The following is a 229,766-nucleotide window of genomic DNA, read 5'->3' as shown; positions in this document are numbered from 1 at the left end:
GCCAACGTCCCTGTCCGGCCGCTCGATGTTCAGGCACTACGCGACGGGCCGGGAAATCATGTCGTTCACCAACGGCAAGCTGCGCTATCACGATGGCAAGGGCACCTTCACCGAATGTGATTTCCTGCAACGCTGCCGTGACTACAAGAGCGAGGGTTTCATCGCCGATCGCGCCACTTACGCCGGGCAATACAGCGGCCAGCGCGCCCGGCTGATCGCCGCGCGGGCCACCGCCCTGGACCAAACGCTGCTGGCGACGCCCCTGAACCAGCATTACCAGTTTGGCAGCAACGAAAAAATCCCGCTGCCCGCCCAGGTTTCCCAACGATTGGACCGACAACCTGATCGGCGCCCAATACCTGGAAATGCCCAAGGGCACCCGCACACGCGTCAGCCTGACCATTCGCGCGGTGGACACTGACCACGCCGCGTACATTTCACTCAAGGCCAAGGAATTCGAGCAGGACGTGCCGATGGACTTGCCCACCGACGTGGCGGTTACCATGGATCAACCGCTGGTGATGGACATCCATTTCGACAACCCGCAACCGCGCAAGGCGTTCTCTTTCCACTTGCTGGGTCATGGCGTGGGCGCTATCGAAATCAGCGATTTCAGCGTTGTGACCGAGCTGCCCGACCAGACCGACCAACCGGAATATCTGGATGACATGCAGGACGACAGCGAGGCGCAGTCCAGCTGAAAGCAAAAACGCGCAGCCGCTGGGGGGCGGTTGCGCGTCAGGTTCACTCAATGCCTGGTTCGATCAGTCACTGACCAGTTGCATGATCTCGAAGGCATTCAACGCCGCGCCCCGCAGCAACTGATCGCCGCTGATGAACAGGTCCAAGCCGTGTTCGCCGTAGATCAGGTTGTAGCGAATCCGGCCAACCTCGACCGCATGCTTGTAGGTCGATGTCATGGGCATTGGATAAACGCCCTGCTGGGGTTCGTCCACCACTTCGACGCCCGGCGCAGCCGCCAGCAACTCGCGCACCTGGGCCAGCGATTGCACCGGTTTCTTGAAGCGCAGGCTCAGGCTCTCGGCATGGGAGCGCAGGGTCGGCACCCGCACCGCCGTGGTGCTGATGGCCAGCTCCGGTTCGCCCAGGACCTTGCGCAGCTCCCAGACCACTTTCATCTCTTCGCGGGTGTAGCCGTTGTCTTCGAACGAATCGACTTGAGGGATGACGTTGAACGCCAGGTTATGGGCGAAATTCTCGCTACCGTCCTGGTCGCCGTAGTCGCTGAACGCCTTGGCCTTTTCCCGCAGCTCGAGCATGGCCGGCTGCCCCGCGCCGCTGGCGGCCTGGTAGGTGGAAATGATCGCGCTTTCGAGCCCGAAGGTTTCGTGCAACGGCCCCAGCACCATCAGCGCAATGGCCGAGGAACAGTTGGGGTTGGCGATCAGCTTTTCGCCCTTGTAGCGCTGACCATTGATCGGCGGTACCAGTAGCGGAATGTCCGGGTGATAACGAAAAGCCGATGAGTTATCGATGACGTAAGAGTTTTCAGCCAGGCGCTCGCCATATTCCAAGGCAAACGATCCGGAAACGCACAGGAAGACGATATCGCACGAAGCGCAGCCTTCGACCGAAAAAGGCTCGATCAGGTGCTCGGTATTGCCAGCCTTCAAGCGCTTGCCGGCCGAACGCTCAGAGGCCATGCAGACCACTTCGTAGTCGGTTTCTTCAAGCAATTGCAGCATGGTCATGCCCACTGCACCGGTGCAACCCACCACGGCGACTTTCTTCATTTCGATTCCCTTATCCTGAAAAACCCGCGCCGCTGTAGACGGCGCAGGCGGGTATGTCACGCCGTACGCATTTGCACGGACAACCTGGCGGCTGCCGCTGCACGCTGGACCCGAATGGAATTCAACGTGAACAATGCAAGCGCCAGCCAGATGAACGAAAACGCCGCCAATTTCAACGACGAAACCGGTTCACCGTAAACGAACGCCGCCAACAGGAAGTTGCAAATTGGCGGGACAAACTGCAAGAAGCCCAGCGTGATCATCGACAACTGCTTGGCCGCCAGACTGTACCACCACAACGGCAGCACCGTGATCAGGCCCGTCGCGATCAGCAACACGTCGCGGGTGCCCGATTGCAGGAACTGATGCCCTACTCCCTGGGCTTGGGCCAGCAGCAGGAACAGCGCCGCGAACGGCAACAGTACGGCAATTTCCAAGGTCTGGATGACCACCGGATCGCCCGGGACCTTTTTCTTGAAAATGCCATAGAAGGAATAGCAGAAGCCGATGACCAATGCGATCCACGGGAAGGAATGCAGGTTCAGCAGTTCGAACGCCATCAGCGTCACGCCAGTGACGGCCAGGAATATCGCCCAGGTCTGCAATGACGTGAGGCGCTCCTTGAAGATGACCCGCGAGACCACCATGCTCATGATCGGGCTGAGGAAATAGCCGAAAGCCACCTCCAGCACGCGCCCAGTCATGATCCCGTAGATGTACATCAGCCACCACAGCCCGAGGACCGCCGACACTGTCAGCACATTCGCCGGACGCACCGTCTTGAGGGTCGAACGCAACGTTCCTACCCGGGCGGTCAACAGTACCAGGGCGAGGAGAAACAACTCGGCGAAGACGACCCGCCAGGACAGCAGATGATAGGCATCGAGCCCGGCCAGCGGCTTGTACCAGAGCGGGTACGAGCCCCAGAGCAGCGTGGCGCCGAGCCCGAAGGCGACGCCTTGTCCGGATTCATTCTTGGCGGTCATTGACGTCCTCCGGCGTTGAGTTTGCGCTCGATACCATCCCAGTACACTTCCATCAGGTGCAGGTACTGTTCAATGCCTTCGGCGAACAGGCGGCGCTCTTGCGGTGTTTGCAGGTGCTTTTCCATGACGTTGAACACTGCGTTGGAATGCCCGACTTCGACTTCCATATGCAGCGTCCAGAAGAACCGTCCACGCTCGCTGACGCCTTCCTTGATCAGGCCATCGTTGTACTTGGAAACCATCGAGGCCGACATCGCCTCGTCGGCGAACAATCCGCCCAGGGCCTTTTGCAGGGGCGGCTTGCTGTAGAGCGCGCAAATTCCGTCATTCAAGGCCTGGGTGCTGGGCAAGCACTTGTAGGCTTCGATCTGCTCTTCGCTGATGCCCTTGTCGTGCAGGAACTTGCGATACAGGTCGGAGTGGGAGTGCGTTTCACCCAGTTCGTCGCGGGCATTGAACGCGATCGTGCGCAGCACCGCTTCGTCACGAGTGATGGTGGAAATGCCACACACGTAGAACGGCAGGTACTTGAAGTAATGCAGGGTTTCCAGGTACAGCACCTTGCTTTGCTCCGGCGGCAGGCCGTGCTGGGCGTAGGCATTGAGGAACGGATGTTCGGTCGCTCGATGCTTGAGAATGTAGTCGATCTGCTCATCCATGAACGATTGAAGTTCCAGGTCGACACCTTCGTTGCGCACGACGTAAGCGGTTTCGGACTGAAATGTTTCTTGGGTAATGGACATGGCCTGCTTCCTTGAGCCCCGGGGGCAACGTTGATTTTGAAATATGAACCGGGCGGACACCCATCCGCCCGGCCGGTTGCCGTCAGGCTTCTTCGGTGCTCCGGGCCTTGGTGTCCCAGATCACTTCAATGCTTTCGTGGGCGACGTCGGTTCGCCGGTCATGGGCGCTTGCCCAACAGGTGTTGAGGATGATCCGAGTGGTTTCCTGTTGGATCGGCACGACGTGGTGCAACGTGGTGTCGGACTTGAGGAAATACACATCGCCCTTGAGGTGGTGGTAGGACTTGATCGGGTTGTTGAGGATGTACTGCCAGATCTGCGGGTTCTGCTTGTCCCACTCGCTGTGTGGCACGCATTGCAGCACGCCGCCGATCGCCGGGTCCTCGGGTGCTTCGATGATCCAGATCATGGTGTAGGGGTAATCGCCCCAATGCCAGCCGTGGGTATCGCCCGGGTGGCTCAGCTTGGTGATCAGGTATTGCTCTTGCTCCCAGCAGGACGCCAAGTCATCGCCCGCGATGTTGCCGAGAAAATTGCGCAGCGACTCCGATTGGTAGAGCGCAGGGATGAACGTCCCGCCCTCGGCGATCTCTGGTTGGTTGACGTTGTACATCTTGCGGTAAGTATTACCGGTGGAAGGAACCGTAACATCGCGACGTACCGAATATTCATCCAGCAAGGCATGAACTTCGGTGTGAACGTTTTCCAGGATTCTTTTTGGCAGAAAGGAAAAGTTCTTGAAGTTGAAATAACCGTCGCGGCGAAATTCATTACGAATCTGCTTCATCCGGTTTTCATCTTGCAAAATAGCCTGGAAATGCCTGGCCAGTTGTTGCTCCATGGCTTCAATGACCAAGCTGGATGTTTGTTCGCTCATTTATCGCTCCATTCCATTGTTATCGGTCGGTGTTACAAATCCGTTGGGGGATGACACTCTCGCCATTGACGGAGTGCCGGTCGCAACTTTCTTGTTATGCAGATTCATCAGCGGGCCGGTCATCAGCGTGGTGACGATGGTCATCACCACCAGGGCGGTAAACAGCTCGCTGCCGATGATCCCCATGTCCAGGCCGATCTTGAGCACTACCAGCTCCATCAGCCCGCGGGTATTCATCAGTGCCCCGACGGTCAGGGAATCGGACCAGGAGCATCCCACCAGCCGGGCGCCCAGGGCGCTGCCGGCCACTTTGCCGGTAACAGCCACCACCAGGATCACCAGCAGCACCCAGACGCCAAGGCCCGAGAAGGCCGAGGAGGTTGTGCTCAAACCTGCAAGGGCGAAGAAGCACGGCATCAATATGATCAACGACACGTGTTCCAGCCGCTCGATGATCATGTCCAGCAGGCCCTGGTCCCGTGGCAGGCACAGGCCGAACAGGAAAGCCCCGAACACGGCGTGTACTTGCAGCGCGTGGGTCAGGCTGCCGTAGATCATCACTCCGGCCAGCAGCGCCACCAGCACCATGGGTTGCGCGAGTTTTCCTTCAGCGGCGAGCCAGCGCGCCAGCAACGGCTTGAGCACCAGGAACGAAAAGACCACCAGCGACAACAGACAGGCGCCTCGCAAACCCAGGGCCATCCAGTTGTCGTCCTGGCCATTCACCATGGCGACGGCTGCTACCAACATCCACGCCACCACGTCGCTCATGGCGGCAGCCAGCAAGGCAATCGCACCTGTTTGCGTGCCGAGCATGCCTCGCTCCTTGAGGATCCGCGCCAGAACTGGAAAAGCGGTCACGGAGAACACGGTGCCGATGAACAGGACGAAACCCAACCGAGAGGTTCCGGGCGTGGCGAAATGCTCGAACAGCCAAGGGGCTATCGCGGCGCCGAGGGAAAAAGGGATCACTATGCTGAAAGCGCCGATGACCATGGCCTTAAAGCCGGTCTTGCTTTGCTTGAGAGGGAAGCGAAACTCGGCACCAATGACGAACATGAACAACAAGATGCCCAGTTCACTCAATACTTTCAGTTGGGTAATGGCAGTGCTGTCAAATAGCTGCTGATGGAAGGCGGGAAACAACTGACCGAGTACAACAGGCCCCAATACAAAGCCGGCTATCATTTCGCCAACAACCTGAGGTTGCCCCAAGCGATTGAATACCGCGCCCAAAAGTTTTGCTGACAACATCACAAACAGAATCTGGATCAGCAACATAGTCCATTCCCTTACAACGTCCAGGTTAATCCGGTTACAACTGACAACTCCTCGACACCGCCGAAATCCGTTGGCAGCGTCGTTAACAGAACTCAATCAGATGCGCACACTCGCGCAGCTCGCACTTATCGAACTTCTGTAGAAGCAGGAATAAATCTGGAAGTGACAATCCTCTACCGGCGCGATGGGGTGGGGTACCGGTAATGCGACAGTCACCTTTGTGGGGTGCGGCCGTCTTGGTTTTCCTGATTGCCTGGCAGCGATTGTAGGGGCATGGGATCGTCCGCTACAGTGCAGCAGACGACAATAATCGGTGAATTTACGCCAAATGCACGCTCATCCCGGAACAGTGGCAATCCTCGTTTATGAGGGCCTTTGCGTATTCGAGTTCGGTATCGCCCTGGAGATATTCGGGCTGCCACGCCCAGAATTGGACGTCCCTTGGTACACCCATCGCATCGTCGCGGTCGACCAGGGCCCGATGCACGCGCTGGGGGGCTTGCAGATTTCCGTCGATGCCGGCCTGGAAGCGCTTGAAACCGCACAGACCATCATCGTGCCCGGTTGGCGCAGTCGTCTCGAGCCGCCTCCAGAGGCTTTGTTGCAGGCCCTTAGGCGAGCCCACGCCCGCGGGGCACGCTTGCTGTCGATCTGCTCGGGGGTCTTCGTGCTCGCCGCCACGGGGCTGCTCGACGGCGAGACCGTGACCACCCATTGGCAATTCTCCCAGGAACTGGCCGAGCGATACCCCAGCATCAAGGTCGACCCCAACGTGCTCTACGTCGATCTGGGGCAACTGATCACCTCAGCCGGCAGCGCCGCCGGGATTGACGCCTGTCTGCATCTGATCGCACGGGATTTCGGCACGCATATCGCCAATTCGGTGGCGCGGCGCCTGGTCATGGCGCCGCAACGAACCGGCGGGCAATCGCAATTCATCGTCGCGCCGGTGTGCAAGTCACCGCGCAACGAGCTGACGCGCGTGCTGCAATGGATTCGCGAGAACCTCGATCAACCGCTGAGCGTGGCCGACATGGCGGCTCGCGTGGCGATGAGCGAGCGCACGTTTTTGCGGCGTTTCATTGAGACAACCGGCCTGTCGCCCAAGGTCTGGCTGCAGCAGGAACGGCTGAACCGGGCAAGGGAAATGCTGGAAAGCACGGACCAGAACACCGCCGGCATCGCACACGCCTGTGGCTACCGGTCAGTGGAAAGTTTTCGCGCGGCCTTCCGCAACGCGGTAGGCCTGGCTCCCTCCGCCTATCGCGAAAGGTTCGGCAGCGGCGAGATCAGCAAACAGGCTGCCTGGGTCGCCAACTGCTGAAACCGGCGTCAATCGAGCAACCGATGCAGCTTGGCGTACTGCAACAGCATGATGGTCTTGCCGTCACAGATCTCCCCCGTCTCGATCATGCCCAGGGCCTGGTCGAGCGGCATTTCCAACACTTCGATCTCCTCACCTTCGGCCTCGAGCCCTCCTCCTTCGTGCTGCTTGTCCTCGTCGAAATATTCACCGACGAAAAAATGCACGCGCTCGGTCACCGATCCCGGGCTCATGAATGCCTCGAACACCTTGCGCACGTCCTGGACGATGTACCCGGTTTCCTCCTGGGTTTCCTTGCGGATGCAGGTTTGTGGATCATCGTTATCCAGCAGGCCGGCGCAGGTTTCGATCAGCAAGCCGTCGTGCCCGTTGACGAACGCCGGGAAGCGGAACTGCCGGGTCAACACCACCGTTTGCTTGGCCTTGCTGTAAAGCAGGATGGTGGCGCCGTTGCCGCGATCATAGGTTTCACGCGCCAATTCACGCCATTGGCCGTCGCGGCCAAGGTAGTCGTAGGTCGTCTTGCGCAGGATGTACCAATTGTCCGAGAGAACTTCGACGTGCTTGATGCGCACGCGATCCTTGGTGCTGATGGCCTGTGTCATTCCACCCTCCATGTCCGGTGTCAAACCGGCAGGCTAGCAGAGCCGGGCCCGGTCACTCCAGCCCAGCGGCGAACACTTTGCCTGGGTTCATCAACCCCAGGGGATCCAGCGTGCGCTTGATGGCCCGCATCAGTTCCATTTCCAGCGGGTCCTTGAACTGGGCCGCGGCCCGGGGCTTGGCTTGTCCAAGCCCGTGCTCGGCACTGATGCTGCCGTTGTAGGAGCTGGTCATCCGGTAGATGACGTTCATGATCGCCTGCTCCTGCGACTTGAACGCGGCATCGGCGTGGCCCAGCGGTTTGCTGATGTTGTAGTGCAGGTTGCCGTCGCCCATGTGGCCGTAGGACACAATGCGCACGCCGGGAAACTGGTCTTGCAAGGCCCGGTCGGTATGCTCGATGAATGCCGGGATCTGGCTGACCGGCACACTGATATCGTGCTTGAGGCTGGGCCCCTCATGATTCTGTGCTTCGGAGATACCCTCGCGCAGGGCCCACAACGCAGCGGCCTGGGCATGATTGCTGGCGATGACTGCATCCAGGACCCAAGCCTTTTCGAAAGCATGGCCGAGCCCGGTTTCAAGCAATTGGGCCAGCGGCGCATCGGGCACCGTGTCGCGCAGTTCGATCAACGCATACCACGGGTGTGGCTCCGCCAAGGGATCGCTGCAGCCGGCAACATGTTCCAGGACGAACTCCACGCTCTGGCGCGACATCATCTCGAAGCCTGTCAAACGGTCTGCGCAGAGGCCACGGACATGGCCGATCAAGTCCACCGCCGCCTGCGGCGAGGGCAGCGCGACCCAGGCGGTGGCCTTGCTGTGGGTGGCCGGGAACAACTTGAGTACCGCCGCCGTGATGATGCCCAGCGTACCCTCCGAGCCAATGAACCAATGTTTGAGATCGTAGCCGGTGTTGTCCTTGCGCAAGCCACGCAAGCCGTTCCAGATTCGCCCGTCCGGCAATACCACCTCCAGGCCCAGCGTCAGTTCGCGCATGTTGCCGTAGCGCAGCACCGCTGTACCGCCCGCGTTGGTCGCCAGATTGCCGCCTACCGTACAACTGCCCTCCGCCCCCAGCGACAATGGGAACAGGCGCCCGGCCTCACTGGCGGCTTCCTGCAATTGCCGCAGGATGACCCCCGCCTCGACCGTGACGGTTTCATTGGCCAGGTCGATGTCGCGGATGCGTTTCATCCGGGTCAGGGACAACACCAGCTCAGTGCCGGAAGCATCCGGAATCGAGCCACCGCATAAACCGGTATTGCCGCCCTGGGGCACCACCGCCACCCTCGCGTCATGGCAAAGCCGCACCACTGCCGCCACCTCCTCGGTGGTGGCGGGCCTGACTACCAACGCGGCCTGGCCTTGATAGGCGTTGCGCCAGTCTGTCAGGTAGCTGGCCATGAGCGCCGGATCCCGTACCACGCCTGCGGCACCCACCACCTGCTCGATGCTGTGGATAAACTCAGGACTCAACGCCATGCCGCGCTCCTCATCGAACTGATCATGGACGCCGCCCGATCTCAACCTGGTCCGCCGTCCATCCCGCCACACGTTCGCTCAACGACAGCCCAAGGCCAGGCCGGGTCGGCACCAGCATTCTTCCGTCGCGGGTTTCCATGCGTTCGTTGAATAACGGCTCCAGCCATTCGAAATGTTCGACCCAAGGCTCGCGACTGTAGGTGGCGGCTAGATGGATATGCAGCTCCATCGCAAAATGTGGCGCGATCATCAGCCCCGCTTGTTCAGCCGCTGCCTGGACTTTCAGATAAGGCGTGATGCCGCCGACACGCGGCGCATCGGGCATGAGGTAATCGGCGGCGCGCAGTTTTATGAATTCCCAGTGCTCGGCCACGCTGGTCAGCATCTCGCCAGTGGCGATCGGCGTGTCGAATTGCTGGGCCAGGGCGGCATGACCTTCGGCGTCATAGCAATCGAGCGGTTCCTCGATCCACACCAGGTTGTATTGTTCCAACTGACGGCACATCCGTTGCGCGGTGGGCCGGTCCCACTGCTGGTTGGCATCGACCATCAGCGGGAACGCATCACCCAGGTGCTTGCGGATGGTGCTGACACGGTGCAGGTCCAGCGCCTGATCCGGCTGGCCCACCTTGAGCTTGATACCGCCAATGCCTTTTTCTCGAGAGATGTCGGTATTGATCATTAATTGCTCAAGCGGCGTATGCAAAAAACCGCCGGACGTGTTGTAGCACTGGACCGAATCACGGTGGGCTCCGAGCAGTCGCGCCAATGAGAGATTGGCCCGCTTCGCTTTCAGGTCCCAAAGCGCCACATCGAAGGCGCCAATCGCTTGGGTCGCCAGGCCGCTGCGGCCCACCGAAGCCCCGGCCCAGCACAGCTTGTCCCAGAGCTTGGCGATATCGCTGGGATTCTCGCCTATCAGGCCAGGGGCAAGTTCCCGGGCGTGGGCAAACTGCCCGGGGCCGCCGGCGCGCTTGGAATAGCTGAATCCCAGGCCATGATGGCCATCCCTGGTCTGGATTTCGACGAACAGCATGGCGATCTCGGTCATCGGCTTTTGCCGACCGGTCAGCACCTTGGCGTCACTGATAGGATTTGCCAGCGGCAGGAAAACCGAAGCAACACGAATCCAGGCGATACGGTCATCATCGGCCGAGGGCGAGTGAGTCAGGTCTTGCATGTCGATCTCCGGGCGTATCGGTTCAGTTGCTGCCACGCTTGACGGCGTGGCAGCAGCGAGAGCGGATGGATGCGCTGGACTAGCTGCGCATCAACTCGATGGCGGCGCTTTTCTTTTGACGGATCACGGTAACCAGGTGCCAGGAAATCGAGGCGGCGGCCAAAATCAGGAAACCGGCCGAGATAGGGTTGGCGAGGAAGCCGCTGAAATTCCCATCGGACAACATCAGGCCCCGGCGCAGGTTGGTTTCCGCCATGGGACCGAGAATGAAGCCAATGATGAAAGGCGCGATCGGCAAACCGCTCTTGACGAATCCATAGCCCAGCAAGCCAAACAGCAGCACCGCCCAGACGTCGAAGATCCGGCTGTTCAAGCCAAAGGCGCCGACGACGCAGAGCACCAGGATGATCGGCAACAGGATGTGCTTGGGCACCGCCAGCAATTTGATGAACATGCGCAGGCCATAGAACTCCAGCACCAGCATCATCACGGAAGCGAGGATCAGCGCGGCGAAGATCGTGTAGACCAACGGTGCCTGGCTGATGAATAGCAGGGGCCCGGGCTGGATCCCGTGGATCATGAAGCCACCCAGCATGACCGCTGTGGTGGTATCGCCGGGAATGCCAAGGGTCAGCAGCGGAATCATCGCCCCACCGATACCGGCGTTGTTTGCCGTTTCGCTGGCCACCACACCGTCGATCTTGCCTTTACCGAACTCTTCCGGGGTCTTGGAGCGTTTCTTGGCAACGATGTAAGAGACGATGTTCGACGTACCGGCACCGATGCCGGGCAGGATGCCAATACCCAGGCCGATCAGGGATGAACGGGTGGCATTGGGCAGCTGGCCGACGAATTCCTTCATCGAGAAACCAAAGCCTTTCACGCCTTTCATGCTGACGTGCTGCGGTTTGGCCCGGTGGCTCAGGCGTGCGCTTTCGGCGAACTTCAGCACTTCGGCAACCGCGAACATACCGATCATGACCGTGAGCATGGCAAAGCCGCCATTGAGACTCGGCAGATCAAAGGTAAAACGGCGGATGGCCTCGACCGGGGCGATCCCCACGGTGGAGAAGGCAAAGCCCAGGGCACCGGCAAACAACCCTTTGACCAAGGAGCCGGTGGACAGCGTAGCGATCAACGTCAGCGAGAAAATCGCAATGGAAAAATATTCGTGTGGGCCAAAGCTCAGCGCCAGATCAGCCAGGATCGGGGCGATGAACATCAGCGCGGCAATGCTGAAAATCGTGCCCAGGAACGAGAACACCACGCCAATCCCGAGGGCCTTGACGCCGTGGCCTTGTTTCATCAACGGCCAGCCATCGAACGTCGTCGCAATGGAGGCCGGCGTTCCCGGTATGTTGAGCAATATCGCCGATATCAACCCTCCCGAGGTGGCGCCGACGAACAGCGCGACCAGCAGGGCCAGGCCCGTGCCAGGCCCCATCGAATAAGTCAGTGGCAGACACAGCGCGATGGCCATGGTGGCTGATAGCCCGGGCACCGCACCGAAGACAATCCCCACCGCCACGCCGAGGAGGATGATGATGAAAACGTAGGGTGTGAGTATGGCCCCGAAGCCTTGTTGCATGAGTTCAATCATGGCCGTCCCCTAGAAATCCAATAAACCGACCGGCAGGAGCAAGTCGAAGCCATGGCGGAAGATGTAAAAGATCAACACCGACGAGACGACCGCGATCAGCCCGTATTGCAGGTGCTTGATTTTCTGTTCCGCAGGGGTCAGTACGATGAACTGGGCATAGAGATAAAGCACAGTCGTGATCACGAAACCCACCGGCTCCATCAGCGCTGTATACAGCAGCACCAACGCCAGGGATTTGAAGACCGTTGGGTAATCGATCGCCTCGGGTTTTTCCGCGGGTTCGGCACTTTTGTTCGGCAGCTTTCGCCAAGCCCACAATTGCAGCGCGCCCAACAGGCACAGCGACACGGCGAGCACCCAGGGCACAAACGCGGCATCGACCGTCCCGCGACGTGGCAGGTTCAAGGTCAACACCAGATAAGCCACGCCAGCGCCGAGCATGGCCAGGCCGGCGATCAGCTCGTTTCTTTTATAGGAATCCATACAGGCTCCTCTTGCTTGGAAGGACGGGGCGTCGGGTGCCTGCCAGCGCGGCGTGCACCCGAGCCGCTACGCAGATTATTTAGCCTTACGCATCTCGTCCTTGAACTGCATGAAGCTGTCGCGGGTTTTGTTCAACGTGGCAATGGCTTCTTCGGTGCCCTGGAAACTGACCGGCTGTTTGAACGACTTTTTCAGCTCTTCGGCGTATTCAGGTTCTTCGGTGATTTTTTTCATGGTTTCGGCCATTTTCTTGACGATGGCCGGGTCGGTCCCTTTCGGGAACGCGACGACGTAAGGCTTGTCCAGAACCAGGTCCACGCCTTGCTCCTTGAACGTCTTGACGTCACCCAGCAGCGCGTTGCGCTCGGCGTTGGGTTGGCCCAGGGCGGTCATCTTGCCGCTGGAAATGTAATCCTGGACCGAACCATAGCTGATGGCCCCCAAATCGATCCGCTTGCCCAGCAAGGCGACGATCTTTTCCGAGACGGTGCCGCTGTCCACCATTTTCAGTTTCACGCCGGCGAGCTTTTCGAACATCAAGCCTTGCAGGTGAGAGAAGTTGCCCATCTCGGTGCCGTAGGTGATGGTGCCGGGCTTGGCCTTGGCTGTTTCAATCAGTTGGTCGAGGCTGTCGATGCCCGAGCTCTTGGCCGAGACGAACACCGCGCCTTTGTCGATGCCAGCGATGCAGGAGATATCAAACGCATCGAAACGGTCTTCGGACAGCCCCGCCACTTCATTGACGATCAACTGGCCGGTGTGGGTGAAAAGAATGGTGTTGCCATCGGGCGCCGCGCTCTTCACCGCATCGGCGGCGATGGTGCCGCCCCCGCCGGCCATGTTGGTGACCACCATGGTCTTGCCGGTGACCTTGGTGAAGTACTTGGCCATCATGCGTGCGTTGAAATCGGTGTCCCCGCCAGCGTTGGCGATCACCACCACCTGTATCGGACGATTTGGCCAGTCGCTGGCATCGGCAGCGATCGCCGTCCCGGCAGTCAGGCTCAGGAAAGACGCGAGCAGTGAGGCATAGAGTTTTTTCTTCATTGTTGTTCTCCAAATACTGCCATTCAGTGTGAGGGGGAAACGGCTCGAGCAGCGCCTGCGGCCGGCGCTGATGCCTGGCGGGACGGACGAAGTCGATAAAGGGATGCTAGGGAGGAATCGGGTTGTGCTTGCAAGCAGGCGAAAGGGTTTTCAAGCGCCGACGCGAAGCGTGGCGGCAGCGCATCAGTGGCCGAGGCTGGCACGATGTGCAATGGATGGGCTGCAAGTGTGGAAACCATGACTGCGCCTTTCGTTTTTATTATTTTTTGATGTCATACGTTGTCGTACGACTGAATATCAACACCTATGCCCGGCATTGTCAACGCAGTTGTTCACTCGCCCATGAGGAAAGCGACAAACAGGAAAGGCGCGAATCAGAGGGCCCTCCGTAGCGCGTTTGCCCAAGGACGAGCCGGACCTTTTCCCAGCCCAAAAATAAACCCTTGGGTTTCAGGGGGTTAGTGCTCAAGCCTGGGTGCTTCTGATCGCTGGAAAAACTACTAGTGCCTGCATAACAAAGGGGGCCCAACCCCTCCTGATTCGCGGCCGCTAGGAGTAGACGAGACATGAAACAAAAAAGATTTAAATCGCCCCAGCAACCTCGGGATCGGTACAGCGCGACATTTCGGCCATTTGAGAACGAACTCACTGACGTTCGTTGAAGCAACTTTGCGCTGGTAATGACAGGGTCACGTCAGCAAGTTCTTTCACCATATAAACCGCCGATGCAGGGCAGAGCGCTGTGAATTCCTCGGAGTTGGAAATCACCTCCGGCGCTTGGGAGCGATCTCTGCGCTCGTATCCCCGAGCCTCGAAAAACTCGGGCGCCGTGTCGGTCAGAAGATGTGACCTAGGACAGGCTGAATATCTGATTTACCGCATATTCCAATAAACGTATATTCCCGTTTCCAGATATGAGCCACGCATTTCCCAGGAGGCCACATGCAGGAACCCCTGACACCCCTCGCCCTTTTCAAGTGTCTTGCTGACGAAACCCGAGCCCGGATGACCTTGCTGATTGCCCGTGAGGGCGAGCTTTGCGTATGCGAGCTCACCTGCGCGCTGGACGTGAGTCAGCCGAAGATCTCCAGACACCTGGCACAACTGCGTGAAGCGGGAGTCCTCATGGACCGGCGCCAAGGTCAATGGGTTTATTACCGGCTACGCCCGTCTCTGCCTGAATGGGTGGGCGTCATGCTCAAGGGTATTGTTGATGCGAACGAGGAATGGTTGAGCACCGATGCGCTGCGTCTCGCAGAAATGGGCGAGCGGCCGCAGAGCCTGACCGCCTGTGCCTGACCTTTTCTTCCGCTGACAGAGTAGTACTCATGCTGATCGCATTTCTGATTTTTCTGGTGACGATTGTTCTCGTCATCTGGCAGCCAAAAGGTTTGGGTGTGGGTTGGAGCGCCGCTCTAGGGGCTCTCGTGGCGCTGCTGGCAGGTGTCGTGAGCGTGTCCGATATCCCCGTGGTGTGGCAGATCGTATGGAATGCGACTGCGACCTTCATCGCCGTCATCATCATCAGCCTGTTGCTGGATGAGGCGGGATTCTTCGAGTGGTCGGCGTTGCACGTGGCCCGTTGGGGCAACGGTAGCAGTCGTAAATTGTTCGCCTTCATCATCCTGCTGGGGGCGGCGGTATCGGCCCTGTTCGCCAATGACGGCGCGGCGCTGATTTTGACTCCGATCGTCATCGCGATGCTTTTGGCCCTGCGCTTTTCGCCGGCCGCTACGTTGGCGTTCGTCATGGCGGCGGGATTCATCGCTGATACCGCGAGCTTGCCTTTGGTCGTATCCAATCTGGTGAATATTGTTTCCGCTGATTATTTCAACATCGGCTTCAGCGAGTACGCTGCCGTCATGGTGCCGGTGAACCTGGTAAGTGTCGCAGCGACCCTGGTCATGCTGCTGTGGTTCTTTCGCAACGATTTGCCACGTACGTATGAGCTTGATCAGTTGAAGGCCCCCGAGGCGGCCATCCGCGACAAGGCGACGTTTATTGCAGGCTGGTGGGTACTGGGTTTGTTGCTGATCGGTTTCTTCGTTATCGAGCCGCTGGGCGTCCCGATAAGCGCCATAGCGGCCGTCTGTGCGTTTATTCTTTATTTGATCGCCGCCCGTGGGCACGTTATTTCGACTCGCAAGGTACTAAGAGAAGCACCTTGGCAGGTCGTAGTGTTTTCGCTGGGCATGTATCTCGTGGTCTATGGCATGCGTAACGCTGGCCTCACCGATTACCTGGCGCAAATTCTCAATGTCTTCGCTGGTTATGGCGTGTGGGGAGCGGCGTTTGGGACAGGGCTGCTGGCCGCAGGTCTCTCGTCGGTCATGAACAACATGCCCACTGTTTTGGTGGGAGCACTGTCGATCCACTCCACAGAGGCTACCGGTGTCATCCGCGAGGCCATGGTCTACGCCAACGTCATCGGCTGCGACCTGGGACCGAAAATCACTCCTATCGGCAGCCTCGCCACCTTGTTGTGGCTGCATGTGCTGGCGCGCAAGAACATCGTCATCACCTGGGGCTATTACTTTCGCACCGGCATCGTCCTGACGTTGCCAATCCTGCTTGCCACCCTGGCCGCATTGGCCATCCGCCTGAGCTTTTGAACCGGAGATGGTTAATGAAAGTCTTGTTCATGTGCACCCACAACAGCTGCCGCAGCATTCTGTCCGAGGCGTTGTTCAATCACTTGGCACCCTCCGGTATGGAGGCCGTCAGTTCAGGCAGCTTTCCCAGCGGCAAGGTCAATGAGCGGGCACTGAAAACACTGCAAGCCGCCGGTATTCCCACTGTCGGTCTTTCGAGCAAGGCGTCGGATGCCTTCGAAAGCGCCCCCCCCGATATCGTCATTACCGTGTGCGATCGCGCAGCCGGCGAGGCCTGCCCGATCTTCTTCGGCCCGTCACTCAAAGCCCATTGGGGCCTGGCCGATCCCTCTGCGGCAACGGGGAGCGAGGCGCAGATCGAGGAAGCCTTCCAAAACACTGTGGCGAAAATTGATGAGCGGGTACGCGCTTTCTTTGCGCTGCCTTTGCAACAAATGAGCCCGGAAGAATTGAAAGGAGAGCTAGCCCGCATCGGCTCGCTCTGATCCTTGGATCGTTGGAGACTGAAATGAACGACAACCTGCCAAATATCCAATAGAGATATTGAACGTGTCGCATCCCTAAACGATAGGAGCTCTACGTCATGTCCCAGGTCCGCGCAGAAAGGCATCGCTGGCTCAACCGAGGGGCGGAGGCGCCAGCGACAGACTTTATTTCGTAGCTTCACCACAAATGCCGGCCAGGTTTCTCACTCCACCGTCACAGACTTCGCCAAATTCCGCGGCTGGTCCACGTCGGTGCCCTTGAGCACCGCCACGTAGTACGACAGCAATTGCAGCGGGATGGTGTAGAGGATCGGCGACAGGATGTCGTGGATGTGCGGCATGTGTACCACATGGGTACCTTCGCCGTTGGTCATGCCAGCCTTCTCATCGGCGAAGACCACCAATTGGCCGCCACGGGCGCGTACTTCCTGCAGGTTCGACTTGAGCTTTTCCAGCAGCTCGTTGTTCGGCGCCACGGTGACCACCGGCATGTCGTTATCCACCAGGGCCAACGGGCCGTGCTTGAGTTCACCGGCCGGATACGCCTCGGCGTGAATATAGGAAATTTCCTTGAGCTTCAGGGCGCCTTCCATTGCCACCGGGAATTGCGCACCACGACCCAGGAACAAGGTGTGGTTCTTCTCGGCGAACAGCTCGGCGATTTTTTCCACGGTGCTGTCCATCGCCAAGGCTTCACCCAGGCGAGCCGGCAAGCGACGCAGTTCCTCGACAAGCTTGGCTTCGACGCCCTCGCCCAGCGTGCCGCGCACCTGGCCCAGGGACAGCGTCAGCAACAGCAGGCCCACCAACTGCGTGGTGAATGCCTTGGTCGACGCCACGCCGATTTCCCGACCGGCCTGGGTCAGCAGGGTCAGATCAGACTCGCGCACCAGCGAGCTGATGCCGACGTTGCAGATCGCCAGGCTGGCGAGGAAGCCCAACTCCTTGGCGTTGCGCAGGGCAGCCAGGGTATCCGCGGTTTCGCCAGACTGGGAAATGGTCACGAACAGGGTGTCGGGCTGCACGACAACTTTGCGATAGCGGAACTCGCTGGCGACTTCGACCTGGCAGGGGATACCGGCCAGCTCTTCGAGCCAGTAACGCGCGACCATGCCGGCGTGATAGCTGGTGCCGCAGGCGACAATCTGCACATTGCGCACCTTGGCGAACAGCTCGGCGGCTTGCGGACCGAAGGCGTGCACCAGCACTTGATCCTGGCTCAGACGGCCTTCGAGGGTGCGCTGCACCACGGCCGGTTGTTCATGGATTTCCTTGAGCATGTAATGCCGGAACTCGCCTTTGTCGGCGGCTTCGGCGCCGTCGCGGTATTGCACCACCTCGCGCTCGACTTCCTTGCCGTCAAGGTCCCAGATCTGCACGCTGTCGCGGCGGATCTCGGCGATATCGCCTTCTTCCAGGTACATGAAGCGATCGGTGACCTGGCGCAGCGCCAGTTGATCGGAAGCCAGGAAGTTCTCCCCCAGGCCCAGGCCGATCACCAACGGGCTGCCACTGCGGGCCGCCACGAGGCGATCCGGTTGTTTGGCGTTGATCACCGCCAGGCCATAAGCGCCATGGAGTTCCTTGACCGTGGCCTTGAGCGCTACGGTCAGGTCCACCAGGTCCTTGAGCTTGTGGGTGAGCAAATGGGCAATGACTTCGGTGTCGGTGTCCGAGGTGAACACATAGCCGAGTGCCTTGAGTTGTTCGCGCAAGGCCTCGTAGTTCTCGATGATGCCGTTGTGCACCACCGCCAGGTCGCCGGAGAAATGTGGGTGGGCGTTACGCTCGCACGGTGCGCCATGGGTGGCCCAGCGGGTATGGGCGATACCCAGGCGACCGATCAGCGGCTCAGCGTCCAGTGCCCGTTCCAACTCGCTGACTTTTCCCGGGCGCCGCACACGCTCAAGTTTTGCGTCTTGGGTGAATACCGCCACGCCGGCACTGTCGTAGCCGCGGTATTCAAGACGCTTGAGGCCTTCAAGCAGGATGGCCGTGATGTTGCGCTCAGCAACGGCGCCGACAATTCCACACATGTTATTTCTCCTGGCTGACAGGTGCGCAGATCAGATTGATGCCGCGGGCCTGAATCTGGTCGCGTGCCTCCACGGGCAGGCGATCATCGGTAATGAGGGTATGGACGCTGCTCCACGGCAGTTCCAGGTTGGGTATCTTGCGGCCGATCTTATCGGCCTCCACCATCACGATCACTTCGCGTGCAACCTCAGCCATCACACGGCTCAGGCCCAGCAGTTCGTTGAAAGTGGTGGTGCCGCGCGCCAGGTCGATGCCGTCGGCACCGATGAACAACTGGTCGAAGTCGTAGGAACGCAGCACTTGCTCGGCGACCTGGCCCTGGAAGGATTCCGAATGCGGGTCCCAAGTGCCACCGGTCATCAACAGCACCGGCTCGTGCTCCAGCTCGCTCAAGGCGCTGGCGACGTGCAGGGAATTGGTCATCACCACCAGCCCCGGCTGATTGCCGAGTTGAGGAATCATGGCCGCCGTGGTGCTGCCGCTGTCGATGATGATGCGCGCATGCTCGCGGATCCGCTTCACGGCGGCCCCGGCAATGGCGTGTTTGAACTTGGAGACACTCTGGGCGTTATCCGCCACCAGCTCCTGAGGCATTGGTACCGCGCCACCGTAACGACGCAACAGCAAACCATTGGTCTCCAGGGCGGCGAGGTCCTTGCGAATCGTAACTTCGGAGGTTTCGAAGCGCTTGGCCAATTCGTCCACGCTGACCTCGCCCTGCTCTTGAAGCAGGACGAGGATATTGTGGCGACGTTGTGGTGTGTTGCGCTTGGACATGGCGCCCTAAGTTTCGATTCGAAAGATAACGCAAGCAATCAAAACCTATTGCAGCGATATCGTCAAGGCGCCAAGAGAAAAATTCAGAAATCGAATGTGGCAGCTCACTCGCGATAGCGGTGGTTCAGTTAGAACGTTCTATCTGACAAACCGCTATCGCGAGCAAGCTCGCTCCCACCAAAGAGCATGTGTGGATAACTTCAGGGCTTCTTGATCTTCACCGGACGCTTCCAGCCGTCGATGTTGCGCTGGCGGGCGCGTGCCACGGCCAATTGGCCGTTATCCACATTCTGGGTAACGGTCGAACCAGCAGCCGTGGTCGCCCCACTGGAGATATCCACAGGCGCCACCAGTGAGTTGTTGGAGCCAATGAAGACGTCTTCGCCCAGCACGGTTTTCCATTTGTTGGCGCCATCGTAGTTGCACGTAATGGTACCGGCGCCAATGTTGGTGCGGGCGCCGACTTCAGCGTCCCCCAAGTAGGTCAGGTGGCCCGCCTTCGCGCCCTCGCCCATGTGGGCATTCTTCAGTTCAACGAAGTTACCCACATGGGCACGGGCTTCCAGCACAGTGCCCGGGCGCAGGCGGGCAAACGGACCCGCGTCGGAGCCTTCCCCCATCACCGCGCCTTCGAGGTGACTGTTCGCCTTGATCACCACACCCTTGCGCAGGGTGCTGTCCTTGATCACGCAGTTCGGGCCGATGACCACGTCATCTTCAATGATGACCTTGCCTTCGAGGATGACATTGATATCGATGACCACGTCGCGCCCCACGCTGACTTCACCGCGTACGTCAAAACGAGCCGGATCGCGCAGGGTCACGCCTTGAGCCATCAGGCGGCGGGCGGCGCGCAATTGATAGTGGCGCTCCAGCTCGGCCAGTTGTCGGCGATCGTTGGCGCCCTGCACTTCCATGGCGTCCAGCGGCTGCTCGGTGGCGACGACCAGGCCATCGGCTACGGCCATGGCGATCACGTCGGTCAGGTAGTACTCGCCCTGGGCATTGTTGTTCGACAGACGACTCATCCAGTCGCCCAGGCGCTCGGCCGGCACGGCAAGAATCCCGGTGTTGCCCTCGGTAATCGCGCGCTGGGCTTCGTTGGCGTCTTTTTGCTCGACGATCGCTGTCACCTGGCCGTCGGCATTGCGCACAATGCGGCCGTAGCCGGTCGGATCATCCAGCTCGACGGTCAACAGGCCCAGTTGTTGTGGCGCGACGTGCTTGAGCAGACGTTGCAACGTGTCGACTTCAATCAGCGGCACATCGCCGTAGAGAATCAACACCGTATCGGCAGTAATGAATGGCACAGCCTGAGCCACGGCGTGGCCGGTACCCAGTTGTTTGTCCTGCAAGACGAAATTCAGGTCATCCGCCGCCAGGCGCTCACGCACCGCGTCGGCACCGTGACCGATCACCACATGGATACGCTGTGGATCAAGTTGTCGGGCGCTGTGGATAACATGGCCCAGCATGGAATTGCCGGCAACCGGGTGCAAGACCTTGGGCAGCGCCGAACGCATGCGGGTGCCTTGACCGGCCGCGAGAATAACGATTTCGAGAGACATGACTGGCTACCAATCCTGGGTGGTCAGCGGCTGCGACCAGATGATGAGTGTCGGGAAAAGAAAAAAGGGTAGCCGAGGCTACCCTTTTTAATCAATCGCACAGAAAGCTGACGGCTTAGCCGCCGAACTTCTTGCGGATCTGCTGGACGGTACGCAGCTGGGCTGCGGCCTCGGCCAGACGTGCAGCAGCAGAACCGTAGTCGAAGTCTGCGCCTTTTTCGTTCAGGGCCTTCTCGGCAGCCTTGACGGCTTCCTGAGCGGAGGCTTCGTCCAGGTCGGCAGCACGTTGCACGGTGTCGGCAAGGACCTTGACCATGTTCGGCTGAACCTCGAGGAAACCACCGGAGATGTAGAACACCTCCTTGTCCCCGCCCTGCTTGGTCAGAGTAATCGGACCTGGCTTCAAGCTGGTGATCAACGGTGCGTGACCCATGGTGATACCCAGATCACCCAGCTCACCGTGCGCAACCACAAACTCGACCAGACCGGAGAAGATTTCCCCTTCCGCACTGACGATATCGCAATGGACTGTCATAGCCATCTGATTGCCTCAACCTAAATTAGCGCCCGTTGCCGGGCGCCGGGATTACAGTTTCTTGGCTTTCTCGATCGCTTCTTCGATGCCGCCGACCATGTAGAACGCTTGTTCTGGCAGGTGGTCGTAGTCACCGTTGAGGATGCCTTTGAAGCCAGCAATGGTGTCTTTCAGGGAAACGTATTTACCCGATGCACCGGTGAAGACTTCAGCCACGAAGAACGGTTGCGACAAGAAGCGCTGGATCTTACGAGCGCGGGATACCAACTGCTTGTCGGTTTCCGACAGTTCGTCCATACCCAGGATCGCGATGATGTCCTTCAGCTCTTTGTAACGCTGCAGCACGTACTGAACGCCGCGAGCGGTGTCGTAGTGCTCCTGGCCGATCACGTTCGGGTCCAGCTGGCGCGAAGTCGAGTCCAGTGGGTCTACCGCTGGGTAGATACCCAGGGAAGCGATGTCACGGGACAGAACGACGGTGGCGTCCAAGTGGGCGAAGGTGGTCGCTGGCGACGGGTCGGTCAAGTCGTCCGCTGGTACGTATACCGCTTGGATCGAGGTGATCGAACCTTGCTTGGTCGAAGTGATGCGCTCTTGCAGCACGCCCATCTCTTCAGCCAGGGTCGGCTGGTAACCTACTGCCGAAGGCATACGGCCCAGCAGTGCGGATACTTCGGTACCGGCCAGGGTGTAACGGTAGATGTTGTCGACGAACAGCAGAACGTCGTTACCTTCGTCACGGAACTTCTCGGCCATGGTCAGGCCGGTCAGAGCTACGCGCAGACGGTTTCCCGGCGGCTCGTTCATCTGGCCGTAGACCAGCGCCACTTTGTCCAGAACGTTGGAATCCTTCATCTCGTGGTAGAAGTCGTTACCCTCACGAGTACGCTCACCCACACCGGCGAACACGGAATAACCGCTGTGCTCGATGGCGATGTTACGGATCAGTTCCATCATGTTTACGGTCTTGCCCACACCGGCACCACCGAACAGACCGACTTTACCGCCCTTGGCGAACGGGCAGACCAGGTCGATAACCTTGATGCCTGTTTCCAGCAGCTCGTTGCCACCGGCCTGTTCAGCGAAGGATGGCGCAGGACGGTGAATGCCCCAACGCTCTTCGGTGTCGATCGGGCCAGCTTCGTCGATCGGGTTGCCCAGTACGTCCATGATCCGGCCCAGAGTCGCTTTACCGACCGGTACGGAGATGGCTGCGCCAGTGTTGTTGACGTCCAGACCGCGCTTCAAGCCTTCGGTGGAGCCCATCGCAATGGTACGAACCACGCCGTCGCCCAGCTGCTGCTGAACTTCCAGGGTGGTTTCGGCGCCTTGAACCTTCAAGGCGTCGTAGATGCTCGGTACGCTGTCGCGTGGGAATTCCACGTCGATAACGGCGCCGATGATTTGAACGATACGTCCGCTACTCATAGCTGGATCCTCTGAATATTTGAACCGTTAAACCGCGGCAGCGCCGCCGACGATTTCCGAGATCTCTTGGGTGATCGCAGCCTGACGCGCCTTGTTGTAGATCAGCTGCAAATCGCTGATCAAATCACCGGCGTTGTCGGTAGCGTTCTTCATCGCGATCATCCGCGCCGCTTGTTCAGCTGCGTTGTTCTCGACCACCGCCTGGTAGACCTGCGACTCCACGTAGCGGACCATCAAGCCGTCGAGCAGCTCCTTGGCATCCGGTTCGTAGAGATAGTCCCAGTGGTGCTTGAGTTCCTGTTCCGGGGTCGCCACCAGTGGAATCAACTGCTCCACGGTCGGCTGTTGCGTCATGGTGTTGATGAACTTGTTGGATACCACGGACAGGCGGTCGATCCGGCCTTCCAGGTAAGCATCCAGCATCACCTTGACGCTGCCGATCAAATCATTGATCGACGGTTCTTCACCCAGGTGGCTGATAGCAGCGACGACGTTACCGCCGAAGTTGCGGAAGAAAGCCGCACCCTTGCTACCGACCACGCACAGATCGATCTCGACGCCTTGTTCGCGGTTTACCGCCATGTCCTTGACCAGGGCCTTGAACAGGTTGGTATTCAAGCCACCGCACAGACCACGGTCACTGCTCACCACCACGTAACCGACGCGCTTGATGGCGCGTTCGATCATGAACGGGTGACGGTATTCCGGGTTGGCGTTGGCCAGATGACCAATCACCTGGCGGATGCGCTCCGCATAAGGACGGCTAGCAGCCATGCGCATTTGTGCCTTGCGCATTTTGCTGACCGCCACTTTTTCCATGGCGCTGGTAATCTTTTGCGTGCTTTTGATGCTCGCAATCTTACTGCGAATCTCTTTTGCGCCTGCCATGTAACACCTATCAGGTTAGCAAGCGGGAGCCTTGCGGCTCCCGCTGCGGCTTACCAGGTTTGGGTGGCCTTGAACTTCTCGATGCCGGCTTTGAGGCCAGCGTCGATTTCGTCATTGAAGTCACCCTTCACGTTGATCTTGGCCATCAAATCGGCGTGATCGCGGTTGAAGAAAGCAATCAGCGCTTGTTCGAAGCTGCCGATCTTGGCGATTTCAATGTCAGTCAGGAACCCACGCTCAGCGGCATACAGCGACAGCGCCATGTCAGCGATCGACATCGGTGCGTATTGCTTCTGCTTCATCAGCTCGGTAACGCGCTGACCATGCTCAAGTTGCTTACGGGTCGCTTCGTCCAGGTCAGAAGCGAACTGGGCGAATGCCGCCAGTTCACGGTACTGGGCCAGGGCGGTACGGATACCACCGGACAGCTTCTTGATGATCTTGGTCTGAGCGGCACCACCCACACGGGATACCGAAACACCGGCGTTCACAGCAGGACGGATGCCCGAGTTGAACATGGCCGATTCCAGGAAGATCTGACCGTCGGTGATGGAAATCACGTTGGTCGGAACGAACGCGGAAACGTCGCCAGCCTGGGTTTCGATGATCGGCAGCGCGGTCAGGGAACCGGTCTTGCCAGTCACTGCGCCGTTGGTGAACTTCTCTACGTACTCTTCCGAAACGCGGGATGCGCGCTCCAGCAGACGGGAGTGGAGATAGAACACGTCGCCTGGGTAGGCTTCACGGCCTGGTGGACGGCGCAGCAGCAGGGAAATCTGGCGGTAGGCCACTGCTTGCTTGGACAGATCGTCATAAACGATCAGCGCGTCTTCACCGCGGTCGCGGAAGTATTCGCCCATGGTGCAACCGGAGTACGGTGCCAGGAACTGAAGGGCAGCCGATTCGGAGGCGCTGGCGGCAACGATGATAGTGTTGGCCAGTGCACCGTTTTCTTCCAGTTTGCGAACTACGTTGGCGATGGTCGATTGCTTCTGACCGATTGCTACGTAGACGCAGAAGATGCCGCTGTTTTTCTGGTTGATGATCGCGTCGATCGCCAGAGCGGTCTTACCGATCTGACGGTCACCGATGATCAGCTCACGCTGGCCACGGCCGACAGGAATCATGGCATCGACAGCCTTGTAGCCAGTCTGTACAGGCTGGTCTACCGACTTACGCCAGATCACGCCAGGAGCAACTTTCTCGACCGCGTCGGTCTCGGTGTTGTTCAGCGGACCTTTGCCGTCGACAGGGTTACCCAGTGCGTCGACAACGCGACCCAGCAGTTCCTTACCGACAGGAACCTCGAGGATGCGGCCGGTGCACTTGGCGCTCATGCCTTCAGCCAGAGTCGTGTACGCGCCCAGTACCACGGCACCTACAGAGTCTTGCTCCAGGTTGAGGGCCATACCGTAGACGCCGCCCGGAAACTCGATCATCTCGCCGTACATGACGTCGGCCAGACCGTGAATCCGCACGATGCCGTCAGATACGCTGACGACAGTGCCTTCGTTACGGGCTTGGGAGGTCACATCGAGCTTTTCGATGCGGCCCTTGATAATTTCACTTATTTCGGAAGGATTGAGTTGCTGCATTGCTCTGCTGCCCCTTCAAACTCAAGATTTCAATGCTTCGGCAAGTTTCGCGATTTTGCCGCGAATCGAGCCATCGATAACCAGGTCGCCGGCGCGGATTACAACGCCCCCTATCAGGGACTTGTCTTCCTCGACTTGCAGGCGCACTTCCCGGTTGAGTCGTGCACTGAGAACCTTGGCGAGTTTGTCTTGCTGTTCTTGGTTCAATGCAAAAGCACTGGTCACTTCCACGTCTACCGACTTCTCCTGCTCGGCCTTGTACAGGTCGAACAGTGCGGCGATCTCCGGCAGAAGCGGGAGACGGTCGTTTTCGGCAACGACGTGGATGAAATTCTGTGCCTTGGCATCGAACTTGTCGCCGCACACGTCAATGAACGTGGCGGCCTTTTCTGCGCTCGTCAGTCGCGGGGCCTTGAGCACGCGCTGCATGGTGTCGTCTTGCGACACCGCTGCTGCCAGGCCGAGCATGGCTGACCAATTGGCCAGTTGCTGGTGGGCCTGAGCGTGCTCGAAGGCCGCCTTAGCGTAAGGTCGGGCCAACGTGGTCAGTTCTGCCATGATCGCCCTCGCTTAGATTTCAGCAGCCAGTTGGTTTACCAGCTCTGCGTGCGCGTTTTGATCGATTGTGGCACCCAGGATCTTCGAAGCACCGCCAACGGCCAGGCTACCCACTTGGGCGCGCAGCGCGTCTTTGACACTGTTGAGTTCCTGTTCGATCTCGGCTTGAGCCTGAGCCTTCACACGGTCAGCTTCGACGCGAGCCTGTTCACGGGCTTCGTCGACAATCTGCGTACCGCGCTTCTTGGCTTGCTCGATGATTTCAGCTGCCTGAGCTTTCGCTTCGCGCAGTTGCTGACCCACTTTCTCATGGGCCAACTCCAGGTCGCGAGCTGCTCGGCTGGCAGCGTCCAGACCATCAGCGATCTTCTTTTGACGTTCGTGCAATGCCGCAATGACCGGAGGCCATACGAACTTCATGCAGAACAGTACAAAAATCAGGAACGCAACGGACTGGCCAATCAGGGTCGCATTAATGTTCACGCCAACACCTCGCAGTTACGTTGTCCATCACACCAAATTACCCGGAAAATCCGAGTAATCAGCCAGCGATCTGACCAACGAACGGGTTCGCAAAGGTGAAGAACAGCGCGATACCAACACCGATCATGGTTACGGCGTCGAGCAGACCGGCAACGATGAACATTTTGACTTGCAGCATTGGAACCATTTCTGGCTGACGCGCAGCGCCTTCCAGGAACTTGCCGCCCAACAGGCCGAAACCAATTGCGGTACCCAGTGCGCCCAGGCCGATCAACAGTGCAACAGCGATAGCGGTTAGACCAACTACAGTTTCCATCTTTCCTCCCGACTTTTACGTCGTATGGTTTAGGTTTTTTAGATTAAAGCGGTAAAACAAATCGTTTCATCGAGCCCGTTCGGGCCCCTTCCCGTTTGACCGGGAAGGACATCAGACTAGTCGAGACTGGCCTTAATGGTTTTCTTCGTGCGCCATCGACAGGTAGACGATGGTCAGCATCATGAAGATGAACGCCTGCAAGGTGATGATCAGGATGTGGAACACAGCCCACGCCCATTGCAGCACCACGCCCAGGCCGCTGAGCCAGAGCAGGCCGCTGCCGAACATCACAGCGATCAGGATGAACACCAGCTCGCCGGCATACATGTTGCCGAACAGACGCAGGGCCAGAGAGATTGGCTTGGCGATCAGGGTCACGAATTCCAGGAGGAAGTTCACCGGAATCAGCAGGGCCTGAACAAGGATGTTCTTGCTGCCGAACGGGTGCAGGGTCAGTTCGCCGATGAAGCCGCCGATGCCCTTGACCTTGATGCTGTAGAAAATGATCAGTGCGAAAACCGAGAACGCCATGCCCAGGGTCGCGTTCGGGTCGGTGGTCGACACGGCGCGGAACGGGATATGGGCATCGCCGGAGATCAGGATGGCCAGCTGAGGAATCCAGTCGACCGGTACCAGGTCGATGGCGTTCATCAGGAACACCCAGACGAAGATGGTCAGTGCCAGCGGTGCGATCACCGGGCTACGGCCATGGAAGCTGTCTTTCACGCTGCCATCGACGAATTCGACCAATACTTCAACGAAGTTCTGCAGTGCACCTGGCTGACCGGAAGTCGCTTTTTTCGCCGCCATGCGGAAAAGGAAAACGAAGATCAGACCCAACGCGACCGACCAGCCGAGGGTATCGACGTGGAAAGCCCAGAAGCCCATTTCCTTGGCTTCTGCTGCGGTGTGAGCAAAGCCCCAGCTGCCGTTAGGTAGCTGCCCGAAGGTCAGGTTCTGCAAGTGGTGCTGGATATAGCCCGAAGCGGTTGTTTCTGCCATGGTTGCCTCAAACGCCCTAAGGTCTCGAAAGTCTTGTTCTCATTAGCAGGGGAGCAAACCAACTGACCATCTGGGTCAGCAGGAACACGCCGAATACAGCCAGCGGCGCCAGTGGCTTCACACCTGCGAACGTCAGCGCAAACAGCACTGCCGTCAAAATCAGTTTCCCCGCCTCGCCGGCATAAAAAGACCGGACGATAGCCTGGGCTGCTCGGGCGCCGGAAAACCGAAATGCCCTGTGAGCGAAGTAAATATTGGGAAGCAAGGCTATCAGGCCTCCGCAAAGACCCGAGTATCCGGCGACGACTCCCTTCCATTGCCAAAGCGCCAACGCGGCGATCAATACAACGACGAACTGGGCCATCAACACCGGGAAAACTGCCAGACGATGGAACGGCAAGCGGTTTGGCGTGCGTGTTTCCATCGCTTTTGCTCTCCAATGGTCGGCTGCCTGAATTCAACAACTTGGCATAATTTGTGCCGACAAAATGCGCGCAGAGTATAGGGGCGGTTCTGCCCCTATTCAACCTTCAGGTAGTGATTTCCGACTGCGCGCTACAAGGGCAATTGTTTCAGCGAATGTGCGCAAGAACACCTTGCAGCTCATCGAGGGAGTTATAACCGATCACCAGCTGACCCTTGCCCTTCTTTCCATGGCGAATCTGCACGGCAGAGCCCAGGCGCTCGGCCAGGCGCTGCTCAAGACGAGCGATATCCGGATCGGGTTTTGGTGCTTCGACAGGCGCAGGTTTACCGCTCAGCCATTGACGAACCAGTGCCTCGGTTTGGCGCACGGTCAGGCCGCGTGCGACAACATGTCGCGCCCCTTCAATCTGTTGATTCTCCGGCAAACCGAGCAATGCCCGGGCATGTCCCATTTCCAGGTCGCCGTGGGACAACATGGTCTTGATGACTTCTGGCAACGCGATCAACCGCAGCAGGTTCGCCACTGTCACGCGAGACTTGCCCACCGCTTCGGCGACTTGTTGCTGGGTCAGCTGGAATTCCTGCTGCAAGCGCTGCAGGGCCACGGCTTCTTCGATAGGGTTGAGGTCTTCGCGCTGGATGTTCTCGATCAGCGCCATGGCGATTGCAGTTTCGTCCGGCACATCGCGGACCATCGCCGGAATGGTTTCCTGTCCGGCCTGCTGGCTGGCGCGCCAGCGGCGCTCGCCAGCGATGATCTCGAAACGCCCATCGGCAATCGGCCGCACCACGATCGGTTGCATCACCCCCTGCGTCTTGATCGACTGGGCCAGTTCCTCCAGCGCCTGCGGATCCATGTCCCGGCGCGGCTGGTATTTGCCACGCTGGATCAGGTCCAGGGGCAAATGCTGCAATTCACGGTGATCGGCCTGCACGGCCTGCTCTTCCAGCGAACTGACAGTCGGACCGCTGAGCAGCGCATCCAGTCCACGTCCGAGACCTCGTTTCTTGACGGCCATGGGGCTTCCTTAAGTTGGCTGGGCTGCAGCGATGCGTGGTTGACGACGTTGGCGGCGAACCATCTCGCCTGCCAGCGCCAGGTAAGCCAGCGCGCCGCGCGATTGTTTATCGTACGCCAGGGCCGGCATGCCGTAGCTCGGCGCTTCGGCCAGACGGATGTTGCGCGGGATGACCGTATCGTAGAGCTGCTCGCCGAAATGCTCCTTGAGCTGGGCAGAAACATCGTTCATCAGGCTCAGGCGCGGGTCGTACATGGTCCGCAACAATCCCTCGACCTTCAGGTCCGGGTTCAGCAATTCAGCGATACGCTTGATGTTATCCACAAGGTCGCTCAACCCTTCAAGGGCGAAGTACTCGCACTGCATGGGGATAATCACCCCATCGGCGGCCACCAAGGCGTTGAGGGTCAACATCGACAGCGACGGTGGGCAGTCGATCAGGATGTAGTCGTAATTCTCGCGGACCGGCGCCAGCGCGCTGCGCAGGCGGCTTTCCTTCATCTGCATTTCCAACAGCACCACTTCGGCCGCCGTCAGGTCGCGGTTGGCCGGCAGCAGTTGATAACCGCCATGTTCGGAGAAGTGCATGGCCTGGCCCAGATCGCATTCGCCGATCAGGACGTCATAGATGGAGTTTTCCAAGCCATGTTTATCCACACCGCTACCCATGGTGGCGTTGCCCTGTGGATCGAGGTCGATCAACAGCACCCGGCGCTTGGTGGCGACCAGGGATGCTGCGAGGTTGATGCAGGTGGTGGTCTTGCCCACACCACCTTTCTGGTTCGCTATTGCGAATACCTTAGCCATTCTTGCGTGTGTTCCCAATCATGCCGTGCGGCGCAGTATCAGCAGATGGCGTTGGCCTTGGCAACCGGGTACGGCCAAGGCGTGTTCGCTATCGAGGTGGAAGTCTGCCGGCAATGCTACCAGCTCATCGGCCGGATGAACGCCCTTCATTGCCAGCCAGCGCGTATTGGCGTCGCCAAGGTGGCGCGTCCAGTTGCTGAAGTTCTCCATGCTGCTGAAAGCCCTTGAGATGATTCCGTTGAAAGGCTTTTCAGGCTGGAAAGCTTCGACGCGGCTGTGGATAACCTGGAGGTTATCCAGTTTGAGTTCGAGTTTGACCTGGGTCAGGAAGCGGGTTTTCTTGCCGTTGCTGTCCAGGCAGGTCACTTGAGAATCCGGAAACAGAATCGCCAGCGGGATGCCCGGCATGCCACCGCCACTGCCAACGTCCAGCCACCGACCGTTCTCGACGAAGGACATGACACTGAGACTGTCGAGCAAATGCCGCGAGACCATTTCATCCGGATCGCGCACCGCGGTCAGGTTGTAGGCCTTGTTCCACTTGATCAACAGTGCCAGGTAGCCCAGCAATTGCGCATGCTGGGCTTCGGTCAGGCTGACGCCGAGCTGACGAGCACCTGTGGATAACTCTTCGGCATGCTGCGAGGTGACCATCGAACTCAAGCGCTTTGCTCCAACTGGCGGCCCGCGCCGCGTTTTTTCAAATGAATCATCAACAGCGAAATCGCCGCGGGCGTGACGCCAGGGATGCGCGAGGCCTGACCCAGGGTCTCTGGACGGGTCGCACCGAGCTTGCTCTGGATTTCTTTCGACAACCCGGAAATGCCGGTGTAGTCGATATCCACAGGCAGTTTGGTGTCTTCACTGGCGCGCAGGCGAGCGATTTCATCCTGTTGGCGGTCGATATAACCGGCGTATTTGGTCTTGATCTCAACCTGTTCGGCCACTTGCGGATCTTCCGCACCTTGGCCGGTCACTTCCACCAGCCCGGCGTAGTCGATTTCCGGACGGCTCAACAGGTTGAGCAGGTTGTATTCGTGGGTCAGCGGCGTGCCGAATTTCGCCGCAATGGCATCGCCCTGCTCGGTGCCCGGGCGAACCCAGGTGCTTTTCAGGCGCTGCTCTTCCAGCTCGATATGCTCGCGTTTCTTGCAGAATGCGGCCCAGCGCACGTCATCCACCAATCCTAATTCGCGACCTTTCTCGGTCAGGCGCAGGTCGGCGTTGTCTTCGCGCAGGATCAGGCGATATTCGGCGCGGGAGGTGAACATCCGATACGGTTCCTGGGTGCCCAGGGTAATCAGGTCGTCCACCAGCACACCGATGTACGCCTCGTCGCGACGCGGGCACCACGCTTCTTTGCCCTTGGCGAGCAGTGCGGCGTTGGCACCGGCCAACAATCCTTGGGCGCCAGCCTCTTCGTAACCGGTGGTGCCGTTGATTTGCCCAGCGAAGAACAGGCCGCCGATGACCTTGGTCTCCAGGCTGTACTTCAAGTCACGTGGATCGAAGTAGTCGTATTCGATGGCGTAGCCCGGGCGAACGATGTGGGCGTTTTCCATGCCGCGAATCGATTGCACGATCTGCAGTTGCACATCGAACGGCAGGCTTGTGGATATCCCGTTTGGATACAGCTCATGGGTGGTCAAACCTTCCGGTTCGATGAAGACCTGGTGGCTTTCCTTGTCGGCAAAGCGATGGATCTTGTCTTCGATCGACGGGCAATAGCGCGGGCCGACACCTTCGATTTCACCGGCAGCGGAATACATCGGTGAACGATCGAGGTTCGCCGCGATGATCTCGTGGGTGCGAGCGTTGGTATGGGTGATCCAGCAACTGACTTGCCGTGGATGCTGTTCTTTGTTGCCCATGAACGACATCACCGGGATCGGAGTATCGCCAGGTTGCTCGGTCATCACCGAGAAATCCACCGACTTGCCGTCGATACGCGGTGGTGTACCGGTTTTCAACCGACCAACACGCAGCGGCAGTTCACGCAGGCGCTGGGCCAGGGCGATCGATGGAGGATCACCAGCGCGTCCGCCGGAAAAATTCTGCAAACCGATGTGGATAAGTCCCCCGAGGAAGGTCCCGGTGGTCAACACCACGGAATCGGCGAAGAAACGCAGACCCATTTGCGTGACGACACCGCTTACTTGGTCCTGCTCGACGATCAGGTCATCGGCTGCTTGTTGAAATATCCACAGGTTCGGCTGGTTTTCCAGGATTTCACGGACAGCGGCCTTGTACAGGACTCGATCGGCCTGGGCGCGGGTGGCGCGCACGGCTGGGCCCTTGCGGCTGTTCAACACGCGAAACTGAATGCCCCCTTTATCCGTGGCCATGGCCATCGCACCGCCAAGGGCGTCGATTTCCTTGACCAGGTGGCTCTTGCCGATGCCACCAATGGCGGGGTTGCAGCTCATGGCACCGAGGGTTTCCACGTTATGCGTCAGCAGCAGGGTTTTAGCGCCCATGCGTGCTGATGCAAGTGCTGCCTCGGTACCGGCATGACCGCCGCCGATGACGATCACTTCAAAACGGGAAGGGAAATCCACCACGCACCTCGTGCCTGCTTTATTCAGGTAATTCGGAAATAGATTCTGGCTTGGTTCCTGGGCGTTTTCGAACCAGGGTCGGCAAGTATAGGGACTTCCCTCTTCCTAAAGAACCCTCTGCACAAAATTTAACCAGCTGTGGAGAACTCGGGGTTAAAAAAATAAAAAAGAAAGAAATTTATAAAACCTTTGTTTTTATGTTTATTCTTAGTGACCGGCCTATCTGTGGATAACGTTCTGCATCCCTTGTTTTACAGCATGTACAGAGTTTCAAAACCCTGTGACCATGTACCCCGGAGCGCCTTGGATAACCGGTGTAAGCCTGTGGATTAATATGGGCTTTATCCACAGGTGCGGTTATATCCAGTTTTGAAGGGGCCTTATCAACCGACCTCAGTGGCAGTTATTCACAGGGCTTAATCCACAGAAAACAGCCGACAAGGGTCGCCGAAGCGTCCACAGGCAAGCCGCCATTAAGGGCAATCAGTTCAAAAAAAAGAGGAGGTAGCGGGTTTGTGTTGCGCTCGATAGGCTTTCGAGGACAAACCCGGCTGCAAAGACGTGATGTAGTTGCCGAGGGACGATAGGCCTGTGGCGAGGAAGCTTGCTCCCGCTGGGTCGCGAAGCGGCCCCAAAACCTGCCGAATGCGGAGTACCTGACACCCGCACCCGCCGGTTTACGACAGCGTCGCAGACGAACGGGAGCAAGCTCCCTCGCCACGGGTTTGTCGACAGCCCCTGCGGGGTTATTTACCGATGCAGAAGCTGGAAAAGATCCGCCCCAACAGATCATCAGAGCTGAAGGCGCCGGTAATTTCCCCGAGGAACTGTTGAGCCTGGCGAAGATCTTCTGCCAGCAGTTCTCCTGCCCCCGCCAAGGTCAATTGTGCGCGGCCGTGCTCCAACGCCGCGCTGGCGTGGCGCAGTGCTTCGAGGTGTCTGCGCCTGGCGCTGAAGCTGCTCTCTGAGGTCTGTTCATAACCCATGCAAGCCTTGAGATGGTCGCGCAGCAATTCCAGCCCCTCGCCCGCTGATTTCGCGCTTAGGCTGATGGTCACGTGGCCGTCGTCGCTGACTTCGAGGGCAATGGCCTCCCCTGTCAGGTCAGCCTTGTTACGAATCAGCGTGACTTTCGCTGGATCCGGGCGAACTTGGAGGAACTCAGGCCACAAGGCAAAGGGATCGTCCGCTTCCGGCGCAGTCGCGTCCACCACCAGCAATACACGGTCGGCTTCACTGATGGCCTTCAGGGCACGTTCAACACCAATTTTTTCGACCTGGTCATCGGTGTCGCGCAAACCAGCGGTGTCCACCACGTGCAGAGGCATTCCATCGATGTGGATATGTTCGCGCAGGATGTCTCGGGTAGTGCCGGCAATCTCGGTGACGATCGCTGCTTCGCGACCGGCTAAGGCGTTAAGCAGACTGGATTTGCCAGCGTTAGGCCGACCGGCAATCACCACTGTCATCCCGTCGCGGAGCAAGGCACCCTGCCCAGCTTCACGCAGGACTGTGGATAATTCATCGCGGACCTTATCGAGCATGCTCAGCACGTGGCCATCGGCGAGAAAGTCGATTTCCTCTTCGGGGAAATCGATTGCGGCCTCGACGTAGATGCGTAGCCCGATCAGTTGCTCGGTGAGGTTATGCACACGCTGTGAAAATGCCCCTTGCAACGAACGCAACGCATTACGTGCCGCTTGCGCGGAGCTCGCTTCGATGAGATCGGCAATGGCCTCGGCCTGGGCCAGGTCGAGTTTGTCGTTGAGGAATGCTCGTTCGCTGAATTCCCCCGGCCGCGCCAGGCGACAGCCCAGCTCGAGGCAACGCTGGAGCAACATGTCCAGGACAACCGGGCCGCCGTGGCCCTGCAGCTCCAACACATCTTCACCGGTGAATGAGTTAGGCCCCGGGAAATACAAGGCCAGCCCTTCATCGAGCACTTGCCGCTGCGAATCGAAGAACGGGCCGTAATGGGCAAACCTCGGCCTGAGTTCACGACCGCTGATCGCGTTGGCCGCGACACTGGCCAACGGCCCCGAAATACGGACGATGCCGACACCGCCGCGACCTTGAGCGGTGGCAACGGCGGCGATGGTTTCACGCGGTGCGCTCATAAACCGGTATCCAGACAAAAATGGCAGATAGCAAAACGCCCCACTAGGGGGCGTTTTGTGTGGTTATCCACAGAGCAAGTTACGCCTCGGCTTTTTTCGTAGCCGCTTCGATCTTACGCGTGATGTACCACTGCTGGGTGATCGACAGCACGTTGTTCACAACCCAGTACAGCACAAGACCCGCCGGGAACCACAGGAAGAAGAAGGTGAAGATGATTGGCATCATTTTCATGACCTTCGCCTGCATCGGGTCCGGAGGTGTCGGGTTCAGCTGCTGCTGGATGAACATGGTGGCGCCCATGATGATCGGCAGGATGAAGAACGGATCCTTGATCGACAGGTCCGTAATCCACAGCATGAACGGAGCCTGGCGCATCTCCACGCTTTCCAGCAAGACCCAGTAAAGCGCGAGGAACACAGGCATTTGTACAAGAATCGGCAAGCAACCACCCAGCGGGTTGATCTTCTCCTTCTTGTACAACTCCATCATGGCCTGAGACATTTTCTGCCGGTCATCGCCATGTTGTTCTTTCAGGGCGGCCAGTTTCGGCGCCACTGCACGCATCCGTGCCATCGATTTGTAGCTGGCAGCCGACAGCGGGAAGAAGATCCCCTTGATCAGCATGGTCAGGAAGATGATCGACCAACCCCAGTTGCCGACGATGCTGTGGATATGTTGCAGCAGCCAGAAGATTGGTTGGGCAATGAACCATAGGAAGCCATAGTCAACAGTCAATTCCAGGCCTGGGGACAACTCTTTCAGCACGGCCTGGCTTTTTGGACCGGCGTACAGAACGGCGCTCGTTTCGGCTTTTGCACCGGGCGCGGCAGTCAATGTCGGGCCGGTATAACCGATGATGAAGTTGCCTTTGCTGTCTTTACGCGTCTGGACGACGTTGCTGTCGCCTTTTTGCGGGATCCACGCAGTTACAAAATAGTGCTGCAGCCAGGCAACCCAGCCACCTTGGACGGTTTCCTTGAGCTGAGCCTTGTCCATGTCCTTCATGGACACTTTCTTGTACGGCTCCGAACTTGTCCACAGGGCAGCGCCCAGGTAAGTCGCGGTGCCGGTGGCGGTGCTGGAGGATGGATCGTCGCTGGCATCACGCTTGAGTTGCGCGAACATCGCACCGGACCAAGGCTGGGCGCTCTGGTTGTCGATCAGATAAGAGACGGTTACGTCGTACATGCCACGTTTCACAGTGAAACGCTTGATGTAGTTGACGCCGTCCTTGCTGAACTTCAGGTCCACGACCAGTTGGTCCTGACCGTCAGCCAGTTGATAAGTCTTCTTCTCGGCAGAGTAGATCGGGCGACCGGCCGGGTTCGAATCCGGACCGTTGGTACCGATCAGGCCACTTTGGGCCAGATAGGTGCGCTCGTTACCGTTGTCGAACAACTGGAACGGAATTTCCGGATGATCCTGACGACGTGGGTACAGCGGCAGCTTCAGCTGCGCGACGTCACCACCTTGTGGGTCGATTGCCAGCTCGAGCACGTCCGTCTTGATCTGAATGAGATCTTTGCTTACGGCCACTGGGGCTTCGGCAGGAGCGCTGGTATCGCTTGCCGCGCGTGGGATGTCGTCATTGTTGGCAGCGTTGTTGCCAACTGGAGCATCCGGCAGGCTCGGTGCGGTATTGCTGGCTGCAACATTCTGAGTCGGCAGGGCAGCCTGGCCGTAGTCCTGGTTCCATTTAAGGACCATGACGTAGGACACGATTGCCAGGGCGACGATCAGGATCGTGCGTTTGATATCCATGATTACTCGGCCATCGAAGAAGAACGGGAGGTAGGGATAGGCGGAACCGGGTCATAACCGCCGGGATTCCACGGATGACAGCGACCTAAACGACGAAAGGTCAGCCAGCCACCGCGCAGAAGGCCATGATTTTCTATGGCTTCATACGCGTAGCAAGAACAACTGGGGTAGAAACGACAGTGGCTGGCCATCAGGGGACTAATGGCGTAGCGATAAAACTGGATCGGAACGAGTGCCAGCTTACGCATCGGTACTGTCTACCCCTACAGTTTCGGTGTTGGCTGCTGGTGCTGGCTTGTTACGGGCCAGACGTTTCCAGAGCTTGCCGAAATGCTGAATCAATTCGGGGTTTTCTACGTCACCCAAACCTTTGCGCGCAACGATCACAATGTCCCACCCCACCAGTGAATCCTGATTCAGGCGAAACGATTCGCGCATCAAACGCTTGAGGCGATTGCGCTGAACGGAGAGCTTAACGCTCTTTTTCCCGATAACCAGCCCAAGTCGGGGGTGATCGAGATCGTTACTGCGCGCAAGGAGCAGGAGATTTTTCCCCGGAACCTTGCCGGTAGGGGAGTCAAAGACTGCCTTGAAATGCCGGGGGGTAAGCAGACGCTTTTCCCGACTGAAGTCCTGACTCACCTCCAGTGCCGGATTATCAAACTGCCAGACGCGCACGACCTTTGGCGCGACGACGCGACAGGACGGCACGACCATTCTTGGTAGCCATGCGAGCACGGAAACCGTGGGTACGAGCGCGTTTGATAGTGCTTGGTTGGAAAGTACGTTTCATGTCGTGTTACCTGGTTCGTCCACAACGGGCCGGAATGGCCCCCGTTTTAAGAGACCGGGGATTCTAGAGAAAGCAAGCCTCTAGGTCAATTTCCAACCAGCGTTTCCTTTAAATAGATGACCAGGCGCTTTTCGGTGGTTTCGTCACACAACGCTAGATATAGAAATAAAGAAGGAAAGTATTTAAAGCTTTTCTGTAAAGCTTATAAAAGCAAGGCCGGCGCCTAGCTGTGGATAACCACTCCAAGGCCTTGTAATCCGCAATGTACAGAGAATGACAACTAGGCGGGAAAGCGGTGGCAAGCCTGTGCTGCGCTGTCGGATAAGCTGTGTGTGGAATGCCAGGTTATCCACAGGCCGGTTATCCACTGAGTTTCGCCCCCAGTTGTGCAACGGCCTTAGGCGCAGTTATCCACAGGGCTTATCCACCGACCGCCGGTCGCCTTTCGTTCGGTTTATGCATTGATAAATCATGGTCGATGAGCAAGCTGCGTGTGGATAAGTGCTCGTCTGCTCGCTACAATGGCCGCTTGTTTTTGCCTCACCGGCTTTCAACTTAGGGGATGTCCGTGTCAGTGGAACTTTGGCAGCAGTGCGTGGAGCTTTTGCGCGATGAGCTGCCTGCCCAACAATTCAACACTTGGATCCGTCCACTACAGGTCGAAGCCGAAGGCGACGAGTTGCGTGTCTATGCACCGAACCGTTTCGTCCTCGACTGGGTCAACGAAAAGTACCTGGGCCGGGTCATGGAACTGCTCGATGAGCATGGCAATGGCATGGCGCCTGCGTTGTCCTTATTAATAGGCAGCAAACGTAGCTCCGCCCCCCGCGCCGCGCCCAACGCGCCGCTGGCTGCTGCTGCGTCACAGGCCCAGCAGGCTGCGCCGGTACCGGTCAACAACCATGCCGCCCCGGCGCCCGCGCCAGCCCCGAGCAAGCGCAATGCACAAAAAGTGGCCGAGGTCAGTGAAGAGCCTTCCCGGGACAGCTTCGACCCGATGGCCGGGGCGAGCTCCCAACAGGCGCCGGTGCGTACCGAACAACGCACCGTGCAGGTCGAAGGCGCACTGAAGCACACCAGCTATCTGAACCGGACCTTTACCTTCGAGAATTTCGTTGAAGGTAAATCCAACCAATTGGCTCGCGCCGCGGCCTGGCAGGTGGCGGATAACCCCAAGCACGGCTACAACCCGCTCTTTCTTTATGGCGGCGTCGGCCTGGGTAAGACCCACTTGATGCATGCGGTGGGCAACCATCTGTTAAAGAAGAACCCGAACGCCAAGGTTGTGTACTTGCATTCCGAGCGTTTCGTGGCCGATATGGTCAAGGCGTTGCAACTCAATGCTATCAACGAGTTCAAGCGTTTCTACCGTTCGGTCGACGCCTTGCTGATCGACGACATTCAATTCTTCGCCCGCAAGGAACGTTCACAGGAAGAGTTCTTCCACACCTTCAACGCATTGCTTGAAGGCGGGCAGCAAGTCATTCTCACCAGCGACCGCTACCCGAAAGAGATCGAAGGCCTTGAGGAACGCCTCAAGTCGCGTTTCGGTTGGGGCCTGACGGTGGCCGTCGAGCCGCCTGAGCTGGAAACCCGGGTCGCGATCCTGATGAAGAAAGCCGATCAGGCCAAGGTCGAGCTTCCTCATGACGCCGCGTTCTTCATCGCCCAGCGTATTCGCTCGAACGTGCGTGAGCTTGAAGGTGCCCTCAAGCGGGTGATTGCCCATTCTCATTTCATGGGCCGGGATATCACCATCGAGCTGATCCGCGAGTCGTTGAAGGACCTGCTGGCGCTTCAGGACAAACTTGTGTCTGTGGATAACATTCAGCGTACCGTTGCTGAATACTACAAAATCAAGATTTCCGACCTGCTTTCCAAACGTCGTTCACGTTCGGTGGCTCGACCGCGACAGGTGGCCATGGCCTTGTCCAAGGAACTGACCAACCACAGCCTGCCGGAAATCGGCGACGTGTTTGGTGGACGCGATCACACCACGGTGCTGCACGCCTGCCGCAAGATCAACGAACTTAAGGAATCCGACGCGGACATCCGCGAGGACTACAAGAACCTGCTGCGTACATTGACCACTTGATGACCACCAGCGCAGCTTATTAAGGCAAGGGACTAGACCATGCATTTCACCATTCAACGCGAAGCCCTGTTGAAACCCCTGCAACTGGTCGCGGGCGTCGTCGAACGCCGCCAGACCTTGCCGGTACTTTCCAACGTGCTGCTGGTTGTCGAAGGCCAGCAATTGTCGCTGACCGGTACCGACCTGGAAGTCGAGCTGGTTGGTCGTGTCCAACTCGAAGAGCCGGCCGATCCGGGCTCCATCACCGTGCCTGCGCGTAAGCTGATGGATATCTGCAAGAGCCTGCCAAACGATGCGCTGATCGATATCAAGGTTGATGAGCAAAAGCTCGTCGTCAAGGCTGGTCGCAGCCGTTTCACTTTGTCGACCCTGCCGGCCAACGATTTCCCGACGGTCGAGGAAGGCCCGGGATCGCTGACTTGCAGCCTGGAGCAGAGCAAGCTGCGCCGCCTGATCGAGCGCACCAGTTTCGCCATGGCCCAGCAGGATGTGCGTTATTACCTCAACGGCATGCTGTTGGAAGTGTCTGCCGGGATCATCCGCGCCGTGGCTACCGACGGTCATCGCTTGGCGATGTGCTCGATGCAGGCTGATATCGGTCAGCCGGATCGCCATCAGGTAATCGTGCCGCGTAAGGGCATCCTGGAGCTGGCCCGTCTGCTGACCGAGCCGGACGGCAACGTCAGCATCGTGTTGGGTCAGCACCACATCCGCGCCACGACTGGCGAGTTCACTTTCACGTCGAAACTGGTGGACGGCAAGTTCCCCGATTACGAGCGTGTGCTGCCAAAAGGTGGTGACAAGCTGGTACTGGGCGATCGCCAAGCGCTGCGCGAAGCGTTCAGCCGTACCGCGATCCTCTCCAACGAAAAATACCGCGGCATTCGTTTGCAGTTGGCCAACGGGCAGCTGAAGATCCAGGCGAACAACCCCGAGCAGGAAGAAGCGGAAGAAGAAGTCGGCGTGGACTACAACGGCGGCTCCCTGGAAATCGGCTTCAACGTCAGCTATCTGCTGGACGTGCTGGGCGTGATGACCACCGAGCAAGTGCGTCTGATCCTGTCCGACTCCAACAGCAGTGCGCTGGTGCAGGAGTCTGATAACGACGATTCGGCTTACGTTGTCATGCCGATGCGTCTGTAATCAGAATCAGCTAGATGTCCTTAAGTCGCGTCTCGGTCACCGCGGTGCGCAATCTGCACCCGGTGACCTTCTCCCCTTCCCCCCGCATCAATATTCTTTACGGCGCCAACGGCAGCGGCAAGACCAGCGTGCTGGAAGCCGTGCACCTGCTTGGGCTTGCCCGTTCGTTTCGCAGCACCCGTCTGTTGCCGGTCATTCAGTACGACCAACTGGCGTGTACGGTGTTTGGCCAAGTGGAACTGGCGGAAGGCGGCCATAGCGCCCTGGGGATCTCGCGGGACCGGCAAGGCGAGTTCCAGATCCGCATCGACGGCCAGAACGCGCGCAGTGCCGCGCAGTTGGCCGAAATCCTGCCGTTGCAGTTGATCAACCCGGACAGCTTCCGTTTGTTGGAAGGCGCCCCCAAGATCCGCCGACAGTTTCTGGACTGGGGCGTGTTCCACGTGGAACCGCGTTTCATGGCGACCTGGCAACGCTTGCAGAAGGCGCTGCGCCAGCGAAACTCTTGGCTGCGGCATGGTACACTTGACGCCGTTTCGCAAGCGGTTTGGGACAGGGAACTGTGCCAGACCAGCGCTGAAATCGATGAATACCGCCGCGCTTACATCAAAGCCTTGAAACCGGTCTTCGAGCAGACCTTGAGCGAACTGGTTGAGCTTGAGGGCCTGACGCTCAGCTATTACCGAGGCTGGGACAAGGACCGGGAACTGAGCACCGTGCTGGCTGGCTCGCTGCAGCGAGACCAGCAGATGGGCCATACCCAGGCTGGACCACAACGCGCTGACTTGCGCCTCAGATTGGGCGCGCATAATGCCGCGGACATCTTGTCCCGGGGGCAGCAGAAGTTGGTGGTGTGCGCCTTGCGTATCGCCCAAGGGCATCTGGTCAGCCAGGCCCGCCGCGGTCAGTGTATTTATCTGGTGGATGACTTGCCGTCCGAGCTGGACGAAGCCCACCGTCGGGCGTTGTGCCGCTTGCTGGAAGACTTACGCTGCCAAGTGTTCATCACTTGTGTAGACCACGAATTATTGAGGGAAGGCTGGCAGACGGAAACGCCAGTCGCTCTGTTCCACGTGGAACAGGGCCGTATCACCCAGACCCACGACCATCGGGAGTGAAGGCATTGAGCGAAGAAAATACGTACGACTCAACGAGCATTAAAGTGCTGAAAGGCCTGGATGCCGTACGCAAACGTCCCGGTATGTACATTGGCGACACTGATGATGGTAGCGGCCTGCACCACATGGTGTTCGAGGTGGTCGACAACTCCATCGACGAAGCCCTCGCCGGCCATTGCGACGACATCAGCATCATCATCCACCCGGATGAGTCCATCACCGTCCGTGACAACGGCCGTGGCATCCCGGTAGACGTGCATAAAGAGGAAGGCGTTTCCGCCGCCGAGGTCATCATGACCGTCCTCCACGCGGGCGGTAAGTTCGACGATAACTCCTACAAGGTTTCCGGCGGGTTGCACGGCGTAGGTGTTTCGGTGGTGAACGCACTGTCCGAAGAACTGGTGCTGACCGTTCGCCGCAGCGGCAAGATCTGGGAACAGACTTATGTCCATGGCGTGCCCCAGGCACCGATGGCGATCGTTGGCGACAGCGAGACCACGGGCACCCAGATCCACTTCAAGGCTTCCAGCGAAACCTTCAAGAACATCCATTTCAGCTGGGACATCCTGGCCAAGCGGATTCGTGAACTGTCCTTCCTCAACTCCGGTGTCGGCATCGTCCTCAAGGACGAGCGCAGCGGCAAGGAAGAGCTGTTCAAGTATGAAGGCGGCCTGCGTGCGTTCGTTGAATACCTGAACACCAACAAGACTGCGGTCAACCAGGTGTTCCACTTCAATGTGCAGCGCGACGACGGCATCGGTGTGGAAATCGCCCTGCAGTGGAACGACAGCTTCAACGAGAACCTGTTGTGTTTCACCAACAATATCCCGCAGCGCGACGGCGGAACCCACCTGGTGGGCTTCCGTTCGGCGCTCACGCGTAACTTGAACAACTACATCGAACAGGAAGGCCTGGCGAAGAAGCATAAGGTCGCCACTACCGGTGACGATGCCCGTGAAGGCTTGACCGCGATCATTTCGGTCAAGGTGCCCGATCCGAAATTCAGCTCCCAGACGAAGGACAAGCTGGTGTCTTCCGAAGTGAAGACTGCGGTCGAACAGGAAATGGGGAAATACTTCTCTGACTTCCTGCTGGAGAACCCCAACGAAGCCAAGCTGGTGGTCGGCAAGATGATCGACGCCGCCCGCGCCCGTGAAGCGGCGCGCAAGGCTCGTGAGATGACTCGCCGCAAAGGCGCGCTGGACATCGCGGGCCTGCCGGGCAAACTGGCGGACTGCCAGGAAAAAGACCCAGCCCTGTCCGAGTTGTACCTCGTGGAAGGTGACTCTGCTGGTGGTTCCGCCAAGCAGGGTCGTAACCGCCGCACCCAGGCCATCCTGCCGTTGAAGGGCAAGATCCTCAACGTCGAGAAAGCGCGCTTCGACAAGATGATTTCCTCCCAGGAAGTCGGCACGCTTATCACCGCGCTGGGCTGTGGCATCGGCCGCGAAGAGTACAACATCGACAAGCTGCGCTATCACAACATCATCATCATGACCGACGCTGACGTTGACGGTTCGCACATCCGCACCCTGCTGCTGACGTTCTTCTTCCGTCAGTTGCCGGAGCTGATCGAGCGCGGCTACATCTATATCGCCCAACCACCGTTGTACAAGGTCAAGAAAGGCAAGCAAGAGCAATACATCAAAGACGACGACGCCATGGAGGAGTACATGACGCAGTCGGCCCTGGAAGACGCGAGCCTGCACCTGAACGAAGATGCGCCGGGCATTTCCGGTGAAGCCCTTGAACGCCTGGTGAATGACTTCCGCCTGGTGATGAAGACCCTCAAGCGTCTGTCGCGTCTGTATCCGCAGGAACTGACCGAGCACTTCATCTACCTGCCGGCCGTAAGCCTGGAGCAACTGTCCGATCACGCTGCCATGCAGGATTGGCTGGCCCAGTATGAAGTCCGCCTGCGTACCGTGGAAAAATCCGGCCTGGTCTACAAGGCCAGCCTGCGTGAAGACCGTGAACGCAACGTATGGCTGCCTGAAGTCGAACTGATTTCCCACGGCCTGTCGAACTACGTCACCTTCAACCGCGACTTCTTCAGCAGCAACGACTACAAGACGGTCGTCTCTCTCGGCGCTCAGTTGAGCACGCTGCTAGACGAAGGGGCTTACATCCAGCGCGGTGAGCGCAAGAAGTCCGTGACTGAGTTCAAAGAAGCCCTTGAATGGCTGATGGCTGAAAGCACCAAGCGCCACACCATCCAGCGATACAAAGGGCTGGGCGAGATGAACCCGGACCAACTGTGGGAAACCACCATGGACCCGGGCTCGCGTCGCATGCTGAAAGTCACCATCGAAGACGCCATTGGCGCGGACCAGATCTTCAATACCCTGATGGGGGATGCGGTCGAGCCACGTCGTGACTTCATCGAGAGCAACGCATTGGCGGTATCCAACCTGGATTTCTGATCCGGGTTGTCACTGCCCCAACGAAGAAGGCCAACGCGTATGCGTTGGCCTTTTTTTTTACGCTAACTCGCTTCGCAAGCCTCGCTGCCCGCCGCCACGCTCTCCAGACGATATCCATATCCATAGATAGTCAGCAACTGCCAGCCCCGATCCGCCGTCAGCCCTAGTTTGTTGCGCAAGCGGTAGATGTGGGTGTCGAGCGGACGGGACGAGGTCATTTCCTCGTGGGTCCAGAAGCGTTCATAAAAATACTCCCGGGACAGTGGCCGCCCGAGGTTGGCGAACAGGCAGCGAGCCAGGCGATATTCTCGTTCAGTCAGGCTGATGGGAATGCCAGCGCGGGTAACCGTGAGTTCCGCGTCGTCGAATTCGAGGTCGTTGAATACCAAGACATCACTGGTCGGTATGCGTTGCAGGTTATGACGGCGCAGTACTGCCGTAACCCGGGCCTTGAGTTCATTGGGACGGAATGGCTTGCTGACGTAGTCGTCGGCACCGGCATTAAGGGCTTGGACAATGTCGTGCTCGCCGTCACGGCTGGTGAGCATGATGGCAGCCGGTGGTGAGTCCATGTGCTCGCGTGTCCAGCGAAGCAAAGACAGTCCGCTGATATCCGGCAACTGCCAGTCGAGTATCAGCAGGTCGAATGTTTCGCGGCGCAATTGGCGCAACAGATCTTCGCTTCGTTCGAAACTATGCAGTGTCCAGGCTTGCTCGCCCCTTCCGGGGATCTGTTGCAGTGTCTGTTCCACCCGGCGTAGTTCGGCCGGTTCGTCATCCAGTATGGCGACACGCATGGGACGCGATTCCTTGATCTTGAAAATACTGACATCCACAGGGGCGATGAAGGCAACTCAGCAGCTGACTTGTTTCACTCTCCTGTCGCAGGCTGAGACAATACCGGCTAGTGGCGACGAGGGAAAGGCAGCCGCATGCCACGATCGAGTCCGCTATAGTCTCGGGCTTGACGCTGAACGTATGACGCGCCAAGCCATGATCAATACCCCCCAGTCCATGTTCCGTCAGGTTACTTATGAGCAACCCGCGTCGCCATGAAAGTCGTGAACCCACCCAAGTCCAACGGTTGTTTCGTCGTTGGGTTCGCGAATGGTTGTGGATAAGTCTTCTCCTGTTGCCAACGACCGCGTTGATGTCGTATTGCGTGCATTCGGATCGCGATGGGACGGTCGCCGCCTTGCTATCGACATGTCTGGTGGGCTGCGTCCTGGGTTCGCTGCTGTTGCGCCCGCGCTTTGCCCTGGGAACGACAGTGGCAGGCATGGCAGCGGCCCTACTCGTAAGCCTGTTGCTGGACGCGCAGGGTAGGTCGTGGTCGCCGGCACCTAGCCTGCTGGGCATGCTCGGCGGTTATCTGATCTGGAACTGGCGGCGCTTGAGCGTGGTGCTGGCTTATTTTGGTTGGGAGTTGGCACGCCTGGATGCGGAGCCGAAGGTATTCCCGGAGCGTCGTCGCGCGTCCTATATCGGCAGTGATGGTCTACAAGGACAAGTCATGGCGTTGGAACAGGCCATGAATCGCACGCGGGACACGCGACGTTTTATTGCCGACGGCCTGGAGTATTTGCCGGTGGCGACGATGATCAGCGATCCGCAAGGCAACATACTGCTCGGCAATCGCAAGGCCCGTGAGTTGTTCGATCATGCCCTGGTGGGCGCGGATGTGCTGGAAGCACTGGCACGGCTGGGTTATCCCGCATTGGCGCACTCCCCTGCCCACCGATTGTCCACATTGCCGTTGGTAGAGTTTCGCGACATACGTGAACGCAGCCTGCGGCTGGAAAGAGCTGCGCTGCTGCCAGTTGATGGGGACGTCCCTATAGGTTGGCTGATGAGCCTGACGGACCTGAGCGCCGAGCGGGCGGCCGAAGAGCAGCGCAGTGTCATGCTCCGCTTCCTTTCCCATGACCTGCGCGCCCCCCACTCGGCCATTCTGGCGCTGCTCGATGTGCATCGGCATGACGCAGGGGCTGAAAACCCACTGTTCGACCAGATCGAGCGCCAGGTCCGTCGTGCCTTGGACCTGACTGACGGGTTCGTCCAATTGGCCAAGGCTGAATCAGACGCCTACCAGTTCCGGCCAACGCTGTTTGCAATGCTGGTCCTGGACGTCATCGACCAGGCATTACCCATCGCCCAGGCAAAGAACATCCATCTGCAATACCAACTGGATGATGACGAAGCGACAGTCAACGCCGATCAACCCCTGCTGACTCGCGCGCTCTTCAACTTGCTGGAAAACGCCATCAAATACAGCACGAGCGAAACCTGTATTTCACTGCATGTGCGATGTGCGGAGGGTTGGTTGACTTGCGATGTGGTTGACCAAGGCAAAGGCATCGATGCCGGGGAGCTGCCAGACCTGTTCATTCAGTATCGACGCTTTTCTTCAGCTCATGGCGTGGATGGCATTGGCCTGGGACTGTCCATGGTCAAGGCAGTCGTCGATCATCACGGCGGGGAGATTGAATGCCGTAGCGAAGTGGGGGAAGGGACAACCTTCAGCTTGCGATTTCCGCTGTTGAGCTAAAAATCGCAGCTTCGACGAACACCGAAGCTGCGTTTGAAGAGCGCTATAAAAACTTATGCACCTTTTCCGCTGTTTTATGTGCTTAAGAAATATGCTTTAAAAACAAGGCATTAGGAAATAAAAGCAACTAAATTCAGCGAAACGGTACACAGGTTATCCACAGTTCTCAGACAGCGACCGTGTCCGGCGTTGCCGGTGCGGCGGGGGCTGATGGTAGCGAACCCAAATCCCTTTGCGTCTGTTCGTTCCAGGCCTGGACGCGGTCGTTGAGCTCAGCGATTGCCCGGGGGCCGCTGCCCTCTGCATACATCGGTGCGCCGATGACCACGGTGATGGTTCCAGGCGTTCTGATCCAGCCCGTCTTTGGCCAGAATTTGCCGGCATTGTGTGCAATCGGCAGCACCGGCAGGCCTGCATTTACAGCCAACGCCGAACCGCTGCGGGAGAACTTTCCGATCGTCCCATAGGGCACGCGGGTGCCTTCGGGAAAAATGAGGACCCAGACGTTGTCCTTCAGCAGCTCATCGCCTTTTTGCGCCACTTGCTTGAGCGCAACCTTGGGGTTGTCGCGATCAATCGCGATCGGGCGCAGCATCGCCATGGCCCAGCCGAAGAACGGTACGAACAGCAGCTCGCGCTTGAGGACCTGGCTCAATGGCTCGAAATAGGCCGAAAGAAAGAAGGTTTCCCAAGTGCTCTGATGGTTGGACTGGATGACGCAAGGCCGGTCGGGCACGTTCTCGGCACCCTTCACTTCGTAACGAATGCCCAGGAACACCTTGCTTAGCCAAAGTGCGCAGCGGCACCAGTAGACGTTGATGAAGCGGTAGCGCGTCCTGAACGACATGAACGGTGCGACAAAAAAACTCAGCGTGCACCACAACAAGGAACTGGTGCCCAGCAGCAGGTAAAAGAGGAAGCTTCTGATGGCCTGCAGTATCGACATAGCGGCGTTTACCATGCGGGCAATGCCCGCCGTTCAAGCGCTTCCCGAACAATCCTTGATCAGGATGTCGGGGAGCCCTAGTTGTGGATAAGTTCAGCGGCAATCGCCGCCAGGTCGTCAAATATCAAGGTGCCCACCGGTAGGGTCTTGCCCAGAGTCTTCTCGCCTTTCCCGGTCTTTACTAAAACTGGCTGACAATCGACGGCCTTGGCCGCCTCCAGGTCACCGAGGCTGTCGCCAACGAACCATACGCCCGCCAGCGCAACGTCATAATGCGTGGCGATGGTTTTCAACATGCCGGGCTTGGGCTTGCGGCAATCGCAGCCCTCATCCGGCCCGTGCGGACAATAAACGATCAGGCCGACTTCACCGCCCTGCTCGGCCACCAGCTCGCGCAAGCGCTCGTGCATGGCGTCCAGGACGGTTAGCTCGTAGTAACCGCGGGCAATGCCCGACTGGTTGGTGGCCACCGCCACCGTCCAGCCGGCCTTGCTCAACTGCGCAATGGCCTCGATGGAACCGGGGATCGGCAACCATTCCTCCACCGATTTGATGTAAGCATCGGAATCGTGATTGATCACGCCGTCCCGATCGAGAATCAGCAGTTTCAAGGCTTACCCCAGCAGCGAAATATCGGCAACACCAAGGAACAACCCGCGCAGACGCGCCAGCAGTGCATAGCGGTTGGCCCGTACGTTGGCGTCTTCAGCGTTGACCATTACCGCCTCAAAAAACGCATCCACCGGTTCGCGCAACGCTGCCAGGCGTGCCAGGGTTTCGCTGTACTGACGCGCCGCCGCCATCGGTTGGACCGCCTGGTCTGCCTGCTGGATCGCCGAATACAGGGAAAACTCGTTGGCGTTGTCGAAGTACTTGGCCTCGACGGTGGCCGCGATATTGCCTTCGGCTTTGCCCAGCAGGTTCGATACACGCTTGTTCACCGCCGCCAGCGCAGCGGCTTCCGGCAGTTTGCGGAACGCCTGCACCGCCTGTACGCGTTGGTCGAAATCCAGGGCGGAGCCCGGCTTCAGGGCGCGCACCGACAGGTAGGTCGCGACGTCGACGCCTTCGTCTTCATAACGCGCACGCAGGCGGTCGAAGATGAATTCAAGCACCGCATCGGCCAGGCCGGCAGCCTTGACCTTGCTGCCGAACGCATTCACGGCGAAGGCCACGGCGTCGTTCAGGTCCAGGTCCAGCTGCTTGTCGATCAGGATGCGCAACACGCCCAGCGCCGCGCGACGCAGCGCGTACGGGTCCTTGCTGCCAGTGGGCAGCATGCCGATACCGAAGATCCCGACCAGGGTGTCGAGCTTGTCGGCGATCGCCACGGCCGCACCGGTCAAGGTGGTTGGCAACTCAGCGCCGGCACCGCGCGGCATGTACTGCTCGTTCAGGGCCAGTGCCACGTCTTGCGGCTCGCCATCGTTGAGGGCGTAGTAATAACCGGCGATGCCCTGCATCTCCGGAAACTCACCAACCATCTCGGTGGACAGGTCGCACTTGGAAAGAATGCCGGCACGGGCCGCGCGCTGGGCGTCACCGCCGATGCGTGGGGCAATGAATGCCGCCAGCCTGGAGACACGCTCGGCCTTGTCGTAGACGCTGCCGAGCTTTTCCTGGAAAACCACGTTCTGCAAACGCTGGTTGAAGCTTTCCAGGGATTGTTTCTTGTCCTGCTTGAAGAAGAACTCAGCGTCTGTCAGGCGCGGGCGAACCACTTTCTCGTTACCGGCGATGATCTGCTGCGGGTCCTTGCTTTCGATGTTGGCCACGGTGATGAAGCGAGGCAGCAGCTTGCCCTCCGCGTCCAGCAGGCAGAAGTACTTCTGGTTGTCCTGCATGGTGGTGATCAGCGCTTCCTGCGGCACTTCAAGGAAGCGTTCCTCGAACGAGCACACCAGCGGCACCGGCCATTCCACCAGCGCGGTCACTTCGTCCAGCAGGTTGGCCGGCACGATTGCCGTACCTTCCTGGCTGGTCGCCAGCTCTTCGGTGCGCTTGCTGATCAGCTCGCGGCGCTCGTTGGCGTCGGCCAGCACATAGGCGGCGCGCAGGTCGGCCAGGTAGTTGGCCGGCGACGTGATGCGTACGCTGTGCGGATGATGAAAACGGTGGCCACGGGAATCGCGACCGGCCTTCTGCGCCAGGATCGTGCAATCGATGACCTCGTCGCCGAGCAGCATCACCAGCCATTGGGTCGGACGCACGAACTCTTCCTTGCGCGCGGCCCAGCGCATGCGCTTGGGAATCGGCAGGTCGTTCAGGGAATCTTCGACAATGGTCGGCAACAGGCTGGCGGTCGGCTTGCCCTTGATGCTCTGGCTGTAGCGCAGCTTCGGACCGCTCTGGTCGATCTCGCTCAGGTCCACGCCGCACTTCTTGGCGAAGCCCAGGGCGGCCTGGGTCGGGTTGCCGTCGGCATCGAACGCGGCCTGGCGTGGCGGGCCGTCGAGGTTGATGCTGCGGTCCGGCTGCTGGGTTTCCAGGGCGGTGATCAGCACGGCCAGGCGGCGCGGCGCGGCATAGACGTGTTTGGTTTCGAAGTTCAGGCCAGCGGCTTGCAGACCTTTTTCGATGCCGGCCAGGAACGCATCGGCCAGGGTGTTCAGGGCTTTGGGTGGCAATTCTTCGGTGCCCAGTTCAACCAGAAAATCTTGAGCACTCATTGTGCAGCCTCCAGCTTAGCCAACACTTCATCACGCAGGTCCGGGGTCGCCATCGGGAAGCCCAGCTTGGCACGGGCCAGCAGGTAGGCTTGCGCAACGGAACGCGCCAGGGTGCGTACACGCAGGATGTATTGCTGGCGCGCGGTCACGGAAATCGCCCGGCGCGCATCCAGCAGGTTGAAGGTATGGGATGCCTTCAACACCATTTCATAGCTCGGCAGCGGCAGCGGCTGGTCCAGTTCGATCAGGCGCTTGGCTTCGCTTTCGTAGAAATCGAACAGTTCGAACAGCTTGTCGACATTGGCGTGTTCGAAGTTATAGGTCGACTGCTCCACTTCGTTCTGGTGGAACACGTCGCCATAGGTCACTTTGCCGAACGGGCCGTCGGCCCACACCAGGTCATAGACCGAATCCACGCCCTGCAGGTACATGGCCAGGCGCTCGAGACCATAGGTGATCTCGCCGGTGACCGGGTAGCACTCGATACCGCCCGCCTGCTGGAAGTAGGTGAACTGGGTCACTTCCATGCCGTTGAGCCAGACTTCCCAGCCCAGGCCCCAGGCGCCCAGGGTTGGCGATTCCCAGTTGTCTTCGACGAAACGAATGTCGTGCACCAACGGGTCGAGGCCCACGTGCTTGAGGGAGCCCAGGTACAGTTCCTGGAAGTTCTCCGGGTTCGGCTTCAGGACCACCTGGAACTGGTAGTAATGCTGCAGGCGGTTCGGGTTTTCGCCGTAGCGGCCGTCAGTCGGGCGGCGGCTGGGCTGCACATAAGCGGCGTTCCAGGTTTCCGGGCCGATGGCACGCAGAAACGTGGCAGTGTGGAAAGTGCCGGCGCCTACTTCCATATCGTAGGGCTGAAGTACCACGCAACCTTGCTCGGCCCAGTATTGCTGGAGGGCGAGGATCAAGTCTTGGAAGGTACGCACGGCTGGCGTAGGCTGGCTCACGAAATTCACCTGTTTCTTGGGCTGCGATTTAAAGAGCGGGAGTATACCCGATTCGTTCGTGCGCACGCCCCCTGGAGCCTTATGCCACGCTGCTTTTGGTGTTCCGAAGATCCGTTGTACATGGCTTATCACGATCAAGAGTGGGGCACGCCGCTGCGCGATGCGCAGGGTCTGTTCGAGTTGCTTTTGCTCGAAGGGTTCCAGGCAGGGCTGTCCTGGATCACTGTTTTGCGCAAACGCGAGCGCTACCGGCAAGTGTTGTACGGCTTCGATGTGCAACGGGTGGCGCAGATGAGCGACGCGGAAATCGATGAACTGATGCTCGACCCCGGCATCATCCGCAACCGTCTCAAGCTCAAGGCTGCACGCCGTAATGCCCAGGCCTGGCTGGCCCTGGAAGACCCGGTGGCATTCTTTTGGTTGTTCGTGGACGGCAAACCCATCGTCAACCATTTCAAGGACCGCACCGAAGTGCCAGCCATCACGCCTGAGGCGTTGGCGATGAGCAAAGGCCTGAAAAAACTCGGGTTCACCTTTGTCGGGCCGACTATTTGCTATGCGCTGATGCAGGCCTCGGGCATGGTCATGGACCACACCCAAGACTGCGACCGCTACGCCGAGTTGGTAAACGGCGGTTAGAATAGCCAGCTCGCAACACGCCCCATACATTCAGGAGTGACCTGTGGATAAGTTGAAAGGCGCCTTGCTGGTCGGCGCTCTGCGGTTGTTTGCGCTGCTGCCCTGGCGAGCGGTGCAGGCGGTGGGCTCGGCCATCGGCTGGCTCATGTGGAAATTTCCCAACCGCTCCCGCGATGTGGTGCGGATCAACCTCGCCAAATGCTTTCCCGAGATGGACCCCGCCGAGCGCGAACGCCTGGTGGGCCAGAGCCTCAAGGACATCGGCAAGTCTCTGACCGAAAGCGCCTGCGCCTGGATCTGGCCGGCCCAGCGCTCCATCGAACTGGTGCGCGAAGTCGAAGGCCTGGAGGTGCTGAAAGAAGCCCTGGCCTCGGGCAAGGGCGTGGTTGGCATCACCAGCCATCTGGGCAACTGGGAAGTGCTCAACCACTTCTATTGCAGCCAGTGCAAACCGATCATTTTCTACCGCCCGCCCAAGCTCAAGGCGGTGGATGAATTGCTGCAGAAGCAACGCGTGCAATTGGGCAACAAGGTCGCGGCGTCCACCAAGGAAGGCATCCTCAGCGTCATCAAGGAAGTGCGCAAGGGCGGCCAAGTGGGCATCCCCGCCGACCCGGAACCGGCCGAATCCGCCGGCATCTTCGTGCCCTTCTTCGCCACCCAGGCCCTGACCAGCAAGTTCGTGCCGAACATGCTCGCTGGCGGTAAAGCAGTGGGCGTGTTCCTTCATGCCCTGCGCCTGCCGGACGGCTCCGGCTACAAAGTCATCCTCGAAGCCGCCCCCGACGCAATGTACAGCACCGACACCGAAACCTCCTGCGCCGCGATGAGCCAAGTGGTGGAACGCTACGTACGCGCCTACCCGAGCCAGTACATGTGGAGCATGAAACGCTTCAAGAAACGCCCGCCGGGCGAGGCGCGGTGGTACTGACGACCTGCTTTGGACGGCGCACCACGAAACCAACTGGCTACACCCTACTTTGTGGCGAGGGAGCTTGCTCCCGCTGGGCTGCGCAGCAGCCCCAATCTTTCCGCCAGACACCCCGCCCCAGCTACAACGCCGACCCCACCGAGCAGAAAAACCCTCAGCGACCGTCGTACCGGTTGATGGCTAAAAGCTACCATCGGATAATGCCTCTTCAAAAAAGCACATAAGGATTTGCTGTGAAGAAGCTCTACCTGGCTCTACCGCTCTGCGCGCTTCTGCTCCAAGGTTGCGGCGTAACCATGACCCGCTATGAACCCGATTTTCAGAACGTTCAGCAGCTCAGGAAAAATGAACCCATGCAGCCTCTGCGCGAAGCACAGGTGAATGCCGATTCGGGCCAGGGGTCGTTGATGGTGCGCTTGAACCCGATTTCCTCGCCCGAAGGCAGCGTTCCACTGCACATCCAGGCAGCGATCAACAATGAACTCCGTCAAGCTGGCCTGCTCGACGCCCGCGCTGACCGTCAGCTGCAGGTTCAATTGATCAAAAGCCAGCTCACCGCAGGTGTGGGTAGCGGCCACGGCGAATTGGCTGCACGGTTCACGTTGCGTAAAGGTGATCAGGTCTTGTACGAAACCACTAAAGATGTCCAGCGTGACTGGGACAGCAGTTTCTTCGGTGCGATCGCCATTCCGGCTGCCGCGAACAACTACAACCCGATGTTGCAGGATTTGCTAAAGAGCCTGTACAGCGATCCACAGTTCACTCAAGCATTGAAGTGAGCAAAAAAAGAGCCGCAATTGCGGCTCTTTTTTCTGAGTATCAGCCCCGTGGGATTTGGGTACCGACAGCTGAATATTTCATGCGGTTATTGTCGACCCAGTTCTTCAACAGCGCATTGACTTGCCGATTGAAAGTGTCGGTGACGGCAGCCTTGGGCGTGTTACCTGCCAACGGCAGGAACCAGATGCCCATCCACGTATTGATCGCATCGTGATTGCTGGCCTTGCCCAATGGTTGGCCATGCTCATCCAGCGTTTCCAGGCTCATGGTGTACTGGTCGGTTGCCAGCGCAGGAATGATGGTGAACGTAAAGCCGCTGATGAACGCCAAGACCATCTGCCCACCACCTGGCGCATGGTTGTAAACCTTCAATCGCAGACTGTAGTCGCCTGGTTGCTTCTGGAACTCGTCAAAGACCACGCGTCCGAATAGCCCTGATTCATCGAAAGTGCGTTTCAGCTCGGGCTTGAGCATGTCGCGAGCTTGCGGTACCTCAGTGGCCTTGGCATTGTCGGGGTCGCCCTGATAGAAATCGAAGTCGACATAGACGTTTGGCTTGTTCGAGTAACCCGCCATCGAAGGCATATCGACAGGTGCTACTTCATCTTTGGTGAAACTGGCGCATCCACTGAGACTCAAGGCCAAGGTGAGGCCTATGACTTTTGCAAATTGCATATCGACTTCCTTGCGTAAATTTCTACATGCCGCTCACGGAGAGGGCACGAATTCTAGCGAGATTTCCATGAAATCAAAAGGCCATCATTCGGGTGGGCTAGATAGGGTGTGAGGGGCTGTGTAAAGGGAACAGATTTATTTGTCGTTAAAATCGTCCAACCAATAGTACCGCACCCCCTGATTCACCCATCAAGGAGTCACGCTCATGAACATCGACTTCACCGGACGTCACGTCCTGGTCACCGGTTCCACCAGCGGGATCGGTTTTGCGACCGCCAAAGGCTTCTTGGAAGCCGGCGCCCATGTGGTCATCAACGGTCGCAGCGAGAGCAGCGTGGAGGATGCGTTGCAGCGGTTGGGTGATCTTTCCTCCAAGGCCACAGGCTTTGTGGGCGATCTCAGTAACGAGCGAGGTTGCCAGACACTCATCGCCAAGCACCCCAGCTTCGATGTCGTCATCAACAACCTGGGCATTTTCAAACAGCAAGACTTCTTCGAAACGCCGGACAGCGAATGGCAGCGTTTCTTCGAAACCAACGTGATGTCCGGTGTGCGTGTTTCCAGGGCTTACGCACAGGGTATGGTCGAGCGCGGTTGGGGGCGGATCGTGTTTGTCTCGTCGGAGTCGGGCGTGAATATTCCCGCCGACATGATCCACTACGGCTTCACCAAAACCGCGCAACTGTCCATCGCTCGCGGCCTGGCCAAACGCCTCGCCGGCACGGGCGTGACGGTGAACTCGGTGTTGCCTGGGCCGACACTGTCCGAAGGCGTTGCCAAGATGCTCCAGGCGGACGTCGAGCGCAGCGGGGAAAGCCTGGAAAAGGTCGCGGCAGACTTCGTCAACGAGCATCGCAGCACTTCGATTATCCAGCGCGCGGCACGGGTAGAGGAAGTCGCCAACATGATCATCTACGCCAGCTCGGAACAGGCCTCGGCTACCACCGGCGCGGCGTTGCGTGTGGATGGTGGCGTGGTGGATAGCATCGTTTAGGCTGCCCTGACACATTGCAAAAACGCCGCTTTCTCGTGAGAGATAAGCGGCGTTTCTGTTTTGGAAGTACATAGGTGGATTCGACCGTTTTTTAACGATGAACGGGTAGTTCAGCCCACTCTGTTTTCGATCAGTCGATCCGAACCACCTTCGGCTACGCGATTTTCGATCAGCCGATCCGAGCCGCCTTCAGCGACCCGGCTTTCGATCAGCCGATCCGCCCCCCCCTCAGCGAACGTGGGTTGAACAAAGGGAGTCGCGAACGCATTGCCGAGGGACAGAGCCAGAAGCGAGCCAACGAGTATTTTGCTAAGAGTGTTCATGTCCAGATCCTTTTATTCGTGGAAGAAGTGAGTTAGACGGTGATGTGCAAACGAACGTCGACGTTGCCGCGTGTCGCGTTGGAGTACGGGCAAACCTGGTGAGCCGCATCGACCAGCGCTTGAGCATCGGCTTGATCCAGGCCTGGCAGGCTGATGTGCAGGTCGATGTCCAGGCCGAAACCACCAGGGATCTGGCCAATGCCGACATGGGCCGTGATCGAAGCGTCAGCCGGAATGCTGCGTTTGCTTTGGCTGGCGACAAATTTCAGCGCGCCGATGAAGCAGGCCGAGTAACCCGCTGCGAACAATTGCTCGGGGTTGGTAGCTTCCCCTCCGGCGCCGCCCAAGGCTTTTGGAGTGGCCAGTTTCACGTCGAGGATTTTGTCGCTGGAAACAGCACGGCCATCACGGCCACCGGTGGAGGTTGCGACTGCGGTGTAAAGAACGTTCATGGTGTTTCCTCATTTGCTGATTGATTGGATCGATTTTTGTTTGCGCCAAATGTTTGCGCGCTAACCAGTGGCGTTAAAGTTAATGCATGAATAATTAGCGCGCAAGGTAAATTTCACAATATTTTCCTGCTTTTGGTTAACCCGTTGATATCTAGGAATATTTATTTTCAGCCGTCACAGTCGCGTCAGCACGTGCGCGCCGTGAGGGAATCGGAGAAAGGAGCCATTGGGGAAAGTCAAAAGGGCCAGCGCAATTGCAGGCCTTCGAAGAGAGGAACATCACAAGCCAATGATGGATTCTTGATCATGCCCCGTAGAGCATGGACATCATCAAATTCCGACTGGTGATGCAAAGCCAATCCGGCTAAGCAACAGCCACTCGATTACGCCCCAGCGCTTTTGCCCGATACAGGGCCTTATCCGCATCGTTCATCAAGCTATGGAGATCCTTATTGCAGGCCTCCGTCGACGCGACGCCGAGGCTGGCTGATATGCCGTGAACAGGCTCGATCATCAAACCCGCAATGGCATCGATGAGCTGTTCTGCAATCTGGGTAGCGACCTCGATTGAAGTGTCTGGAAGCAGAATGGCGAACTCTTCCCCACCGAGCCGGCCATGTATATCCGTCGCCCGAAACGACGAACTGATCACCATCCCCATCTCGCGTAAAACCTGATCCCCGACTTGGTGGCCGTAGGTGTCGTTGATGTGCTTGAAGTGATCCATATCCAGCATGACTGCGCACAACCCTAACCGGTTGCTCTTACATCCATCATAGAGCTGCTGGGCATGCTCAAAAAAAGCCCGCCGACTCTTCAGTCCGGTCAGTTCATCGGTTTGTGCGGCACGGGTGGAGATGCTGTTTGCGTGTTCCATCTCACGGGTAAGACGAAAGGCAATTTCCAGGGCTTGGGACATTTTGTGCGTGGCGCGAGCGGCAAATGCCGCGAACACCAAGATTGAAAGTGCCATGCCGACTTGAATCGGAGACGGTTGAAAGAGCAGCCAGACGGTGCACGGGAACAGCACCAGGCCAATGGAGGCCAGGGTCATATCGCGGTAAGCCGAATAGCAGGACACCGCACTGACAGACATGCCCACGGTAAACAGCATGACCAGTGCCTGGGACAACAGATCGTCCGCTGGCATCAGCACGAACGCACCACCGCCCCAGATGCTGGCGGATAGCACTAGCGTGACCCAGTACCTGCGCTCCCAGCGTTGTGGCGTACGCTCACTTTCGTCGCTGCGCAGATAGGCTATGAACATCGCGATACGCAACAGCGTCGATGCGGTCAGGATTAATAGCCACCAAGCGATAGTGCTGTGGTCAAACCGATCCCAACACAGCCAACTCAACATGATGGCAGCCAGGTAACTACCGAAAACCGCAGAAACAGACTGGCGAAACAGTTGCTGCAACCGATCTGTTCGAACCTGCTCGGCTATTACAAAATCCTGGCCATTGCGCAATCTTGGGCCATCCATTTGAACCACCTGATTATGACGCAGCGAAGAAGGCGATTGTGGCACCCTGCCATTAGCGCAAACAACTGAATTAAGCCCACAGCCCCAATTGCACCGAACTTAGTGGCGAGGATGCTTGCTTCCGCTGGGCCGTGACAGCGGCTCAACCTGCTAAAGAAAAAACCCGACGCTTCACGTCGGGTTTTTCGTGGCTACGACTGCAACCCGATGCGCTCAATGCTAGCGGATTACTCGACCTGCGACAGCTTCGCGTCGTCGCAACCGGCGGCACGGCATTCGCGCTCGATAGCCTTGAGTATGACGATACGCGCCTCAGTCTTCTCATTGGCACAGTCCAAGTAGAGCAGGCCATCGTTGGAACAGGCGTTGTCACGAGTCTTGATCCACTGGATCTGAGCGGCTTTCACTTTTTTCTTTTGATCCGGATTCAGCGCGCTCATCGTCTTCTTGTATTGATCATTGATGTCCTGATCTGACTGAACCATTTTCAGCGATGCGCAATAGGTTCTGTCATAGGCGTTTCTAGGATTATCGCAACTCATCGCAGACGCCGATGCCGATGCCGTTGCCAGCAACGCCCCAACCAACAAAGACTTGATCACTACTTCTCTCCCTGAATGCCCTCTATTGATTAGAGGTTGCGGCGCGAATTTATCATGAGGGTTTGTAAAACAATAAAAGTATTTGATTCAGCCATTTCTTTACCGAGCGGCAACCAGCTTGTTGTTTTAGCTCTTTATTCCAAGCATAAAAAAACGGGCCTGCATTCCCACGCAGCCCCGTTTTTTTGCTACCTGATCAGCTCAAAACGCCGGCAAAACCGCCCCTTTGTACTTCTCCAGAATGAATTTCTTCACTTCCGGCGTATGCAAAGCCGCCACCAGCTTCTTCATCGCCTCACTGTCCTTGTCGTCCGGACGGGCAACGAGGATGTTCACATAAGGCGAGTCGTTACCTTCAATCACCAACGCATCCTTGGAAGGATCAAGCTTGGCTTCCAACGCATAGTTGGTATTGATCAGAGCCAGATCCACCTGGGTCAGTACCCGCGGAATGGTCGCGGCTTCCAGCTCACGGAACTTCAGGTCCTTCGGGTTTTCAACGATGTCTTTGGTGGTCGACAGGATATTGTTCGAATCCTTCAACTTGATCACCCCAGCCTTCGCCAACAGCAACAGCGCACGGCCGCCGTTGGTGGCGTCGTTAGGAATCACCACGTTGGCGCCGCCTGGCAGTTCTTCCAGCTTTTTGTATTTGCTCGAATACGCGCCCAGTGGCTCCAGGTGCACACCCGCCACGCTCACCAAGTGCGTGCCCTTGGCTTTGTTGAACTCATCCAGGTACGGCTGGTGCTGGAAGAAGTTGGCGTCCAGGCGCTTTTCAGCCACCTGTACGTTCGGCTGGATGTAGTCGGTGAAGACTTTGACCTTGAGGTCCACGCCTTCCTTCGCCAACGCCGGTTTGACGAATTCGAGGATTTCCGCATGGGGGACCGGCGTGGCCGCGACGGTCAGGGTATCGGCGTGGGCAGAGAACGCTGCGGCGGCAGCGAAGGCAACCAGTAGTTTTTTCATTCAGCTAACTCCTTTTTAGGCGCCTGCTCTCGACGCCGCCAGCGAATGGCCGGCTCATGGTTTTATTGGCGCGAGGCCTTATTTTCTAGAGAAATGCACAACCAGTTTGTCGCCCACGGTTTGCAGAACCTGAACCAGCACCAGCAGCAACACCACGGTGACGACCATGACATCGGTCTGGAAACGCTGGTAACCGAAGCGGATCGCCAGGTCGCCCAGACCACCGGCGCCGACCACACCGGCCATGGCCGTGTAGGACACCAGCGTAATGGCTGTCACCGTAATCGCTGCAAAAATGCCCGGGCGGGCTTCCGGCAGCAAGGCGTTGACGATGATCTGCCGCGTGGTGGCGCCCATGGCCTGGGTCGCTTCGATGATGCCGCGATCCACTTCGCGCAGTGCGGTTTCCACCAGGCGAGCGAAGAACGGGGTGGCGCCGACCACCAGCGGTGGGATCGCGCCGGCCACGCCCAGGGAGGTGCCGGTGATCAACACCGTGAACGGGATCATCACGATCAACAGGATGATGAATGGCAGCGAACGCAGGATGTTTACGACCAGCGACAGCAGCGCATAAACGCCGCGGGCTTCGAGCAACTGGCGCGGGCTGCACAGAAACAGCAAGACGCCCAGGGGCAAGCCGAGCAGCACGGTGAACAGCAGCGAACCGAACAGCATCAGGAAGGTGTCGCCGGTGGCCAGCCAGATTTCCAGCCAGTCGATATTGGAGAAGAACGAACTCAACAGTTCCATTAGCGCAGCACCTCCATGTGGACATCGGCCGCGGTGAAGCGGGCGAACGCCGCCTCCATGTCACCGCCGGTGATGGCGAGGGTCAGTTGCCCGTAGGGGGTGTCTTTGATGCGGTCGATACGTCCCGCCAGGATGCTGTAGTCCACGCCGGTCTCCCGGGCGACGGTGCCGAGCAACGGGGCGTAGGTCGCATCGCCTTGGAACGTCAGACGCACGATGCGTCCTGGGACGTGGGCGAAATCGTCGCGCTGTTCGCTTTCGTCGATCTGCTCGTCTTCCTGGACGAAACGTTTGGTGGTCGGGTGCTTGGGGTGCAGGAACACGTCGGCCACCGGGCCTTGCTCGACGATTACGCCAGCGTCCATCACCGCCACTTGATCGCACACTCGGCGGATCACGTCCATTTCGTGGGTGATCAAAACGATAGTCAGCTTCAGCTCGCGGTTGATCTCCGCCAGCAGTTGCAGCACCGAGGCGGTGGTCTGCGGGTCAAGGGCACTGGTGGCTTCGTCGCAAAGCAGAATCTTGGGTTTGGTCGCCAGGGCACGGGCGATGCCGACGCGCTGCTTCTGGCCGCCGGACAATTGCGCCGGGTATTTGCGGGCATGGTCTGAAAGCCCTACCCGCGCCAGCAGCTCGGCGACGCGCCGGTCGATTTCGCTGCGGGACAATTCGCCTGCCAGCGTCAGCGGCAGCGCCACGTTGTCGGCGACAGTCTTGGATGCCAGCAGGTTGAAGTGCTGGAAGATCATCCCGACCTGTTGACGGAAACGGCGCAGGCCGCTGGCGTCCAGGGCGGTGACTTCTTCACCATCGACGATGATCTTGCCGCCCGTGGAATCTTCCAGGCGATTGATCAGGCGCAGCAGGGTACTTTTTCCTGCACCGGAATGGCCGATGAGGCCGAAGACCTGACCGTTCTCGATTGTCAGGCTGGTCGGATGCAGGGCGGGGATATCCCTACCGGCAACCCGGTAGGTTTTATGGACGTTTTGAAACTCGATCACGTAGCGAACCTTGTGGGGCGCGTTGAAAAAGGATCAGCGGTAAGCCGGGCGCGCATTTTAGCCTGTCCTTATAGGGGTTCTTAGCATTTATTTGAGATTGAACCAGCGAATTGGCAATAAGGCGATCAAAGGACATTAAAAAGGAACACAGCGAAACGGTACTGGTCACTCATTAGGCAACTCAAAACATGGCCAGGTACCGTGCCTGGCGCATCGAACTCATGGGTCCTGGCCACGGCGGGGATCGCAACGAGGAGTCACGCCTGATGAGCACTAAAAAGCCTGCCGCCCCTAGCCAACTGGCCGGGACCGATACCTTGGATCGCACTAACACCAACGCCAAGCTCGAAAGCCTGGAGCAGTTTCGCTCCGATGCCACGGAACAGGCGCTGCGCACAAACCAGGGCGTAAAAATCGCCGATAACCAGAACACCCTGCGTGCCGGCGCCCGTGGGCCATCGTTGCTGGAAGATTTCATCATGCGTGAGAAAATCACGCACTTTGACCATGAGCGGATCCCGGAGCGCATCGTCCATGCCCGCGGGACCGGTGCCCATGGCTACTTTCAGGCCTATGAATCACATGCGGCCCTGACCAAGGCTGGTTTCCTGCAAGACCCCAATAAAAAAACGCCTGTGTTCGTGCGTTTTTCCACCGTGCAGGGTCCACGCGGTTCCGGTGACACCGTACGGGACGTGCGCGGTTTTGCCGTGAAATTTTTCACCGACGAGGGCAACTTCGACCTGGTGGGCAACAACATGCCGGTATTTTTCATCCAGGACGCGGTGAAATTTCCGGATTTTGTCCACGCGGTAAAACCCGAGCCCCATAACGAAATCCCCACCGGTGGCTCGGCCCACGACACCTTTTGGGATTTTGTCTCATTGGTTCCGGAATCTGCTCACATGGTGATATGGGCCATGTCCGACAGGGCGATTCCAAAGAGCCTGCGCACGATGCAGGGTTTTGGTGTGCACACCTTTCGTATGATCAACGCTGAAGGGCGCAGCAGCTTCGTCAAGTTCCACTGGCGGCCCAAGGCGGGCACTTGTTCCCTGGTGTGGGACGAAGCCCAGAAGCTTGCAGGCAAGGACACCGATTATCATCGTCGCGATCTTTGGGAATCCATCGAGATGGGCGACTACCCCGAGTGGGAGTTCGGCGTTCAGATCGTTGCCGAGGAAGACGAGCATAAGTTCGACTTCGACTTGCTCGACCCGACCAAGATCATCCCAGAAGAACTTGTGCCCATCACCCCGTTGGGCAAGATGGTATTGAACCGCAACCCGGACAACTTCTTCGCCGAGGTGGAGCAGATTGCGTTCTGCCCAGGGCATATCGTGCCGGGCATCGACTTCACCAACGACCCATTGCTGCAAGGACGGCTGTTTTCATACACCGATACGCAGATCAGCCGACTCGGCGGCCCGAATTTTCATGAGCTGCCTATTAACCGCGCCATCACGCCCGTGCACAACGGCCAACGTGATGCGATGCACCGCACCACTATCGATAAAGGGCGCGCGTCCTACGAGCCGAACTCCATCGACGGTGGCTGGCCGAAGGAAACCCCGCCAGGTCCTCAAGATGGCGGTTTCGAAAGCTATCCGGAGCGTATCGACGCCCACAAGATCCGCCAGCGCAGCGATTCGTTCGGTGATCATTTCTCCCAGGCTCGGCTGTTCTACAAGAGCATGAGCGCCCACGAACAAGAGCACATTATCGCGGCCTATAGCTTCGAGCTGGGCAAGGTGGAGCGCGAGTTCATCAGGGCGAGGCAGGTAAACGAGATTCTCGCCAATATCGATCTGGAGTTGGCCGGGCGCGTTGCGAAAAACCTCGGCTTGCCGGCACCCACCGCCTGTACGGTCGATGTTCCGACGCCTTCGTTGCAGCAGTCCCCGGCATTGAGCCAGGCGAACCTGCTGTCCGGCGACATCAAGACGCGCAAGGTCGCGGTGTTGGTGGCGAATGGCGTCGACGGCGCGATCATCGATGCGCTCAAAAAGGCGCTGGAGGCAGAAGGCGCCCACGCGAAGATCCTTGGTCCGACGTCCGCTCCGGTGACGGCGGCCAACGGACAAACGCTGCCGGTGGATGCTTCGATGGAAGGCCTGCCGTCGATCGCCTTCGACGCGGTGTTTGTACCGGGTGGCGTGGAGTCGATCAAAGCCTTGAGTGCCGATGGGGTGGCGTTGCACTACCTGTTGGAAGCTTACAAACACCTCAAGGCCATTGCGCTGCATGGCGAAGCCCGGCAGTTGTTGGTGTTGTTGAAGCTAGAGGCGGACGCAGGGTTGATTCCGGATGCCGACGCGAGCAAGTTCCAGGCGTTTTTTGACGCGATTGCTCAACATCGGGTTTGGGCGCGTGAGGCTAAGGCCAAGGCGGTTCCGGCCTAAAGGAAATTTGTTGTCCGCCGGACGCTATCGCGAGCAAGCTCGCTCCCAGGGGGTTAGTAGTCGTTCACTAAACTCATGGGAAGCGAGCGTGCTACGGGCAGCGTTCCGACGAGGCTTTTTCAGGGCTTGCGCGGAGTTAGGACCAACTGCGCAGGCACGTTGCGCAAAATTTGCTTGCGCAGTTTCAGATCGAACCCAGGATCTAGCTTCTTGACTCGTTTGCTCAGCAATGTCGCCAACCAAGGGTAATCATCGGTGCGCGGCACCTGGATGCTGACACCACACTTGAAATTCACAATATCTGCGGCGATGGCGTCCAGTTGATGACGCATTTGCCGAATATCACCTAGATTCAACGCGACTGTTGTGCTGGGTGCGCTCGGATCGATCATTTTGGCGACCGGCTTGGCTTCGGCGGCCTTGAGATCGGCCTCGGCTTTTTCCAGGTCGGCTTTACGCGCTTCGGCAATCGCGCTGTTGACTTCGCCGGTAAGCGCCGGCGCCTTTGGCATCAGGGCGCGAGCTCGGCTAAGGGCCGTGGCGGCGGCATTTACATCGCCTTTCTGCAGATCGATCTGGCTACGGCGCAAGTACGCCTCGGCCAGTTGACGCTGGTAAGGCTCCAACGATGGGTCTTCCGGCGATTGAGCCTGCAACGTTGCCAATTGATCTTCGGCGGTGGCCAATTCATTGCCGGCCAGGCTCTGTTGCAGCTGCGCGAGGGCCGGACCCCGCGTATCAGGGGCTTGGGTGACCGGCGGCGTGCTCTGGCAGGCGCCCAGCAGGGAAAACGCGACAAGGAGCAGATAACGGGAGGCGAACGGCTTCATTCCTGCGACTCTCTATTTGCGCAAAAAGCGAGCAAGTCTACACCCCTCGACGGGGTAGGACAAAACTCAGCAGAAACAACGCCGCGGCGCTGACCACGATGGACGGGCCGGCCGGGGTGTCCTTGAACCATGAAAGTGCCAGCCCGCCACATACGGCGAGCATGCCCAGCAGGCTCGCGCCCAGGGCCATCTGCTCGGGCGAGCGAGCGTGACGCTGTGCCGCAGCCGCCGGAATGATCAGCAACGAAGTAATCAGCAACACACCGACGATCTTCATCGCCACCGCAATGACAACCGCGATCAACAGCATCAGCGCCAAACGCAGGCCCACCACGGGCAAACCTTCGACCCGCGCCAGCTCCTCATGGACCGTGACCGCCAGCAGCGGACGCCACAGTGCCACGAGCAACGCCAGTACCGCCGCGCTGCCGCCAAGGATCCAAGAGAGATCCGCCGGGCTGATCGCCAGCAGGTCACCGAACAGATAGGCCATCAGGTCGATACGGACGTCACGCATGAAGCTCAGCACCACCAATCCCAAGGACAGGGTGCTGGGGGCCAAGATGCCCAGCAACGTGTCGGACGCCAGCGGCTGGCGCTGTTGCAGGGTCACCAGCACCACCGCCAGCAACAGGCAGCCGACGGTAACGGCCACTGCGGGACTGACGTCCAGCAGGAAACCCAGGGCCACGCCCAAGAGCGCCGCATGGGACAAGGTGTCGCCAAAATATGCCATGCGCCGCCAGACCACGAACGAGCCCAGTGGACCAGCCACGAGCGCGAGGGCCAAGCCTGCAAGCAGGGCATACAACAGAAAATCAGCCATGCTTGCAGCCGTCTCCATGAACATGATTGGAAGCAGAAGGGGCGCTGACCACCGAACCGTGCAGGTCATGGGCATGGTCATGGTGGTGGTGATAAATCGCCAGGCTCTGTGCGTTCTTTCCGAACAATTCGACGAATGCTGGATCACCGCTGACTTGTTCGGGATGGCCGGAGCAGCAGACGTGGCGGTTGAGGCACACCACTTGGTCGGTGGTGCTCATGACCAAATGAAGATCGTGGGAGACCATTAACACGCCGCAACCATGGCGGTCGCGCAGGCGGGTGATCAAGCTGTATAGCTCGGCCTGTCCCGCGACATCGACGCCTTGCACGGGCTCGTCGAGCACCAATAACTCCGGCTCGCGCAGCAGGGCCCGGGCCAGCAATACACGCTGCATCTCGCCCCCGGAAACACTTTGCACCGGACTGTCGATCACTTGCTCGGCGCCGACTTCCTTCAGCGCCGCCAAGGCTCGCTCGCGATCGACGCCTGGTACCAGGCGCAGGAAGCGCAGGACCGAAAGCGGCAAGGTCGGATCGACGTGGAGTTTTTGCGGCATGTAGCCGACGCGCAACTTGGGTTTGCGCCAGACGCTGCCGCTGTTTGGCTTGAGCAAACCCAGCACGGCGCGCACCAGGGTGGTCTTGCCGGCGCCGTTGGGGCCGATCAAGGTCACGATCTGCCCCGGTTCGACGCTTAAATGGATGTTGTCCAGCACGCTCTGCCCGGCGAACGTCACGGCCACCTGGTCGAGGCGGATCAACGCGTTGCTCATCAGGCCCCCTGGCAGCCGGAGCAGAGACCGACCACTTCGACGGTCTGGGTGTCGACCACGAAGCCGACCTCCCTGGCGCTAGCGATGATCGCGTCGCTGATGGATTTTTGTTCAAGCTCGATCGCCGCATGGCATTCGCGACAGATCAGGAACTGGCCCTGGTGGGCGTGCTCCGGGTGGTTGCAGCCGACGAAGGCATTCAGCGACGAGATGCGATGCACCAAGCCGTTTTCCAGCAGGAAGTCCAACGCACGGTAGACGGTCGGCGGCGCGGCCCGTCGGCCGTCCTGCTCGCTGAGCACCGCGAGGATGTCATATGCACCCAGCGGCTTGTGGCTTTGCCAGACCAATTCCAGCACGCGCCGACGCAGGGCGGTCAGGCGCAACCCTTGGCGCGCGCAGATGGCGTCGGCCTCGGACAGTGCGCTGTGCACGCAGTGGGAGTGATCGTGGGGACGACTGGCAAGGGGTGTGATAGGCATGGGCAGCGACGAGTTTGGTGAGAGACGTTATTATGTTACCCGTTCTCGTCTCTCCGAGTGGTCATCGTGTCCCGAATTTTTTCGCTCTTTGTCGCTTTTGTCGCAAGTTTTCTGCTGATCGGCCCGGTCCAGGCGGACGTCAAGGTACTCACCAGCATCAAGCCGCTGCAATTGATTGCCGCCGCGGTGCAGGACGGCGTGGCCGTTCCGCAGGTATTGCTACCGCCGGGGGCTTCGCCCCATCACTATGCGTTGCGGCCATCCGATGTACGCAAGGTGCAATCGGTGGATTTGCTCTACTGGATCGGCCCAGACATGGAAGGTTTCCTACCGCGTGTGCTGAATGGTCGTACCTTGCCTTCCATCGCGGTCCAGGACTTGCCGGGGCTCAAGTTGCGTCATTTCGCCGAGGACAGCGCGTCCCACGAGGATCATGACCATGATCAGGGCGATGACCACGATCACGACCACCGCCCCGGCACCGTGGATGCCCACCTGTGGCTTTCGCCGCACAATGCGCGGGTGATCGCCGCCAGGATGGCGGCTGACCTGAGCGCTGCGGATCCGGCGAACGCTGCCCGTTACCAAGGCAACCTCAAGGGCTTCAACCAGCGTCTCGATGCGTTGGATACACGCCTCAAGGCCCGCCTGGCCGGGGTCGCGGGCAAACCTTATTTTGTCTTTCACGAGGCGTTCGATTATTTCGAAGACACTTACGGCCTCAAGCACGCCGGTGTGTTCGCCGTGGCCGCCGAAGTGCAGCCCGGAGCCCAGCATGTGGCGGCGATGCGCACGCGCTTGCAAGCGGTAGGCAAGACCTGCGTCTTCAGCGAGCCGCCGTTGCGCCCGCGCCTGGCCGAAACCCTGGTGGCCGGGTTGCCGGTGAAACTGGCGGAGCTGGACGCACTGGGCGGCTACACCCCGGCGACGGCGCAAGGATATGAGCAGCTGTTGGAAAAGTTGGGCAATGATCTGGCGGGGTGTCTGGAGTCGTTATAACCCCACTGCTCTTGTGGCGAGGGAGCTTGCTCCCGCTGGGCGCGCGAAGCGGCCCTAAAAATCTTGCGGTCGCTGCGCAACCGAGCGGGAGCAAGCTCCCTCGCCACAAAAGCCTTCGCGCCGGCCTGCTGTTATAGGGCGAACGGCAACAACGCATGAACCGTCTGCCGCTGCGCCAAGCGCTGCTGGAACTCCATGGGATCGTGAATCAACACATCCTGCCCGGCAAACGATTCGGCGGCGATCAACCGCGACAACCAGAACCGCACGCACGCCACGCGCAGCATGGTCGGCCACAGCTGCGCCTCGGCGGCGGTGAACGGCCGTAGCGCGGCGTAGGCCCCCAGCAGTGCTCTTGCCCGGGGACCGTCGAGCACGCCGTCATCGTCCGAACACCAGTCATTCAAGGCGATGGCGACGTCATAAAGCATCGGCCCGGAGCAGGCGTTGTAGAAATCGATCAATCCGGTCAGGTGCGTGCCTTCGAACATCGCGTTGTCGCGGAACAGGTCCGCGTGGATGTTGGCGCGAGGCAGCGCGAGGATGCCGACCTTTTGCAGCGAGATCTCGTCCAGCGCTGTTTCCAGCAGCCGATGGGCTTCGGCATCGAGGCGCGACAACAGCTTGGCACCCTCCTCCTGCATCCAGTCGAGGCCGCGATCGGTCTTGCGCTTGATCATTTTGTCGCGTGTCGCCAGGTGCAGGTGTGCGAGCAATTCGCCGACCTGCGCGCAATGCTGCGAATTGGCCTGCTTGATGTGCTTGCCGGCCAGGCGCGGTTGCAGCAGTGCCGGTTTGCCGGCCAGTTCACGCAACGCAACGCCGTCGGTGGTGCGCAGTGCGTAGGGCACCGGCAGGTTGGCGTCGTGCAGCACGTCCAGCAGCTCGATGAAGAACGGCATTTCCTGCACCGGGCCGCGCTCGACCAGGGTCAGGACGAATTCGCCCCGCTCAAGGCTGATGAAAAAATTGGTGTTTTCGCTGCCAGCGGCGATCCCCTGGAAGTCAAGCAGGCGGCCGAGCCCGTAAGGGGCGAGAAAGGTTTCCAGCTCGGGCCGAGCCAGGGGCGTGAACACAGACATGGTTAAAACTGCCAGTACGGGCGCTCTTCAGCGAGCGCCGGTTGAAGTCGAGAGCGGCATTACCACTCAAAGATTTTCCACGAAGGGATCAGCATATCCGGCTGGTCCGAGCGGATGAAATTTGCATCGGTGCCGTCGGCGCGTACCAGGAAATAAGGCTTGCCGTTCTTGGGCGTGACCTTGATCGCGTACAAAAAGCCGTTTTGCCGATATTCCTGGATGGTTTTATCGCCTTCGGTGCGGATGGTGACATCCGGGTCCGCCGAGGGAGCGTCATCCGCCGCCATGACGGCTATCGGGGTGAATGCAAACAAACCAGCGAGTAACAGGCGATTTAGTGTACGCATGATAACCTTGTCCCTTTGTCGTCAACGGTCCCGCTATTCTAGCCCCGGACCCGCCGAAAAGGTTGATCCTGCTCATGAGCCAAGCCCCCCTCGTCCTGGTGGACGGTTCTTCTTATCTGTACCGCGCCTTTCACGCGCTGCCACCGCTGACCACCTCCAAAGGCCTGCCGACCGGTGCGGTCAAGGGCGTGCTGAACATGCTCAAGAGCCTGCGCAAGCAGTATCCGGACAGCCCATTCGCGGTGGTATTCGACGCAAAGGGTGGGACATTTCGCGATGCGCTGTACGCTGAATATAAAGCCAACCGCCCAAGCATGCCCGACGACATGCGCGTACAGATCGAACCGCTGCACGCCAGCGTCAAGGCCCTGGGTTTCCCTCTGCTGTGCGTGGACAACGTCGAAGCCGACGACGTGATCGGCACCCTGGCCCGTAGCAGTGCCGCCGCCGACCGGCCTGTGGTGATCTCCACTGGCGACAAGGACATGGCGCAACTGGTCGATGGGCACATTACCTTGGTCAATACGATGACCGGTAGTGCGCTGGACGTGGCTGGCGTGAAGGAGAAGTTTGGCGTCGCTCCAGAGCAGATCATCGATTACCTGGCGTTGATGGGCGATTCTTCCGACAACATCCCGGGCGTTCCGGGTATCGGACCGAAGACCGCGTCCGGCCTGTTGGTAGGCGTCAACGGCGGCCTGACCGAGCTGTATGCGCAACTGGACATCGTTGCCACGCTGCCGATTCGCGGCGCCAAGACGTTGGCTGCCAAGTTGGAAGAACACAAGGAAATGGCGTTTCTTTCCTACGAACTGGCGACCATCAAGACAGACGTGCCCCTGGATATCGGCCTTGACGACCTGCAGATGGGCTCGCCGGATCACGAAAAGCTCGCCGAGTTGTATACGCTGCTGGAATTCAAGAGCTGGTTCGAAGAGAACCAGCGCGACGCCAAGCGTGCCGGCCAGGATATCGTGGAAGTCAACGAAGAGCCGGCGGCGGGTATCGAGAAGAAGTACGAGGTCATCCTTGATCAGGCCAGCTTCGATGCGTGGCTGGCGAAGCTGGAGCAGGCGCCGCTGTTTTCCCTGGTGACACAAACCAATGGTGGGGATGCGCAGCACTCTCAACTGGTGGGGTTGTCGTTCTCCGTGGCCCCTTTCGAGGCGGCCTACATCCCGCTGACCCATTCCTACATGGGCGTGCCGGAGCAATTGGATCGCGACACAGTGCTCAAGGCGCTCAAGCCTTTGCTGGAAAATCCGCACAAGCTCAAAGTCGGTCAGCATGCCAAGTTCGAAACCAACATCCTGGCTAATTGCGCCATCGATGGCGACCAAAACAACGGCATCCTGGTGCAGGGCATCGTCTTCGACACCATGCTGGAGTCCTACGTACTGGATTCCACGGCGACCCGTCACGACATGGACAGCCTGGCGCTGAAATATCTGGGGCAAAGCAAGACCGATATCCAGGACATCGCCGGCAAAGGCGTCAAACAGCTGAGCTTCGACCAGATTTCACTTGAGCTGGCGGGCCCGTACGCGGCCGAAGACGCCGACGTGACCTTCCGCCTGCACCAGGCCTTGCAAGAAAAACTGGCCGTCACGCCAAGCCTGGGCAAGGTGCTCAACGAGATCGAAATGCCGTTGATGCCGGTCCTGGCGCGCATCGAGCGCCAAGGGGCGCTGGTGGATGCCAACCTGCTCGGCGTACAGAGTGTCGAGCTGGGTGACAAACTGGTGGCGCTGGAGCGTGAGGCGTTTGCCATTGCCGGTGAGGAATTCAACCTGGGCTCGCCCAAGCAATTGGGCGTGATCCTGTACGAAAAGCTCGGCTTGCCGGTGCTCAGCAAAACCGCCAAGGGCCAGGCATCGACCGCCGAAGCAGTGCTTGCCGAGCTGGCGGAGCAGGATTACCCGCTGCCCAAGGTGCTGATGCAGTACCGCTCGTTGAGCAAGCTCAAGAGCACCTACACCGATCGCCTGCCGGAGCAGATCAACAGCCGCACCGGACGCGTCCATACCAATTACCAGCAAGCCGTCGCCGCGACCGGGCGTTTGTCATCCATAGACCCGAACCTGCAGAACATTCCTATCCGCACCGCGGAAGGTCGTCGGATTCGTCAGGCATTCGTCGCGCCCAAAGGCTACAAGCTGTTGGCGGCGGACTACTCGCAGATCGAGCTGCGGATCATGGCGCACCTGGCTAAGGATGAAGGGCTGCTCCATGCCTTTCGCAACGACCTGGACGTGCACCGCGCCACTGCTGCCGAAGTGTTCGGCGTAGAGCTGGAGGCGGTGACCCATGATCAACGACGCAGCGCCAAGGCAATCAATTTCGGTTTGATCTACGGCATGAGCGCCTTCGGCCTGGCCAAGCAGATCGGTGTCGATCGCAAGCAGTCCCAGGCTTACATCGATCGCTACTTCACCCGTTATCCCGGTGTGTTGGAGTACATGGAGCGCACCCGCGCACAGGCCGCCGAACAAGGTTTCGTCGAAACCATTTTCGGTCGCCGGTTGTACCTGCCGGACATCAACGCGAAAAACCCGGCCCTGCGCAAAGGCGCCGAGCGCACCGCCATCAACGCGCCGATGCAAGGCACGGCGGCCGACATCATCAAGAAAGCCATGGTTGCCGTGGATGGCTGGCTGAGCGCGTCAGGGCTGGATGCGAAAGTCATCCTGCAGGTCCACGACGAACTGGTTCTGGAAGTGCGTGAAGACCTGGTCGACCAGGTGAGTGTGGAAATCCGCCAGCACATGAGCGCCGCGGCTAAGTTGGACGTGCCGCTGCTGGTGGAAGTGGGCGTGGGCAATAACTGGGACGAGGCACACTGATTCTTTCGTGCTGAGACCTCCGAGCTCTTGTGGCGAGGGAGCTTGCTCCCGCTCGGCTGCGCAGTAGTCGTAAACCGGGCGATGCGGTCTACTGGAAAATGCACGGGCCTGCGGCGCAGGCCAGCGGGAGCAAGCTCCCTCGCCACAGGGGGATTGGTGTCAGGATAGGGATATGGCTATCGCGAGCAAGCTCGCGATAGCGTCAGCCCAGGCAATCGATACCGCATTGAATCATCGCAAACCCAGGCGTGGCCTCGTTAGCTCTGCAATTTCCTACAGTTATTTCCAAAATAATCTGAACTAAAGTTGTGAATTACCACTCAGAGATTCTGAATGGCTGGTGAAGCCCTTCAATGCTCCTATGTTGTGTTAAGTGTTGGCAGATATCTGGACCCCGCCCTAGCGGTCCGGAACTTGGACCCCGAACTTCCCCCTCCCCATACGAAGTCCGGGGTTTTTTTTGCCTGCGATTTGGCTATTCAGCCGCCTCGCCGCCCTTGTCCGCCAGCTCCATCCAATCGGCCAATACCGTGTAGGCCTCTTCCAGCCCCATGCGCTTGGGGGCAGAGAACAACTGGATAGTAATCGTGTCGCCCCAACCCTTACGGATCTCAGATTGCACTTTGAGCAGGGTGTTCTTTGCCGCGCCGTAAGTGAGCTTGTCGGCCTTGGTCAGCAAGATGTGCATCGGCATGCCGCTGGCAACGGCCCAATCGAGCATCAGCAGGTCGAAGTCGGTCATCGGATGGCGGATATCCATCATCAGAATCAGGCCTTTCAAACTCTCGCGGCTACCCAGGTAAGCTTCCAGGTGTCGTTGCCAGTGCTGTTTGAGCGGGATTGGCACCTTGGCATAACCGTAGCCCGGCAGGTCGACCAAACGGCGTTCATCGTCTAGCTTGAAGAAGTTCAAGAGCTGTGTGCGACCCGGGGTTTTCGAGGTGCGCGCCAGGCTTGCATGGGTCAGGGTGTTCAGCGCGCTGGACTTGCCAGCGTTGGAACGTCCGGCGAAAGCCACTTCGAAACCTTCGTCGTCAGGGCATTGATCGACTTTGGCAGCGCTGAGCATGAAGGTGGACTGTTGGCACAGGCCAAGGATGGGGTTCTTCAGTTGCATGGGATTTCCGATGTGGGCGGCGTCGGGAATGGACGCGGCAAGCTGTGTCGTTTCCGTTTCAGTGACGCCAGTATATAATGCCGCAGATTTTGTGTGCGCTTTGTCCCAGCGTAGGATGAAGCTCACGGGAGCGATAGAACTGAATTGCGCATCAGAACGCAGCTCGTTCCCAACCCTGAAAAGGTCGTTTTATGACGAAATGGCTGCTAGCTGCCGGTGTCTTGATGCCGCTTTACAGCGCTCAGGCTACACAGGATCCGGAAGCTGTGTACAACCGTGTTTGTGGTGCCTGTCATTCCGGCCAACTACCCATGGCGCCTCGCAAGGGTGACCAGGAAGCTTGGACGCCGAGGTTGGCGAAAGGTATGGGGACGCTGGTGCAACACGTGACCCAGGGTTTCAAGGCGATGCCGCCGCGTGGTTTGTGCATGGACTGCAGTGCCGAGGATTACCAAGCCATCATCCAGTGGATGAGCGAGTAAGCCCGGTCCATAACTCTTAACCCTTAGCCGTAGTTGGATTAGCTGATGAACAAACTGATCGTGAGTCTGCTGTTGACCTTGGGGATATCCGGCGTAGCCCACGCCGCTGGCGATGCCGCCGCCGGTCAGGCGAAAGCGGCCGTATGCGGGGCCTGCCACGGTCCGGATGGCAATAGCATGGCGCCCAACTTTCCAAAACTGGCGGGCCAGGGTGAGCGCTACCTGACCAAGCAGCTGAAGGAAATCAGGGATGGCAAGCGTGTCGTCCTGGAAATGACCGGCCTGCTGAACAACCTGAACGATCAGGATCTGGCGGACCTCGCGGCGTATTTCGCCAGCCAGAAGGGCAGCGTTGGCGCCGCCGATCCAAAACTAGTGGCTCGCGGCGAAGCGCTGTTCCGCGGTGGCAACCTGGAAAAAGGCCTCCCAGCCTGCACCGGGTGCCACTCCCCTGACGGCAAGGGCAACGCCGCTGCCGGTTTCCCACACCTGGGCGGCCAGCATGCCCAGTACATCACCAAGCAACTCACCGATTTCCGCAAGGAAGAAGGTGGTCGCGCCAACGATGGCGACGCGATGACCATGCGTACGATTGCTCGCAAGCTGAGCGACGAAGACATCGCGGCCGTTTCCAGCTACATCCAGGGCCTGCACTGAGGCCGTTGCAAGGGGGACATCTCTTGCAACGTTAACGCCCGATTAATCTATCGATGCAAAAATCAAAAGGGTGGCTTTGGCCGCCCTTTTTTGTGGCCGCTGCCGTTACACTAGCGAAACTGAACCCGCCGGGCCCTGTCTGAAAAACACGCCTCGCGAGGCCACCTCATTTGTCCAGGAGTAAAGCATGCGTAATCTGATCATCAGCGCCGCGCTCGTCGCCGCCAGCCTGTTCGGCGTGACTGCCCAAGCAGCTGAAGCACCCGCCGCGCCTTATGTCGAATTGGCCAACCCCGTGCCGGTAGCAGTGCCTGGCAAGGTCGAGGTCGTGGAGCTGTTCTGGTACGGCTGCCCGCATTGCTACGCATTCGAGCCTGTGATCAATCCATGGGCTGAAAAGCTGCCTTCGGACGTGAATTTCGTGCGCATTCCCGCCATGTTCGGCGGCCCATGGGACGCCCACGGCCAGATGTTCCTGACCCTCGAGGCCATGGGCGTCGAGCATCAGGTTCACGCTGCGGTGTTCAACGCGATCCAGAAAGAAGGCAAGAAGCTCACCAAGAAAGAAGACATGGCTGAGTTCCTCGCAACCCAGGGCGTCGACAAGGATAAGTTCCTGGCCACGTTTGATTCCTTTGCTATTCAGGGACAGATCAAGAAGGCCCGTGAGCTGGCGAAGAAATACGAAATCACCGGCGTACCGACCATGGTCGTCAATGGCAAATACCGCTTTGACATCGGCTCCGCTGGCGGCGCGAACGAAGCGCTGCAACTGGCGGACACGCTGATCGCCAAAGAGCGAGCGGCCACCAAGGCTGCTGCCAACTAAGCCCGGCCCACGGCCATGGCCCGCTGGAGTACCGAGCGCATCGTTGGCCTGCACGAACCGCGGGTCAACGAGCACCATGTCGCCTCCACGGGCCTGCCGGCGGACAGCCGCCTGCGGTTGCTCAGTTTTAATATCCAGGTTGGCATCAGCACCGAGCGCTACCGGCACTACCTGACCCGGGGCTGGCAACATCTGCTACCCCATACGGGACGCGCCGGTAACCTGCAAAAGATAGGCGACCTGCTGAAAGACTTCGACCTGGTTGCCTTGCAGGAAGCCGATGGCGGAAGCCTGCGCTCCGGCTACATCAATCAAGTCGAACACCTTGCCCATCTTGGTGCGTTCCCCTACTGGTACCAACAACTCAATCGCAACCTCGGCCGGCTCGGCCAGCACAGCAACGGCGTGCTGAGTCGCCTGCGACCGTGGGCGATCGAAGACCATCCGCTACCAGGCCCCAAGGGGCGTGGAGCGATCCTGGCGCGCTTCGGCGAAGGTCCGGAGGCGCTGATTGTGGTGATGATGCACTTGGCTCTCGGGGCTCGCACCCGAACGATGCAGTTGGCCTACATTCGCGAACTGATCGGCGGCTACAAGCACCAGGTGCTGATGGGCGACATGAACACCCACGCCAATGACTTGCTCCAGACGTCGCCACTGCGCGACCTTGGCCTGCTCGCCCCGCAGCTCGAAGCCACGTTTCCCAGCTGGCGCCCCCAGCGCTGCCTGGACCATATCCTGCTGAGCCCGACCTTGACCCTCGAACGCGTCGAAGTATTGGCCCAGCCCATTTCCGATCACCTGCCGGTCGCGGTCGAAATACGTCTGCCGGGTTCGCTCACGGCCGACGCATTCCCTGCGCTGAGTCCTTCCCCTTGCGGACCCGATGAATGAGCGACGACGCCGAACGCTGGAGAGAGAAGTACCTCAAGAGCATCGAACAACAGGAAAAGCTTGAGCGCCGCTGGGACGCTCGGCTCGACTTGCTGCGTCGAGGCCTGGTGCGCAGCACCTTGGCCGCCGAGGGTACCGACCGGGCCGTAGACCAGTGCATGAAAGAGATGCGCGAGGTGGTGCGCACCGACGACATGGACGCCGCCCTCGCCGCCTTGCTGCCGCGCCTGGAGAAAGCCGTACTCGATTCCGAACAGCGTCGCGAGACGCGTGTGGACCAAATGAGCGCCGCGTTGACCGCGTTGGTCGCCCAGTTGCAATCCTTGCCGCTGCCGAAGGAAGTCAGCCGGCCATTGAAGAAGTTCTCCAAGCAATTGGATGCCCGGGTCGGCCAGGCGCGGGAAATCCCATTATTGCTCAGCGAATTGAGCGGCTTGCAGGGCAAGGCGCTGAGCGCGTTGGAAACGCCGGATCAGCCGAGCCGGCCCGGTCTGCTGCAACGGCTGTTCGGTGGGCACGGTCACGATGAGGTGCCCGTCCAGCCCCAGCCGTCCGAGCCGGCCCGGTCCAGCCCGACGCCTGAGACGGATGCCGCGGCGCTGGCGCCTGCGCAACCGGCAGTCGAGACGGTATCCATCGCACCTGCCCCCACCCCATTAGCGGAGCAAGACCACGCAGCCACCGTGCCAGAAACGGGGCCGGTCGCGGTAACGGAGCCGGCAGATGGACCGCAAGACGAGCCTGCACCGCAGCCCGAGCCGGAAGCCAGCACCCAGGTAGCCCAGGCCGCCGTCGAACCATCCCCGGTCCTCGCCGAGCACGCCGAACCCGGAACCGTGCTGGAAAACCCGGACGAGCTGGTGCCAGAGGCGTCAACGCAGCCGCTTGAGGAAATACCCCTTGCTGTCGAAGAGCCCGTCGAGCTCCCCGCATCGGTCGATCCCGATGAGGCTCATTACGCCCTGCCAGACTCGCCGGAACCCTCCTACAGCTCGGTCGCCAGGCATATCGAAGACACCCTGCTGGGCTTGCTTGGCGATCTGACGTTGCCCGAGCGTCATCGGCCCCAGGCGGAAGCCATGCGAGAGCGTTTGCGCAACGGTTTGAACTGGTATGAGTTGTTGCCGATCCTCGACGATCTGGCGGTGCTTATGTTGGCGATCACTGACAGCGGCCAGCACGAGTTTGAAGCGTATCTGCAACGACTCAACGATCGTCTGGAGTCATTCCAAAGCACGCTGCAAGCCGCCAGCGATGACCATGCCGACAATCTTTCGGCCTCCAGGGAAATGGACTCCCAGATCCGCGAGCAAGTGGATGGCCTGCAGAGCAGCATGCAGCAAGCCGATGACCTGGAAGGCCTCAAGCAAGTGCTGGAAAACCATTTGGAAGGGCTGCTGGGTACGATGGATGAACATCGCAAGCAGCGTGACCAGCGTGAGAAGGACGTTTCGATTCGCCTGAAAAGCCTGGCCGAGCGCGTTGCGTTGATGGAGCAGGACGCTCTGATCGTGCGCGAGAACCTGGAGGAGCAGCGGCAAAAGGCCTTGATCGATCCGCTGACCGGCCTGCCCAACCGCGCAGCCTGGAGCGAGCGTCTCGAACGGGAAGTCGACCAGTGGCAGCGGCACGGCAATAGCCTGTTGATCGCCATGCTCGACCTCGATCACTTCAAGCGGATCAATGACAACTACGGTCACTTGGCCGGCGACCGGGTACTCAAGCTCATTGCCTCGGTCCTGCGCAAGCGTATCCGCGGTAGTGACTTCATCGCCCGCTTTGGCGGCGAGGAGTTCGTCCTGCTGGTGCCAGACACGCCTCTCGCGGCCGGCGCAAAACTGGCCGAGGTATTGCGCGCGGCCATCGAGGCCTGTCCGTTTCATTTCAAGGGCGAGCCAGTGACAATCACGGTGTCGATGGGCATGACGGCCTTCAAGCCGGGGGAACGCAGCGAGCTGGTGCTCAAACGAGCCGATGAGGCGTTATATCGGGCAAAAAATGCCGGGCGTAACCGAGTGGAGCTAGGCTGAGCAATTGTTCCATTTTATTAAGGGCATCGGATCATCCCTAGGTGATACGTTACACTGTTGCATTATTTTCCTGCGTGCATGTTCTTTGCCATGAAACTTATCCCGCTTCTTGCTTCGCTGCTCCTACTGGCCGGTTGTGCGAGCGGCCCCCGGCTCGATACCAGCCATCCCTCGGTCAACCACGACAGCCGTGCCCAATACATCGTGGTGCACTACACCTCGGCTTCGCTTGAACGTTCGTTGTCCCTGCTGACCCACGGCGAAGTCAGCGCTCACTACCTGATAGGGGACGATAAGGACGCGACCATCTACAAGCTGGTGGACGAAAACCGGCGCGCCTGGCACGCCGGGGAAAGCGAGTGGCAAGGCCGGACCTGGCTCAACTCCAGCTCCATTGGGATCGAGATCGTCAATCCGGGCTATATCGACACGGCCACCGGCCGCCTCTGGTACCCCTACAGCGAAGCTCAGGTGCAATCGTTGATCGCCTTGCTCAAGGACATCACCCGGCGTAACGCGATCAACCCAGTCAATATCATTGGCCATAGCGACATTGCCCCCAACCGCAAGCTGGATCCCGGTCCGTTGTTTCCCTGGAAGCGACTCGCGCAGGCAGGCCTGGGCGTCTGGCCGGACGAGGGAGCGGTCGCGCGCCAGCAGGCTGCCTATGGCGATCAGTTGCCGGCCGCCAGTTGGTTCCAGGCCGAGCTGGCCCGCCTTGGCTACCCGACACCTCGCACCGGCGAATGGGATGTCGCCACCCACCAGGTACTGGCCGCCTTCCAGATGCGCTACCGGCCGGCCCGGTTCGATGGCTCGCCAGACGCGCAAAGCGCGGCGATTTTGCAGGTGCTCAATCAGACAAAATAATGACGCTCGTCTGACTAATCGAACCAAATCCAAAACAGAAGCTATAACTCATTGGTAACTTTCGGATTACTGATGATGACGGCTGCGCGCGAAACCCTGCAGAGCTGGCTCCATCGCCCTATTTTCCTGGCGATGACGGCGGCTGCCCTAAGTACCGTGTTGTTGCTGGCGGGCAGCCTGTTTGTCGTCATGCAACAGATCCAACAGCGTGAAAGCGATCAGATGAATGCCCAAGGCGAGCGTTTCCTGCAGCGCCTGGAACAACTTTTCGGCCAACTGCGCGAAAGCCTCGATGACCTGCAGGCACAACCGCTGCGTGGCTGTAACGACGACATGATCGCCACCTTGCAGCAGGTGAGTTTCAATTATCGCTTCGTCTACGAGGCGGCTTATATCGACAGCTCTGGCATGTGCTCCAGTCGTCCGCGCCAGAGCGCTTTGTCGCTGGCACGAGCGCCTGACTTGCGGGGCCCCGCCTACAGCTATTGGCTCAATACCACCACGGAGCCCGACGAGAACCGTGCTGCGTTGATGTTGGGGCGCGGAAATTTCCGAGTGGCAACGTCTCGCGGCCACCTGACCGATGTGGTCGACCTGCCGCCGGGCAGCAGCCTGCTCGTCGTCCTGGATGCTGGCGAGCGGGCCATTCCAGTCCTAGGCACCGAACAGCGCTGGCCACCGACGGAGCCGTGGCCACCGAAAAGCAAAAACGCTTTGCAAGTCACCAAGCATCGGTTGATCTACCGAATGCCGACCGATAACCCGGAATACCAATTGGTGCTGATTGCGCCCCGTAACGGCGTACGCATTCCGGCTAACGCCTGGTGGATGCTGCCTATCAGCCTGGTGCTGGGGCTGGGCATTGGTTTCCAAGTCTTTTTACTCGCGCGCCAGCGTCAGTCCATGGATGCCGAGTTGCACGGTGCTATCCGACGCGGCGAGTTGCAGGTGCTCTATCAACCGATCTTCGATCTGCACAGCCGCAACTGCGTAGGCGCCGAGGCCTTGCTGCGCTGGCGCCGGCCGGACGGCACCCTGACCAGCCCGGATCTGTTTATTCCGATGGCGGAGGACACCGGGCAGATTCGCCAGATCACCGATTTTGTCCTCCAGCGGTTGTTCGACCAGTTGGGCCAGCTGTTGCGGGCCAATCCGCACCTCTACATTTCCGTGAACCTGGCGGCCTGCGACGTGATGGTGCCGCGCATCGGCGATGTGATCGCCCGGCTGCTGGCGATGCATCGTGTGTCGGCGCACCAGATTGCCTTCGAAGTCACCGAGCGTGGCCTGGTCGACGTGCTCGTCGCTCGCGATAACCTGCAATCGTTGCGCGACGTAGGGCATCAGGTATTGATCGATGACTTCGGCACCGGCTATTGCAGCCTGGCTTACTTGCAGACACTGCCGGTGGATTGCCTGAAGATCGACAAGGCGTTCATCGACGCGCTGGGGCACGACGCCGCCAGCAGTGGCGTGGCCCCGCACATCATCCGCATGGCCCACGCGCTGGAGCTCAAGGTCATCGCCGAAGGCATCGAGCACGAGGCACAGGCGTCTTATTTGAGCAGCGAGGGCGTGAAGTTCGGTCAGGGTTGGTTGTTTGCCCACGCGCTCAGCGCGGTGCAGCTCATCGAATTGATCACTCGCGGTCGCCGTCTGGTCGGGCGACGCATGGATGACGAGGCGTGAAGCGCCCTCAGACCGTCAGGGCCATGTAGAACTGGGTGCCCTGCCCTGGCCTTGAGTACACGCCCATGCGTCCACCGTGAAGCTGGACGATCTCCTTGCACAGGGCCAGGCCGAGGCCGGCGCCGCCCTTTTTGCGCCCAACCTGGACGAAGGGTTCGAAGATCCGTCCTTGCTGGCCATAAGCAATCCCCTCGCCGTTATCTTCGACGCTGATGATTACCCGCTCGCCGTGGCGTCGGGCTTGCAATCGGATCTGGCCGTCATCGTTGGTGTGGCGCATCGCGTTATCGATGAGGTTGTCCAGCACTCGGTCCAGTTGCGCCGCATCGGCATGCAGGCGCGGCAGCGGACCCTGGATCTCGACGAGTAATTCGATACCTTTCGCTTGCGCTTGTGCGGCAAAGCGCATCCTGGCGGCTTCCAACAGCTCCTCGATGGAGCATGGCGCCAGGGTGAGTTTCTGCAAGCCGTTCTGGTAGCGAGAGAAGTTGAGCAAGTCATTGATGAGCTGCATCAACCGCTGCATTTCTTCGTTGACGGTATTGAGTAGATCCGCTTCACGGGACTCTCGAGGAAAATGCATGCGCTCCTGCAGCAGTCCGAAGGCCATGTGCATGCCCGTCACGGGGGTGCGCAATTCGTGGGAGGCCCGCAGGACGAATTCACTGCGCACCCGTTCGAAGGCGCGTTGCTCGGTGACGTCATGCAGCACCATCACCGCGCCGAGAATCTGCCCTTGGGTATGGATGACCGGCGTGAGGCTGTAGGTCAGCACACGCGACTCGCCATCGACTTCGATGCTCAGGTCGTCCGGCGCCCGCTCTTGTGTGCCGCCGCGCAGGACCAGCTGCAACTCGTCGTCCAGCTCGACCCGTCCAAGCGCTTCCCCGAGCCCTTGTCCCAGTCGCTCCTGGTCCCAGCCCAATTGGCGTTGCGCCACGGGGTTGAGATGCTCGAGCCGACCTTGGCGGTCAATCATCAACAAGCCATCGTCAATGCTGTCGAGTACCGCTTGCAGGCGTTGCTGGCCGGCGAGTAGCTCCTCCACATTGGTCGCCTGATGTTCGCGCAGCGCCTGGGCCATGATGCCGAAGCGCCGGCTCAGCAAGTTCAGCTCCGCCGCCGAGGAGATTGGCAGCGTCACTTCGAAATTGCCTTGACCTATATCGTCAGCCGCCGCGACCAACGCCTCGATCGGCGCGCCAAAGCGCCGGGCGATGCCATGGGCCGTCACGAAGCCGATGATCAGCACCGCCAGCCCCACCAGCCCCAGCAGGCCTGAAATCAATAGGGCACGTTCGCGGGCGCGGTCCTGGGTTTCGCTGATTTTGTTCAGGGCATGGCGATAGCCCTCGATCAAGCCTCCACGTAATACGTTGAACTTATCGGTGAGCGCCTGAATGTTGGCAAGATGTTTGGGTTGCTGCAGAGAAGCATCGAAAGCCGCGAGAAAGCTGATGTAGTCGGCTCTGGCGCGGCTGAAGCTGGTGGCGGGTTCGTCCGATCGCTGTTCCTGAGCGATGCCTTCGTCCAGCAACTCGAAATACTGGCGCTTGGACGCTTCCAGCGCCGCCAGGTTGGGGGTTTCGTCGAGCATGATCATCAACTGGTCGCCCAGTGTCTGACGGAGCTTGAGGCCCAGGTCCAGCAGCACGAAGTTGTCGCGAACGGATTGTTCTTGGGTGTTGGCCATCTGCATTACGCTGACCAGTCCCAGCAACAGCCCTAGCAGCGCCACTGTGATCAGCGCCGAAATGCTGAGGAACAACCGTGTGCGCAGCTTCATCGCCAGTTTCATAAGGTGCTGCTCACAGGTTGTATTGCTTGCGTTTGCGATACAGCGTGGACGCGTCGATGCCCAGGGTCTTGGCGGCCTGGTCAAGGGTGTCGGCAGTGGCGAGCACTGCACCGATGTGCGCCTTCTCCAGTTCGTCGAGACTCAGCGCGGCACCGATACGCGGAGCGTTGTTGATCGGTTGCTCGGCCATGCCCAAGTGACTGATTTCAACCTTCTCCTGAGGGCAGATGATGCTGGCGCGCTCGACCACGTTGCGCAGCTCGCGAATGTTGCCCGGCCAGCGGTAGCCTAGCAGCGCTTCGCGTGCCTCATCGCTGAAGCCCCGTGCCGGACGCGCGTATTCTTTGACGAAGCGCGCCAGGAAGCGATCGGCGAGGGTCAGGATGTCCTCGGCGCGTTCGCGCAGGGGTGGCAGGTGCAGGGTAATGACGTTCAGGCGGTACAAGAGGTCCTCGCGAAACCGTCCATCGCGCACCATGTCCTCCAGATTGAGGTTGGTGGCGGCGAGGATGCGGACGTCGGCACGTCGGGTCACCGGATCGCCAACCCGCTCGTATTCCTTGTCTTGGATGAAACGCAGCAGTTTTGGCTGCAACGCGAGGGGAAAGTCGCCAATTTCGTCAAGAAACAGCGTGCCGCCGTCCGCTTGGTTGACCCGCCCCAGCGTGCTTTCGCTGGCACCCGTGAACGCGCCGCGGCTGTGGCCGAACAACTCGCTTTCCATCAGCTCGGTGGTCAGCGATGGGCAGTTGATGGTGACGCAGGACTTCTTCGCGCGCTTGCTCCAGCCGTGGATCGCCCGCGCCAGTTCGCCTTTACCGGTGCCGGACTCGCCGAGGATCAGGATATTGGCGTCCGTGCTGGCAACCTGCCGAGCGGTTTCGAGGACAACCTTCATCGCTGGGCTGTGGGAGTCCAGGCCGTCCTTAGGCTTACGCATTTCTCCTTCCAGGGCTTCGAGCCTGGCGGACAGTTGGCGTACCTCCAGTTGCTTGGCGGTCGCCAGCCGCAGTTGGTCCGGGCTGCAAGGCTTGACCAGATAATCGGCGGCGCCGGCCTGGATCGCGTCGACGGCCGTGTCCACGGCGGAATGAGCGGTCACGATAACGACGCGCATCCAGGGTGCCTGGATTCGCATCTGTCCCAATACGTCGAGACCGTTGTCTTCGCCCAGTCGCAGGTCCAGGAAGCACAAGTCGAATACCTGGCGTTGCAGCAAGGCTTCGGCCTGTGCGGCACTGTTGGCGGTAGCGACGCTATAGCCCTCGTCTTCCAGGCAATAACGGAAGGTACGCAGGATGGCGGACTCGTCGTCTACCAGCAGAATGCGGCCTTGATGCTCGGTGGCGGATTCCATCTTTCCTACGCTCCTTAATGAATGATGATGATTAGTGTCAGAAAAATCGGGCAAGTTGCATGGTCCATTCTGATCGAATATTACCCACCGAATCGGAATCTGTGGACCTCCTTCGTCTAAAAGACTGATTTGCGGCCAATTTTTAGCGCTGCCGGCGACAACGGTTCGGCTCGCTCATTCCGACATCCGTTTCCGACCCGCAATTCAAAAAAGAAATCGGCCACAGACCTTTATCTCAATTCGTGCATAACGCACGACGCTCGCCAGGCCCATCGTGCAGGATGCGCTCCCGCGAATGGTTGCTTTCTTCCTAACTCTTTGATTTAAAAGGGTTTTATTGTCATAAAAAATCTGGCATGCCAGCTGCAATGTTCTGGTCAACGTGGCGCTGAGGGCGCCTCAACCAGATCACCGCTAGGGTGGGGAGGAGTTTCAGGATGAATCGTCAAGTTGCCGCCCAATTTCGCATTACCCGCCTGCATATCCAGCAGGGGCTGTGGGCTTTTGTCGCGTTGCTGGTCACGCTCGTGGCGGGTCAGCAATTGATGCTCTGGCATGAAAGCCAGAAGCCGGAAGCTCCACTGGTATCCACCTACCGTGCCCCGCAAACCCATTTCAGTGCCGCCAGTACGCTGGCGCAGGAATCCGCTTCGATGCGGATGATGGAAGTTGATCAGGCGCAGCCTCTCTCGGAAATGCCTCGTGAAGAGCGCTGGGTGTTCTGATTCGAACCGGTCGTCCGTTGCACCGGAACCATCATTGCCAGATTCGTTACTAAATAGAAAAGCGTAAGGAGAATCACCATGTTGAGCTGGGCTATTACCTTCCTGATTATTGCCATCATCGCCGCTGTATTGGGCTTCGGTGGTATCGCAGGCACCGCCACGGGCATCGCCAAGATTCTCTTTGTCGTGTTCCTGGTGATGTTCATCGCATCGTTCTTCTTTGGCCGTCGTGGCCGAGGCTGACATGAGCGTGACTCTTAAAGGACTGGCCGCCGCCCTGCTGTTGGGCGGCAGTGCCATGGCAATGGCTGCCAACGACGGTCAAATGCGGGTCAACCAATTGCTGCAGTCGGACACGCAATATCGCGAGACTTGGCAGCAGGTTGTCAAGAAGGAAGAACGTCTGCCCGAATGGGTGATGAACCTGACGGGCGATGCAGAGCAAATGAACGCGGTCGAAGAGGACGGCGACAAGTATCTGGTCGGGCCGTTGTGCGAGACTCAGGCCACTTGCAAGAGCAAACGCCTGTTCGTCGCCTTCAGCTTCGATAAAGACGAAGCTTATGCCCTGTTGGTGGAGGTGCCCGCAGGCCTGCCGGCCGATAAGTCGCCGACCCGTCACGCGGACTATCGCTTTCTTGGCAATCCCGATGAAGGTATGCAAGAACTGTTAATGGAACAGCTCAAGAAAGATCCTAACTGGTACTGATTTCTTGAAGCGGGAAGAGCAACGCTGCTTTTCTCTCTGCGAAGCCCGAGGAGGGCCGAAGCATGACCAGGGGGCTGGGACGTTCTGACCATACAGGGTCGGAGTGACCTACGGGCACAAGGGGTGCCTGCGAAAGGGCCGGGTCAGGTAAAAGCTGCGACGCAAGTTCGCGAAGTCGTGACGGCTTGGCGGACTTGCGTAGAGCTTATCCCCACGCTAGAGCGTCTCGCTGCTCTTGCGCCAATATCCGCCATCCGGCCGCGACACATTGTCCTGTTTGTTCCCCACGCGCTCGAACCGTTACCGTATATCGGAGAATGAGTGCCAGGGTTCTTGTCTCCGACCGGAGCTTCGACCCGCTCCATCCATCGTCTTTCCAAGCAATCCGAATAACGCCCGGCTACGCTTAAATGGCCGCATCACGGCACTTTTGCCTGCTCCAATGGCGTATTCGAACTGTTTGGGACGCACGTTTCGTTTTGTAAAACTCATGCCGATTCGGCATAGGGTAGGCGTTTACGGCATTAGACGATCCCCCCTTGCATCGCAATAGTTGCGCCTTTTTTCGCCTGCTGGTGAGCTGCCTTTGGCGCTCAGGGTGACCTTATATGGGGCAGCGGCATGGGTTCGAACCGCCGTCTGGCGGTCCGTTGATGTGGCTGTCCGAGTCAAACTGAAGTAAGGGTAATGATATGAAGAAGGCAAAACTAAGCCTCGCCTGGCAAATCCTCATCGGTCTGGTGCTCGGGATTGCAATCGGCGCGCTGCTCAACCATTTCAGTGCCGAAAAGGCCTGGTGGATCAGCAACGTGCTGCAACCGGCAGGCGATATCTTTATCCGTCTGATCAAGATGATCGTGATTCCCATCGTGATCTCCTCGCTGATCGTTGGCATCGCCGGCGTAGGCGACGCCAAGAAACTCGGGCGGATCGGCTTCAAGACCATCGTCTATTTCGAGATCGTGACCACCATCGCCATCGTCGTCGGCCTGCTCTTGGCGAATTTCTTCCAGCCGGGCAACGGCATCGACATGAGCACCCTGGGTACGGTGGATATCTCCAAGTACCAGGCCACGGCGGCCGAGGTCCAGCATGAGCATGCGTTTGTCCAGACGATCCTCAACCTGATCCCGTCGAACATTTTCGCGGCCGTCGCTCGCGGCGAAATGTTGCCGATCATCTTCTTCTCCGTCCTGTTCGGCCTTGGTTTGTCCAGCCTGCAATCGGACCTGCGCGATCCTCTGGTGAAGATGTTCCAGGGCGTGTCGGAGAGCATGTTCAAAGTCACCCACATGATCATGAAGTACGCGCCGATCGGTGTGTTCGCCCTGATCGCCGTGACGGTGGCCAACTTCGGTTTCGCTTCCCTGTTGCCGCTGGCGAAGCTGGTGATCCTGGTTTATGTCGCCATCGCCTTCTTCGCCTTCGTGGTGCTGGGCCTGATCGCTCGGGTGTTCGGCTTCTCGGTGATCAAGCTGATGCGCATCTTCAAGGATGAGCTGGTGCTGGCCTACTCCACCGCCAGTTCCGAAACGGTGTTGCCGCGGGTTATCGAAAAGATGGAAGCGTATGGGGCGCCAAAGGCTATCTGCAGTTTCGTAGTGCCTACCGGCTACTCGTTCAACCTCGACGGTTCGACGCTGTACCAGAGCATCGCCGCGATCTTCATCGCCCAGCTCTATGGCATCGACCTGTCCATCGGCCAGCAGTTGATGCTGGTATTGACCTTGATGGTGACCTCCAAGGGCATCGCTGGTGTGCCGGGCGTGTCCTTCGTGGTGCTGCTGGCTACACTGGGCAGCGTTGGCATTCCACTGGAAGGCCTGGCGTTCATCGCCGGTGTCGACCGCATCATGGACATGGCCCGTACGGCGCTGAACGTGATCGGAAACGCCTTGGCCGTGTTGGTCATTTCCCGTTGGGAAGGCATGTACGACGATGCCAAGGGCCAGCGCTACTGGAATTCTTTGCCGCACTGGCGCAGCAAGGAGCCGTTGCCGGCAGGGGAAACTTCCAGCCGCTGAGGCATGCCTTAAGGTCCCATCGCGAGCAGGCTCGCTCCCACAGAGATCACTCAATCATTGTGGGAGCGAGTCTGCTCGCGATGGTGGCGGCACATGCAACATCAAGCCAACCAGACCCCGGAGAAATCCGGGGTTTGTCGTTTCGGCCAGCCCCGCTATCATTCGCCGCATCTTCCGGGGGACTTAACCGATGCTCAATGGCCTGTGGCTTGGCTTCTTTATCGTGGCAGCCGTGTCCGCACTGGCGCAGTGGCTGATTGGCGGCAACGCCGGGATCTTCGCCGCCATGGTGGAAAGCATCTTTGCCATGGCCAAGCTATCGGTGGAAGTCATGGTCCTGCTGTTCGGCACCCTGACCCTTTGGCTGGGGTTCCTGCGCATCGCTGAAAAAGCCGGCATCGTCGACTGGCTCGCCAAGGCCCTCGGGCCGCTGTTTCTTCGTTTGATGCCGGAAGTCCCAGCCGGTCACCCGGCGATTGGCCTGATCACCCTCAATTTCGCGGCCAATGGCCTGGGCCTGGACAACGCCGCCACGCCCATCGGCCTCAAGGCCATGCGCGCCCTGCAGGATCTGAATCCCAGCCCGACCATCGCCAGCAATGCGCAGATTCTGTTTCTGGTGCTCAATGCATCGTCGCTGACCCTGCTGCCGGTGACCATCTTCATGTACCGCGCCCAGCAAGGCGCGCCGGACCCGACCCTGGTGTTCTTGCCGATCCTGCTCGCCACCAGTGCCTCGACCCTGATGGGGCTGCTGTCCGTGGCATTCATGCAACGTCTGCGCCTGTGGGATCCGGTGGTCCTCGCCTACCTGGTCCCGGGCGCGCTGGCGCTGGGCGGCTTCATGGCGCTGCTGGCCACGCTTTCGGCCACGGCGCTGGCGGGGCTGTCCTCGATCCTCGGGAACCTGACTTTGTTTGGCTTGATCATCCTGTTCCTGGTGGTGGGCGCGCTGCGCAAGGTCAAGGTGTACGAAACCTTCGTTGAAGGCGCCAAGGAAGGGTTCGATGTTGCCAAGAACCTGCTGCCGTACCTGGTGGCGATGCTGTGTGCCGTCGGTGTGCTGCGGGCCTCCGGAGCGCTGGATTTCGGCCTGGACGGTATTCGGCACCTGGCCCAGTGGGCTGGCTGGGACACGCGTTTCGTCGATGCGTTGCCCACTGCCATGGTCAAGCCGTTTTCCGGCAGCGCCGCCCGGGCGATGCTGATCGAAACCATGAAGACCTCTGGGGTAGACAGCTTCCCTGCCCTGGTGGCGGCGACGATTCAGGGCAGCACCGAAACCACTTTCTATGTGTTGGCGGTCTATTTCGGCGCGGTGGGCATCCAGCGAGCGCGCCATGCGGTGGGTTGTGCCCTGCTGGCGGAGCTGGCCGGTGTGGTGGCGGCGATCGGGGTTTGTTACTGGTTCTTTGGCTGACCTGTGCAAGCGAGCCTGCTCGCGATAGGGCCTGACGAGCCCTTTATTCCGTCACCTTGAACCGCAGCACGCCGATCATCTGGCCATTCTCGGTCAGCACCCGCACTTGCCATTTGCCTGTCGGGTCGCCGGGGAAATTCTGCTTGTGGGTCCAGGCGCGATAGCCTTCCTTGCGCCCTCCGTGAATGTCCAAAGCGATGCGATCCACTTCTTTGCCATTGAATTGCCAGACATGGTAGATCCGCTCGTCCAGGCCTCGCGGCGCATTGATGGCGGTGTAGGCGTACAGGCCATTGCTACGAATCTGGGCGGCGCTGACTTCCTTGAGGCTGGCGCCAGGCGTGCGATCTTCCACTTGGGTGCTGATCGCCACCTCGGTCATCCAGAGCGTGGCGGGCGGTACCCAGGAGCGCAGCACCCAACCGGCGGCACCAATGCCAAAGGTGATGCACAGGATGGCCAGGGCGTTGCGCACAGTACGGATCGGAAAGATCGAAGCCAGGCTCGGGAATGACAACAGCATGGCGATGCCCAGTGCCAGCTTGAAGCTCTGGTCGGTGGTCAGGTGCAGGATCACTGGCAGCGCGGTCAGCAACGCCGCGAACAGCGTCAGGGTGTGCAACGCCAGAAAAGCCCATCGCCGCGGCGCCAGCCATTTGTAATACAGGGGGTCGGTGATCGAGACCAATGCCGCCGCCGCGAGCAGGCCAGTGAAGATCAGTTGGCTGCTGTTCCAGGTGGTGGTGATGAAGAAAAACGGCAAGACAAAAAACAGGCTTTCCTGATGAATCATTTGCGTGGCGTAACGCAACAGCGGCTGGGGAATTTCCCGTTTGAAAATCCGTGTGAACAACCGGGTCAGGCTGTTCTCCAGCATCAGCCAGAGCCAGCTCACCAGCATCATGATGGCGATCCAGGTCGCCAGGCCTTGCTGGCGATCCACCAGCATGAAACTGCCGACCCCGGAAATGAAGCCGCCGAGCGCGATGACCCCTGGGTAGCGCTTCATCAGTTCGATAATGCGCTGGATTAAATGAGTCAGGTTCGGCATTCGGCAGGTTCACGCTAAGTCGTAGGAAAAATCCCTGACAGGGTACCACTGTGAATTCATTCCGGGTCCCGTCGATGCCTGCGCCGTATCAGCCAGGCCACCAGCCCCAGCAGAACCGCCACCAACCCGCCGAGTGTCCAGACAAGTTCGTCATCGCTGAGCAGCGGCTTCTCGATGCGCAAATAGCCTGGGTCCTTGAGCAGCTCACGCAGGGCCAGGTTGGCCTGTTCCAGGCTGACTGCCTGCAGGCGCTCGGCTGGGTTGGCGAAGCGGCCGTCTTCGTAGTCGCCCAGGGCGCTCCAGTAATAGTCGGCCAGTGCGCTGTTGCCTTGGACGGCCCAGGACTGATGAGCAATGGCGGCACGCTTTATCCGCACGAAACTCTCGGGGTCCAGGCCGTCCCTCAACAACGTGTTGCGCAGCGTCTCGAGCGCGTGTTCGGCCTGGGGCAGGTCCTCGCGGGCCAGGTCGGCGTTGAGGCTCAGGAAACCGACGCCGCCGAAGACGTCCCGCTCCACCCACGGGCCATAGGACAGGCCGTCAGCCAGGCGCAGTTGCCGGTAGAGCGCCCAATCCAGGTAATCCTTGAGCAGATCGAAGGTTTCATCATGTTGTTGCTCCAGCACCGGCTCCGGGAACAGCCAGTGAAGCTTGGCGCTGTCGCCGACCAGCCCACGAATCAGGTTGCGCTTGGTCACCGCGCTGTAGCGGATCTGCGCCAGCGGTTCATGGACGCTGGGTTCGACCGGTTCCAGCTCGCCGTAGGCGCGTTCCAGATACGCCGGCAGCAGTCGATCGAGGTCACCTACGACGATCAACGTCATGTTATTGGGCGCGTACCAAGCCTTGCGCACCTGTTCCAGTTGGGCGACGGTAAAGCGTTCGACCTCGGCCCGTTCCGCACAACGCAAGCCCAGTTCCACGGCCAGTTGGTTGCTGGCTTTGTGGCCCAGGTCCTGGCGGTCGAGCCAGCGTTGCAGATGGGTGTAATGGCCGCCGTCCTCGCGCTCTACCACCCGTTTGGCCGCTTCCAGATTCTTTGCGTCAATTCGGGTACGGGTCAGCAATGCCAGCAACAAGTCCAGGACTTTGCGTTGATTGCGCGCTGGCGCCTCGATGACAAACGTCGTGTCGGCGTTGCTGGTGAAGGCGTTCCATTCGCCACCCAGCGCCTGCATGCGCTCTTCCAGGCCGCCCTCGCCGGTATCGTCGACGCCGCTGAACAGCACATGTTCGAGCAGGTGTGGCAGTTCCTTGTCGGCGCAGCTGAAATCATCGAGGCCCACGCCCACCACCAACCGAATCGCCACGTGTCCACGTTCCGTGCCGGGCTTGAGCAACAACTGCATGCCGTTGGGCAACGTATATCCCTCGACCTGGAAGCGATCCTGGGCAACGACGGGTAGGGAACCGAACAAAAGCAGGACGAGTAGCAGACAACGCATGGCGGGCTTCCTGGCGGCTTGTAAATCCATGGTCCGGGGACACACTTGTTGACTGGCCGAGACGCCAGTCGTTCAAGGCGAATGGGTGATGTCGGACATTTCATCGGCGGACAGGGCGCCGATCTCGGATGTTTCCAGCACCACATAGGCGCTGCCGCAGAACAACGAATTCAAGCGCCGCATGTCGGCGATCAGTTCCAAGTGAAGGGAACTCGTCTCAAGGCTTTGCACGACTTTGCGCTGCAAGCGGCTGACATGGGCGTGGGCCATCCGTCGTTCCTGCGCGCGAAAGCGCCGTTTCTCGCGCAGCAATTGGCGAGCACTTTCCCGATCGGCACTGAGGAAGACCGACAATCCCAGGCGCAGGTTAGCGATCAGATGGCTGTGCAGCCCCGCCAACTCTTCCAGGCCCACGTCAGAGAACGAGCGGCGTTGGGAGGTCTTCTGCTGCTGGACCTTGCGCAACATGCGTTCGATGAGGTCACTGGCCAGTTTGAGGTTGATCGCCAGCTCGATGATTTCCGCCCAGCGGCGACTGTCCTGTTCACTGAGATCTTCACGAGGCATTTGCGCCATGTAGAGCTTGATGGCGCTGCACAGCGCTTCGACGTCATCGCTCATGCTGCGCAGTTGTTGAGTGATCGCCGTTTGCTCGCCTCGCAGGACGCCGAGCATGGCCTCGAGCATGCTTTCGATCAGATCACCAATGCGCAGGGTTTCCCGCGCGGCGTTCGCCAGCGCCAGGCTTGGTGTGGCGAGGGCGGCGGGGTCCAGGTGCCGTGACGTGGCTTTGCCATTGGCTTGCGGTCGTTCCGGCAGCAGCCAGGCACAGAGCCTGGCCATCGGTCCGACGCTGGGCAACAGCACCAGGCAACGCACGGTGTTATAGAGCAAATGAAAGCCAATGACGGTTTCCTGCGGGCTGAAATCCAGGCCGTCCAGCCAGCCCACCAGTGGGTCGAGTACCGGAATGATCAGCAGCAGGCCGATCAGCTTGTACAACAGGCTGCCCAGCGCCACCTGGCGTCCGGCGGCGTTCTGCATGCTGGTGCTGAGGAACGCCAGCACGCCGCTGCCGATATTGGCACCGATCACCAGGCCGATGGCGACTGGCAAGCTGATCACCGCAGCGCCGGCGAGGGTCGCGGTCAGCAAAACCGCCGCCAGGCTGGAATAGGAAATCATTGCGAACAGCGCACCCACCAAGGCATCGAGCAGGATGTCGCCGGTCAACGAGGCGAAAATCACCTTCACGCCCTGGGCCTGGGTGATCGGCGCGGCGGCTTCGACAATCAATTGCAGGGCCAGGATGATCAGGCCCAGGCCGATGGAGACCCGGCCCATCTGGCCGACGCGGGTCTGTTTGCGCGAGAGGAAAAAAATCACTCCGAGGAAGATCAGCAGCGGCGACAGCCACGACAGGTCCAGGGTCAGCACCCGGGCCATCAATGCGGTGCCGACGTCCGCACCGAGCATGGTCGCCAGGGCAGGGGTCAATGCCATCAGGCCCTGGCCGACGAAGGAAGTGACGAGCATCGCCGTGGCATTGCTGCTCTGGACCATGGCCGTGACCATGATGCCGGCGATGAACGCCAGCCAGCGCCTGGACATGTTCTGGCCAATGACATGGCGCAGGTTCGAGCCGTAGACCCGCAAGATGCCGGTCCGGACGATATGCGTGCCCCAGATCAGCAAGGCCACGGCGGAAAGTAGATTCAGCAGGGTCAGCATGAGGAGCCCCCTGTTAGCGTCCCAGATGGACAAATTGACGGTGCCACATCGTTTTACTTCTTGTACTTAAGCTGTAGTTGCCGAATGGTCCGGGCGCCAGCATTGCACAGCTGAAGATGGGTTTGAAACAAAACTGTCATAAAACAGTTTCCTCGAAAACACCCCGCCCCCTGTAGGAGCGAGCCTGCTCGCGATGGCGGCAGCACATCCAAAATCTTTGTTCCAGGCGATCGCTTTCGCGAGCAAGCTCGCTCCCACAGGTTTTGCATTCGAGCGTTTTTTGCAGGCATGAAAAAGGGGCTCACAAGAGCCCCTTCGTTTCACTGCCCTACATCTTTACTGACCCGGGACATCCTTGCGCAGTTTCACCGGATCCTGTTGCTTGCGCTTGCGAGCAATCGCTGTGCGCATCTTGATGTTGATCGCTTCCACTGCCAGCGAGAACGCCATGGCGAAGTAGACGTAGCCCTTGGGCACGTGCACGTCGAACGATTCGGCGATCAGCACGGTACCGACCACCAGCAGGAACGACAGCGCCAGCATCTTCAGCGACGGGTGCTTGTCGATGAACGTGCTGATGGTGCCCGAAGCCAGCATCATCACCAGGACGGCAACGATGATTGCCGCCACCATGACCGGTACATGGGAAACCATGCCCACCGCGGTGATGACCGAGTCCAGGGAGAACACGATGTCGATGATTGCGATCTGGATGATGGTGTAGATGAAGTTGCCACCCTTGACCGACGGCTCATCGCTGCTTTCTTCCTCGCCTTCCAGCGCGTGGTACATCTCCTGGGAGCTTTTCCACAGCAGGAACAAGCCACCGAAGAACAGGATCAGGTCACGACCGGAGATGCCCTGGCCGAACACTTCGAACAGATCGGCGGTCAGGCGCATGACCCAGGTGATCGACAGCAGCAACAGGATCCGCGTGATCATCGCCAGCGCCAGGCCGAAAATCCGGGTGCGCGCCTGCATGTGCTTGGGCATGCGGCTGACCAGGATCGAGATCATGATGATGTTATCGATGCCCAGGACAATTTCCAGGGCGGTCAGGGTAAAGAAGGCAACCCATATTTCCGGGTTGGTCAGCCATTCCATGTGAGTTCCTTTGAGCGAGTGTTAGGCCGCGCCGCGCCTTCGGTTGACCGATAGGGGCGACGCAGCGGGCATTGCTTTTATAGAGTGCTGAACAGCGGAAAAATCCCCATCAGCAAGGCGGCGAACATTATGCACAGGCAAACCAGTACTGCCCACTTCAAGGTGAAGCGCTGGTGATCGCCGAATTCGATACCGGCCAAGGCTACCAGCAGGTAGGTCGACGGAACCAGCGGGCTCAGCAGGTGGACGGGCTGGCCAACGATGGAGGCACGGGCCATTTCGACGCCAGTGATGCCGTAATGGCTGGCCGCTTCCGCCAGAACTGGTAACACCCCGTAATAAAATGCATCGTTCGACATGAAGAAAGTGAACGGCATGCTCACCAGCGCGGTGATGACCGCCAGGTACGGGCCGAGGAAGTCCGGGATGACCGCCAGCAGGCTCTTGGACATGGCGTCGACCATGCCGGTGCCGGACAGGATGCCGGTGAAGATCCCCGCCGCGAAAATCAGCCCGACCACCGCCAGGACGCTGCCGGCGTGGGCCGCGACGCGGTCCTTCTGCTGCTGCAGGCACGGATAGTTGACGATCATCGCAATACTGAACGCCACCATGAACAGCACGGGCAGCGGCAACAGGCCGGCGATCAGGGTGCACATCAAGACCAGGGTCAGCGCGCCGTTGAACCAGATCAGCTTCGGACGGCGGGCGTCCGGGAACTGGGAAACGCTGATTTCGCTGTGGTCCATTTCGTCGCCCGCCAGGTGCAATTCACCCAGGCGCGCACGCTCGCGTTTGCCGTACATGTAGGCAATCGCCAGGATCGCCACGACGCCGGCCAACATGGCGGGAATCATCGGCACGAAGATGTCGGACGGATCCACATGCAGCGCACTGGCCGCCCGGGCGGTCGGGCCCCCCCAGGGGGTCATGTTCATCACGCCGCCGGCGAGGATGATCAGGCCAGCCATGATCCTTGGACTCATGCCGATGCGGCTGTAGAGCGGCAGCATCGCGGCCACGCAGATCATGTAAGTGGTCGCGCCGTCACCATCAAGGGAAACGACGAGCGCCAGAACGGCGGTACCGACCGAAACTTTCAACGGGTCGCCCTTGACCAGCTTGAGGATCTTGCGCACGGCCGGGTCGAACAGGCCGGAGTCGATCATCAGGGCGAAATAGAGAATCGCAAACATCAGCATCACCCCGGTAGGGGCGAGCTTGGTGATGCCTTCGAGCATCATCGGGCCGATCTTCGGTGCAAAACCGCCGAACAGGGCGAACAGGATCGGGATGATGATCAAGGCGATCAGCGCGGAAAGGCGCTTGGTCATGATCAGGAACATGAACGTGATGACCATGGCAAAGCCAAGGAAAGTCAGCATGGGAAATACTCCAGGCGTGGCGCGGCGGGCAAAGGCGAACCGGTCAGGTCAGCGCAGGATGCAAAGCACGGGGCGGACGGATGGAGTGGGCGCAACGGGATGGGTAGCAGCGGACATCAGAATCACCATTGTTGTTGTTAAAAAGGCCGCACGAGCATCAGCAAGCTCGTTGTAGGCCACCGGTCTGTTGCCGGTAGGTGAGGCGATCCTAATCGCGCAAGCTTTCAGCAGCCTTTCGCAGGCCGACCGTATGACCAACGCATGAAGTTACTTTGTGGCGGGGGATTTATTCCCGTTGGACTGCGAAGCAGGCCCAAAAGAGCAGACCGCATTCTTTCGAAATTTCGCAATGACAGGTTTCAGGGCCGCTTCGCGCCCAGCGGGGATAAATCCCCTCGCCACAAAAGCAATCAGCGTTTCACTTTGAAGGCTGAAAGATTCAAATACACGTGGGCGTGGTAGCCCTTGATCCGTTGCATCGGTCAATCCTTGATAAAGAGGCGAACCCTCTTGGTTTTCCGCGGGTCAGAGCCTTTACACGCGGGAAAAAAGGAACGCCAGCCATGAAAAACGCGGAAACCCCGGTTATCAAAGTGGTGCTTTATGGTGCCATGAGCAGCCTCGGCAGTGCGTTGATGGCTGAACTGCTGCGACGACAGCATGAAGTAATCGCCGTTCTGGATGACCTTACCGCCCTGGCCCCACGCCCGGGACTGCGGGCCAAGACCGGCGATCTGTTCGACCCGGAGCGGGTCAAGCAAAGCGTCGCCGGTGTCAGCGCCGTCGTATGCCTGTTGAACGCACCAGGATTGCCGATGAACAGCGAGCAGGTGGAGCGCACATTGATTCCCGGCCCGGTGGAGCAAGTCCTGGCGGTGGACGCGTTGATTGCCGGCATGCAAGCGGTGAACATTTCACGGTTGTTTTTGGTGGGTGACTTTGCGGTGCTCGACGAAGAACAAGCCGACGACGACTTGCAGCGCCATGCCGCCGAAGAAGTGCTTGATGCTCTGAAGAACAGCACGCTGCAGTGGACCCTGATCAACGCGCCCTATGCCGCGCCAGGCTTGGGCATCGAACACTTCAGCCAGGTCAGTACCAGCCTCGAGCCGGGCCTGGCCGAAACCCTGGAGCGGCTCAACCGCGTGGCCGTCGGCATCGCCGATGAGCTGCGCTTGAACCTGCATGTGGGCGAGCACGTCAGTTTTGTCACGGCCGTGTAGGCCTATCAAACGGCGATGGAAGGCAGCGGCAAGCCAGTGAGCGACTCGGCGCTGTTGGCCTGTTCTTCCATCAACCAATCCACGAACAACTTGATTAGAACACCGCGGCGCTTGCGCTGGGGCAAGACCACGTAATAACCCAGCCGGGACAGCACCGTTTGGGCGATCGGACGACACAACAATCCTTGGGCCAGCAAGTTATCCACAAGGTGTCGCCAGCCGATGGCAACGCCCTGGCCGCCAATCGCCGCCTGGATGAGCAGCGTGTAATTGTCGAAGCGCAACTGCCCGGGCGCTGGCGGCGAGTTGATGCCTAATTCGCGAAACACACCACTCCAGTCGAACCAGTTGCTGCTGTTGCCCGCGCGCAGGTGCAGCAATGGGAATTCCGCCAAGGCCTGGGCGGGCAAGGGCAGGGGACGTTCTCCGAGCAGCAGCGGACTGCACACAGGGAAAACTTCTTCGCTGAACAGCCAGCGACTTTCGCCTTGTTTGAAGCGACCATCGCCGAACAACACTGCAACGTCAATATCGGTACGGAGCATGTTGTGGTTGCGCTCGCTGGTCACCAGGCTCACATCCACCTGGGGATTGGCGGCGTGAAACCGATGCAGCCGAGGCATCAGCCAATAAGCGGCAAAGGCAAAGTCCGTCGCCACTTGCAGCACTTCGTGCTGGTGCTGGGCGGTGATCGCATTCAGACCCGCATCGATGCTTTGCAAACCGGCCTGGACTTGCTCGAACAGCAGCGTGCCGGCTTCAGTCAGCTCGATGCCTCGATAGATGCGGTCAAACAGCCGCGTGCCCAGCTGTTCTTCCAACCGTTTGATCTGCTGGCTGATGGCCGGCTGCGTGGTGCCCAGCTCGATCGCGGCCGCGGTGAAGCTTTGCTGGCGAGCCGCTGATTCGAAGACACGGAACAGGTCCAGGGAGAGGTCACCCAAGGCTTCATACATAAGCTGTGCTTATCCTAGTCATTGTCTCGCATGGGCTTTACCCCAAAACTCAGGGGCTACATGCTCAATCGCAGCACTATCGCATAACTGCCTACTATGGAATGCCGCGAATACATGAAGCGCAAGAACATTCTTTTCATCATGGCCGATCAAATGGCCGCGCCAATGTTGCCGATCTATGGTCCGTCGCCCATCAAGTTGCCGAACCTGTCCCGCCTGGCCGACCAGGGCGTGGTGTTCGATGCCGCGTATTGCAACAGTCCGTTGTGCGCGCCGTCACGCTTTACCCTGGTGAGCGGCCAGTTGCCAAGCAAGATTGGCGCCTACGACAACGCGGCGGATTTCCCAGGGGACGTTCCGACGTATGCCCACTACCTTCGCCGCCTCGGCTACCGCACGGCGTTGTCTGGCAAGATGCATTTTTGCGGACCGGACCAGCTGCACGGCTACGAAGAACGTCTGACCAGTGACATCTATCCTGCCGACTACGGCTGGGCCGTGAATTGGGATGAGCCGGATGTGCGGCCGAGCTGGTATCACAACATGTCATCGGTGTTGCAGGCCGGCCCGTGCGTGCGGACCAATCAGCTGGACTTCGATGAAGAGGTGGTGTTCAAGGCCCAGCAATACTTGTTCGACCACATCCGCGAGGACGGCGACCAGCCGTTTTGCCTAACGGTATCGATGACACACCCACACGATCCGTACACGATTCCCAAGGCATTTTGGGATTTGTATGACGACAACGAGATCCCACTGCCGCAAACCCCGGCGCAGGCTGAACTCGATCCGCATTCCCAGCGCCTGCTCAAGGTCTATGATCTTTGGGATAAGCCGCTGCCTGTGGATAAGATCCGCGATGCTCGTCGAGCGTATTTCGGGGCGTGCAGCTACATCGACAGCAATGTCGGCAAGTTGCTGCAAACCCTGGAGGACACCGGGCTGATCGACGACACCATCGTCGTCTTCTCCGGCGATCATGGCGATATGCTCGGCGAAAAGGGTCTTTGGTACAAAATGCACTGGTTCGAAATGGCCGCTCGGGTACCGTTGTTGATCAGTGCCCCGGGGCAGTTCGCCAATCGCCGTGTCGGTGCGGCTGTGTCCACCGCCGACCTGCTGCCGACCCTGGTTGAACTGGCCGGCGGTACGCTGGAGCCAGGTCTGCCACTGGACGGCCGTTCGCTGGTGCCGCATCTGCAAGGGCAGGGCGGACATGATGAGGTCTTCGGCGAATACATGGCTGAAGGCACGATCAGTCCGTTGATGATGATCCGTCGCGGCCCGTGGAAATTCATCTATAGCGAGGATGATCCATGCCTGCTGTTCGATCTACGCAACGATCCCAAGGAGCAGCAAGACCTCAGCCAATCGCCCGAACATCAGTCACTGTTTGCTGATTTTCTCGCCGAAGCGCGGGCCAAATGGGACATTCCGACGATTCATCAACAGGTACTCGCCAGCCAGCGACGTCGACGTTTCGTCGCCCATGCGCTGACCCTGGGCAAACTCAAGAGCTGGGATCACCAGCCGCTGGTGGACGCCAGCCAGCAGTACATGCGCAACCACATCGATCTGGACGATCTGGAGCGCAAGGCCCGTTATCCACAACCCTGCCAATAAACCAATAACGTAAGGGGAAGCACATGCAAAAGTTATCCACAGTACTGGCCGCCGGGCTGTTGGCGTTGAGCAGTGTTTCGGCGTGGGCCGAGCAAAGCTGCGAGACGGTCAAAATGGCTGACCCGGGCTGGAGCGACATCGCTGCGACCAACGCCATCACCGGTTTCCTGCTGGAAGGCATGGGTTACAAGCCCAAGGTCGATACGCTTGCCGTGCCGATTACGTTTGGCGGCCTGAAAGATGGTCAGGTCGATGTGTTCCTGGGTAACTGGATGCCGGCGCAGCAGGGCTTCTATGACAAATTCGTGGCCAACGGTGATGTTACGCAACTGGCCAAGAACCTTGATGGCACCGAATTCACCCTGGCGGTGCCCGATTATGTCTGGGACGCAGGCGTGCATGACTTTGCCGACCTGAACAAATTCGCGGACAAGTTCGACAAGAAGATCTACGGCATCGGGTCCGGTGCCCCGGCCAACCTTTCCCTGAAAGAAATCATCAAGACCAACGATTTCGGCATGGGCGAATGGAAGCTGGTGGAGTCCAGCGAACAGGCCATGTTGGCGGAAGTCTCCCGGGCGGTGAAAAAACAGAAGTTCGTGACCTTCCTCGGCTGGACCCCGCACCCGATGAACGTGCAACTGAAGATGCACTACCTCAAGGGCGGCGAGAAATATTTCGGCGATACCGGCAGCGTGTACACCTTGACGCGCAAAGGTTATGCACAGGCCTGCCCGAACGTTGGCAAACTGCTGACCAACCTGAGCTTCACCCAGGAAATGGAAAACAGCATCATGGCTGAGGTGGTGACCAAGAAAGTCAGCAACGCCGACGCGGCCAAGGCCTGGATCAAGGCTAATCCGGCGGTGCTGGATAAATGGCTGGATGGCGTGAAGACCGTTGACGGTAAGGACGCGCTGGCGGCGGTGAAGGCCAAGCTCTGACAGCTGCGCCGGGCTCTTGTGGCGAGGGAGCTTGCTCCCGCTCGGTCGCGCAGCGGCCGCAGAATCGGGCCTGCTGCGCAGTCCAGCGGGAGCAAGCTCCCTCGCCACGTTGGTTCACCTGATACTCTTGCGCCAAACCCCATTCTTGAGGCCCCATGGCAATCCCCACGCGCCATTCGCTGTTTCCATTCCTGAGCTGGCTACCCCGGCAAACGCGCGCCAGTGTCGGCCGTGACCTGGTTGTCGGCCTCAGCGGTGCGATTCTCGCGCTGCCGCAGTCCATTGCCTACGCCCTGATTGCCGGATTGCCGCCCGAGTACGGACTGTACGCGGCGATCGTGCCGGTGCTGATCGCCTGCCTGTGGGGTTCGTCGTGGCATTTGATCTGCGGTCCTACGGCGGCGATCTCCATTGTCCTGTACGCCACGGTCAGTCCCCTGGCCGTTCCGGCAACCCAGGACTACATCACGCTGATCCTCTTGCTGACGGTCTTGGCGGGTATTTTCCAATGGCTGCTCGGGTTGTTGCGGTTCGGGGCGCTGGTCAATTTTGTCTCGCATTCGGTGGTGCTGGGTTTCACCTTGGGCGCAGCGGTGGTCATTGCCTTGGGGCAGCTGCCGAACCTGCTGGGCCTGGACCTGCCGAACGAAGCCACGGCGTTGAAAAGCTTGCTTATGTTGTTCAATCACATCGCAGCTGTGGATAAGCCTTCGCTGTTGTTGGGACTGGGCACCCTGGCGCTGGGCATTGTGCTCAAGCGCTTGCTGCCACGCTGGCCAAGCCTGTTGATAACTTTGGTCATCAGCAGCCTGGTGGTCTGGGTGTGGCCGGCGATGTTCGGGCATGTGGCGTTGGTTAGCGCCTTTGTCGGGCGCCTGCCGCCGTTCAAACCGCTGCCGCTGGACCTGGAATTGATCTTGCGCCTGCTGCCCGGTGCCGTGGCGGTGGGCATGCTCGGGCTGGTGACCAGTCTGTCCATTGCCCGGTCGCTGTCGGTCCGCTCCGGGCAGTTGCTCGATGCGAATCAGGAGGTGAGGGCGCAGGGTCTTTCCAATATTGTTGGAGGTTTTTTCGCAGGATCGTTGTCAGCCGGTTCCTTCACTCGCTCGGGCCTCAGCTACGAGGCTGGCGCCTGCTCGCCCCTGGCCGGGATGTTTTCGGCATTGTGGGTAGCGCTGTTTGCCGTTGCCGGCGCGAAATTGATCGCGCACATTCCGATTCCCGCCATGGCCGGCAGCATCCTGCTGATCGCCTGGGGCCTGGTGGACCATCGCGGCATCCGGGCTTTGTACCGGGTGAGTCGCTCCGAATTCCTGGTCATGGGCCTGACCTGCCTGGCCACGCTGTTGCTGGAATTGCAAACCGCTATCTACGCCGGCGTGCTCGCCTCGCTGTTTTTCTACCTCAAGCGCACCTCCCAGCCACGTGTACACCATAGCCGCGAAGGCGAGGCGGACATCTTGCGGGTGGGCGGCTCGATCTTTTTCGGCGCCAGTCATTATTTGCAGGTGCGTTTGCAGCGTATGCAGGCGCAACGGGTGGTGATCGACGCCCAGCAGATCAACTTCATCGATTATTCGGGCGTGGAAATGCTCCATCAGGAAGCCCGGCGGTTGCGTGGCCAGGGGCGTAGCCTGACCTTGCGTGGGGCAAGGCCGCAGGTGGTGGAGGAGTTGTTGAAGTTGGAAGGATCGGACAAATGCCCGATCCACTTCGAGGGTTGAAGAGTGGAGGAGCTTATGGCGCATAGGTCTGTAGGTTTACACACCTGTGGCGAGGGGATTTATCCCCGCTGGGGCGCGAAGCGGCCCCGCTTTCTGGGGACTGCTTCGCAGTCCAGCGGGGATAAATCCCCTCGCCACAACAGCCTGAAGCCTACTGTGCGAGCTGGCGGCGTAGCTCGGCCAGCACCGGCGCCGTATCCGGGCGTACCCCGCGCCACAGGTAGAACGCTTCGCCCGCCTGCTCGGCCAGCATGCCCAGGCCGTCCATCGCCATCGCCGCGCCATGTTCCCGGGCCCAGCGGCAGAAGGATGTCGGCTCCTTGCTGTACATCATGTCGTAGCAGAACGTCTGGCCCGGCTCGATCAGGCTTGCGGCAATCGGCGGTACATCGCCTGACAGGCTGGCGGACGTGGCGTTGATGACCAGGTCTACCGGCTCCTTCAACCAATCAAAACCACTGGCCGAGACCGGGCCCAGGTCGGCGAACAGCTCAGCCAGCAACTCGGCTTTTTCCACCGTCCGATTGGCGATGATCACCGACGCCGGTGCTTCGGCCAGCAGCGGTTCCAAGGCGCCGCGCACCGCACCGCCGGCGCCGAGCAAGAGGATGCGCTTGCCCTTGAGGCTGAAACCGGCGTTGACGGTCAGGTCCCGCACCAGCCCCGCACCGTCGGTGTTGTCGCCCAAGAGGCGGCCATCGGTCAGTTTGCTCAAGGTGTTGACCGCCCCGGCGCGCTGCGCCCGGTCGGTCAAGCTGTCAGCCAGGCGGAAGGCGTCTTCCTTGAACGGCACGGTGACGTTCGCCCCACGGCCCTCGCGGAAAAATTCCCGGGCGCAACCGGCAAAATCCTCCAAGGGTGCCAGCAACGTGCTGTAGTCCAGCACCTGCCCGGTCTGCTCGGCAAACAGGCGATGGATCATTGGCGACTTGCTGTGGCCGATCGGGTTACCCATTACAACGTAGCGGTCCATTGATAATCCCCGTTCAGACCGTGGCCAGCCAATCGCGATCCTGCAGGAAGTACTCGGTCAGGCGAGCCTCTTCGCTGCCCGGTTCGGCTTTCCAGTCATAACTCCAGCGGACCTGCGGCGGCAGGGACATCAGGATCGACTCGGTACGCCCGCCCGATTGCAGGCCGAACAGCGTGCCGCGGTCATAGACCAGGTTGAATTCCACGTAGCGTCCACGGCGGAACTCCTGGAATTCCCGTTGCTTGGCGGTGAACGGGTCGTGCTTGCGACGACGCACGATAGGCAGGTAGGCATCGATGTAGGCATCGCCAATGGCGCGCATGAAGGCGAAGCTGGTGTCGAAGTCCCACTCGTTCAGGTCATCGAAAAACAGGCCGCCGATACCTCGGGGCTCGTTGCGATGCTTGATGTGGAAATAGCTGTCGCACCAAGCCTTGCAGCGCGAATAGATATCCGGGCCGAACGGTTCGCAGGCTTGCTGGGCGATGCGGTGCCAATGCACGCAATCTTCTTCCACGCCGTAATAAGGCGTCAGGTCGAAGCCACCGCCAAACCACCAGACCGGCTCCTCGCCTTCCTTTTCGGCGATGAAAAAGCGCACGTTGGCGTGGGACGTCGGCACATGGGGGTTGTGGGGGTGGATAACCAGTGACACGCCCAGGGCTTCGAAGCCGCGCCCGGCCAGCTCAGGCCGGTGGGCACTGGCTGACGGTGGGAGACCGCTGCCGAAGACGTGGGAAAAGTTGACGCCGCCCTTTTCGATCACCGTGCCGTTTTCGATCACTCGCGTACGACCGCCACCTCCGGCTGGCCGGGTCCAGGCGTCCTCGACGAAGCGAGTGCCACCGTCCTCGGTTTCCAGTGCCGCGCAGATGCGGTCTTGCAGGTCCAGCAGATAGGCTTTCACGGCCTCGGTGCGAGTAGTCATGACATCACCTTGATCAGGGCTACGCTGCTCGGCGTACAAGGCCGCCGGCAAAATGGGCGCACAGGATAACACCGCATCCGCCCACACCACAGTTGACGTGGATCAAGCTTAGGAGTCCGATAGCAGGCTTGGTAAAAGTCCCACGATAAGGAGAAAGTGAAGATGGCCAAACGCATCCAGTTCAGTTCCCACGGCGGCCCAGACGTACTTGAGTTCGTGGATTACCAGCCCGCCGAGCCCGGTCCGCAACAGGTCCGCGTGAGCAACAAGGCCATCGGCCTGAACTTCATCGACACCTATTACCGCAGTGGCCTTTATCCGCCACCGGCCTTGCCGTCGGGGCTCGGTGCGGAGGGCGCGGGTGTGGTCGAGGCCGTTGGTTCGGACGTCACGCGTTTCAAGGTCGGTGACCGCGTCGCCTACGGCAGTGGCCCGCTGGGGGCGTACAGCGATGTCCACGTATTGCCCGAGGCCAATCTGGTCCACTTGCCCGAGGCCATCAGCTTCGAACAGGCTGCCGGGGTAATGCTCAAGGGCCTGACCGTGCAATACCTGCTGCGTCAGACTTACGAGCTCAAGGGCGGCGAGACTGTTCTGTTCCACGCCGCCGCTGGTGGTGTTGGTTCCCTGGCCTGCCAGTGGGCCAAGGCCTTGGGCGTGAAGCTGATCGGCACCGTCAGCTCGGCGGAAAAAGCCGCCATCGCCAGATCCCATGGCGCCTGGGAAGTCATCGACTACAGCAAGGAAAACGTCGTACAGCGCGTGCTGGAATTGACTGACGGCAAGAAAGTCCCAGTGGTGTACGACGGGGTTGGCAAAGACACTTGGCTGACGTCGTTGGATTGCACGGCGCCGCGTGGCCTGGTGGTGAGCTTCGGCAATGCTTCTGGTGCGGTGGACGGCGTGAACCTGGGGATTCTCTCGGCCAAGGGCTCGCTGTACGTCACCCGCCCGACCCTGGCGACCTACGCCAACAATGCCGAAAACCTGCAGCGCATGGCCGATGAGCTGTTCGGGATGATCGCCAGTGGCAAGCTCAGCGTGGATATCAATCAGCGATTCCCGCTGGCTGAAGCGGCCAAGGCGCATACCGAATTGTCGGCGCGGCGGACGACGGGGTCGACGATCCTCCTGCCCTGATCCAGTGGTCGCTAAAAGACCGGTGGGAGCGAGCTTGCTCGCGATAGCGGTGTATCAGTCAACATCTATGCTGACTGACCTGACGCTATCGCGAGCAAGCTCGCTCCCACAGTTGCTTTGTGGTGTTCATAAATACTGCGTGAACACAAAACCCTGTGGGAGCGAGCCTGCTCGCGAAAGCGGTGTATCAGCCAACATTGATGCTGGCTGACCTGACGCCTTCGCGAGCAGGCTCGCTCCCACAGTTGATTGTGTGCTGACAAGAAGTCAGTCCGGGCGCACCACCTTGCCCGTCGCCAAATCACGAATCACGCTCGGGTTCTTGCGCCCGCCCAGGTTACCGCCCAGCACCAGGTCGAGCTGGCCGCGGAAATACTGTTCGACGCGTATGCGCGTGCGCGCCGCCGGCCGGCCTTGCGGGTTGGCCGACGTGGAGACCAGCGGGCCGATCAACGAGCACAAGTCACGGACGATAGGATGATCGCTGACCCGCAGCGCAACGGTGTCATGCACGCCGGTGATCCACTCCGGCAACAGATCCTGGTGCGGCACCAGCCAGGTATTGGGCCCCGGCCAGGTGCTGGCCATGCGGTCCATCCAGGTTTCGGGGAAGTCTTCGAACAGAAAGTCGAACTGGCGAATGTTGTCAGCCACGAGTATCAAGCCCTTGTCGGGCCTTCGGGACTTGATTGCCAACAGACGCTCCACCGCATCCTCGTTCCACGGATCGCAACCCAGGCCCCAGACCGCTTCGGTTGGATAGGCAATCACCGCCCCGGCGCGAATTTCTCGCGCGGCTTGTTGCACACGCCAACTGTTGACCATGAAACATTCTCCGCAACGCAAATAAGGCTGTGGGCAGTTTACCGATCTTCCCCATAAAACCTAGCGTGCGAACCAACGACCGTTGTCACAAATGGCGCGTCCCTCCAGTTCCAGCTCGGTCAACGCCGCCAGCACCTTGGGCAGAACCCAGCCGCTGGCGTCGGCCAACGCCTCGCTGCTTAGCGGTGCGGCATGCAGCAGGCGCAGCAGCGGATGGGTCACGGGCACAGGCTCGGCGGCCAGCGGCAGCCGCTGCCAACCGCGCAACGCTTCGAGAATGTGCTCGACAGTTTCCACCAGCGCCGCCCCGTCGCGGATCAGTTGGTGACAACCTCTGGCCCCAGGATGATGAATCGACCCTGGAATGGCATACACCTCGCGACCGTGTTCCGCCGCAAGACGGGCGGTGATCAGTGAACCGCTCGCGACACTGGCTTCGACCACGAGCACGCCGAGGGATAAGCCGCTGATGATCCTGTTTCGACGCGGGAAGTTGCCGGCGTTGGGCGCTGCGTCCAGCGGAAACTCCGATATCACCGCGCTTCCCTGGGCAATCATTGCCTCCGCCAGCCGTCGATTGCGCTGTGGATAAAAATTTTCGAGGCCGGTGCCCAGCACGCCGATGGTTTGCCCGCCGACCTCCAGTGCCGCCTGATGGGCAGCGGCGTCGATGCCCAAGGCCAGGCCGCTGGTAATGACAAAACCGGCGCCGGCCAGGCTTCGAGAAAACGCCGCCGCCGTATCCATGCCCGGGCGGGATGCTCGGCGACTGCCGACCATGGCCAGCTGCGGTTTTTCCAGGATCGAGGCGTCGCCCGCGACCATCAGCAGCGGGGGCGCGTCGCTGATCTGAGCGAGCAAAGCGGGGTAGTCAGGCTGGTCCCACATCAATAAATGCTGGGCCGGACCGTCTAGCCAGGCCAGTGCGTGGGCGGCACCGTCGCGTATTTGCGGGGCGCGTCGGGCCTCGGCGCACGTGGCCGGCAACCCCAGCGCCCGCCATGCGCTGGCCGGTGCGCTGATGGCTTTGGACGCTGAGCCAAAAGCCTCCATCAGGGTCATGAAACGTTTAGGCCCCAGTTCCGGCAAGCGATGCAAGCGCAGACGGGCCTCTAGTTCCGCAGGCGGAACCGAAGCAGATTCAGGCAATGGCATGTGATCAATCCTTGATCGTTATAGCCCCGTTCAAGCGGGAACAAGCTGTGGATAACTCTGTTGGTAACTTGTGAGACACGTTACGGATTGCGCACTTTGTCGAGTATCGCCAGCGATCGCGAGGCGTACAGCACCAGGCCATAACTGAGTTTGTCGTAGGTGCGGAATACCATCAGCAGGCCGGCGCGTTCGTCCGGGATTTTCACCGGTGCACCGGTGATACGGTCACGCACGGTTTCGCCGGTCTTCATCACGGCCAGAACGTTGCCCTCAACCAGCCCGTCGCGCCGCCCCTTGTTCAGCGTCACCACGTCCATCGCGCCGATCTGCGTTACGCCACGGGGTACGTCGAGGATGAGCCCCTGGATGTCCGATTTCGGCGCGCTGGGCATGAAAGTCGAATTGATCGAGCGCTCTTCGCCGCTGAACAGGCGATCGCCCAGGCGTACCTCTTGCGTGGTCCGTCGCAGGGCCAGTGTCGTGACATCGCCTTCGGTGGCAACGATTTCACCGCTGCCGATGTCATCGGCATTGATGCCCAGAAACTCCTTGGTCTCGGGATCGGTGTAGACCTTACCCTGGCGGAAGATGCCGTAGGCCGGCTGGCTTGTGTCGAAGTTGCCGCGGGCGAAGATCCGGTCGCCGGTGCCGCTGAGCACTCGTTCGGCGTCGCCTGCAACGACGTAGGGTGCCTTGTTGAAATCTTCCGCCGTGTCAACGATGCGGTTGCTCAGCAAAAAACTGTTAATGGCCTGCAGCGGAATGCTCGGGATCGCGTCAGCCACCGGTGAACTGCGAATGCGAGGCGACAGCTTGATGGTGCCGCGTGAGGTGCCGCGATTGAGGGTCAGGCGCGGCTGGCCGTTGATGTAGACCAGCGACAGGGTGTCGCCGGGGTAGATCAGGTTGGGGTTTTCGATCTGTGGGTTGGCCTGCCAAAGCTCGGGCCATTTCCATGGTTCGCGCAGGTATTTGCCGGAAATGTCCCACAGCGTGTCCCCCGTCACCACTGTGTATTGTTGGGGAAAACCTTCCCGAAGTTGCACTTGCCCGTGCGCGATACCGGCCGAAGCCAGGAGCAGCAGGGCGAGTAGTGATTTCCTCATGCGGTGAATCCCTTTATTATGTGCGTTCGCGTAAAACGCCAGAGCCCCCGTGGCTCGCTCTGTTTCAAGAGCAACGTTTTACAACGGTAGCCTGCATCCCAATACACGCCAGGCAAGCCACCCGACTTTACTTCACACGTGCATTTATCAAGCTTATGGCCATTTTGAACATTCTCGAATTTCCGGACCCGCGCCTGCGCACTATCGCCAAACCGGTGGCCGTAGTGGACGACGAAGTGCGTCAGCTGGTCGATGACATGTTTGAAACAATGTATGAGGCGCCAGGCATCGGCCTCGCCGCGACCCAGGTCAACGTGCACAAGCGTATCGTCGTCATGGACCTCTCCGAAGACCGCAGCGAGCCCCGGGTGTTCATCAACCCCGAGTTCGAAACGCTCACCGACGAGATGGAGCAGTATCAGGAAGGCTGCCTTTCGGTGCCGGGCTTCTACGAAAACGTCGACCGTCCGCAGAAGGTCAAGATCAAAGCCCTGGACCGCGACGGCCAGCCTTACGAGCTGATCGCCGAAGGCCTGCTGGCGGTGTGCATCCAGCATGAATGCGACCACCTCAACGGCAAGCTGTTCGTCGATTACCTGTCTAATCTCAAGCGTGACCGGATCAAGAAAAAACTGGAGAAGATCCATCGCCAGAACGCTTGATGCCCCTCTTCAAAGGCTTGCCGCGGCAAGCCTTTTTCTTTTTGCGACTGCTTTGTAACTGAGAGCTTCCCATGACTGAGCCACTGCGCATCGTCTTTGCCGGCACTCCCGAATTTGCCGCCGAACACCTCAAGGCCCTGCTGGCCAGCCCCCATGAAATCGTCGCGGTCTATACCCAGCCGGATCGTCCTGCCGGTCGCGGGCAAAAATTGATGCCCAGCCCGGTCAAGCAGCTTGCCTTGGAGCACGGCTTGCAAGTCCTGCAGCCGCCGACCCTGCGCGATGCCCAGGCCCAAGCAGAACTGGCGGCGCTGGAGCCGGATTTGATGGTGGTGGTTGCCTACGGCCTGATCCTGCCGCAAGTGGTGCTGGATATCCCGCGCCTGGGCTGCATAAACAGCCACGCCTCGCTGCTGCCGCGCTGGCGCGGTGCCGCGCCGATCCAGCGCGCCGTGCAGGCGGGCGATGCCGAGAGCGGCGTGACCGTCATGCGCATGGAAGCAGGCCTGGACACCGGGCCGATGCTGCTCAAGGTCAGCACCCCCATTGGCGCCGAAGACACCGGTGGCAGCCTGCACGACCGCCTCGCGCTGATCGGCCCGCCAGCGGTGGTCCAGGCCATTGCCGGCCTGGCCGCCGGCACGCTGGAAGGCGAAGTGCAGGATGACAGCCTCGCCACCTACGCGCACAAACTGAACAAGGACGAAGCCCGCATCGACTGGAGCCGCCCGGCCGTTGAGCTGGAACGGCTGGTGCGCGCCTTCAACCCTTGGCCGATCTGCCACAGCACCTTGAACGGCGAAGCCCTGAAAGTGCTGGCGGCCAGTTGCGCCGAAGGGAAGGGCGCACCGGGAGAAATCCTCAGTGCCAGCAAGGACGGCCTCGTTGTCGCGTGTGGCGATCAAGCATTGTGTCTGACACGTCTGCAATTGCCCGGCGGCAAGGCGCTGGGCTTCAGCGACTTGTTCAACAGCCGTCGTGAGAAATTTGCCGTCGGCACCGTCCTCGGCCAAGCGGCGGACGCTTCATGAACCCGCGTCTGGCTGCCGCCAAGGCACTTGCCGCGGTACTCAGCGGGAAAGCCTCGCTGAACAGTTCCCTGCCGACCCAACTGGACAAGGTCGAAGATCGCGATCGCGGCTTGACCCAGGACCTGGCGTTCGGCACCGCCCGTTGGCAACCGCGCCTCTCGGCCCTCGCGGCGAAGCTGTTGCAGAAACCGTTCAAGGCCGCCGATGCCGACGTCGAAGCGCTGCTGCTGGTGGGGCTCTATCAACTGCTCTACACCCGCGTCCCCGCCCACGCCGCCATCGGCGAAACCGTGGGCTGCGCCGACAAGCTGAAAAAGCCCTGGGCCAAGGCCCTGCTCAATGCCGTGCTGCGCCGCGCCCAACGGGAAAGCGAAACTCTGCTGGGTAAACTGGAACACGACCCGGTGGTGCGCACCGCCCACCCGCGCTGGTTGCAGAAATCCCTCAAGGCCTTCTGGCCCGAGCAATGGGAAGCCATCTGCGCGGCGAACAATGCCCACCCGCCGATGATCCTGCGGGTCAACCGTCGCCACCATACCCGCGATGCCTACCTGGCGTTGCTGGGCGAGGCGGGCATCCCGGCCATCCCGTGCCAGTACAGTCGCGACGGCATCGTGCTGGAAACTCCCGGCGATGTGCGTGCACTGCCGGGCTTCGCCGAGGGCTGGATCAGCGTCCAGGACGAAGCCGCGCAATTGGCCGCCGACCTGCTGGAGCTGGCGCCCGGCCAACGGGTGCTGGACGCCTGTTGCGCGCCGGGTGGCAAGACTTGTCACATCCTCGAGGCCGAGCCGAAACTGGCCGGCGTGGTGGCCGTGGACCTGGAAGCCAAGCGCCTGGTGCGAGTGAAGGAAAACCTTGAGCGCCTGGGCCTGGACGCCGAACTATTCGCCGCCGACGGTCGCGACACGGCTGCGTGGTGGGACGGGAAGCCGTTCCAGCGCATCCTGTTGGACGCACCTTGCTCGGCCACCGGCGTGATCCGTCGCCATCCGGACATCAAGCTCACCCGGCAGCCGGACGACATTGCCGCATTGGCCGTGTTGCAAGGCGAACTGCTTGATGCCATGTGGTCGACCCTGGACGTGGGCGGCATGCTGCTCTACGCCACCTGCTCGACTTTGCCGACGGAAAACACCGAAGTGATCGAAGCATTCCTCGCTCGCACGCCGGGTGCCCGTGAGCTGGACATTGCCACCCAGGCCGGCATCAAGCAGCCCCATGGCCGGCAGTTGTTGGCCCAGGAAGGCGGGCACGATGGGTTCTATTACGCCAAGCTGATCAAAATCGCCGCCGCACGCGGTTAAAACCGATTCGATAGGAGTGACTGGATGAAAATCATCATCCTGGGTGCAGGGCAGGTTGGCGGTTCGCTGGCGGAACACCTGGCCAGCGAGGCCAACGACATCACCGTGGTCGACACCGACGGCGAACGCCTGCGCGACCTCGGCGACCGTCTCGACATTCGTACGGTACAAGGGCGCGGCTCCTTGCCGACGGTATTGCGCCAGGCCGGCGCCGACGACGCCGACATGCTGGTGGCGGTGACCAACAGCGACGAAACCAACATGGTCGCCTGCCAGGTCGCCCACACGTTGTTTCACACCCCGACCAAAATCGCCCGGGTGCGCGAAGGGGCCTACCTGACCCGCGCCGACCTGTTCGACAACGAAGCGATCCCGGTGGACGTGCTGATCAGCCCCGAGCAGGTGGTGACCAACTACATCAAGCGCCTGATCGAACACCCCGGCGCCCTGCAAGTGATCGATTTTGCCGAGAGCAAGGCGCAACTGGTGGCGGTCAAGGCCTACTACGGCGGACCGCTGGTGGGCCAGCAACTGCGCCAATTGCGCGAGCACATGCCCAATGTCGAGACCCGCGTGGCAGCGATTTTCCGCCGTGACCGGCCGATCCTGCCCCAGGGCGACACCGTGATCGAAGCCGATGACGAAGTCTTCTTCATCGCCGCCAAAGCGAATATTCGCGCGGTCATGAGCGAAATGCGCCGCCTCGACGAAAACTACAAACGCATCGTCATCGCCGGCGGCGGCCAGATCGGCGAACGCCTGGCCGAAGCCATCGAAAGCCGCTACCAGGTCAAGATCATCGAGATGAACCCGGCACGCTGCCGCTACCTCTCCGACACCCTCGACAGCACCGTGGTGCTGCAGGGCAGCGCCTCCGACCGCGACCTGCTGCTGGAAGAAAACATCGCCGACGCCGACATCTTCCTGGCCCTGACCAACGACGACGAAGCCAACATCATGTCCTCGCTCCTGGCCAAGCGCCTGGGGGCCAGGAAGGTCATGACCATCATCAACAACCCGGCCTACGTCGACCTGATCCAGGGCGGCGACATCGACATCGCCATCAGCCCGCAACTGGCAACCATCGGCACCTTGCTCGCCCACGTACGCCGCGGCGACATCGTCAGCGTCCACTCCCTGCGCCGCGGCGCGGCCGAAGCCATCGAAGCCATCGCCCACGGCGACGCCAAATCCAGCAAAGTCATCGGCAAAGCCATCCGCGACATCGGCCTACCGCCCGGCACCACCATCGGCGCCATCATCCGCGACGAAGAAGTGCTCATCGCCCACGACGACACCGTGATCCAGACCGGCGACCATGTGATCCTGTTCCTGGTGGATAAGAAGCACATTCGCGATGTGGAGAAGCTGTTCCATGTGGGGTTGAGCTTCTTCTGATCCAGGCTGTGCAGTGGCAGTCATGGCCTCATCGCGAGCAGGCTCGCTCCCACAAAGGCTCGCTGTCGTTCACAAATATTGTGATCGACCGAGATCCACTGTGGGAGCGAGCTTGCTCGCGATAGCTATCTAACAGCCACTGATCAACCCCTGACACACCGATAAGGACGGCCCCCATGCTCGACTCCCTGGAAAAAATGCTCGCCAAGGGCGTGGACAACTCCCTTCTCCGCTTCGGCCTCGGCAAAGGCTACCTAGACCTAGGCGAATTCCCCCGCGCCGCCGAACACCTCCAACGCTGCGTCGAATTCGACCCCAAGTATTCCGCAGCCTGGAAACTACTGGGCAAGGCCCACCAAGGCCAAGGCGACGCCGCCGCAGCCCGCCAAGCCTGGGAACAAGGCCTGGAAGCCGCCCGCGCCCATGGCGACAAACAGGCCGAAAAAGAAATGACCGTGTTCCTCAAGAAGCTGGATCGCCAGCCCTGACTTCACACAAAACTGCTTTTGTGGCGAGGGAGCTTGCTCCCGCTTGAGTGCGAAGCACTCATAAATAATCAGAAATAAATCCGACTCTATAAAACGCTAGCGATCTATAGCTAAAGATAGTTAGTTGAGCTAGCTTCGGCTATCTTTCTATAGAATTTGCTAGTCTGTGAGGTCAGCATGGATCCCTACCGTAATCCGTTTGCGCCAGGCGCGGGCAGCAGGCCCCCTGAATTGGCGGGACGCGACTTGATTCTTGAGGCAGCAAGAATTGCCTGTGGACGAGCCCTCCACGGACGAAGTGCTCGTTCCATCATGCTCCTTGGCTTAAGAGGCACGGGCAAGACGGTCCTGTTGAATGAAATAGGAAGAATTGCCAAGGAAGAAGGTCTTCTCGTTTCCAAGGTAGAGTCGCCAGAACGCGAAAGCCTTGCACGTCTTCTTTATCCTGAAATGCGAAAGGTCATGCGCGCGCTTTCCAGCGTTGAGGCCGCCAAGCAAATTGCTAATCGTGGGCTGAAAGGACTCCGCAGCTTTGCATCAATCTTCAAGATCGATGTTGGAGGTATTGAGATTGGTGTCGAGCCTGAGCCTGGACTCGCGGATAGCGGAAATCTTCAATACGATCTTCCAGACCTTTTTACTGTGATAGGTGAAGCGGCACAGGCCGCCGGCAAAGGCTGGATTCTTCTCATTGATGAAGTCCAATACCTCACCGAAGCAGATCTATCGGCACTGATTGTCTCTATCCATCGCATGTCGCAAGAAGGGCTTCCGGTTCTGCTGGTCGGTGCAGGTCTTCCGCAAGTGGCTCGGCTGGCGGGTGAGGCGAAGTCATATGCCGAGCGGCTTTTCCTTTACCCAGAGGTGGGGGCGCTTGATCAACCATCTGCGACTCAAGCCGTTCAAAAGCCGATCTTGGAGGAGGAGGCTTCTATCGACGCTGCAGCGCTGGACAGCATTGTTGATCGGACGCAGGGCTATCCGTTCTTTCTTCAAGAGTGGGCATCCACGGCATGGAACATCGCCGAGGGGCCTGAAATTACGCTTGATGATGTCGACCATTCCTATTCCGAAACATTAGCCTCTCTTGATGCCGGTTTCTTCAGGGTCCGTATTGATCGGCTTACACCTTCTGAAGTGCAGTTCGTGAAGACCATGTCCGAGCTCGGCAACGGCCCTTATGCCATCGCTGATATTGCGAAGGCGATGGGACGTCCTCAATCATCGCTGGGACCGACTCGGGCCAACATCATTTCCAAGGGAATGATCTACAGCACCGATCACGGATATCTGAATTTTACAGTTCCCCTTTTTGCAGAGTTCATGCGCCGCCAGGAATGAAGGCCAGCAGTGTGTGGTGAGGGGAGGAAACCAGGGGGCAGGCCACGATTTGGGCTCACCCGTAATCGGACTGTCTCACAATCGTATCTTCCCCCTGTCCCTAGTAAAAGTCGTAATAAAGCGCCCACTCCCCAGTTTTGTTGTGCTTCCAGAACATCAGGCTCCCACTGTCGACCACGTTCAGATTGATCTTCGAGTCCGATGAGATCTGGAACACAAACTCGAAGCCTTCACCCGGATCAACACCCGACTGGCAAAACGAGGGGTAACCGCCGATCTTGTGTTCGTAGGTGTGGGTGACCAAGTCGTAATAGCTCTGGATCTTGCCCGCGCGCTCCAGCGTGAGGATTGCTTGCTCAAGGACTTCGGGGACACCACCGCCATCCCACAATGGAAAGTCCTCCGGCACCGCTAGCGCCGTCAGTGGGAAGGGTTTGAGGAATGTATCTGCCACCGGCAGAGACTTGCGTACCAACACATCATCCGGTCCATACTCGCGGATGACCCAATTATTTCCCATCGGCTCAAAGTGCTCGGGGAACGGGTTTGAAATGAACACCGTCAGCACACGAACCCCTGCTAGCAGAGGGCTCTTGATAGGCAGGGCGGGCAGGTAAAACTGCGCATATGGGAGCAACTGTTGCCCCGCCTGATTAGTGGGCATCTCTTCATCCGGTCGAAACAGGAAGACATTGCCCAGCCAGCTTTCTTCATCGGTGCCGGCAGGACGAAAGCCGCCGGCAATGAGCTTCACGGCGGGGCGGGCCAGACGTTGCTTGGTTTCCTGGATTTCCATGGCGATGTAAATCTCCTTTTTGCTACAGGTATTAAGGTCGTAGACTTGGCAGTGTACGAGAGTGGATAGCGGTGCTTTTCTGTCCGAGCTAGGCCACGTTAGCGTCCTTCACGGATAAGAGAGTGGACCTCCTCCCACTTCCCCGGCCAATGACTTTCAAGGGTTCCTAGCGTGCCTGAGCGTCATCGATACCGGATCGGCCAGTGGAAGGAAACGATAGAGCCCGAGGGCAAGGCTGCAAAGCCGGCGGATTCTGATGCAGTTGTAGGCAAAGGCGCGAGGATGCGTGGCTTGGAGGTGCGGTGGTTAGGTCCTGGCTTGACCCACAGAAGGTGGAGAAGCAGGAGCAAGCATCCATGTGAATGGTATTGAAGGGGAAATCTACGGAAAATAAACCTGTCCACTTTTCCAATGACCCTGCGCCGTCGGCCAAAGCAGGCAGCCGATGTGTAGTGGTCAACTAATCCCGGACACGACGTTAAGTTTTTCCTCGGCCCGCGCTGGCGGCAACCCATCGTTGAATTGGTGGGGCCGAATCCAGTTGTAGCGATGCATCAAAAAATGGCTGATATCACGTTGTGCTTCCTGTGCAGTTCGATAGCCCAAGGTCGGTATCCATTCCGTTTTCAAGCTGCGGAATACGCGCTCCATCGGTGCGTTATCCCAGCAGTTTCCTCGTCGACTCATGCTCTGATGCACGCGGTATCGCCACAATCGCTGGCGAAAGAGTCGGCTTGCATATTGCGATCCCTGGTCCGAGTGGAATATCAGATCCGAAGGCCTGCCACGCTGCTCGTAGGCCATATCCAGCGCCTTGATCACCAGTTCCGCGTCTGGCTTTCCGACAGCGCCCAACCCACGATCCGACGCGTACAAAGATCCAGGACGACAGCCAGGTAATGCCACTTTCCTTGCGCCCAAATGTAGGTGATATCGCCGCACCAGACTTGATTGGGGGCTGGCACATCAAACTCGCGGTTCAATGTGTTCGGGATATCGAGTCGTTCTACTGTGGCTCGTTTGTAAGCGTGGGAGCCAGGTTGTTTACTGACTAAAGCAAGCTCGCGCATCAAGCTGCGCACTTTGAATCGACCAAGCTGTTCACCGTCTTCACGCATCAGTGAAAGGATGCTGCGACTGCCCGCAGCACTGCGACTTTGCGAGAACAGCTCACTGACTCGGCTACGCAATCGAAGCCGTTCAACATCGGGCGTGCTGCGCCGCAGGCGCTGCGCGTAGTAGCACGAGCGGGTGACTTCAAACAGCTTGCACAGCCAATCAATCGGCTCATGGGCACTCAACTAATCAATCAGCGCAAACGCTCGTGATCTTCCGACATCAAGAGCGCGGTAGCCTTTTTTAGTATGGATTTTTCTCGCTCAAGCCGGGCGATCCGGGCTTCCAGTTCCTGAATTTTCTGCTGCTCTGGGGTCAGCGCCTTGCTCTGCGGAGTGACGCCTTGGCGCTCTTTCTGAACCTGGTCAACCCAGCGGCGCAACGCTGACTCGCCAATACCGAGTGAACGGCTGGCTTCGATGTAGCTGTAGTTTTGTTTGAGCACGAGGTCGGCAGCCTCGCGTTTGAATTCAGGAGTAAAGGAGCGGCGTTGTTTGGTCATCGGACACCTCGATCTGGCGAGCATTCTCGCCTAAATGGGTGTCCGGTTTCATTAGACCACTACAGGCCCCCCTTACGTGGCGGCATCTGTAGGGGTAGGTGTGCGCACGTATACCAATCAAACTCTACCCACCTACCATGCGGGCGACGTACTGGTCAGCATAGAGGCGCAGGTTAACGGCGGCATCGGCCCCCAACGCACCCTCTCGATACTGATCACCAAGACCTGACCGGAGACATACATGTCCGAAATTACTCAATTGGTCATTGCCTTGGTGTTGTCCTTTCTGCTTGATCGATTCCTCAAACCGTATCTGCTGCGCAAGTGGCTAGGCGTGGTGTTGGTGGCGGCGGGTGTGGTTGGCTGCTTTGTGGCAGGTCAGACTCGTGTGTTGGGGTTTGATCTGGGGTTGCTGTCGGTTTTTGCCGTGGTGATAGGGATGGGATTGTTCATGAAGCGGCGGCGGTTTGAGGAGGTTGGCTGAGGGGGGATGGCGGATGGATTAATATCAGGTAATAAATCCGTTCCCTTAAGTGGTCCCTGTGTATGCGCATTGCAGTGTTGGCCCTGGTCCTCACGCTGTTCGGCTGCGCTAGCGCGTCGGACCCGCCGAGGGGCGAGGGTGGCGGTTGGCGGTCCTTCTATGTGGTGAATCATGGCCTGCATACTGGGTTGGTGATTGCACGCTCCGATCTGCTTCAAGTGCTTCCCGCACTGGTCGAAGCATTCAGCGAAGGCGACTTCGTTGAGTTCGGCTGGGGTGACGAGGATTTCTACCGAGCCCCACAAGCCACCTTGAGCCTCGCCCTGGGAGCCTTGTTCGGGTCGACGGCAACCGTGCTGCATGCGGTCAAGATTGACGGGGACCCGAGGCGGCGTTTCGCCGCAAGCGAGGTCATCGAGGTGCGGGTGACGGAGGACGGCTACCGACGACTGCTAGCGTTCGTGGCCGGGACCTTCACCCGCTCAGCGACGGGCACCTTGGTGGTGCTCGGGCCTGGCCTGTATGGAGAGAGCCGGTTCTACCAGGCCGAGGGTCACTATTCGCTGTTTTATACCTGCAATACCTGGGTCGCAGAGGCGCTGGCCGCGAGCAACTGCCCAATGTCGCCCGTAGCGGTGATTACGGCGGGGAACGTCATGTCGCAGTTGCGCCGAGCGACAGCGGTCGGCGCTTTTTGCGGGCTTGCTCCCACAGTGGGCGGCGTTGGGCTCGGTGTTCGGTTCGACACATCCCCCCTCGTGTGGAAGTGAGAGCAAATTTCCCCTTCCTGGTAGCCAGTCCCTGTGGCGATTAAGGCGCTTGATGCCGACAGAACCGCTTCCAGATCTTTATAGCATCGTGTCAGTTGGTATGGATAATCTATCTGCGAATCATTAGCATTAGCGGCATTGGCCGTTTCCCCGCAGGTACTCACTCATGCTATTTCCATCTCGCCTTACGTTGCTCGCTGCGTGCTGCTCAGTCAGTTTTCTTGCCCAGGCGGCAGCGCCTATTGAATTGGGCGTGACCGACGTTACTGCCGATGCGATTAAAACCAATTCCAACACGTTATCGGCGCCCTATGCGGGGGGGCAGGTGGCGAGGGGAGGCCAGATGGGGGTGCTGGGCAATCAGGACAACATGGATGTCCCGTTCGTGATGACCAGTTACACCTCGCAGTTGATTGAAGATCAGCAAGCGGAAGACGTGGGTGATGTGCTGCTCAATGATCCGTCGGTGCGTCAGTCCTATGGGTTTGGTAACCAATCCCAGGTGTTCGTGATTCGAGGCCTGCCGCTTGCTAGCGACGACATTTCCTACAACGGGCTGTACGGTGTTTTACCGCGCCAAATTCTGTCGACGGATGCGATTGAGCGCGTCGAGGTGTTCAAGGGGCCCAACGCGTTCATCAACGGCGTCAGCCCGACGGGTTCGGGTCTTGGGGGCGGTGTCAATTTGCAGCCCAAGCGCGCGGAGGATGTCCCGACTCGTCGCTATACGCAGGACATCAGCACCGATGGCCGCATGGGCGAGCATTTGGATATCGGGCAGCGGTTCGGCGAGGACAATCGGTTTGGCGCCAGGTTGAACCTGAGCCAGCGCGAAGGTGAAACAGCGATCGACAACCAGGATCAGCGCACAAAGTTGTTCGTTGCTGGCTTGGACTATCGAGGTGATGACTTCCGCGTTTCCACCGATTTCGGCTACCAGAAACAGCGTATCAATGGACTGCGTAACTCTGTGAACATCGGCAACGCCACGCGCATTCCCACGGCTCCGGATGCGAGTCACAATTATGGACAGGACTGGACTTACTCCGAAACCGAAGACACCTTCGGCATGGTTCGTGGCGATTGGGACTTGAACGAAAACTGGACCGCCTACCTGGCTGGCGGTGTAAAGCACACCCGAGAAACTGGGGTATACGCCACACCGACGCTGGTCGGCAATAACGGTGTCGCGACGATCGGTGGCTCAGAAATTCCACACAACGAAGACAACACATCGTTTAGTGGCGGGCTGAACGGGCGCTTCAACACGGGACCTGTTTCCCACCAGGTTGCGATCGGCGGCTCAACGATCTGGACCGAGCAGGAAAACGCCTACACTTTCTATCGTCCCGTTACCGGCAACAGCAATCTCTACGACACCCCAACGCTACCCAAGCCGACCGCGGTGTCCAGCACCGGCGGTGAAATGGGCGATCCCGGGGTGACCGGCAAAACCCGCAACCGTAGCCTAGCGATTTCCGACACGTTGGGCTTGTTCGATGACAAATTGCTGGTCACTTATGGTGTCCGTCGTCAGCAGTTGCGTGTCGAAAACTATAAGTACGATGGCACCACCTCAAACGGTGTAGCCAATCCAGCAAACGACGGCAGCCGTAGCACGCTCTACGATGAAGCCGTTACCACGCCTGTCTACGGCATTGTCTATAAGCCTGTGGAGAGCGTGTCGCTCTACGCCAACCGAATCGAAGGCCTTGCAAAAGGGCCAGTGGCGTCCGGTTCAGGCATCACCAACCTGGGCCAAGCCTTTCCCCCGGGACGCACAAAACAGTTGGAAGCGGGCATCAAGCTGGACATGCAAACCTTCGGTGCCAACGTGGGTGTTTTCCGTATCGAGAAACCTTCCGATGGCTACGTCGACAACGCGCAGAACCTCTATGTGCGTGACGGTGAGCAGGTCAATAAAGGGTTGGAGATCAGCGTATTCGGTGAGCCCATCGAAGGTCTCCGGTTGATGGCCGGCGGCACCCGAATGACGTCCGAACTCAAAAACACTGCGGGCGGTTTCAACGATGGCAACCACGCCATTGGCGTGCCAACGTTCCAGCTCAATGCCAGCGTGGATTGGGATGTCCCAGGCATTGAAGGCGCCGCGCTCAGCGCCAGAATGTTGCGCACTGGCGGGCAGTACGCTGATCAGGCTAATAATCTGAGCTTGCCTACCTGGAACCGTTTCGATGCTGGCGCACGTTATAAGATGAAATTCGTAGAGAAAGACCTGACGTTGCGCGTCAATGTGGAAAACATTGCCGACAAGAACTACTGGGCCTCGGCGAACGGCGGCTATCTTTCGCAGGGTGATCCGCGGTTGGTGAAGTTTTCGGGGACTATTGATTTCTGATCAGAAGCGGAACGTGGAGCGTCCCTGGCGACATCCATGGGAGCAAAGCTTGCTCGGATAGTGGAGACCAGCCAAACCTGTATCGACAGACCTGCCCCAATCGCGAGCAAGCTTTGCTCCCACAGATTTCGGCATTTCTTCAGGTAAACCGCATCGTCTGGTTTTGCGACTGCTGCGCCCGAGACGTCGGACCGGCCGAGCGGGAGCAAGCTCCCTCGCCACGGGCGGTGTCTGGGCTGGCGTCATCGCGAGCAGGCTCGCTCCCGCAGGGGATTGAGGCTGTTGCAGATACTCTGTTCACCGCCGCCCGGTGTGGGAGCGAGCTTGCTCGCGAGGAGGGTGTCACATTCAATATTGATGCAAGCTGACCCGCCGCTTTCGCGAGCAAGCCCGCTCCCACAGTACGTGGCGTTGGGCTGGATGTTCGGATCGACACTAACCCCTGTGGCGAGGGAGCTTGCTCCCGCTGGCCTGCGCAGCAGGCCCCTGCATTCCCTCAGGCAACCGCATCGTTCGGTTTTGCGGTCGCTGCGCAACCGAGCGGGAGCAAGCTCCCTCGCCACGGGGAGATGCATTATCAGGAAGCAAGTGGCCTCGCCTTGGCTTCATTTGCGCTTGAGCATCTCAGGCAACTGCGCCACCAACTTCTGATTATTCAACGGCGCCCGAATAAACCCGCGTTGCTTGCCGTCCGGTCCAATTACGGCAAGGTTGCCGCTGTGATCGACGGTGTAGTTGGGTTTGCTGGTGTCCGCCGGGATGAACGGGATGCTCACCGCATTCGCCAGTTTCTGCAGGTCTTCCACCGATGAAGCGGTCAAGCCTTTGAATTGCGGATCGAAGTAACCCAGGTATTGCTTGAGTTGCTTGGGGGTGTCGCGGTTCGGGTCGACGCTCACTAATACGACCTGCAACTTGGCCACAGCCTCGGGCGGCAGTTCGCTTTTGATCTGGCGCAGTTGGGCGAGGGTGGTTGGGCAGATGTCCGGGCAGAAGGTGTAGCCGAAGAACAGCAGGCTCCACTTGTCTTTCAGCCCATCCATCGCCACGGGCTGGCCGTCCTGGTCGGTCATTTTCACATCCGGCAGGTTGCGGCTTTGCGGCAGCAGGATGATGCCGGCGTCGATCAATGCGGTCGGGTCACCCTGGCCTTTGCTGGACAGCACCTTGTTGATGGTCAGGCCGAGGATCAGTGCGATCACGGCCGCGAGGATGAAGACGGTTTTCTGGGTTCGAGTCATAGGCTCAACAGTAAGTAGTGATCAACGAGCAGGGCGATGAACAGCATGAACAAGTACCAGATAGAGTACTTGAACGTATTGATCGCCGCGTGCGGCCGACTGCCACGGTACAACACCACGGCCCATTGCAGAAACCGGGCACCCAGCACGAGCGCACAAACCAGGTAGATCAGCCCGCTCATCTGGATCACGAATGGCATCAGGCTCACCGCCAGCAGCACCAAGGTGTACAGCAGGATGTGGATCTTGGTGTAGTGCTCGCCGTGTGTCACCGGCAGCATCGGAATGTCGGCCTTGGCGTATTCCTCCTTGCGATGAATCGCCAGGGCCCAGAAGTGCGGCGGCGTCCAGGCGAAGATGATCAACACCAGCAACAGCGGTTCGGCGCTGACGTGTCCGGTGGCCGCCACCCAGCCCAGCAGCGGCGGAGCGGCGCCGGCGAGGCCGCCGATGACGATGTTCTGCGGCGTTGCCCGCTTGAGGAAGCCGGTGTAGATCACGGCGTAACCGAGGAGCGAGGCGAGGGTCAGCCAGGCGGTCAGTGGGTTGGTAAAGATCAGCAACATGGCTTGCCCGGCGACGGCCAGCGCCAGGGCGAAAGTCAGTGCAGCGGCGGGCGAGACCCGCCCTTCGGCCAGCGGCCGCTTATGGGTGCGGGCCATCACCGCGTCGATACGCCGATCCACCACGTGGTTCACCGCGGCCGCGCCACCTGCGCACAGCGCGATGCCCAGGTTGCCGAATACAAGGACCGTCCACGGCACTCCGGCGCGGGTCGCGAGAAACATGCCGACCAGCGAGGTGATCAGCATCAATACCACCACTTTGGGCTTGGTCAGCTCCAGGTAATCGCGCCAGATCGCCTGGCTGTGGCGTTCACCGGTCAAGGTTGCCATGGCATCTCTCCTTTAATCGTAATGGGGGCGACGCCGTGTTCAGGCGGATTGAAGCGCCAGCGCAGCGGGACGTGGTGCCGTACCCGGACCAGGCTGGTGCGGGCGTGATAATTGACCAGCACCAGGGTCAGCAGCAGGGCGGCGCCCCCGGCGTTGTGGGCCACGGCCACCGGCAGCGGCAGATGAAACACGACGTTGCTTATACCTAATGTAATTTGCGCGACCAGCGCGGTGAGGACCAGCCCCGCCAGTCGGGTCATGCCCACCGTCTTCAGTTGCCAAGCCAGCCCAAGCAGCACCACAGTCACCAGTAACGCGCCGATGCGATGGGTCACATGGATGGCGGTACGGGCGTCGCTGTCCAGTTGCCCGCCCAGGTAGTTCGGGCCGATGTGCTGGGTCAGGTGAAAGCCGTTGGCGAAATCGGCGGGCGGCATCCATTCACCATGGCAGGTGGGGAAGTCGATGCAGGCCACCGCGGCGTAGTTGGAACTGACCCAGCCGCCCAAGGCGATCTGGCCGATCACCAGCAGCAGCCCGGCCGTGGCCCAATGTTGCAGGCGCTTGGGCACGGTCAGCGCCGGCAACACGCCGGACAATCTCAGGGTAAGCAGAAACAACAGGCTCAACGTCGCGAACCCGCCCAGCAGATGACCGGTGACGACTTGAGGCCAGAGCTTCAACGTCACGGTCCACATGCCGAACGCCGCTTGCGCGAACACAACGGCGAGGAGAAACAGTGGCAATTTCAATGGCAAGCCAGGGTGACGACGGTTCGTCCAGGCCCGGGCGGCCAGCGCGGCAATCATCAGCGCCAATGCACCGGCGAAATACCGGTGGACCATCTCGTTCCAGCCTTTATGGGCCTCAACCGGGGCGTCGGGGAAATGCAATTCGGCATGGGCCAGTTGGGCTTCGCCCTTGGGTACGCTGATGAATCCGTAGCAACCCGGCCAGTCGGGGCAACCGAGGCCGGCGTGAGTCAGGCGGGTGTAGGCGCCTAACAGTACGACAATCAATGCCAGCAACGTGGCGAACAGCGCGAGGCGAAATCCAGGCTTGGCCATGTCGATGTCCTCATCCGATGTTCGAAAGTTTCAGCAGGTGCCGCAGGTCGTTGAGCAAATCCTTGCCCTTGACCCGGGCGTCGTAGCGCAGCACCAGGTTGCTGTGGGGATCGATGATCCACAGCTGGGCGCCGCCGGAACCCTGGGCGCCTTTCTGATAGGCAGGCAGATCCAGCGGGTAGCGTTGCAGCTGGGGATATTCGCGCTGCAGCTGGGCGTCGTACGCGCTGTCCAGGGGTTGCGCGATGGCCAGGGCATGGCTGGCGCGGCCGGCTTCGCGGCCCAGGCCGATCTGCACTTGCCGGGCCAGGTAGACCAACTGGCGGCAGTCCACCGAGCACTCTTGAGGGGCCGTCACCAGGATCTGCCAGCGCTGCTCGTCGGCCTGCACGCCGATGTCGGCGCGAGACTGGCCGTTGCCGATCAACTCGCCGTGGTAGCTGCGGCTGTCGGGGACCCAGAACTGGAATTTGTACATGCCGGTGGCGAGGATCATCGGGCCGATCACGCCCAGCACAATCAACAGCAATTGCACGCGGCCCTTGCGGCGGCTGCGTGCATCGGGCGCTTCAGACGTGTTGGTTGGATTCATGGTGCTTCCCATGGTGTCTCCCTGCGTTGTGCCATCCGAGATAGAGGAAAAGGCCGAACAGCGCCGCCGCCATGGCGAACCACTGCACGGCATAGCCGAGGTGTTTTTCCGGACCCATGGCAACCACCGGCCAATCGGTCTGGTAGGCGCCGGGGCCGCTTTGTTGTCTTAGTTCGTAAGCGAAGCCGCCACGGTCCAGTTCTGCCCAGAGTTTCTGCGGTTCGATGGTGGTGACCAGCCGCGGCCACGGTGCGCTTGCCGGGTCGGCGTGAAGTTGGAACGTGGCGCCGGGTGCGACGTAGACCCAGGCTTGAAGGTCGACAGTCTGTTCAGGTGTGCTGAAGACTGGCGGGGTGCGGCGATCCGGCCAGGGCAGCCAGCCACGATTGACCAGCAGCCAAAGCCCGCTGGCGTGATCGAGGAACGGCTGCAGCAGTTCGACGCCCACCTTGCCGTCGTGCTGGCGGTTGTCCAGGAGCAGGCTGTGCTCGGCGTCGAATTGGCCACGCAGGCTGACCGGTCGAAAGGCCGGATCCGTCGTTTCCGAAAGCTCGACGCTGTCCATCGGCTTGGCCACGCGGCGCTCGGCATAAGTGTCCATGAGCACACGTTTCTGTTCGCCCCGGCTCATTTGCCAGAACCCCAGGCACACCATCACCGGCACCAGCACGGCCACCACGAGTGACGGCACGATGCCCGGCCGGAAGCCTTTCATGGCGCCGCCCTAAGGCTAATGAACGGGATAGCTATACTCACGTGCATCGCGTCCCCCCGGAGTGTTTCCAATGCTCAAAGCAGCCATCGCCCTGATGCTGATCGCCACGGTTGCCAGCCTGTTCAGCGGCTTGTTTTTTCTGGTCAAGGACCAAAGCGATTCCAATCGCCTGGTCATCGCCCTGGCAATTCGCGTGGCCTTGGCCGCTGTGACCGTCGGCTTGATTGCCTGGGGCTTTTTCAGCGGCCAGTTGGTGTCGCATGCTCCTTGGTAAAGAGTCGCCCTGATAATGGCTGCCTCAGAGTATGTAGACGAAGAAGAACAAGCCGATCCACACCACATCGACGAAGTGCCAGTACCAGCTCGCGGCCTCGAAGCCGAACTGATGCTCGTTGTCGAAGTGCCCCCGCATGATGCGCATCAGCATCACGAACAGGATGATCGTGCCGATGGTGACGTGGGCGCCGTGGAAACCGGTGAGCATGAAGAACGTCGCGCCGTAGATCCCCGAGCCCAACGTCAGGCCCAGCTCTTTATAGGCGTGGATGTATTCCTCGGCCTGGAAGCCCAGGAACGCGCAACCCAGCAGCACGGTGATCGCCAGCCACACCTTCAATGCGCCGCGATGGCCTTTCTTCAGGGCGTGGTGGGCGATGGTCACGGTGACGCTGGAACTGACCAGCAGGATGGTATTGAGCAGCGGCAAGCCCCAAGGGCTGATCACGTCCTTGGGCGGTGGGAAGAGTTTGGGATCCGGGTTGTTCAACAACGGCCAGACGTATTCGAAGTTCGGCCACAGCATCTCCGACAAACCCTTGCTGCCTTCACCGGCCAGACCGGGCGCCGACACCACTCGTACGTAAAACAACGCGCCGAAGAACGCCACGAAGAACATCACTTCGGAAAAGATGAACCAGCTCATGCCCCAGCGAAACGAGCGATCGAGCTGCGCGCTGTACAGCCCGGCGCGGCTTTCCTTGATGACGGCGCCAAACCAGCCGAACAACATGTAGGCCACCAACAGGCCGCCGACGAAAAAGATCAGCGGGCCGTTGGAGTCCGGGCGTGCCGCCTTCAGGTCGTTGAACCAGGTCGCCAGCCCATACACCGTGACGAACATCCCGACCGTGGCGATGATCGGCCATTTGCTCTGGGCCGGAACGTAATAGTGCTCATGAGTTGCCATTTATTGTTCTCCTTATCGGGCACGCTATCGGTCAGTGTTTAGAGCCACCGGAGGATGACGAGCAGTGATATCGAACAGCGTGTAGGACAGCGTCAGATGCTTCACTTCCTTGGGCATGTCCCGGTCGACGATGAAGCGCATGGGCATCTCGATGCGTTCGCCGGGTTGCAGCACTTGCTGGGTAAAACAAAAACATTCGGTCTTGTGGAAATACGCCGCCGCCGTGCTCGGCGAGATGCTCGGAACTGCCTGGGCGCTCATCGGCCGGTCGGTGGGATTGTGGGCGACGAACACCATTTCGTTCACTGCCCCCGGCTTGACCACCAATTGATCGCCCTTGGGGTAGAAATCCCAGACCATGTCCACCGCGTTGGTCGACAGGAACTGCACCCGCACTTGCCGTGATTCATCCACCGTCTGCACGCCTTCGTACTGCCCACCGGTCTTGCCGTTGATGCCGAACGCCTTGCACATCACGTCGTAGATCGGCACCAGGGCAAACCCGAAGATGAACATGGCCACCACTACCAGCAGCAGGCGGGTGACCAGTTTCTTCAGCGAGATTGAATCAGCCATGGTTCCCGCTCCTCCCCGAGAACCCTGTGGGAGCGAGCCTGCTCGCGATGGCGGCGACTCGGTGTGTCATACACACCGCTATCGCGAGCAGGCTCGCTCCCACACAAGGCCCCGGTGTCATCTATTTCACTTCCGGCGGCGTAGTAAACGTGTGATAGGGCGCCGGCGACGGCACGCTCCACTCCAGCCCTTCGGCGCCATCCCACGGCTTGGCCGGGGCTGGCTCGCCGCCGCGGATGGTCTTGATCACGATGAACAGGAAGAAGATCTGCGTGGTGCCGAACATGAACGCGCCGATGGACGAAACCATGTTGAAGTCGGCGAACTGCAGGTTGTAATCGGGAATCCGCCGGGGCATGCCCGCCAGGCCCACGAAGTGCATCGGGAAGAACGCCATGTTCATGCCGATGAACGAGAGCCAGAAGTGCAGCTTGCCGAGGGTTTCGTCGTACATGTGGCCGGTCCATTTCGGCAGCCAGTAGTACGCCGAGGCGAAAATCCCGAAGATCGCGCCGGGCACCAGCACGTAGTGGAAATGCGCGACCACAAAGTAGGTGTCCTGGTACTGGAAGTCCGCCGGGGCGATGGCGAGCATGAGCCCGGAGAAGCCGCCGATGGAAAACAGGATCACGAACGCCACGGCGAACAGCATCGGCGTCTCGAAGGTCAGCGAGCCCTGCCACATGGTGCTGGCCCAGTTGAACACCTTCACCCCGGTGGGCACGGCGATCAACAGGGTCGCGTACATGAAGAACAACTCGCCCACCAGCGGGATGCCGACCACGAACATGTGGTGCGCCCAGACGATGAACGACAGGAACGCAATGGCGGCCGTGGCGTAGACCATCGAGGTGTAGCCGAACAATGGCTTGCGCGAGAACGCCGGGATGATCGAGCTGACGGCACCGAAGGCCGGCAGGATCATGATGTACACCTCGGGGTGGCCGAAGAACCAGAACACGTGCTGGAACAGCACCGGGTCACCGCCGCCGGCGGCACTGAAGAAGCTGGTGCCGAAGTGGATGTCCATCAGCATCATCGTCACGCAGCCGGCCAGCACCGGCATGACTGCGATCAGCAAAAACGCGGTGATCAGCCAGGTCCAGACGAACAGCGGCATTTTCATCAGGGTCATGCCGGGGGCGCGCAGGTTGAGGATGGTGGCGACCACATTGATCGCGCCCATGATCGAGCTGATGCCCATCAGGTGGATGGCGAAGATGAAAAACGTCACGCTTTCCGGCGCATAGGTGGTGGACAGCGGCGCATAGAATGTCCAGCCGAAATTCGGCCCACCCCCCGGTGTGAACAGCGTCGAGACCAGCATCAGGAACGCCGCCGGCAACAGCCAGAAACTGAAGTTGTTCATGCGTGGCAGGGCCATGTCCGGCGCGCCGATCATCAGCGGCACCATCCAGTTGGCAAGGCCGACGAAGGCCGGCATCACCGCGCCGAAGACCATCACCAGGCCATGCATGGTGGTCATCTGGTTGAAGAACTCCGGCTGTACGATCTGCAAACCGGGCTGGAACAGCTCGGCGCGGATCACCATGGCGAACGAGCCGCCCAATAGGAACATGGAGAACGCGAACCACAGGTACAGCGTGCCGATGTCCTTGTGGTTGGTGGTCAGCACCCAGCGCATCAGGCCCTTGGCGGGGCCGTGGGCGTGGTCGGCATGACCGTGGTCATCGATCACAGCACTCATGTCCTTTCTCCTTCGAACCAATGGGCTGGACGGCGCGGGGCAACGCGCCCCGACCGGTTGCGGGAACAGACGTCAGGCCGGCTCATTGGCTTTCCGCCTGTTTGAGTTCCAGCACTTCTTTAGGCGTGACCATGTCGCCCTTGTTGTTGCCCCAGGCGTTGCGTTCATAGGTCACGACCGCCGCGATATCGACTTCCGACAACTGTTTGCCGAACGCCGCCATGGAGGTGCCGGGTTTGCCATGGAAGACGATGTTCAAGTGATCCTTGATTGGCCCGGTGGCGATTTTCGAGCCCTTGAGCGCCGGGAACATCGGCGGCAAGCCCTGGCCTTCGGCCTGGTGACATGCCACGCATGTGGTGTGGTAGACCTTGTCGCCACGCTCGACGAGTTCTTCGCGCGTCCACTCCTTGCTGGTCAACTCTTTAAGCTGCGCGGCTTCGGCCTTGCGTTCGCCCAGCCATTTCTCGAAGTCGGGTTTGCTCTTGACCTCTACCACGATCGGCATGAAGCCATGGTCCTTGCCACACAACTCGGCGCATTGGCCGCGATAGATGCCGGGCTTGTCGACGCGGGTCCAGGCTTCGTTGACGAACCCTGGAATAGCGTCGCGCTTAACCGCGAAGGCCGGCACCCACCAGGAGTGGATCACGTCGGCGGAGGTCACCAGAAAGCGCACCTTGGCATCGACCGGCAGCACCAGCGGCTTGTCGACTTCCAGCAGGTAGTGCTCGCCCTTGGCGCTCTGGTTGTTGATCTGTTCGGCGGGGGTCGCCAGGTTGCTGAAGAACTCGACGTCCTGGCCCAGGTATTTGTAGTGCCACTTCCATTGATAGCCGGTGACCTGGATGTCGATCTCCGACTCGCTGGAGTCGTACATCTTGATCAGCGTGGCTGTGGCAGGGATCGCCATCAGAACCAGGATCAGGAAGGGCACGATGGTCCAGAGGATTTCGACGCGGGTGTTTTCGTGGAAGTGCGCGGCATTCTGGCCGGTTGAGCGGCGGTGCATCATCATCGACCAGAACATGGCGCCGAAGACGATGATGCCGATGACCACACAGATCCAGAAAATGGTCATGTGAAGGTCGAACACTGCATTGCTGATCTGTGTCGCTCCAGGCGCCATATTCACAGTCCAGGCCGCTTGCGCCTGACTGAAAATCGACCACAACAGGAGGCCCATCCATACGTGTGGATGTCGCGTCATTGCGGGTTCCCCTTATCGTTCTTGTTATCCCGTAGGCGTAACGCCTGCGGCAAGGGATCGGCTTTTCAGACTGCTTAATTGACTCGCCGCGCCTTGCTGCACATGCAATCGGGTGTCATCAGCTAACTCCATTCCAACCCGAGTATAGACAGCACCTGCAACCTCGCAACGCGACGGCGTAAATCGTTTGAAACAGCCGGGGCTTGCGCTAGAGCCCATGAATGGAGAAGGATGCGAACTGAGTGATGGCAAACCGATATAACGGCGACGTATCAGGAAAGGGGCGGTTATGAAAAATAGGTCTTAGGAGTCAATGCGCGCCAGCTAAGTTATGTCATTCCTATTTCATTGCCTGTTGTTTCCTGGAGTTGTCATGAACACCGCCGCATTGCGCGAGCAGATCCAAAAAGCCCTGCAACATGAGGCCGAGACCGGCCTGTTGAGCCGTCAGTTGACGGCGCAGTTACCAACGCTGCACCCCGCCATTCAGTTGCCGGATGCGAACGCCAATGACGTCCTGGCAAGATTTGTCGCCGCCTACATCAACGAAGTGCCTGACCTGCTGGATGCAGCCAATGTCGTTGCCAGGGAGGCGGGTATCGAGTCGCAAATCAAACCCGTACTGAAAATTGCCGAGCAGTATTTTCTCCAGCCACCGACCATCACGGCCGGGCATGTCGGGCTTAACAGCCTGCTCGACGAAGCCTATCTGGCGCACCGGTTCGTCGAAGAGGTGAACGACCTCTACATCAAGCATTTCGGCCAGCCGCTGATTCCGTTGGACATGACGGTCGCCAACCTGATCGCCCACCAATTGATCGGTGAGGCATTTGCCAACCAGCTCGATGCAGTGGTGCATCACACGTTCGATGAGATGCTCAACGACGAGACGTTTGCGTTGGAGTCGGTGGAAGCCTATCGCGAGAAGCTCAGCAGCCCGGAGACCGGCGCGGCCTGGAAGCGCTGGCCGTGCATGTCGCGTCGCTTGGGCGTGGGCCTGGAGCTGGATCAGCCGGCGGCTTGATCTGTCGGGGACACATAACTCCCCTGTGGGAGCGAGCTTGCTCGCGATTGCATTGGGTCAGCCACAGTGTAGTGGACTGACACGCCGCGATCGCGAGCAAGCTCGCTCCCACATGGAGTTTGTGGTCTTCAAGAATTATCTGCCCTACACCCAGCTCCTTTGGGAGTGAGCTGTCAGGCAGAGGCTGCGCCAACCCCCACCGTCGTGCGCAACCGCCCTTCCAACCGGCGCTTGAGCCCGCGGGATTCAATCAGCAGCTTCGAACCCTTGCTGGCGTTCGCCCGGCCCCATTCTTCGAGCAACTCCAGGCACGAGTGATCGATGTAGCTCAGATTATTGAGCGGCACATGCACCGTCGCGCCTTCGGGAATGGTACCCAGTACCTGGGTCAAGGCCGGAACCTTGAGGAAGGTTGCCGCACCCACCAATCGCAGTTCCATCTCGCCTTCCTGCGGCAGGTCGATCAGGCTGATTTTCAGGCGCGAAGCTTTCCAGGCCAGCTTCACCAGGGTCAGGCCGAAACCGACCAGTACACCGGTCAACAGGTCGGTGAAGATGATCGCCAGTGCCGTTGCGGCATAGGTGAACATGGGCATCCGCCCATAACGACCGAGGCTGCGGAACGCCTTGATGTCCACCAGCTTGAAACCGGTATAGACCAGCACACCCGCCAGGCTTGCCACCGGAATGCTTTGCAGCACGCTCGACAGCAACAGCACGAACAGCAGCAACCACAAGCCGTGGAAGATCGTCGACATCCGCGTGGTTGCGCCGGCCTGGACATTGGCCGAGCTGCGCACGATCACGCCGGTCATGGGCAAGGCGCCGAGCAGGCCGCAGAGCATGTTGCCGATACCTTGCGCCGACAATTCCCGGTCGAAATCCGCCCGTTCGCCGCTGTGCATGCGGTCCACGGCGGCCGCCGACAGCAGGGTTTCGGCGCTGGCGATGAAGGCGACCGCGAAGGCCGCGATCAGCAGCGTTGGATCGGCCAGGTTCAGCAGATCCGCCGGGCGCAGCCAGTCAATGGCTTCGGCCATGTTTTCCGGGACTTCCACGCGCTTGACCTGCAACGCCAGCAGCAGGCTCGCGACGGTTGCCAGGCCGACGCCCAGCAGCGCGCCAGGAATGAAGCGCAGGCTATGGGGCCGGAACTTTTCCCATAGCCACATCACCGAGATCGTCGAAAGGCCCAGCAAGCCGGCCTGCCAGCCGAACGACGGCAAGGCCTGGGCGACTGCCGCAGGGAATGCCGCGAGGTTATCCAGGCCGGAAGGCTTGGGCGCTGCGTCGAGCATCACATGGACCTGGGACAACACGATCAGCACGCCGATACCGGCGAGCATGCCGTACACCACCGCAGGCGCGGTGACCCGGAACCAGCACCCGAGGCGAAAGCGTCCGGCCAACAGTTGCAGAAGGCCGGCCAACAACAGGATCGGCCCGAGCATGGCCACGCCATGCTGGCGCACCAGTTCGAAAACCAACACCGCCAACCCGGCGGCCGGACCGCTGACTTGCAGCTTGGAGCCCGCCAGAAAACCCACCACCAAACCACCGATGATCCCGGTAATCAGGCCCTTGGCCGGTGGCAGGCCTGATGCGATGGCAATGCCCATGCACAAGGGCAGCGCCACGAGGAATACAACCACCGAAGCCAACAGCTCCCGTGGCAGAACAGCTTTTAATTGAGCAGCACGCATGGCGACTCTCCTGAAGTTTCTTCAGGCATGGCGAGGCCCTACCGCCTAAATAGCGGTAAGGCTGAACCATACAAGGATGATTAGGAGTGGTTTTAGAAGCGCGCTTTGGGCGTCGCCACCGGTATCGGATGGCTGCCATCGAGCGGCAGGAAACAGCCCCGGTCCGCGTCAAAGGCTTTGATCTCGCTGGTCTCGATGTTGTACACCCAGCCATGGATGAACAACTGGCCGCTGGCCATGCGAGAAGCCACCGAGGGGTGCGTTCGCAAATGCTGCAACTGCGCGATCACGTTCTCTTCGGTGAGGACGGGCATGGTCTGCTTCTCGTCACCGCACGGGCAGTTGTCATGGACCATGGTCTTGGCGACTTCGGCGTGGCGCAGCCAGGCCTTGACCGTCGGCATTTTTTCCAGGGTATCGGGGTTGAGCACGGCACGCATGGCGCCGCAATCGGAGTGGCCGCAGACGATGATGTGCTGCACGCCGAGGGCGAGCACGGCGTATTCGATGGCGGTGGAAACACCGCCGTTCATCTGGCCGTAAGGCGGAACGACGTTGCCGACGTTACGGGTCACGAACAGGTCGCCAGGAGAGCTATGGGTGATCAACTCGGGCACGATGCGCGAATCGGCGCAGGTGATGAACATCGCCCGGGGCTTCTGGGCGGTGGCGAGTTTCTTGAAGAGCTCTTCCTGCTGGGGAAAGATCTCGTGATGGAAATGCAAAAAGCCGTCAACAATGTGCTGCAGCGCTGCATCGGCGGTTTCCGCCTGGGGTTGGGCTGAAGCCGACGCAGCCAACGGCTGTTTATCCTTGTCACTCATGATTCATCCTCTTTGAGACGCCAGTGGCTGGTTAAAAAACATCCAGGTCGAAAGGCTCGACCCGTCAGTCACTCGATGAACAAGGTAGCGGCCGAAACTTAACTCAAACTGAATGGAAGGCTCTAGAACGCATATTACGAGGCGTAAACAAAGCGCCAGGGATGTTTACGCCGCGCCATCTCCAAAGATCAATTTAAAGCGAACTGTATTTAAATCAATGACATCTGTCGCCCCGGCGGACAGAAGGCATCGCAATCAAGATCGTAACCGTCGCGTCGATCCATTCCCAATCGCTTAATCGTTTTAGCGAAACGCTGCGCCAGTAGATCGGCAAACGGGCCTTCGCCGCGCATCCGTACGCCAAACCGGCTGTCGTACAGCTCACCGCCGCGACTCTGGCGCACCAGGCTCAACACATGGGCGGCGCGTTGCGGGTAGTGCGCCTGCAACCACTCCTCGAACAGCGGCGCCACTTCCAGTGGCAGGCGCAACATGACATAAGCGGCGGTCTGCGCGCCGGCGGCATGGGCTTCGGCCAGCAGGCTTTCGATCTCGCTGTCGTTGATCATCGGAATCATTGGCGCACACAGCACCCCCACCTTGATACCCGCCTCGCGCATGACCCTTATGGCCCGAAGCCGTGCGCTGGGCGCGGCCGCGCGGGGTTCGAGAATGCGCTTGAGCTCATCGTCCAGCGTGGTGAGGCTGATCATCACGTGTACGAGGCGTTGCTGGGCCAGTTCGGTCAACAGGTCCAGGTCCCGCAGGATCAACGAGCCTTTGGTGACGATGGTCACCGGGTGCCGATGACGCAGCAACACCTCGAGAATCCGCCGGGTAATGCGTTGCTCGCGTTCGATCGGCTGGTAGGGGTCGGTGTTGGAACCCAGGGCGATCGGCGCGCACTGGTAGCCGCGCCGGGCCAATTGTTGCTCCAGCACGTCGGCGGCGTTGGTCTTGGCGATCAGCTTCGTTTCGAAATCGAGCCCGGGCGACATGTCCCAGTAGGCATGGCTGGGCCTGGCATAACAATAGATGCAGCCGTGTTCGCAGCCTCGGTAGGGGTTGATCGAGCGATCGAAAGGGATGTCGGTGGAAGTGTTGCGGGTGATGATGGTCTTGGCGGTTTCGATGCGTACTTCGGTGCCCTGGGTCGGCGGTACTTCCTTGTACCAGCCATCATCCTCGGCCACCGAACGGCTTGGGGCGAAACGGTTATGCGGATTGGTGGCGGTGCCGCGGCCACGGGGCGGAAGAGGGGCGGACATGGGCAATACTCCGAAAGCTGTATGTGCATACAGTATTCGTTGATTGCTATTGCGGCCAGTGCCATTGGGCGGGTTCTATGGATAAGCGAGTCGCCTCAGCGCAACCCATAGTCCAGCACAATCCCCACGAAAATCGCCAACCCGGCCCAATGGTTGTGCAAGAACGCCTTGAAGCAGCGCATCCGATCCTTGCTGCGGGTGTACCAGAACTCCCAGGCGAAACACGCGGCAGCGGCCACCAATCCCAGGTGAAACCAGCCACCGAGCTTGAATGTCGACCCGGCCAGCAACAGGCAAGCCAGGGCCAGGCCTTGCAGCGTGAGGATGATCACCCGGTCGGCATCGCCGAACAGGATCGCCGTGGATTTCACGCCTATTTTCAAATCATCGTCCCGATCGCTCATGGCGTAATAGGTGTCGTAGCCCACCGTCCACAGCAGGTTGGCGATGTACAGCAACCAGGCGGCCGCCGGCAGATGGCCGGTTTCGGCGGTGAAGGCCATCGGCATGCCCCACGAAAACGCCGCGCCCAGCACCACTTGGGGGTAATAGGTATAGCGCTTCATGAACGGGTAGCTGAAGGCCAAAGCCAACCCGCCCAAGGACAACAGAATCGTCGGCGCATTGGTGCACAGCACCAGCAGGAAGCTCACGCTCATCAACACCGCGAAGAACACCAGCGCTTCCCTGGAGCTGATCTTGCCGCTCACCAATGGACGCTGTTCGGTGCGCTTGACGTGGCCGTCCACCTTGCGGTCGGCCCAGTCGTTGATCACGCAGCCGCCGGCACGGGTCAGTACCACGCCGAGAATAAAAATCACGATGTTGGCCAGGGATGGCGAACCCTCACCGGCGATCCACAGCGCCCACAACGTCGGCCACAGCAGCAGATAAATACCGATGGGCTTGTCCATGCGCGTCAGTTGCACGAAGTCCCAGGCCCGCGGATTGAGGCGGTTCAAGGATTTGAGCAGTTGCACGTACATCAGCAATTCTCCGAATAGGCGCGGGCGACTGTCCACAGGCTCGGCAGAAACACCTCCGCCACCAGTACGCTCAACGTGCCGCGATCAAAACGTGAACGACGGCCCCACAACGCGGTGGCGCGAACCTCTGCCGGCAACCATTCGCTCGGGTAGTGGCAGACCTCGATCGCCCGACGCTGGAACGCCTGGTCACAAAACAGCAGCTCGCCCAACGAGCGGCTGCCCAGTTCGTCCATCTGCAAGCCGTCGCCCTGCAACGCGCTGCGCGCCGCCACGCTGCGGGCAAACACCCAAGGCTGGCCGTGGCCGCGCAGGTACACCTCGCGCACCCAGCCCTCGCTGCCCTCGGCCAGGTCCAGCGCGGCACACTCATCGGCGCGCAACGGCTGCCAGCCTTCGAACAGCGGCGTCACGCTGAAGTGATCGTCCGACAGGCGGGTCAGGCGCCGGGTCAGGGAGCCTTCGTCAAACAGCCAGTCCATGACGCACGCATCCGGGCGGGGCGACAGCAGGTGTTGGGGCAGCCATTGGAGTGTAGGAAATATCGAATTTGTAGGCGGCACAGGGGTCTTGAATGGCAGCAAATGAGGCCGCGAGCTTACCATGCCGGTCGGCGATTTTGGCCGAGCCAACCCGCCGTCGCGCCGATGCCGCTTGCATCTGTCGCGACCGATCAGTACAAAACGGCCCTGAGCCGGAAAATACCGGCCAAGCCTGACATCTTGAGGAAGTATTGGAATGAAGAAGTGGCAATGTATTGTCTGTGGCCTGATCTACAACGAAGCTGACGGTTGGCCTGACGATGGCATCGCGCCCGGCACTCGCTGGGAAGACGTACCGCAAGACTGGCTGTGCCCGGACTGCGGCGTCGGCAAAATGGATTTCGAAATGATCGAAATCAACTGATCGTTTCACCAAACGGAGAGCAACATGAGCGCACCTGTCGTTATCGTCGGCACTGGCCTGGCCGGTTACAACCTGGCCCGGGAATTTCGCAAGCTCGACAGCGAAACCCCGTTGCTGCTGATAACCGCGGACGACGGCCGCTCCTACTCCAAGCCGATGCTCTCCACGGGCTTCGGCAAGAACAAAGACGCCGATGGCCTGAGCATGGCCGAGCCAGGCGCGATGGCCGAGCAACTGAATGCCGAGGTACGCACCCACACGCGCATCAGCGGCATCGACCCGGGCCACAAGCGCCTGTGGATCGGCGAAGAAGCAGTGAGCTATCGCGACTTGGTGCTGGCCTGGGGCGCTGAAACCGTGCGCGTGCCGGTGCAAGGCGACGCGGCGGACCTGATCTTCCCCATCAACGACCTGGAAGACTACGCCCGCTTTCGCGCCGCCGCCGCTGGCAAGCGCCGGGTGCTGCTGCTAGGCGCCGGCCTGATCGGCTGCGAATTTGCCAACGACCTGATCCTGGGTGGCTATGAAGTAGAACTGGTCGCCCCATGCGAGCAAGTCATGCCGACGCTGCTGCACCCGGCGGCCGCCGCAGCGGTACAGGCCGGGTTGGAAAGCCTTGGCGCGCGGTTCCACCTCGGCCCGGTGCTCAATCGCCTGCAACGGGTGGCCGACGGCTTGGAAGCGCACCTATCGGACGGCCAAGTGATCGCCTGCGACCTGGTGGTCTCGGCCATCGGTCTGCGCCCGCGCATCGACCTGGCGGCCGCCGCCGGCCTGGTGGTCAATCGCGGCGTCGTGGTGGATCGTCATCTGAAGACTTCCCACGCCAATATCTACGCCTTGGGCGACTGCGCCGAAGTCGATGGCTTGAACCTGCTCTACGTGATGCCGCTGATGAGTTGCGCGCGCGCCCTGGCCCAAACCCTGGCCGGCAACCCCACCGCCGTAGGCTACGGCGCCATGCCGATCACGGTGAAAACCCCGGTGTGCCCATTGGTGGTTTCGCCACCACCACGGGGTAGCGAAGGCGTGTGGAGCGTCGAAGGGCAAGGCGCCGATATCAAGGCCCTGTGCCGCGACGCCCAAGGCAATCTGCTGGGCTACGCCCTGACCGGTGCGGCGGTGATGGAAAAACTGGCGTTGAACAAGCAGCTTCCAGCCCTGCTGGCGTAAATACTGGCCGTTCTGTCACAAATAACCTGCTTTTGAGGGCACAAACCCCCGCCGGCCACTGGCGCCGGTTGCGGCCCCGTGCCATCCTCACTCCCGTCTGCCGCAGAGTAGAGCCTGCGGCGCCTTAGGGGGTGTTCCGAAGAGAACAGCCCGGACATAACAACAAAAAAACCGTCAAAGGGGCTTCATTCATGCGTAAACCAGAACTCGCTGCCGCCATCGCGGAAAAAGCAGACCTCACCAAAGAACAAGCCAACCGCGTCCTCAACGCCGTCCTCGAAGAAATCACCGGCGCCCTGCACCGCAAGGACAGCGTCACCCTGGTCGGCTTCGGCACCTTCCTGCAACGCCACCGCGGCGCCCGCACCGGCAAGAACCCACAAACCGGCGAGCCAGTGAAGATCAAGGCCAGCAACACCGTTGCGTTCAAGCCGGGCAAGTCCTTGAAGGACAGCGTTAACCCGTAATCGCGGCGAGTACCTCTGACGAGGGAAGGAAGCGGCAACAAAAAAGGCATACCGATGGTGATCGGTATGCCTTTTTTTTGTGGCTGGTGGATTGAAATCGTTCGTTAAGCCAACCCATGAATCCGTGGCGAGGGAGCTTGCTCCCGCTCGGCTGCGAAGCAGTCGTCGCTTTTGGAGCTGCCTCACGCTGGAGCGCAGCCCGGCCCAGCGGGAGCAAGCACCCTAGCCACAGCGATTGTGGTTTGGCGGCTATCGGGGATCGACGTTATCCAATGCACGGTTAGCCAGCAACGAACTCAGCTCGATCAATTGCTGGATGCCCAATAGGACATGGCGGTTGGACCCTTCCATATCGAAAGCCAGTTCATTGACCATCGCATCAGCTGAAGCGAGGGTTTCGCTGAGGTTGACCAGCAGGCATTCGTTGTCGATATCTTTTACGACGGTGAATAACTGGCCGGGTTGGATGGTTTCTTTAGGTCTTGGTGATTTGGGCTTTAGATGAAAATCCAATGCTCGCTTAGCGGCGTCGTCGAGTTTTTTGGCGTTAAGGCCGTCCAGATAAGGAGAGTTGGGATCTGCTTCTGGAGGGTTTGGAGTGATTTTGAACATAAGCTGGAATCCTTGAGTTAGGCCGCGACCTTTCCCTACTAAAAGAAGGGTGGCGGCTGTGCGCAGGTTAGTAGACCGGGGATTCCAGCATTGCCGGCGCGCCGAAGCGCCCTGCGCACAGTCACCATCAAGGACAGGAATTGAGATACCTGCTTGTTGAGGACTTATGCATCTTGCGGAAAAACCTCGGGCTACTAAACCCGACCACTGATGGGCAGTGGCAGGGAAAAGATAGAGCTCGGGAGCAAGGCGCACAAGCCGGCGAATTCTGGCGTAGTTGTAGGCAAAGGCGCAAGGCTGCGTAGCCGGATTGAGGCTCGTAGGTCTGCGATTAAACCTAGTGGCACTCCGTCGGGATTTGGCTAGGAAATCTGCTTCCGTGTGTCGACGATTGGATCAATTTTGAAACAAGTTAAGCCCCATTCGACCTATCAAAAATAAAAGTAGTACAAGAAAAAACTTTCTTATGAAACCACTCCCGTAGCGTAGCGCTAAAAAAACTCCAGTGAGCGATCCAGCGATATTGCACAGAGCAATAACGCCACCCACGGCCCACAAAACATTTCCAGACGGAACAAAAAATACTAGCGCTGCGGTAAAAGTAACCAAGTTGACCAGCTTTGCAGATGCAGATGCATTTAAAAAATCGAAGCCGAAATATTTAACAAATATGAAAAGCAATAGACTTCCGCTTCCAGGGCCAAAGACGCCGTCATAAAATCCGACCAAACCCCCGAACAACACTCCTAATAGAATCTCCCTGGTTCTGCAGTGTTTTCCGGTGTTTACTAGGCCGAGATTTTTTTCTTTGAAAATATATGCAGTCATCGCTATTAGAATAAAAAAAACAACAAACTCCATTATTTTCTTAGATACTACAGATACCGAAGCCGCCCCTAAAAAGGCACATATAAATGCCGAGGCCATCGTCGGAAGCATGAGCCTCCATATAATTTTTATTCTTTTCAAATAGCTAAATACTGAGGAAAGGTTGCCCGCCAAAACCGCTACTTTATTAGTCCCGAAAATTGTGGCTAGACTTTGCTGAGGTAAAGCATGTAAAAGCGCGGGAAGCTGTACGAGGCCGCCACCACCCACTGCCGCATCTATCAACCCTCCGCAGAAAGCGAAAAAGCCCAGCACTATCAAAGCGAATTCATAATCCATTCGTACTACCCTTTCGGAGCTTCCTTTCATAAAACATCGTATTTGTTCGCTTAGTTTAAATGCCGGGGTGCATTTATAATTCGCCGATTAGCATGATGCTGGGCATAAGAAACCAATCGGCGCGCTCCTGGTTGGGGCATGTTTTTGTGTGGTCGAATATTATGTTCGGTGCTAAATCTTATAATTTGCAACTGAGGGGTTTACGGGGCTGAGGTTAAAGCGCGATGCATAGCTTCAAAAGATCGTCCTACTCGTTCGTTGTAATTGAGCATAATACCTTTCAATCGCCCAATTTTAAAATTTAGGCCTACTGTGCGTCCATACGACTGCGCAGCGGCCAAGGCATGCAAACCATGCTTATTCTCCACGTCGCCAGAATGTCCCATTATGTACGCTTTTGCGTTACGAAAATCCTTAGCGTTAGTGCTCAGCGAAGGATCAATGCTGAATAGCTTGTCCTCTATTTTCTGAGCAATGTAGTTATACTCCTGCCCATTCCAAAGTTCTGATGCGATGGATACCATCATTGCATCCATAATGGATTCTTCATGTTCGACTGAATTCAGCGCCGATTTGTGTTCGGCCACTCCAGTTGCATATAGAAACTTCGAAAAATCGTTACACTCTTCAACTTTATATTGGTTTTCAACCCATGTTTTTGCGCCAAAGGCTTTGGCCATGTAATCATACATACCATCATGTCCCTGATGGCCGAGCCCAAAATGATCTTTAACGACTTCATGCATATGTGCCAAGACGTTGTGATAACCAGCTTGTTTCTCGATAGGAACCGATATCGCATCTGCTGATAATCGCATGATAATTTTGCCTGATACTAAGCTGGTGGTTCTGTGAGTTTCGTTCCACCCGTTAAAAAATTTCATAACTGAGGAATCGGCTGTGGTTTTGCATAGGAAAGCGTTAAAGGCATTTTCCGTATGGAATTGAGCTTCCTTTGTAATGGGGTGGAAAAGTACTTCAAGCATCGCGCCCTGCAGACCCGCTATGTCCGTAATCTGCGCCAGTATAGGTTCCCTTCTATGATCATCACATATAGCTCGTCCAGGTATTTTCAGGTTTTTTACATGCTTTGGCAGCGCCTCAATAAATATCTCACCAAAATCTCGCATGTACTTATGCTTATTTGCCTCAAAACGAATTTGCGATAATGCTGAGCTCATGGCAGTGTTTTTCTCCTTGAAAATTTACTAAATGATTCCTGATCTAAGCGTCCTGTATAAACCAGAATGTAAACATTAAACGACTTGCTCGTTCCCAACAACTGACTTATAGTGATTCTCTATTTCACTTTTAATGAGCATTAGCATGGAGCTTTCGCAGCTAATTATGTTCAAGGCTGTCGCCGATCAAGGTAGTATTATTCGCGCCTCCGAAGTGCTGCACTGTGTTCCGTCAAACATCACAAACCGAATAAAGCTTTTAGAAAAGGAGCTTGGGGTCTCGTTATTCATAAGGAAAGGTAGAGGACTAATCATTAGCCCTTCAGGGCGTTTATTTCTTGGCTATACTAATAAAATATTGTCGTTGTGTCAGGAAGCCCAGAGGGCTCTAAGCGCTGACTCAGAACCAACCGGAAGTTTAAAAATTGGTGCTATAGAGTCGTCCGCTACAGGTAGGCTTCCAAAATTGTTATCAAAATATCACTACACCTATCCTTCTGTGCAGATGCAATTTAGCACGGGGGAGTGGCCCAAACTATTAGATGATGTGGTTAATCATAAGCTGGATGGCGCAGTCATTGCTGTTACTCACCAGCATCCCGAGATTGATAGTATCGAAATTTATAAAGAGGAGCTTGTATTGATAGCTTCTCCAGCGACGGGGTTAATACATGAGCCAGCAAATTTGAACGGAATCAATATGTTTATGTGGCCAGAGGGGTGCCCTTATAGAAAGGCTTTGATAACGTGGTTGAATGCTCATGGTGTGTCTAGCTCCATAACCAGTATAGCCAGTTATGGAACCATTCTTGGTTGCGTGAGTTCGGGGGCTGGTGTTTCCTTAGTTCCGAGGGGGGTATTCGAGCAATTTAATCAGATCGGGAATATTCGAGGCTACGTTTTTGACGATTTACCCTCTGTACCTAATTTTTTTATTTGGAATAAGAATCTTGGGTTCCATAGTGCTAAGGACGCATTCGCGGCTTTATTAAGCGAAGAGCTGGGAGATTTATAGCTATTAACCAAAATTAATGGTCCGTTCGTTCGCAGTCAGGTTGGGGTGACGCCAGAGCCTTGAGCGCGTTTCGCGCTCTAGAGTCAACAACTGCCGAGTTTTTCCACGTCGCTAAAACGCCACTTAATACCGCCCTCACGCTTGAACAGCGCCCCAAATGATAAATGCCAAAGGGGACAGATTTATTTCTCCACATCCATTACACGCTGATAAGCCAGCGCACCCGGAACCCTTTCGACATGGCCGTGCTGCTCACCTTCAGAGTGTTGACTTCAGAGCGTTGCTGGTCGGCATTACGCACAACGCTGGCCTTTGATCCAGCGCGGCGAAACCTCAGCGCCGCGCAGTTGCGTGAGGTTTGGGCCGGTGGTTCGTTTTGGTGGTAGAGGGGCTGGTTGGTATTCCCGGAATATGTACTGGCTGTTGGGCCGCGATCGCGAGCAGGCTCGCTCCCACCGGGGGGCTTGGCTGGGTTGAGGTTTTGGGCGTGCTTGCGATCAGGGCTTGTTCGTTTGCCGTCAATTGGTTGAGGCCAGCGCCTTCAGCGCTGCCTTGCGCTCTACGGTTGGCAAGCGGCCGAGTTTTTCCACCGCGCTGTAAAACGCCAGCCAATCCTCGCCCTCACGCTTGAATAACGCCCCGAACGCCGGCACCCATTGGTCGTACAGGCCGAACGGCAATATTCGGGCGTTGTTCAGGGGCGCGTAGATCCAGGCGTCGTAGCGTTTGTCGCCGGCCCATTGGCTGTCGCGTAGGTGCGCGTAGTCGGCGCGCAGGCGTTCGAATTCCTCGGCTTTGCGTTGGCGCATCTGCTCGGTCGGTAGGGGTTGAGCGTAGAGGGTTTCCAGCCGTTGGCGGGTGTCGAGGATCAACTGGATGAACTGGTCGCGCTGGCGCAATCGGTTGCCGTTGTCCGGCGCCAGGCCGCGATGGGCGCGCCATTGGCGGGTGCCTTCCTGCTCGACGAAGGTGGCGAATGATTCGTTGAACTCCGTGTCGTCCTTCACGTAGACGCGTTGGTGCGCCAGTTCATGAAAGATCAGCGTCGCCAGGCGTTCGTCGCCCCAATGCAGCATCGAACTGAGGATCGGGTCGTCGAACCAGCCCAGCGTCGAGTAGGCCTCTACGCCGGCAATCGACACATCCATGCCTCGCAAACGCTGCAAAGCGGCCTCGCCCCGGGCGGCGCCCTGGCTGTAATAGCCCCGATACGCTACGCAACCGGCGATGGGAAAACAGTGGGTTAGCGGGGCCAGGGAAAACTCCGGGGTGGCGAAGACGTTCCAGACGACGAAGGGGCGGCCGATGTCCGCGTACAGGCGATAGCTCTGGTTGTCGGGCAGGTGCAGGTGTGTGCTGGCGAACGCGCGGGCCTCACGGGCCTGAGCCAGATGGGTGCGCAATCCGGAATCACGGGTGGGGTCGGCAATGACCCGGTCGATGGGCTCGCGTGCTTGCAGCAGTCGCCATTGTCCGCTGGCGAGCTGGCCGTAATAACCGACGCTTGTACAACCGTTGAGTAACAAAAGCAGGAAGGCCGGAAACAAAATCCTGAAAACACGGTCGAGTAACCGATGGCGTGAGCGCTGCCTGATCAATTTTGGAATCACCCTGGGAAGTCTGCCTCAAGACTATCTCGCCTGCCCGGAGCTTCGCTATGCGCGTGTTGATGCTGACAAGTGGCCTGTTGCTGCTGACCGGCTGTGCCGGTTTGCCCGATCCAGATCCCTCCCAGGCGTGGATTGACCTAGGTAACCATCGGGACACGGCGTTGCAAGCGTTGGAAGTCGATGACAAGGCATCCATCGACCGGCGTTATTTCGAGGTTCAACCGGGTAGCCATGAGCTGACGGTGCGTTATCAATTTGCCGTGGAGCCGGGCAACATCGGGCCAGATGCCGAGCCGCTGTGGCGCGATTGCCGGTTGAACGTAAAATTCAAGGATTTCAACGCGGGCCAGCGCTATCAGTTGCAAGCCGGCAGTATCGGGTTCCGGCCGTGGGCCAAGCTTTACGACCAGCAGCGCAAAGTGGTGGGCCAAGGCACGCCGGCAGGCTGCCAGCAAAGCTGATTGGCGCTATGCTCGGGGCCTGACTTCAGGAAATCATCATGCGCCTACCCACGTTGTTTTTGGCTCTTGCGACATTGAGCGGATGCGCGACGAGCCCATTGCCCGAAATGGACCCGAACATGGCCTGGGTCGACTTCGCCACCCCTATGCCGGGCGGCAAGCTGCTGATGGCTGAAAGCCTGGACGGCCAGCGGCTGCGGGACGGACGCTTTTTTCAGGTTTCACCCGGTAGCCACGAACTCAAGGTGCGCTTCGACTTCGAGGTGTTCGGGGCGGGCGGTGGGCTGGGCATGATGAACGACCCGAAGGAACGGCTGTGCTATCTGATCGTGCGCTACGACCATTTCGAGGCCGGCCAGCGTTACCGCCTGGAGGCTCGTAATCTGGCGTACTCCCCCAGTGCCCGGCTCTATAACGCCAAGCGTGAAATCGTTGCCGAGGATCGACAGGCCAATTGTTTGATGTAGCGCTGCCTAGCGGTCGTTCTTCTGGTAGATGATTTTCTTGGTGCCGTTATCGCAACTGCCCACCACCATGTTCTGGTCGTGGACTTCGTCGTTGGTGACGATTTCCAAGGTGTATGAGGACACGTTTGCGGCCTGGATCTTGGCTTCGATCTCTGCTTTCAATTCTTCGCAGGGCTTGGGTGCCGCGAGGGCCGATGTGGTCAGTGCGCAACCGATGACTGCCAAGGCCAAACGTTTCATGCTCGAACTCCTCAATACAGCGCGCACGCCTGTGCGCTGAAACTGCAGACCTGCATTCGACCACAGTTGCCTTCGGGTAAATAGCGGGTAAACCATAGAAGACCGCGGCCTCGGGAGACCGCGACCTTCTCGGTTCGTCAATTCACCAGGGTCGCGTCCAGGGTGATGTTGGCGTTGAGCACCTTGGAAACCGGGCAACCTTCCTTGGCCTTGTTGCTCAGCTCTTCGAATTGCTGTTGGCTGGCGCCGGGAATCTTGGCTTTGAGAATCAGCTTGATCGCGGTGATCGCAAAGCCGCCGTCGACCTGGTCCAGGGTCACTTCGGCGTTGGTGTCGATGCTGTCGGCCTTGAGCCCGGCGTCGCCAAGGATCATCGAAAACGCCATGGAGAAGCAGCCCGCGTGGGCCGCGCCGATCAGTTCTTCAGGGTTGGTGCCCTTGCCGCCTTCAAAACGTGCCTTGAAACCATAGGGCGCTTCGCGCAACACGCCGGTTTCCGTGGAGATGGAGCCTATGCCGGTCTTCAGGTCACCTTCCCAGTGAGCCGATGCTTTCTTGACGATAGCCATGTGTGCCTCCTCATGATTCGGCGCGAGGGTTCGCGCCTGGGTATTTTTCAGTGCCAGGATTGTGAGGATAGACCGGCCGATAAAGTTCACCCGGTCGATTAGTCGACTAATTTAGTAGGAAAATTCTTCGCTACTATTGAAACTCGGGTATATGCCCACATTCATAGGACACACCTAGAGAAACGGCAGGCTTTCGCCTACAGAAAAGCTCGTACGCCGTTGGAGATGCCGGCCCATGAAACAGCTGTCCGAAGTTAAATTTTCAACCCTCGACCTTGTGCCCGTCCGCGCTGACGGCAATGCAGCCCAGTCCCTGCGCAATTCCCTGGATTTGGCGCAGCACGTGGAAAAGTTTGGCTACACCCGTTTCTGGGTGGCGGAACACCACAATATGGACGGCATCGCCAGCTCCGCGACGGCGGTGCTGCTGGGCTACCTGGCGGGGGGGACGTCGACCATCCGCGTCGGCTCGGGCGGGGTGATGCTGCCCAACCACGCGCCGTTGGTGATCGCCGAACAGTTCGGCACCTTGGAAAGTCTGTTTCCGGGCCGGATCGACCTTGGGTTGGGACGCGCCCCCGGTTCCGACCAGATGACCGCGCGTGCACTACGCCGCGAACGCTCCGGCAGTGCTGATGATTTCCCTGATGACGTGGCCGAGCTGACGCGCTATCTCGGCCCGCGTACCCCCGACCAACGCATCATCGCCATGCCCGGCACGGGAACAAATGTACCGGTGTGGCTGTTGGGTTCTAGCCTGTTCAGTGCGCAGTTGGCCGGGGAGCGCGGTTTGCCCTACGCGTTCGCCTCCCATTTCGCACCGCGGTTCATGCACGAGGCGATTCGTGTTTATCGCAATCACTTCCAACCATCGGCCGTACTCGACAAGCCGTACGTGATGCTCGGGGTGCCTTTGGTGGCGGCTGACACGGACGAGCAGGCCGATTACCTGGCGACGTCGGTGTACCAGCGGATCCTGGCATTGATGCGCGGCCAGAGCCTGGTGCAGCGCCCGCCGGTGGAAACCATGAATGGTCTATGGCTGCCCCATGAGAAGGAAGCGGTGGGGGATTTCCTTGGCCTGGCCATGATTGGCGGTCCTCAGAAGATCCGCGCCAGGTTGGAGGTGTTGATCGAACAGACTCAGGCCGATGAGCTGATCTTCACCAGCGACCTCTATGAGCACGCCGACCGCCTGCACTCGTATGAACTGCTGGCACAGGTCATGAAAGGCTGAGTCGCGGCCAATAAAAAGCCGACGCGATGCGTCGGCTTTGATCTGAGCGCGTTATCAGCCGCGTATGTAGACGATTTCTTTCGAACCGCCCTCACAGGTGCCGACGACTTTTCCGTCACCTGCACCTTTATCGACGATCTCCAGCGAATAACCCGACACGCCTTTGGCATCGAGCTTCGCTGCGATTTCGCTCTTCAACTCCTCGCATGGCTTGCCGGCCGCAAACGCAGTACCCGCAAGGCTCAGCAAACCCAGGGCCACCATCAACTTCTTCATCGCTCGCACTCCTCGGTCGGATCAGATAGGGAGGTTTCGTAAAGACGTGATGCGCCCAATAGCGCATCGCCATTCCCTATGGCACTCCGCCAGCGTGCAAGTTCAAAGAACTCAGCTGTTGGCGATCCGGAACCCAACCTTGATGGTCACCTGGAAGTGCGCGGCCCGGCCATTTTCGATGTGGCCCCGGGTTTCCGTGACTTCGAACCATTCCAAGTGCTTGAGGCTCTTGCTGGCCTCGGCCAGGGCATTGTTGATGGCGTCTTCAATGCTGGTGGGAGACGAACCGACCAGCTCGACTTTTTTGTACGTGTGGTGATCACTCATGACGTTCTCCTTGGTTGTCTTAAACAGCCTAGCAGCGATTTTTCGCCTTACATGTGGCGCCGTTTACGCTTGGAAAGTTCAGATTTAGTGCACTTTCCCAAACGGTCGCAGTCCCAATCCACACACGCTACTCAACCACTGCAGGAGAGAGCCACCATGGCCAGCACTTCGTTACGCAAAGCCTCGTTGCAAAGCATGGAAGCGGAGATCGAGAGTCTGCTCAAGTCGTTGGAAAGCCTGAAGGACGACGCGTCGGACGAGTCGCGTAGGACGCTCAAGTCGCTTAAGGCAAATGCCGAAAGCGCACTGAAACATTCTCGGCATCTGCTCAGCGATGCGTATGAAGAGGTGAAGGTGAAAACCCGCGAAACCGGGATTGCCACGCGCGACTACGCTCAGGAACATCCATGGACCACCGCTGGCGTTGCCGTTGGCGCACTGGGTCTGTTGGCCGCTTACTTGTTGTGCAAGCGCGGTAACTAGTTCGATGGGTTCAGCTCATGCCTGAGCCACTGCGCCAATTGCCGGGCGCGCCCGTCTGCGGCGCGCTTGGGCAACCATAGCGCCAGTCGTGCGGGGGTTTCACCGAACCCCCATGGCGCGACCAGGCGACCAGCCCGCAGGTCCTCGGTCACCAGGGGCTCGGGAGCGATCGCCACGCCAAGCCCGGCCACGGCCGCCTCCAGCAAATAATACAAATGTTCGAAACCTTGCCCTAACTTCAATGCCTGGGGTTCCAGGGCATTTTGCCGTGCCCAAGTGGGCCAGGCCTGGGGGCGTGAGGTGGTGTGCAACAGCGGTTCGCTCAGCAGCGCAGTGGCGGATGCATTGCGCAAGCGGGCAAAGCCCGCGTAGTGCGGGCTCATCACCGGCCCGATCCGCTCGCTGGCCAGTTCATACACCTGCATGTCTGCCGGCCAGGGTGGTTCGGCGAATACCAGTAGGGCGTCCAGCCCTGGGCGCCTCGGGTCGAGGTCGCCCTCACCTGCGGACAGGTGCAGGCGCAAATCAGGCAGATCGGCATTGAGCCTGCCCAGGCGGGGGATGAACCAACGCGCCAACAAGCTTCCCGAGCAGCCCAACACGAACGGGGCGTCCGCTGTGCTTTGGGTCAGCTCGGCGCAAACGGTGCGCAGGCGCTCGAACGCATCGGCGCTGGCGTCACGCAGGCGCAGTCCCGCATCTGTGAGTTTCAAGCCTCGCCCATCCTTGACGAACAGGCTGATTCCCAAGTGCTCTTCCAGCACTTTGAGTTGTCGACTAACCGCGCCGTGGGTGACGTGCAGCTGTTCCGCCGCCTGGCTTACGCTGTTCAGGCGGGCAGTGGCCTCGAAGGCACGCAGGGCGTTGAGCGGTGGCAGATCATGGCTCATGGTATTTGTGAGTTTTTCTGACGGGTTGCGGCGATCTTATCGGTTTTCAGAGCGATATGTCAGGGGTAGAGTGGGCTCATTGTTTTTCTACGCATTCGCCTGGAGCGCCCGATGACCCAGCCTACGACCCCTTTCAACCTGCGCAGCGGTCCCGATGCCAACGGCCTGTTTGGCGCGTTCGGCGGCCGTTATGTCGCGGAAACGCTGATGCCGCTGATCCTTGATCTGGCCCGTGAATACGAAACGGCAAAGGAAGATCCTGCGTTCATCGAGGAATTGGCCTACTTCCAACGGGACTATGTGGGTCGTCCAAGCCCGCTGTATTTCGCCGAGCGCCTGACGGAGTTCTGCGGCGGCGCGAAGATCTACCTCAAGCGTGAAGAACTGAATCACACGGGCGCGCACAAGATCAACAACTGCATCGGCCAGATCCTGCTGGCGCGGCGCATGGGCAAGAAACGCATTATCGCCGAGACCGGCGCCGGCATGCATGGGGTGGCCACTGCCACCGTGGCCGCTCGTTTTGGCCTGGACTGCGTAATCTATATGGGCACCACCGACATCGAGCGCCAGCAGGCTAACGTGTTTCGGATGAAGCTGCTTGGCGCCGAAGTCATCCCCGTGATCGCCGGAACCGGCACACTCAAGGATGCGATGAACGAGGCGCTGCGTGACTGGGTGACCAACGTCGACAGCACGTTTTACTTGATCGGCACTGTAGCCGGCCCGCACCCCTATCCAGAGATGGTCCGCGACTTCCAAGCCGTGATCGGCAAGGAAACCCGTGACCAGCTGCAAGCCCAGGAAGGTCGTCTGCCGGACAGCCTGGTGGCGTGCATCGGCGGTGGCTCCAATGCCATGGGCCTGTTCCACCCATTCCTCGATGACAAGAGCGTTGAAATCATTGGAGTCGAAGCGGCGGGCTACGGCATCGAGACCGGCAAGCATGCGGCGAGCCTGAACGGTGGGGTTCCAGGCGTGCTGCACGGTAATCGTACCTTCCTGTTGCAGGATGAGGACGGCCAGATCATCGACGCGCATTCGATCTCTGCTGGCCTCGACTACCCCGGCATTGGCCCTGAACACGCCTGGTTGCATGACATTGGCCGCGTCCAATACACCTCCGTCACCGATGCCGAAGCTTTGGAAGCGTTCCATAAATGCTGCCGCCTGGAAGGGATTATTCCTGCCTTGGAGAGTGCCCATGCCTTGGCTGAAGTGTTCAAGCGCGCACCAAACCTGCCCAAGGATCACCTGATGGTGGTCAACCTGTCCGGCCGTGGCGATAAAGACATGCAAACCGTGATGCATCACATGGAACAGTCCCAGCAGGAGAAACACTGATGAGCCGCCTGCAAACCCGTTTTGCCGAACTCAAAACACAGAACCGTGCCGCCCTGGTGACGTTTGTCACGGCTGGCGATCCGGGCTACGACACGTCGCTGGCGATCCTCAAGGGCCTGCCTGCCGCCGGCGCCGATGTTATTGAGTTGGGCATGCCGTTCACCGATCCGATGGCCGACGGCCCGGCAATCCAATTGGCGAACATTCGTGCCTTGGGCGCCCAGCAGAACCTGGCGAAAACCCTGCAGATGGTTCGGGAGTTCCGCAAGGACAATACCGAGACGCCGCTGGTGCTGATGGGGTACTTCAACCCGATCCATCGTTATGGCGTGCAGCGTTTCATCGGCGAAGCGCTGGATAGCGGTGTCGATGGCCTGATCGTCGTGGACATGCCACCCGAGCACAACAGCGAACTGTGCGAGCCGGCCCAGGCTGCCGGCCTGGATTTCATCCGTCTGACAACGCCAACCACCGATGATGTGCGTTTGCCGACCGTGCTCAACGGCAGCTCGGGGTTCGTTTATTACGTGTCGGTCGCGGGTGTGACCGGTGCCGGTGCCGCGACGCTGGAGCATGTAGAAGAAGCGGTGGCGCGTCTGCGTCGGCATACCGATCTGCCGATCAGCATTGGCTTCGGTATTCGCACCCCGGAACAGGCGGCAGCCATCGCCCGGTTGGCCGACGGCGTAGTGGTCGGCTCCGCGCTGATCGACCATATCGCCAGCGCCGATACGTCGGAACAGGCGATTGATGGTGTGTTGAGCTTGTGCGCGGCCTTGGCTGATGGTGTACGTAAGGCGCGTCTTGGCTGATTTGGCTCGCGCCAATGAAAAAGGGGTTCGGAACTGGGTTCCGAACCCCTTTTTGTTATCGCTTCAAGGCTTGGCAGTCACGGCAACTCCAACCCACCTGCGGCTTTGTGCAGCTTGCGCAGATGTTCGCCGATCTCCTTCACATTGGCCTCGCTCGCGGCGATTTCAGCAGCGCGGCTCGGTTCAAGCAATGCCCTGACTTCCTTATCCAGGTCGCCGGTCAGCGTTTGAAGCTGTTTCTGGCGCAGGCTGCTTTCCGATTCCAATCGCTGCCATTCGCTGGGTTGTGGCAATCCGTAGCCGCTGCTGCCCAGCAGTTCGGCTGGACGGCTCAGGAAGCCGCTATTGGCGAGAATCTGTTGCAACGTCGCGTTGGCTCTCTCCATGCCACCGTTTTGAAGCTCACGCGCGCCAAGGTAGCGCTGTTTGACTTCATCCTGGGCGAGCAGCAATTGCCGACGGAAACTGGCCTGTTCCAGCAATAGCAATGCCGCGCTGGTGCGCAGGTCGGCCTGTTCAAACCAAACGCGGCGTTCGGCAGCGTCCAGCGCGAGCCAGTCTTCGACGGTTTGTTGCCGTATCGGCAGGCGTTTTTTCAGAACGTCGAACATGGCTTGGTAGCGTTCGCGGAATGAGTCGAAGCGGTAACCCAGGCGCAAGGCTTCCTTGGGATCATCCAGCACACTGGTGTCGGCCAAGCCACGGCCCTTGAGCACTTCCAGCAGACCGTTGGGCATAATGCTGTCCAGGCCTTTGAGCTGCTCGTTATTACTGCCGCTGCGCAGCAGCTTCAAGCTTTCTACCGCGCAATTATTGGAGAGGAAGTAATAGTTGCCGTCATAGCTCCAATGCATTTCGGCGGCGTGTTCGACCGTTTCTTCGATTTCGGTGCGCGACAGCTTGAGGGGCACCGACGCCAGGCTGCGCAGTTCGGTCTTGGTGTACTCGTCGATGACCTGGGCCAACGGCAGTACGAACAGACGCGACGGGTATTTGCCCACCAGGCCATCCCAACTCGACAGTTGAACGTCGCCTACGAAGGCGCGGTACGACAGCACCAGGTGTCGGTCCAGATCCAATCGGCAATCTGGCCCACGTGGACGGCCCGGTGCGCATATCACCAGGCGGAGCATGCTATGGCCCCAACGGCTGACCCAGTTCTGGTTGGCTTCAGCCAACAGGTAGTCGATGGCATAGACGCGTTCCGGATCGACCTTGCCCAGTGGTGTCTTGGCAAAATCATTGCCGGCATTGAGAAAGGCGAACGACGTGGAGCAGGTGTCCTTGGCGGCGGGCGCCCAGCCAAAGTGCTCGCGGTAATAGCGATACAGCGCGGGACGTCGGCAGGCGTAGCTTGGATCGAGGAGGAAATACTCCATATTGACCGCGACGAACTCCTTGGGACTGCTCGTCTCATAAAGGTCCGGGCTGCGGGCAACCTGACGGTTGTGCTGCTCGCGTTCGCCGCGACGGCCCACATACTGCGGCCAGCCGGCGAGATCCAGCAGGCGAGGATCATCGCTGAGCGTGAAGCGCCGGTCGTTCTGGCCTCTGCACTCATCCGTCATGCCGATCAGCCCGGCGCTGCTGTTACGCCGAGTACAGCGTTGGATCAGCACACGTTCGGCATTTGGCCAAAGGCGCGAGCGGTCATAGATATGAGTCAGTTCGTGCAGCACGGTAGCGAGCATTTCGCGCCGCACGGTGCCGTGGGGGCGCAAGGTCTTTTGCTTGGCGGCGCTGCCATCGGTGAGGCTGTCCAGCAGGTTCCGGTTCAAGTCCAACTGCGACACCAATGAAGCCTGGCCGTAGGCGTTTGCGGGCATCCGATCGGTCCAGCCGACATCGATGCGCCGGTCCAGTCGCTCGATGAAGCGTGGCGGCAATGCCTGCATGGCTTCATCGAGCAGTGCCTGGCTGGCCTGTTGTTGTGCCGGGCTCAAGCCATCGCTATTGAGATGTAGCTGGAGACCGGCCTGGGCTGTGCCGCTCAGAAGCAGCACAACCCCGGCAGTCAGCCAGGCGGCCAGCCGCCTCACAATGCGAGGATTGCTTCGGCGAGAACCTGGTCGCTGGCGTCGCGGGCTTCCGGTACGCGGGTACGCAATGTCTGGAAGGCCGCTTCGAGATGAGCGCCACGAATCTCGCCGTTGCTGGCGACGAAGCTGGCAGCGTCATCGTGAGCTTCGCGGACAATCTTTGAGTCACGAATGGATGTGGTGGTGTCAGAGGTGAAATCAATCGAACGCTGGGAGGCGCGAACGATGATGTTACTGGTGGCTACCAGGGTATGTGCCTGGGCCACATCGGCCAACACCAGCAGGCCAAGGGCGGCAGCAATCAGCGGGCTACGCATGGAACGACTCCGGAGAATTAAAGATAGTTATTGGACGAGAATTGCCTGTGCCAGTTCAAGGTCGCTGGCGTGAAGTTTCGGCTGGTTCCGGCGCAGGTAGTCCAGGGCCGACTCCAATTGCGCACCTCGGAATTGTCCTTCGCTGGCAATGAACGCGGCGGCGTCATCACGAGCGGCGACGACCCGTTTATTGTCGAAGGGTGCGGAGGTCACCAGGCTCGTAGCGTAGCCACTGGCGACCACTTGTTGGGTGGACACATCGAAGGCATGGGCCGGGACAGACCAGCAAAAAACTGTGAATAAACAGGCGCTGTAAAGTTTTGAGTAAAAACGCATGGGACTCGACGGTTGTTGGCGAGCTTGAAGGCTAGCGCAAACCTGCGGGCCAGGGCCAGCGCGGAAACATCGGAGCACCCTTGGGTGCCCAATGTTTCATGTTGCATCAGATTACCAGGATGGCCTGTGCAAGCTGCGCATCGGTGGCGTTGAGCTGCGGTGCCTGCTGGCGGATGTAATCCAATGCACTCTCCAGTTTCACACCGCGGATAGCGCCTTCGCTGGCCACGAAGCTGGCGGCGTCGTCGCGTGCGGCTTGAACGATTTTATTGTCACGCAGTGATGAGGTTGCATCGGAGGTTACGTCGGACGTGGCCTTGAGGGCGCCGACAATGGAGTCGGTGGTGACGATGAAGCTGCTGGCGTTGGACTGGGCAGCTACGGCCAACAGCGCTACTGCGCTGAGCAGGCGAAGACGGGACATGATGGAGCTCCTTATATATGAGGTGATACCGGTGCCTGTAGCTGGAAGGGGAGACACATGCTCGACTCGCTTCGCCACGGTTGCATCAATATTAGGACAGATCGCGTTTGCTTACAGCTTTGTAATGGTCCTTGGCTCGACCCAAGGCAAGATAATCCCCATCCAACCAACTGTACTGGTGTCTTAATAGTTTTTGTATAACTGTTCTTCTTCCCGGTCTCAGACCGGTTCAGGCTCGAAAACGACAAGACCCGTCGCGGTTTCCCGCGACGGGTCTTGTTTATTCAATTCGGTGCTGGCGATGGACCCGATGGGTCAGGGCCAGCGACGCTGAATTAGCGCCAGAACGGCTTGCTCAGCTCTTCGTAGCGCTGTGCTTCGCTGATACCGGCATCTGCCAGCAGGCGCGAATCCAGACGGGCCAATTGATGGCGGCTGGCAATGCGGCGCTGCCACAACATCAGGTTAGCGATAACGCGAAGAGGCATGGAAGCCTGGTTTTTTTCAGCTTTGTCTTCGAAAAACAGCTCGGAACTGAGTGTACGTTCCATGGTTGACATCCTTCCGCTTGTGGCGGGATTAGGTAGTGGTTTAACTGGTGCCCATGATCCTCCCGTTTGGCCAGTCCCTGTAGATACAGTTCATCTGTATTGTAAGAGACCAGTTAACTGTTAAAAGGCGGTGTACTGGTCAATCTTGAGGCAACTGTATCTATCGGCACTAAATTGGTGCGTAATTCAGTGCCTGGCTGTGTTTTGTGGGATATGACTGTAAGAAATCACCGGTACAGAAGTACAGTTTCTGCAAAGAATCTGCCGAGCCCTTTGGATTTATAAAACTGTTTTAGTCCTAACGGTGATCCAGCTGTATCAAACCGCAAGCATGCGTCCGGTTGCTTCCAGGTTCATGTGCCAGCTGAGTACGTCCCGCAAAATATGCGGCGTATGTCCGCCCACGGCGCTTGCCGCCTGGAAGTACTCGTTCAATGCCTGGCGATAGGATGGATGCACGCAGTTTTCGATGATCGCCCGCGCCCGTTCGCGTGGCGCCAAGCCCCGCAAGTCAGCCAGTCCAATCTCGGTCACCAGGATGTCGACATCATGCTCGGTATGGTCCACATGGCTGACCATCGGAACGACGCTGGAAATGGCGCCGCCCTTGGCAATGGATTTGGTCACGAAAATAGCCAAGTGTGCGTTCCTGGCAAAATCCCCCGAACCCCCGATGCCATTCATCATTCGCGTGCCGCATACGTGAGTCGAGTTGACGTTGCCATACAGGTCGAATTCCAGCGCCGTGTTGATGCCGATGATGCCCAGGCGTCGCACTACCTCCGGATGGTTGGAGATCTCCTGTGGGCGCAGCACCAGTTTGTCCTTGTATTTCGCCAGATTCCCAAAGACATCCGTGTTGCGCCGAGCGGACAACGTAATGGAGCTGCCAGAGGCGAAACTCAGCTTGCCGGCGTCGATGAGGTCGAATGTGGAGTCCTGCAATACCTCGGAATACATGGTCAGTTCTTCAAACGGAGAGTCGATCAATCCGCACATCACTGCGTTGGCAATGCTGCCGATGCCGGCCTGCAGAGGGCCAAGCTTGTTGGTCATGCGCCCGGTCGCGACTTCTTGCTTGAAAAAGCTGATCAGATGGTCGGCGATGGCCTGGGTGTCGTCGTCCGGCGGCAAGACCGTCGAAGGGGAATCTGATTGTTGGGAGATGACAATGGCGGCGATTTTGTCCGGTGGGATCGGGATGGCGGTGCTGCCGATACGGTCGTCAACCTTCACCAGGGGGATCGGCAGGCGAGTTGGACGATAGCTGGGGATGTAAATGTCGTGCAGGCCTTCCAAATCTGGATTATGGGCCAGGTTGATCTCCACGATCACTTGCTTGGCGAAGATTGCAAAGCTGGCGGAGTTACCTACCGACGTGGTCGGCACGATATGACCTTGCTCGGTGATCGCCACCGCTTCGATCACGGCAATATCTGGCAACGTGAGCTGGGCGTTACGCATCTGTTCGACGGTTTCCGAAAGATGCTGGTCGATGAACATCACCTCGCCTGCGTTGATGGCCTTGCGTAGGGTGCTGTCCACCTGGAAGGGCATGCGTCGTGCCAGTACGCCAGCTTCGGTGAGCTGCTTATCCAGATCGTTGCCCAGGCTTGCTCCGGTCATCAGGCTGATTTTCAACGGCGTGACCTTGGCGCGTTCGGCCAGTGCGTGCGGCACGGCCTTCGCTTCTCCGGCGCGGGTAAAGCCGCTCATGCCGACGGTCATTCCGTCTTCAACGAGCAAAGCTGCCTCGGCAGCGCTCATCACTTTATTCAACAACGAAGGCAGGCGGATGCGATCACGGTACATGAATGGTTTCTCGGGCTGGAAGCTGGATGCGCAGTCTAGAGAATTCGCGCCGAGCCCGACCCGCTACAAAAGTCGCATTTGAGGCCTCTATTACGGGCGTTTCAGGCAAAACATCATTACCGGATCGGTAACGCTTTGCCTTGATACAAATCAAAACGCCCCGACAAGTCGGGGCGTTTTGATAAACAGCTGACGCTTATTCCACTGCTTTGACCATGTCTTCGATGACCTTCTTGGCGTCGCCGAACACCATCATGGTCTTGTCGAGATAGAACAGCTCGTTGTCCAGGCCGGCATAACCGCTGGCCATCGAGCGCTTGTTGACGATGATGGTCTTGGCCTTGAACGCTTCGAGAATCGGCATGCCGGCAATCGGCGACTTCGGATCGTTCTTCGCCGCCGGGTTGACCACGTCGTTGGCGCCCAGCACCAACACCACGTCGGCCTGGCCGAACTCGGAGTTGATGTCTTCCATCTCGAATACCTGGTCGTAAGGCACTTCGGCCTCGGCCAGCAGGACGTTCATGTGGCCGGGCATACGACCGGCAACCGGGTGGATTGCGTATTTCACCGTCACGCCGTGGTGGGTCAGCTTCTCGGTCAGTTCTTTCAACGCGTGCTGCGCCCGGGCGACCGCCAAGCCGTAGCCTGGAACGATGATCACCGTATCGGCGTTGGTCAGCAGGAAAGTCGCGTCGTCAGCCGAGCCGGATTTCACTGGGCGGGCTTCTTTGGAGCCTGCCGGGCCAGCAGCATCTGCGGCGTTGCCGAAACCGCCGAGCAGCACGTTGAAGAACGAGCGGTTCATCGCCTTGCACATGATGTACGAGAGGATCGCGCCGCTCGAACCCACCAACGAGCCTGCAATAATCAGCATCGAGTTGTTCAGCGAAAAGCCGATGCCTGCTGCGGCCCAACCGGAATAGCTGTTGAGCATCGAGACCACCACCGGCATGTCCGCACCGCCGATCGGGATGATGATCAGCACGCCCAGGACAAACGCCAGGGCCAGCATCAAGGCGAATGCGCCGAGGTTGCCGGTGAACATGAAAGCCAGGCCCAAGCCCAGTGTGGCGAGGCCCAGGATCAGGTTGAGCTTGTGCTGACCGCCAAACTGCACCGGAGCGCCTTGGAACAGGCGGAACTTGTACTTGCCCGACAGCTTGCCGAAGGCGATCACCGAACCGGAGAACGTGATTGCGCCGATTGCCGCGCCAAGGAACAGCTCCAGACGGTTACCCGCCGGAATCGAATCCCCCAATTGCTTGACGATGCCCAGCGATTGCGGCTCGACGACAGCGGCGATGGCAATGAACACCGCCGCCAGGCCGATCATGCTGTGCATGAACGCCACCAGCTCCGGCATCTTAGTCATCTCGACACGCTTGGCCATGATCGAACCGGCGGTGCCGCCGATCAACAAGCCAACGATGACATAACCAATGCCGGCGGTCGCCAGCTCGGCTCCCAGTTTGTAGATAAGTCCGACGGTAGTAAGCACCGCCAATGCCATGCCGAGCATGCCGAACAGGTTGCCGCGACGGGAGGTGGTAGGGTGCGACAGGCCTTTGAGGGCTTGGATGAAGCAGATGGACGCAATCAGGTAGAGCGTCGTTACCAGGTTCATGCTCATTACTTGGGCGCCTCTTCTTTTACGGCTTTCGGGGCTTTTTTCTTGAACATCTCGAGCATGCGGCGCGTCACCAGGAAGCCACCGAACACGTTCACCGCAGCCAGGGCCACGGCGAGAGTACCCATGGTCTTGCCCAGAGGCGTTACGGTCAGGGCGGCGGCGAGCATCGCGCCGACGATCACGATGGCCGAAATGGCGTTGGTCACCGCCATCAGCGGCGTATGCAGCGCAGGCGTTACGTTCCAGACCACGTGGTAACCGACATAAATGGCCAGCACAAAGATGATCAGGTTGTAGATACCGGGGGAGATAAGCTCTTCCATTGTCTGAATCCCTGCTTAGGCGTTTTTGCGGATGACTTGGCCGTCGCGGCACATCAGGCACGCTGCGACGATGTCGTCTTCCAGGTTCACGTCGAACTGGCCTTCCTTGGTGAAGACCAGCTTCAGGAAGTCCAGCAGGTTACGGGCGTACAGCGCCGAGGCATCGGCCGCGACTTCGCCAGCCAGGTTGGTCGGGCCGACGATGGTGACGCCGTTCTCGACAACCACCTGGTCGGCCACGGTCAGCGGGCAATTGCCGCCCTGGGCTGCCGCGAGGTCGATGACCACCGAGCCGGGTTTCATTTGCGCGACGGTTTCGGCGCTTAGCAGCGTCGGTGCCTTGCGGCCCGGAATCAGTGCCGTGGTAATGACAATGTCAGCTTGTTTGGCGCGCTCGTGCACAGCCTGGGCCTGACGCTGCATCCAGCTGGCAGGCATGGGCCGGGCGTAACCTCCAACGCCGACGGCGCATTCACGCTCTTCGTCGGTTTCGTAAGGCACGTCGACGAACTTGGCGCCGAGGGATTCGATTTGTTCCTTTACCGCGGGCCGCACATCCGAAGCCTCGATCACAGCACCCAGGCGCTTGGCCGTGGCAATTGCCTGTAGCCCCGCCACACCGGCGCCAAGGATCAATACTCGCGCCGCTTTCACGGTGCCCGCCGCTGTCATCAGCATCGGCATGAAGCGTGGATAATGATGGGCGGCCAGCAGCACGGCCTTATACCCGGCAATGTTCGCTTGAGACGACAACACATCCAGGCTTTGGGCCCGGGACGTGCGTGGGGCGGCCTCAAGGGCGAATGCGGTAATGCCGCGCTCGGCCAGCTTGGTAATGGTCTCGTTATTGAACGGATTGAGCATGCCCACCAGAACGCTGCCGCTCTTGATCAGCACCAGTTCGCTATCGCTGGGGGCGACCACCTTGAGGATCAGTTCGGCCCCGAACGCATCGCTGGCGCTGCCAATAGTTGCGCCCGCCGCTTCGTAAGCACTGTCGACCACGCTGGCCTTGATACCGGCGCCGCTTTGAACAGTAACCTTATGGCCTTGGCCGATGAGCTTCTTGATGGTTTCCGGGGTAGCAGCAACCCGTGTTTCACCCGTTTGGGTTTCGAGGGGAACACCAATGTGCACGTCAAATCTCCTGCGTGATCTTATTGAGTAAACCCAGGCACTTCGGATGGTGCGGCTGGGGCGGCCGATCAGCACGACCTCGCCTCTTCAGGCGGGGCGCGGCATTTTGCAGGCGAAAATTCTGCCCTTCAAGGGATTATGACGTGTGACGAAAAATTAACTACAAGTCACCCTGTGACCAAGTGTCGCAACCATCAGGTTCAATTGCCCGTGAAGCCTTGTTCTTAAAGGGATAGCCGGAGAATCGTCTTACTTTTTACATTGCCAAGGTGAATACGTAGGCATGCGTTGGAAATGTGGCTCAAAGCCACGTATTTAGCCGGTTGTGGAACGATTGTACTTCGTCCATAACAGTTTGGTTTTATGCGACATAAACTTATATCTGTAGCGATCCTAATAAACTGACTACGTAGTCAAGATCGCAATTTTGCATTGCTATTCAAGGAGATAGCCCTTGGCTTGGTTTACCAGCCAGTCGCGAAACGCCTGAAGCGAAGCAGATTTCACCTTTCGCTCGGGAATCATCAGGTAATACGCCTTGATGCTCGACAATGCATTGCGATTGGCGATTACCAAACGACCCTCCGCCAGTTCGCGCTGGATCAGAAAAGGCGGGATCAACGCGATTCCCATGTCATGCATGGCTGCTTGGGCCAACATCGAGAATAGTTCATAACGCGGGCCTGTCAGGTCCCGCGCAATGTTCAGCTCCTGCGAGCTGAACCATTGGCGCCATGCATAGGGGCGGGTGGTCTGCTGAAGCAGTGGCAATTGAGCAATAGCCTCCGGTGTCAGCGCCTTTCGGTTTCCCAGTAATGCCGGGCTGCATACCGGCATCGGGTTTTCGCCCATCAACTTGTGGGATTCGGTACCGGACCAATCGGCATCGCCGAAATAGATGGCGGCATCAAAATCGGTGTCGGCAAAGAGGAAAGGGCGTGTTCGGTTGGTCAGGTTGACCGTAACTTCGGGGTGCTGCTTTTGAAAATCCTTCAGCCGTGGCAACAACCATTGCGTACCGAATGTTGGCACTACCGCCAGCTCGATGACGTTCGCGCCGGTATGGCCCATGACTGACAGAGTGTCACGCTCGACCGCGTCCAGCTGCATGGCAATTCGACGACTGTAGGAAAGCCCTGCTTCGGTCAGCTTTACGCCGCGCCTTGAACGTCGAAAGAGTTCCACGCTCAGAAACTCTTCCAGGCTGGCAACCTGTCGGCATATCGCGCCCTGTGTGAGCGAAAGCTCTTGCGCGGCCTTGGTAAAGCTTTCATGGCGGGCCGCGGCCTCGAAGCTGACCAGGGCGGCGGTGCTGGGAATCTTGCGGCGCATGTACGGAGACCTCACTCGTGAAGGGCGTAAACGGCCTTTTCGCCTTTTACGGAGTGAGAAATTAGCACAACAACATGCGGAATCCTCGTTTGCTCTCGTAGGAAACCGCGCCTAGGATCAATCCACAAATTTTCATCTCATTGGCGAGGTTTCTCATGGCCGGTAAAGCGAGCTTCAACTGGATCGACCCACTGTTGTTGGATCAGCAGCTCACAGAAGAAGAGCGAATGATTCGTGACACCGCCGAACAATTTGCCCAGCAGAAGCTCGCGCCTCGAGTGCTGGAAGCGTTCCGTCATGAAAAGACCGACCCGGCGATTTTTCGTGAAATGGGCGAAGTGGGCCTGCTGGGGGCGACCATTCCCGAGCAATACGGTGGCAGCGGATTGAACTATGTCAGCTATGGCCTTATTGCCAGGGAAGTGGAGCGCGTCGATTCCGGCTACCGCTCGATGATGAGCGTGCAATCCTCGCTGGTCATGGTGCCCATCAATGAATTCGGGACCGAGGCGCAAAAACAGAAATATTTACCGAAGCTGGCTTCGGGCGAATGGATCGGCTGTTTCGGCCTGACTGAGCCAAACCACGGTTCCGACCCGGGCGCGATGATTACTCGCGCGCGGAAAGTGGAAGGCGGCTACAGCTTGACGGGTAGCAAGATGTGGATCACCAACAGCCCGATCGCTGACGTGTTTGTCGTCTGGGGCAAAGACGACGCTGGCGATATCCGCGGCTTCGTCCTGGAAAAAGGCTGGAAAGGCCTGAGTGCGCCGGCTATTCACGGCAAGGTCGGGCTGCGCGCGTCGATTACTGGCGAAATCGTCATGGACAATGTATTCGTTCCGGAGGAGAACATCTTTCCAGACGTCCGAGGCCTGAAGGGGCCGTTTACTTGCCTGAACTCGGCACGCTATGGCATCTCGTGGGGGGCGTTGGGGGCCGCTGAGTTTTGCTGGCACACCGCCCGCCAGTACACGCTTGATCGGCAACAGTTCGGACGCCCGTTGGCGGCAAATCAGTTGATCCAGAAGAAGCTGGCCGACATGCAGACGGAAATCACCCTCGCGCTGCAAGGCTGCTTGCGTTTGGGGCGCATGAAAGACGAGGGCTCGGCTGCGGTGGAGATTACCTCGATCATGAAGCGTAATTCTTGCGGTAAATCTCTGGATATCGCGCGCATGGCCCGTGACATGTTGGGCGGCAACGGTATATCCGACGAATTCGGCATTGCTCGTCACCTAGTGAACCTGGAAGTGGTGAATACCTACGAAGGCACCCATGATGTCCATGCGCTGATCCTGGGGCGCGCGCAAACCGGTATTCAGGCGTTCTATTAATAGGAGACCGGCGATGGGCGCGCTTTCGCATCTGAGGGTATTGGATTTATCAAGGGTCCTGGCCGGGCCTTGGGCTGGGCAGATCCTGGCGGACCTGGGCGCGGATGTCATCAAGGTCGAGCGCCCTGGCAATGGTGATGATACGCGTGCGTGGGGCCCGCCCTTCCTTAAGGACGCTTACGGCGAGAACACGACCGAGGCGGCTTATTACCTAGCGGCCAATCGCAACAAGCAATCGGTCACGATCGATTTTACTCGCCCCGAGGGCCAGAAGCTGATCCGGGAGCTAGCGGCGAAGTCCGACATTCTGATCGAAAACTTCAAGGTGGGTGGACTCGCTGCCTATGGCCTGGATTACGACTCGATAAAGGCTATCAATCCGCAGTTGATCTATTGTTCGATCACCGGTTTTGGCCAGACGGGGCCATATGCCAAGCGCGCCGGGTATGACTTCATGATCCAAGGGCTGGGAGGCTTGATGAGCCTTACCGGTCGACCGGAAGGGGAAGAGGGAGCTGGGCCGGTGAAAGTCGGTGTTGCATTGACGGATATTCTGACCGGCTTGTATTCGACCGCTGCCATCCTGGCGGCGTTGGCTCATCGCGACCATGCCGGAGGTGGGCAGCATATCGATATGGCTTTGCTGGATGTTCAGGTGGCATGCCTGGCCAACCAGGCAATGAATTACCTGACCACAGGCAGTGCGCCGAAGCGGTTGGGAAATGCGCATCCCAATATCGTGCCTTACCAGGATTTTCCCACAGCTGATGGTGACTTCATCCTTACGGTGGGTAACGACGGTCAATTTCGAAAATTCGCCGAGGTCGCCGGCCAACCGCAGTGGGCCGATGATCCCCGGTTCGCGACGAACAAGATGCGAGTGGCGAACCGGGCGGCACTGATCCCGTTGATTCGCCAGGCGACGGTATTCAAGACGACTTCCGAGTGGGTGGTTCAGTTGGAGCAAGCCGGAGTGCCGTGTGGCCCTATCAACGATTTGGCCCAGGTGTTTGCCGATCCTCAGGTGCAGGCTCGCGGGTTGGCGATCGAGTTGCCCCACCTGTTGGCCGGTACGGTGCCGCAAGTAGCCAGTCCTATTCGCTTGTCCGATACGCCGATTGAATATAGAAACGCGCCTCCCTTATTAGGCGAACATACGATGGAGGTGTTGCAGCGGGTACTGGGGCTGGATACTGCAGCGATAGCGACCTTGCGGGACTCCGGCGTCCTGTAGCCTCCCTTCAATATAGAAGGGCGCTTGCGGTCATTTGGGTATCTGATTGATAGAAAACAAAATAAAGGGTTGACGGCAAATTCTGGATGTCTATAATTCGCCCCACTTCCGGCGCAGTCGAAACGGAAAACTCCTTGAGTTTCAACGAGTTAACCAAGTTTCGGTAAGTGCTTTGCTTCAGTTCATCGAAGCGCGGAAGGAGTGGGTAGGCCGGTTTGTTGGGTGCTATCGACGGTTCGATCCTCTCGGTCGAAAGCGGTAAAAAAGAGGTGTTGACAGCAGCGAGTAACGCTGTAGAATTCGCCTCCCGCTAACGAGAGATCGAAAGCGCAAGTGGTTGAAGTTGTTAAGGATTTCCAAGCGAAACTTTGAAAACTTCTTAAAATAACCGCTTGACAGATACACGGGGCGCTGTAGAATGCGCGCCTCGGTTGAGACGAAAGGCTCAACCCACCGCTCTTTAACAACTGAATCAAGCAATTCGTGTGGGTGCTTGTGGAGTCAGACTGCTAGTCAACAGATTATCAGCATCACAAGTTACTCCGCGAGAAATCAAAGATGTAACCAACGATTGCTGAGCCAAGTTTAGGGTTTTCTCAAAACCCAAAGATGTTTGAACTGAAGAGTTTGATCATGGCTCAGATTGAACGCTGGCGGCAGGCCTAACACATGCAAGTCGAGCGGCAGCACGGGTACTTGTACCTGGTGGCGAGCGGCGGACGGGTGAGTAATGCCTAGGAATCTGCCTGGTAGTGGGGGATAACGCTCGGAAACGGACGCTAATACCGCATACGTCCTACGGGAGAAAGCAGGGGACCTTCGGGCCTTGCGCTATCAGATGAGCCTAGGTCGGATTAGCTAGTTGGTGAGGTAATGGCTCACCAAGGCGACGATCCGTAACTGGTCTGAGAGGATGATCAGTCACACTGGAACTGAGACACGGTCCAGACTCCTACGGGAGGCAGCAGTGGGGAATATTGGACAATGGGCGAAAGCCTGATCCAGCCATGCCGCGTGTGTGAAGAAGGTCTTCGGATTGTAAAGCACTTTAAGTTGGGAGGAAGGGCATTAACCTAATACGTTAGTGTTTTGACGTTACCGACAGAATAAGCACCGGCTAACTCTGTGCCAGCAGCCGCGGTAATACAGAGGGTGCAAGCGTTAATCGGAATTACTGGGCGTAAAGCGCGCGTAGGTGGTTCGTTAAGTTGGATGTGAAATCCCCGGGCTCAACCTGGGAACTGCATTCAAAACTGTCGAGCTAGAGTATGGTAGAGGGTGGTGGAATTTCCTGTGTAGCGGTGAAATGCGTAGATATAGGAAGGAACACCAGTGGCGAAGGCGACCACCTGGACTGATACTGACACTGAGGTGCGAAAGCGTGGGGAGCAAACAGGATTAGATACCCTGGTAGTCCACGCCGTAAACGATGTCAACTAGCCGTTGGGAGCCTTGAGCTCTTAGTGGCGCAGCTAACGCATTAAGTTGACCGCCTGGGGAGTACGGCCGCAAGGTTAAAACTCAAATGAATTGACGGGGGCCCGCACAAGCGGTGGAGCATGTGGTTTAATTCGAAGCAACGCGAAGAACCTTACCAGGCCTTGACATCCAATGAACTTTCCAGAGATGGATTGGTGCCTTCGGGAGCATTGAGACAGGTGCTGCATGGCTGTCGTCAGCTCGTGTCGTGAGATGTTGGGTTAAGTCCCGTAACGAGCGCAACCCTTGTCCTTAGTTACCAGCACGTTATGGTGGGCACTCTAAGGAGACTGCCGGTGACAAACCGGAGGAAGGTGGGGATGACGTCAAGTCATCATGGCCCTTACGGCCTGGGCTACACACGTGCTACAATGGTCGGTACAGAGGGTTGCCAAGCCGCGAGGTGGAGCTAATCCCACAAAACCGATCGTAGTCCGGATCGCAGTCTGCAACTCGACTGCGTGAAGTCGGAATCGCTAGTAATCGCGAATCAGAATGTCGCGGTGAATACGTTCCCGGGCCTTGTACACACCGCCCGTCACACCATGGGAGTGGGTTGCACCAGAAGTAGCTAGTCTAACCTTCGGGAGGACGGTTACCACGGTGTGATTCATGACTGGGGTGAAGTCGTAACAAGGTAGCCGTAGGGGAACCTGCGGCTGGATCACCTCCTTAATCGACGACAGCAGCGGCTCCATGAGCTCCCACACGAATTGCTTGATTCATTGAAGAAGACGATTGGGTCTGTAGCTCAGTTGGTTAGAGCGCACCCCTGATAAGGGTGAGGTCGGCAGTTCGAATCTGCCCAGACCCACCAATTTCATGGTGTACCCTGTAGCGATACGGGGCCATAGCTCAGCTGGGAGAGCGCCTGCCTTGCACGCAGGAGGTCAGCGGTTCGATCCCGCTTGGCTCCACCATTACAGATTGGTTCCAACGTTTAAAGCTTAGAAATGAGCATTCCATCCGCGGGATGATGAATGTTGATTTCTAGTCTTTTGATTAGATCGTTCTTTAAAAATTTGGGTATGTGATAGAAAGATAGACTGAACGTTACTTTCACTGGTAACGGATCAGGCTAAGGTAAAATTTGTGAGTGGCTCTTAGAGCCAGATCGAATTTTCGGCGAATGTCGTCTTCACAGTATAACCAGATTGCTTGGGGTTATATGGTCAAGTGAAGAAGCGCATACGGTGGATGCCTTGGCAGTCAGAGGCGATGAAAGACGTGGTAGCCTGCGAAAAGCTTCGGGGAGTCGGCAAACAGACTGTGATCCGGAGATGTCTGAATGGGGGAACCCAGCCATCATAAGATGGTTATCTTGTACTGAATACATAGGTGCAAGAGGCGAACCAGGGGAACTGAAACATCTAAGTACCCTGAGGAAAAGAAATCAACCGAGATTCCCTTAGTAGTGGCGAGCGAACGGGGACTAGCCCTTAAGCTTCTTTGATTTTAGCGGAACGCTCTGGAAAGTGCGGCCATAGTGGGTGATAGCCCTGTACGCGAAAGGATCTTAGAAGTGAAATCGAGTAGGACGGAGCACGAGAAACTTTGTCTGAATATGGGGGGACCATCCTCCAAGGCTAAATACTACTGACTGACCGATAGTGAACTAGTACCGTGAGGGAAAGGCGAAAAGAACCCCGGAGAGGGGAGTGAAATAGATCCTGAAACCGTATGCGTACAAGCAGTGGGAGCCCACTTTGTTGGGTGACTGCGTACCTTTTGTATAATGGGTCAGCGACTTATTTTCAGTGGCGAGCTTAACCGAATAGGGGAGGCGTAGCGAAAGCGAGTCTTAATAGGGCGTCTAGTCGCTGGGAATAGACCCGAAACCGGGCGATCTATCCATGGGCAGGTTGAAGGTTAGGTAACACTGACTGGAGGACCGAACCGACTACCGTTGAAAAGTTAGCGGATGACCTGTGGATCGGAGTGAAAGGCTAATCAAGCTCGGAGATAGCTGGTTCTCCTCGAAAGCTATTTAGGTAGCGCCTCATGTATCACTGTAGGGGGTAGAGCACTGTTTCGGCTAGGGGGTCATCCCGACTTACCAAACCGATGCAAACTCCGAATACCTACAAGTGCCGAGCATGGGAGACACACGGCGGGTGCTAACGTCCGTCGTGAAAAGGGAAACAACCCAGACCGTCAGCTAAGGTCCCAAAGTTATGGTTAAGTGGGAAACGATGTGGGAAGGCTTAGACAGCTAGGAGGTTGGCTTAGAAGCAGCCACCCTTTAAAGAAAGCGTAATAGCTCACTAGTCGAGTCGGCCTGCGCGGAAGATGTAACGGGGCTCAAACCATACACCGAAGCTACGGGTATCACGTAAGTGATGCGGTAGAGGAGCGTTCTGTAAGCCTGTGAAGGTGAGTTGAGAAGCTTGCTGGAGGTATCAGAAGTGCGAATGCTGACATGAGTAACGACAATGGGTGTGAAAAACACCCACGCCGAAAGACCAAGGTTTCCTGCGCAACGTTAATCGACGCAGGGTTAGTCGGTCCCTAAGGCGAGGCTGAAAAGCGTAGTCGATGGAAAACAGGTTAATATTCCTGTACTTCTGGTTATTGCGATGGAGGGACGGAGAAGGCTAGGCCAGCTTGGCGTTGGTTGTCCAAGTTTAAGGTGGTAGGCTGAGATCTTAGGTAAATCCGGGATCTCAAGGCCGAGAGCTGATGACGAGTTGCCCTTTGGGTGACGAAGTGGTTGATGCCATGCTTCCAAGAAAAGCTTCTAAGCTTCAGGTAACCAGGAACCGTACCCCAAACCGACACAGGTGGTTGGGTAGAGAATACCAAGGCGCTTGAGAGAACTCGGGTGAAGGAACTAGGCAAAATGGCACCGTAACTTCGGGAGAAGGTGCGCCGGTGAGGGTGAAGCACTTGCTGCGTAAGCCCACGCCGGTCGAAGATACCAGGCCGCTGCGACTGTTTATTAAAAACACAGCACTCTGCAAACACGAAAGTGGACGTATAGGGTGTGACGCCTGCCCGGTGCCGGAAGGTTAATTGATGGGGTTAGCTAACGCGAAGCTCTTGATCGAAGCCCCGGTAAACGGCGGCCGTAACTATAACGGTCCTAAGGTAGCGAAATTCCTTGTCGGGTAAGTTCCGACCTGCACGAATGGCGTAACGATGGCGGCGCTGTCTCCACCCGAGACTCAGTGAAATTGAAATCGCTGTGAAGATGCAGTGTATCCGCGGCTAGACGGAAAGACCCCGTGAACCTTTACTATAGCTTTGCACTGGACTTTGAATTTGCTTGTGTAGGATAGGTGGGAGGCTTTGAAGCGTGGACGCCAGTCTGCGTGGAGCCATCCTTGAAATACCACCCTGGCAACTTTGAGGTTCTAACTCAGGTCCGTTATCCGGATCGAGGACAGTGTATGGTGGGTAGTTTGACTGGGGCGGTCTCCTCCTAAAGAGTAACGGAGGAGTACGAAGGTGCGCTCAGACCGGTCGGAAATCGGTCGTAGAGTATAAAGGCAAAAGCGCGCTTGACTGCGAGACAGACACGTCGAGCAGGTACGAAAGTAGGTCTTAGTGATCCGGTGGTTCTGTATGGAAGGGCCATCGCTCAACGGATAAAAGGTACTCCGGGGATAACAGGCTGATACCGCCCAAGAGTTCATATCGACGGCGGTGTTTGGCACCTCGATGTCGGCTCATCACATCCTGGGGCTGAAGCCGGTCCCAAGGGTATGGCTGTTCGCCATTTAAAGTGGTACGCGAGCTGGGTTTAGAACGTCGTGAGACAGTTCGGTCCCTATCTGCCGTGGACGTTTGAGATTTGAGAGGGGCTGCTCCTAGTACGAGAGGACCGGAGTGGACGAACCTCTGGTGTTCCGGTTGTCACGCCAGTGGCATTGCCGGGTAGCTATGTTCGGAAAAGATAACCGCTGAAAGCATCTAAGCGGGAAACTTGCCTCAAGATGAGATCTCACTGGAGCCTTGAGCTCCCTGAAGGGCCGTCGAAGACTACGACGTTGATAGGCAGGGTGTGTAAGCGCTGTGAGGCGTTGAGCTAACCTGTACTAATTGCCCGTGAGGCTTGACCATATAACACCCAAGCAATTTGTAGACTCGAAAGAGGCCAGATTGCGGTGTTGTGAAGACGAAACGAACCGAAAGTTCGAGATACTCACAAAGCAACACGCTATCACATACCCATTCGCTGGAACGTGACCGCAAGGCACGCGCTGGCTACCGAATTTCTTGACGACCATAGAGCATTGGAACCACCTGATCCCATCCCGAACTCAGCAGTGAAACGATGCATCGCCGATGGTAGTGTGGGGTTTCCCCATGTGAGAGTAGGTCATCGTCAAGATTAAATTCCGAAACCCCTATCTGCTGATGCAGGTAGGGGTTTTGTTTTAGTAGAAGTCTTCGATTTTAACCGACACGTTGTTCCTGAACGGGTTGGTCACAGAATTTCTTGACGACCATAGAGCATTGGAACCACCTGATCCCATCCCGAACTCAGCAGTGAAACGATGCATCGCCGATGGTAGTGTGGGGTTTCCCCATGTGAGAGTAGGTCATCGTCAAGATTGAATTCCCAAAACCCCTGTCTGCACCGCAGACGGGGGTTTTGTCGTTTCAGAGCCGGTAATCGGATCATCTCCCTAATTGCTGTCGCGCCCCGGCAAACCCCCAGTCCATTGCTATGCTTGGGTTGTTGGGCGTTTGCAACGAGAGCCCGCGATGTGACTGGTCATGGGGATTCGAATAATGAAAAACCCTTATGCTCCCGGCTTCTGGTGCGCTATTGCGGCGTTGGTACTGCTTTCGGCCACCTATTTCTATGGCGTCATGCTGACTCATCAGCTCGATAAAGCGCTGATTTTCCTTGATAGCGCGTCCGCGCTGATCGGTGTCATATCCATCGCAGTGGTCGCCTGGGCCTCGATGCAAGGCCAGCGCATCAAGAAAAAACAGCTCGAGCAAGGCAAGACCCTGGTGTTGATATGGGACACCAAGGTCGCGCTGCGTCGGGTCGAGACGGTGTTTGATCGCTATTTCTGGGGCAGCTATTGGCAACCAGGTCGCACGTTCCAAGAGGTCATGGGAGAGCTCACGGGTACACCATTGGAAAAAAGTCTCGAAGCCTTGAAAATCCAATGCGCGGCCTTGGACGAGCAGGTCGCGCAAGATGATTGGCACTGGCTCAACAACGCTCGTGAACTGTGCGATGTCGCCAATGCCATGGCTAGGGAGCGTTACCAGTTGGATTTCTGTGATGGGCGTGCCGACTCGTCGAGTACGGCGGTGATCAATCGTGATTTCGAGGTACTGGTATACACCTGGACGGCACGGCTCAAGACATTTGATCACCAACTGGACGAGATCGAAGTCCAATATTCGTAGACCATTTCTCAAGAACACGCTTTTTCCCCTTTAAACATTGGGCTTGCTGGCGTGCCTGGTGCTAATCTCCTCCACCACTTTTGCCGCGTCGAGCCACAGCCCTTTGCGGGTCAAGGAAGACGGCGACTTTTTCAACCATGGAATACGATCGGGTCTCTCATGAATAAATCAGCAAGCGTACTTCTCGGAATCGTTGTGGTTATTGGCGCTATCAGTGCGGGCGGCGCCTGGTATACCGGGACGAAGCTTGAAGGAGTCTTGAATACAGCCATTGCCGACAGCAACAAGCAATTGCAAACGGCTTTGGCCGGGTCCAACGGTACCGCTTCGATCGAGCTGGTTTCCTTGGATCGTGGAACATTCAGCAGCACTGCGCATTACCGCCTCAAAGGTGAAGGCGAAATGTTTGGTGGCGAATCCGTTGAATTGTTGTTCGTTGATAACATCGAACACGGCCCGCTACCGGTTTCCCGGCTGATGACGCTCAAATGGTTGCCGGTCATGGCTACCAGCCACACCGAACTTGAGCGGACTCCGCTGACCGAAAAATGGTTTGTTGCCGCCAAGGATAAATCGCCGCTCAAAGGCGTTTTCAACCTCGGCTACGATCAGTCCACAAACGGTACATTCGAACTGCTCCCGCTGGATACCAAGCTGGACGAACAATCCCAGCTCATCTTTTCCGGCCTGAAAATCGACGTGGCAGCCAGCGCCCAAGCAGAGAAGATCAAGGCCGACGGTTATATGGACAGTTTCAAACTGACCACCGTCGCCGAAGATCAAACACCGGTGCAAATCGAGCTCAGCGGTCTGACATTGGCCAGCAACCTGACCAAGAGCACCTACGGCTACTACATGGGTGATAACACCCTGCTGCTGAGTAACAGCAAGACCAGTTTCGGCGAACAGAAATCAGTGCTGGGCCTGAAGAATTTCGAAATGAAGAACAACAGCTCCGAAAAGGGTACCAGCGCTTCGGGGCGTGCCGACTACAAGATCGGTGAGTTGTCTTTCAACGATAAGGTCATTGGTTCGGCGCAGATGGCGGTAAGCCTGAAGAACCTGGATATTCCCGCAACCATGTCGCTGATGCAGGTCTACCAAGCCAAACTGCAGCCATACGAAAAAGCTGCTGCCGAGGCCGCTGAAGCGGGCGAGCCAGCGCCAGAGCTGAATTTGACCGAGGCCGAAGAGGCGCAGGTCAAGGCCGATCTGGAGAAACTCCTGGCGGGCGCCCCACAAGTGGCCCTGGAGAACCTCTCGTTTAATACGGCTAACGGTGAAAGCCGCGCGAGCCTTGTCGTAGACCTGGCCAAGCCACAATCGATGGATCTGCCGCCGGATGAACTAGGCCGTCAATTGCTCGCCCTGCTGGATTTCAAAGTGAAGGTGTCCAAGCCGATGCTTGTGGACCTGCTGACCGTGCAGGCGCAGATGGAAGGCCAGACAGACGCCAAACTGATCGCCGACCAGGCCACTGCCACCAGCGATATGTTCAGCGCCATGGCTGTGGGTACGGAGCTGGCGAAGCTGGAAGGCAACGACGTGGTCACCAACTTGCACTACGCCAACAATCAAGTGGATTTCAACGGACAGAAAATGACCGTTGAACAATTCTCGGCATTTGTGATGAGTAAGTTGGGCGGCGGCGTCGCCGTTCAGTAATACCCCTAAAAGCTCCCCTCCAAAAAACCGGCCCGTGCCCTGCGCACGAGCCGGTTTTTTTTTCTCTTTGAAAACTTCGGCGCTGAAATCTGCATGGATTCTGAAGAATTATGGCGTTCCGAAAAATCACCCTTCGCGCGATGCCAGACTTAGCCCGTTAGAGCTTGGCTGGGTTCCTTTGACCCGGCCTCCTGTTTGATGGGCAAGGGGGCACTGCGACCCGGCTGGCCATGTAAGGATGCTGACGAATGCCGCGTACTGTGGGTCCCTTTATTCGATTCGGTTTGCGCCCGTTGTTTCGCGTCGCGCTGTGCAGCCAGTTGTGCTTGCCGCTGGCGGCGTTTGCCGATGCCGCCTATGACCAAATGGTGCTTGATGCCCGTTCGGGCGATTACACGCCCGCACTGGCCGTGTTGCGCCAAGTTCCGGCGGGGCAGGCCAGTACCGCGCAAATCAGCGATCACTTGCAGATCGCCAGCTGGGCTGGTCTCGATGCCGAGGTGGTGAAGGTCTACGAAACCCAAGGCCGTTACCGCGAGTTACCGGTCCAGGCGCTGACCGCAGCGGCCCGCTCCTATCGCAACCTCCAGCGTTGGGATCCGGCGATTGAGCTGTATCGTCGAGCCCTGGCCATCGAACCACGAAATGCGGACCTGCAACTGGGCCTGGCCCTGACCCAGGCCGACGCCGGCAAACCCGACGAAGCCGTCAGCCGTGCCAAGGTCCTGGTTGCCGCCAAGCCCGAAGATCCGATGCGCCGGTTGGCGTTGGGCTATGCACTGACGCGCGCTGACAATCCCCACGAAGCCCTGTTCCAATACGATCAAGCCTTCATCCGTGCCGGTAGCAACAAGCCTGAAGTCGCGCGCGAATACATTCATGCGCTGCAGCGTGCCAGGTTGCCTGAACCGGCGTTGCGCCTGGCCCGTCTTCAGCCTGGGCTGATCGACCGCGGCGTGCAGCGCCGGCTTGAAGGCGATGTGGCGGCTGAACGGGTGCGTCTGGCGGATATGGCCAGCCGCAGCGAAAAGGAGCGCTTTGTCATCGCTGACCGCGCGTTGGCCGATTACGACAAACTGCTCGCCACCTGGACGCCAGTGGCCGAGGCCCATGAGGACGTGCTGCGGTGGCGAATCGACCGCATGGGAGCCCTCAACGCCCGCGCTCGCCGGGCAGAGGTGATCGCCGAATACCAGAAGCTGGTCGCTGAAGGTATCAGCATTCCGACTTATGCCTTGCGCTGGGTGGCCTCTTCTTATCTTGAGCAACGTGAGCCGGAAATAGCCGTCGAGCTGTACCGCCGTGTACTGACCGCGCCGGATGCCGACCCTGCGGACCGTTTCGAAGACAGCACCGCGCTCTACTACGCCTTGCTGGAAAGCGAAAAGTCCGAAGAGGCCCGCGCGCTGGCCGAAGATCTGGCTAAATCACAGCCGTCTCGGGTGGAGCTCAAGGGATTGCCAATCGGTAACCCCAACGACGAGTGGATGGATGCGCAGATGCTTGCCGCTCAAGCAGGCACTTATGGCGCTGACCTGCCCTCCGCCGAAACGCGTCTGGAAAGTCTCATCTACCAAGCCCCTGGCCACATCGGCCTGCGCCTGGCCCAGGCCGACCTGTATCAAGCCCGTGACTGGCCGCGGCGTTCAGAAAGCCTGCTCAAGGAAATCGAGACCACGACACCGCGCAATCGCGACCTGGAAGTCGCCCAGGCTCGCGCGGCGATGGACCTGCAGGAATGGCGGCAGATGGACGCGCTTACCGACGACGTGGTCGCCCGTTATCCGGAGAATGCCCACGTCAAACGCCTGCAACGTCAGCGTGACGTTCATGACATGGCTGAATTGCGCATCGAAGCCTACACCGGCAAAAGCTACGGCGGTGGCAACGGCGATGCCGGCGCGGTGACGGGTAGCCGGGACTTTGGTATCGAAACGTTGCTCTACAGCCCGCCCATTGACGAAGACTGGCGGCTATTCGGCGGTGCCGGCTACGCCACTGGCGACTTTGAGGAAGGCACCGGCCATCATCGTTGGCAGCGCTTGGGCGTGGAGCGGCGTACCCGCGACATGACTCTGGAAGCGGAAGTCTCCAACCACTCGTACGGCTCCGGTGACAAACAAGGCGCGCGCGTGGCCGTGGCCCGGGACATCAACGATCACTGGCAGTACGGCGGCAGCCTGGATTACCTCTCGGCCGAGACACCGTTGCGAGCTCTCAACAGCGGTATTCGCGCCAATGGCGGGAGCGGTTTCGTCCGCTGGCGCGCCAATGAAAGCCGCGAATGGCGGCTGGCTGTGAGCCCGTCCCATTTCAGTGACGGCAACAATCGCCTGGAGACCCTGCTGACCGGCCGCGAGGGCATCTACAGCGCCCCACGCCTGCAGGTGGAGCTGGGACTGGAAGTGGGTGCCAGCCGCAACAGCGGTTCCGAAGAAGTGCCGTACTTCAATCCGAAGTCGGACTTCAGCGTCATGCCGACCGTGAGCGCCAATCACGTGCTGTACCGCCGTTACGAAACCACTTGGAGCCAGCAATTCCAAGTCGGCGCTGGCACCTACAGCCAGCGCGACTACAACACCGGTGCCATGGGGTTGCTCGGCTACGGCCAACGCTTGCTCTGGAACGATGTGCTCGAAGCCGGGGCCGCGCTGAGCTGGCTCAACCGCCCTTACGACGGCGATCGTGAAAGCGATCTGCGCCTGCTTGTCGATCTCACCTACCGCTTCTAGAAGAGTTTGAAAATGCCCGTCATTTCGCGATTCATCCTTCTGCTGGGAGTCTTGCTGATCAGCGCTTGTGCCCAGCAAGCCCCGGCGTTCGCGCCACCTTCGCAACGGCCGGTCGCGGCGAACGATGCCCCGTGGCCGAAAAACCATGTGCTGGGTATTGCCTACCATGATGTCGAAGACCGCGACCCCGACCAGGGCCTGGTAGCCGTGCGCACTGAGCGCCTGATTGAACAGCTGGCCTGGCTGCGTGAAAACAATTACCAGGCGGTCACGGTCGACCAGATCATCGCTGCCCGCAACGGCGGACCGCAACTGCCGCCGCGTGCGGTGTTGCTGAGTTTCGACGATGGCTACTCAAGCTTCTATACGCGCGTCATGCCGATCTTGCGAGCCTACAACTGGCCGGCAATCCTGGCCCCGGTCGGCAGTTGGGTCGACACGCCGATGAACCAGAATGTGGATTTCGCCGGTGTGCCGCGCAAGCGTTCCGAGTTCCTCACGTGGGAGCAGATTCGCGAGATTTCGAAATCGGGCCTGGTGGAAATCGCGGCCCACACCGACGCCAACCACAAAGGCGTGCTCGCCAATCCCCAAGGAAACCAACAGCCGGCGGCAACTACCCGGCTCTATGATGCCGTGACCGGTCGCTATGAGAGCGAGGCCGATTTCCAGGCGCGTATGCGCAAAGACGTGGCGGCTATTTCAGACAAGATCCGCAAGGTGGTCGGCTACAGCCCGCGTGTCTGGGTGTGGCCTTACGGCGAGGCCGACGGCACCGCATTGCAAGTGATCGGCAGCCAGGGTTACCAGATGGCCCTGACCCTGGAAGATGGCCTCGACAGCCTCGATAACCTGATGAGTGGACCGCGCTTCCTGGTCGCATCCGATCCGGATGGTGCTCACTTCGCCGAAAGTATCGCGTCAGTGCAGACGATCGACCCGATGCGGGTGGTCCACGTCGACCTGGATTACGTCTACGATTCTGACCCCGTGCAGCAGGAGGCCAACGTCGGCAAACTGGTCCAGCGCATCTATGACCTGGGCGCCAACACGGTGTTCTTGCAAGCGTTCGCCGATCCAAAAGGCGATGGTCTGGTCCACTCGCTGTACTTTCCTAACCGCCACCTGCCGGTGCGCGCCGATCTGTTCGACCGCGTTGCATGGCAATTGCGCACCCGGGCCAACGTCAAGGTCTATGCGTGGATGCCGGTACTCAGTTTTGCCCTGGATTCGAAGTTGCCGCGCGTGCAGCGCTGGGATCCGGAGACCGGCAAGACGGGCGTCGCCCCAGACCAATATGTACGCCTGTCGCCGTTCGACCCGAACGTGCGAAAGATCATCGGCGAGATCTACGAGGACATGGCGCGGATGAGCTCGGTGGACGGCGTTCTTTATCATGACGATGCCGTATTCTCCGACTTCGAGGACGCCGGCCCCGCCGCGATGAAAGTGTACGCCGCCCATGGCTTGCCGCAATCGATCGCTGCCCTGCGCGATGACCCTGCCGCCATGCAGCGTTGGACTCGCTTCAAGAGCCGCTACCTGATCGACTTCACCGCCGAGCTCACCGCCAAGGTCCGGGCGATACGTGGCCCGCAGGTGCGCACGGCGCGCAACATCTTTGCCGAACCGATGCTCAACCCGGAAAGCGAAGCCTGGTTCGCCCAGAACCTTGACGATTTCCTCGCCGCCTACGACTGGACGGCGCCGATGGCCATGCCCCTGATGGAAAAACAGACCCGCGAACAGTCGGGGCCCTGGCTGGAGCGATTGGTGGAAACCATCAAGGCTCGCCCCGGTGCACTCAAGCGCACGGTGTTCGAACTGCAAGCCCGTGATTGGCACAGCAAGCCAGTGGCAGACATCGAGGGCGAACAACTGGCCGACTGGATGGGGCGCCTCAAGCGCCAGGGCGTGACCAGTTTCGGCTACTACCCGGACAATTTCATCGAAGACCAGCCCGCCGTGAAAGCCGTGCGGCCGGCGCTCTCCAACAAGTGGAATCCTTGACATGCTTGACAGACTGCTCGCCGTCCTGGTGCTGGCGATCGTCCTTGGGGTGCCCCTGGGCCTGATCTTCCTGGTTACCGGGCAATTCCTGATGGACTTCGTGTTCTTCTACCCGCTGTTCATGTCCGGCCTGTGGATCGCTGGCGGCCTGTATTTCTGGCTGCACTGGGAGCGTCACTGGCCGTGGAAGGACGACACGTTGCCGCCGCCCCTGGCCGGCGAGCCGCTGATCAGCATCCTGGTCCCGTGCTTCAACGAAGGCGACAACGTTGCCGACACGATTCACGCAGCGCTGGGCCAGCATTATCCGAACATTGAAGTCATCGCCATCAACGACGGCTCCAAGGACAACACCGCCGAGGTGCTCGATCGACTGGCCGTCGAAGACCCGCGCTTGCGCGTGCTGCACCTGGCGGAAAACCAGGGCAAGGCCGTGGCCCTGCGTATGGGCGCCATCGCCGCACGCAGCGAATACCTGGTGTGTATCGACGGCGACGCGCTGTTGGCGCCCAACACCTGCGCCTACCTGGTAGCGCCGATGCTGGACAACGCCCGCCTTGGCGCGGTGACCGGCAACCCGCGCATCCGCACCCGTTCGACGTTGGTGGGCCGGGTCCAGGTCGGCGAGTTTTCCTCGATCATCGGTTTGATCAAGCGCACCCAGCGGGTTTTCGGGCGGATCTTTACCGTGTCCGGCGTAATCGTCGCGTTCCGTCGCACCGCCCTGCACCGGGTCGGCTACTGGAGCCCGGACATGATCACCGAGGACATCGACATCAGCTGGAAGCTGCAACTGGACCACTGGAGCATTTTCTACGAGCCACGCGCCCTGTGCTGGATCCTCATGCCCGAAACCTTGCGTGGCCTGTGGCGGCAGCGGCTGCGTTGGGCCCAGGGTGGCGCCGAGGTGCTGTTCAAGAACATCCGCGGCATCTGGCAATACCGTCACCGCTACCTGTGGCCGCTGCTGTTCGAATACTGCCTGTCCACCGGTTGGGCGTTCACCTTCCTGCTGTCAGTGATCTTCTGGGGAGCCGGTAAATTCGTCGAGATGCCAGCCGCCATCGCCGTGGACCACTTGATGCCGCCGGCTTTCACCGGCCTGTTGCTGGCGGTGGTGTGCCTGATGCAATTCGCGGTGAGCATTCTGATCGACCGTCGCTACGAAAAGGGCCTGTGGCACATCATGTTCTGGGTGGTCTGGTACCCCCTGGTGTTCTGGCTGATCAGCTTGTTCACCACGCTGGTGAGTTTCCCCAAGGTGCTGTTCGGACAGCATCAGAAACGCGCGCGCTGGATCAGCCCGGATCGCGGGATCAAACCGTTCGATGACGAAGAAGAGGAAGTGATCCGATGAAAATTATCAGGACCCGCCAGCGGCCTTTTCTGGTGATCATCGACGTGCTCTTTACGGTACTGGCGTGGGTTGGACTGTTGTACCTGCTGGTGAACGGTCTGTGGCCGCTGTTTGACAGCCACGCGGGCCCGCGTCTGGGCGGTTCATTGTTCGACACCCTGGGGACGTTGCAGATCTACGGCTGGATCGCGTTGGTCAACGCAATCATCCTGATCAGCTGGGCGCGCTATCAACAGCGCAAGAGCCGTAGCTTCGCCCAGCGTAGGCTGCCAAGGCCCGCCGTGGACGACCAGGGGCTGAGTGCCAGTTTCAAATTGACTGGCGAACGTCTGGAAACGCTGCGCCAGCCAGGTTCGAAGATCATCCATAACAATCAGGACGGCGATATCAGCCACGTCGTGCCGCATTTCCACTTGTTGGGCCCGGATTTGCAACCGCCGCCCCTCGCGCCGCTGGAGCGACCGCAGATCATTCATCTGCCGGCGGATCATTCGGCGTAAGCGCAGCGGTGCTGCTTCATTGTGGGAGCAAGCTCGCTCCCACAGGCTTTGTGGCGTCTGCAAAGACAAGCTACATCGAAAAATCCCGGACCAGCCGCCAAGCTTCATCCACAGGCAGCGGTTGTTTCATGCGCTGGGCCAGCGCCGCCATCGCCCGGCCTTCATCGCAGGCCACGACCGCCACGACCAGGCCGTCCTTGCCGAGCAGCGCGATAAAGGGCGGATGCTCGGGCGTGCCCTTGAATTGCACTTCGTCCCATTCCTCGGCATGGCCCAGATAGTCGTAGCGTTTGCCGAAGTGATAGGTCCAGAAGAACGGCACGTCCAGGTAATGTTCTTCACCACCGAGCATGTTCGTCGCGGCGATGCGGGCCTGTTGCTGGGCCAGCCGCCAATGTTCGATGCGCTGGGGCTGGCCGTTGAGGGGGAAGGTCGCGATATCACCCACGGCCCAGACGCCGTCGGCCACGCGCATGCCGTCGTCGACAATCAACGATTGGTCTTTCTCCCGTGGCAGGTTGGCGAACGGCTCCGTGGCCGGGCGCACGCCGACGCCGACGATGACCAGGTCCGCCTCAAAGCGTTGGCCGTTATCCAGCACCACGGCGTGTACTTTGCCCATACCCTCGATCCGCGCTGCTTCGCCGTCGGTGTGATACACCACGCCATTGGCCCGGTGCCGAGCCAGGATCGCCTTGCCGATACTGTCGCCGAACTGCGCCGCGAACGGCACTGGGTGACGAGCCAGGACGGTGACGCTGAGTTCGCGTTTGCGCAGGGAGGAGGCGACCTCCATGGCAATGAAACTGTCGCCGATGATCACCGCTCGTTGCCCCGGCTGCGCATGTTCGAGAATCCGCCGTGTATCGGCCAAGGAGCGCAGCATCAGGATTTGCGGCAAGTCGATACCGGGCAGATCCAGCGTCTTGGGTTCGCCGCCAGTGGCAATCAACAGGGCGTCGTAAGCCAGTGATTGACCGTCGGCGAGGCGGATCCGACGCGCATTGACATCAAGGCCGGTCACTTGGCCGTGGCGCCGTTCGATGCGTTGTTGGCTGAAATAAGTTTCATCGCGCAGAGGCGGAGTTTCGTCCGCAGCCATGTCGCCAGCCAGTACATATTTGCTCAACACCGTCCGGTCGTAGCCGGCCTCGGCCTCGCGGTCGATCAGCTGGATCCGGCCGCCGAAACCCTTCTCGCGCAACGCCGCCGCGCATGCCGTGCCCGCCGCGCCGGCGCCGACGATGACAAACGTGCGCGGGTCATCGGCGGGGGGGACTTTTTCGGCCGGCAGTGGTTGGTCATCGACCCAGACTTCTTCGCCTCGCACCTCGACGTGATAACGCTCCAGGCTGTCGAGGGCCGGCGGCTCGCACAGGGCGCCGTCTTCAGCGCGAAACGCGGCTTTGTGCCAGGGGCAGATCAGCCTTCCGTGGCATACGGCGCCCTTGGCCAAAGGCGCCCCGGCATGCGGGCACTTGCCTTGGAACGCCCGCACTTGCCCTCCAGCCCGTAACAGCAGGATGGGCGCGTCGTTGAGGGTGACTTCGAGGCCGCGGTCTTCTCGCACATCAGCGAGGCGGGCGACTTGATGCATCGGCATGGTCGTTCTCCGGCAGGCGTTTCCCGTTGGAGTCGAGGGATTGGAACGAGGTTCAGCGTAATTGTCACTGCAACCGGGGCGGCGCTGCGGCTATAGTTCGCAGGCCGTCGTTGGCCTGAACCGCATTCAAGGTGCCCGGTATGACCCGATTGACTTCCTTCTCCTCCTGGCTCGCGGCCGTCACCCTCGTGCTGTGCGCACAGGGAGTCCAGGCCGAAGAGCGTTTTACCCTGAGCATTCCCGGCGTGTCGGACGACCGCCTCTTCACCGCAGCGGCCGCCAGCGACGCCAACCAATGTGGCGGCAAGAATATTTCCCCGGCCCTGAGCTGGAATGCCGGCCCGCCTGGCACCCTCAGCTACGCCATCGTCATGCTCGACCCCGACGGCCAGCGTGGACAAGGCGTAGATCATTGGGTCCATTATGGAATCAAGGCCAGCACCCGACAGATTCCGACAGGCGCGGGCACCAAATCCACGCTTGAGGGCATGAGCGGCATCAACAGCAAAAACACCCACGGCTACATCGGACCGTGCCCGCCCGTGGGTGACAGCGCCCACCATTACCTGATCCAGATTTTCGCCCTGGACCTGCCGCCCGACGCCCTCCCTGCCGGCCTCACACGGGCCCAATTGATGGAAAAACTCAAGGGCCACGTCCTGCGCAACAGCAGCGTGGTGCGCCGCTATCACCGTTGACCGGGCTCGGCTCCGGGCGAGCAAGCATGCACCCGCGGGGTTGCCCGGCAGCCCCAATCGTCACGTAAGTTGGCATCGTGCGCTAAAAACGAGCACTATCGAGCCCCTGTTCATTCATGCCGGAGGATGGCGATGACGCAGAAAACCGACGGCATCGCCCGCCTCAAGAATTGCCCCACCAAGGGCGACGAAATACGCCGGGCCATCGCCCAGAGCCGCAAGGATTTCTTGCCAGCTGACGAGGCCGCGGACGCCGAGCCAGGCCAATCGTCGGTGCAGCCCGCGGACAAGGGGCCCGCTGCCTGAACCGTCGCCTTCTTCCAATTCTTTTTCAAACTTGCCTATGACTGCCACCACTCATTTGCCAGACGCCCGGTTCAACCGATCCGACTACAGGACCCTGGGCCTCGCCGCCCTTGGCGGTGCGCTGGAAATCTACGATTTCATCATTTTTGTCTTCTTCGCCCTGACCCTCAGCCAGCTGTTTTTCCCACCGGAAATGCCCGAGTGGCTGCGCTTGCTGCAAAGCTTCGGAATTTTCGCCACCGGCTACCTGGCACGGCCGTTGGGCGGGATTCTCATGGCGCACTTTGCCGATCGCCTGGGGCGCAAGCGGGTGTTCAGCCTCAGCATTCTCATGATGGCGTTGCCCTGCCTGCTCATCGGCGTGATGCCGACGTACGCGCAAATCGGTTATTTCGCCCCGTTGCTGTTGCTGGCGCTGCGTATCCTGCAAGGCGCGGCGGTCGGCGGGGAAGTGCCCAGCGCCTGGGTCTTCGTCGCTGAACATGCGCCACTGAAACATCGAGGTTATGCCTTGGGCTTTCTCCAGGCGGGCCTGACCTTCGGTTATCTGCTTGGCGCCCTGACCGCCACGGCGCTGGCGCGGATTTATACCCCGGCGGAAATCCTTGACTACGCGTGGCGCCTGCCATTCCTGCTGGGCGGGGTATTCGGTGTGATTGGCGTCTGGCTGCGCCGGTGGCTGAGCGAAACGCCGATCTTCATGGCGCTGCAAGCCAATCGCGAAGGCGCGGCGGAATTGCCGCTGCGCACGGTCCTGCGCGACCATCGCCACGCCTTGCTGCCCGCCGCGATTCTCACCTGCGTGCTGACCTCTGCTGTGGTGGTATTTGTGGTCATCACCCCGACCGTGATGCAGAAGAGCTTCGGCCTGACCCCTGGCCACACTTTCGCCCTGAGCAGCCTCGGCATCGTTTTCCTGAACATCGGCTGCGTCCTGGCCGGCCTCATCGTCGACCGCATCGGCGCCTGGCGCACGGTGATGCTGTATAGCCTGCTGCTGCCCGTGGGCATCGCCGTGCTCTTCGCCAGCCTGATCAGCGGCAGCGCGTGGCTGGGCCTGGCCTACGCTATCGCCGGCTTGGGTTGCGGTGTAGTCGGCGCGGTGCCTTCGGTGATGGTGAGCCTGTTTCCGGCAAAAATCCGTGTATCTGGCATCTCGTTTACCTACAACATCGCCTACGCGCTGTGGGCGAGCATCACGCCGTTGGTGCTGATTGCTTTGGTGCCGTGGAGTCCTTGGGTGTGCGTGGGGTACTGCGTAGTGATGGGCGCGCTGGGCGTCGGCGCGGCGGCTTATTTTCCGAAACGGCACACGAAGTCTGTCCAGCCCTCGCTGGTGTGCGAATCGTGAGTTAGCGCACGGTGTGCCGACTCAACGGTGCTCGCTTAAACCATTGCGATGGCACGGATCCGCGCCGAGTAACGTCGGTGGTGGACTGAAGGAAACCGTCGTGGCGGTAACCTGAGGGAAAATCGCAAAGGCATCAGGGGCTAAGGAGGGCTGCGAGCAGTCAGGAAATTATTTCCAAGCGATTAACCCGAACCACGCAGGCCTTACGTCTGACCTTGTGAACGAATCATCCATCCACGAGGTTCAGCCCATGTCCCGCCCACTGTCTTTTATGCGTCCTGCCGCCCAGGGTTTTGCTGTCACCATGCTGGTGACGTTGGCCGGTTGTGGGTTGTCTTCGTCTCACGAAGCGGCCAAGTCAGCCGAGCCGGTAGCCGTGGCGCCCAGTGTTGTACCGCAAGGCGAGATCGCCGAAGTGCGCCAGTCGACGGCCAAGCGCATGCTCATGAAACCGGCACCAATGCCTGCCCCAAGCGTGGCGAACGATGCCGTCGCCGCGGGTTACCGCGCCGAGTCGCGCGAGCAGTACGAAAAGCTGCCGGACAATCCCATCCATAGCGTTGCCGAAACGCCGGTCTCGACCTTCAGCGTGGATGTCGATACCGGCAGCTATGCCAATGTGCGACGTCTGCTCAACCAAGGCAGCCTGCCGCCCGAGGGCGCCGTGCGCTTGGAGGAGATGGTCAACTACTTCTCTTACCATTACGCCTTGCCCACCGATGGTTCGCCGTTTGGCATGACTACCGAAGTCGCGCCGTCGCCATGGAATCCTCATACCCGTCTGTTGCGCATCGGCATCAAGGCGTCCGACCGCGCCGTGGCGGAGCTGGCCCCGGCCAATCTGGTGTTCCTGGTGGACGTGTCGGGTTCCATGGACCGTCGTGAAGGGCTGCCGCTGGTCAAAAGCACGTTGAAACTGCTGGTGGATCAATTGCGCGATCAGGACCGCGTATCGCTGGTGGTTTATGCCGGCGAATCCCGCGTGGTGCTCAAGCCCACTCCGGGCAGCGACAAAGTGAAGATCCGCAACGCCATCGATCAGCTGAACGCTGGCGGTTCAACCGCGGGGGCCTCGGGCATCGAACTGGCCTATCAAATGGCCCGGGAAAGCTTCATCGACAAGGGCATCAACCGCATCCTGCTGGCCACCGACGGTGACTTCAACGTCGGCATCAGTGATTTCGACAGCCTCAAGCAGATGGCGGTGGATCAGCGTAAAAGTGGTGTATCCCTGACAACGCTGGGCCTTGGCGTGGATAACTACAACGAACACCTGATGGAGCAATTGGCTGACGCCGGCGATGGTAACTACGCCTACATCGACAACTTGCTCGAAGCCCGCAAGGTCCTGGTGGATCAGCTCAGTTCGACGCTTGCGGTAGTGGCGCGGGACGTGAAGTTGCAGGTGGAGTTCAACCCGGCCCAGGTCAGCGAATATCGCTTGCTGGGTTATGAAAACCGCGCATTGAAACGTGAGGATTTCAACAATGACAAAGTCGACGCGGGCGAGATTGGCGCAGGGCACACGGTGACGGCGTTGTACGAAGTTGTTCCGAAGGGGGAGAAGGGCTGGCTGGAGCCGCTGCGTTATGGCAACGCATCGAAGTCGGATGGCAAGGTCGGCGAACTGGCCATGTTGCGTGTACGCTACAAACCGGCCGAGGGCGGCAACAGTCGCTTGATCGAGCATCCAATCGCCAGCGCGCAAAGCGAAAAACAACCCAGCGATGACCTGCGCTTCGCGGCGTCCGTGGCGGCCTTCGCCCAGCAACTCAAGGGCGATGGACGCTACACAGGCGCGATGAGCCTGAAGGACACCGCACAACTGGCGAGGTCGGCCCGTGGCGATGACCCGTTCGGGTTGCGCGCCGAGTTTGTGCAGTTGGTGGAGCTTGCGCAGAGCCTTGAACCTGCGGCCAGGCGCTGATCCCGAGCGCAACGGGGATCAAAAATGTGTGGGAGCGAGCTTGCTCGCGATGGCGTCGGATCAGTTGCATGTGTATTGCCTGACATACCGCCATCGCGAGCAAGCTCGCTCCCACAGGGTTCCCTTGTTGTCTGCCAGGACTGTGTTGCAATGACCAGAAAGGAGTTCGTCACCGACATGCCCGCTGCGCTTGATTCACCCAGCGACGAATCGCTGCTGGCCCGCTACCGAGATGGCGACGGGGCTTGTTTCGAAGCCCTGTATGCCCGCCATCGCCAAGGGCTTTATCGGTTCCTCGTGTCCTTGAGCAACAAGGCCGAACTGGCCGAGGAAATCTTCCAGGACACCTGGCTCAGCCTGATTCGCAGCACGACCCAGCCACAAGGACGGGCGAGTTTTCGTACATGGCTGTTCCAGATTGCCCGCAACCGCTTGATTGACCACTGGCGCAAGCATGGCGTCCACAACCCGTTGCACGACAGTTATGACGAGCAACTGCATGTCCAGCCCGACGACACCGGCGGCCCCGAGCAACAACTGAGCCTGAGTCGCGACCAGGCGCGTCTCGACGCCGCGTTGCAGGCCTTGCCCGAGGATCAGCGGGAAATCTTCCTGCTGCGTCTGCATGGCGACCTGGAACTGCCGCAGATCGCCGCACTGACCGGCGCGCCACTGGAAACGGTGAAAAGCCGCCTGCGTTACGCCCAACAGAAATTGCACCGCCTGTTGGCCGAGGAGATACCCGCATGATCGACCCCAAACACGCTCCGGATGCAGACGACAAAATATTGATCGAGCATTTGCGTCAGCACGCCAGCGGCGAACCGCCGGCCTCGCTAGACGCCTTTATCCTGGCCACCGCCCGACGCGAAGCCCCGGCGCCCGTGCCAAGCCTGTGGCAGCGCTGGTTGCAAGCTTGTCAGCAGCCACGTTGGCAGATGGCATTCGCCACGGTCGCCGGTGTGGCGCTGATGATCGGCCTGGCGCTGCGCTCACCCCTGCCTCACGACGAGTTGGCCGCACCCGCGTCGATCGAGTTTTCTGCCGACCAGCAAAAGTCAGCCGTCGCCGCCGCAGCACCGCCGGCCATGCCCGCCCCGGCCCCGATCGCCCGCATGGCGCCCCAGGGCGAGCTGGCCCGAGCCCCGGCCAGCCCTGTGCAATTGTTGGCGGAAAAGCCAGCGACGAAAATGAGCAAATCCGCACCCGCGGCACTGCCATCGCTGGAGCAGGGCTTGATGGAAATCCTGCAATTGCGGCAGGTAGGAGATAGCAAGGCCGCTGATGAAAAACTGCTGGCGCTGCACAAACGTTTTCCCAAGGAGGACTTGCCGGCGCGGTTGGAGGCTTTGCGTGAGCGTTGAGGAGATGCCAGCCCCCTCGCCACAGGCAGCAAAAACAAAAAACCCGCACGGGGCGGGTTTTTTGAAGCTCATAGACTGTCCGGGACAGGTCTAGCTTTTGGTATGGCGCACCAGGCGGGATTCGAACCCACGACCCCTGCCTTCGGAGGGCAGTACTCTATCCAGCTGAGCTACTGGTGCGACGCGGGCGCCATGATACTCATAAGCATGGCGGGCGTCCATGCTGCTGATTTGCCGTTTGTTTCTGCCTCGCTCGGCGGCTGTTGGCTACGCTGATCAGAAAAAACAGGCAAATGCGGCTTTTTCGTTCTTTTTTTCGAACAGCCTATTGTCCTGCAACCCCATCGGCCCTAGGATTCGTTTGAGATTTCAAACGCTCTTGTCTGGGTGCTGAACCGCACGTCTATGCTTATGTGCGTTATTTCTGTGCTTCAGCCCGGTGGATGATTTCCCTGACGGCAGCCCCTAAGGCGCCTTTCTACAACTCTAATTCGCTCCGCGCGCGCGCGGTGCTGTTAAGGAAAGCCGACATGCAGCTTAAAGACACCCAGTTGTTCCGCCAGCAAGCCTTTATCGATGGCGCTTGGGTCGATGCGGACAATGGTCAGACGATCAAGGTCACCAACCCGGCTACGGGCGAAGTGCTGGGCACTGTGCCAAAGATGGGCGCTGCCGAAACCCGTCGTGCGATCGAAGCCGCCGACAAGGCGCTGCCGGCCTGGCGTGCGTTGACCGCCAAGGAGCGCGCCAACAAGCTGCGTCGCTGGTACGAATTGCTGATTGAAAGCCAGGACGATCTCGGTCGCCTGATGACCCTTGAACAGGGTAAGCCGCTGGCCGAAGCCAAGGGCGAAATCGCTTACGCCGCCTCCTTTATCGAATGGTTCGCCGAAGAAGCCAAGCGCATCTACGGTGACGTGATTCCCGGCCACCAGCCCGACAAACGCCTGATCGTGATCAAGCAACCGATCGGCGTGACCGCTGCCATTACTCCGTGGAACTTCCCGGCTGCGATGATCACCCGCAAGGCCGGCCCGGCCCTGGCCGCCGGTTGTACCATGGTCATCAAGCCCGCTTCGCAAACCCCTTTCTCGGCCCTGGCCCTGGTTGAACTGGCGCACCGTGCCGGCATTCCGCAAGGCGTGCTGAGCGTGGTTACCGGCAGCGCAGGCGATATCGGCGGCGAGCTGACCAGCAACCCAATCGTGCGCAAGCTGTCTTTCACTGGCTCGACCGAGATCGGCCGCCAGTTGATGGCCGAATGTGCCAAGGACATCAAGAAGGTTTCCCTGGAACTGGGCGGCAACGCGCCATTCATCGTGTTTGACGACGCGGACCTGGATAAGGCTGTCGAGGGCGCGATCATTTCCAAATACCGTAACAACGGCCAGACATGCGTCTGCGCCAACCGCCTGTATATCCAGGATTCGGTGTACGACGCGTTTGCCGAGAAACTCAAGGCAGCGGTTGCCAAGCTCAAGATCGGCAATGGCCTGGAAGACGGCACCACCACCGGCCCGTTGATCGACGAGAAAGCGGTCGCCAAGGTTCAGGAGCACATCGCCGATGCCGTTGGCAAAGGCGCGACCGTGCTGGCGGGCGGCAAGCAGATGGAAGGCAACTTCTTCGAGCCGACCATCCTGACCAACGTGCCGAAAACCGCCGCCGTGGCGAAGGAAGAAACCTTCGGCCCGCTGGCGCCGCTGTTCCGCTTCAAAGACGAAGCCGAAGTGATCGCGATGTCCAACGACACCGAGTTCGGCCTGGCCTCGTACTTCTATGCCCGCGATCTGGGCCGTGTGTTCCGTGTGGCCGAAGCCCTGGAATACGGAATGGTCGGCGTCAACACCGGGTTGATCTCCAATGAAGTCGCGCCGTTCGGCGGCATCAAAGCTTCGGGCCTGGGCCGTGAAGGCTCCAAGTACGGCATCGAGGACTACCTGGAAATCAAATACCTCTGCCTGGGTATCTGATCCCGCTTCAAGCGCGAAGGGCACGAGAGCGCTGCCCCTTTGCGCGTTTCACCCGTTCTGTTTCTTGTGGCCGGAACGCTGCGGCAGTCGATCATCGCATGCTGCCGCAGTTGTCTCCCCGCCATGTATTCCTTGAGACACGCCGCCCTGAGCTGCGAATGAGGACTGTAATGAGCAAGACTAACGCTGACTTGATGGCCCGCCGTACCGCCGCTGTTCCCCGTGGCGTCGGCCAGATCCACCCGATCTTCGCCGAATCGGCAAAGAACGCTACCGTAACGGACGTTGAAGGTCGCGAATTCATCGACTTCGCCGGCGGCATCGCCGTGCTGAACACCGGCCACGTGCATCCGAAAATCATCGCCGCCGTGACCGAGCAGCTGAACAAGCTGACCCACACCTGTTTCCAGGTCCTGGCCTACGAGCCGTACGTGGAACTGTGCGAAAAAATCAACGCCAAGGTTCCTGGTGACTTCGCAAAGAAAACCTTGCTGGTCACCACTGGTTCCGAAGCGGTGGAAAATGCCGTGAAAATCGCCCGCGCCGCCACTGGCCGTGCCGGTGTGATCGCGTTCACCGGCGCTTACCACGGTCGTACCATGATGACCCTGGGCCTGACCGGTAAAGTCGTACCGTACTCGGCCGGCATGGGCCTGATGCCCGGCGGTATCTTCCGCGCGCTTTACCCGAACGAATTGCATGGTGTGAGCATCGACGACTCCATCGCCAGCATCGAGCGCATCTTCAAGAACGATGCCGAGCCACGCGACATTGCCGCCATCATCATCGAGCCGGTTCAGGGCGAGGGTGGTTTCTATGTGGCGCCGAAAGAGTTCATGAAGCGCCTGCGCGCCTTGTGCGACCAACACGGCATCCTGCTGATCGCTGACGAAGTGCAGACCGGTGCCGGCCGTACCGGGACTTTCTTCGCCATGGAGCAGATGGGCGTTGCCGCCGACCTGACTACCTTCGCCAAGTCCATCGCCGGCGGCTTCCCGTTGGCCGGTGTCTGTGGCAAGGCCGAATACATGGATGCCATTGCACCGGGCGGCCTGGGCGGCACCTACGCGGGTAGCCCGATTGCCTGTGCCGCCGCGCTGGCGGTGATGGAGGTGTTCGAAGAAGAACATCTGCTGGATCGCTGCAAGGCCGTTGGCGAGCGCTTGGTGACCGGCCTCAAGGCCATCCAGAAGAAATACCCGGTCATTGGCGAAGTGCGTGCCCTGGGCGCGATGATTGCCGTGGAGCTGTTCGAAAATGGCGACACCCACAAGCCGAACGCCGCGGCAGTGGCCCAGGTTGTGGCCAAGGCCCGGGACAAGGGCCTGATTCTGCTGTCCTGCGGCACCTACGGCAACGTCCTGCGGGTGCTGGTACCGCTGACCTCGCCGGACGAGCAGTTGGACAAAGGCCTGGCGATCATCGAAGAATGCTTCTCCGAGCTCTGATTTTTACGAGCTCTGATTTTCAAGAGCGCTGAGCTGTGCGCTGATCCACAAAAAACCCGCTTCGGCGGGTTTTTTCATACCCCGAGGAAGGGGGCTGGTGTTGTTGAGCTGTCTGGAACGGCCGCGATTGTCTAAGGTGCATGTATTGCAAGGGAGTGATACGGCATGACGGCTGTGGATTTACCCGCTGGACCGCGCGTATTGATTGCCGAGGCCGATCCAGCGTCTAGAGAATTGCTGGAGCAAGCGGTGTCAGAGGTGCGTTGCGACGCCCGGGTGCAGACCTGTGGCGAAGGAAAGCAGGCGCTGGAGCTGCTGGCCCAAGACCCATACGACTTGGTCATCGCCGACTGGGAACTGCCGGGCGTCGATGGCTTGAGCATCTTGCGCGGTTTGCGTCAGCAGCGCCGCTCCCCCGTGTTGCCATTCATCCTGGTGAGCCAGCGCAACGACAGCGCCAGCGTGCGGGAGGTATTGCCGCTGGCGCCGGCGGCGTACCTGACCAAACCCTTGAACCGGGAAAACCTGACCCAGCGCCTGCAAGGGCTGCTCTTGAGTGGTGAAGACACCTCCAATGCCGCGCCCATCCCAGGACCAGCGCTGACATTGGCGACTTTCCTGGAGCGTCGACGGGATCTGGCCGAAGGCGCGCCGTTGATGACCGATGTGCAAGTGGCAATCAAGCGTAGCCTCAATCCCGGTGGGCTGGATCTGAAACTGCTGGAAGATGAGATCCGCACCGACCCGCAGATCACCGCGGTGCTGATCGCCGCGGCCAACAGTGCTGCCCAGCACCAGGGCGGCGGCCCCGTACAGACCGTAGCCCAGGCGTTGCACCAGCTCGGTACCGGGCAAAGCATGAATCTGATTCTCGGCCTGACGCTCAAGCGCTGTGCCCGGCTGAGTGTCCCTTGCCTGGCGGACTATGCCGAACGGTATTGGGAATTGTCGCTGCACACCGCCGAGTACGCCCGGACCATGGCCCGCCTGCTCGACTTGGATCAGGAGCGCTGCTATTGCGCGGGCCTGTTGCATCGCTTGGGCGACTTGGCGCTGTTGCGCTGTCTGGAAGAGTGGAAGCAAGCCGGTGGTGAGCTGGATGAGCCCGAGGAGGTCGGGGATTCGCTCGAAGCGTTCGGCGCTGGCTTCGGCTCGGCACTGCGCGCCCGCTGGCGGCTGCCGCTGGAGCTGCGGGAATTGATCGCTGCGGTCTATGGCTTGGGTGGCGGGGTCTATTCCCGCGAGGCGCTGGTGATGAACATGGCCGCGCAACTGGCCCATCTGCCATCCCAGCAAGGCCTGGAAGAACTGGCTCGGGGCCGCACGGCGCGATTGTTGAAGATCGGGCTGCCGGAATTGATGCGGCTGCGCCGTCAGTAAAACCAGTGCTTAACCCTGTGGGAGCGAGGGGTGAAGTCTGATCAAACTGCGATGATGCGGTTCTTCCCCTGACGCTTGGCCTCGTACATGGCCGCGTCGGCGCGGGAGAACAGGCTGTCGAGGGTCTGGTCTTCGGCGGTGATACCGGTCAGCCCCTGGCTGACGGTGATGCCGAAGTTTTGCTCGCCACAGCGGAACGCCAGGCGTTGAATTTCCCGTTGCAGGCGTTCAGCGACCTGCAGCGCCATGTCCGGTGGGCAGCCTGGAAACACAGCGGCGAACTCTTCACCGCCGATCCGCCCGAACAAGTCACCGCGCCTGAGCACGCTGCGTCCGCTCTCGGCGATCTTCTGCAATACCGTATCGCCTTCTTGATGGCCGTAGGTATCGTTGATCAACTTGAAATCATCGATGTCGAGCAGCAGGAACGCCATGGGGGTGCCTTGCAACCGTGCCTGCTCAAATTCACGATGGGCGCATTCGAAGAAGTGGCGGCGGTTGCTGCTCTGGGTCAGTACGTCGGTGGTCGCCAGGCGCTGAAGTTCGCTTTCGAGCAGCTTTTTCTCGGTGATGTCTTCGGCAATGCCGACGACGATCACCGGTTGGCCCGGATCAGCCTGACGGTTGATGAAGCATTTGTCGCTGAGCCAACGAATCTGGCCATCTGCGGCGATGATCCGGTACTCGCGATCTTCGACGGCGCCTTTGACCAGCACTTCCGCCAGGCTGCGCTCGGCGTAGTCCAGGTCGTCCGGGTAGATGGCATCGCGCCATTCGTTGTAGTCGGCCAGCACCAGGCCCGCAGGCCGGCCGAAAATCCGCTCGTAAGCCGGGCTGACGTACAGTACTTGCCGGGTTTCCCAATTGAATGCCCACAGCACCGCGTTGACGCTGACCAACAGCGAACTGAACAGCTGCTCCCGCTCGCTCAGGCGCGCAACTTCGCCCTGGGCGTGCATCAGCGCCATGAGTGTCTGGGCCGCTTCGGGCCAATGCGGCTGGGATGAATCCTGTAGGTTCTTATCGACCATCGGCACAAATCTCAAGGAACGTGCATTGCTATGGATTTGCACGCGCTCACTCCAAAGCCCGCCAGGATGGCGAAGTGCTCTTGAGATATGGGATTGCTGGCGAAGTTCCTTTTCAGGCGACGAAGGGCGGGGGGATGACGGCTCCCAACCTGTGGCGAGGGGATTTATCCCCGTTGGGCTGCGCAGCAGCCCTGAAACCAGTTGCCTCGGTGTGTCAGAAATAACTACATCGCTGTCTTGGGGCTGCTGCGCAACCCAGCGGGGATGAATCCCCTCGCCACAACAACCTCCCCGCCGCGCACATCGGTGTCAGGCCGTGGCGGGGCGCAGCGAATAGGTCTTGAGCTGGTCGGCGAAGTCGCGCAGGGACTGGATGCCACTGGCTTCCGCTTCGTGGACCCATTCCTTGATGGCGGCGAGCATGTCGTGGCCGTTGCTGCTGGTCTTGACCCAGATCTGCTGCAAGGCCAGGCGTTTTTCGTAGATCACTTTCAGCGCTTGGCTATGCTCCAGCATGTTCTGGATACGCACATGGTGGCGGTCGTCCAACAGGCTGGTTTCCCGGGACAGCAGGCGTTTGGCCCGATGGAACTGATGGCGGACCGAGTGATCGACCTTTTCCAGTTCCTGCTTGACCAGCGGCGCGATGACCAGCCGGCGATACTGGGCCATGATCTGGAAACGGTTGTTGAGGATCGCCATGGCGGTGTCCATGTCCAGATGGCCCTTGCCTTCGACCCGGTGGGCAATCGGCGCGACCCGCTGAACCTTCGCCAGGCGCAGGAAGCTGAAGACCTTGATCCAGGCCCAGCCCAGGTCGAATTCCCATTTGCGCACCGACAGCTTGGCCGAGTTGGGGTAGGTGTGGTGGTTGTTGTGCAGTTCTTCGCCGCCGATGAGGATGCCCCATGGCACCAGGTTGGTCGCCGCGTCGCGGCACTCGAAGTTGCGATAGCCCACGGCATGGCCCAGGCCATTGACCACGCCAGCGGCCCAGACAGGAATCCACATCATCTGGATGGCCCAGATGGTGATGCCGATGGTGCCGAAAAGCAGCAGGTCGATGACGCCCATGATCGCTACGCCCAACAACGGGAAACGGCTATAGAGGTTGCGTTCGATCCAGTCGTCGGGGCAATTCTTGCCGTAGATGCGCAGGGTTTCCGGGTTTTGCGCCTCGGCGCGGTACAGCTCGGCGCCTTTGCGCAGCACCGTGGACAAGCCTTTGACGACCGGGCTGTGAGGGTCATCCTCGGTTTCGCATTTGGCGTGGTGCTTGCGGTGGATGGCCGTCCACTCGCGGGTGTTCTGCGCCGTGGTCAGCCACAGCCAGAAGCGGAAGAAATGTTTGAGACCGGCGTTCAGTTCCAGGGAACGGTGAGCCGAATAACGGTGCAGGTAGACCGTGACGCTGATGATCGTCACGTGGGTCATCAGCAGGGTGACTGCCACCAGCGACCAGGGCGACAAGCCAAGAAAACCTTCGTACCACATAGGCTGTAGGGCCCTCGATAAAAATAGAAACTGCCGTTGCATTATCACCAGCCCGAGGGAGAAAACCAGTCGGCCTTTCAGATAAGAGTGGCAGGATGTTTCTTACTTTATAATCCCCGCAAATTACAGGGACATGGACGGCCGCATGACCAACTCTCAACGCACCGCCATGCGCGGGGCATTGATTTACCTTCTGCTATCCGTTGCCTGGCTGCAGCTGGTTGGTTATTTACTGAGCAGTTTCTTCGATGATTCCGCCGACCGGCTTCGCTGGCAACTGATCAACGGTTATGCCTGGGCGCTGGTCAGCGCCGTGCTGATTTTCATGGCTCGGGTGCGCATCGCGCGTGGTTTGCTCAGGGGCGAGGGCACTGTCGATCGTGAGCGATTGCGCCAGGCCGCCGCCGTCTTCGATTGCACCCGCGAAGGGGTCCTGGTCACGGACCGTCAAGGCCTGATCGTGCATGTCAATCCAGCGTTCATGGCGATCACCGGTTACGCCCGCGACGAGGTGCTGGGCCGTCAACCCAACCTGTTCAAGTCCGGCCGGCATGGCCCGGCGTTCTACCGGGAAATGTTCGCTTCGCTGTCCAGCCGTGGCGAATGGAGCGGCGAAATCTGGAACCGCCGCAAAAGCGGAGAGATTTATCCGCAATGGCAGACCATCCGTGCCGTTGTCGATGACGAGGGCGAAGTCAGTCAATACGTGGCGGTGTTTTCCGACATCAGTGCAATCAAGGATTCGGAGCATGAGCTGGCGCACCTGGCCCATCACGACCCGCTGACCGGCCTGCCCAATCGCCTGCTTTTTTGCGACCGCACCGAGCAAACCGTGGCTTCGGCGCAGCTTCACAAGCGTGGGTGCGCGCTGCTGCTGTTGGATCTCGACCACTTCAAGAACATCAACGATAGCCTCGGCCATGCCGTGGGAGATGAATTACTCAAAAGCGTGGCCCAGCGCTTTCTCGGGTTGTTCGCGCCGGGCATCACCCTGGCCCGGCTAGGCGGCGATGAGTTCGCGGTGGTGGTGGAAAACTGTTCTCAGCCAGGGCAGGCGGCGGCCTTGGCCAGGCGCATCCTTGATGTATTGAAAGAGCCTTTGCAGCTCGGCGGACAGTCGCTGTTTATCAACGCCAGCATCGGTATCAGCCTGTTTCCCGGCGACGCTCTCAGCGCCGAGCAATTGCTGCGCAACGCCGATTCGGCACTGTTCAAGGCCAAGAGCAGTGGGCGCGATGGGTATGCCTTGTATACCGAAGAACTCACCACCCATGCCCAACAGCGGGTGGAGATCGGGTTCGAGCTGCGACGCGCGCTACAGCAAGACGAACTGCGCGTGCATTACCAACCGGTACACGACCTGGCGACCAGCCGTCTGGTCGGGGTCGAGGCCCTGGTACGCTGGGAGCATCCCACGCGTGGGCTGGTGTCGCCGGCCGAGTTCATTCCCATCGCCGAGCGTACGGGGCTGATCGCCCAGATCGATGCCTGGGTCATGAAGCAGGCCTGTCGCCAGATGGGAGAGTGGCAGCAGGCCGGGGTGGTGCTGTCGTTCGTGGCGGTCAATGTCTCCAGCCGCTTGTTCGCACGTCGCGAATTGTATGAGCAAGTCGCCCGCGTGCTGCACGAGACCGGCCTTGACCCGGCCCTGCTCGAATTGGAAGTCACCGAAAGCGCAGTCATGGAAGACCCGGAAGTCGCGCTGGAACAAATGCACCGTTTGCGCGAATTAGGCGTGCGCCTGGCCATCGATGACTTCGGCACGGGTTATTCATCGCTGCTGCGGCTCAAGCGTTTGCCGGTGCAGAAACTGAAGATCGACCAGGGGTTTGTCGCCGGGTTGCCCTGGGATGAAGATGACGCGGCGATCGTTCGCGTGATCATCGCCCTGGCTCACAGCATGGGCATGCAGGTGCATGCCGAGGGCATTGAACAACAGGAGCAAGCGGCGTTTCTGCTGGGCCAGGCGTGTGAGCTGGGGCAGGGATATTGGTTTGGCCGGCCGGTGGCTGCGTCGCAGTTGGATTGGGATCGGGCGCCGGTGATTGCCTGATCACCAGTGGCATTGATGTTGACTGATACGCCGCCATCGCGAGCAGGCTCGCTCCCACATTGGATTGGCTTTGACCTTGAGATTCGTTTCGACACAGCACTCCAGTGGGAGCGAGCCTGCTCGCGATGGCGTCGGCTCAGCTTGCCTCGATGTCGGTCTATCCCTCAGCGGGCGCCGCCGCCTCCTTCGTCTCCAAATGATAAATCTCCGAGGGTTTGGCAGGGAAAAGACCCACGATCAGATCCATCGTAGGACGCCAAATTAGATTTGGTATTTTGGTTATATAAAAATTCTTAAATAGTCTTTTTAAGAATATCCCGCTTTATCTAGTATTGCTCCCACGCCGCAAGCAGTGCCGCCCACTGCCAGGCATTCATACAAGGAGCAGCAGCATGAGCGCATCCCTACGTAGCGTTGACGGCCAGGACGAAGCAACCATCTTGCGCGAGATCCAGAGCGCATTGCGTGACCTGCGCTTTGGCGCGGTGGAAATCACGGTGCACAACGCGCAGGTGGTCCAGATCGAGCGCAAGGAAAAATTCCGCCTGCAGCAACCGAGTCAGAAACCGAGTTAAAGGATCGCCGCCTGCGGCAGCTCCGACCGGGGGGCTGTGGCGTGGGCGCTGTCGCAGGCGGCTGATCCTTGCTGCAAGCCATCCGATTCCAGAAGCCATAAAAACCAGAATTCCAGGAGCTTTCACCATGTCGTCGATTCGCCGTTATGCCTTGGCCGCCCTGGCCAGCGCTGTTTTTGCAGGTTCCGCGGTTGCCAAGGATTACGAGCTGCTCAACGTGTCCTACGACCCGACCCGCGAGTTGTATCAAGAGTACAACGCCGAATTCGCCAGTTTCTGGAAGAAAGCGCATCCGGATGACACGGTGAAGATCCAACAGTCCCACGGCGGCTCGGGCAAGCAAGGCCGGGCGGTGATCGATGGCCTGCGCGCCGACGTGGTGACCCTGGCCCTGGCCGGCGACATCGACGAAATCGCCAAGCTGGGCAAATCCCTGCCAGCGGACTGGCAAACACGCCTGCCAGATGCCAGCACGCCTTACACCTCGACCATCGTGTTCCTGGTGCGCAAGGGCAACCCCAAGGGCATCAAGGATTGGGGCGACCTGATCAAGGATGACGTGTCGGTCATCACACCGAACCCGAAAACCTCCGGCGGCGCTCGCTGGAACTTCCTCGCCGCTTGGGCCTATGGCTTGAAAGCCAACGGTGGCGACGAGGCCAAGGCCAAGGAATATGTGCAAGCGCTGTTCAAGCACGTGCCGATCCTGGACACCGGCGCCCGCGGTTCGACTATCACGTTCGTCAACAACGGCCAGGGCGATGTGTTGCTGGCTTGGGAAAACGAAGCCTTCCTGGCGCTGAAAGAAGACGGTGGCGCCGACAAGTTCGATATCGTCGTGCCGTCGCTGTCGATCCTCGCCGAACCGCCGGTGGCGATTGTGGACAAGAATGCCGAGAAAAAAGGTAATGCCGAGATCGCCCAGGCGTACCTCAAGCACCTGTACAGCCCGGCCGGCCAGGAAATTGCCGCGAAGAACTACTATCGCCCGCGTGACAAGGACGTGGCCGCCAAGTATTCCCGCCAGTTCCCGAAGGTGGAGCTGGTGACCATCGATAAGGACTTCGGCGGCTGGAAAACTGCCCAGCCGAAATTCTTCAACGATGGCGGTGTGTTCGACCAGATCTATCAGGCGCAGTAAGCTGCAATAGAGCGCATTTCATGTGGGAGCGAGCTTGCTCGCGAAGGCGGTCGTACAGTCAATATCAATGTTGCCTGATACACCGCTTTCGCGAGCAAGCTCGCTCCCACAGGCTCCGCACCCTGTGAGTCTCAACCAAGGACCTTTATGTCGCGTCGCATATCCCCCGTCATACCCGGCTTCGGGCTGACGCTGGGCTACACCCTGGTGTACCTCAGTCTGATTGTGCTCATACCCCTGGCGGCGATGTTCGTGCATGCCGCCCAACTCACCTGGGATCAGTTCTGGGCGATTATCTCGGCGCCGCGGGTGCTGGCTGCCTTGAAGCTCAGCTTCGGCACCGCGCTGTGTGCCGCGATCATCAACGGCGTCATCGGCACGCTGCTGGCTTGGGTGCTGGTGCGCTACACCTTCCCCGGCCGCAAGGTCATCGATGCGATGATCGACCTGCCCTTCGCTCTGCCCACCGCCGTGGCCGGTATCGCGCTGACGGCGTTGTATGCGCCGACCGGCCTGGTTGGCCAGTTCGCCACCGACCTGGGTTTCAAGATCGCCTACACCCCGCTGGGCATTACCCTGGCGCTGACCTTCGTGACGCTGCCGTTCGTAGTGCGCACGGTGCAACCGGTGCTGGCCGACATTCCTCGTGAGGTCGAAGAGGCCGCTGCTTGCCTAGGGGCGAAACCCTGGCAGGTGTTCCGACACATCCTGATGCCGGCGCTGTTGCCGGCCTGGTTGACCGGGTTCGCCCTGGCTTTCGCCCGTGGCGTGGGCGAGTACGGCTCGGTGATTTTCATCGCCGGCAACATGCCAATGAAAACCGAGATCCTGCCGCTGCTGATCATGGTCAAGCTCGACCAATACGACTACACCGGCGCCACTTCCATCGGCGTGCTGATGCTGGTGGTTTCCTTCGTCCTGTTGCTGCTGATCAACCTGCTGCAGCGGCGCATCGAAACCCCATAAGGAGGCGCGAACCATGTCCCAATCGTCTATTTCCGCCGCTTCCACCAACGCCGCCCGTCGCGGCAGCGCGACGTCGCGGCGCGTGCTGATTGGCCTCGGCTGGCTGATCTTTGCGCTGTTTCTGCTGCTGCCGTTGTTCATCGTCGTGTCCCAGGGCTTGAAGTCCGGCCTTGGGACGTTCTTCGCGGCAATCTTTGAGCCTGACGCCTTATCGGCGCTCAAACTCACGGTGTTCGCGGTGTTGATTTCGGTGCCGCTGAACCTGGTGTTCGGCGTGAGCGCCGCGTGGTGCGTGAGTAAATATTCATTCCGCGGCAAGAGCATGCTGGTGACGCTGATCGACCTGCCGTTCTCGGTGTCGCCAGTGATCGCGGGCCTGGTCTACGTGCTCATGTTCGGCGCCCAGGGGCTTTTCGGGCCGTGGCTGTCGGATCACGACATCCAGATCGTGTTTGCGCTGCCGGGCATCGTCCTGGCGACGATCTTCGTCACGGTGCCGTTCGTGGCCCGTGAGCTGATCCCGCTGATGCAGGAACAAGGCACCCAGGAAGAAGAGGCCGCGCGCCTGCTCGGCGCCAATGGCTGGCAGATGTTCTGGCATGTCACCGTGCCGAACATCAAGTGGGGCCTGATCTATGGCGTGGTGCTGTGTACCGCCCGGGCCATGGGCGAGTTCGGCGCGGTGTCGGTGGTGTCCGGGCACATTCGGGGGGTGACCAACACCCTGCCGCTGCACGTCGAGATCCTCTACAACGAATACAACCACGTGGCCGCGTTCGCCGTGGCGAGCCTGTTGCTGATCCTGGCGCTCTTCATCCTGCTGCTCAAGCAGTGGAGCGAAAACCGAATCAACCGCCTGCGCGCCAGCGCCGCGGAGGAATAAGTCATGTCGATCGAAGTCCGTAACGTCAGCAAGAATTTCAACGCCTTCCGGGCCCTGGACGACATCAGCCTGGACATCCAGAGCGGTGAGCTGGTGGCGCTGCTCGGGCCATCGGGTTGCGGCAAGACCACCTTGCTGCGGATCATCGCCGGCCTCGAGACGCCGGACCAGGGCAACATTGTTTTCCACGGCGAGGACGTGTCCGGCCACGATGTGCGCGATCGTAACGTCGGGTTCGTGTTCCAGCACTACGCCTTGTTCCGCCACATGACCGTGTTCGATAATGTCGCGTTCGGCCTGCGCATGAAGCCCAAGGGCCAGCGCCCGAGCGAAAGCCAGATCGCGACCAAGGTCCACGAATTGCTGAACATGGTGCAACTGGACTGGCTCGCCGACCGCTACCCCGAGCAGCTGTCCGGCGGCCAGCGCCAGCGTATCGCGTTGGCCCGCGCCCTGGCGGTGGAGCCTAAGGTATTACTGCTGGACGAACCATTTGGCGCCCTCGACGCCAAGGTCCGCAAGGAACTGCGCCGCTGGCTGGCGCGGCTGCACGAGGACATCAACCTGACGTCGGTGTTCGTCACCCACGACCAGGAAGAAGCCATGGAGGTCGCCGATCGGATCGTGGTGATGAACAAGGGCGTGATCGAGCAGATCGGCTCGCCGGGCGACGTTTACGAAAACCCGGCCAGCGACTTTGTGTATCACTTCCTCGGGGATTCGAACCGCCTGCACTTGGGTGAGGACCGGCATGTGCTGTTCCGTCCTCACGAAGTCTCGCTGTCGCGCTCGGAACTGGAAGACCACCACGCCGCCGAGGTGCGCGACATTCGTCCACTGGGCGCCACCACGCGGGTGACCCTGAAAGTGGAAGGCCAGAGCGAGCTGATCGAGGCCGAAGTGGTGAAGGACCACGACAGCCTGGTGGGGTTGGCGAAGGGCGAAACGTTGTTCTTCAAGCCGAAGGTCTGGTAGAAAGTCTCCAACCTATAAGATCAAAAACATCGCGAGCAAGCTCGCTCCCACAGGGATTTGTGTATGGCGCAGATCCAGTGTGGGAGCGAGCCTGCTCGCGATGGCGTACCCGCCTACGCCCCGATCCGAATCTGAATAACCCCGCTAGGCCTTGCTTCGATTGGTTCTACTTTTAACCTTCCCCTGACCCAAACCCTACCTAGACTCTGACATGCCAGGAGGCAAGTGAGAGTCCATGACGGACCGGTGTTGTTGTCTCCTGGCGCCCTGATGCCAAGGAGAAAAAGCATGAGAATGGAAGTCAGTCGGCACGGCCCTTTCGGTTGTGCCTTGTTAAGCGTTCTGTTGAGTCCTTCTGCCAGCGCCGCCCCCACGTTGTCTCCCCAGATACCTTTCGATGTCACGGTGACCGAACCGGTTTCACTCTCCAGCCTGCAAGCCAATTTCGATGATTTGTCATGGCAGACCTTCATCGCTCTGAATTGGCCGGCCCTGGACAATGGCAACCCCAATACCGGCGTCACCATCGGAAAACAAGACGGGGCAACGGTTTGGGAAAGTTGGAAAGAGAGCTACCAGATTTTTCGTGCGAAAGGGCAGGCACCACTGCCTTGGAATGCGCCGGCGACCCTGCCTGAAGCGTGTAAGTCACTCAAGTCCGGCCGCCTGTTACAACAAATGGGCAAGGTGCCCGACGTGCTGGATGAATTTATCCAGCCCTTCGAGAGCGGTCCGCTGGTGGATCAGAACGGCGTGTATACGCGCAATGAAATCGTGGTCAACCAATCGATGTTCGACGGGATCGTAAACAACGGCCTGTACAGCATCGAAGGCCAGCAGCAGTTCTTCGCCGCGAACCCGAACAACACCGTGGCATTCAGCTGTGGTTCTACCAAGAGCCAGGAGGTCGGCGCGGTGATGGTGAAGGCGTCGTGGAAAGTGCTCGGTCCCAGCGACAAACGACAGGATTTCCATACGGTCGATGCCCTGGTCTACACGCCGGGCAATAGCGACCCGGGTAAAGGGCCGATCGTGGAGGAATCGTGCGTGTCCGAGCCGGTCGGGTTGGTGGGGTTGCACATGGTCCACAAAACCGCCAATGCGGCCCAATGGGTCTGGTCGACTTTCGAGCACGTAAAAAACGTTCCTGAAAAAACCACGCCCGTCGGACAGCGCACGGGCCCTTATCTGTTCTATAACGCCGATAGCCAGAGCGCCATCAATCAGCCTCCGCCACGGCCGTGGAACCCGGCGGTCAAGGCGACGCCTTCGCAAATCGTGCGGGAAGTGCCACTGACCGAGGCGACCAAGACGCTCAACGCCTCCTATCAATCGCTGTTGCGTACGGCCAATCCACAAAGTGTCTGGGCGAACTATCAGCTGATCAGCACCCAGTGGCCTTCAGACCCGCCGAAGGATTGCCAGGTATCGGCCGCCAACCCGCTGGGTAGCCCAGCGCCGTCGTTCCTGGCCAACGCCACGCTGGAAACCTATATCCAGGGCACCGTTCCCCAGGCGTCCTCCAGCTGCATGGCGTGTCACGGCAATGCGGCGACCCATGTCACCGAATCGCCGCGCACCAGTTTTGCGGACTTCACCTATTTGCTCGAACGCGCACAGTCCACCAGTGCCCAAGGAGCCAAGCAATGAGTACCAATCTGGACAATTTCGTAGGCCTGTCGTCGGCCCTGATCGGCATTTCGGCCGATCGTCTGGCGCCGCAGATCGACCCGGTCGGTCTGCCGCCGATCTTTCTCGATTACGTGACTGCGCGCATTTCTTCTGACGTGCTCAACGCGTTGCTGACTCAGTACGCCACCCTGGCGGCCGACCATGTACCGCCCGACCAGATTGCCGAGCAAATACTGAAATTCAATATGCAGCCGACGATACCTGACACCGTGCTGGCTGCGCGTTCGATCATGAAACTCTGGTTGCTAGGTGTCTGGTACCAGCCTTTCGATACCTCGGATTTCAGGAAAGGCAGCTCGGAGGTGGTGTCCGACCAAGCCTACATCTACAGCTGGGCCTGGAAAATCGCCCAGGCTCATCCGATGGGCTACAGCGAATCGTTCTTCGGTTATTGGAACGGCACGCCGCCCAGTCTCAAGGATTTGACGGGAGTATCCGCCAACGGACAGCAAGGAGCGTCGTCATGAGTACCGAACAAGCAGAAGTGGTGATCGTTGGCGCCGGATTGGCCGGTAGCATCATTGCCTATCAATTGGGTATGGCGGGGGTGGAGGTGCTGGTGCTGGAGTCGGGGCCGGAAATTCCGGCCAACCGTTCGCAGTATCTGGAGCGCTTCTACACCTCGACGTTGAAAACCCCCGAGTCGCCCTATCCGCCGGTGACCAGCCTGGACCCGGCACGTGATCCTGCCACCCAGAATGCGCCGCGGGCCACTATCGCCGACCTGATCCTGGGTTGGAACCAGCCGAAGGTCAGCTATCTGGTGCAAAAGGGGCCACTGCCATTTACCAGCACCTATGAACGAGTAGGCGGCGGCACGACCTGGCATTGGGTCGGCACTTGCCTGCGCATGGTGCCGAACGATTTTCGCTTGAAATCCCTGTATCGCGTTGGTGTGGACTGGCCTATTGGCTATAACGATTTGCAAAGCGCCTACTGTCGGGCGGAGGCTGAGATTGGCGTGTCGGCCGACGTTGCCGACCAAGCCTACCTGGGCATGACCTTTCCCGAAGGCTATGCGTTCCCGATGCACAGTATTCCGTTGTCACTCGTCGATGGCAGCTTTGTCACCGCCGTCACGGGGCAGACGTTCGATAATTTGCCGCTGGTGGTCAGCCCGACGCCGGCCGGGCGCAACTCCCAACCTTATGCCGGTCGCCGGGTTTGCGCCGGCAATACCAATTGCACGCCGATCTGCCCGATCCAGGCCAAGTACGACGCCACTGTGACCATGAACAAGGCCCTGGCCACCGGCAAGGTTCGCGTGCTTTATCGAACCGTGGCCAGCAAAGTAACCGTTGGCCCCGACAGCAACATCAACGGTATCGAGTTCAAGCAATATCAACTGGGCGACGGCCCCGTCGTAGGAACCGGCGTGGCGCTCGGACAGCGCTATGTGATTGCCGCCCATGCAATCGAAACACCGAAACTGCTACTCAACTCCGCATCGACTGCTTGGCCCGCCGGCGTGGCCAACAGCAGCGGTCAGGTGGGCCGCAGCCTGGCTGACCACCCCATTTATCTGGCCTGGGGGCTCATGCCCGAGGGCAAGGCGATCTTTCCTTATCGGGGACCGTTGTCGACGGCAGGCATCGAAAGCCTGCGCGACGGCGCCTTTCGCAGCGACCGCGCGGCCTGGCGTATCGAGATCGGCAACGAGGGCTGGAACTGGCCGGCCGGTGATCCCTACACCACCGTGGCCGACTTTATCGATGGGGTGAACAATGGCGGCGCCAACCCGGGTAATACGTTGGTGTCCGGAACGGCGCTGGTGAAGAAGCTCAACGACGTTTTTACCCGCCAGTTCCGGATCGGTTTCCTGGTTGAACAGGTTGAGGATCATCCCGATCAGGCTGACAGCTACATCGTGCCTTCGGCCGAATACAAGGATCGGCTCGGCATTCCACGGCCGGAAATCCATTACGACCTGTCGGAATACACCAAGAAAGGTTTCCAACAGGCGAAGGTGCTCGCCAGCCATATCATCAAGGACTTGCTTGGGGCGCAGGAGTTGACGCAACCCATTGGACCTGGACTCTTCGATTATGAGGGGGTGCGCTACAGTTTCCAGGGTGCCGGTCACCTGATGGGGACCTACCGCATGGGCGACGACAAGACCAAATCGGTAGTGGATAAACACCAGCGCAGTTGGGACCACAAGAACCTGTTCCTGGTGGGCGATGGCGTCTTCCCAAGTACCGGTACCTCGAACCCGAGTCTGACAATCGCCGCGCTGTCGTTCCAGGCCGGGGATACGTTGGCCAATGACCTGCGGGCGGTGACGATGCAGGTTCAATCCAACAAGGCCTGGCAGGGCACCGGTGTGCAGCTCAACGCCCAGGTTCCGCGTGTGGTTCGCTATGTCAGCGGCCAGTGGTGCGCCAGCAAAGAGGGTGGGATGGTGGATGGAAACGGTGGCTCGCGGCACATCACCTATTCCAGCTATACGTTGCCCGGCGCGGCTGAAGGTGCGTTGATCGGCCGGGTGGGCGACGGCGGGACGCCGTTTCTGATTGGTGATCGGGCGCAGCTACCCGTGAATCAACAGGGGGAGCTGCAACTGTGCATCAACGATGACTTGACGAGACAGCATGGCGCCGGCCTGACCGACAATGTTGGCGCGCTGACGATTCGGGTCGAGTTCGGTTCGCTGTAACTTGAGCGGTGAAACCTAGCTACTGTGGGAGCGAGCTCGCTCCCACAGTGACGGGTATTTCACACCGTCGAACGTTGGTTGCGCAGGGCCACCGGACCTGCGCGCTCCTCAATGGCCTGCTTCAGATCGTTTCTGAGTCCCAGCAAAAAACCCGCCTCGACCACCACAAACAACGGCCCGACGATCAACCCGGTCAGGTCATCGACGAACGCCGGTTTGCGCCCTTCGTAGTAATGACCGACGAACTGAATCACCCAGCCCACCACGAACATGCCCAGGCCGCTGCCTAGCCACACCGTTGTGCTTTGCGCGGCGAGTACCTGGCCCAGCCAGACTGCAAGACCCAGCAGCACCGTCATCAACACACCCAGGCGCAACTCCAGGCGCAGATAGAACCAGGCACTCGCCATCGCCACCAGCAGCGCCGGGGAAACCAGGACCGCGCCAACCGGCCATCCGGGCCGGGACAACAGCACCGCGACGGCGATGAAGATCAGCGGAATCCCGATGAAATGACTGACGATGTTACGCGGGTCGCGGTGGTAGGCCGCGTATTGACTGAGGTGATCGACGAGGCTTTTCATTGTTGTTCCTCCTGAGGTGATGCCTGCATGATGAACAGGTTTCACCAGGCGCTCTGTCAGCTAGCCGACACTTGTCCCGGAGTTTGCATGAATACCCATCCCTGGCACTCGCATTTGATGGTCGGTCACTGGTACAGCCATCTGCCTGCTGAGTTACAGCATAGCCTGCTGGACATGTCGCGAGTGCGTCGCCTGCCGCCCGGCCAGCGGCTGTTCCAGCGCGGCGATGCACCGTGCGGCCTGTACGCGGTGCTCGAAGGCGCGGTGCGTATCGGCGCGGTCAGCGAGCAGGGCAAGGAAGCGCTGCTGAGCGTGGTGGAGGCGCCGCATTGGTTCGGTGAAATCTGCCTGTTCGATGGACAACCGCGGACCCATGATGCGGTGGGCGTCGGCCAATGTACATTGCTGCATCTGCCACAGGCTGCGCTGTTGGCTTTTCTTGAAACACAACCCGTTTATTGGCGTCATCTTGCCTTGTTGATGAGCCACAAACTGCGCCTGACCTTCATCAACCTTGAACACCTGAGCCTGATGCCCGCCCCGGCCCGCGTGGCCCACCGCTTGCTGATGATCGCCGAAGGCTACGGCGAAATCGAACCGGCGCGCCGGGTCTTGCCACTGCCCCAGGAGCAACTGGCGATGATGCTTTCCCTGTCGCGCCAGACCACCAACCAGATCCTCAAGGATTTGCAGGGGCAGGGCATTGTTCACCTCAGTTATGGTGAGATCGAAATCCTCGACATCGAACGGTTGCGAGCCCTGACCACAATCTGAAACCGACCTGGACCCTGTGGGAGCGAGCTTGCTCGCGATAGGGCTCGCCCCGGCGCTGAAAATGTTCAGCGCAACCCATCCCGAAACTGGCCCGGCGTCATGCCTGTCCAGCGCTTGAACGCGCGGCTGAAGCTGCTGGTGTCGGCGAAACCCAGCAGATAGCTGACCTCGCTCAGCGAGCACTGCGGATCGCGCAGATGCAGCAGCGCCAGATTCTCCCGGCATTCATTGAGCAGCGCATCGAAGCGGCAGCCTTCGTCGGCCAGGTGTCGCTGCAGGCTGCGCAGGCTCAGATGCATGGTTTGGGCGATGCGTTCGGCGCTGGGTTCGCCTTCGGGCAACTGGGCTTCGATGGCGGCGCGGACCTTGCGTTCCCAAGTCAGCGGCTGAAGCTGGGCGAGGGTGCGCTTGAGCACGGTTTCGTTGTGTTCGGCCAGCTCCGGGTTCGCGTCGTCCAGGTGGCTGTCGAAATCCAGGAGGTTGAATTCCAGGCAATCCTGGCCGGCGTCGAAATGCACCGGTGCGCGAAAAACCTTGTGCCATGGGCTCGGGTCCAGCGGTTCCGGGCGGCGCAGGTAGACGGCCAGCGGTGCGTAGTCGCGACCCAGCCGGTTGCGGCAGGTGCGCACGTAGATCGCGGCAAACGCGTCGATGGCCTCGAAGGCGGGAGCGGGGCGTCCCGCCGGTACATCGAGGCTGAAGCGATAACGGTCATCGCCGCGGCTCAGCTGCAAGGTCAGCGCATCGCTGACCACCGGGTGATACCGCACGATCCGCTCGAACACTTCACGCAAGCTGCCGCTGGCTACCAGGGCGTAGCCCAGTGCATGGAACGTGGTGGGGCTGACGAAGCGCGACACCCGCAAGCCGATCGCCGGATCGCCGCTGGCCTGCACCGCCAGCGTCCACAGGCGCGTGGTGGCCGAGAGCGGGTAGCGGGCGTTCGGGTCGTCCATCAACACGGGGTCCAGGCCCGCCTTCACGCACAGGGCTTGGCTGTCCAGGCCCAGTGCATCGAGCTGTTTGCGCAGGGCGCGGGTCCAGCTGGCGAGGGAAGTGGGTTCGGTCATGACAATTGGCGCTTGCGGTCAACAGGTTGGCGTTTACGGCTACCACCCGATGGGACAACGCCCGGCAGGATGAGCACATCGTTAACAGAGGATGTAAGCCATGCACGGCACTTGCGCAAGCCCCGAGCGATTGAATGCACGACAGCGAGCCGCCCACATTCGCCAGGTTGTCCTGGGCCGAGGTGAGGAATTGCGTCGGCGCTACCCGATCCTGCAGCACCAGGACGCGCTGGGCGCAGGCATCCTGGCGTTCGCCCTGGCCGGGATGATCGGCTCGGCGCTGCTCTACATCAACGGTCACCTGGCCGGTTGGGCCTGCCTGCTGCTCAACGCGTTTTTCGCCTCGCTGACCCACGAGTTGGAACATGACCTGATCCACAGCATGTACTTCCGCAAGCAACGCGTTCCCCATAACGTGATGATGGGTCTGGTGTGGCTGGCGCGGCCCAGCACCATCAACCCATGGATCCGCCGTCATCTGCACCTCAACCACCACAAAGTATCCGGCAGCGAAGCGGACCTGGAAGAGCGGGCGATTACCAACGGTGAGCCGTGGGGATTGGCGCGTTTGCTGATGGTGGGTGACAACGTGATGTCGGCGTTAATCCGCCTCCTGCGAGCCAAGACCTGGGCGCACAAGCGCAGCATCCTCAAGCGTACGCTGAAGGTGTACTTCCCACTGGCACTGCTGCATTGGGGCGCCTGGTACGTGTTCCTTGGTTTTCATGGGGCCAACGCTGTGGCCGGACTACTGGGCGCTTCCATCGACTGGTCGGCCAATACCCTGGCGACGATGCACATCATCGACATCGCCGCCGTGGTGATCATCGGCCCGAATGTGCTGCGCACCTTTTGCCTGCACTTCATCAGTTCGAACATGCATTACTACGGCGACATCGAGCCGGGCAATGTCATCCAGCAGACCCAAGTGTTGAACCCCTGGTGGCTGTGGCCGTTGCAGGCGTTCTGCTTCAACTTCGGCAGCAGCCATGGCATTCATCATTTCGTGGTGAAGGAGCCGTTCTACATCCGGCAGATGACGGTGCCGGTGGCTCATGAAGTGATGCGGGAGATGGGCGTGCGGTTCAACGATTTCGGCACGTTCGGGCGGGCGAATCGGTTTGCGGGTGAGGAAGGCGTTGTGAGGGAAGAGGCGAAGGCCGTTCAGGCCTAAGAGCAAAGAGATAACTGTTGTGGCGAGGGGATTTATCCCCTCGCCACAGGGGCATCTTTCAGGCCAGACAAATGCGTCTGGCCGGGAGGATGGTCAGAACTGATAACTCACAGTAGCCGCCACGTTGCGCTCTTCGCCCATGTAGCAGAAGTTCAGGCTGGCGCACGAGGCGACGTAGGTTTCGTTGGTCAGGTTGTTCGCGTTCAGGCGCACGTCCACGCCCTTCAAGCCGACCTTGCCCAGGTCGTACCCCACCGACGCATCGAACAACGTGTAGGACGGCACCTTCATGGTGTTCTCCGCATCGACCCAACTGTAGCCGACATAACGCACGCCGCCGCCCAGTCGCAAGCCATCGAGCGTGCCGCTGTCGAACTTGTAGTCCGCCCACACCGAGGCCATGTGGCGCGGGGCCTGGGTCGGTGAGTTGCCTTTGTTTTCGATGATGTTGGTCGGGGTGCTCAGAGTGCTGACCATCGACTTCGAATATTCGATGTCGGTGAAGGTGTAGCTGCCCAGCACTTTGAACTGCTCGGTCAACTGTACGTGCGCTTCCAGTTCCAGCCCTTGGGAACGAACGGCGCCGACGGCGCGATAGAAATTTTCCTGGGGCAGCTTGGTCGCGAGGTTTTCCTGATCGATGCGGAACAGCGAGGCGGTGTACAGATCATCGGTGCCTGGCGGTTGGTACTTCAAGCCCAGTTCCCACTGCTTGCCGTCGGTGGGCGCCAGTGGATTGCCAGCGCTGTCGGCGTAGGAGTTGGGGTTGAACGACTCCGAGTAGCTGATGTACGGGGCCAGGCCGTTGTCGAACAGGTACAGCGCTCCGACGCGGCCGGTGAGCTTGGTGCGCTTGTCATTGATCTCGGTGCCTTCAGGGCGACCAGCTTCGGCGATGCGGTTTTCATCCGAAGTTTCGACCCAGTCCTGGCGCAGGCCCAGGGAGAAGCGCCACTTGTCCATTTCGATCAGGTCTTGCAGATAGACACCGGTTTGCTCCAGGCGTCGCACGTAGCTGGTCGCGCTGACGTTGGTGATCGCCGAGTTTCCGTAGACCGGGTCGAAGGCGTTGATCGGGGCGAGGCTGCCGCTGGTCCAGTCGACCACGGTCTTGCGCCGCTGGTAGTCCGCGCCCATCAGCACGGTGTGCTTGGTCGCGCCGGTGAAAAATTCGGCCTGCAGCATGTTGTCGACGATGAACGAATGCAGCTTTTCATCGGCGCCGGTGTAGTAACGGTTCAACTCGTTGCTGGTGGGGCTGGTCCAGCCGAAGGCATAGACCTGATTGTTGGTGACGTCGGAGTCCAGGTAGCGGAAGTTTTGCCGGGCGGTGAAGACATCGTTGAAACGGTGTTCGAATTGATAACCGAACGACTGCTGATCACGTTCGTAAACGTCGACGCCGGGCTCGCCTTCGAAGAAATTTTCCGAGATCCGCCGACCGTTGCGCGGGTGCAGTGCGCCGTCGGCCGGTACGCCGCCATGGTAGCCGCCGTCGGGTTCGTGCTGCAGGTAGGCTTGCAGGGTCAGCGAGGTGTCCTCGGTGAAGTCGATGCTGACGGTGGGCGCCAGGGTGAAGCGCTTTTCTTTGTTGTGATCGAACTGGGTATCGGAGGTGTCCGCCAGGCCGATCAGGCGATAGGCGATGCGTTTTTCATCGTCCACCGGCCCGCTGAAGTCGAAACCCACGCCTCGCTGGCCCTGGGTGCCGACAGTGGCCTGGACCTGATGGTAGGCCTCATAAAGCGGCTTTTTGCTGGTAAGCGCCACCAGGCCGCCCGGAGAACTGCGGCCATACAGCACCGACGACGGGCCCTTGAGGATGTCGACGCGCTCGAGAAAGTACGGGTCGACCTGCATGGAACTGTAGGTGCCGCTGTCGCCCATGGACTTGAGGCCGTCGAGGTAGATGTTATCCACCGAGCCGTCGTTGAAGCCGCGCATGGCCACGTAATCGTAGCGATGGGTCGCACCGTAGGGGTTGGTCAGCACGCCGGGGGTGTAGCGCATCGCCTGGGATACGGTCTGCGCGCCCTGGTCGTCCATTTGCTCGCGCGTCACCACCGATACGCTTTGTGAAGTCTCTCGCAGGGCGGTACTGGTCTTGGTCGCGACTTGGCTGTGGGTGGCGTTGTAGCCCGCCATGCTGCCCAAGGCGTTACCCAGGGCGAAGCCCTTGACATCAGTGGTCGGCAGCGCCAGTACACTGTCCCCGGCCTGGGCCTGCAATACGTAGCCGCTGCCTTCCTGGCCGACCGCAATCAGCCCCGAACCGCTGAGCAACTGGTCCAAGGCCTGGTCCGCCGAGTAGTCACCTTTGAGCCCTGGCGACTGGCGGCCAGCGGTTTGCTCGGGGGTGCTCGCCAGGGTAATCCCGGCCTGGCGCGCGAACTGATTCAGCACCTCGTTCAACGGGCCTGCCGCGATGTTGTAGCTCTGACGGCTGGCCGTGACGCCGTCCTGCGCGGCGACAGCGAGCATCGGCACGGCGCTGACGCCCAGCGCGGTGCTCAGCAGTGCGGCGTGGACGGCTTGGCGCAAAGGGCTGGTTTGCGAGGAACAGCCGAAGGAGGTCTTGAGGGTTACGCGCTCAGTCATTTTGGGTTTCCGTTGGAGTCGCTGAAGGCAGATAAGCGTTGCTTACTGTCCTAGCCGGACGCCCTCGCAAAACCCGCCAAAAAAAATCAGGCCGCACGTTCCACCGTGACCCACCAGCGGGTTCGATAATGCAGCTGCACGGGCAGCGTGCGGGGGAGCACGGCCAGCATTTTGTCGATGTCATCCAGGCGGAAGACTCCGGACAAGCGCAGGTCCGCGGCCGAGGCGGCGCATCTCAGACAGCCCCGGCGGTAGCGGCCGACCTCGTTGAGGAAGTCTTCCAGGCGCATGTTGCGCGTCACGATCAAGCCGTCCGCCCAGGCGCCGGCGTCCATGTCCAGGGGCGGCGCCAGGGTCGCTGTCGATGAACTGACGAGGTAGCTTTGCCCTGCCACCACGTGGATCGGCGCGCCCTCGCTGTTGCGATGTGAGCGAATGGCGACCTGGCCGCTGGTGACGCTCAGACGCGTGCAGCCGCTGTCCTGGCGCACGACGAAGCGCCCTTCCAGTCCTTCGAACAGACCCTCGCGGCTTTTCACCAGCAGCGGGCGTCCTGGGTCTCGGCCACAGGTGACCATGATTTCGCCGCGGGTCAACGTGATCAGACGCTGGCTGGCGGTGTAGTCGAGGTCGGCGGCGCTGCGGGTGTTGAGTTCAAGTCGTGTACCGTCCGGCAATTGGAAACCGCGTCGTTCGCCCGTGGCAGTGGCGAAGTCGGCACGCCACGGCTGCCAGCCTAGGTCCTTGCCCAGCCATGCGGCGGCGCCCACCACGGCGACGCCGGACAACAATTTCAGGGCCTGGCGTCGACCGAGGCGCTGGGCGCTGGCCTCCAGGGTGTCGAGGGCAATATGAGCACTGGGCACGGCGCGCAGGTTGGAGGTGAGTTCGCTGTGCAGCGATTGCACCCGTTGCCAAGCCAATTCGTGATCGTGATGGGCGATGCGCCAGGCGTCGCACTGTTGGCGAAGGATCGGATTGGCGGCATGGTTGCGCAGGCGCAGCAGCCAATGGATCGCTTGCTTGACCACCAGTTGCGAAGGACCTCGACCGCGCGATGGCGGGTCGATCGGCTCAATCTTCATAGCGCAGCACGTAGCAGTGATACAGCGCATCGGCGACGTACCGCTCCACCGACCGAAGCGAGATGCCCATTTGCTCGGCGATCTGCTTGTGGGTCATGCCGTCACACTGTGCAAGCAGGAACGCCCTGCGTACTTTCGGCTTGAGGCCGTCGAGCATGCGGGAAATGCCCTCCAGCAGTTCGAGGATCAGGGCTTGGGCTTCGGCACTTGGGATCTGGGCCTGCGGCAGATGCGCGATGGTTTCGAGGTAGGCGCGTTCGATTTCTTCCCGGCGCCAGTGATCGATCACCAAGCCCTGCGCGATGGTGCGCAGGAAGGCGCGCGGTGCCGTGAGTTCCAGGCGTTCGGTGCGTTGCAGCAGGCGCACGAAGGTGTCCTGGGCCAGGTCAGCCGCATCGGCGGCGTTGCCCAGTCGGTGGCGCAGCCATGTATGAAGCCAGCCGTGATGGCTGCAATAAAGCGCCTGTACTGCTAACTGGGGGGAGGACATGAGCGCAATAGCCTGATATCACAAATGATAATAGGTCGCATTGTCATAAGCGTTCATCAAATTTGCAACCACCGTTCGACGCAGGCTGTGTGATGTTGGCAATCATCTCGTCGGACAATTGAACAAGGGCCTAATCTTTTCCACGGGTTGGCCGACAGAAGGGTATGCGTGCACCAAAATGGAGCGGATCCAATCTCCAGCTCTTGCGGCTACATGGAACTGCCAATCGGAATGCACCCCCATCCCCTGTATAAGAAGTCCCTCCATGAATCTTAAGTTCAGCCACAAAATCCTCTTGGCCGCCTCTGGTGTGGTGGTGTTGGCTTTTGCCCTGTTCACGCTCTACAACGATTACCTGCAACGCAATACCATCGGTCGCAGCCTGGAATCCTCCATCGAGCAATCCGGTGACCTGACGGCCAGCAGCATCCAGAACTGGATGAGCGGGCGGGTGCTGGTGTTGGAAAACCTGGCTCAGAACATCGCACACCAAGGGGCGAGCGCCGATTTGCCTGGGCTCGTGGACCAGCCGGCGTTGACCTCGAACTTCCAGTTCACCTACGTGGGCCAGAACACCGGCGTGTTCACTCAACGACCTGACGCGAAGATGCCCGACGGCTACGACCCGCGTCAGCGCCCTTGGTACAAACAGGCCGTGGCCGCCGATAAAACCATGCTGACCCCACCCTACGCGGCGGCAGTGGGCGGCCTGGTGGTGACCATTGCCCTGCCGGTCAAGCACAACGGTGAATTGTTGGGCGTGGTGGGCGGTGACCTGAGCCTGGAAACCCTCGTGAAAATCATCAACTCCGTGGACTTTGGCGGGATCGGTCATGCGTTTTTGGTCAGCGGCGACGGCCAGGTCATCGTCAGCCCGGACAAAGACCAGGTAATGAAAAACCTCAAGGACATCTACCCCGGCACCCCTGTGCGCATCGGCAAGGGCATCCAGGAAGTCGAGCTGAACGGGGAGGACCGCATCCTTTCGTTCACCCCGGTGGCAGGTTTGCCGGGCGCCGAGTGGTACATCGGCCTGTCGATCGACAAGGCCAAGGCCTACGCACCGCTGAGCCATTTCCGTACGTCTGCGTTGATTGCGATGTTCATTGCAGTGGCTGCGATTGCGTTGCTGCTGAGTCTGCTGATCCAGGTGTTGATGCGCCCGCTCACCACCATGGGCCGCGCCATGCAGGACATCGCCCAGGGTGAAGGCGACCTGACCCGGCGCCTCGTGGTGCAGGGCAAGGACGAATTCGCGGTATTGGGAGGGTCGTTCAACCAGTTCGTGGAACGTATCCACGCGTCGATCGCCGAAGTGTCTTCCGCCACGCGTCAGGTGCATGACCTGTCGCAACGGGTGATGACATCTTCCAACGCCTCCCTGGTTGGATCGGATGAGCAGAGCGCGCGCACCAATAGCGTGGCCGCCGCGATCAATCAGTTGGGCGCCGCGACCCAGGAAATCGCCCGTAACGCCGCCGATGCCTCGCAACACGCCAGTGGCGCCAGCGAGCAAGCGGACGATGGTCGTCAGGTGGTGGAAAAAACCATCCAGGCGATGACCGAGCTGTCACAGAAAATCAGCCTGTCGTGCACCCAGATCGAAACCCTGAACGCCAGCACCGATAACATCGGGCACATCCTGGACGTGATCAAGGGCATCTCCCAGCAAACCAACTTGCTGGCCTTGAACGCCGCCATCGAAGCGGCCCGTGCCGGGGAGGCCGGACGTGGTTTTGCGGTAGTGGCCGATGAAGTGCGCAACCTGGCGCACCGCACCCAGGAGTCGGCTGAAGAGATTCACAAGATGATCACCTCGCTGCAAGTCGGCTCCCGTGAAGCGGTGACCACGATGAACGCGAGCCAGGCTTCCAGCGAGGAGAGCGTGGAAGTGGCGAACCAGGCCGGCTTGCGCTTGGTCAGCGTGACCCAGCGCATCGGCGAAATCGACGGCATGAACCAATCCGTGGCCGCCGCGACCGAGCAACAGACAGCCGTGGTGGAGACCCTCAACATGGACGTCACGCACATCAATACGTTGAACCAGCAAAGCGTCGCCAACCTCAACGAAACCCTGAAGGATTGCGATGCCTTGTCGCAGCAGGCCAATCGATTGAAGCAACTGGTGGACAGCTTCAAGATCTGACGGACCCGATCCCCCGTGGCGAGGGAGCTTGCTCCCGCTGGCCTGCGCAGCAGGCCCCTGCAAGCCTGCAGGCGGACCGTGTTGGCTGGCTTTACGCCTGCTGCGCAGCCGAGCGGGAGCAAGCTCCCTCGCCACGGGTGTGGGTTGTCTGGGCTGATGCCATCGCGAGCAGGCTCGCTCCCACAGGGTTTTTTGGTCAGGCGAACATCTTCACCACATTTCCCATCGCCTCATCGGCGAACCCTTGCAGAAAATCCCTGAACCCTTCCCGTGTGTGCACCTCGGTGTGGTCGGCGATGATGGTCCAGGTGGCGCGGCAGCGGCTGTCTCCCAGGGGCTCGACGCGCATCGCCGCCCAGAGGTTGTCGATGCCGAGGGTGTTGTAGATCAGCGTCCAGGTCATGTGCATGGCCTGGTCATCGCGGCTGTTGAGCTGCTCCACCACCAGGTTTTGTCCGTCGCGGAAGAATTTCTTGCGCAGCGAACGCACGCCGTCGCCAGTCATTTCGATGTATTCAAGGGCTGGAATAAAGCGGTTGAACCCGCCGAAGTCGCCCACCACTTCCCAGACGCGCGCGGCGTCGGCAGGCACTTGCACCGAGGTTTCGACATGGCAGGCTTGAGGGTTCTTGATCAGGGTGTCGGGTTGAAAAGCACTCATGGTCTTGCTCCTTGCGTGGGGTTGGGTTGCTTCAGATGAAATCGATGGCCTTGAGGTAATCAGCACCGCGGCGCAGCAGGGCCGGGGACTTTTCCGGGTAACGGGTGCCCATCTGCCTCACGCCGGACCGGGCGTTGTCATGGCGGATCAGGGAGATATCGCCGATGTCTTCTTCGAAGCCGTTGAGGTAGAAACCCAGTACGCCGAACAGCGCGTTGTCGGTATCGACCCGCGCCAGCTGCTGTTGCCAGTCCGCGACACTGACCAGCGCGAATTCCCGGCCACTGTCGCGGAACGACGCCACATAGGCGTCCCAGCTCAAGGGTTCGGGGTTGTGCAGGTTGAACACGGCCTGGTTGGGTTGGTAACGGCTGGCGTGGAAGGCGATGAAACGGGCCAGGAAGTCCACCGGCATCAGGTCGAAATTGAGCGACAGATCCGGCACCTGGCCGAGCTGGATCGATCCCTTGAGCATCAGCATCAAGCGGTTCTTGTGGGGCTGGCAGACCCCGGTCTGGCTGTTGAAGCTGATGTTGCCGGGACGGAACAGATTGACCCGGACGCCAAGGTCCCGGGCCCGTTGCAGAATCCGCTCGCCGACCCATTTGGACAGGTTGTAGCCATTCTTGATGTAGATCGGCGGTGTCCTTGCTGCTGGCTGCTCCAGCACCTGCCCATTAGCGTCCAGGGTGCTGGAGGCCGACAGCGTCGAGACGAAGTTGAAGATTTTCTTGCTGCGCCCTTCGCACAGCCGCAGGCATTCGAAGATGGGCTCGACGTTGTCCCGCGCCAGGGACTCGTAGTCGAGCACATGATTGACATGGGCGGCGTTGTGCACCAACGCGCCGAACGTGCTGTCGATCCGCTGGTAGGTGTCGTCCGGCAAGCCCAGTTGTGGCTGGGTGATGTCGGCGGCGTAGACGCTGACACGGCTCAGGTCCAGATGCTCCAGGCGATTTTTCCGCAGGGCCTGGGCGAACCGCTGGGCCGCGCTTTGCCCGCCGGATTCACGCACCAGGCACGCCACTTCCGTGGCCCCCCACGCCAGCAACGCTTCGACGATATGCACGCCGAGAAAACTGTTGGCGCCGGTCACGACCACTTTATGCACATCACCGCTCTGGCTGATGGGCAGTGGAGCGAGGTTGAGTTCGGCTTCGGCGTCGATGAAAGCCTGGGGGCTCAGCGAGGATGCATCGCTCTGGTCGGGGGCATCGAGCAACTTCGCCAAGGTGATCAGCGTCGGTGCTTCGATGAAGCGGTTGATCGACAGGCTGCGACCGAACGTCTGCCTGAGACTCAACAGCAGCTGCGAAAGCAGGATCGAATGCCCGCCAAGGTTGAAAAAACTCTCGTCGGTGGCGATGTCCTCGGCTGGCAACTGCAGCAGCTCGGCCCATAGCTGTCGGAGCTGGGTTTGCAATGCATTTTGTGGCTGGCGCCCTTGAGCTCCTGCCTGGACCGATCCCGCCGACGCCAGCAATGCCCGGCGATCGACCTTGCCGTTGCTGGTGTAAGGCAGGCTGGGCAGCTCTACATAGGCCGCCGGGTGCATGTAGCTCGGCAGCGAATCCTGCACATGCTGGCGCAAGGCGTTGAGGGCCGCGCCGGGTCGATCATCCACGGGGTTCGCCAGGAACGCCAGGATCCGCCGTCGCTCGTCGACCCCCACCGCCACCTGGCGAAACACTTGGCTGTCGCGCAGGCAATGCTCGATCTCCTCGGGCTCGACCCGAAAGCCGCGGATCTTGACCTGGTTGTCGCGGCGGCCGCACAGCTCGATCCCGTCGTCGGTCCACTGGCCGATATCCCCCGTGCGATAGACCCGCAGCGCTTGCTCGTTGGGCAGCGTCAGGTCGAGATAACGGCTGCTGGTCAGCACTGGATCGTTCAGGTACCCCAGGCCGACTCCAGGCCCTGCGATGTACAGCTCGCCGGGTGTGCCCTGGGGCACCGGTTGCAAATGTTCGTCGAGGATGAGCACGCGGGCGTTGCCGATGGGTATACCGAGGTTGCGGTTGTTATCGCCCACGGCGAATTGCCGCGTGGTGGCCAATACCGTGGTTTCCGTCGGGCCGTAGATATTGTGAAACCGGCACTGCGGTGCCAGTCGCTCGATCACGTACGGCTCGCAGACGTCCCCGCCAGTGATCAGGTGCGCCAGCCCCAATGACGCCTCCAGCGGCATGACGCTCAACAGCGCGGGCGGCAGGAAGGCATGGCTGACGCGCTGTTCACGCATCAACGACTCCAGTCGCTGCGGGTCGCGGCGCTGATCCTCGCTGGGCACCACCAGCAGTCCGCCTTGGATGAAGGTCGGCAAGATGTCCAGCAACGATGCGTCGAAGTTGATGGTGGAAAACTGCAACGCTCGGTTGTCGCGCCGCAGCTCGACATGATCTGCGTACCAGGCGCAAAAATGGCTGAGGTTACGGTGGCTGAGCAGGACCCCCTTGGGCTGGCCGGTGGTGCCGGAGGTGTAGATCGCCACGGCTGGTTCGTCGGCATCCACCACGCGGCGAATCGTCGAGGCCGGGAAGCCAGGCTTGGACGAAGACAGCCGATGGACATTCAGCATCGGCGTCGGGCTATCGCCCAGGTCGCTGTCGCCATCGTGCAATAAGAGATCGGCCTTGGCGTTGTCGAGGATGAATCGCCGGCGTTGCGCCGGGTGTTGCGGGTCCAGCGGCAGGTACACCGCCCCGCACCCCAGCACCGCAAGGATTGCCGCGTACAGCTGCGCGGATTTGGGCAGGCACACGGCAATCACCCGTGGATGATCGGTTGCTCTTCCCAGGCTTGCCGTTATGGCCCCCTGCAACCGCAACACCCAATTGCGCAAGGTCCTGTAGTCGATGAGCTGACCCTCGACCCACAGGGCAGGCTGCGATGCGTCGTCGAGCATGCGCTGCTCGATGCTGTGCATGACAGGCATTTTTGCAGCCGCCAGCAGCCAAGGTACGGCGGGCCGGTTAAGGCAGTGTTTGAAGGCCAGCGGCTCCAACGCATCGAGCCCATGCTCGGGTTGGTCGATGGGCTCGTGCGGGGCCGTCGGCCATTGATCGAAACCGTGCTCATCGCGTGACAGATGACTGACCAGCCGTGCGCCGTGCTCGACGATTGCGGTTATTGCCTGCTGGCGCAGCGACTGGCCGTTGCCGTCGCTCGGCGTGGTGATCACTTCGTGGACCAGCAGTCGCTGCGCTGCGTCACGGAAAAACACCACCGGCCGCGGCAATGCCTGGCCGGGCGCTTCCTGGAATGCCACGCGCAGCCGGAGCTGAACACCAGCCTCGATGGCCCCTGGCGCCGTACCATCGTCGATCAACAGGTCGATCGCGCGGTCGCCGTCCGGTGATTGTGGACCCACGACGGCATGGCCGTGTCGTTCAAGTTCCCGGGCCAGTTCGGCCAGGGCCTGGCTGTGGCCAGACATTGCGATTTCGAGGCGTCTCATCGGAAGGTCCTCATGGGGTCAGGTAGTCGGCCAGGGCATCGCGCACGCAGGCTGACGCCAGCATCGAGCTGCCGCGGAAGAACCGCGTGATGTTGCCCACCAACGGGTGAAAACGGTTGATGGGATAAGCCAGCGCCCGGGCGTCTTCGCGCAGCGACTGGCGTGCCGATTCGTCGATCGGCAAGTGGTTGATCAGCTCGAAATCGAACGCCTGCTGCAGGTCGCTCGCCAGGTAATCGGCAATGAAACCGGGCATCAGCCGCGCAATCATCTCGCGGTCCTCTTCGGGCGCGGCGCGCCAGTAAATCTGTACCAGCCGCGTCCAGAAACCGGAGTGGCGTCCCTCATCCTGCAGGTGATCGGCCATGAGCCCCTTGATCGAGGCCTTGACCGAGTCGTCCCGGGCAAAGGCTGCCACTTCGTTGGTCACGGTGTTTTCGGCGATGGCGATGCAGACCAACTCCACGGCGCTGAGCAGATGCTCCGGTGTTCGCGCCAGCGTGGCCGGAATGGCACGGCTGAGCTCGATCTGCTGGGGCAACGGGATCGGTGCGATGCCGGTCATGTCGATGGTTTGCTGCATGAAGTCCATCGCCACCAGCGCGTGGTAGTCCTCGTCCACCACCACGGTCATCGCGTCATAGCGACAGGCGAACGGAAACTCGATGCCAAAGCGGTTCTTGGCGATGCGCCGGGCGGTGTGATCCACCAGCTCGGTCTCGAAAATCACCACGTCGTTGATGAACTTGTAGAGACTCTGCACCAGGACAAAATCACGCAATTGCGGGCAATGGGTCAGGAAGGTCTGGCTGTGCACCATGGGTTGGCGGCTCATGGGAAAGATCAGCTTGTCGTCATCCTCGACCCGGCGCCGTGGCCGGGTACGGATCGTCGCGCGGCTTTCCCAGGCGTCGGCGAATGATTGGTATTGGATGGCGTTCATGGCGTCACCTGCGCAACCGGCTGGGTCATGCTCAGGCGCAGGCCATCCCACAAGGCTGCGCGGCTGTGGACGGCAGCGAGGGCGGCGGCGAGGACCTCGCGCTCGCGCTGCGGGTCGCCATCGATCAGCCGCGCCAGCAATTTTTCCGCCGCCGGGCCGTGGTCTTCGGAGTCCACCTCGATATGGCGTTGCAGGTAATAACGAAACGTCGGTGCCTGATCCAGGCCAATACCCCAGGCGTCCAGCATCCGCTGGAACATCTGCGGAATGACGCTTTCGCGACCATGCACGAACGCGGCGGCCACGCTGTGGGCCGGGGCGTGCAGGGCGGTGTGCAGGGTCTGGCGCACGAAGCGCGCGGCGGCCGGTTCTACCTCGACGCTGTCCAGCGCGGTTTCGGGGCTGACGCCTTCTTGCTGCAGGGCGATGAATTGTTCAATCGCCTGGGTGTCCGCGCCTACCTCGCGCATGGCGTCCAGATACAGTTCGAAATGGCTGCAATAACCGGCACCGGGACGGTCGTCGGATTCTTCTCCCAGGACGATTTCGTTGATCAGACGCGCGGCATGGGGGTCGGCGGGTGGCAGCCACGGCAGTTGGATGCAGGTCAGTTCCCTTTGCAGCCGCTTGGTCAGGGACATGAAGTCCCACACGGCGAAAACGTGGCTTTCCATAAAACGGCGCAACAGGTCGATTGATGTTATTTCGGAAAAAACCGGGTGTTCACCAAGTTCGTGTTTTTTCAGAGATAGTTGTTCTTTGGTTGGCTGCATTGGAACGTCCTCATCAATATTGTTTGTCCGGAAAGTTGCTCGCCTGTTTTTGTCGGGGCGAGCGAGTGCGCGAACCGGAATCCATGTTCACTTGGAATTTTTAACTGATACCTGCTTGTGGCTGTGTGGCTTGCTACAGGCGCATCCCATGGTGCCTGTGGGCGTCGAAAGCAACTCGACGAGTAAAAAATTAGTACAAGTTTCAAACGCTTCGCAAGTTATTTTTTTAATATTTAAAGTGGCGTTTTTATTGGGCGCGAAGAGGGTGGTTAAAACTTTGTTTATAAGTTTTATTGGCGCGAAGTTGCTCCTTCCGATTTATAGCGATCAGAATCGAATGGTTCGAGTGAATGCCTCACTCGGAGCACTTCAGGGACAAAGGAAAGTAAGAAGTTGATGTTTTATGGGCGGGAACCCGGTCGGACCTCCAGGTCATCCCCGCCAGTTGGGCGGCGCTCCTTGCGTGATGGCTTCGATTCGCCTGGCTATTGCCGGACGCTGACTTCTTCAGGTCTGTTTTCGAACCGATAAACGCAAGAGTGAGCCCAAATCGACGGCAGTTCCATTGAACTGATGCAGCGACGCATCGCGGCCACGGTCAAGCCGCGCCCTGCTGGCAATCTCGGGTGTAGGAAGGATGTGTAAGAAAGTGCTACGCCGGCCAGGTGGCCGGCGCTGGGGATGGGGCTGCGGTCCGGCTATTGCTTCAGGTACAGGCGCATGGTGGCCGAGGCTTTCTCGAGGTGCTCTTCAAGCAGATGAACCGCTTGGTCGATGTCTTTGGCTACCGCCGCGGCGAGTATCGCGCGATGGTCACACTGGGTGAGCTCACCCAAACCCATGGTCGAAAGGTGAAAGCGCAGGAAACGTTCTTCTTCATTGAGCTCATGTTCGATCAGGTCCAACAGCTTGGCGTTGGGCGCCTTATGGTAAAGCGACATGTGGAATAGACGGTTGAGCTTGGCGATCTGCGCATAATCAACTTGGCCTTCCAATTGCTCGATGTATTCGGCGGCCATGGCCAGGTCATTGTCGTCTAGCAGGGGAATGGACAAGCGCAGGGCGAAGGCTTCGAGGACCGACCGCAAGGCGTAGGTTTCGACTGCATTGCTGGTAATCAGCGGGGCTACCACCGCGCCCTTGTGCTGGACCACGTTGAGCAATGACTGCGCTTCGAGCTGGCGCAACGCTTCGCGTACCGGCATGCGGCTGACACCGAACAGGTCTGCCAATTCCTGCTGGCGCAACGCTGTGCCGCTTGGCAGTCGCCCGTCGAGAATGGCTTCGCGCAAAGCGCTTTCAATGATTGCGCGGGCCTGGGCAGCGGGGATGGGCCCGTTGACCTGAATAGTGCTGAGTGGTTTGGGCTTCTGTGTCACGACAACACCTGACTGTAGTCACAATGATTGGATCCAAGGCAACATTAGTTACAGAATGCCAAGCCGTCAAAATCTCGCGGCCTCGGTTCCTGAACTAAAGTTTAGACTGCTTGCGGTGATTGCAACCTGCCATTGTTTTTTGCCGGTCCAGGCTGCACCATCCAACGAATTTTTCCAACGGCCCTTTTCGGACGCATTTCCCTTGGCTGCACCTTCCCCGGTCCTCAGGTCCTTGCGCTGGCTGTGTTCGGCATTTTTGCTGGCAGGCCTGATGCTGGGCGGCCTGCGAGCCGACTGGGACTTTGCGCAGATAAGCCGGCGGGCGCAAGCGTTATATGGACCGCTGGGCGACGGGCAGCAGCGGATCGACGCGTGGCAGCAGTTGCTGGCAACCCAGAAGCAGATTCCTGAGCTTGCACAGCTCAAGGTGGTGAACCTGTTCTTCAACAAACAGGTGCGCTACGTGGAAGACCTCGATTTGTGGCGTGAGACCGATTATTGGGAAACCCCGATCCAGGCCCTGTGGAAGGGCGCGGGCGATTGCGAGGACTACGCCATCGCCAAGTATTTCAGCCTGCGCCATCTAGGGGTTTCCAGTGACAAGCTGCGCATCACCTACGTCAAGGCGTTGCGGCAGAACCGCGCGCACATGGTGCTGACGTATTACGCCACCCCCGATGCCATGCCACTGGTACTCGATAGCCTGATCGACGGCATCCAGCCGGCCAGCCAGCGAACCGACTTGCTGCCGGTCTACTCTTTCAATGCCGAAGGGCTGTGGCTGTCAGGCAAGGGCAACAAGAAAGTGGGCGACACCAAGCGCCTGTCCCGGTGGCAGGATGTGTTGAAGAAAATGCAGGCCGAAGGTTTCCCGGTCGAGACGACTAACTAGGAGCACGCGCTCAGATGTCTTTGTTCAAACAGCTGTTGATCGCTATCTGTCTGTTCCTGGTGGTTGCCTTCAGCGGCAGCTTCATGGTCAGCCTGGAGAGTTCGCGGACCCAGTACGTCAATCAGCTGCGTTCCCATGCCCAGGACGCGGCCACGGCGCTGGCGCTGTCGTTGACGCCGAACATCGACGACCCGGCGATGGTCGAGCTGATGGTCAGTTCGATCTTCGACAGCGGCTACTACGCCAGCATCCGCGTGGTCGACGTGACAAACGACAAGACCCTGGCCGAGCGCACCGGCACCCCGGATGCCGGCAATGTACCGCAGTGGTTTATCAAGCTCATTGGCCTTGAGCCGGCCGGCGGCGATGCGATTGTCAGCCGCGGTTGGGAACAGGCGGCGCGGGTCGAAGTGGTCAGCCACCCGATGTTCGCCCTCGCCAAGCTGTGGCAGAGCGCGCTGGGCAGTCTGGGCTGGTTGTTGCTGTGCGGCGCCGTGAGCGCGGTGCTGGGAGCCTTGCTGCTGCGTCGCCAGCTCAAGCCGCTGGACTACATGGTTCACCAGTCCCACGCCATCGCCCGACGTGAGTTTTTGAGCCTGCCGGAGCTGCCGCGCACACCTGAATTGCGGCGTGTGGTCCAGGCGATGAACCAGATGGTCGAGAAGCTTAAGGCGCTGTTCCAGGAACAGGCCGAGCGCAGTGAAAAACTGCGGGTGGAGTCCTATCAGGACAACCTCACGGGGCTGGCCAATCGACGGTATTTCGAGATGCAGTTGCATGCGCGGGTGAGCAACCCGGAACAGGCCAGTTCCGGTTATCTGCTGTTGTTGCGGGTCAAGGACCTCGCCGGTCTGAACCAGCGGCTGGGCGGGCAGCGCACCGATCAGTTGCTCAAAGCCGTGGGCGAGCAGTTGTCGCGTGAGTGCGCTCGCTACCCGGAAACCCATAATCTGGTGACGCGGATACGCGGTGGGGAGTTCGCGGTGCTGGCACCCGGGCTGGTGCGCGAGGAGGCGCTGCAGCTGGCGCAGAATCTGGAAGGCGCGTTGGCGAGTTTGCACGCCACCGGCGCGACCGATGTGGCATCGGTGGCGTCCATCGGGCTCGCTCCGTTCGTTCATGGCGACTCGCCGCAGGCAGTGCTCCAGCTTGGCGACCAGGCACTGGCCCAGGCCGAAAGCCAGGGCGAACCCGGCTGGGCCTGCCTGGAGCATAGCGCGTCCGCCAGCGTGGGCGATGATCACCACGCCTGGCACCAACTGCTCGACCAGGCCCTGGGCAATCAACGCTTCGAACTGTACTTCCAGCCGGTGGTGGCTGCTCAGGACACCCAGGTCGTGCTGCACTACAAAGTGCTGTCGCGGCTGCTTGACGACCAAGGCCAGACCATCCCCGCCGGGCGCTTCCTGCCTTGGCTGGAGCGCTTCGGCTGGACCGCGCGCCTGGACCGCTTGATGCTCGAACAGGTGCTCAAGCAGATGGCCGGGCACGAACAATCCCTGGCGCTCAACCTGTCCTCCGCGACCCTGGCCGATCCTCAGGCGTTGAACAAGGTCTTTGAAATCCTGCGGGCTCACTCCAACCTTGGGCCGCGCCTGACCTTGGAGATTGGTGAAGAGCAACTGCCCGAGCAAGCGGTGTTGGAGCAGTTGACCCGGCAGTTGCGCGAGCTTGGCTTTTCCTTGAGCCTGCAGCGCTTTGGTGGGCGGTTCAGCATGATTGGCAACCTGTCGCGGCTGGGGTTGGCCTATCTGAAGATTGACGGTAGCTACATTCGTGCGATCGACCAGGAAGGTGACAAGCGTTTGTTCATCGAGGCCATCCAGCGTGCTGCTCACAGTATCGACCTGCCGTTGATTGCTGAGCGGGTGGAGACGGAAGGGGAGTTGGCGGTGATTCGTGAGATGGGGTTGTTTGGGGTTCAGGGGCAGTTGGTGGGTGAGCCTAAGCGTTGGGGGTGAGGATTGCTTGGTGAGGCGGGATATGCCCTTGTGAATGCGTACATATCCATTTCTTCGGTAACGGCTACTTAGGGTTCCGCCCTTACGGCGGCTTACTTTTTTTCAGACGCCAAAAAAAGTAAGCAAAAAAGGCTTGGCCCCACCACTCGGTGCCTCGCCTAGGCTCGGCATGCCCTCACTCCGGCATTGCTCCGTGGGCCCGCCGCGAAGGGCCATCCATGGCCCAACGCGGCTATCCCGGCATCCATGCCGGGATACCCACTACGCAATGCCTGCGTTCGGCCATCGTGGTTAACGGGGCCTGGCAGATCAAAAGCAAAAGCAAAAGCAAAGCAAAGCAAAGCAAAGCAAAGCAAAGCGAAAGCGAGGCGGCGGTATGGCCGACCTGGGTCTCCTGGTCGTACTCCAATTGTGGGAGCGAGCCTGCTCGCGAAGGCGGAGGGTCAGTTTCCGCTGATGTTGAATGTGCTGGCGTCATCGCGAGCAAGCTCGCTCCCGCAGGTTTTTGGGTTGTGTGCAAGGTTGTGAACACCTGCAAACCCATGTGGGAACGAGCCTGATCGCGATAGCGGTGGTTCATCTAAATAAGTGCCGAGATGCTCCTGCTCCTGCTCCTGCTCCTGCTCCTGCTCCTGCTCCTGCTTTGGATCTTGATCTTGATCTTGATCTTGATCTGGAAGGCCCCGTTAACCACGATGGCCGAACGCAGGCCTTGCGCAGTGGGTACCTCGGCATGGATGCCGAGGTAGCCGCGCTGGGCCATGGATGGCCCTTCGCGGCGGCCCACGGAGCAATGCCGGAGTGAGGGCACACCGAGCCTAGGCGAGGTGCCGAGTGGTGGGGCGGAGCGTTTTTGGTTACTTTTTTGGCGTCTGAAAAAAGTAACCCGCTGTAAGAGCGGAACCGCCAGCAGCCGTTACCGCAGCAACGGATACGCCCCCTCAATTAACGTCCTAGGAGATTTCCTTCGAGTTGAAGCGAACTCGGTGAATTTGTCCGGCGGCTGTCTCGTGGCTAGTCTGAGTTTGTCATCGAAAAAACGGTGACACTGGCGGCAAGCCGGTTAAAAGACGACGCGCAAGCGCTTTATGGCGGTTGTGGGTCGCGCCGGAGGAGCGGGCGATGGATCGGCTGAAGTGCAAGAGCCAGCCTGACAGCCTCGTAATAAACCGAAGACCGCTATCGCGAGCAGGCTCGCTCCCACACTGGATCTGTGTCGAGCCGGAATATAAAGGGTCAACACTGATCTACCGTGGGAGCGAGCCTGCTCGCGATAGCGTCAGCCCAGACACCAAAAAATTCGTGGCGAGGGAGCTTGCTCCCGCTCGGCTGCGCAGCAGTCGTAAAACCTGCCAACACGGTTTCGCATATAGACGGGCTGGGGCATGCTTCGCAGGCCAACGGGAGCAAGCGCCCTCGCCACAGGTTCGGTGTGCTGCAGGCAATGGCGCCAGCCTTGGCGGCAGGCTAGATCAACCCCTTCTCATCGTCATCGATCAACCGACTCAACCCACCCAGCGCTTCACGGGCCTGGTTGCGGTCCATCAGCTTGGCCTGGGCCGCTGGTGGCAGGTCGGTGACGCGGATGACGCCTTTGCTGGTCAGCACCTGGATCAAGTCATCGAGTACCCGGATCATCTCCAGGTCGCTTTGCTTGAGTTGCTTGAGGCTGTTTTCTACCGCCTGGTTGGCGAACCAGTCCTGGATCTCATGGTTGTCGGCCGGCAAGGTCTCGGTGGCCTCGGCGTAAGCGGTGGCTTCCACGCGCACCAGCAGGCCTTGTGCATCGCGTTGCACATAAAACATCGGGCATCCCTCATGTATGAAGCGGCGTCATGCTGGGCAGCATAGGCCAACTGGGGGGAGTATGAACACTTATCCCATGGCGAGGGAGCCAGCTCCCTCTCCACAGGATGTGTGTCAGCCTCAGCTGTTGTTGTGATCGATCTTGATGGTCGGATCACTGCCGGCGATCAGCGAGTTCAGGTTGATGTTCGACCAGTTGTTGCCTTCCAGCTTGATCGTCACGTCTGGCGTCGCCGCCGCACCGTTGGCCGCGTTGAACTGGCCGGTGGTGCTGACTTGCAAGGAGGACACGCCATCGACCGTGCTGATTTTCAGGAAGTGGTCGATGGTGCTGCCGGTTTCGCCCTGCAACAGGTCCCGCAGGTCGATCCGGTCACCGTCGCCGGCCTTGAAGTCCTTGATCACGTCATTGCCGGTGTCGCCGGCTTTCCAGACAAACGTGTCGCCGCCCAGACCACCGATCAGGGTGTCGTTGCCCGTGCCGCCAATCAGGGTATCGGCACCGCTGCCGCCGAGCAGGATGTCATTGCCCTTACCACCGTCCAGCAAGTCCTTGCCGCCCTGACCGAAGATGATGTCGTTGCCGGCACCGCCCAGCAGGGTGTCGTTGCCGTCATGTGCGCCGGACACATCGAACGCGGTGTAGTGTTCGGTGATGTACTGGTGCACGTTGCTGGTGGTGACCTTGCTGACGTCCGCGCCGCTTTGTTGGGCGACAAACGACTGGATGGCCTGGTAACCCTCGCCGGCGATGCCGTTGAAACTCACCAGGTCGCCGAACAGGATGTCGTTGCCGTCCGCGCCGTTGACCGTATCGGCTCCCGGCATCGTCGCTTCGGTGTGGCCGATGATCGAGTTGGCCAGGTCCTTGGGGTCGATGTTGGTTTGCGGCTTGCCGTCCGAGTCGTAGGGCTTGAGGTCGTTCAGCGTCACGCTGTTGTTCAGGCCGATGGCTTCAACGTTGCTCAAGCCTTTGAGCAGGGTGAAGCTGGCCGTTGAGCTGACTGCTGCCGAGGCGTCGCCCCACCAGCCGCCGTCCAGTTTGGAGAACTCGAACGTGCCGTTGCCCTCGGCATGCACCGTGCCGACGTAGTCTTCATTCCAATTCTTGCCGTTCTTGATCGACAGGTACATGTCACCATTTTCTTCGATGATGAATTTGTGTGTGCTGTCGATCGTCTGGGTGTAGTACTTGCCAACAGTGTAGTTGGCCGCGCTCAGGACGTCGTCGAGCTTGACGGTGCCGTACAACACTGGGTTCGTCTCTTCGCCGGACTGGTAGCGCGTTGGCTCACCGTCGGTGATGAAGTACGTCAGGTTCTTCGCACCGGTATTACTCAGGGCTTGGGTGCTGTTGAAGAAGTTTGCGGTGGTCTTGAACACATCTTCATAGTTGGTATTGCCGCCGGACACCATCGAGTCGAGTACGCTCTTGAGCAGTGTCAGCGCGTTCGGGTCGTTGAGGTTGACCGCAACGTTTTTGTTGACCTGATTATCGAAGTCCGCCAGGAAAATATTCACCGTCCCGGAGTTGCTGCCCATGCTCTGCTTGAGCGTGTTGAACACCTGGGTCAGCGAGTTCTTCGCGGCGGTAACGGAGGACGAGCTCATGCTGCCGGAGCTGTCGACCATGAACGCGATGTTGTAGTTGACGCCCGGCACCACGGTCAGGCCGCCGATGTCGGCGACCACGATGTCGTTGCCGTCGGTGCCGGTGACGTTGTCACTGCCGGAAGTGGCTGTCGCAGCGTTGTAGACCGCCGGATGCACCGTTACCGGGATGTGTGCCGTGGTCGTCGCCGACCCGCCGAGGGTTTCGGTGGAGGTCGACGTCACTGTCAGGTTGATCTGGCCGTTGAAATAGGTCGGCGGCGTCAGGTTGAGGCTGCCCAGGTTCCAGCCGGTAACCGAGGCTTCGCCGTTGGCTCCCACGGTTGCGGTGTGACCCGCGCCGTCACTCAGGACGCTGCCTTCAGGCATGCCGCCGATCTTCACGCTCAAGCTTTCGGAACCGTCGGTGTCGGTCAGGGCGGTGGTGATCTTCGACAGGTTCACGCTGCCGCCTTCGGCGCCTTCGTTGAGCTTGAAGCCGTCGTAGTAGCCTTCGCCATTGGTGCCGTGCAGGTCGGAAACGGAGACGCCAGCGTTCGTCAGGTCGGCGACGCCGGTATAGAGCGGTATGCCGGCGCTGCTCAGGTCCACGGGCGTGCTGCCGTTGACTGACAGGTTCACGTCATAGCTGCCCGGGCCGGTCTGGTTGTGGTGGTAGATGTCCAGGGTGTAGTAGCCGCTGGTGGTCGGGGTGAACGAACCATTGAGCTTGCCACCGGCGCCCCAGGTAATGCCCGCCACGTCCTTGCCACCAATGGTCACCAGCAGGCTGTCATCGCCGGTGCCGCTGAAGGTATAGATCTTGCCGGCTTCCAGGAAAATCAGCCCCGAGGTCTTCGACGCGGTGCCCGGATTGACGTTGCCGTCGTTCTGCACGTTGCTCACGTTGGTGCTGCTGTTCGGCGTGCCGGCGGCATCGATCACTGACTTGAGCGTGCCCGACGGCGCGCCGTTGCCATCGGTGCCCAGGCCCGACAGCCCGGTCCAGACTTCCTTGATCAGGCCGGTGGAGGTCACGTTGTTGCCGGCTACGTTGAGGGTCGGCGCGTCGGCGGTTGGCGTGATGTCGATCTTCACGGTGCCGGTGTTGCCCAGGGCCTGGCCGTCGGTTGGCTGGAATTTGATCTGCGCGTAGTCAGCCTGCTTGTTGCCCACGCCGCTGCCGCCATAACCATTGGCACCGGATTCGTTGGCATCCGGGGTGAAGCGCAACTTGCCGGCGTCGATGTCGGCCTTGGTGAAGGTCTGGTTGTTGGCAACGTTCTTCCAGGTCGCGCCATCCAGGTACTGCAACTTGCCATCGCCTGGCAACCCGGTGATTTTCACGCCCTGGCTGGCGGCGGAGCTGTCCACGTCGCTGACGCCGAAGGTCGACCAGCCGAGGACCAGCGAAGTGTCCTCGGTACCGGTCACGGAGCCACCGGCGGCCACCGGTGCATCGTTGACGCCGACCACGTTCACCGTGGTAGTGGCGGTGTTGGAGTAGCTGGCGCCGTCGGTCACCGTCACGGTGATGACGCGCGGTACGCTGCTCGGGTCTTCGCTGTTGTTGATGAAGCTGATGTTCTTGATCTGCTGCATATAATCGGCCAGCGTCGCATTGCCCGTCAGCGTCAGGACGACCTTGCCGTCGGTGCTGTTGGCGTTGATGCTGATGCCGTTGACGCTATTGCCCAGGTTCAGATGATCGCCAGGCTGACGGTTGGTCAGCACAATGGTGGCGCCGGTCAGCATGGTGCTGTCCGGGTCGGTGATCTTCAGGTCGGTATCGCCAATCGACACGCCTGGGCCGGTGGTGCCTTCGGTGAAGGTCACCTGGTAATCGGCACCGGTCTTGCCACTGGAGTTGTTGGCATCCAGGTCGAGCACCGGCGCCGCATCGTTGTCGATGATCGAGGTGCTGACACTGCCGTTGGTCCCGCTGACCGCCAGATGCTCGAAGTTACCGCCGGTGGCGGAGTCGATCTTGACCACGAAGTTTTCTGTGCCTTCGGTGATCTTGTCGTCCAGGGTTGCCACGGTGAAGTTGGCGCTGGTGGCATTGGCCGGGATCTTCACGGTGTAAACGCCCGTGAAGTCCGAGCCGTCGGCGGCAGTGCCGCTGTAGACGATCTTCACCGTCACCTCGGTTTGCGCCGGGTTCGTCAGGCTGACGGTATAGGTAGCCGCCTGGCCTTCGGTGACCGATGAGCTGCCGGTGATGCTGACAGTGGTGTTGTCGACGGTGTCGCCTACAGCAGTCGATGCGCCAGTCTTATCAACGACGATGGCTTCCAGATTGCCGCCGGATGCCGATTTGATCGACTCGGTAATGGACGGCGCACCGGTATAGACATCGTTACCGACCGCGACATTGAGCACGCCAGAGCTTGCGCCGGCTGCGATGGTGATTGTCTTACCGCTTTCGAGCGTGACCGTTACAGGACCATTTTGCGCGGTAACGGGTTTGCCATCGGCGCCGGTCAGGGTGGCGGTGTAGGTGATCGTGCCGTTTTCGTTCACGGTCGGGTTAGCCGTCAGCGTCACGGTGGTCGTGTCGTTGACGTCGCTGACGATAGTGCTGACTGGCGTGGTGTTCGGTGCGATGGCTTCCAGGTTGCCGCCGGATGCGTCTTTGATCGACTCGGTGACAGTGGTTGGACCTTGGTAGACGTCGTTGCCGACCGCTACATCCAATACACCCGAGCTTGCACCGGCTGCAATGGTGATGGTTTTACCGCTTTCCAGCGTCACGGTAACCGGACCGTTCTGGGCAGTGACGGGTTTGCCATCGGCACCCGTCAGCGTGGCGGTGTAAGTGATCGTGCCGTTTTCGTTCACGGTCGGGTTAGCCGTCAGCGTCACGGTGGTCGTGTCGTTGACGTCGCTGACCACGGTGCTCACTGGAGTCGTGTTTGGCGCGATGGCTTCGAGGTTGCCACCGGTTGCGTCTTTGATCGACTCGGTGACAGTGGTAGGGCCTTGGTAGACGTCGTTGCCGACCGCTACATCCAATACGCCCGAGCTTGCGCCCGCTGCGATGGTGATGGTTTTACCACTGTCCAAGGTCACGGTAACCGGACCATTTTGCGCGGTAACAGGCTTGCCATCGGCACCCGTCAGCGTGGCGGTGTAAGTGATCGTGCCGTTTTCGTTCACGGTCGGGTTAGCCGTCAGCGTCACGGTGGTCGTGTCGTTGACGTCGCTGACCACGGTGCTCACTGGAGTCGTGTTAGGCGCGATAGCTTCGAGGTTGCCACCGGTTGCATCTTTGATCGACTCGGTGACCGTGGTAGGGCCTTGGTAGACGTCGTTGCCGACCGCCACATCCAACACGCCCGAGCTTGCGCCGGCTGCGATGGTGATTGTCTTACCACTGTCCAAGGTCACGGTAACCGGACCATTTTGCGCAGTGACCGGCTTGCCATCGGCACCGGTCAGGGTGGCGGTGTAAGTGATCGTGCCGTTTTCGTTCACGGTTGGGTTAGCGGTCAGCGTCACGGTGGTCGTGTCGTTAACGTCGCTGACCACGGTGCTGACTGGCGTCGTGTTCGGCGCGATGGCTTCGAGGTTGCCACCTGTTGCATCTTTGATCGACTCGGTGACAGTGGTAGGGCCCTGGTACACGTCGTTGCCGACCGCTACATCCAA

Annotated in this window: 200 protein-coding genes, 3 tRNA genes, 4 rRNA genes and 3 pseudogenes (2 of these 210 running past the window's edge); 93 read left to right on the top strand and 117 right to left on the bottom strand. The window is 59.5% G+C overall.

Features of this window, described 5'->3' with window-relative positions; genetic code table 11:
* Positions 1-701, top strand: a pseudogene (locus DOCECA_RS22475) (LTA synthase family protein) (it extends 1,514 nt beyond the left edge of the window).
* Between the two features lie 63 nt (positions 702-764).
* On the opposite strand, the gene DOCECA_RS22470 reads toward DOCECA_RS22475, so the two are convergent.
* From DOCECA_RS22470 to DOCECA_RS22450, 5 genes are all read right to left on the bottom strand, one after another.
* Positions 765-1,754, bottom strand: a complete 990-nt coding sequence (locus tag DOCECA_RS22470; protein WP_420766075.1) for an aspartate-semialdehyde dehydrogenase — start codon at positions 1,752-1,754, stop codon at positions 765-767.
* A 56-nt stretch (positions 1,755-1,810) separates the two neighbouring features.
* Complete coding sequence (gene rarD, locus DOCECA_RS22465; RefSeq protein ID WP_420766074.1) at positions 1,811-2,740, bottom strand: EamA family transporter RarD; 930 nt, start codon at positions 2,738-2,740, stop codon at positions 1,811-1,813.
* Entirely contained in the window at positions 2,737-3,483 is a 747-nt protein-coding gene (locus DOCECA_RS22460; RefSeq protein ID WP_420766073.1) for an iron-containing redox enzyme family protein, read from the bottom strand. Before DOCECA_RS22460 ends, rarD begins: the two co-directional genes overlap by 4 nt.
* Before the next feature lie 82 nt (positions 3,484-3,565).
* Positions 3,566-4,360: a HalD/BesD family halogenase gene (locus DOCECA_RS22455; protein ID WP_420766072.1), complete on the bottom strand. Its 795-nt coding sequence runs from the start codon at positions 4,358-4,360 to the stop codon at positions 3,566-3,568.
* Complete coding sequence (locus DOCECA_RS22450) at positions 4,361-5,641, bottom strand: cation:proton antiporter domain-containing protein (protein ID WP_445571104.1); 1,281 nt, start codon at positions 5,639-5,641, stop codon at positions 4,361-4,363.
* 328 nt (positions 5,642-5,969) lie between these two features.
* On the opposite strand from DOCECA_RS22450, the gene ftrA reads away from it, so the two are divergent.
* Entirely contained in the window at positions 5,970-6,965 is a 996-nt protein-coding gene (gene ftrA, locus DOCECA_RS22445; protein ID WP_434564170.1) for a transcriptional regulator FtrA, read from the top strand.
* Between the two features lie 8 nt (positions 6,966-6,973).
* Here ftrA and nudK read toward each other — a convergent pair whose 3' ends face one another.
* From nudK to DOCECA_RS22415, 6 genes are all read right to left on the bottom strand, one after another.
* Positions 6,974-7,570, bottom strand: a complete 597-nt coding sequence (nudK, locus tag DOCECA_RS22440) for a GDP-mannose pyrophosphatase NudK (protein ID WP_420766071.1) — start codon at positions 7,568-7,570, stop codon at positions 6,974-6,976.
* Positions 7,571-7,622: 52 nt separating this feature from the next.
* On the bottom strand, positions 7,623-9,053 hold the full coding sequence (locus DOCECA_RS22435) for an FAD-binding oxidoreductase (protein ID WP_445571103.1): 1,431 nt from the start codon (positions 9,051-9,053) through the stop codon (positions 7,623-7,625).
* Positions 9,054-9,075: 22 nt separating this feature from the next.
* On the bottom strand, positions 9,076-10,233 hold the full coding sequence (locus DOCECA_RS22430; RefSeq protein WP_420766069.1) for an L-talarate/galactarate dehydratase: 1,158 nt from the start codon (positions 10,231-10,233) through the stop codon (positions 9,076-9,078).
* Between the two features lie 79 nt (positions 10,234-10,312).
* Entirely contained in the window at positions 10,313-11,833 is a 1,521-nt protein-coding gene (locus DOCECA_RS22425) for a tripartite tricarboxylate transporter permease (protein WP_420766068.1), read from the bottom strand.
* Between the two features lie 9 nt (positions 11,834-11,842).
* Positions 11,843-12,316 carry a tripartite tricarboxylate transporter TctB family protein gene (locus DOCECA_RS22420; RefSeq protein WP_420766067.1) on the bottom strand — a complete coding sequence of 158 codons (474 nt, stop codon included), beginning with the start codon at positions 12,314-12,316 and terminating at the stop codon, positions 11,843-11,845.
* A 75-nt stretch (positions 12,317-12,391) separates the two neighbouring features.
* A complete protein-coding gene (locus DOCECA_RS22415) occupies positions 12,392-13,363 on the bottom strand; it encodes a tripartite tricarboxylate transporter substrate binding protein (RefSeq protein ID WP_445571102.1) in 972 nt (323 codons plus the stop codon).
* Positions 13,364-14,305: 942 nt separating this feature from the next.
* Here DOCECA_RS22415 and DOCECA_RS22410 point away from each other — a divergent pair.
* The 3 genes from DOCECA_RS22410 to DOCECA_RS22400 are packed head-to-tail and all read left to right on the top strand — an operon-like array spanning position 14,306 to position 16,460.
* The gene (locus DOCECA_RS22410; protein ID WP_445571101.1) at positions 14,306-14,662 is read left to right on the top strand and encodes a metalloregulator ArsR/SmtB family transcription factor; all 357 of its coding nucleotides are present in this window, start codon (positions 14,306-14,308) and stop codon (positions 14,660-14,662) included.
* A 29-nt stretch (positions 14,663-14,691) separates the two neighbouring features.
* Entirely contained in the window at positions 14,692-15,975 is a 1,284-nt protein-coding gene (locus DOCECA_RS22405; RefSeq protein ID WP_434561498.1) for an arsenic transporter, read from the top strand.
* Between the two features lie 14 nt (positions 15,976-15,989).
* Positions 15,990-16,460: an arsenate reductase ArsC gene (locus tag DOCECA_RS22400; protein WP_434608701.1), complete on the top strand. Its 471-nt coding sequence runs from the start codon at positions 15,990-15,992 to the stop codon at positions 16,458-16,460.
* A gap of 203 nt (positions 16,461-16,663) precedes the next feature.
* Here DOCECA_RS22400 and glmS read toward each other — a convergent pair whose 3' ends face one another.
* The 21 genes from glmS to rpmH all read right to left on the bottom strand — a co-directional run bounded on the left by glmS (position 16,664) and on the right by rpmH (position 37,129).
* Positions 16,664-18,496, bottom strand: a complete 1,833-nt coding sequence (gene glmS / locus DOCECA_RS22395; protein ID WP_445571100.1) for a glutamine--fructose-6-phosphate transaminase (isomerizing) — start codon at positions 18,494-18,496, stop codon at positions 16,664-16,666.
* A gap of 1 nt (position 18,497) precedes the next feature.
* Entirely contained in the window at positions 18,498-19,274 is a 777-nt protein-coding gene (locus DOCECA_RS22390; RefSeq protein ID WP_420766055.1) for a DeoR/GlpR family DNA-binding transcription regulator, read from the bottom strand.
* Between the two features lie 200 nt (positions 19,275-19,474).
* Positions 19,475-20,842 carry a bifunctional UDP-N-acetylglucosamine diphosphorylase/glucosamine-1-phosphate N-acetyltransferase GlmU gene (glmU, locus tag DOCECA_RS22385; RefSeq protein WP_434649521.1) on the bottom strand — a complete coding sequence of 456 codons (1,368 nt, stop codon included), beginning with the start codon at positions 20,840-20,842 and terminating at the stop codon, positions 19,475-19,477.
* Between the two features lie 115 nt (positions 20,843-20,957).
* Complete coding sequence (locus tag DOCECA_RS22380) at positions 20,958-21,383, bottom strand: F0F1 ATP synthase subunit epsilon (protein ID WP_420766053.1); 426 nt, start codon at positions 21,381-21,383, stop codon at positions 20,958-20,960.
* A gap of 45 nt (positions 21,384-21,428) precedes the next feature.
* Positions 21,429-22,805 carry a F0F1 ATP synthase subunit beta gene (atpD, locus tag DOCECA_RS22375; protein WP_039593181.1) on the bottom strand — a complete coding sequence of 459 codons (1,377 nt, stop codon included), beginning with the start codon at positions 22,803-22,805 and terminating at the stop codon, positions 21,429-21,431.
* Between the two features lie 27 nt (positions 22,806-22,832).
* Positions 22,833-23,693: a F0F1 ATP synthase subunit gamma gene (atpG, locus tag DOCECA_RS22370; RefSeq protein WP_072397487.1), complete on the bottom strand. Its 861-nt coding sequence runs from the start codon at positions 23,691-23,693 to the stop codon at positions 22,833-22,835.
* A 50-nt stretch (positions 23,694-23,743) separates the two neighbouring features.
* The gene (atpA, locus tag DOCECA_RS22365) at positions 23,744-25,288 is read right to left on the bottom strand and encodes a F0F1 ATP synthase subunit alpha (protein ID WP_024777788.1); all 1,545 of its coding nucleotides are present in this window, start codon (positions 25,286-25,288) and stop codon (positions 23,744-23,746) included.
* A 21-nt stretch (positions 25,289-25,309) separates the two neighbouring features.
* Positions 25,310-25,846, bottom strand: coding sequence for a F0F1 ATP synthase subunit delta (locus DOCECA_RS22360; protein WP_003187192.1), 537 nt, complete (start codon positions 25,844-25,846; stop codon positions 25,310-25,312).
* A 12-nt stretch (positions 25,847-25,858) separates the two neighbouring features.
* Complete coding sequence (locus tag DOCECA_RS22355; RefSeq protein ID WP_030139033.1) at positions 25,859-26,329, bottom strand: F0F1 ATP synthase subunit B; 471 nt, start codon at positions 26,327-26,329, stop codon at positions 25,859-25,861.
* Between the two features lie 58 nt (positions 26,330-26,387).
* Positions 26,388-26,645 carry a F0F1 ATP synthase subunit C gene (gene atpE, locus DOCECA_RS22350; RefSeq protein WP_003097235.1) on the bottom strand — a complete coding sequence of 86 codons (258 nt, stop codon included), beginning with the start codon at positions 26,643-26,645 and terminating at the stop codon, positions 26,388-26,390.
* Positions 26,646-26,777: 132 nt separating this feature from the next.
* Positions 26,778-27,647: a F0F1 ATP synthase subunit A gene (gene atpB / locus DOCECA_RS22345; RefSeq protein ID WP_305497744.1), complete on the bottom strand. Its 870-nt coding sequence runs from the start codon at positions 27,645-27,647 to the stop codon at positions 26,778-26,780.
* A gap of 16 nt (positions 27,648-27,663) precedes the next feature.
* Positions 27,664-28,071 carry a F0F1 ATP synthase subunit I gene (locus DOCECA_RS22340; RefSeq protein WP_039593179.1) on the bottom strand — a complete coding sequence of 136 codons (408 nt, stop codon included), beginning with the start codon at positions 28,069-28,071 and terminating at the stop codon, positions 27,664-27,666.
* 148 nt (positions 28,072-28,219) lie between these two features.
* Positions 28,220-29,092 (bottom strand): ParB/RepB/Spo0J family partition protein, encoded by an 873-nt coding sequence (locus DOCECA_RS22335; protein WP_445571099.1) that lies wholly within the window; start codon positions 29,090-29,092, stop codon positions 28,220-28,222.
* Between the two features lie 9 nt (positions 29,093-29,101).
* Entirely contained in the window at positions 29,102-29,899 is a 798-nt protein-coding gene (locus DOCECA_RS22330) for a ParA family protein (RefSeq protein WP_186633322.1), read from the bottom strand.
* A gap of 18 nt (positions 29,900-29,917) precedes the next feature.
* On the bottom strand, positions 29,918-30,553 hold the full coding sequence (gene rsmG, locus DOCECA_RS22325) for a 16S rRNA (guanine(527)-N(7))-methyltransferase RsmG (RefSeq protein ID WP_445572182.1): 636 nt from the start codon (positions 30,551-30,553) through the stop codon (positions 29,918-29,920).
* A gap of 5 nt (positions 30,554-30,558) precedes the next feature.
* The gene (gene mnmG / locus DOCECA_RS22320; protein ID WP_445571098.1) at positions 30,559-32,457 is read right to left on the bottom strand and encodes a tRNA uridine-5-carboxymethylaminomethyl(34) synthesis enzyme MnmG; all 1,899 of its coding nucleotides are present in this window, start codon (positions 32,455-32,457) and stop codon (positions 30,559-30,561) included.
* A gap of 746 nt (positions 32,458-33,203) precedes the next feature.
* Positions 33,204-34,574, bottom strand: a complete 1,371-nt coding sequence (mnmE, locus tag DOCECA_RS22315; protein WP_420766050.1) for a tRNA uridine-5-carboxymethylaminomethyl(34) synthesis GTPase MnmE — start codon at positions 34,572-34,574, stop codon at positions 33,204-33,206.
* Between the two features lie 79 nt (positions 34,575-34,653).
* Positions 34,654-36,336 carry a membrane protein insertase YidC gene (gene yidC, locus DOCECA_RS22310; protein ID WP_420766049.1) on the bottom strand — a complete coding sequence of 561 codons (1,683 nt, stop codon included), beginning with the start codon at positions 36,334-36,336 and terminating at the stop codon, positions 34,654-34,656.
* A 2-nt stretch (positions 36,337-36,338) separates the two neighbouring features.
* Positions 36,339-36,584 (bottom strand): membrane protein insertion efficiency factor YidD, encoded by a 246-nt coding sequence (gene yidD / locus DOCECA_RS22305; protein WP_010465488.1) that lies wholly within the window; start codon positions 36,582-36,584, stop codon positions 36,339-36,341.
* Positions 36,577-36,978, bottom strand: a complete 402-nt coding sequence (gene rnpA / locus DOCECA_RS22300) for a ribonuclease P protein component (RefSeq protein WP_420766123.1) — start codon at positions 36,976-36,978, stop codon at positions 36,577-36,579. The genes yidD and rnpA overlap by 8 nt, the downstream gene beginning before the upstream one ends.
* A 16-nt stretch (positions 36,979-36,994) precedes the next feature.
* The gene (rpmH, locus tag DOCECA_RS22295; protein WP_003213577.1) at positions 36,995-37,129 is read right to left on the bottom strand and encodes a 50S ribosomal protein L34; all 135 of its coding nucleotides are present in this window, start codon (positions 37,127-37,129) and stop codon (positions 36,995-36,997) included.
* Positions 37,130-37,697: 568 nt separating this feature from the next.
* Here rpmH and dnaA point away from each other — a divergent pair.
* The 4 genes from dnaA to gyrB are packed head-to-tail and all read left to right on the top strand — an operon-like array spanning position 37,698 to position 43,908.
* The gene (gene dnaA, locus DOCECA_RS22290) at positions 37,698-39,224 is read left to right on the top strand and encodes a chromosomal replication initiator protein DnaA (protein WP_420766048.1); all 1,527 of its coding nucleotides are present in this window, start codon (positions 37,698-37,700) and stop codon (positions 39,222-39,224) included.
* 39 nt (positions 39,225-39,263) lie between these two features.
* Positions 39,264-40,367: a DNA polymerase III subunit beta gene (dnaN, locus tag DOCECA_RS22285; protein ID WP_025211054.1), complete on the top strand. Its 1,104-nt coding sequence runs from the start codon at positions 39,264-39,266 to the stop codon at positions 40,365-40,367.
* 14 nt (positions 40,368-40,381) lie between these two features.
* Positions 40,382-41,485: a DNA replication/repair protein RecF gene (recF, locus tag DOCECA_RS22280; RefSeq protein WP_445571097.1), complete on the top strand. Its 1,104-nt coding sequence runs from the start codon at positions 40,382-40,384 to the stop codon at positions 41,483-41,485.
* A gap of 5 nt (positions 41,486-41,490) precedes the next feature.
* Positions 41,491-43,908, top strand: coding sequence for a DNA topoisomerase (ATP-hydrolyzing) subunit B (gyrB, locus tag DOCECA_RS22275; RefSeq protein ID WP_420766046.1), 2,418 nt, complete (start codon positions 41,491-41,493; stop codon positions 43,906-43,908).
* Between the two features lie 62 nt (positions 43,909-43,970).
* Here gyrB and DOCECA_RS22270 read toward each other — a convergent pair whose 3' ends face one another.
* On the bottom strand, positions 43,971-44,705 hold the full coding sequence (locus DOCECA_RS22270) for a response regulator transcription factor (protein ID WP_420766045.1): 735 nt from the start codon (positions 44,703-44,705) through the stop codon (positions 43,971-43,973).
* A 236-nt stretch (positions 44,706-44,941) separates the two neighbouring features.
* Here DOCECA_RS22270 and DOCECA_RS22265 point away from each other — a divergent pair, with 236 nt between their 5' ends.
* Positions 44,942-46,456, top strand: a complete 1,515-nt coding sequence (locus DOCECA_RS22265; protein WP_445571096.1) for an ATP-binding protein — start codon at positions 44,942-44,944, stop codon at positions 46,454-46,456.
* A gap of 166 nt (positions 46,457-46,622) precedes the next feature.
* Here the strand turns inward: DOCECA_RS22265 and DOCECA_RS22260 are convergent, their stop codons facing one another.
* The 4 genes from DOCECA_RS22260 to glyQ form a co-directional block, all read right to left on the bottom strand.
* Positions 46,623-47,402, bottom strand: a complete 780-nt coding sequence (locus DOCECA_RS22260) for a lysophospholipid acyltransferase family protein (RefSeq protein WP_445571095.1) — start codon at positions 47,400-47,402, stop codon at positions 46,623-46,625.
* 77 nt (positions 47,403-47,479) lie between these two features.
* Positions 47,480-48,013, bottom strand: coding sequence for a D-glycero-beta-D-manno-heptose 1,7-bisphosphate 7-phosphatase (gene gmhB, locus DOCECA_RS22255; RefSeq protein ID WP_445571094.1), 534 nt, complete (start codon positions 48,011-48,013; stop codon positions 47,480-47,482).
* 3 nt (positions 48,014-48,016) lie between these two features.
* Positions 48,017-50,071 (bottom strand): glycine--tRNA ligase subunit beta, encoded by a 2,055-nt coding sequence (glyS, locus tag DOCECA_RS22250; protein ID WP_445571093.1) that lies wholly within the window; start codon positions 50,069-50,071, stop codon positions 48,017-48,019.
* Complete coding sequence (glyQ, locus tag DOCECA_RS22245) at positions 50,068-51,021, bottom strand: glycine--tRNA ligase subunit alpha (RefSeq protein ID WP_022641565.1); 954 nt, start codon at positions 51,019-51,021, stop codon at positions 50,068-50,070. Before glyQ ends, glyS begins: the two co-directional genes overlap by 4 nt.
* Positions 51,022-51,102: 81 nt before the next feature.
* On the opposite strand from glyQ, the gene tag reads away from it, so the two are divergent.
* From tag to DOCECA_RS22230, 3 genes are all read left to right on the top strand, one after another.
* On the top strand, positions 51,103-51,660 hold the full coding sequence (gene tag / locus DOCECA_RS22240) for a DNA-3-methyladenine glycosylase I (RefSeq protein ID WP_445571092.1): 558 nt from the start codon (positions 51,103-51,105) through the stop codon (positions 51,658-51,660).
* A 43-nt stretch (positions 51,661-51,703) separates the two neighbouring features.
* Entirely contained in the window at positions 51,704-52,591 is an 888-nt protein-coding gene (locus tag DOCECA_RS22235; protein ID WP_122567691.1) for a lysophospholipid acyltransferase, read from the top strand.
* 233 nt (positions 52,592-52,824) lie between these two features.
* On the top strand, positions 52,825-53,370 hold the full coding sequence (locus DOCECA_RS22230; protein WP_434561478.1) for a hypothetical protein: 546 nt from the start codon (positions 52,825-52,827) through the stop codon (positions 53,368-53,370).
* Positions 53,371-53,410: 40 nt separating this feature from the next.
* On the opposite strand, the gene DOCECA_RS22225 is transcribed toward DOCECA_RS22230, so the two are convergent.
* On the bottom strand, positions 53,411-54,046 hold the full coding sequence (locus DOCECA_RS22225; RefSeq protein ID WP_434561476.1) for a hypothetical protein: 636 nt from the start codon (positions 54,044-54,046) through the stop codon (positions 53,411-53,413).
* Positions 54,047-54,251: 205 nt separating this feature from the next.
* On the opposite strand from DOCECA_RS22225, the gene DOCECA_RS22220 reads away from it, so the two are divergent.
* Entirely contained in the window at positions 54,252-55,040 is a 789-nt protein-coding gene (locus tag DOCECA_RS22220; RefSeq protein WP_445571091.1) for an SDR family NAD(P)-dependent oxidoreductase, read from the top strand.
* 110 nt (positions 55,041-55,150) lie between these two features.
* Here the strand turns inward: DOCECA_RS22220 and DOCECA_RS22215 are convergent, their stop codons facing one another.
* The 7 genes from DOCECA_RS22215 to DOCECA_RS22185 form a co-directional block, all read right to left on the bottom strand.
* A complete protein-coding gene (locus tag DOCECA_RS22215) occupies positions 55,151-55,363 on the bottom strand; it encodes a hypothetical protein (RefSeq protein ID WP_445571090.1) in 213 nt (70 codons plus the stop codon).
* Between the two features lie 32 nt (positions 55,364-55,395).
* The gene (locus tag DOCECA_RS22210) at positions 55,396-55,815 is read right to left on the bottom strand and encodes an organic hydroperoxide resistance protein (RefSeq protein ID WP_434608672.1); all 420 of its coding nucleotides are present in this window, start codon (positions 55,813-55,815) and stop codon (positions 55,396-55,398) included.
* 364 nt (positions 55,816-56,179) lie between these two features.
* Complete coding sequence (locus DOCECA_RS22205) at positions 56,180-57,304, bottom strand: diguanylate cyclase (RefSeq protein WP_445571089.1); 1,125 nt, start codon at positions 57,302-57,304, stop codon at positions 56,180-56,182.
* Between the two features lie 227 nt (positions 57,305-57,531).
* Positions 57,532-57,906: a lysozyme inhibitor LprI family protein gene (locus DOCECA_RS22200; protein WP_434561468.1), complete on the bottom strand. Its 375-nt coding sequence runs from the start codon at positions 57,904-57,906 to the stop codon at positions 57,532-57,534.
* Positions 57,907-58,107: 201 nt separating this feature from the next.
* Complete coding sequence (locus tag DOCECA_RS22195) at positions 58,108-58,878, bottom strand: MetQ/NlpA family ABC transporter substrate-binding protein (RefSeq protein ID WP_434561466.1); 771 nt, start codon at positions 58,876-58,878, stop codon at positions 58,108-58,110.
* A 78-nt stretch (positions 58,879-58,956) separates the two neighbouring features.
* Positions 58,957-59,631, bottom strand: a complete 675-nt coding sequence (locus tag DOCECA_RS22190; RefSeq protein WP_420766034.1) for a methionine ABC transporter permease — start codon at positions 59,629-59,631, stop codon at positions 58,957-58,959.
* Positions 59,631-60,638 carry a methionine ABC transporter ATP-binding protein gene (locus DOCECA_RS22185; protein WP_420766033.1) on the bottom strand — a complete coding sequence of 336 codons (1,008 nt, stop codon included), beginning with the start codon at positions 60,636-60,638 and terminating at the stop codon, positions 59,631-59,633. Before DOCECA_RS22185 ends, DOCECA_RS22190 begins: the two co-directional genes overlap by 1 nt.
* A gap of 266 nt (positions 60,639-60,904) precedes the next feature.
* Between DOCECA_RS22185 and katE the strand changes: the two genes are divergently transcribed.
* Positions 60,905-63,040, top strand: coding sequence for a catalase HPII (katE, locus tag DOCECA_RS22180; RefSeq protein ID WP_434649495.1), 2,136 nt, complete (start codon positions 60,905-60,907; stop codon positions 63,038-63,040).
* Positions 63,041-63,159: 119 nt separating this feature from the next.
* Here the strand turns inward: katE and DOCECA_RS22175 are convergent, their stop codons facing one another.
* From DOCECA_RS22175 to zur, 4 genes are read right to left on the bottom strand one after another with little or no spacing between them, the layout of a single operon-like run.
* A complete protein-coding gene (locus DOCECA_RS22175) occupies positions 63,160-63,870 on the bottom strand; it encodes a PA5502 family lipoprotein (RefSeq protein WP_434649493.1) in 711 nt (236 codons plus the stop codon).
* A 37-nt stretch (positions 63,871-63,907) separates the two neighbouring features.
* On the bottom strand, positions 63,908-64,696 hold the full coding sequence (znuB, locus tag DOCECA_RS22170; RefSeq protein WP_420766029.1) for a zinc ABC transporter permease subunit ZnuB: 789 nt from the start codon (positions 64,694-64,696) through the stop codon (positions 63,908-63,910).
* Complete coding sequence (znuC, locus tag DOCECA_RS22165; RefSeq protein ID WP_420766028.1) at positions 64,689-65,471, bottom strand: zinc ABC transporter ATP-binding protein ZnuC; 783 nt, start codon at positions 65,469-65,471, stop codon at positions 64,689-64,691. The genes znuB and znuC overlap by 8 nt, the downstream gene beginning before the upstream one ends.
* Positions 65,471-65,953 (bottom strand): zinc uptake transcriptional repressor Zur, encoded by a 483-nt coding sequence (gene zur, locus DOCECA_RS22160; protein WP_420766027.1) that lies wholly within the window; start codon positions 65,951-65,953, stop codon positions 65,471-65,473. Before zur ends, znuC begins: the two co-directional genes overlap by 1 nt.
* 66 nt (positions 65,954-66,019) lie before the next feature.
* On the opposite strand from zur, the gene znuA reads away from it, so the two are divergent.
* Positions 66,020-66,952: a zinc ABC transporter substrate-binding protein ZnuA gene (znuA, locus tag DOCECA_RS22155; RefSeq protein WP_434675623.1), complete on the top strand. Its 933-nt coding sequence runs from the start codon at positions 66,020-66,022 to the stop codon at positions 66,950-66,952.
* A 131-nt stretch (positions 66,953-67,083) separates the two neighbouring features.
* Here znuA and DOCECA_RS22150 read toward each other — a convergent pair whose 3' ends face one another.
* A complete protein-coding gene (locus tag DOCECA_RS22150; RefSeq protein ID WP_434675624.1) occupies positions 67,084-68,034 on the bottom strand; it encodes a homoserine kinase in 951 nt (316 codons plus the stop codon).
* Between the two features lie 59 nt (positions 68,035-68,093).
* A complete protein-coding gene (locus DOCECA_RS22145; protein WP_030138994.1) occupies positions 68,094-68,381 on the bottom strand; it encodes a DUF2782 domain-containing protein in 288 nt (95 codons plus the stop codon).
* Positions 68,382-68,455: 74 nt separating this feature from the next.
* Between DOCECA_RS22145 and polA the strand changes: the two genes are divergently transcribed.
* Positions 68,456-71,224, top strand: a complete 2,769-nt coding sequence (gene polA, locus DOCECA_RS22140; RefSeq protein WP_434561456.1) for a DNA polymerase I — start codon at positions 68,456-68,458, stop codon at positions 71,222-71,224.
* Positions 71,225-71,699: 475 nt separating this feature from the next.
* Here the strand turns inward: polA and yihA are convergent, their stop codons facing one another.
* Positions 71,700-72,341: a ribosome biogenesis GTP-binding protein YihA/YsxC gene (yihA, locus tag DOCECA_RS22135; protein WP_420766023.1), complete on the bottom strand. Its 642-nt coding sequence runs from the start codon at positions 72,339-72,341 to the stop codon at positions 71,700-71,702.
* Between the two features lie 191 nt (positions 72,342-72,532).
* Here yihA and DOCECA_RS22130 point away from each other — a divergent pair, with 191 nt between their 5' ends.
* From DOCECA_RS22130 to DOCECA_RS22100, 7 genes are all read left to right on the top strand, one after another.
* Positions 72,533-72,823 (top strand): c-type cytochrome, encoded by a 291-nt coding sequence (locus DOCECA_RS22130; RefSeq protein ID WP_420766022.1) that lies wholly within the window; start codon positions 72,533-72,535, stop codon positions 72,821-72,823.
* A gap of 45 nt (positions 72,824-72,868) precedes the next feature.
* Positions 72,869-73,480: a c-type cytochrome gene (locus tag DOCECA_RS22125; RefSeq protein WP_434608656.1), complete on the top strand. Its 612-nt coding sequence runs from the start codon at positions 72,869-72,871 to the stop codon at positions 73,478-73,480.
* 187 nt (positions 73,481-73,667) lie between these two features.
* Complete coding sequence (locus DOCECA_RS22120; RefSeq protein ID WP_420766020.1) at positions 73,668-74,309, top strand: thiol:disulfide interchange protein DsbA/DsbL; 642 nt, start codon at positions 73,668-73,670, stop codon at positions 74,307-74,309.
* A gap of 15 nt (positions 74,310-74,324) precedes the next feature.
* Positions 74,325-75,203 carry an endonuclease/exonuclease/phosphatase family protein gene (locus DOCECA_RS22115; RefSeq protein WP_420766019.1) on the top strand — a complete coding sequence of 293 codons (879 nt, stop codon included), beginning with the start codon at positions 74,325-74,327 and terminating at the stop codon, positions 75,201-75,203.
* Complete coding sequence (locus DOCECA_RS22110) at positions 75,200-77,233, top strand: diguanylate cyclase (protein ID WP_445571088.1); 2,034 nt, start codon at positions 75,200-75,202, stop codon at positions 77,231-77,233. Before DOCECA_RS22115 ends, DOCECA_RS22110 begins: the two co-directional genes overlap by 4 nt.
* Before the next feature lie 90 nt (positions 77,234-77,323).
* A complete protein-coding gene (locus DOCECA_RS22105; protein WP_434561450.1) occupies positions 77,324-78,103 on the top strand; it encodes an N-acetylmuramoyl-L-alanine amidase in 780 nt (259 codons plus the stop codon).
* Positions 78,104-78,178: 75 nt separating this feature from the next.
* Positions 78,179-79,792, top strand: coding sequence for an EAL domain-containing protein (locus DOCECA_RS22100; RefSeq protein WP_420766122.1), 1,614 nt, complete (start codon positions 78,179-78,181; stop codon positions 79,790-79,792).
* A gap of 7 nt (positions 79,793-79,799) precedes the next feature.
* On the opposite strand, the gene DOCECA_RS22095 is transcribed toward DOCECA_RS22100, so the two are convergent.
* Together DOCECA_RS22095 and algB are read right to left on the bottom strand one after the other, a co-directional pair.
* Positions 79,800-81,590, bottom strand: coding sequence for an ATP-binding protein (locus tag DOCECA_RS22095; RefSeq protein WP_434608648.1), 1,791 nt, complete (start codon positions 81,588-81,590; stop codon positions 79,800-79,802).
* A 10-nt stretch (positions 81,591-81,600) separates the two neighbouring features.
* Positions 81,601-82,947, bottom strand: a complete 1,347-nt coding sequence (gene algB, locus DOCECA_RS22090) for a sigma-54-dependent response regulator transcription factor AlgB (RefSeq protein ID WP_420766015.1) — start codon at positions 82,945-82,947, stop codon at positions 81,601-81,603.
* Positions 82,948-83,384: 437 nt separating this feature from the next.
* On the opposite strand from algB, the gene DOCECA_RS22085 reads away from it, so the two are divergent.
* From DOCECA_RS22085 to DOCECA_RS22065, 5 genes are all read left to right on the top strand, one after another.
* A complete protein-coding gene (locus tag DOCECA_RS22085) occupies positions 83,385-83,672 on the top strand; it encodes a hypothetical protein (RefSeq protein ID WP_420766014.1) in 288 nt (95 codons plus the stop codon).
* Positions 83,673-83,750: 78 nt separating this feature from the next.
* Positions 83,751-83,915: a DUF1328 domain-containing protein gene (locus DOCECA_RS22080; RefSeq protein WP_003177151.1), complete on the top strand. Its 165-nt coding sequence runs from the start codon at positions 83,751-83,753 to the stop codon at positions 83,913-83,915.
* A 1-nt stretch (position 83,916) separates the two neighbouring features.
* Positions 83,917-84,381, top strand: a complete 465-nt coding sequence (locus tag DOCECA_RS22075) for an inhibitor of vertebrate lysozyme family protein (protein WP_434608645.1) — start codon at positions 83,917-83,919, stop codon at positions 84,379-84,381.
* 692 nt (positions 84,382-85,073) lie between these two features.
* The gene (gltP, locus tag DOCECA_RS22070) at positions 85,074-86,405 is read left to right on the top strand and encodes a glutamate/aspartate:proton symporter GltP (protein WP_420766012.1); all 1,332 of its coding nucleotides are present in this window, start codon (positions 85,074-85,076) and stop codon (positions 86,403-86,405) included.
* Between the two features lie 190 nt (positions 86,406-86,595).
* Positions 86,596-87,825: a nucleoside recognition domain-containing protein gene (locus DOCECA_RS22065; protein WP_420766011.1), complete on the top strand. Its 1,230-nt coding sequence runs from the start codon at positions 86,596-86,598 to the stop codon at positions 87,823-87,825.
* A 43-nt stretch (positions 87,826-87,868) separates the two neighbouring features.
* Here DOCECA_RS22065 and DOCECA_RS22060 read toward each other — a convergent pair whose 3' ends face one another.
* The 5 genes from DOCECA_RS22060 to DOCECA_RS22040 all read right to left on the bottom strand — a co-directional run bounded on the left by DOCECA_RS22060 (position 87,869) and on the right by DOCECA_RS22040 (position 94,541).
* The gene (locus DOCECA_RS22060) at positions 87,869-88,876 is read right to left on the bottom strand and encodes a DUF5924 family protein (RefSeq protein ID WP_445571087.1); all 1,008 of its coding nucleotides are present in this window, start codon (positions 88,874-88,876) and stop codon (positions 87,869-87,871) included.
* A gap of 56 nt (positions 88,877-88,932) precedes the next feature.
* Complete coding sequence (locus DOCECA_RS22055; RefSeq protein WP_445571086.1) at positions 88,933-90,321, bottom strand: M16 family metallopeptidase; 1,389 nt, start codon at positions 90,319-90,321, stop codon at positions 88,933-88,935.
* A gap of 72 nt (positions 90,322-90,393) precedes the next feature.
* Positions 90,394-92,052, bottom strand: a complete 1,659-nt coding sequence (locus DOCECA_RS22050) for a Na/Pi cotransporter family protein (protein WP_445571085.1) — start codon at positions 92,050-92,052, stop codon at positions 90,394-90,396.
* Between the two features lie 336 nt (positions 92,053-92,388).
* Positions 92,389-93,156, bottom strand: a complete 768-nt coding sequence (locus DOCECA_RS22045) for a TerC family protein (protein WP_420766007.1) — start codon at positions 93,154-93,156, stop codon at positions 92,389-92,391.
* A gap of 77 nt (positions 93,157-93,233) precedes the next feature.
* Positions 93,234-94,541 carry a CitMHS family transporter gene (locus tag DOCECA_RS22040; protein ID WP_039593443.1) on the bottom strand — a complete coding sequence of 436 codons (1,308 nt, stop codon included), beginning with the start codon at positions 94,539-94,541 and terminating at the stop codon, positions 93,234-93,236.
* A 563-nt stretch (positions 94,542-95,104) separates the two neighbouring features.
* On the opposite strand from DOCECA_RS22040, the gene DOCECA_RS22035 reads away from it, so the two are divergent.
* Positions 95,105-95,764, top strand: a complete 660-nt coding sequence (locus tag DOCECA_RS22035) for an NAD(P)-dependent oxidoreductase (RefSeq protein ID WP_420766006.1) — start codon at positions 95,105-95,107, stop codon at positions 95,762-95,764.
* A gap of 5 nt (positions 95,765-95,769) precedes the next feature.
* On the opposite strand, the gene DOCECA_RS22030 is transcribed toward DOCECA_RS22035, so the two are convergent.
* Complete coding sequence (locus DOCECA_RS22030; RefSeq protein ID WP_420766005.1) at positions 95,770-96,720, bottom strand: choline sulfate utilization transcriptional regulator; 951 nt, start codon at positions 96,718-96,720, stop codon at positions 95,770-95,772.
* Between the two features lie 114 nt (positions 96,721-96,834).
* Between DOCECA_RS22030 and betC the strand changes: the two genes are divergently transcribed.
* The 3 genes from betC to DOCECA_RS22015 all read left to right on the top strand — a co-directional run bounded on the left by betC (position 96,835) and on the right by DOCECA_RS22015 (position 101,011).
* Positions 96,835-98,343: a choline-sulfatase gene (betC, locus tag DOCECA_RS22025; RefSeq protein WP_434675630.1), complete on the top strand. Its 1,509-nt coding sequence runs from the start codon at positions 96,835-96,837 to the stop codon at positions 98,341-98,343.
* Between the two features lie 23 nt (positions 98,344-98,366).
* Complete coding sequence (choX, locus tag DOCECA_RS22020) at positions 98,367-99,287, top strand: choline ABC transporter substrate-binding protein (RefSeq protein WP_445571084.1); 921 nt, start codon at positions 98,367-98,369, stop codon at positions 99,285-99,287.
* Positions 99,288-99,442: 155 nt separating this feature from the next.
* Positions 99,443-101,011 (top strand): SulP family inorganic anion transporter, encoded by a 1,569-nt coding sequence (locus DOCECA_RS22015; protein ID WP_445571083.1) that lies wholly within the window; start codon positions 99,443-99,445, stop codon positions 101,009-101,011.
* A gap of 151 nt (positions 101,012-101,162) precedes the next feature.
* On the opposite strand, the gene aroE is transcribed toward DOCECA_RS22015, so the two are convergent.
* Positions 101,163-101,984 (bottom strand): shikimate dehydrogenase, encoded by an 822-nt coding sequence (gene aroE, locus DOCECA_RS22010; RefSeq protein ID WP_445571082.1) that lies wholly within the window; start codon positions 101,982-101,984, stop codon positions 101,163-101,165.
* Between the two features lie 13 nt (positions 101,985-101,997).
* A complete protein-coding gene (hemF, locus tag DOCECA_RS22005) occupies positions 101,998-102,912 on the bottom strand; it encodes an oxygen-dependent coproporphyrinogen oxidase (protein ID WP_445571081.1) in 915 nt (304 codons plus the stop codon).
* A gap of 162 nt (positions 102,913-103,074) precedes the next feature.
* Between hemF and DOCECA_RS22000 the strand changes: the two genes are divergently transcribed.
* Entirely contained in the window at positions 103,075-104,052 is a 978-nt protein-coding gene (locus tag DOCECA_RS22000) for an NADPH:quinone reductase (protein WP_434608628.1), read from the top strand.
* Positions 104,053-104,319: 267 nt separating this feature from the next.
* On the opposite strand, the gene DOCECA_RS21995 is transcribed toward DOCECA_RS22000, so the two are convergent.
* The 3 genes from DOCECA_RS21995 to DOCECA_RS21985 form a co-directional block, all read right to left on the bottom strand.
* Positions 104,320-104,877: an L-threonylcarbamoyladenylate synthase gene (locus DOCECA_RS21995; protein WP_434561424.1), complete on the bottom strand. Its 558-nt coding sequence runs from the start codon at positions 104,875-104,877 to the stop codon at positions 104,320-104,322.
* A 60-nt stretch (positions 104,878-104,937) separates the two neighbouring features.
* Complete coding sequence (gene dprA / locus DOCECA_RS21990) at positions 104,938-106,032, bottom strand: DNA-processing protein DprA (protein WP_445571080.1); 1,095 nt, start codon at positions 106,030-106,032, stop codon at positions 104,938-104,940.
* An 80-nt stretch (positions 106,033-106,112) separates the two neighbouring features.
* Positions 106,113-107,138, bottom strand: a complete 1,026-nt coding sequence (locus DOCECA_RS21985) for a LysM peptidoglycan-binding domain-containing protein (protein WP_434649457.1) — start codon at positions 107,136-107,138, stop codon at positions 106,113-106,115.
* A 155-nt stretch (positions 107,139-107,293) separates the two neighbouring features.
* On the opposite strand from DOCECA_RS21985, the gene def reads away from it, so the two are divergent.
* The 6 genes from def (at position 107,294) to DOCECA_RS21955 (ending at position 113,365) form a co-directional block, all read left to right on the top strand.
* Positions 107,294-107,800, top strand: a complete 507-nt coding sequence (gene def, locus DOCECA_RS21980; protein ID WP_053126951.1) for a peptide deformylase — start codon at positions 107,294-107,296, stop codon at positions 107,798-107,800.
* Positions 107,801-107,871: 71 nt separating this feature from the next.
* Positions 107,872-108,831 carry a methionyl-tRNA formyltransferase gene (gene fmt, locus DOCECA_RS21975; RefSeq protein ID WP_445571079.1) on the top strand — a complete coding sequence of 320 codons (960 nt, stop codon included), beginning with the start codon at positions 107,872-107,874 and terminating at the stop codon, positions 108,829-108,831.
* Positions 108,828-110,138 carry a 16S rRNA (cytosine(967)-C(5))-methyltransferase RsmB gene (gene rsmB, locus DOCECA_RS21970; protein ID WP_445571078.1) on the top strand — a complete coding sequence of 437 codons (1,311 nt, stop codon included), beginning with the start codon at positions 108,828-108,830 and terminating at the stop codon, positions 110,136-110,138. The genes fmt and rsmB overlap by 4 nt, the downstream gene beginning before the upstream one ends.
* Before the next feature lie 24 nt (positions 110,139-110,162).
* Entirely contained in the window at positions 110,163-111,536 is a 1,374-nt protein-coding gene (trkA, locus tag DOCECA_RS21965) for a Trk system potassium transporter TrkA (RefSeq protein WP_420765993.1), read from the top strand.
* Between the two features lie 176 nt (positions 111,537-111,712).
* A complete protein-coding gene (locus DOCECA_RS21960) occupies positions 111,713-112,024 on the top strand; it encodes a tetratricopeptide repeat protein (RefSeq protein ID WP_445571077.1) in 312 nt (103 codons plus the stop codon).
* A 177-nt stretch (positions 112,025-112,201) separates the two neighbouring features.
* Positions 112,202-113,365, top strand: coding sequence for an ATP-binding protein (locus tag DOCECA_RS21955; protein WP_445571076.1), 1,164 nt, complete (start codon positions 112,202-112,204; stop codon positions 113,363-113,365).
* Between the two features lie 100 nt (positions 113,366-113,465).
* Here the strand turns inward: DOCECA_RS21955 and DOCECA_RS21950 are convergent, their stop codons facing one another.
* Positions 113,466-114,161 carry a DUF1963 domain-containing protein gene (locus DOCECA_RS21950; protein WP_445571075.1) on the bottom strand — a complete coding sequence of 232 codons (696 nt, stop codon included), beginning with the start codon at positions 114,159-114,161 and terminating at the stop codon, positions 113,466-113,468.
* Positions 114,162-114,617: 456 nt separating this feature from the next.
* Positions 114,618-115,779, bottom strand: a pseudogene (locus tag DOCECA_RS21945) (IS3 family transposase).
* Between the two features lie 241 nt (positions 115,780-116,020).
* Between DOCECA_RS21945 and DOCECA_RS21940 the strand changes: the two are divergent.
* The 3 genes from DOCECA_RS21940 to DOCECA_RS21930 all read left to right on the top strand — a co-directional run bounded on the left by DOCECA_RS21940 (position 116,021) and on the right by DOCECA_RS21930 (position 119,392).
* On the top strand, positions 116,021-116,263 hold the full coding sequence (locus tag DOCECA_RS21940; RefSeq protein WP_445571074.1) for a hypothetical protein: 243 nt from the start codon (positions 116,021-116,023) through the stop codon (positions 116,261-116,263).
* 62 nt (positions 116,264-116,325) lie between these two features.
* A complete protein-coding gene (locus tag DOCECA_RS21935) occupies positions 116,326-117,033 on the top strand; it encodes a DUF2459 domain-containing protein (RefSeq protein WP_434561410.1) in 708 nt (235 codons plus the stop codon).
* A gap of 166 nt (positions 117,034-117,199) precedes the next feature.
* A complete protein-coding gene (locus DOCECA_RS21930; protein ID WP_445571073.1) occupies positions 117,200-119,392 on the top strand; it encodes a TonB-dependent receptor in 2,193 nt (730 codons plus the stop codon).
* 605 nt (positions 119,393-119,997) lie between these two features.
* Here the strand turns inward: DOCECA_RS21930 and DOCECA_RS21925 are convergent.
* The 5 genes from DOCECA_RS21925 to DOCECA_RS21905 are packed head-to-tail and all read right to left on the bottom strand — an operon-like array spanning position 119,998 to position 123,903.
* Complete coding sequence (locus tag DOCECA_RS21925) at positions 119,998-120,633, bottom strand: SCO family protein (RefSeq protein WP_434561406.1); 636 nt, start codon at positions 120,631-120,633, stop codon at positions 119,998-120,000.
* A complete protein-coding gene (gene cyoE / locus DOCECA_RS21920) occupies positions 120,630-121,529 on the bottom strand; it encodes a heme o synthase (RefSeq protein WP_434649426.1) in 900 nt (299 codons plus the stop codon). Before cyoE ends, DOCECA_RS21925 begins: the two co-directional genes overlap by 4 nt.
* Positions 121,517-122,596, bottom strand: a complete 1,080-nt coding sequence (locus DOCECA_RS21915) for a COX15/CtaA family protein (RefSeq protein WP_420765986.1) — start codon at positions 122,594-122,596, stop codon at positions 121,517-121,519. Before DOCECA_RS21915 ends, cyoE begins: the two co-directional genes overlap by 13 nt.
* Positions 122,597-122,606: 10 nt before the next feature.
* Positions 122,607-123,200 (bottom strand): hypothetical protein, encoded by a 594-nt coding sequence (locus tag DOCECA_RS21910; RefSeq protein WP_434649424.1) that lies wholly within the window; start codon positions 123,198-123,200, stop codon positions 122,607-122,609.
* Positions 123,166-123,903 carry an SURF1 family protein gene (locus DOCECA_RS21905; protein ID WP_434649422.1) on the bottom strand — a complete coding sequence of 246 codons (738 nt, stop codon included), beginning with the start codon at positions 123,901-123,903 and terminating at the stop codon, positions 123,166-123,168. The genes DOCECA_RS21910 and DOCECA_RS21905 overlap by 35 nt, the downstream gene beginning before the upstream one ends.
* Positions 123,904-123,973: 70 nt before the next feature.
* Between DOCECA_RS21905 and DOCECA_RS21900 the strand changes: the two genes are divergently transcribed.
* On the top strand, positions 123,974-124,177 hold the full coding sequence (locus tag DOCECA_RS21900) for a twin transmembrane helix small protein (RefSeq protein WP_420765983.1): 204 nt from the start codon (positions 123,974-123,976) through the stop codon (positions 124,175-124,177).
* Between the two features lie 24 nt (positions 124,178-124,201).
* On the opposite strand, the gene DOCECA_RS21895 is transcribed toward DOCECA_RS21900, so the two are convergent.
* From DOCECA_RS21895 to coxB, 4 genes are all read right to left on the bottom strand, one after another.
* Positions 124,202-125,089, bottom strand: a complete 888-nt coding sequence (locus tag DOCECA_RS21895; RefSeq protein WP_420765982.1) for a cytochrome c oxidase subunit 3 — start codon at positions 125,087-125,089, stop codon at positions 124,202-124,204.
* A 24-nt stretch (positions 125,090-125,113) separates the two neighbouring features.
* On the bottom strand, positions 125,114-125,665 hold the full coding sequence (locus DOCECA_RS21890) for a cytochrome c oxidase assembly protein (protein ID WP_420765981.1): 552 nt from the start codon (positions 125,663-125,665) through the stop codon (positions 125,114-125,116).
* A gap of 121 nt (positions 125,666-125,786) precedes the next feature.
* On the bottom strand, positions 125,787-127,373 hold the full coding sequence (gene ctaD / locus DOCECA_RS21885) for a cytochrome c oxidase subunit I (RefSeq protein ID WP_420765980.1): 1,587 nt from the start codon (positions 127,371-127,373) through the stop codon (positions 125,787-125,789).
* A gap of 82 nt (positions 127,374-127,455) precedes the next feature.
* Positions 127,456-128,583 (bottom strand): cytochrome c oxidase subunit II, encoded by a 1,128-nt coding sequence (gene coxB, locus DOCECA_RS21880; RefSeq protein WP_445571072.1) that lies wholly within the window; start codon positions 128,581-128,583, stop codon positions 127,456-127,458.
* A gap of 373 nt (positions 128,584-128,956) precedes the next feature.
* On the opposite strand from coxB, the gene DOCECA_RS21875 reads away from it, so the two are divergent.
* Complete coding sequence (locus DOCECA_RS21875) at positions 128,957-129,607, top strand: hypothetical protein (RefSeq protein ID WP_445571071.1); 651 nt, start codon at positions 128,957-128,959, stop codon at positions 129,605-129,607.
* 173 nt (positions 129,608-129,780) lie between these two features.
* Here the strand turns inward: DOCECA_RS21875 and DOCECA_RS21870 are convergent, their stop codons facing one another.
* From DOCECA_RS21870 to DOCECA_RS21850, 5 genes are all read right to left on the bottom strand, one after another.
* Positions 129,781-131,310: a SulP family inorganic anion transporter gene (locus DOCECA_RS21870; protein ID WP_445571070.1), complete on the bottom strand. Its 1,530-nt coding sequence runs from the start codon at positions 131,308-131,310 to the stop codon at positions 129,781-129,783.
* Between the two features lie 92 nt (positions 131,311-131,402).
* Positions 131,403-132,134 carry a carbonic anhydrase gene (locus tag DOCECA_RS21865; protein WP_420765976.1) on the bottom strand — a complete coding sequence of 244 codons (732 nt, stop codon included), beginning with the start codon at positions 132,132-132,134 and terminating at the stop codon, positions 131,403-131,405.
* A 209-nt stretch (positions 132,135-132,343) separates the two neighbouring features.
* Positions 132,344-133,402, bottom strand: a complete 1,059-nt coding sequence (locus DOCECA_RS21860) for a PA0069 family radical SAM protein (protein ID WP_445571069.1) — start codon at positions 133,400-133,402, stop codon at positions 132,344-132,346.
* Between the two features lie 95 nt (positions 133,403-133,497).
* Complete coding sequence (gene ubiA, locus DOCECA_RS21855) at positions 133,498-134,388, bottom strand: 4-hydroxybenzoate octaprenyltransferase (protein WP_445571068.1); 891 nt, start codon at positions 134,386-134,388, stop codon at positions 133,498-133,500.
* Complete coding sequence (locus DOCECA_RS21850) at positions 134,388-134,951, bottom strand: chorismate--pyruvate lyase family protein (protein WP_445571067.1); 564 nt, start codon at positions 134,949-134,951, stop codon at positions 134,388-134,390. Before DOCECA_RS21850 ends, ubiA begins: the two co-directional genes overlap by 1 nt.
* A gap of 175 nt (positions 134,952-135,126) precedes the next feature.
* On the opposite strand from DOCECA_RS21850, the gene DOCECA_RS21845 reads away from it, so the two are divergent.
* The 3 genes from DOCECA_RS21845 (at position 135,127) to DOCECA_RS21835 (ending at position 136,934) form a co-directional block, all read left to right on the top strand.
* A complete protein-coding gene (locus DOCECA_RS21845; RefSeq protein WP_420765972.1) occupies positions 135,127-135,294 on the top strand; it encodes a rubredoxin in 168 nt (55 codons plus the stop codon).
* Between the two features lie 24 nt (positions 135,295-135,318).
* Positions 135,319-136,467: an NAD(P)/FAD-dependent oxidoreductase gene (locus DOCECA_RS21840; RefSeq protein WP_434561386.1), complete on the top strand. Its 1,149-nt coding sequence runs from the start codon at positions 135,319-135,321 to the stop codon at positions 136,465-136,467.
* Positions 136,468-136,658: 191 nt separating this feature from the next.
* The gene (locus DOCECA_RS21835; protein ID WP_003213368.1) at positions 136,659-136,934 is read left to right on the top strand and encodes an HU family DNA-binding protein; all 276 of its coding nucleotides are present in this window, start codon (positions 136,659-136,661) and stop codon (positions 136,932-136,934) included.
* 249 nt (positions 136,935-137,183) lie between these two features.
* Here the strand turns inward: DOCECA_RS21835 and DOCECA_RS21830 are convergent, their stop codons facing one another.
* The 3 genes from DOCECA_RS21830 to DOCECA_RS21820 form a co-directional block, all read right to left on the bottom strand.
* On the bottom strand, positions 137,184-137,546 hold the full coding sequence (locus DOCECA_RS21830; protein ID WP_434561384.1) for a DUF6124 family protein: 363 nt from the start codon (positions 137,544-137,546) through the stop codon (positions 137,184-137,186).
* A 396-nt stretch (positions 137,547-137,942) separates the two neighbouring features.
* Complete coding sequence (locus tag DOCECA_RS21825; RefSeq protein ID WP_445571066.1) at positions 137,943-138,713, bottom strand: sulfite exporter TauE/SafE family protein; 771 nt, start codon at positions 138,711-138,713, stop codon at positions 137,943-137,945.
* A 200-nt stretch (positions 138,714-138,913) separates the two neighbouring features.
* Positions 138,914-139,894: a hypothetical protein gene (locus DOCECA_RS21820; protein ID WP_445571065.1), complete on the bottom strand. Its 981-nt coding sequence runs from the start codon at positions 139,892-139,894 to the stop codon at positions 138,914-138,916.
* Between the two features lie 145 nt (positions 139,895-140,039).
* On the opposite strand from DOCECA_RS21820, the gene DOCECA_RS21815 reads away from it, so the two are divergent.
* On the top strand, positions 140,040-140,909 hold the full coding sequence (locus tag DOCECA_RS21815; RefSeq protein ID WP_434649406.1) for a LysR family transcriptional regulator: 870 nt from the start codon (positions 140,040-140,042) through the stop codon (positions 140,907-140,909).
* Between the two features lie 518 nt (positions 140,910-141,427).
* Here DOCECA_RS21815 and DOCECA_RS21810 read toward each other — a convergent pair.
* Complete coding sequence (locus tag DOCECA_RS21810; protein WP_420765949.1) at positions 141,428-142,507, bottom strand: aminopeptidase; 1,080 nt, start codon at positions 142,505-142,507, stop codon at positions 141,428-141,430.
* A 59-nt stretch (positions 142,508-142,566) separates the two neighbouring features.
* Between DOCECA_RS21810 and DOCECA_RS21805 the strand changes: the two genes are divergently transcribed.
* Entirely contained in the window at positions 142,567-142,980 is a 414-nt protein-coding gene (locus tag DOCECA_RS21805) for a PA0061/PA0062 family lipoprotein (RefSeq protein WP_434649402.1), read from the top strand.
* A gap of 38 nt (positions 142,981-143,018) precedes the next feature.
* Positions 143,019-143,447, top strand: a complete 429-nt coding sequence (locus tag DOCECA_RS21800) for a PA0061/PA0062 family lipoprotein (RefSeq protein WP_420765947.1) — start codon at positions 143,019-143,021, stop codon at positions 143,445-143,447.
* A gap of 6 nt (positions 143,448-143,453) precedes the next feature.
* Here the strand turns inward: DOCECA_RS21800 and DOCECA_RS21795 are convergent, their stop codons facing one another.
* Together DOCECA_RS21795 and DOCECA_RS21790 are read right to left on the bottom strand one after the other, a co-directional pair.
* The gene (locus DOCECA_RS21795; protein ID WP_420765946.1) at positions 143,454-143,687 is read right to left on the bottom strand and encodes a DUF1161 domain-containing protein; all 234 of its coding nucleotides are present in this window, start codon (positions 143,685-143,687) and stop codon (positions 143,454-143,456) included.
* A gap of 137 nt (positions 143,688-143,824) precedes the next feature.
* Positions 143,825-144,256 carry an OsmC family protein gene (locus tag DOCECA_RS21790; protein WP_420765945.1) on the bottom strand — a complete coding sequence of 144 codons (432 nt, stop codon included), beginning with the start codon at positions 144,254-144,256 and terminating at the stop codon, positions 143,825-143,827.
* Positions 144,257-144,491: 235 nt separating this feature from the next.
* Between DOCECA_RS21790 and DOCECA_RS21785 the strand changes: the two genes are divergently transcribed.
* Positions 144,492-145,493: an LLM class flavin-dependent oxidoreductase gene (locus tag DOCECA_RS21785; RefSeq protein ID WP_445571064.1), complete on the top strand. Its 1,002-nt coding sequence runs from the start codon at positions 144,492-144,494 to the stop codon at positions 145,491-145,493.
* Positions 145,494-145,547: 54 nt separating this feature from the next.
* Here DOCECA_RS21785 and DOCECA_RS21780 read toward each other — a convergent pair whose 3' ends face one another.
* Complete coding sequence (locus tag DOCECA_RS21780; RefSeq protein ID WP_434649400.1) at positions 145,548-145,769, bottom strand: DUF1161 domain-containing protein; 222 nt, start codon at positions 145,767-145,769, stop codon at positions 145,548-145,550.
* Between the two features lie 111 nt (positions 145,770-145,880).
* Positions 145,881-146,096 (bottom strand): dodecin, encoded by a 216-nt coding sequence (locus DOCECA_RS21775; protein WP_003177209.1) that lies wholly within the window; start codon positions 146,094-146,096, stop codon positions 145,881-145,883.
* A 156-nt stretch (positions 146,097-146,252) separates the two neighbouring features.
* Here DOCECA_RS21775 and DOCECA_RS21770 point away from each other — a divergent pair, with 156 nt between their 5' ends.
* Positions 146,253-146,579, top strand: a complete 327-nt coding sequence (locus tag DOCECA_RS21770; protein WP_420765942.1) for a DUF883 family protein — start codon at positions 146,253-146,255, stop codon at positions 146,577-146,579.
* Here DOCECA_RS21770 and DOCECA_RS21765 read toward each other — a convergent pair.
* On the bottom strand, positions 146,576-147,469 hold the full coding sequence (locus DOCECA_RS21765) for a LysR family transcriptional regulator (protein WP_434608537.1): 894 nt from the start codon (positions 147,467-147,469) through the stop codon (positions 146,576-146,578). The genes DOCECA_RS21770 and DOCECA_RS21765 overlap by 4 nt on opposite strands.
* A 111-nt stretch (positions 147,470-147,580) precedes the next feature.
* Here DOCECA_RS21765 and trpB point away from each other — a divergent pair, with 111 nt between their 5' ends.
* Both trpB and trpA read left to right on the top strand, forming a co-directional pair.
* Positions 147,581-148,813: a tryptophan synthase subunit beta gene (gene trpB / locus DOCECA_RS21760; protein WP_434561366.1), complete on the top strand. Its 1,233-nt coding sequence runs from the start codon at positions 147,581-147,583 to the stop codon at positions 148,811-148,813.
* Positions 148,813-149,625 carry a tryptophan synthase subunit alpha gene (gene trpA / locus DOCECA_RS21755; protein WP_420765939.1) on the top strand — a complete coding sequence of 271 codons (813 nt, stop codon included), beginning with the start codon at positions 148,813-148,815 and terminating at the stop codon, positions 149,623-149,625. The genes trpB and trpA overlap by 1 nt, the downstream gene beginning before the upstream one ends.
* Before the next feature lie 77 nt (positions 149,626-149,702).
* Here trpA and DOCECA_RS21750 read toward each other — a convergent pair whose 3' ends face one another.
* The 10 genes from DOCECA_RS21750 to DOCECA_RS21705 form a co-directional block, all read right to left on the bottom strand.
* Positions 149,703-151,664: a DUF7844 domain-containing protein gene (locus DOCECA_RS21750; protein WP_445571063.1), complete on the bottom strand. Its 1,962-nt coding sequence runs from the start codon at positions 151,662-151,664 to the stop codon at positions 149,703-149,705.
* Positions 151,661-151,981 carry a DUF2388 domain-containing protein gene (locus tag DOCECA_RS21745; RefSeq protein WP_420765937.1) on the bottom strand — a complete coding sequence of 107 codons (321 nt, stop codon included), beginning with the start codon at positions 151,979-151,981 and terminating at the stop codon, positions 151,661-151,663. Before DOCECA_RS21745 ends, DOCECA_RS21750 begins: the two co-directional genes overlap by 4 nt.
* Before the next feature lie 27 nt (positions 151,982-152,008).
* Positions 152,009-152,317, bottom strand: a complete 309-nt coding sequence (locus DOCECA_RS21740; RefSeq protein ID WP_420765936.1) for a DUF2388 domain-containing protein — start codon at positions 152,315-152,317, stop codon at positions 152,009-152,011.
* A gap of 106 nt (positions 152,318-152,423) precedes the next feature.
* Entirely contained in the window at positions 152,424-152,741 is a 318-nt protein-coding gene (locus tag DOCECA_RS21735) for a DUF2388 domain-containing protein (protein WP_420765935.1), read from the bottom strand.
* 335 nt (positions 152,742-153,076) lie between these two features.
* Positions 153,077-153,292, bottom strand: a complete 216-nt coding sequence (locus DOCECA_RS21730) for a DUF1127 domain-containing protein (protein WP_181288343.1) — start codon at positions 153,290-153,292, stop codon at positions 153,077-153,079.
* Between the two features lie 318 nt (positions 153,293-153,610).
* Positions 153,611-155,104 (bottom strand): acetyl-CoA hydrolase/transferase family protein, encoded by a 1,494-nt coding sequence (locus tag DOCECA_RS21725; RefSeq protein ID WP_445571062.1) that lies wholly within the window; start codon positions 155,102-155,104, stop codon positions 153,611-153,613.
* A gap of 196 nt (positions 155,105-155,300) precedes the next feature.
* A complete protein-coding gene (locus DOCECA_RS21720; protein WP_434561362.1) occupies positions 155,301-156,737 on the bottom strand; it encodes an NAD(P)(+) transhydrogenase (Re/Si-specific) subunit beta in 1,437 nt (478 codons plus the stop codon).
* Complete coding sequence (locus tag DOCECA_RS21715) at positions 156,737-157,060, bottom strand: NAD(P) transhydrogenase subunit alpha (RefSeq protein ID WP_003187010.1); 324 nt, start codon at positions 157,058-157,060, stop codon at positions 156,737-156,739. Before DOCECA_RS21715 ends, DOCECA_RS21720 begins: the two co-directional genes overlap by 1 nt.
* 15 nt (positions 157,061-157,075) lie before the next feature.
* The gene (locus DOCECA_RS21710) at positions 157,076-158,197 is read right to left on the bottom strand and encodes a Re/Si-specific NAD(P)(+) transhydrogenase subunit alpha (protein WP_445571061.1); all 1,122 of its coding nucleotides are present in this window, start codon (positions 158,195-158,197) and stop codon (positions 157,076-157,078) included.
* A 435-nt stretch (positions 158,198-158,632) separates the two neighbouring features.
* A complete protein-coding gene (locus tag DOCECA_RS21705) occupies positions 158,633-159,529 on the bottom strand; it encodes a LysR family transcriptional regulator (RefSeq protein WP_420765931.1) in 897 nt (298 codons plus the stop codon).
* 155 nt (positions 159,530-159,684) lie between these two features.
* Here DOCECA_RS21705 and DOCECA_RS21700 point away from each other — a divergent pair, with 155 nt between their 5' ends.
* The 14 genes from DOCECA_RS21700 to pgaD all read left to right on the top strand — a co-directional run bounded on the left by DOCECA_RS21700 (position 159,685) and on the right by pgaD (position 177,216).
* Entirely contained in the window at positions 159,685-160,866 is a 1,182-nt protein-coding gene (locus tag DOCECA_RS21700; RefSeq protein ID WP_039593369.1) for an acyl-CoA dehydrogenase, read from the top strand.
* 13 nt (positions 160,867-160,879) lie between these two features.
* Positions 160,880-162,100, top strand: coding sequence for a CaiB/BaiF CoA transferase family protein (locus tag DOCECA_RS21695; RefSeq protein WP_420765930.1), 1,221 nt, complete (start codon positions 160,880-160,882; stop codon positions 162,098-162,100).
* Between the two features lie 615 nt (positions 162,101-162,715).
* Positions 162,716-164,254, top strand: a 16S ribosomal RNA gene (locus DOCECA_RS21690).
* Positions 164,255-164,319: 65 nt separating this feature from the next.
* Positions 164,320-164,396, top strand: a tRNA-Ile gene (locus DOCECA_RS21685).
* A 27-nt stretch (positions 164,397-164,423) separates the two neighbouring features.
* A tRNA-Ala gene (locus DOCECA_RS21680) sits at positions 164,424-164,499 on the top strand.
* A 250-nt stretch (positions 164,500-164,749) separates the two neighbouring features.
* Positions 164,750-167,641 (top strand): 23S ribosomal RNA (locus DOCECA_RS21675).
* 155 nt (positions 167,642-167,796) lie between these two features.
* Positions 167,797-167,912: ribosomal RNA gene (rrf, locus tag DOCECA_RS21670) — 5S ribosomal RNA — on the top strand.
* A 107-nt stretch (positions 167,913-168,019) separates the two neighbouring features.
* A 5S ribosomal RNA gene (gene rrf / locus DOCECA_RS21665) occupies positions 168,020-168,135 on the top strand.
* The 16S, 23S and 5S rRNA genes sit together here with 2 tRNA genes alongside, the layout of an rRNA operon.
* Before the next feature lie 181 nt (positions 168,136-168,316).
* Positions 168,317-168,952: an NADH:ubiquinone oxidoreductase subunit N gene (locus tag DOCECA_RS21660; protein ID WP_420767737.1), complete on the top strand. Its 636-nt coding sequence runs from the start codon at positions 168,317-168,319 to the stop codon at positions 168,950-168,952.
* Positions 168,953-169,111: 159 nt separating this feature from the next.
* On the top strand, positions 169,112-170,617 hold the full coding sequence (locus DOCECA_RS21655; RefSeq protein WP_420767778.1) for a YdgA family protein: 1,506 nt from the start codon (positions 169,112-169,114) through the stop codon (positions 170,615-170,617).
* Positions 170,618-170,865: 248 nt separating this feature from the next.
* Positions 170,866-173,349, top strand: a complete 2,484-nt coding sequence (pgaA, locus tag DOCECA_RS21650) for a poly-beta-1,6 N-acetyl-D-glucosamine export porin PgaA (protein ID WP_445571060.1) — start codon at positions 170,866-170,868, stop codon at positions 173,347-173,349.
* Between the two features lie 12 nt (positions 173,350-173,361).
* Positions 173,362-175,359 carry a poly-beta-1,6-N-acetyl-D-glucosamine N-deacetylase PgaB gene (pgaB, locus tag DOCECA_RS21645; RefSeq protein WP_434561350.1) on the top strand — a complete coding sequence of 666 codons (1,998 nt, stop codon included), beginning with the start codon at positions 173,362-173,364 and terminating at the stop codon, positions 175,357-175,359.
* Position 175,360: 1 nt separating this feature from the next.
* Complete coding sequence (gene pgaC, locus DOCECA_RS21640; RefSeq protein ID WP_420767740.1) at positions 175,361-176,716, top strand: poly-beta-1,6-N-acetyl-D-glucosamine synthase; 1,356 nt, start codon at positions 175,361-175,363, stop codon at positions 176,714-176,716.
* Positions 176,713-177,216 carry a poly-beta-1,6-N-acetyl-D-glucosamine biosynthesis protein PgaD gene (gene pgaD, locus DOCECA_RS21635; RefSeq protein WP_420767741.1) on the top strand — a complete coding sequence of 168 codons (504 nt, stop codon included), beginning with the start codon at positions 176,713-176,715 and terminating at the stop codon, positions 177,214-177,216. Before pgaC ends, pgaD begins: the two co-directional genes overlap by 4 nt.
* A gap of 70 nt (positions 177,217-177,286) precedes the next feature.
* Here pgaD and DOCECA_RS21630 read toward each other — a convergent pair whose 3' ends face one another.
* On the bottom strand, positions 177,287-178,819 hold the full coding sequence (locus DOCECA_RS21630) for an FAD-dependent oxidoreductase (protein WP_445571059.1): 1,533 nt from the start codon (positions 178,817-178,819) through the stop codon (positions 177,287-177,289).
* A 140-nt stretch (positions 178,820-178,959) separates the two neighbouring features.
* Between DOCECA_RS21630 and DOCECA_RS21625 the strand changes: the two genes are divergently transcribed.
* The 6 genes from DOCECA_RS21625 (at position 178,960) to DOCECA_RS21600 (ending at position 184,465) form a co-directional block, all read left to right on the top strand.
* On the top strand, positions 178,960-179,517 hold the full coding sequence (locus tag DOCECA_RS21625) for a YbhB/YbcL family Raf kinase inhibitor-like protein (RefSeq protein ID WP_420767743.1): 558 nt from the start codon (positions 178,960-178,962) through the stop codon (positions 179,515-179,517).
* Positions 179,518-179,649: 132 nt separating this feature from the next.
* A complete protein-coding gene (locus tag DOCECA_RS21620) occupies positions 179,650-179,823 on the top strand; it encodes a hypothetical protein (RefSeq protein ID WP_420767744.1) in 174 nt (57 codons plus the stop codon).
* A gap of 37 nt (positions 179,824-179,860) precedes the next feature.
* Entirely contained in the window at positions 179,861-181,174 is a 1,314-nt protein-coding gene (locus tag DOCECA_RS21615) for an MFS transporter (protein WP_420767745.1), read from the top strand.
* 250 nt (positions 181,175-181,424) lie between these two features.
* Positions 181,425-183,101, top strand: a complete 1,677-nt coding sequence (locus tag DOCECA_RS21610) for a vWA domain-containing protein (RefSeq protein ID WP_445571058.1) — start codon at positions 181,425-181,427, stop codon at positions 183,099-183,101.
* A 177-nt stretch (positions 183,102-183,278) separates the two neighbouring features.
* Positions 183,279-183,851 (top strand): RNA polymerase sigma factor, encoded by a 573-nt coding sequence (locus DOCECA_RS21605; RefSeq protein WP_445572181.1) that lies wholly within the window; start codon positions 183,279-183,281, stop codon positions 183,849-183,851.
* Entirely contained in the window at positions 183,848-184,465 is a 618-nt protein-coding gene (locus DOCECA_RS21600; protein ID WP_445571057.1) for a hypothetical protein, read from the top strand. The genes DOCECA_RS21605 and DOCECA_RS21600 overlap by 4 nt, the downstream gene beginning before the upstream one ends.
* A 103-nt stretch (positions 184,466-184,568) precedes the next feature.
* Here the strand turns inward: DOCECA_RS21600 and DOCECA_RS21595 are convergent.
* A tRNA-Arg gene (locus DOCECA_RS21595) sits at positions 184,569-184,645 on the bottom strand.
* Between the two features lie 350 nt (positions 184,646-184,995).
* On the opposite strand from DOCECA_RS21595, the gene gabD reads away from it, so the two are divergent.
* The 3 genes from gabD to DOCECA_RS21580 all read left to right on the top strand — a co-directional run bounded on the left by gabD (position 184,996) and on the right by DOCECA_RS21580 (position 189,266).
* Positions 184,996-186,438 carry an NADP-dependent succinate-semialdehyde dehydrogenase gene (gene gabD / locus DOCECA_RS21590; protein ID WP_434649376.1) on the top strand — a complete coding sequence of 481 codons (1,443 nt, stop codon included), beginning with the start codon at positions 184,996-184,998 and terminating at the stop codon, positions 186,436-186,438.
* Positions 186,439-186,608: 170 nt separating this feature from the next.
* Positions 186,609-187,886 (top strand): 4-aminobutyrate--2-oxoglutarate transaminase, encoded by a 1,278-nt coding sequence (gene gabT / locus DOCECA_RS21585; protein WP_420767749.1) that lies wholly within the window; start codon positions 186,609-186,611, stop codon positions 187,884-187,886.
* Between the two features lie 165 nt (positions 187,887-188,051).
* Positions 188,052-189,266, top strand: a complete 1,215-nt coding sequence (locus tag DOCECA_RS21580; RefSeq protein ID WP_434649374.1) for an HDOD domain-containing protein — start codon at positions 188,052-188,054, stop codon at positions 189,264-189,266.
* A 41-nt stretch (positions 189,267-189,307) separates the two neighbouring features.
* Here the strand turns inward: DOCECA_RS21580 and DOCECA_RS21575 are convergent, their stop codons facing one another.
* Both DOCECA_RS21575 and desA read right to left on the bottom strand, forming a co-directional pair.
* Complete coding sequence (locus tag DOCECA_RS21575) at positions 189,308-190,297, bottom strand: GGDEF domain-containing protein (protein WP_420767751.1); 990 nt, start codon at positions 190,295-190,297, stop codon at positions 189,308-189,310.
* Between the two features lie 309 nt (positions 190,298-190,606).
* On the bottom strand, positions 190,607-191,791 hold the full coding sequence (gene desA, locus DOCECA_RS21570; protein ID WP_420767752.1) for a delta-9 fatty acid desaturase DesA: 1,185 nt from the start codon (positions 191,789-191,791) through the stop codon (positions 190,607-190,609).
* A gap of 145 nt (positions 191,792-191,936) precedes the next feature.
* Here desA and dibA point away from each other — a divergent pair, with 145 nt between their 5' ends.
* The 9 genes from dibA to DOCECA_RS21525 all read left to right on the top strand — a co-directional run bounded on the left by dibA (position 191,937) and on the right by DOCECA_RS21525 (position 202,732).
* Positions 191,937-193,844 (top strand): phosphodiesterase DibA, encoded by a 1,908-nt coding sequence (dibA, locus tag DOCECA_RS21565; RefSeq protein ID WP_434675690.1) that lies wholly within the window; start codon positions 191,937-191,939, stop codon positions 193,842-193,844.
* 392 nt (positions 193,845-194,236) lie between these two features.
* Positions 194,237-194,419: a sulfur starvation response protein OscA gene (gene oscA / locus DOCECA_RS21560; protein WP_030138496.1), complete on the top strand. Its 183-nt coding sequence runs from the start codon at positions 194,237-194,239 to the stop codon at positions 194,417-194,419.
* 127 nt (positions 194,420-194,546) lie between these two features.
* Entirely contained in the window at positions 194,547-195,560 is a 1,014-nt protein-coding gene (locus DOCECA_RS21555) for a sulfate ABC transporter substrate-binding protein (RefSeq protein WP_434608465.1), read from the top strand.
* Between the two features lie 147 nt (positions 195,561-195,707).
* Entirely contained in the window at positions 195,708-196,526 is an 819-nt protein-coding gene (gene cysT / locus DOCECA_RS21550) for a sulfate ABC transporter permease subunit CysT (protein WP_434608463.1), read from the top strand.
* Positions 196,527-196,539: 13 nt separating this feature from the next.
* On the top strand, positions 196,540-197,409 hold the full coding sequence (gene cysW, locus DOCECA_RS21545) for a sulfate ABC transporter permease subunit CysW (RefSeq protein WP_420767760.1): 870 nt from the start codon (positions 196,540-196,542) through the stop codon (positions 197,407-197,409).
* Positions 197,410-197,412: 3 nt separating this feature from the next.
* Positions 197,413-198,384 carry a sulfate/molybdate ABC transporter ATP-binding protein gene (locus DOCECA_RS21540; protein WP_445571056.1) on the top strand — a complete coding sequence of 324 codons (972 nt, stop codon included), beginning with the start codon at positions 197,413-197,415 and terminating at the stop codon, positions 198,382-198,384.
* Positions 198,385-198,672: 288 nt separating this feature from the next.
* Positions 198,673-200,034 (top strand): cytochrome C, encoded by a 1,362-nt coding sequence (locus tag DOCECA_RS21535; RefSeq protein WP_445571055.1) that lies wholly within the window; start codon positions 198,673-198,675, stop codon positions 200,032-200,034.
* Positions 200,031-200,543, top strand: coding sequence for a sorbitol dehydrogenase (locus DOCECA_RS21530; protein ID WP_434649366.1), 513 nt, complete (start codon positions 200,031-200,033; stop codon positions 200,541-200,543). Before DOCECA_RS21535 ends, DOCECA_RS21530 begins: the two co-directional genes overlap by 4 nt.
* A complete protein-coding gene (locus DOCECA_RS21525) occupies positions 200,540-202,732 on the top strand; it encodes a GMC oxidoreductase (RefSeq protein WP_434561322.1) in 2,193 nt (730 codons plus the stop codon). Before DOCECA_RS21530 ends, DOCECA_RS21525 begins: the two co-directional genes overlap by 4 nt.
* 59 nt (positions 202,733-202,791) lie before the next feature.
* On the opposite strand, the gene DOCECA_RS21520 is transcribed toward DOCECA_RS21525, so the two are convergent.
* Positions 202,792-203,316, bottom strand: a complete 525-nt coding sequence (locus DOCECA_RS21520) for an Mpo1 family 2-hydroxy fatty acid dioxygenase (protein WP_445571054.1) — start codon at positions 203,314-203,316, stop codon at positions 202,792-202,794.
* 87 nt (positions 203,317-203,403) lie between these two features.
* Between DOCECA_RS21520 and DOCECA_RS21515 the strand changes: the two genes are divergently transcribed.
* The gene (locus tag DOCECA_RS21515; RefSeq protein WP_445571053.1) at positions 203,404-204,090 is read left to right on the top strand and encodes a Crp/Fnr family transcriptional regulator; all 687 of its coding nucleotides are present in this window, start codon (positions 203,404-203,406) and stop codon (positions 204,088-204,090) included.
* 65 nt (positions 204,091-204,155) lie between these two features.
* Here DOCECA_RS21515 and DOCECA_RS21510 read toward each other — a convergent pair whose 3' ends face one another.
* On the bottom strand, positions 204,156-205,160 hold the full coding sequence (locus DOCECA_RS21510) for an AraC family transcriptional regulator (RefSeq protein ID WP_434608453.1): 1,005 nt from the start codon (positions 205,158-205,160) through the stop codon (positions 204,156-204,158).
* Between the two features lie 100 nt (positions 205,161-205,260).
* On the opposite strand from DOCECA_RS21510, the gene DOCECA_RS21505 reads away from it, so the two are divergent.
* The gene (locus DOCECA_RS21505) at positions 205,261-206,334 is read left to right on the top strand and encodes a fatty acid desaturase (RefSeq protein ID WP_445571052.1); all 1,074 of its coding nucleotides are present in this window, start codon (positions 205,261-205,263) and stop codon (positions 206,332-206,334) included.
* Between the two features lie 93 nt (positions 206,335-206,427).
* On the opposite strand, the gene DOCECA_RS21500 is transcribed toward DOCECA_RS21505, so the two are convergent.
* The 3 genes from DOCECA_RS21500 to DOCECA_RS21490 form a co-directional block, all read right to left on the bottom strand.
* The gene (locus tag DOCECA_RS21500) at positions 206,428-208,932 is read right to left on the bottom strand and encodes a TonB-dependent siderophore receptor (protein WP_445571051.1); all 2,505 of its coding nucleotides are present in this window, start codon (positions 208,930-208,932) and stop codon (positions 206,428-206,430) included.
* A gap of 86 nt (positions 208,933-209,018) precedes the next feature.
* On the bottom strand, positions 209,019-210,017 hold the full coding sequence (locus DOCECA_RS21495) for a FecR domain-containing protein (RefSeq protein ID WP_445571050.1): 999 nt from the start codon (positions 210,015-210,017) through the stop codon (positions 209,019-209,021).
* A complete protein-coding gene (locus tag DOCECA_RS21490; RefSeq protein WP_420767769.1) occupies positions 210,007-210,507 on the bottom strand; it encodes a sigma-70 family RNA polymerase sigma factor in 501 nt (166 codons plus the stop codon). The genes DOCECA_RS21495 and DOCECA_RS21490 overlap by 11 nt, the downstream gene beginning before the upstream one ends.
* Positions 210,508-210,772: 265 nt before the next feature.
* On the opposite strand from DOCECA_RS21490, the gene DOCECA_RS21485 reads away from it, so the two are divergent.
* Positions 210,773-212,653, top strand: coding sequence for a methyl-accepting chemotaxis protein (locus DOCECA_RS21485; protein WP_445571049.1), 1,881 nt, complete (start codon positions 210,773-210,775; stop codon positions 212,651-212,653).
* 196 nt (positions 212,654-212,849) lie between these two features.
* Here the strand turns inward: DOCECA_RS21485 and DOCECA_RS21480 are convergent, their stop codons facing one another.
* From DOCECA_RS21480 to DOCECA_RS21460, 5 genes are all read right to left on the bottom strand, one after another.
* Entirely contained in the window at positions 212,850-213,314 is a 465-nt protein-coding gene (locus tag DOCECA_RS21480; protein ID WP_434608445.1) for an SRPBCC family protein, read from the bottom strand.
* A gap of 31 nt (positions 213,315-213,345) precedes the next feature.
* Positions 213,346-216,771 carry an amino acid adenylation domain-containing protein gene (locus DOCECA_RS21475; RefSeq protein ID WP_445571048.1) on the bottom strand — a complete coding sequence of 1,142 codons (3,426 nt, stop codon included), beginning with the start codon at positions 216,769-216,771 and terminating at the stop codon, positions 213,346-213,348.
* 10 nt (positions 216,772-216,781) lie between these two features.
* A complete protein-coding gene (locus tag DOCECA_RS21470; RefSeq protein ID WP_434608441.1) occupies positions 216,782-217,714 on the bottom strand; it encodes a diiron oxygenase in 933 nt (310 codons plus the stop codon).
* Positions 217,711-218,487: a DUF3050 domain-containing protein gene (locus tag DOCECA_RS21465; protein ID WP_420767774.1), complete on the bottom strand. Its 777-nt coding sequence runs from the start codon at positions 218,485-218,487 to the stop codon at positions 217,711-217,713. Before DOCECA_RS21465 ends, DOCECA_RS21470 begins: the two co-directional genes overlap by 4 nt.
* 698 nt (positions 218,488-219,185) lie before the next feature.
* Positions 219,186-219,866, bottom strand: coding sequence for a GntR family transcriptional regulator (locus DOCECA_RS21460; RefSeq protein WP_434561302.1), 681 nt, complete (start codon positions 219,864-219,866; stop codon positions 219,186-219,188).
* Positions 219,867-220,137: 271 nt separating this feature from the next.
* Between DOCECA_RS21460 and lapG the strand changes: the two genes are divergently transcribed.
* The 3 genes from lapG to DOCECA_RS21445 all read left to right on the top strand — a co-directional run bounded on the left by lapG (position 220,138) and on the right by DOCECA_RS21445 (position 223,279).
* Positions 220,138-220,758: a cysteine protease LapG gene (gene lapG, locus DOCECA_RS21455; RefSeq protein WP_420767780.1), complete on the top strand. Its 621-nt coding sequence runs from the start codon at positions 220,138-220,140 to the stop codon at positions 220,756-220,758.
* A 14-nt stretch (positions 220,759-220,772) separates the two neighbouring features.
* Positions 220,773-222,719, top strand: coding sequence for a cyclic di-GMP receptor LapD (gene lapD / locus DOCECA_RS21450; protein WP_445571047.1), 1,947 nt, complete (start codon positions 220,773-220,775; stop codon positions 222,717-222,719).
* A 218-nt stretch (positions 222,720-222,937) separates the two neighbouring features.
* Positions 222,938-223,279 (top strand): hypothetical protein, encoded by a 342-nt coding sequence (locus tag DOCECA_RS21445; protein ID WP_445572193.1) that lies wholly within the window; start codon positions 222,938-222,940, stop codon positions 223,277-223,279.
* A gap of 104 nt (positions 223,280-223,383) precedes the next feature.
* On the opposite strand, the pseudogene DOCECA_RS21440 reads toward DOCECA_RS21445, so the two are convergent.
* The 3 genes and pseudogenes from DOCECA_RS21440 to DOCECA_RS21430 form a co-directional block, all read right to left on the bottom strand.
* Positions 223,384-223,482: pseudogene (locus DOCECA_RS21440) on the bottom strand (nucleoid-structuring protein H-NS); the annotation flags it as partial.
* A gap of 704 nt (positions 223,483-224,186) precedes the next feature.
* Positions 224,187-224,525 carry a hypothetical protein gene (locus DOCECA_RS21435; RefSeq protein WP_014335964.1) on the bottom strand — a complete coding sequence of 113 codons (339 nt, stop codon included), beginning with the start codon at positions 224,523-224,525 and terminating at the stop codon, positions 224,187-224,189.
* Between the two features lie 120 nt (positions 224,526-224,645).
* Positions 224,646-229,766: the 3' portion of a retention module-containing protein gene (locus tag DOCECA_RS21430; RefSeq protein WP_445571046.1), read on the bottom strand. The gene runs 5,433 nt beyond the window's last position; only the last 5,121 of its 10,554 coding nucleotides appear in the window; its start codon lies off the right edge, out of view; the stop codon is at positions 224,646-224,648.

This window comes from Pseudomonas sp. E102 (assembly GCF_052660185.1).
This window is presented reverse-complemented; position numbering and strand designations above follow the sequence as displayed.

Bases quoted from the DNA above. Each gene is read 5' to 3' on its own strand.
- DOCECA_RS21925 (WP_434561406.1), bottom strand. From the start codon at position 120,633: ATGACTCGAACCCAGAAAACCGTCTTCATCCTCGCGGCCGTGATCGCA.
- betC (WP_434675630.1), top strand. From the start codon at position 96,835: ATGAAGCGCAAGAACATTCTTTTCATCATGGCCGATCAAATGGCCGCG.
- DOCECA_RS21775 (WP_003177209.1), bottom strand. From the start codon at position 146,096: ATGAGTGATCACCACACGTACAAAAAAGTCGAGCTGGTCGGTTCGTCT.
- znuB (WP_420766029.1), bottom strand. From the start codon at position 64,696: ATGGCTGATTTTCTGTTGTATGCCCTGCTTGCAGGCTTGGCCCTCGCG.
- DOCECA_RS22145 (WP_030138994.1), bottom strand. From the start codon at position 68,381: ATGCGTACACTAAATCGCCTGTTACTCGCTGGTTTGTTTGCATTCACC.
- DOCECA_RS22210 (WP_434608672.1), bottom strand. From the start codon at position 55,815: ATGAACGTTCTTTACACCGCAGTCGCAACCTCCACCGGTGGCCGTGAT.
- DOCECA_RS22205 (WP_445571089.1), bottom strand. From the start codon at position 57,304: ATGGATGGCCCAAGATTGCGCAATGGCCAGGATTTTGTAATAGCCGAG.
- DOCECA_RS22015 (WP_445571083.1), top strand. From the start codon at position 99,443: ATGGCAATCCCCACGCGCCATTCGCTGTTTCCATTCCTGAGCTGGCTA.
- desA (WP_420767752.1), bottom strand. From the start codon at position 191,791: ATGTGGTACGAAGGTTTTCTTGGCTTGTCGCCCTGGTCGCTGGTGGCA.
- DOCECA_RS21470 (WP_434608441.1), bottom strand. From the start codon at position 217,714: ATGAACGCCATCCAATACCAATCATTCGCCGACGCCTGGGAAAGCCGC.
- trpA (WP_420765939.1), top strand. From the start codon at position 148,813: ATGAGCCGCCTGCAAACCCGTTTTGCCGAACTCAAAACACAGAACCGT.
- DOCECA_RS21955 (WP_445571076.1), top strand. From the start codon at position 112,202: ATGGATCCCTACCGTAATCCGTTTGCGCCAGGCGCGGGCAGCAGGCCC.
- DOCECA_RS22225 (WP_434561476.1), bottom strand. From the start codon at position 54,046: ATGCAATTTGCAAAAGTCATAGGCCTCACCTTGGCCTTGAGTCTCAGT.
- DOCECA_RS21725 (WP_445571062.1), bottom strand. From the start codon at position 155,104: ATGTACCGTGATCGCATCCGCCTGCCTTCGTTGTTGAATAAAGTGATG.
- DOCECA_RS22455 (WP_420766072.1), bottom strand. From the start codon at position 4,360: ATGAGCGAACAAACATCCAGCTTGGTCATTGAAGCCATGGAGCAACAA.
- DOCECA_RS21950 (WP_445571075.1), bottom strand. From the start codon at position 114,161: ATGGAAATCCAGGAAACCAAGCAACGTCTGGCCCGCCCCGCCGTGAAG.
- choX (WP_445571084.1), top strand. From the start codon at position 98,367: ATGCAAAAGTTATCCACAGTACTGGCCGCCGGGCTGTTGGCGTTGAGC.
- DOCECA_RS22055 (WP_445571086.1), bottom strand. From the start codon at position 90,321: ATGCGTTGTCTGCTACTCGTCCTGCTTTTGTTCGGTTCCCTACCCGTC.
- cysT (WP_434608463.1), top strand. From the start codon at position 195,708: ATGTCGCGTCGCATATCCCCCGTCATACCCGGCTTCGGGCTGACGCTG.
- DOCECA_RS21800 (WP_420765947.1), top strand. From the start codon at position 143,019: ATGCGCCTACCCACGTTGTTTTTGGCTCTTGCGACATTGAGCGGATGC.
- DOCECA_RS21715 (WP_003187010.1), bottom strand. From the start codon at position 157,060: ATGGAAGAGCTTATCTCCCCCGGTATCTACAACCTGATCATCTTTGTG.
- yidD (WP_010465488.1), bottom strand. From the start codon at position 36,584: ATGCGTAAGCTGGCACTCGTTCCGATCCAGTTTTATCGCTACGCCATT.
- DOCECA_RS21820 (WP_445571065.1), bottom strand. From the start codon at position 139,894: ATGAGCTCAGCATTATCGCAAATTCGTTTTGAGGCAAATAAGCATAAG.
- DOCECA_RS22430 (WP_420766069.1), bottom strand. From the start codon at position 10,233: ATGCAAGACCTGACTCACTCGCCCTCGGCCGATGATGACCGTATCGCC.
- atpB (WP_305497744.1), bottom strand. From the start codon at position 27,647: ATGGCAGAAACAACCGCTTCGGGCTATATCCAGCACCACTTGCAGAAC.
- DOCECA_RS21525 (WP_434561322.1), top strand. From the start codon at position 200,540: ATGAGTACCGAACAAGCAGAAGTGGTGATCGTTGGCGCCGGATTGGCC.
- DOCECA_RS21995 (WP_434561424.1), bottom strand. From the start codon at position 104,877: ATGGTCAACAGTTGGCGTGTGCAACAAGCCGCGCGAGAAATTCGCGCC.
- tag (WP_445571092.1), top strand. From the start codon at position 51,103: ATGCCACGCTGCTTTTGGTGTTCCGAAGATCCGTTGTACATGGCTTAT.
- DOCECA_RS21495 (WP_445571050.1), bottom strand. From the start codon at position 210,017: ATGAAGATTGAGCCGATCGACCCGCCATCGCGCGGTCGAGGTCCTTCG.
- DOCECA_RS22110 (WP_445571088.1), top strand. From the start codon at position 75,200: ATGAGCGACGACGCCGAACGCTGGAGAGAGAAGTACCTCAAGAGCATC.
- DOCECA_RS21860 (WP_445571069.1), bottom strand. From the start codon at position 133,402: ATGTCCGCCCCTCTTCCGCCCCGTGGCCGCGGCACCGCCACCAATCCG.
- DOCECA_RS21580 (WP_434649374.1), top strand. From the start codon at position 188,052: ATGACGGCTGTGGATTTACCCGCTGGACCGCGCGTATTGATTGCCGAG.
- DOCECA_RS22260 (WP_445571095.1), bottom strand. From the start codon at position 47,402: ATGTCGATACTGCAGGCCATCAGAAGCTTCCTCTTTTACCTGCTGCTG.
- DOCECA_RS22265 (WP_445571096.1), top strand. From the start codon at position 44,942: ATGAGCAACCCGCGTCGCCATGAAAGTCGTGAACCCACCCAAGTCCAA.
- DOCECA_RS22105 (WP_434561450.1), top strand. From the start codon at position 77,324: ATGAAACTTATCCCGCTTCTTGCTTCGCTGCTCCTACTGGCCGGTTGT.
- DOCECA_RS22130 (WP_420766022.1), top strand. From the start codon at position 72,533: ATGACGAAATGGCTGCTAGCTGCCGGTGTCTTGATGCCGCTTTACAGC.
- DOCECA_RS22050 (WP_445571085.1), bottom strand. From the start codon at position 92,052: ATGCTGACCCTGCTGAATCTACTTTCCGCCGTGGCCTTGCTGATCTGG.
- DOCECA_RS21505 (WP_445571052.1), top strand. From the start codon at position 205,261: ATGCACGGCACTTGCGCAAGCCCCGAGCGATTGAATGCACGACAGCGA.
- DOCECA_RS21805 (WP_434649402.1), top strand. From the start codon at position 142,567: ATGCGCGTGTTGATGCTGACAAGTGGCCTGTTGCTGCTGACCGGCTGT.
- DOCECA_RS21825 (WP_445571066.1), bottom strand. From the start codon at position 138,713: ATGGATTATGAATTCGCTTTGATAGTGCTGGGCTTTTTCGCTTTCTGC.
- dnaN (WP_025211054.1), top strand. From the start codon at position 39,264: ATGCATTTCACCATTCAACGCGAAGCCCTGTTGAAACCCCTGCAACTG.
- DOCECA_RS21555 (WP_434608465.1), top strand. From the start codon at position 194,547: ATGTCGTCGATTCGCCGTTATGCCTTGGCCGCCCTGGCCAGCGCTGTT.
- mnmE (WP_420766050.1), bottom strand. From the start codon at position 34,574: ATGAGCGCACCGCGTGAAACCATCGCCGCCGTTGCCACCGCTCAAGGT.
- DOCECA_RS21535 (WP_445571055.1), top strand. From the start codon at position 198,673: ATGAGAATGGAAGTCAGTCGGCACGGCCCTTTCGGTTGTGCCTTGTTA.
- DOCECA_RS22195 (WP_434561466.1), bottom strand. From the start codon at position 58,878: ATGAAAAAACTACTGGTTGCCTTCGCTGCCGCCGCAGCGTTCTCTGCC.
- DOCECA_RS21890 (WP_420765981.1), bottom strand. From the start codon at position 125,665: ATGGCTGATTCAATCTCGCTGAAGAAACTGGTCACCCGCCTGCTGCTG.
- ctaD (WP_420765980.1), bottom strand. From the start codon at position 127,373: ATGAGTGCTGTGATCGATGACCACGGTCATGCCGACCACGCCCACGGC.
- DOCECA_RS21510 (WP_434608453.1), bottom strand. From the start codon at position 205,160: ATGACCGAACCCACTTCCCTCGCCAGCTGGACCCGCGCCCTGCGCAAA.
- oscA (WP_030138496.1), top strand. From the start codon at position 194,237: ATGAGCGCATCCCTACGTAGCGTTGACGGCCAGGACGAAGCAACCATC.
- DOCECA_RS22190 (WP_420766034.1), bottom strand. From the start codon at position 59,631: ATGGAACTGTTGAGTTCGTTCTTCTCCAATATCGACTGGCTGGAAATC.
- trpB (WP_434561366.1), top strand. From the start codon at position 147,581: ATGACCCAGCCTACGACCCCTTTCAACCTGCGCAGCGGTCCCGATGCC.
- pgaD (WP_420767741.1), top strand. From the start codon at position 176,713: ATGAAAATTATCAGGACCCGCCAGCGGCCTTTTCTGGTGATCATCGAC.
- rpmH (WP_003213577.1), bottom strand. From the start codon at position 37,129: ATGAAACGTACTTTCCAACCAAGCACTATCAAACGCGCTCGTACCCAC.
- atpA (WP_024777788.1), bottom strand. From the start codon at position 25,288: ATGCAGCAACTCAATCCTTCCGAAATAAGTGAAATTATCAAGGGCCGC.
- DOCECA_RS22450 (WP_445571104.1), bottom strand. From the start codon at position 5,641: ATGTTGCTGATCCAGATTCTGTTTGTGATGTTGTCAGCAAAACTTTTG.
- DOCECA_RS21515 (WP_445571053.1), top strand. From the start codon at position 203,404: ATGAATACCCATCCCTGGCACTCGCATTTGATGGTCGGTCACTGGTAC.
- DOCECA_RS22425 (WP_420766068.1), bottom strand. From the start codon at position 11,833: ATGATTGAACTCATGCAACAAGGCTTCGGGGCCATACTCACACCCTAC.
- DOCECA_RS21845 (WP_420765972.1), top strand. From the start codon at position 135,127: ATGAAGAAGTGGCAATGTATTGTCTGTGGCCTGATCTACAACGAAGCT.
- DOCECA_RS22035 (WP_420766006.1), top strand. From the start codon at position 95,105: ATGAAAAACGCGGAAACCCCGGTTATCAAAGTGGTGCTTTATGGTGCC.
- cyoE (WP_434649426.1), bottom strand. From the start codon at position 121,529: ATGGCAACCTTGACCGGTGAACGCCACAGCCAGGCGATCTGGCGCGAT.
- DOCECA_RS21900 (WP_420765983.1), top strand. From the start codon at position 123,974: ATGCTCAAAGCAGCCATCGCCCTGATGCTGATCGCCACGGTTGCCAGC.
- DOCECA_RS21740 (WP_420765936.1), bottom strand. From the start codon at position 152,317: ATGCGTTTTTACTCAAAACTTTACAGCGCCTGTTTATTCACAGTTTTT.
- DOCECA_RS21600 (WP_445571057.1), top strand. From the start codon at position 183,848: ATGATCGACCCCAAACACGCTCCGGATGCAGACGACAAAATATTGATC.
- DOCECA_RS21735 (WP_420765935.1), bottom strand. From the start codon at position 152,741: ATGTCCCGTCTTCGCCTGCTCAGCGCAGTAGCGCTGTTGGCCGTAGCT.
- DOCECA_RS22270 (WP_420766045.1), bottom strand. From the start codon at position 44,705: ATGCGTGTCGCCATACTGGATGACGAACCGGCCGAACTACGCCGGGTG.
- aroE (WP_445571082.1), bottom strand. From the start codon at position 101,984: ATGGACCGCTACGTTGTAATGGGTAACCCGATCGGCCACAGCAAGTCG.
- DOCECA_RS21935 (WP_434561410.1), top strand. From the start codon at position 116,326: ATGCGCATTGCAGTGTTGGCCCTGGTCCTCACGCTGTTCGGCTGCGCT.
- ubiA (WP_445571068.1), bottom strand. From the start codon at position 134,388: ATGTACGTGCAACTGCTCAAATCCTTGAACCGCCTCAATCCGCGGGCC.
- DOCECA_RS22115 (WP_420766019.1), top strand. From the start codon at position 74,325: ATGGCCCGCTGGAGTACCGAGCGCATCGTTGGCCTGCACGAACCGCGG.
- DOCECA_RS22410 (WP_445571101.1), top strand. From the start codon at position 14,306: ATGCAGGAACCCCTGACACCCCTCGCCCTTTTCAAGTGTCTTGCTGAC.
- DOCECA_RS22215 (WP_445571090.1), bottom strand. From the start codon at position 55,363: ATGAACACTCTTAGCAAAATACTCGTTGGCTCGCTTCTGGCTCTGTCC.
- DOCECA_RS21745 (WP_420765937.1), bottom strand. From the start codon at position 151,981: ATGCGTAGCCCGCTGATTGCTGCCGCCCTTGGCCTGCTGGTGTTGGCC.
- DOCECA_RS22060 (WP_445571087.1), bottom strand. From the start codon at position 88,876: ATGCCGAACCTGACTCATTTAATCCAGCGCATTATCGAACTGATGAAG.
- DOCECA_RS22400 (WP_434608701.1), top strand. From the start codon at position 15,990: ATGAAAGTCTTGTTCATGTGCACCCACAACAGCTGCCGCAGCATTCTG.
- DOCECA_RS22470 (WP_420766075.1), bottom strand. From the start codon at position 1,754: ATGAAGAAAGTCGCCGTGGTGGGTTGCACCGGTGCAGTGGGCATGACC.
- DOCECA_RS21540 (WP_445571056.1), top strand. From the start codon at position 197,413: ATGTCGATCGAAGTCCGTAACGTCAGCAAGAATTTCAACGCCTTCCGG.
- DOCECA_RS21835 (WP_003213368.1), top strand. From the start codon at position 136,659: ATGCGTAAACCAGAACTCGCTGCCGCCATCGCGGAAAAAGCAGACCTC.
- rsmB (WP_445571078.1), top strand. From the start codon at position 108,828: ATGAACCCGCGTCTGGCTGCCGCCAAGGCACTTGCCGCGGTACTCAGC.
- DOCECA_RS22335 (WP_445571099.1), bottom strand. From the start codon at position 29,092: ATGGCCGTCAAGAAACGAGGTCTCGGACGTGGACTGGATGCGCTGCTC.
- lapG (WP_420767780.1), top strand. From the start codon at position 220,138: ATGCTGGGCGGCCTGCGAGCCGACTGGGACTTTGCGCAGATAAGCCGG.
- dprA (WP_445571080.1), bottom strand. From the start codon at position 106,032: ATGCCATTGCCTGAATCTGCTTCGGTTCCGCCTGCGGAACTAGAGGCC.
- rarD (WP_420766074.1), bottom strand. From the start codon at position 2,740: ATGACCGCCAAGAATGAATCCGGACAAGGCGTCGCCTTCGGGCTCGGC.
- DOCECA_RS21655 (WP_420767778.1), top strand. From the start codon at position 169,112: ATGAATAAATCAGCAAGCGTACTTCTCGGAATCGTTGTGGTTATTGGC.
- ftrA (WP_434564170.1), top strand. From the start codon at position 5,970: ATGCACGCTCATCCCGGAACAGTGGCAATCCTCGTTTATGAGGGCCTT.
- DOCECA_RS21730 (WP_181288343.1), bottom strand. From the start codon at position 153,292: ATGGAACGTACACTCAGTTCCGAGCTGTTTTTCGAAGACAAAGCTGAA.
- DOCECA_RS21620 (WP_420767744.1), top strand. From the start codon at position 179,650: ATGACGCAGAAAACCGACGGCATCGCCCGCCTCAAGAATTGCCCCACC.
- DOCECA_RS22065 (WP_420766011.1), top strand. From the start codon at position 86,596: ATGCTCAATGGCCTGTGGCTTGGCTTCTTTATCGTGGCAGCCGTGTCC.
- DOCECA_RS21480 (WP_434608445.1), bottom strand. From the start codon at position 213,314: ATGAGTGCTTTTCAACCCGACACCCTGATCAAGAACCCTCAAGCCTGC.
- rsmG (WP_445572182.1), bottom strand. From the start codon at position 30,553: ATGGTCACCTCGCAGCATGCCGAAGAGTTATCCACAGGTGCTCGTCAG.
- atpD (WP_039593181.1), bottom strand. From the start codon at position 22,805: ATGAGTAGCGGACGTATCGTTCAAATCATCGGCGCCGTTATCGACGTG.
- yihA (WP_420766023.1), bottom strand. From the start codon at position 72,341: ATGCAACTGAAGAACCCCATCCTTGGCCTGTGCCAACAGTCCACCTTC.
- atpG (WP_072397487.1), bottom strand. From the start codon at position 23,693: ATGGCAGGCGCAAAAGAGATTCGCAGTAAGATTGCGAGCATCAAAAGC.
- DOCECA_RS21985 (WP_434649457.1), bottom strand. From the start codon at position 107,138: ATGAGGAAATCACTACTCGCCCTGCTGCTCCTGGCTTCGGCCGGTATC.
- nudK (WP_420766071.1), bottom strand. From the start codon at position 7,570: ATGACACAGGCCATCAGCACCAAGGATCGCGTGCGCATCAAGCACGTC.
- DOCECA_RS22330 (WP_186633322.1), bottom strand. From the start codon at position 29,899: ATGGCTAAGGTATTCGCAATAGCGAACCAGAAAGGTGGTGTGGGCAAG.
- katE (WP_434649495.1), top strand. From the start codon at position 60,905: ATGAGCACTAAAAAGCCTGCCGCCCCTAGCCAACTGGCCGGGACCGAT.
- def (WP_053126951.1), top strand. From the start codon at position 107,294: ATGGCCATTTTGAACATTCTCGAATTTCCGGACCCGCGCCTGCGCACT.
- DOCECA_RS22030 (WP_420766005.1), bottom strand. From the start codon at position 96,720: ATGTATGAAGCCTTGGGTGACCTCTCCCTGGACCTGTTCCGTGTCTTC.
- DOCECA_RS21530 (WP_434649366.1), top strand. From the start codon at position 200,031: ATGAGTACCAATCTGGACAATTTCGTAGGCCTGTCGTCGGCCCTGATC.
- DOCECA_RS21485 (WP_445571049.1), top strand. From the start codon at position 210,773: ATGAATCTTAAGTTCAGCCACAAAATCCTCTTGGCCGCCTCTGGTGTG.
- polA (WP_434561456.1), top strand. From the start codon at position 68,456: ATGAGCCAAGCCCCCCTCGTCCTGGTGGACGGTTCTTCTTATCTGTAC.
- DOCECA_RS21605 (WP_445572181.1), top strand. From the start codon at position 183,279: ATGCCCGCTGCGCTTGATTCACCCAGCGACGAATCGCTGCTGGCCCGC.
- DOCECA_RS21615 (WP_420767745.1), top strand. From the start codon at position 179,861: ATGACTGCCACCACTCATTTGCCAGACGCCCGGTTCAACCGATCCGAC.
- fmt (WP_445571079.1), top strand. From the start codon at position 107,872: ATGACTGAGCCACTGCGCATCGTCTTTGCCGGCACTCCCGAATTTGCC.
- DOCECA_RS21475 (WP_445571048.1), bottom strand. From the start codon at position 216,771: ATGAGACGCCTCGAAATCGCAATGTCTGGCCACAGCCAGGCCCTGGCC.
- DOCECA_RS21940 (WP_445571074.1), top strand. From the start codon at position 116,021: ATGTCCGAAATTACTCAATTGGTCATTGCCTTGGTGTTGTCCTTTCTG.
- DOCECA_RS21875 (WP_445571071.1), top strand. From the start codon at position 128,957: ATGAACACCGCCGCATTGCGCGAGCAGATCCAAAAAGCCCTGCAACAT.
- DOCECA_RS22405 (WP_434561498.1), top strand. From the start codon at position 14,692: ATGCTGATCGCATTTCTGATTTTTCTGGTGACGATTGTTCTCGTCATC.
- DOCECA_RS22390 (WP_420766055.1), bottom strand. From the start codon at position 19,274: ATGTCCAAGCGCAACACACCACAACGTCGCCACAATATCCTCGTCCTG.
- DOCECA_RS22220 (WP_445571091.1), top strand. From the start codon at position 54,252: ATGAACATCGACTTCACCGGACGTCACGTCCTGGTCACCGGTTCCACC.
- DOCECA_RS21490 (WP_420767769.1), bottom strand. From the start codon at position 210,507: ATGTCCTCCCCCCAGTTAGCAGTACAGGCGCTTTATTGCAGCCATCAC.
- DOCECA_RS22125 (WP_434608656.1), top strand. From the start codon at position 72,869: ATGAACAAACTGATCGTGAGTCTGCTGTTGACCTTGGGGATATCCGGC.
- cysW (WP_420767760.1), top strand. From the start codon at position 196,540: ATGTCCCAATCGTCTATTTCCGCCGCTTCCACCAACGCCGCCCGTCGC.
- recF (WP_445571097.1), top strand. From the start codon at position 40,382: ATGTCCTTAAGTCGCGTCTCGGTCACCGCGGTGCGCAATCTGCACCCG.
- gabD (WP_434649376.1), top strand. From the start codon at position 184,996: ATGCAGCTTAAAGACACCCAGTTGTTCCGCCAGCAAGCCTTTATCGAT.
- DOCECA_RS22000 (WP_434608628.1), top strand. From the start codon at position 103,075: ATGGCCAAACGCATCCAGTTCAGTTCCCACGGCGGCCCAGACGTACTT.
- DOCECA_RS21840 (WP_434561386.1), top strand. From the start codon at position 135,319: ATGAGCGCACCTGTCGTTATCGTCGGCACTGGCCTGGCCGGTTACAAC.
- DOCECA_RS21790 (WP_420765945.1), bottom strand. From the start codon at position 144,256: ATGGCTATCGTCAAGAAAGCATCGGCTCACTGGGAAGGTGACCTGAAG.
- DOCECA_RS21520 (WP_445571054.1), bottom strand. From the start codon at position 203,316: ATGAAAAGCCTCGTCGATCACCTCAGTCAATACGCGGCCTACCACCGC.
- hemF (WP_445571081.1), bottom strand. From the start codon at position 102,912: ATGACTACTCGCACCGAGGCCGTGAAAGCCTATCTGCTGGACCTGCAA.
- DOCECA_RS21610 (WP_445571058.1), top strand. From the start codon at position 181,425: ATGTCCCGCCCACTGTCTTTTATGCGTCCTGCCGCCCAGGGTTTTGCT.
- DOCECA_RS21795 (WP_420765946.1), bottom strand. From the start codon at position 143,687: ATGAAACGTTTGGCCTTGGCAGTCATCGGTTGCGCACTGACCACATCG.
- DOCECA_RS22080 (WP_003177151.1), top strand. From the start codon at position 83,751: ATGTTGAGCTGGGCTATTACCTTCCTGATTATTGCCATCATCGCCGCT.
- pgaB (WP_434561350.1), top strand. From the start codon at position 173,362: ATGCCCGTCATTTCGCGATTCATCCTTCTGCTGGGAGTCTTGCTGATC.
- gabT (WP_420767749.1), top strand. From the start codon at position 186,609: ATGAGCAAGACTAACGCTGACTTGATGGCCCGCCGTACCGCCGCTGTT.
- DOCECA_RS21780 (WP_434649400.1), bottom strand. From the start codon at position 145,769: ATGAAGAAGTTGATGGTGGCCCTGGGTTTGCTGAGCCTTGCGGGTACT.
- znuC (WP_420766028.1), bottom strand. From the start codon at position 65,471: ATGAGCAACGCGTTGATCCGCCTCGACCAGGTGGCCGTGACGTTCGCC.
- coxB (WP_445571072.1), bottom strand. From the start codon at position 128,583: ATGACGCGACATCCACACGTATGGATGGGCCTCCTGTTGTGGTCGATT.
- pgaC (WP_420767740.1), top strand. From the start codon at position 175,361: ATGCTTGACAGACTGCTCGCCGTCCTGGTGCTGGCGATCGTCCTTGGG.
- DOCECA_RS21695 (WP_420765930.1), top strand. From the start codon at position 160,880: ATGGGCGCGCTTTCGCATCTGAGGGTATTGGATTTATCAAGGGTCCTG.
- lapD (WP_445571047.1), top strand. From the start codon at position 220,773: ATGTCTTTGTTCAAACAGCTGTTGATCGCTATCTGTCTGTTCCTGGTG.
- DOCECA_RS22380 (WP_420766053.1), bottom strand. From the start codon at position 21,383: ATGGCTATGACAGTCCATTGCGATATCGTCAGTGCGGAAGGGGAAATC.
- dibA (WP_434675690.1), top strand. From the start codon at position 191,937: ATGACCAACTCTCAACGCACCGCCATGCGCGGGGCATTGATTTACCTT.
- DOCECA_RS21930 (WP_445571073.1), top strand. From the start codon at position 117,200: ATGCTATTTCCATCTCGCCTTACGTTGCTCGCTGCGTGCTGCTCAGTC.
- DOCECA_RS22150 (WP_434675624.1), bottom strand. From the start codon at position 68,034: ATGTCTGTGTTCACGCCCCTGGCTCGGCCCGAGCTGGAAACCTTTCTC.
- DOCECA_RS21630 (WP_445571059.1), bottom strand. From the start codon at position 178,819: ATGCCGATGCATCAAGTCGCCCGCCTCGCTGATGTGCGAGAAGACCGC.
- DOCECA_RS22415 (WP_445571102.1), bottom strand. From the start codon at position 13,363: ATGAAGAAAAAACTCTATGCCTCACTGCTCGCGTCTTTCCTGAGCCTG.
- DOCECA_RS21705 (WP_420765931.1), bottom strand. From the start codon at position 159,529: ATGCGCCGCAAGATTCCCAGCACCGCCGCCCTGGTCAGCTTCGAGGCC.
- glmS (WP_445571100.1), bottom strand. From the start codon at position 18,496: ATGTGTGGAATTGTCGGCGCCGTTGCTGAGCGCAACATCACGGCCATC.
- DOCECA_RS21905 (WP_434649422.1), bottom strand. From the start codon at position 123,903: ATGAAAGGCTTCCGGCCGGGCATCGTGCCGTCACTCGTGGTGGCCGTG.
- DOCECA_RS21465 (WP_420767774.1), bottom strand. From the start codon at position 218,487: ATGCAGCCAACCAAAGAACAACTATCTCTGAAAAAACACGAACTTGGT.
- DOCECA_RS22435 (WP_445571103.1), bottom strand. From the start codon at position 9,053: ATGGCGTTGAGTCCTGAGTTTATCCACAGCATCGAGCAGGTGGTGGGT.
- DOCECA_RS21815 (WP_434649406.1), top strand. From the start codon at position 140,040: ATGGAGCTTTCGCAGCTAATTATGTTCAAGGCTGTCGCCGATCAAGGT.
- DOCECA_RS21870 (WP_445571070.1), bottom strand. From the start codon at position 131,310: ATGCGTGCTGCTCAATTAAAAGCTGTTCTGCCACGGGAGCTGTTGGCT.
- DOCECA_RS21830 (WP_434561384.1), bottom strand. From the start codon at position 137,546: ATGTTCAAAATCACTCCAAACCCTCCAGAAGCAGATCCCAACTCTCCT.
- DOCECA_RS21575 (WP_420767751.1), bottom strand. From the start codon at position 190,297: ATGGTCGATAAGAACCTACAGGATTCATCCCAGCCGCATTGGCCCGAA.
- DOCECA_RS22040 (WP_039593443.1), bottom strand. From the start codon at position 94,541: ATGCTGACTTTCCTTGGCTTTGCCATGGTCATCACGTTCATGTTCCTG.
- DOCECA_RS22100 (WP_420766122.1), top strand. From the start codon at position 78,179: ATGACGGCTGCGCGCGAAACCCTGCAGAGCTGGCTCCATCGCCCTATT.
- DOCECA_RS21720 (WP_434561362.1), bottom strand. From the start codon at position 156,737: ATGAGCATGAACCTGGTAACGACGCTCTACCTGATTGCGTCCATCTGC.
- DOCECA_RS22095 (WP_434608648.1), bottom strand. From the start codon at position 81,590: ATGAAACTGGCGATGAAGCTGCGCACACGGTTGTTCCTCAGCATTTCG.
- DOCECA_RS21700 (WP_039593369.1), top strand. From the start codon at position 159,685: ATGGCCGGTAAAGCGAGCTTCAACTGGATCGACCCACTGTTGTTGGAT.
- DOCECA_RS21445 (WP_445572193.1), top strand. From the start codon at position 222,938: ATGGCCCAACGCGGCTATCCCGGCATCCATGCCGGGATACCCACTACG.
- DOCECA_RS22360 (WP_003187192.1), bottom strand. From the start codon at position 25,846: ATGGCAGAACTGACCACGTTGGCCCGACCTTACGCTAAGGCGGCCTTC.
- DOCECA_RS21765 (WP_434608537.1), bottom strand. From the start codon at position 147,469: ATGAGCCATGATCTGCCACCGCTCAACGCCCTGCGTGCCTTCGAGGCC.
- DOCECA_RS21770 (WP_420765942.1), top strand. From the start codon at position 146,253: ATGGCCAGCACTTCGTTACGCAAAGCCTCGTTGCAAAGCATGGAAGCG.
- DOCECA_RS22085 (WP_420766014.1), top strand. From the start codon at position 83,385: ATGAATCGTCAAGTTGCCGCCCAATTTCGCATTACCCGCCTGCATATC.
- DOCECA_RS21960 (WP_445571077.1), top strand. From the start codon at position 111,713: ATGCTCGACTCCCTGGAAAAAATGCTCGCCAAGGGCGTGGACAACTCC.
- DOCECA_RS21910 (WP_434649424.1), bottom strand. From the start codon at position 123,200: ATGGGAAGCACCATGAATCCAACCAACACGTCTGAAGCGCCCGATGCA.
- glyS (WP_445571093.1), bottom strand. From the start codon at position 50,071: ATGAGTGCTCAAGATTTTCTGGTTGAACTGGGCACCGAAGAATTGCCA.
- DOCECA_RS21895 (WP_420765982.1), bottom strand. From the start codon at position 125,089: ATGGCAACTCATGAGCACTATTACGTTCCGGCCCAGAGCAAATGGCCG.
- DOCECA_RS21500 (WP_445571051.1), bottom strand. From the start codon at position 208,932: ATGACTGAGCGCGTAACCCTCAAGACCTCCTTCGGCTGTTCCTCGCAA.
- DOCECA_RS21865 (WP_420765976.1), bottom strand. From the start codon at position 132,134: ATGAGTGACAAGGATAAACAGCCGTTGGCTGCGTCGGCTTCAGCCCAA.
- DOCECA_RS21625 (WP_420767743.1), top strand. From the start codon at position 178,960: ATGACCCGATTGACTTCCTTCTCCTCCTGGCTCGCGGCCGTCACCCTC.
- gltP (WP_420766012.1), top strand. From the start codon at position 85,074: ATGAAGAAGGCAAAACTAAGCCTCGCCTGGCAAATCCTCATCGGTCTG.
- DOCECA_RS22460 (WP_420766073.1), bottom strand. From the start codon at position 3,483: ATGTCCATTACCCAAGAAACATTTCAGTCCGAAACCGCTTACGTCGTG.
- DOCECA_RS21660 (WP_420767737.1), top strand. From the start codon at position 168,317: ATGAAAAACCCTTATGCTCCCGGCTTCTGGTGCGCTATTGCGGCGTTG.
- DOCECA_RS22175 (WP_434649493.1), bottom strand. From the start codon at position 63,870: ATGAAGCCGTTCGCCTCCCGTTATCTGCTCCTTGTCGCGTTTTCCCTG.
- DOCECA_RS22340 (WP_039593179.1), bottom strand. From the start codon at position 28,071: ATGGAAACACGCACGCCAAACCGCTTGCCGTTCCATCGTCTGGCAGTT.
- DOCECA_RS22420 (WP_420766067.1), bottom strand. From the start codon at position 12,316: ATGGATTCCTATAAAAGAAACGAGCTGATCGCCGGCCTGGCCATGCTC.
- yidC (WP_420766049.1), bottom strand. From the start codon at position 36,336: ATGGATATCAAACGCACGATCCTGATCGTCGCCCTGGCAATCGTGTCC.
- glmU (WP_434649521.1), bottom strand. From the start codon at position 20,842: ATGTCTCTCGAAATCGTTATTCTCGCGGCCGGTCAAGGCACCCGCATG.
- DOCECA_RS21435 (WP_014335964.1), bottom strand. From the start codon at position 224,525: ATGTTTTATGTGCAACGCGATGCACAAGGCCTGCTGGTGCGCGTGGAA.
- pgaA (WP_445571060.1), top strand. From the start codon at position 170,866: ATGCCGCGTACTGTGGGTCCCTTTATTCGATTCGGTTTGCGCCCGTTG.
- atpE (WP_003097235.1), bottom strand. From the start codon at position 26,645: ATGGAAACTGTAGTTGGTCTAACCGCTATCGCTGTTGCACTGTTGATC.
- DOCECA_RS22045 (WP_420766007.1), bottom strand. From the start codon at position 93,156: ATGGAATGGCTGACCAACCCGGAAATATGGGTTGCCTTCTTTACCCTG.
- trkA (WP_420765993.1), top strand. From the start codon at position 110,163: ATGAAAATCATCATCCTGGGTGCAGGGCAGGTTGGCGGTTCGCTGGCG.
- algB (WP_420766015.1), bottom strand. From the start codon at position 82,947: ATGGAATCCGCCACCGAGCATCAAGGCCGCATTCTGCTGGTAGACGAC.
- zur (WP_420766027.1), bottom strand. From the start codon at position 65,953: ATGCCTATCACACCCCTTGCCAGTCGTCCCCACGATCACTCCCACTGC.
- DOCECA_RS22120 (WP_420766020.1), top strand. From the start codon at position 73,668: ATGCGTAATCTGATCATCAGCGCCGCGCTCGTCGCCGCCAGCCTGTTC.
- DOCECA_RS21915 (WP_420765986.1), bottom strand. From the start codon at position 122,596: ATGGCCAAGCCTGGATTTCGCCTCGCGCTGTTCGCCACGTTGCTGGCA.
- DOCECA_RS21785 (WP_445571064.1), top strand. From the start codon at position 144,492: ATGAAACAGCTGTCCGAAGTTAAATTTTCAACCCTCGACCTTGTGCCC.
- DOCECA_RS22075 (WP_434608645.1), top strand. From the start codon at position 83,917: ATGAGCGTGACTCTTAAAGGACTGGCCGCCGCCCTGCTGTTGGGCGGC.